Here is a 230,686-nt window from a genome sequence, read left to right as displayed (position 1 = left end):
AGAGATATGACTGCGATAACGGTATCCTTGCTGACGTTAGGGGCAACCATCGTTTATTGGGTGACTTTAAGAGGATTCCTGAAAATTATACCGATTCTACTCGGTATAGTAACTGGTTATCTGATTGCGGCGATGTTTGGAATTGTAGATTTTACATCCGTACGCGAGGCAGCCTGGATTCAAATGCCGACGTATTATCAGATTGAGTTTAACTGGTCTGACATCCTTATTATCTTACCGGCGGCGCTGGTGCTTGTGCCTGAACATATTGGACACCTGGTAGTTACAGGTAATATTGTAAAGAAGGATATGGTAAAGGACCCCGGCTTAGACCGTTCTTTATTTGGTAATGGTATTTCTACAATGCTTTCCAGCTTTTTCGGATCGACACCAAATACCACCTATGGTGAAAACATTGGGGTCCTTGCGATTACCAGAGTATATTCTACATGGATTATCGGCGGGGCTGCAGTGTTAGCAGTTATTCTTTCCTTCTGCGGGAAGCTTGCTGCTTTAATTTCATCTATACCAACTCCGGTTATGGGCGGTATTTCTTTACTGCTTTTCGGTATTATCGCAGTAAGCGGTTTGCGTATGCTTGTAGAGCAGCAGATTGATTATAATAATTCACAAAATCTTATCCTGACCTGTGTAGTATTGGCAATTGGTGTCAGCGGAGCCAGCATTGAACTTGGTGCAGTAGAATTGACAGGGATGGGGCTGGCGACCATTGTTGCCATTTTAATCAGCTTATTCTTTAAACTGCTGGATGCTCTCAACTTATCGAATGAGGATAAGTAAATAAATATATGGATGAGGCATAGAAAGAAAACTGCGCTCGAATGAAATTGGAGAGAATTTCATATAGAGCGCAGTTTTCTTTTTATATAACAATTTTTGCAATAAGTATGCATAACCAATGAATATCGAAAGCGATACCAATTCCTAAGCAATAGCTATTTGATATAGAAAAAGGAATAGAAACGTATTATACCAGTCTGAAAGCCGTTTAAAATTTTTATTGACGAACCATCTGTTTGGTGATAATATTTCGATTATCACTAAAATAGTTTCGTTATGGATAGAAGATTCAAAGCAGTGCTAAATTCTTTTGGACTGCATTTTTACACTTTAGACTATGAATTTTTTTCAAAAGAATATCAAAAATATGAAATAATTTATAACTCTATTAATAGTCTGAAAAATATGTGAATATATGAACAACTATAGGCAAAATTCACAGAATCTTTTATATAACGAAACCATTTAAGCAGTTCGTCGATTGTCTTTGGGCATAGAAATGTTCATAATCTTTTAGAGAACAGACAGCAGGAACAACATAATTTAATTATTGGAGGATGAATGAACATGGCACAAATGCTTGCATTAGTTCTTATTGTATTGATTTTATATATTGGAGACGTGGTTGCTGCCAAAACCAAGGCTTGGGTACCGTCGATTTTTGTCTGTGCCGTTCTGTTTTTAGCCGGCTATTGGACCTTTTTCCCGCAGGATATAGTTGAAATAGCAGGTATACCTCCTGTAGTTGCTACAGTGCTGATGTACATGCTGATTGTAAATATGGGAACACTTTTATCCTTAAAAGAGCTGAAGCAGCAATGGCGTACGATTTTAATCGCTCTCGGCGGTGTTTTAGGCGTTGTTGCCTTCCTGCTTAGCTTTGGCACCTTGCTTTTCGGATTTCAGGCTATGGTTGTCGCTGTTCCACCGTTAGTGGGAGGACTGGTGTCTTCACTGATCATGTCAGAGGGCGCTGCAGAAGCAGGTCTGGTAAGCTTATCTGTATTTGCAATCGTTATTTATGTCATGCAGGGGTTTGCTGGCTATCCTTTAACATCTGTAATGCTGAAAAAAGAAGGAAAGCAGTTATTGAATAAAATACGCAGCGGTGAATTAAAGGAAGCTGACACATCGAATAAAATCGCAGCTGAAGAATATGAAGGCGCAAAGTTATTTAGGAATCTTCCGGAACAATATAATACCAGTTATTTTATATTTTTTAGATTAGCTGTTACCGGGTTCCTTGCTTATCAGATATCTGCATGGCTGGAGCCAATCGTATCTGTCAGTCCGATGGTCCTTTGTCTGTTATTCGGTGTTATCGGCAGAAGTGCCGGTTTCTTGGAGAAGCAGGCGCTGCAGAAGGCAAACGGATTTGGTTTTGCGATGTTGGGGCTGATGCTTTATATTCTTGACGGATTAAGAAATGCTACCCCGGATATGATGCTTGATATTATCTATTTATTAGTCGGAAGTATTCTTTTAGCTGTCATCGGAATGTATATTTTCTCCTTTATCGTTGGCAGGCTGTTTAAGGTCAGTAAGGCAATGGCATATGCAATATCCTTAACTGCCTTCTACGGCTTCCCGGCGGATTATGTAATTACCAATGAGGTAATCAACTCCTTGACGAAGGATACGAAGGAAAGAGAAATATTGACGAGCCACATGCTCCCCCCGATGCTGGTTGGCGGATTTGTGACCGTAACGATTGTATCTGTTATACTAGCAGGAGTATTTGTCAGTTTCTTGTAGATTGAGGGAGGAATCATTACGTGAAAGCAAATCAGGAAAGAATTGAAAAACATATTAAAGCATTAAGCAGATACACAGCGACGCCAAACGAAGGAACCACGCGCTTGACTTACAGTGAAGAAGATTTACAAGCCCGTACCTATATTAAAGGGCAGATGGAAGCATATGGGTTAGAGGTAAGAGAAGACGGTCTCGGCAACATTTTTGGCAAGCTGGAAGGTGAAAAGAAGGACGCGCCAAGTGTAATCGTAGGGTCTCACTTTGACAGTGTTCCTCATGGCGGGGATTATGACGGCCCGGCTGGTGTGATTGCCGGTCTAGAAATCGCTGCATTATTCCAGGATAATAAAGTTAAGCCGGTATATCCATTAGAAATTATTGCGATGATTGAAGAAGAAGGATCAAGGTTTGGCGGCGGTTTAATGGGCTCCAGAGGAATTGCCGGATATCTTTCAAAGGATGATATCCAAGAGATCAAGGATAAGGACGGTATCTCTGTCCCCGAAGCAATGAAAAAGATTGGTTTAGATCCTTCATTAGAGGTGAAACGAGATCCAGAAACAATCAAAGCATTTTTAGAAATGCATATTGAACAGGGTCCTATACTAGAAGAAGAGCAGATTTCCGTGGGAGTTGTGGAATCTATCGTCGGATTAACGCAATTAGAGGTAACGATTGACGGGAAAGCAGGACATGCTGGTACAACACCGATGGATCGGCGTTCAGATGCACTGGTAGCAGCTGCCAATATCATTACCAGACTGCCGCAGATTGCATTGGAAGAAGGGGAAGGAACTGTAGCAACAGTAGGAAGACATCAGGTATTTCCAAACGGAGCAAATGTAATTCCGGATAAAGTTGTTTTCTCTGTTGATATCCGTTCCAGCAAAGAAGCACATGTAAAAAATGTCGTGCAGAAAGTAAAAGATCTGGTTCGCTCTTGGGAAGCCGATGGTATTCAGACTGCAGTAGAGCAGTCCTTATACATGCAGCCTAAGGAACTGAATAAGGAAATTCGTTCGCTGCTTGAAGCATCCTGTGCGGAGCTAAATACTTCTTTTATCAACATGCACAGCGGAGCGGGACATGATGCGATGGTCCTTTCCGATATAACAGATGTCGGTTTAATTTTTGTACCGAGTAAAGACGGGCTGAGCCATTGTCCGGAGGAATGGACCGCAACCCATGAGCTGGCTGCAGGTATCGAAGTATTATACGAAACTGCATTAAAATTAACGGAACAATCCTAGTGTCGATTTGGCACTGGGATTTTTTTAATAGGTTATATCATATATGTTATGATAATAAAAAGAAGAAACGATGGAGTAAAAAATGGTCAATAAAAAAAGCCCGCTGAAAAATTCAAGCCGGCTTTTGCAGATGTATTGATTAATTTATGTAATGATGGTAAAATATAAAAGTTAAAGATATATAAAACAATATATATCCATATAGTATAATTATACATTATAACAATAAGTACGTCAATAGTTGTTTTCGGAAATAAAGGGGGAAGTTGATGGATAAGCAAAGGGATAGCCATGAATTTGAATATCAGCGACTAGAGAAGGTATTAGATATTATTGATATGAAACAACATGCTTTGAAGGAACAATCCTCCAAGGTGAAGGAAGATGTCGTTGAATTACGTAAAACATTCTGGGATGATATTACCGTTAATATGGACGAAATGGATGACATTATTGAAACACAGGAAAGTATTAAGCAGCAATCTAATATCCTCGCACAGAAAGAGCGGCATTACGGAAAAAATTATCAGCGGATGAACCAATTAGAACGGCTGAAAAACCAGCCTTACTTTGGGAGAGTTGATTTTCAGGAAGAAGGCAGTGAAGAAATCGAGAAAATTTATATTGGCACTTCTTCGTTAATGGATGAAGAAGAGAAGGATTTTCTTATCTATGACTGGCGGGCTCCTATTTCCAGTATTTATTATGACTATGCTCCTGGCCCGGTAGAGTATCGGACGGAGGAAGAAACTGTTTATGGCGATATGAGTTTAAAACGCCAATATATGATTCGAAATGGAAAAATGAAAGGAATCTTTGATACGTCCGTAACCATTATAGATGAGATGCTCCAGGAAAGCTTAAGCGGGGCGGCTGATACGCAAATGAAATCGATTGTTTCCACGATTCAGCAAGAGCAAAATGCCGTTATCCGCCATCGCGGCAGTAAGGTGCTTGTTGTACAAGGTGCAGCGGGAAGTGGAAAAACATCTGCAGCATTACAGCGTATTGCCTATTTACTTTATCATCATCGGACTAATTTGACAGCGGACCAGGTGCTGCTATTATCTCCGAATGATTTATTTACAAGCTACGTAGCAAATGTGCTCCCTGAATTGGGGGAGGAGCCGGTCAACCAGCAAACCTTTCATCAATTCGTTCTCAAAGGAACAGATAAAGCATTGCATGTAGACACCCCCTTTGAACAGATTGAAAAACTGATGGGGTTAGAAGAAGAAAAACAAAAATCATTAAGGGATGCAATTCAGTATTTTTCCAGTACGGCTTTTATGGACACAATTAATCAGCATTTAGAGAAATTAAATCAAACAAATCTTGTTTTCCGATCCATCCGTTTTCGAAATGAATTGCTCATTGATAAGACAGAGATTGAAGATTATTTTGCATCCTTGGAGAAGGATATGCGTCTTCCAAATAAAATGGAGCAGTTAAGAAATTGGCTGCTGCAGCGCATTCGTGCATTCCAAAAGGAAGAAATCAAAAAGGATTGGGTTTTGGATCAAATCCAGCTGTTAACCAAAGATGACTATATGAAAGCTTATCATGAAGCAGAAAATGAACATGAAGAAAGCAGTATCCAAGATGAAGAAAAGGTTTTGAGAGAGAAAATTATTCGTAAAACATTCGCTCCATTGCAAAATATGATCCGTCAGAACCGTTTTATTAATACATTTAAAATGTATATGGACTTTATCGCAGAATTGAATGGAACCAGTGCGCTTCAACAATATAAAGCAGAAGCAATTAGGCAGCTCCGGAAAAAACAGCTTCCATGGGAATTGGCAACAGCTTATAACTACTTTAAAGGGGGAATGATTGGCCACCAGGTCACTCGGCCTGTACATTTGATTGTTATGGATGAGGCACAGGATTATACGCCTTTTCAATTTGCTTATTTAAGACATCTTTATCCGTATGCCAGTTTTACACTGCTTGGGGATGTAAACCAGGCGATTTATTCCTATGCATCGGAGGAAAATCCGATTCAGGAGGATATTTCGTTTAAGGAAAGTACAGAGCGGATTGTATTAACGAAAAGCTATCGCTCAACGAAGCCGATTGCAGATTTCACATCATACTTTTCACCGAGCAGTGAACCGGTTGAACCGTTTGAACGCAGTGGTTCACTTCCAGAAGTCATTCAATTGACAAAATCCATTTCTGAAAAGGATGCATTGCTTCATAAAATAGAAGAGAAGCAGCAAAACGGATATGAAACGATTGCCATTATAGCAAAGACGGCAGGCGCTTGTGATAAAATATATCAACAGCTGCGTAAAGAAATAGATATTAAACAAATTAATGAGCATACCAAAACCTATCAAAAAGGGGTCGTGGTTGTCCCAGTTTATCTAGCGAAGGGGATTGAATTTGACGCGGTAATTCTTGCAGATGCTTCCAGTGAAGTGTATTCACATCCTACAGATAAATATTTGCTTTATACCGCGTGTACCCGTGCTATGCATGATTTGACCTTGTTGTACTATAATAAAATATCTCCATTCCTAAATGAGGTTCCTAAAGAAAAGTACAGGTATGCGACGATTGTGGAAAGGTAAGAAAGAGTGTGAAGAATAAATATTTCTTTCTTCGTATGCTAATTAAATAAAAAAGAATATCTTTTAGCTGAGCAAGACTATAAAAAGCCTAACATCCATTTGCTATTTATAAAAGTGAAGTAATGTTAGGCTTTTTATTTTATAACTATCCGGAGTTTTAGCCGAATTGCACTATTTCTGCTGTGGAAACCATAGATAATTTTTACATTTTTAAAATAACTTTGAACCTGGTTATATCTCCTCTGTCTCTGGAAATAGAATACTCAATTGGAGTGTTTTTATCATCATACGTAACAGTGTCTACAAGCTGAATAGCACTATTTTTTTCAATATGCAGCATTTTTGCTATTTCCTCACTGGCGTTAATCGCTTCAAAGGTTCTGGTCGCATAATCGATTTTAATATGATAATTTTCTTTAAGTACATTAAATAAAGATAAAGCAGCGAAATCAAATTTATCAAGATCGGGCGCTATGTCTTTTGGAAGGTATGTTGTAACGAGAATAGAGGGTTCATCCTCAATATATCGTAATCTATCTAATTTATAATACTCCTTATAGCTGTTTCCAAAGATGCTCTTAAGCTTTTTATTGGAATTTATTTTTTGTATGTTTAGTACTTCTGTTTTTCCATGCAGACCCTGACGGTTTACTTCTTCATCAAAACCTCTTAATTTTTCTAAGTTCCAAAGGTTTAATGTTGGTTTTTCTATAAATGTTCCTACTCCTCGTTTCACTTTTAAATATCCTTCATTCACAAGTAATTCAACAGCTTTTCGAACAGTTGTTCGACTTACTCCATAGCTGCTTATTAATTCATTCTCTGCTGGAAGTTTTTCATTTAATTGATACTCATTATTATTTATTTTCATAATGATATCTTCTTTTATTTGGTGATATAAGGGGATTGCGCTATTTTTATCTAAAATGACAGATTTTTTTAATTCCAATATTTTCACCTCTCCTTATAATGATGTCATTATCACTTTTATTATATATGTTGTTAGTAGTGCTGTAAAACAAATTCCAATATATAGATTTTATGACTAAAATAATAATTTTAGAAAATTTTAAAAGAAAGCGCTTTACAAAAGCGATTTATAATGATAAATTTATATCATGACGTCATGATGTCATGATAATTGAATGAGGGGTGAGATATTTTGAGCACTTGGTTGAATCTAGAAGGAAAAGTTGTCATTGTAACAGGAGGCTGTGTTGGAATTGGTGCTAAATTAGTTGAGAGCTTTCATCAAAATGGAGCGAAAGTAATTGTTGCAGATCTATCCGTTACGGAAAACTATCATGATAATAATATTCACTATATGAAATGTAATGTAACAAAAAAAGAAGAAATTACAAATTTAGTGAATGAAGTCTTATTGCAATATAAACAGATAGATTGTCTGGTAAATAATGCGGGAGTGAATCGAGCCAGGTTACTGGTAGATTATTTTAATGATGATGAGAAACACGAATTATCAGAAGAAGATTTTGATTTTATGGTTAATGTCAATCAAAAAGCAGTTTTTCTATGTGCCCAAGCAGTTTCTAAAGTAATGATTAAGCAAAAAGCAGGAGTCATTATTAATATTAGTTCAGAAGCAGGTGCAGAAGGTTCCAAAGGTCAAAGTATTTACGCTGCTACAAAAGGCGCAGTGAATTCCATGACATTATCTTGGGCGAAGGAATTAGGCTCTTTTAATATCCGGGTGGTTGGAGTAGCGCCAGGAATCAATGAACCTACACCGATGGGTCATCCTAAACATGTAGAAGATTTAGCATATACCAGAGGAATAAACGCAGAGAATATTTCTGCAGATTATCATAAAGTAATTCCTTTAGGCAGGGTAGGTAAATTAGAAGAAATAGCTAATCTTGTCACCTATTTAGCTTCTGAAAGAGCTAGTTACGTAACTGGAACGATTGTAAATGTAACTGGTGGAAAGTCTAAAGGATAAGTGATGTGCATTGTTAGCTTTAGTTAATATTTTAATTGTTTAGGAGGGATTTCGTGCGTAATGAAGACATTGTAAAACCATGGATTTTAATCGTTACACATGGGGAATTTGGAAAAGAATTGAAAAAAAGTGCAGAAATGATTATGGGGCAAATGCAAGATACCTATTGTTTTTCTTTATTAGAAGAGATGGATCCTTTAGAACTTAAAAATCAAATCAATGATGTTCTAAACAATGCTCCAGGAGAATCCATTATTTTTACCGATATATTTGGAGGTACTCCTTCTAATATAGCTGCCACTTTCTCAAAAAAACATTATGTTATCTCTGGCGTTAATTTACCAATGATTGTCGAGGCTGAGATTTCAAGAACACAGATGGAAATAAGAGATTTAATCCACAAAATAATACATTCAGCTTCAGAGGGTATACAAAATATTTCTGAAATTATGAGTGAAAGGGAGCGAATTTAATGCATGGTATTAAGCTTGTACGTGTTGACTTTCGGCTTATTCATGGCCAAGTAATTACAAAATGGAGAAATAAAGTTTCCGTAAATAAAATTATTGTAGTTAATAATGAACTGTCTGAAGATGAATTTATGAGTGATATCTATGTAATGGCTGCTCCGCCAGATATGGAAGTAGAGGTTATATCTGAAAAAGCATTTGTACAACGTGCTCAATCAGGTGAGTATAATCAAGGAAATATTTTAGTTTTATTTAAAAGTATTATAGATGTACTTCATGTTTATAGAGAAGGAGTCCACTTTGAATTGCTTCAAATTGGCGGATTGGGAAGCGGAAATAAACGAACTTCTGTTGTAAAAGGAATAGCAATTGATCAGGATGACGCCGATATGCTGTTAGAAATGCAAGGAGAGGGAACTGAAGTAACATTTCAAGTAACACCTGAAGAACCTAAATTAAAATTAGATAGTGCAGTAAAAAAATTGAAAAAGTAAAGGCTAGGTGAAGTGGAATGGATATGTTAGCAATTGCTATATTTACTGGTTTATGGTATTGGATTTGTAAAACAGATATTGGTTACGGCATTACTCATGCCATTAGACAGCCATTATTTTCTGCCATTCCTATTGGTTTGATTATGGGAGATTTAAAAACAGCTTTAATTATTGGTGCAGGTGTACAAATTCTATATATCGGATTAGTTGCTGCTGGTTCTAATTTACCAGCTGATGATTCTTTAGCTGGTTTGATAGCAATTCCCATTGCTATTAGCGCAAATTTAAGTACAGAGCTAGCGATAGCTATAGCAGTTCCGGTAGGGGTCATGGGTGTATTTATTGATCAATTAAGAAAAACCGTTAATGTGGTATTTGTTCATATGGCAGATAAATTTGCTGCTGAAGGAAATGCAAAACAAGTGGTTCTTTCAGCGATATTATATCCTACCATACTCAGTTTCTTTATGCGTTTCCCAGTTCCTTTTTTTGCAAACCTCTATGGTGCTAATGCTGTTGAAAACTTTATGAATAGTGTGCCCGAATGGCTTCTACATGGTTTTAGTGTGGCAGGAGGATTATTACCTGCTCTTGGATTTGCTTTGACGATGTTTGTAATTGGGAAAAAACAATTGCTGCCTTGGTTTTTTATCGGTTATTTTCTTGTTCAATTTAGCGGATTGCCAATCATGGGTGTAGCTATCTTTGGAATTTGCATCATTATTTTACTGAATGTATATCAAAATAACAAAATGGGGGTTCAGTAATATGAAAGATAAAGAAGCGCAGGATTTAATAAGAGAAGCTTCACATACTCCGATTACACGAAAAGATGTAAGGAAAAGCTGGTTTTATTATTATTTGTTTGCTGAGATGGGAATCTCCTATGAACGTTTACAAGCATTGGGATTCACAACTTCCATGGTTCCGATATTAAGAAAGTTATACCCAAATAAAAAAGATTTTGCAGAAGCTTTGCAAAGACATCTAATTTTCTATAATACAGAAGCAGTTTTCGGTGCGCCAATCAACGGTGTTGTTATTGCTATGGAAGAACAAAAAGCTAAGGGAGAGCCAATTGAAGGAAATGGAATTACAGGGATGAAGACAGGTTTAATGGGTCCTTTAGCTGGAATTGGTGATTCTATTGACTGGGCTACCCTTAAGCCGATTATTTTTGGTCTTGGAGCCAGTTTATCTGCTACTGGGAATATTTTGGGAGCCTTTATCTTACTGCTATTACCGCTGATTCAAATTATAATCGGCTTAAATCTTTCTGTAGCTGGTTATGAGACGGGTAAAGCTTCTATAAAAGATTTATTGCAATCAGGTAAAATCAAGCAATTAATCACAAGTGCAAGTACGTTAGGTTTGTTTATGATGGGGGCGCTTTCTTCAACCTATGTTGAAGTGAGTACACCAATACAATTTTCTTTTGGCAGTGAAACAGAGCCTTTTGTATTACAAGAAGTGCTAGATAGTATTGTTCCAGGTTTATTACCTTTAGCGGTAGTGCTAGGGATTTATTGGTGGCTGCTTAAGAAAAATCAAAATTTCGCTATTATCATGCTTTTGATTATTGCAGTAGCTCTTATTGGTGCAATAACAGGAATATTATAAACCAGCATAAAGAGAGGTAGGATGAGATGAAAGCCGTTCACTTTGGTGCAGGAAGTATAGGAAGAGGTTTTATTGGAGATTTATTATTTGAATCTGGCTACGAAACGACCTTTATAGAAGTGGATGAACAGATTATAAAACAGATAAATGAAACAAATAGTTATGACTTATTTGTGATTGAGGAGAATTATAGAAGAAAAACAATTTCAGGTGTACAAGCACTTTCCTCTATTGATAATAGAGAAGAAGTTATTTTGAAAATTTCCGAAGCAGACATCCTGACCACCTCTGTTTGGGCGAATAACCTTGGCAAAATAGCACCGTTGATTTTAGAGGGGTTAAAAGCTAGAAAAAAAGCTGGTAAACCGAAACTAAATATATTGGCTTGTGAGAATGCAATGTTTAATTCAGATATGTTAAAGCATTTTATTTTAGAATGTGATCACCACATATCTGAAGAAATGCTTGATCAAATTGCCAGTTTTCCAAATACTACGGTAGATCGTATGGTAATAGAGGATACAAGAAAAGGTTTAAACGTCATTCATATAGGAAAGGATTTTGAACTTGTTGTAGAAAAACAAAAATTGGCAGACCCTTCTAATCCGCCTTTAAAAAATGTTTACTATACTGCTAATCTTCAAAAATATATTGAGAAGAAGTTATATATCATTAATGGTGGACACGCTTGGGCAGGATATATTGGTTATGTACATGGCTACAGGATTATTCAAGATGTTTTCCAAAACAAAACCATAGTTAATGAAATAAGAGAGACGATGGTAGAGTGCGCCAAACTTTTAGAACGAAAGTATGACTTTCAACTGGATGAATTATTAGCTTATATTGATTTTTCAATCCGCCGTTTTCAAACTCCTGGTGTCCAAGACACGATAAATAGGGTATGCAGGTCGCCAATCCGAAAGCTTCATACGGATGATCGATTAGTAGCACCTGCGATTCAATGTGAATCGTATCAATTGAAAAATGAAAATTTATTGCGTGGAGTAGCAGCTGTATTTTTGTTTCGAAATGATACAGATGATGAAGCTGTAGAACTAGAGAAATTTATTAAAATGAATGGGATTTGCAAAGCAATTACTGAATTTACAGGTATTGAAGAAAATAATCCATTGTTTCAAAGGATAGAAGAGAAATACAAGGAGTTAAAAGATAGTTTCAATGTTTAGTGGAAAACAAATTCAAAAATTTATATAAATATCTTAGGAGGATATTATGCGTTTTTCTAATAAAGAGGGAATTGCTGTTGTTCATGCGATTATCGAAGAAATTTTATCAAATAAAGACTATCTTAGCAAGGTTGATGCAGCGGTAGGTGATGGAGACCACGGTATTAACATGAGTAAAGGTTTCAACATGGCTGATGAAGAAATTACTGGTTCAGATTTAAACATGAGTGAAGGGTTCTTAGTGATTAGTAAGACACTGATAAGCAAGATAGGTGGTTCTATGGGACCGTTATACGGAAATTTTTTTAGGGGATTAAGTGTTGCATCTAAAGAAAAAGAGATGATTGACGGTACCGTTATTTTAGAAATGTTAAGAAAAGCATTTTCCAATATAACACTGATTACAGATGCTTCAGAGGGAGATAAAACATTAATTGATGTTTTAAGCCCTGCAATAACAGCTTATGAGATAAATTATAAAAATGACCATAGCTTACCTGATTGTTTAAAAGCCATGACAACCAGTGCCAAAGAAGGATTAGAAGCCACTAAAAATATGGTTGCAAAAGTAGGACGTGGAAGTAGATTAGGCGAACGGACATTAGGACATCAAGATGCAGGTGCAACTTCTTGTTACCTTATATTAAAAACGTTTTCAGAATCCATTACAAAGATAGTAAACGCGAATAGTTAAGGAGGATATATCCATGCAGCGATTTATCAATAATCCAGATCTCATTGTAGATGATTTAATCAAAGGTTATGTAAAAGCTCATAAAGGATTCATAGAAAAATCAGCAAAAAATGACCGTGTAGTTAAAAGAAAAAATTCTTCAGAAACAAGGAAGGTTGGAATTGTTACTGGTGGAGGAAGCGGTCATGAACCAGCTTTTTTAGGATATGTTGGCGAAAATATGGTGGATGCTGTTGCTGTAGGGGAAGTTTTTGCTTCTCCGCCAGCAGAAGCTTTTTACGATGCCATTATAGAAGCTGACAGTGGAGAAGGGGTAGCGTGTCTTTTTGGCAATTATGCCGGAGATAATATGAACGTGAAAATGGCAATTCAAATGGCTGAGGAAGAAGGGGTTAACGTAAAATTTGTAACTGCTAAAGATGATATTGCGTCCTCTTTGAAAGAAACCAGCCATCGAAGACATGGTATTGCTGGCGGCGTATATATGTGGAAAGTAGGAGGAGCAAAAGCAGCTTTAGGTGGAACGTTAGACGAGGTGATCGCTGTAGCACAAAAAGCTGCAGATAACACCAGAAGTATCTGTGTAGGTTTAAGTTCTTGTACAATACCAGCCGCTGGAACGCCTAATTTTGAGATAGAAGAAGGAATGATGGAGTTTGGAATTGGACATCATGGTGAGTCAGGCGTACGAGTAGAGAAATTAAAAAGTGCAGCAGAAATAGCTTCTATGATGACTGATGCATTGTTGGAGAATTTTGCTTTTGAAAAAGGACAGAATTTAGCTTTGCTTTTATCAGGATTAGGGAGTACGCCAAAGATGGAATTGCATGTTTTATTCGATACGATAGAAGAAGTGTTGAAAAAACAAAATCATTGTGCAGAAATGGTTTTAATAGGGGACTATGCGACATCTCTTGATATGAATGGAGTTTCTTTATCTTTAATGAGATTGGATAGTGAGCTGAGAGAATTATTAGCATACCCTACAAAAACACCAGGATTAACAATCGTTCGATCATAAAATAATTAAATGAGGCACAGGAGGAAAAATTTATGAAATTACAGTTGGCATTAGATGAATTACCTTTGGAAGAAGCATTGGAATTTGTAGAAAAAGTAGAAGCGTATATCGACATTATTGAAATTGGTACCCCATTAATCATATCAGAAGGTATGCGAGGGGTCAGAAGCTTTAAAGAAAAGTTTCCTGAGAAAGAGATATTATCCGATGAGAAAATTATGGATGGCGGATATTTTGAATCTGAATTAGCGTTTAACTCCGGTGCAGAGTATGTCACTGTTTTAGGAGTAACAGATATTTTAACAGCAAAAGAATGTTTAAAAGCTGCAGGGAATTTTAATAAACAAATTGTTGCAGATATGATATGTGTAGAAGATTTGCCTAAGAAAATTAATGAATTAGAAGAAATTGGAGTGCATGTTTTAGCGGTTCATACTGGTGCAGACCAGCAAGCTGGTGGAAGAACACCGATTGATGATTTAAAAATAATGAAAAAGTTTGCAAGAAAAGCAAAGATAGCGGTAGCTGGAGGGATAAATAGTAAAACAATCCATCAATATGTTGAACTAAAACCTGATATTATCATTGTTGGTACAGGAATAACGAAGGCGGAAGACCCAGTAAAAGAAGCTAAATATATTAAAGAGGCTATTTCCAACAGAGAGGGTGTTTGATAACATGTCCAGTTATAATCATTTAATAAAGATTATAGATGAATTGTCTGCAAATGCTCAGGAAATTAATAGCGAACAATTAGATAATGTAGAGCACTTGATTGAGAAAGCCAATAGAATTTTTGTAGCAGGTGCAGGGCGTTCTGGGTTTGCAGCCAGAGCCTTTGCCAATCGGCTAATGCATCTTGGTTATCAATCTTATTTTGTCGGCGAACCTACTACACCTTCTATACAGAAGGGAGATTTGCTGATTATCGGATCAGGGTCTGGAGAGACAGACAGTTTGGTCACAATGGCTAAAAAAGCCAAAAAAGTAGAGGCGACTGTTGCAACCCTGACAATTTTTCCGATAAATACAATCGGCTCTTTAGCTGACGCTTATATTACTCTGCCTGGAGTAACTTCTAAGGTAGATAAGGGAGAATCTGATTTAACTTCACCGCAACCGAAAGGCTCATCCTTTGAACAGTTAAGCTGGTTAGTTTATGACAGTATGATTGTTACATTAAAAAATAAAAAGAATCAATCAGATGAAGATATGTTTTTTAGACATGCGAATCTGGAATAGTGGCAAAGCTTTAAGAGTTATCGCATGCATCTTTATATGGAACAGCTGATGCAAAAAATGGAGACTGAATTCATCCAATCCAGTCTCCATTTTTTCTTATTGATAATTATTCGTCTCAAAAAGGTCAATCAGCTCAATATCTGGATTTTTATCTTTAAACCAGTTTAATGCAAATTCATTTCGGAACAGCACGAGAGGCTGATCCTGGCGGTCACGTACCAGCAGGTTTCCGGAATCAAACAAGGAAGCATCTGCCTGCTCAGGCTTTAGCCATCTTGGAATCCGTTCACCAATCGGCTCCATGATTACTTCGGCGTTGTACTCATTTTCCATACGGTAGGTGAAAACCTGATATTGTAATTCTCCGACGGCGCCTAAAATAAAGGAATCTGTTAATTTGTCCCGGAACAGCTGAATAGCGCCTTCCTGAACAAGCTGTTCAATTCCTTTACGAAATTGCTTCGACTTCAATGCATTTTTCGCCATGACTTTTTTAAAGATTTCCGGCGGGAATTGCGGCAGTTCATCAAATTCATATTTTTCTTTGCCGGTCAGCAGTGTATCTCCAATTTGGTAGGCATTGGGATCATAAATACCGATAATATCACCGGCGTATGCTTCTTCGATGGTTTCTCTGGAAGACGCCACCATTTGTTGAGATTGAGCGAGTTTTAATTCTTTCCCGGTCCGGGCTAACGCAACACTCATCCCGCGTGTGAATTTTCCGGAACAAACACGTAGAAAAGCAATTCGATCACGGTGGGCAGGATTCATATTGGCTTGGATTTTAAAAATAAATCCAGAAAAGTCTTCTTCTTCCGGTTTTACGGCGCCTTTGGTCGACTTACGCGGTGTCGGACTCGGTGCTAAGCGGATAAAGGAATCAAAAAATGTTTGCACGCCAAATGGGGAAAGGGCGCTTCCGAAGAAAACAGGAGTTAATTCGCCGTTTAAAATGGCTTTTTCCGAATAGGTATTTCCAGCTTCCTCCACCAGCTCTAATTCATTAATGGCATCTTGGTAGGTTCCATTTTCGGTTAACTCTGGGTGATTTTCTAATTCTTTATAAGGGATATAGCTTTCCTCTGCTCCTGGATGATGCTGTACAAATTGTTCATTTTCCCGATCAAAAATTCCGAGGAAGCCTTTGCCCATACCAGCCGGCCAGTTCATTGGATACGTATCGATTTCTAATACCTCTTCTAATTCCTCCAATAAAGCTAGCGGCTCTTTTCCTTCCCGGTCTAATTTATTCATGAAGGTAAAGATAGGAATTCCGCGCATCCGGCAAACCTTGAACAGCTTAATTGTCTGTGCTTCAATTCCTTTCGTAGAATCAATAATCATCACAACGCTGTCAACTGCAGTTAAGGTCCGGTACGTATCCTCACTGAAATCTTCGTGTCCAGGGGTGTCTAAAATATTGATATGAAAGCCTTCATATTCAAAGTTCATGACACTGGATGTAACCGAAATACCACGTTGTTTCTCGATTTCCATCCAGTCGGAGGTAGCGAATTTGCCGGATTTTTTCCCTTTGACTGTTCCAGCTGAACGGATAAGGTTACCATATAATAATAATTTTTCCGTCATCGTTGTTTTCCCGGCATCGGGATGCGAGATGATCGCAAATGTTTTTCTTTTCTGTACTTCTTCTTGAATTGACATAGTGAAATCCTTTCTATCATAGACTGATCCATTTTTTACAGCTTTATACGTGATTGTTTATAGATCAGAAGCTAATGTTTAAAAATCATCATTGGTTTATTAGATGTTTGCCTATTGTTGCTTTATAATATGCAATAGATATATCATACTACAATTTAACCTCTTTCGTGAAATAGAAATCAGGTAATATAATAAAAAAAGTCAATCAGATATTAATTTTGACAGCGTGAAATTAAAGTATGTGAAATGAATGAAAAGGTCGTGCGGGAAATGGTATGGGTATCCAAACAAGAAATAAAAGAACGATGCGGAGAGTTGTCTTATAAATATGGAGAACGTCTATGGAAAAAGGGGAATGTGCAGTTAACCTTTTTGGAACAGCAGCTGATTGGAACGGTCAGAACCACGGATGATTTTCATATTACAGTCACGTATCGAAATAATAAAATAGAGAGCACTGCGTGCAGCTGTCCGAAGCTCGGATCTTATACATTAGATTGTCAGCATATCGCTGCGGTCTTAATCGGTATCCACGAAACAGGAGAGCCGGAAGCTGCCACACCGTCGCTGACAGGAAAGCCGGTTAAGGAATTTCGTCAGCGCGGCTATTTTGAGACAAGGCAGGCTATTCCGGTTCATTTTTACCTGTGTATTCCAGCAGAACCGGAACGGACCGCATTGCAAATGACTGTTCAAATCGATGGAAAAATCGTCCATGATATTATTGCTTTTTTAGAAGCACTGAAGAGCGGAAGGCATTTTTCAATTGCTGATAATCTATCCTTTGATGCAAGCAAATTTTATTTTGAAGATGACTGCAATCAGATTTTAGAACAGCTTATCCATGTCTATGAGGATCAGCAGATGATTGGCAAGCCCTTTGAGGATAAAACAAGCTGGATTTCGATCCCGGCTTCAGCATGGGACCGTATGGAGAAATTACTATCTGCAAGCCCGCTGGTATCCCTTTATATGGAGGCAGATGATTATCATAAGCAGCCATTACATTTTTATGATGCACTGCCTCCGCTTTCTTTTCGTGTCTATCAGTCAGATGCAAATTATTCCATCGCTTTTCGAGAAAGGAAAGCTACAATTTTTTTGCTTGCTTATCAGCTTATTTATCAGAGCGGATCCCTTTATTTATTAACAGAAGAAGAAAAGCAGCTGATTACTTTATGCGAGCAGCTATGGCAAAAGCAAACACAAACCATCGTTGTCAGCAGGGAGCAAATGGTTTCTATCTCAGCACTTTTAGAGCGGGTTGGTGAAGTGGAGGATAGGACAGGAATGCTAAAGCATCTTAATATTCCGCTGAAAGCTGGTGTTTATATAGATCGGGTCCATAATCGTCTTCTGGCTGGTGTGGAATTCCAATATGGAGATAAAAAGATAACGCCATTTGAGAAAACAAGTCTGATTCGCCGGGATAAAGAAAAGGAAGCAGAAATTATTGTTTTTCTGGAAAGAAGTGGATTTGCGAATACGGGAGGCAGTTTTATTCTGCAAAATGAACAGCTGGAATATGATTTCTTATATCATCATTTACCAGTATTGTATAAGATGGCCGATGTTTTTGTAACGAATGCCGTTCGTAATCAAATCAGCAAGAAGCGGTTTCAGCCAATTGTACGTGTGAAGCATAAGCGTGACAGAACAAATTGGCTTTCTTTTGCCTTTCAAGTGAAAGGTTTTTGGGAGCAGGAGGTTCGACAGATTCTGGAAGCGATAGAAGAAAAGCGGCCTTACTATCGCTTAAAGGATGGTTCTTTTCTGACATTGGAAACAGAGGAGGTAAAAGAATTAGAAAAATATCTGCTTTCCGTTTCGATGACACCTTCTGAAATTCTGGAGGAAATTGAGCTGTCGCTGAAGGAGGGGTTGTCATTTGCCCACCGGATGGAGGATAACGGTTATTTGGCTGACGGGGCAGCTGTGAAGGAAATGATTCATGCTATTCAGGTGCCGGCAAAGGAGAAGTATCCAATCGCAAAAGAAATTGAGCCGATTTTAAAACCTTATCAGCAGGATGGCGTACGCTGGATGCTGGCGGTGGCTGAAGCTGGACTGGGCGGTGTTCTGGCAGATGAAATGGGGTTAGGAAAAACCGTGCAGGCTATTGCTTTTTGTATCACGAAATTTCAGCAGCAAGAGAAAAAAGCACTTATTCTGATTGTCTGTCCGACCTCGCTGAGCCATCAGTGGAAGCAGGAATGGGAATTATTTGCACCGGCTTTTTCCGTTGATATATTGGAAGGTACCGTTAAAGAAAGAAATCAAAAAAAGAAAGCATTTAAAGAACAGGATGTATGGATTGTTTCCTATGGTGTATTGAAAAATGAAATCGATTGGCTGAAGAAGAAGGCTGCTTTCCAGACGATTATTTTTGACGAGGCGCAAACCTTTAAAAATCCGGCAACACAGGTTTTTCGTACAGTAAAGAAATTAACAGCTGATTATCAGTTTGCGTTAACAGGCACGCCATTAGAAAATAAAGTAGAGGATGTATGGTCAATTTTTCATATTATATTTCCTGAATTACTCGGCGGCTTAAAGGATTTTTCCTGGCTTACTAATGACCAGGTGCTGAGAAGAGTTCACCCATTTATGCTGCGGAGAGAGAAAAAGGATGTGCTGCAGGACTTGCCGACCAAAACGGAATATATTGAACGTGTTCCGCTGACGGAAGAACAAAAACAAATCTATATTTCCTATTTATCCAAGTTAAGACATCCTAAATTTAAACATTTGGACCGTGCAACGATTCGTAAAAATCGTATTCGTATCTTAGCGGGGTTGACTCGATTAAGACAAATTTGCTGTGATCCGGCATTATTTGTACGGGATTATCATGGAGAGTCAGCTAAACTTAAGCGGCTGATGGAAATTGTGAAGGATGCCAAGCGTTCTGGAAAACGTCTGTTGATTTTTTCTCAATTTACACAAATGCTGCAGCGAATAGGCGATTTATTAAGGGCTGAGGAAATTTCCTACTTTTATTTGGACGGACAAACACCTGCTGAGGAACGGGTCCAACTCTGCCGCGCTTTTAATCAGGGAAAAAATGATATTTGTCTGATTTCGCTGAAAGCTGGCGGTACTGGATTAAATTTAGTGGGTGCTGATACGGTTATTTTATACGATACATGGTGGAACCCGGCAGTAGAAGACCAGGCAATCGATCGTGCACATCGAATCGGTCAAACAGAAGATGTTACCGTGATTCGGATGCTGACCGAAGGAACCATTGAAGATAAAATGTTCGAGCTCCAGCAGAAAAAAAGAAATCTGATTGAACAGATGGTACAAACCAAGGATTTGTGGAACAATCAGCTGACGGATGAAGACGTAGAGAAGCTGCTGCTGGGAACGCTGGAATAAAAGAAACAGCTTAAAGGGAAGAGGTAAGGCCTCTTCTCTTTTAAATTCTTAAAAAGAAGGTTCAATAACAAAATCTATAGTTGGAAAATATAATTAAATGTGATATAAGCAACTAGCTAGCGGAGGAAATACAGGTAGACTCCTGGTCAGCTAAGAACGGTCACGTCCTGTGACCAACGACCGACACTAGGACGTCCTGTCCGTCGTGGGAAAGCGCAATGGTCTTCGGTGGGGCGAGTAACCGCAAAAGCTCTTCGATGGGACGAGTAATCGCAGTCCCAGTGGGAAGATTCCGCAGAAAAAAGCGATTTTCTTTTTTTTCTACCCGCAGGGCATAAGTGCAACCTTGCTTCTGTCTGCGCCTGTCGGCTTGCCAATCAGCAAGTCTTCTTTAAAAGAGATGAGCTCGGGGCCCATGGAAAGCGTAGTGTATTTCCCTAGCGGTCGCTTACAGCAAATTTATATCTATTATGTTACCCATGGATTTTGGTGAAGAGATAAAAAGAAAAAATATATCTAATCAATAAGAAGCTTGACGTTTTGTTAAACAAATGATTATGCTTAAGAAGAGAATGAATAACTTTGCATGAAATCAAGGGAGGCTGCTTATTATGGTGACATCAAAAAAAATCATGGAACTAACCTCTGCCTATGGTGCAAATAACTATCATCCGTTACCGGTGGTTGTTGCAGAAGCAGAAGGAGTCTGGGTGAAGGATCCTGAAGGAAATAAATACATGGATATGCTAAGCGCATACTCTGCTGTCAATCAGGGACACCGGCACCCAAAGATTATTCAAGCACTGAAAGATCAGGCAGATAAAGTCACACTTACTTCAAGAGCTTTTCATAATGAACTATTAGGGCCTTGGACAGAGCGCCTTGCGAAATTAACAAATAAAGATAAAGTTCTGCCGATGAATACTGGAGCAGAAGCAGTAGAAACAGCGATAAAAGCAGCACGCAGATGGGCATATGAAAAAAAGGATGTTGATGATAATCAAGCGGAGATTATTGCTGCAAAAGGAAATTTCCATGGCAGAACAATGAATGCGATTTCATTGTCGAATGACCCGGATGCAACTACAAACTATGGCCCTTTTGTACCTGGGATATATAAGATAAATTATGGAGATATTCAAGCGTTAAAAGAAACCATCACACCAAATACGGCAGCAATTATTATCGAGCCGATTCAAGGAGAAGCAGGTATTCTTATCCCGCCGGAAGGCTATCTGCAGGAAGTTCGAAAAATATGTGATGAAGAAAATATATTATTTATTGCTGATGAAGTACAGACTGGTTTTGCCCGCACAGGAAAAATGTTTGCCTGTGAATGGGAAAATGTAGAGCCGGATATTTATGTGATGGGGAAAGCATTAGGCGGAGGAGTGCTTCCTATCTCTGCCATTGCCGCTAATAAAGCGATTATGGATGTATTTACGCCCGGTTCACATGGCTCAACATTTGGAGGTAATCCATTAGCCTGTGCTGTTTCGATGGCGGCATTGGATGTGATTGAAGAAGAGGAACTGATTGATAAATCACTTGAACTGGGCGAATACTTTGCAATTGAATTATCGGCTATCAGCCATCCTGATTTGAAGGAGGTTCGGGCTAGAGGATTATTTATCGGTGTAGAATTTACTAAGCCCGTCCGGCCGATTTGTGAAGCGTTGAAGGAAAACGGCATTCTGTGTAAAGAAACCCATGAAACCACCATTCGTTTTGCCCCGCCGTTAGTGATTACGAAAGAAGAGCTTGACTGGGCACTGGATAAAATAAAGAAAGTGCTGCAGGCGAATTAAATATATTTTTTTGCGTCCCAATGAATTTTCATTGGGGCTTTTTTATGGTGTGCCAGCCTTTTCTGAGGCAGTACGTTATTAATTCCCAAACAGTGCCAGTATGGAAATAAATCATTAGGTAAAAGATAAGCTGTGAGGAGGTGAGAAACAGTGAAAACACTACATGCAATTGCAGTTACGTTATTGATTATTGGTGCTATTAACTGGGGACTGATTGGATTTTTTCAATTTGATCTAGTATCCGCAATTTTTGGCGGACAGACGGCTGTTCTTTCTCGAATTATTTATGGACTCGTTGGAATTAGTGCTATTTATTATCTTACCACTTTATTCTCTGGAGTTGGTGAGCCTGTTCAGGATTCAGATCATTTGCAGACAGGCTTCCAAACAGAGTTCAGTGAGGAACATGGCATTGAAGAAGAAATTGACGATAAATAATGAAACAAAAATAACCTTTTGAATAAATAAAATACGGCTGCCTTTTCATCCATTACTGTTTTTTCGCTTTAAAACAGCTTAAAGCGGTAATTGGATGGGGCAGCCGACATTTCCAGGGAGATGGGGAAGAACTTCCAGAAATGATGTTTTATTTTATTCGGAAGGTTTTTGTTCCTCTAAATCCTTGATTGTTTCTGCAAATTGCTTTCGTTCTTGCGCGGTGGGCAGGCGGCAGCTTTGTTTTTTCTCAAACCATTTATGCCTGTTGCGTGCCACAAAATCATAGAGAGTATCCCGGATAAAATATGGAAGAACTTTACCAGCTGTCAGCATTCTCCAAGGAAACGCTAAATACTTTACTACTCGTAAAGCAGCATCTGATTTGATAAAAATTTTCTCTCCATCGATCAGCAGTACGCTGTCGAGGTCATTTGGCACCCGATATTTTTTTCTTATAAATTCTCCTGCCTCACTCTGCAGGGAAATAAAAAGAAATTGGTTTTCGTTATCTTTATTTAGAATAAACTGCACGAAGCTGTCGCAAATATGACATTCTCCATCAAATACGATAAGTTTCACTTGCATCACCTCACACAATCCTTCTTTATAAATATCATACAACTCCACTGTAACACAGAAAAATTGTTTTTATAAAGTATTAACGATAAGTCCTTTCTGTATAAACTCCATAGAGACTGTGATATGATAGCATTTGTATATTTATGTGTACTGAAGGAGTAGAAAATTTTGGAAGGGTTTCAGCAACAATTTATTATTTCTGTATTTATTATTTTACTTGGTTATTTCTTTAAAAGGACAAAAATTTTAAAGGAATCGGATGGACAGACTATAGCCAGAATCGTTTTTAATATTACTTTGCCTGCGTTAGTGCTTGTTACTTTTAATCAAATGGAGGTAACGCTGCCGCTTGTATCCCTTATTTTCATTGCGATTTTATTTGGACTTGTCGCTGCTGCGGCCGGTTTTTTTGCTTTTCGCTCTGCAGATACTGATTTAAAAGGAATGGCAATCATGATGATGCCGGGTGTCAATGTCGGCTTGTTTGCCTTTCCTCTTGTAGAAGCTATCTGGGGCAGAGAAGGTATTCAATATTTTGGTATGTTTGACGTAGGTAATGCTGTGATTGTATTCGGATTATGTTTCTTTATTGCCAGTTATTTTGCAAACGGATCATCGAAATTTTATTTGCGGGAAACGGTCAGTCCATTACTCCGATCTATTCCATTTTTAACCTATATGTTTGTCGTTGCTTTAAACATATTTGATTTTCATTTGCCGCCGTTCTTATTGGATACCGCAGAGATTATCTCTGCGGCGAATATGCCATTATCCTTGCTGTTACTTGGACTTTATTTAAATTTTTCCTTTGAGAAATCATGGTTTCCTCTGATAGGGAAGTATTTAGCTGTGAAGTATGGAACTGGACTGGTTCTCGGTTTCAGCCTTTTTTGGTTGTTTTCAGATTATCCGATGCTGGCCAACACGGTTCTAATTGGTTTTATTTTGCCAACTTCCACAACAGCTGTGGTGTATGCAATAAGATACAGATATAACGCAAAAATAGCCGGAACTATAGTGAATATAACTATCATTTTAAGCTTTCTGCTGATTTGGGTGCTGGTAAGCTTTGTGGCATATCATTAGTTCCTTATAATGCTTTTACATCCAATGTTTGAACAAAATCAACAAACGCCCGGACAATATTCATTTGTAAGGTATCTTCCTGATAGTACATCCAGGTTTGTCTCTTTAAAGGCTCACCGGATGCTCCCGTAATTGGTTTAATAAACAGCTCGGGGTGCGGGCGGACGACCAGATTAGCGACAATCGCATAACCGAGTCCATGAACAACCATTTCTTTGCAAGTCTCTACTTGATTGACATGGATGGTAATATTCGGCTGTTCGATATAATTTTGATGCCACCAGTCATCTAATAGCATACGCATATGCTCGTCTGTGTAATAGTCTACTCTTGGGAGCTTGGGAAGGGTATCCCATGCAAAATCCCAAGGAGAGGCAACACAGATTTCCTCCTCGTATAATAGCGCCTTCTTTTCCTTCCAAGCATAATTTCCTTTAATAAAGCTGATATGTACATCATGATTTAATAACAGCCGATGCATATCGCTGCTCCATCCAGTGACAACCTGGCATTCTACCTCCGGATATTTTTCTTTAAACAGCTGCAGCAGCTTCGGCATTTTATTTGCCGCAAAGAAATTAGAAACACCAACCCGTAATGTTCCCTTTACTTCCTCCTGCATATTGCTGAGTTTTTCCTCCATTTTACGCTGTTCCAGCAGCATTCTTTTTGCGTGTTGTGCCAGCTCTTCCCCCTCTGGAGTAAACATGATGCCGCGCCGCTTCCTTAGAATAAGCGGGACACCATAATGATTTTCCAGCTTTTGAATTCTTGCAGTTAAGGTTGGTTGAGATAAAAATAATTGATGTGCTGCCAGTGTGATATTTTCTGTTTCGTAAAGGGCGGCAAGCATTTTCCAGTCTTGTAAATTCAAGGCTTTCCCTCCTGTTTTTTAGATATAGAAAAAATCTATCGTTATTAATTTGAATTATATATTTTTCTAATATTCTATTCAAGGTTATACTGGATATAGGAAAACGTTTTATTGGGAATTTTTATTCAACATATGCTTCTCTATACTTTGTAGTTTAAGTGAGACGACGGCTTGGCAATTAGCAGGATGATGTATTTTCAAAAGACCAAATGATGACGCTTTCAAAATGAAGGAGGAGAAATAATGCGTACAAGTGAAGGGTTTGTTCCTGGTTTAGATGGTGTGATTGCGGCACGAACAGAAATTTCTTTTTTAGATGTTGATCGGGAAAAAATAGTTATTCGCGGAGAGGATTTAATAGCATTAGCGAAAAATAAAACGTATTTTGATGTCGTTCATTTATTATTGGAAGGATATATTCCAAGCCAGGAGGAAAAGAGCAGTCTGGAAGATAATATTAAAGGGTATTATAACCTGCCTAAAGATATCTTGCCTGTATTTAACCTGCTGCCAAAGGGCATGCATCCAATGGATGGGATGCGTACGGTTATCTCATTATTAGCCGGATACGATACGGACCTTGAAAATCGTTCGAATAAGGAAAATAAACAGCGGGCCTATGAACTGTTAGGGCAATTGCCTTTTATTACGGTAAACAGCTATTTTGCTACAGAGGGCAAAGCGATTGCCAGTCCGGATGAAAGTCTCGGCTATAGCGCCAATTTTCTCTATATGATTACAGGTAAAAAACCGTCCGATTTGGAGGTGGAAATTTTTGATCAGCTCTTATTACTCTACAGTGAGCATGAGATGCCTAATTCAACCTTTGCCTCCCGTGTGATTGCTTCTACAAACGCGGATATGTACGGTGCTTTAACCGGTGCTATCTCTTCCTTGAAAGGGCATTTACACGGCGGAGCAAATGAGGCGGTCATGTATATGCTTCAGGAAGTAGATTCTGTAGACGGGTTTGAAGCGCTTATTCGTCATAAGCTTCAAAACAAGGAAAAAATCATGGGGTTTGGACATCGGGTATACATGAAGAAAATGGATCCCCGGGCAACGATTACAAAAGAAGCGCTGCGGAAACTATGTGAAAGAGATAATGATGATACGCTTTTAAAGATGTGTGAAGCTGGAGAAGAAATTATGAGGGAAGAGAAGGGGTTATATCCTAACTTAGATTATTATGCAGCTCCGGTTTATTGGAAGCTTGGTATTCCAATACCGCTTTATACACCAATTTTCTTCAGTGCCAGAACAGCAGGGCTTGCGGCACATATTATCGAACAGCATGATAATAATCGGATTTTCAGACCAAGAGTAGAATACACAGGAAAAAGCTATTAAGAGGAGGACATTCAAATGGAATCAGTAAAAACAAATCAGACCGATCAACTTTTAGAAGAAATTGCGGACTATGTATTAAATAAGGAAATTACAAGTGAAGAGGCTTATAAAACAGCGCATCATGTACTGATTGATACGATTGGCTGCGGTATTCTTGCTTTAAATTACCCGGAATGTACGAAGTTGTTAGGACCTATTGTTCCAGGCACTGTGGTTCCAAATGGCGTGAGAGTACCAGGAACACCGCATGTTCTTGATCCTGTGCAGGGAGCATTTAATATCGGGACAATGATACGCTGGCTGGATTATAATGATACTTGGCTTGCAGCGGAATGGGGGCACCCTTCCGATAACTTGGGAGGCATTTTAGCTGTGGCTGATTATGTGAGTCAGCTGCGCCAGCAAAAAGGAGAAGCTCCTTTAACTGTAGAAGAGGTCTTGGAAATGTCGATTAAAGCACATGAAATACAAGGCATCCTTGCTTTAGAAAACAGCTTGAACCGTGTTGGCCTGGACCATGTCTTATACGTTAAAATTGCAACAACCGCAGTAGTGACTAAAATGCTGGGCGGCGGAAAAGAAGAAATTGTCAATGCATTATCCAATGCCTGGATTGATAATTCCAGCTTGCGGACGTATCGTCATTTTCCGAATACAGGTTCCAGAAAATCATGGGCAGCAGGAGATGCGACAAGCCGTGCCGTTCGCCTGGCATTGATGGCCATTAAAGGAGAAATGGGCTATCAAACTGCTTTGAGTGCAGAAGGATGGGGTTTTCAAGACGTGCTCTTCAAAGGGAAGGATATTGTATTAAGCAGACCGCTTGAAAGCTATGTCATGGAAAATGTATTGTTCAAGGTATCTTTTCCGGCAGAATTTCATGCACAAACCGCAGCAGAGGCAGCTGTTCAATTACATCCTGAAGTAGTTGACCGTATTGATGAAATTAAAGAAATTACGATAGCTACACATGAATCTGCTATCCGTATCATTGATAAAAAAGGACCGCTGCATAACCCGGCGGACAGAGACCATTGCCTGCAGTACATTACAGCGGTTGGATTATTAAAAGGAAATATTGTAGCGGAGGATTATGAGGATGATGCGGCAAAAGATCCGCGTATTGACGAACTTCGTGATAAAATGACGGTAACCGAAAATAAGCGTTATACGGAAGAATATTTAGATTCGGAGAAGCGTTCTATTGCAAATGCGGTACAGGTACATTTTACAGATGGCACTTCCACAGAGATGGTGGATTGTGAATATCCTTTAGGTCACCGGTTCCGCCGGGAGGAAGCATTTCCGCAAATAATCAAAAAATACGAAGCGAATGTAGCAACTCAATTTACGGAAAAACAAACCGCGCACATCAAGAAACAAAGTGTTAATTATGATACGATAAAACAGATGCCGATTACAGATTTTATCGAATTATTTTTAGATTAGAAGGGTGAGGAAAAAATGGCTTGGATTGTAGATAGCCCAATACCACAGCATGAATTAGCTGAGAAATTTCGAAAGATGGCAGACGAGAAGGGGATATTGCAAATACCCGGAGCACATGATGCGATGGCTGGCTTAGTAGCAAAACAGGCTGGATTTCAGTCACTGTATTTATCAGGAGCTGCCTATACAGCAAGTAAGGGATTGCCGGATCTAGGAATCGTTACTTCTACAGAGGTAGCTGAGAGAGCAAAGGAAATCGTAAGCGCGACAAATTTACCGCTGCTGGTAGATATTGATACCGGTTTTGGCGGCGTCTTGAATGTTGTCCGGACAGCAAGAGAAATGGTGGAAGCCAATGTAGCTGCCGTTCAGCTGGAGGACCAGCAGCTTCCCAAAAAATGCGGACATTTAAATGGGAAGAATGTGGTTGCCAAGGAAGAAATGATGCAAAAGATAGCTGCTATTAAAAAGGTAGCACCGACACTTCTCGTGGTAGCAAGAACGGATGCCAGAGCGGTAGAGGGATTAGACAGCGCTATTGACCGTGCCAAAGGTTATGTTGATGCAGGAGCGGATGCTATTTTTCCGGAGGCATTGCAAAATAATGAAGAATTCCAGGCTGTTGCCAAAGCGATAGATGTGCCATTATTAGCGAATATGACAGAGTTCGGGAAAACGCCTTATTTAACTGCGAAGGAATTCGAGGACTTAGGATATGGCATGGTCATTTATCCGGTAACCTCTTTACGCGTTGCTGCCAAAGCATATGAGCGTATTTTCGGACTTATCCGGGAGGAAGGCACGCAAAAAAACGGCTTAGAGGATATGCAAACGAGAAAAGAGCTGTATGAAACGATTCAATACGATGAATTTGAAGAGCTGGACCAGGGCATTGCAAAGACGGTGATTGAGGATTATTTCAAATAGTAAAAGAGGCATTTGCATCATCAGTTATCTGATTGCGCAAATGCCTCTTTTTTATTGCTTACCGCATTTTATCGCAGTGTAACTGGCTGGGACTGCGATTACTCGTCCCGCCGAAAACCATTGCGATTACTCGCCCCATCGAAGAGCTTTTGTAAGACTCCCACTTCAAGAAATGAAGGAAAATGGTTATTTCTAAGTGGGAGATCCAACAGCCAGTAACGGCCCGATTCGTTCAACTAACAACTCTTTACGATGGGGTGAGTAATCTTAGGCCCCAATCAGTGGGGGATGAAAAGAAACCCCCACTTGATTGAAGTTTCACTTTATCCCAAAGCAACATCCAGCACCATCATAAGCGCAAATCCAATCATCAGGCTGATTGTCGCTAAATCTCTATTACCGTTCTCCTGAGAACTTGGAATAACCTCTTCTGCTACAACAAAGATCATCGCACCGGCAGCAAAGCTGAGAGCGTAAGGAAGTAACGGCTCGATATGAGCAACTGCCAACGCACCGATAACCGCTGCAATAGGCTCGACGAAGCCGGAAAATTGGCCATACATAAAACTTTTCATCCGTGACATGCCCTGCCCGCGCAATGGCATGGCAACGGCAACACCTTCCGGGAAGTTTTGAATTCCAATCCCGATGGCTAGTGTAATTGCTCCGGCCAAGGCAGCTTCCGTACTGTGATTTGCCAATGCGCCAAAAGCAATCCCGACTGCCAGACCTTCTGGAATATTATGAATCGTGATAGCGAGCACAAGCAAGGTGCTGCGTTTTCTTTTATCAGCTGCAAGCCCCTCAGCCTGTTTCTTTTCTGCGTTAGGATGAAGGTGGGGGAGGATTTTATCAATAATCCATAAAAACCCGCCTCCCAATAAGAAACCGACTAACGCGGGGAACCAGGGGCCAACAGCATTATCTGTTGATGCTTCAATAGATGGTCCGAGCAATGACCAGTAGCTGGCTGCTATCATAACCCCTCCGGCAAAGCCTAACATACTATCTAACAGCTTTTGATGTACTGTTTTCGTTGCAAAAACAATCGCCGCCCCTAGTGCAGTCATCCCCCACGTGAAAATGGTTGCTGCCAATGCTTGCATAACAGGACTAAGATTTTGAAAAAACTCTAACATTATATATCCCTTCTTTTTTTCAATCAATTATAATTTAACATATACCAACTTAATCACTTTATCATTAAAATAAGAAAAGATGAAATAATTTTCACTTTTAAAGAGAAAATACACATCTGAAAAAATGTGTCTCCCCTTTGTTATTGGTTTTACTTAATTATTCCACACCTTAAATGAATTTCATAAGTATAATAAGTTTTAGAAAATGAAAGAATTATAAGGTTGGTGAGATAAAGATGTATGTCATTAGTCTGTTAGGAATGAGCAAAGTGATTCAAGCCCCTATATATAAAATTTGGGAATGGCTGGATGTTTTTAAAGGATATATACCAACAAAAACGATGGACCAAATAACGTATTTTGAAATTGAGGCAATAGATGTGTTGATATTTATAAAAGAGAAATTGGAAGAAGAGTATGATTTAATGGAAATTAGAGAACTGCTAGGTAAAAAAAGCTTTGCATAATGTCGTTCAAATAAAGAAGGGAAAGCATTTGTCGATAAGAAAAAAATAGAGGAAAGAAAATCAGAGGATGCCTCATCATTTTCTTTCCTCTATACCATTAAGTGTTATTGAAAATCCAATATCGTCTCGAAAAACATCACGGAAATCATCGCATAAATATCAACAATGGGCTCACCTGTTAAAAGGGGAGTATTGAACATATCGGCAGTGAAATCTGCATTTTCCCCCCAAACATCATCTTCCTCCCACAGATCATCATCTTCCCATCCATCTTCATCTGAGGCGGAGCTATCTTCTGTTGCATAGTATTCTGCTGCGTATTCAACGTCCAAAAGAGAGGTATAATTATTGATGCTGTCCTCATAGGTATTGAAAAGTTCTTCTAATTCTTCAATTGAGCTAAAACCGTAAGCTGCAGCAATCGATTCTAAATGCTCGTCAGTAATTTCTTCTTCCTCTAAGGAAGCAAATGAATCCTCTGATTCGCCTGAATCTTCATTTAAAAGGAAATCTATGAAAACATCAGTGGTTTCCATAAACATAAATATTTCACTATCTAAAACTTCTTCATCCTCTAAAAGCAGTCCTTCTTCACGAAACAGCGTATCTAACTCTTCATAGGTTAAATCATACGTATCAAGAAGTTCCTCCAATCCTTCTTCATTCAAGGGTGTACCAAGCTCGGAAACTTCTGCAAAATCAGCTAAGCTCCAATCGTACTCCGCCAGGTAATCTTCATAATCCTCCACTTCCCAGCCAATGGATTCAATAAATTCTTCCACCTCAGAATCATCTGCTTCCAATGCAAAAGCATGGGAAGGTAAAAGGCCAATCATAAGTATCAGTGCAAAACAAATAGATAATAATTTCTTTCTCATCTTCATACCTCCTATGTATATCGTATGACTTTTGAAACATCATCTTTAAGTATAAAGTGTTTTCAGATGAAATTCCATGAATATAGGATTGTCTTCAGGAAAATAAATCAAAAGTCACGGGTCAAGGGAGAAATCGCTTGTTCAATAAATTGACACAAACTTATTGACAAATTATTGAACGAAAGGCATAATATAATTAAAGGAGATGAGATAGATGAAAATCAATAAAAAATTATTAAAAGGCTTGTCTCTAGTTTGTGGGACATTAATTACAATTGGTGCGATTATGTTTATATACGGTTATATTGTAAGCGCTACACCTATTGTGACAGCAATAGGCATCGGCTTGGCAGAAGGGGCGACATTTATCTTTATTATGGGATTGTTCCTTGTTGCTGTAGAAGAGAATTTTCATGGGAAGAAGCATAAACAACAATCATAGGTAATGAAAAGAGAAAAAAGCTCAAGCAGTTTATGAACTGCTTGAGCTTTTTAGATGCTTTAAATCATATATCCCCATATCATTGCAAGCAATGAACCAAGGATGGTTAAGATAGCAACTGCTACACCATAAATTGTGTGGAGGTAAATACCGCCTTTATCTTCACTTTCTCCGGCGTGCATAAATACAACGAGCTGCACTCCTGCTTGAATAAATGCTGTAACAATCAGAATGGTTAATCCCATTGCAAAAGACATGTCAAAGAAATAGACACTTAATGCAACAACAGTCAGGAGTAGTGAAAAGATATATCCGTTAACCTGTTTTAGTGGAAAAAGTTCTTTCATGTTACATCATTCCCTTCAAGTAAATAAAGCTGAAAATAAAGATCCACATAACGTCAAGGAAGTGCCAGTAAAGAGAGAATATAAATGATTTATTCGCTGTCCGCGCATTTAAACCGCCGCGCAGAACTTGAACAATAATCATAATTCCCCAGAACAGCCCGAAGGTTACGTGAGCTCCATGTGTTCCGAGCGTTGTTAATAGGGTAGCAGTAAAACCGCTTGTCTGCAATGTTGCTCCAATATGGTAAAAATGAATAAATTCATATATTTCTACGCTAAGGAATCCTGCACCTAACAGGAGCGTAACTACCATAAAGCCAATCATTGCCTTCACACGACCAATACGCATCGCATGAACTGCTAATCCAATTGTAAAACTACTTGTCAGTAAAAGGAATGTCTCAATCAAAACCGGCGGTAATTCAAAAATCTCTGCGCCAGCCGGACCGCTGCCAACGCCACGGTCTACATAAACAAAATATGATGTAAACAGCGTGGCAAACAGCATAATTTCCGCACTTAGGAAAATCCAGAATCCCAAAATATTCATTTTATTGGTTTCGGTGCTATATTCAAGAGGTAGATTTTGAGAATCAAGTTTCATTATTTAGCACCTCCGAATTTGTTTTCTGTTTCTTCAATTTCTTCTTTATGAATATGATGTCCGTCGTCTTTTTCAAATGAACGGTAAATCAGACAGCCGATAATTCCAAGGAAGGCGATAATGACTCCAACCCATACATGGAAGACAAAGAAAAAGCCAAATACAAAGAAGAAACCTGCAAGAATAATCGACCAGCCGCTGTTATTCGGCATATGAATGTCTTTAATTTCCCCTTTAAATAAGTCATGTCCATTCTTTTTATAATCCCAGAACGCTTCTTCAGAATCCACATTTGGTGTGATAGCGAAGTTGTATTCTGGAACCGGATTATGCGTAGCCCATTCAAGAGAACGTGCATTCCAAGGATCGTCACCGACATTTCTTGGTGCATAACGGAAGCTGTAATAAACGTTATAAACAATTATTACAAACCCGACTGCTAACAGCAGCGCTCCAAAGAAGGATACCATGCTTAAAGGTCCGAAGCCGGATGCTTCTGAATAAGTGTACATTCTGCGTGCCTGTCCGTTTAACCCGGTAATATACATCGGGAAGAAGGATAAACAGAAGCCAATAACAATATTCCAGAATGCCCATTTGCCAATACGCTCATTCAGCATGAAACCGAACATTTTTGGCCAGTAATAAATGAGACCGGCAATCATCGCAAATACCACACCAGGGATGATTACATTATGGAAGTGAGCTACTAGGAACATCGTGTTGTGATATTGATAGTCTGCACTTGCCATTGCAAGCATGACACCAGTTACCCCGCCAATCGTAAACAGCGGAATAAATGCCACGGAATACATCATTGGGGTCGTAAATCGTATTTTACCTCGCCACATCGTCAGAAGCCAGTTGAATATCTTAATTCCCGTCGGTACGGCGATTGCCATGGTTGTAATCGAGAAGATACTGTTGGCAACAGCTCCTTGTCCCATCGTAAAGAAGTGATGGACCCATACCATAAAGGATAGCAAGGAAATAATAACCATGGACGCAACCATTGATTTATAGCCATATAAATTACGCTGTGAGAATGTAGCGATAATTTGCGAGTAAATCCCGAATGCAGGAAGCACCAGAATATATACCTCAGGGTGTCCCCAGACCCAGAACAGGTTCGCCCACATCATATCCATACCGCCGTCTCCAGTTGTAAAGAAGTTGGTAAAGAATTGACGGTCTAACGTTCCCATTAATAAAGCAATTGTCAGTACAGGGAATGCAAACACAATAATAAGGTTTGTGATTAATGCAGACCAGGTAAACATCGGCATTTTCATCAATTTCATGCCAGGCGCACGCATTTTCATGATCGTGGCGATAAAGTTAATCCCTGTCATCAATGTTCCGATACCGGAAATTTGCAGTGCCCAGTTATAGTAGTTTACCCCAACATGTTCACTGAATTCTGTTCCTGCCAGCGGATAATAGTTTGTCCATCCGGCATCCGGTGAACCTCCGACAACAAAGGAAACGTTAAACAGCATTGCTCCGGCAAAATATAACCAGAAGCTGAGCGCGTTCAAGCGCGGAAAGGCAACGTCTCTTGCCCCGATTTGCAGCGGGACAACGAAGTTCATCATACCGATAATAAATGCCATTGCCATGAAGAAAATCATAACAACACCGTGTGTCGTGAAAACCTCGTTATAGTGCTGTGCGTCTAAGAAGCTGTTATCTGGAACAGCTGTCTGCAGACGCATCATAACAGCATCTGCTCCACCTCTGAAAAGCATAAGCAATGCTGAAATGATATACATAATACCAATTCGTTTGTGATCAACCGTTGTTAACCAATTATTCCAAAGATATCCCCATTTTTTGAAATAGGTAACACCAAAAACAATCGCAATACTTACAAGTCCAATCGCAACGATGGATGCATAAAGCATTGGATCATCATGGGGCGGAATAGAAAATCTATCTAAAAAATCCATTATGTCGAAACTCCTTTCTAGAGCTCAGAAATTTTCAAGCACCTCAAACATGAGTGCTGTTGTAAAGCTGATTAATGATGATGATGTCCGCCATCTTCATCTGAATCAGATGGTCCATGATTATGCGGACTGTTCTCTCCCTCAGGTGCAGGTTTGAATTCCTGATGTGTACCAGTGAAAGTCATTTGTCCTAAATGTCCAGGCTCTAATAATTCTTCAAATTCTTCCTCGGTCAGCGGGTCCGCAGTATTATGAATATCTTCTACCCAGGAATCGAATTCACTTGGAGGCATTGCTGTAACAGCAAATTCATTTTCTGCAAAACCTTCTCCATTAAAGTTAGAGTTTCTTCCCATATATTCTCCAGGCTCATCTGCAACAACGTTCAGATAGTTTGTCATATCTGCCATCGCATATTTCTGTCCTGCCAATTGAGGAATCCAGAAACTTGAAATCGTTCCATGAGAATATAAACGGAATTCAACGTTTTGATTTGTTGGAATGAAAACATAATTCACTGTTTCAATGTCCTGTTCCGGATAACTGAAATGCCATTTCCAGTTAGAAGAGGATGCATAAATAACGAGCGGCTCGTCTTCAGCATAGCCTTCTGGAGGGCTCTCCACTTGATGTGTCGAAATGGTAGAAACCACGGATAAAAAGGCAACAATTAAAATTGGAACAGCGACAATAATTCCTTCTACATATTTATTACCCTCAATATGAGGCGGCTCGTAGTCAGGATCTTGTTTTGACGCTCTATATTTAAATAAAATAACTGCCAGCATTACTAAGACAACAATTACAATGAATGACATTGTAAAAATCGATATCCAAATCACAGTTGCAGTTGTATCTGCTTGAGGACCTTTTGGATCAAGTACAAGTAATGGTTCACAGCCTGCCAGAAAAGCAGCAATGCCTGTTAATAAGGCTAAGTAGGTCCACTTTAACTTCATGTTGATACCCCTTCCTTTGATGTTTAATAAGATGGATTACTATGATTAAAAGGTTGTTCACAAAATGAACACACAATTAACTTAGTATTGGTTTATAGCAGAGATAATATTAATACTGATATAAGGAAATTACAAGAGATTGAAAAACACTTCACAAAATGTTCATGAAAACTTCTACATCTTTTTGAATTTTGTCGGTAAATGTCGAAAAAGACTTGACAATATTAACAAATGGTAGTAATAGGGCTTTTAACATTAAATTGAAAATTTTGTACAATATAAAGTGAAACTTCCTTTAGTGAGGGCTTTTCGACGCAGAATGGTTCTTCGATGTGGAGAGTAATCGCACCTCCAGTTTCAGTCAGTTATACTGCGATAAACTAACTTTATGCAGGTATATATCTGAAAATAAATTTAAGAAGAGCTTCTGAATAAGGTTATTAGTTATATTTTGTTATTATAATAGGAAAATGTAAATCAAATAAGCGTAAAGTGGAATATGCTATAATGAAATGAAGGGGGAGTCAGCATGGATCCATTAGATATATTGATAGATTTAGAACAATTACTTCCTTATTATAAACCGATTGTCCGGGCAGATAAGCAGCTGGTAAGCGGTTATGAAGTAATTGCTTACTACTTAGATGAAAATAATAAAGAGCAGCGTTTAGATTGGCTCTTCGATGATACCTCCATTCCAGATGAATTCCGGCTGGAGGTAAACAAATATATCCATCAAAAAGCAATTGAGAAAAAATTACAAGAACATTTTACAGGACACCTCACTTTATACTATGATGCAGAATTATTGGTACGTGATAATGGAGAAGTATTTATTGATTTACTGCATGATCATCAGGAAAAAGGATTACATCTGAATGAAATCATTCTCGAAATCAAGGATACATGTCTGCCAAATAATACAGATCAACTGGGCCATATCATTAAATACTTAAAAACACTGGGAGTAAAGATCAGTATTGAATTAGCAGACGCAAATGGCAGTCTGAATCAATTAGCCGTTCTGCATCCTTCCTTTATTAAAGTAGATACATCATTTTTAAAGGATGATCTGCTCCCGCATCTGTATAAGGATGTTTATTTTGGCGTGTCGATGTTATCCAGAAAAATAGGTGCTTCTTTGTTATTTAAAGGCATCCGCTCTTATAAACAATTGAATTTTGCATGGCAAAGCGGCGGTGAATATTATCAGGGCAGCTATCTGACTTATCCGCAGCAGGATTTTATTGAGGAAGATGCATGTAAAAATAAATTAACGGAGTATTTTAGAGAATTTGTAACCTATGAACAAAAGAAAGCGAAGGCACAATTTGAATTATTAGACTCCGTTTATGCAATAATTGACCGTCTTCTTTCCCAGACGAAACAAACAAACGACGACAGCTGGCTGCTGAAGCTTGCTGAGGGCTGTGAAGATTTTGTATTTCGTATCTATGTTTGCAACAGCGTCGGTCTGCAAATCTCGGCAAACGTGGAAAAAGATATGCAGGGGAGCTGGACCTTGATTGAGGAAGGGATGCATAAGAACTGGAGCTGGCGTCCATATTTTTTCGAGAATATAATGCGGATGAATATTGAGAAAAAAGGAATTTTATCGGATCTATACACAGATATCGAGCGTTCCGAGTTGATACGAACGTACGCTTATCCGCTGTCTCAGGAACGATATATATTTTTTGATATTCCATACAGTTATTTGATAGAAAAAGAAGGCTTACTATAAGAGAATAATAATGAAAGGGGAAGGAGTACCTTTCAAAGCTTGATTTGTCCGGTTTTTCGTCTTCGATGGATTCCGGGATAGAAGGAGGTTTTTTAAATGAAATTGATTCATACAGCAGATTGGCATCTGGGCAAGCTGGTTCAAGGCGTTTATATGACTGAAGACCAGGCCTGCATCCTGGATCAGTTTGTTGAAGCGGTGGAAAAAGAAAACCCGGACGCTGTTATTATTGCAGGAGATTTATATGATCGTGCGGTACCTCCTGTAGAAGCAGTTGATTTATTAGATAAAACATTAGACCGGATTGTTAATCAATTAGGGATTCCCGTCTTAGCGATTGCCGGTAACCATGACAGTCCGGGCAGACTTCATTTTGGCAGCCTCTTAATGAAGGAAAAAGGTTATCATATCATTGGCCAGCTTTCGGAAAGCATACAGCCTGTTGTACTTTCAGATGAATTTGGGGAAGTGCATTTTCATCTTATTCCGTATGCAGATCCAAGTGTGGTCAAAGCCTTATTTCAAGAAGGAGATATTCGCAATCATCAGGATGCCAATGCTTTTCTTGTTAAGCAGATAAAGGAAAACATGGACGAAGCAGCACGCCATGTTTATGTTGGACATGCTTTTGTCACTCCTTTTGGCGAGACGGAAGAAAATACGAGTGATTCAGAACGCCCGCTGTCTATTGGCGGAGCAGAGCATGTCGATGCACATTTATTTACAGATTTTCATTACACAGCGTTAGGGCACCTCCATCAGGCGCATCATGTGCTGGATGAAAAAATTCGCTACTCCGGATCCATCCTAAAGTATTCCTTATCGGAAGAACATCATCAAAAAGGGTATTTAGTAGTTGAACTGGGTGAAGAAGGAAACGTCCAGGTTGAGAAAAAAAAGCTTATCCCCAAACGTGAAATACGTTCTATCAAAATGAAAATGGAGGATATTTATAGGGAGCCTCGAAGCGAAGATTATGTATTTGTTCAGTTGCTTGACGAGCTTCCTGTTTTATCGCCGATGGAAAAGGTACGTTCTATTTTTCCGAATGCCATGCATGTGGAGAGAGTAAGAACTACGTCAGGAGTCACGCAACAAAAAGAAAATCAGGCCCCTAAGACGAGCTTAAGTGAAATGGAATTATTTGATGCCTTTTATCAGGAAGTAACGGATAAGGAAGCTACCGAAGAAATGAACGAGATAATGAAGGAGTTATTTCAAGAAATTCAGGATGCAGATAACGAACGGTAAGCATCTAAATAAGAAGCAGGTGAAAAGAGAATGCAGCCTTTACAATTAACATTACATGCTTTTGGACCGTATAAGGAAAAAGAAGTAATCGATTTTTCTAAACTGCAAGGAAACACATTATTTGTCATTTCCGGAAAAACCGGGGCAGGAAAGACGACGTTATTTGATGGGATAGCCTTTGCATTATATGGGAAAGCAAGCGGATCTGACCGGGAAGACCAGCGTATGCTTCGCAGTGATTTTGTAGATGAAAACGTACATACTTCTGCGGAGCTTATTTTTCAAATACAAGATAAAACGTATCGTATTTTCCGGCAGCTGGGTCATGTAAAAAAAGGAAATAAGAGTAAAACAGGAGATAAATGCGAATTTTACGAAGTGCGGCCAGATGGAGAATCGCCGTGCGTAGACAGACAGATGGTAAGCGAAATTGACCAAAAAATAGAAGATATTATTGGTTTGACTCCAGATCAATTTAAGCAGATTGTAATGCTTCCACAAGGGGAGTTTCGAAAACTGTTAACTTCTGATACAGAAAATAAAGAAGAAATCCTGAGACGTTTGTTCCGAACCGCGCATTATAAATATATGAATGAACTGCTCCGGGAGAAGAAAGCAAAATTAGAAAAAGAAAATCAGCGTATTCTAAACCGTATGGAGCAGCTGCGGACGCAAGTATTCTCCTTAGACCTTCCAGATGACGCCGAAATCCGTGAGTTGGCAAATAGAGAGCATGTCAATACGAATCAAATTATAGAAGCTTTAGAAACAGAGTTAAAGAAAAATGAAGCAGCGTATACAGAAGAAGATGCTCGTTATAAAGAAGCAACTAAGCAGCAGGAGCTCACGCAAAACCATTTGTTTCAAGTCAAACAGATCAATGAGCGTTTTTTGGAATTAGAAACCTATCAAAAGAATCTTGCCATATGGAAAGAACAAGCGCAGGAAATGGAAGCTTTAAAAGAAGGTTTGTCTGCAGCCGAACAGGCGAAGCTGATTATTCCTTATGAACAGCAGCGGAATGAAGCAGGAAAAGAGTTTCAGGAAGGAAATCAACGTCTGCAGCAGCTGGAAGCACAGCAGAATACAATGGAAAAGCAAAAGCAGCAGGCAGAAGCTGATTTTAAAAAAGAACAGGAAAATGCAGGGGAGCGCGAGAAGCTTTCGATTGAAGTAAACCGTTTGGAAGGATTTCTTCCTGTTGTCAAGGAATTAGAAATGAAAAAACAGGAAATTCAAAAGCTGGCTGGACAATTAAAGCAAGGGAATGAACAGCTGGAAAAATTAAAAGCGCTACGTGAAATACGAAGTAAACAAATAGATCGTTTAGAGCAGGAAGAACAGGCACTAGATAAAGAGGCTGAGAAGCTGGACACTGTAAAAGAAGAGTTAAGAATACTGCGTGAACAAGCAATGCTGATGAAAAAATATAAAGAAAAAACGGCACAGGTGCAAAATAGTGAGACAGAGGTCAAGCGTACAGAAGCTGTCTATCTGCAGGAAAAAGAAGCTTACAACCGGCTCGAACAGACTTGGTTTGCTAACCAGGCGCATGTATTGGCAGTGCACCTGCATGCTGGAGAAGCCTGTCCAGTTTGCGGCAGCTCAGAGCATCCGTCACCAGCAGTAACGAAGGAAACGGAAGTCAGTAAAGAAGAGCTGGAACAAGCGAAAAAGCTGATGGAAAAGAAAGAAGCAGACTGGCGGGAACAAACAGCAAACCTGAAGGCGTATCAATCAGAAAGAAAAGGGTTAGAAAAGGAGCTCACGCAGCATGAATTAGCATTTTCTGATCCGGAACAGAGCTATCTGGACATCGTTGAGAGAGGGAAAAGGAAAAAAGCGGAAGAGGATCGCCTCAAGCAGTCTAAAACCCGTTTATCGGAATGTAAAAAAGAATTAGCGAAAGAGCGTCAGGAACAAAAGCAAAGGGAAATGGAATGGAATGAAAAGACCAATCAGGTCAGCCGGCTTCAATCGGATTATCACGGTAAAGAGGCTGTCTATCAGCAGCAATTGATGCAAATACCGGAAAACTTACGCGTTCTTTCCCAATTAGAAGCTGAAATAACCCATTTAAAAACAAAAAAACAGCAGCTTGAACAACGCTGGGCAGAGGTGCAGGAGAATTATCAGAAAGTCCATGAAGCATTTACAAAGTGGACAGCTGATGTGCACCACCTTAGAGAAAATCAAGCAAAAATGAAGCAGAAAATAGAAAGTCTGGAGAAGACCTTTCAAGATAAATTAGAGCAGGCAGATTTTACTGAACAGTGGTATCAAGAAGCAAAATGGGAGGAAGCAACGTATCAATCCGTTAAACAGAGACTCTCTGAATATGAAAAACAGGGCTATCAATTAGAAAAGCAAATTTCCGGGCTTCAGCAGAAGCTGGAAGGTCAGTCGAAGCAGGATGTGTCCGAAATCGAAGCGGTGTTAGAAAAATGGAAGCAGAAAACAACAGCCAGTCTTGAAAAACTGCAGTGGCTGCAGCAGGAGAAAAAGGATATGACATTCTACGTGGATCAGCTGCAGGAGTTCCATCATCAATCAGCGGATATAGAACAGAAAAGAATGCTCGTTACAGATTTATATGATACGCTGCGGGGACAAAACCCTAAAAAGGTATCTTTTGAACGATATCTGCAAATGGAATATTTAGATCAAATTATCGAAGCTGCTAATTTACGCTTAAATGACCTATCGAATGGTCAATTTTATCTGACAAGAAGTGATCGCCAGGAAGCACGTGGGAAACAGAGCGGCTTAGGATTAGACGTCTATGATCAGTACACAGGGCAGACCAGGGATGTAAAAACATTATCTGGGGGAGAAAAATTCCATGCCTCTTTATGTCTTGCTCTGGGAATGAGCGATGTTATCCAAAGCTTCCAGGGGAATATTGTGATCCAAACGATGTTTATCGATGAAGGATTTGGGTCGCTGGATGAAGAGTCCCTGCGGAAAGCAATTGACGCGCTGATTCAGCTGCAGCAATCTGGAAGAATGATTGGCATCATTTCGCATGTTCAGGAGCTGAAGGATGTCTTTCCGGCAGCAATTGAGGTTCATAAAACAAAAGAGGGCTGCAGTAAAACGGAAATCGTTGTGAAATAAGAAGCTGGCATGTTATCCAGCTGTGTGACTTCTAAAATGGATTAGCTAAAAATAACTATATTATTTGCTATTTAAACAACCCCTGTATTATCATTTAATTATTATATTTTTCGACAATAATTTTTATAGAATCTCTAAAAATATTTTAGTAAAGGGCTTTTTAAAGAGCCTGAATGAACAGCAGGGAGAAAGGTAGGAATCATCGTGAAGATTGGAATTGATAAGCTGGGGTTTTATGCACCACATCTGTATGTAGATATGAATGATTTAGCAGAAGCGCGGGGAATCGACCCGGGAAAATTTACAATTGGTCTGGGGCAAGACGAAATGGCTGTCCCGCCAATCACACAGGATCCTGTTTCTTTGGCAGCTAATGCGGCAGAACAAATCTTGGACAGGGAAGATAAAGATGCAATTGATTTAGTCATTTTTGGAACAGAATCTGGCGTGGACCACTCCAAGTCAGCGGCTGTGTATGTACATCAATTATTAGGCTTGAATCCCAAAGCTCGTTCTGTAGAAATGAAGCAGGCTTGCTATGGCGCAACAGCAGGAATACAAATGGCAAAGGGACATATTGCATTGCATCCGGATAAGAAAGTACTTATTTTGGCATCTGATATTGCCCGCTACGGTTTGAATACACCTGGCGAATCAACACAAGGCGCCGGTGCAGTTGCTATTTTGGTGAGTGCTGAGCCAAGGCTGATGGAGCTGGAAAGTGAAAGCACGTATTACACAGAGGATATTATGGACTTCTGGAGACCGGTATATTCTTCTACGGCTTTTGTAGATGGAAAATACTCCAACGAACAGTATATTGCTTTCTTCCAAAAAGTATGGAAAGATTATCAAGAGCAAACAGGAAGAAGCCTGGAGGATTTTGCAGCTATCGCTTTTCATTTACCATATACCAAAATGGGCTGGAAAGCACTGCGTACAGTAATTGAAGACGCGCCTGAAGCAGTACAGGAACGGTTGAAAAACAATTATCAAATCAGTACAAAATACAATCGTAATGTAGGAAATATCTATACAGGCTCTCTTTATCTCAGTCTGATTTCATTATTAGAAAATCAGGATGACTTAAAAGAAGGAGATACCATCGGCTTGTACAGCTATGGATCCGGAGCGGTTGGCGAATTCTTGTCCGGCAAGCTTCAGAACGGCTTTAAAAAGCACTTGCAGACAGCGTCGCATCAAGCAATGTTTGACAACAGAGAATGCATTTCTGTGGCAGCATATGAAAAAGTATTTGAAGAAGCACTTCCAACAGACGGAAGTGAAAAACAGTTAAATGTGAATGAAGATCCGGCAAAAATCTGTTTAGCCGGTGTGAAAGATCATATCCGCAGCTATGCAGTTAAATAATAAGAAAAAACTCCTGGACAAAATAAAACCTGTTCAGGAGTTTTTTTCGTGACAACTTTAAGACATTTTCAGCATGAATTATGTGAAATGAATGACTTTAAAATGTATAATCGGGGTAGAGTTAAACATATCATGAAAGTTGGAGGGTGTTTTAATGACGAAAAATAATGAAGTTATTGAAGTAACAAATCCAGCAACAGGCGAAGTAGTCGATACAGTCTTAAAAGGAGGCAAGAAAGAAGCAGTGGAAGCCGTTGATAAGGCATATCAAGCTTTTCAGGACTGGTCGAAGCAATCTGTCTATGAAAGAAGTGCTTTGTTGAATAAATGGTATGCACTTGTGGAAGAGCATGAAGCAGAGCTGGCCAGAATCATGACAATAGAGCAGGGAAAACCGTTGAAGGAAGCAACAGGTGAAATCCGGTATGCGAATAGCTTTATTTCCTGGTATGCAGAAGAAGGAAAAAGACTTTACGGTGAAACTATCCCGGCAACGGCAAGTGATAAACGCATCGTAGTTAGCCGGCAGCCGGTAGGGGTTATCGCAGCGATTACACCATGGAACTTCCCGGCAGCAATGATTACACGGAAAGTTGCTCCGGCATTAGCGTCCGGCTGTACAGCGGTAGTAAAACCAGCCAGTGCCACCCCTCTAACCGCTATCCGCCTGAGAGAGCTTGCGGTAGAAGCAGGTATTCCAGAAGGTGTACTGCAAATCGTTACGGGAAGCTCAGGTGAAATCAGTGATGCATGGATGGCAGATGAGCGTGTTCGAAAAATATCGTTTACGGGTTCTACGGAGGTAGGAAAATCACTCATGCAAAAATCGGCGGAAACTGTGAAGAAACTCTCTCTGGAGCTTGGCGGTCATGCACCATTGATTGTTATGGGCGATGCGGATATTGAAAAAGCGGTAAACGGGGCGGTTGCTTCTAAATATCGCAATGCCGGGCAAACCTGTGTATGTGCCAATCGGATTTATGTTCACGAATCGATTGAACAAGAATTTGCCAAGGCATTTAAAGAAAAGGTTGCACAGCTTAAGGTCGGAGACGGCTTAGAAGAAGGTGTGGATATTGGTCCTTTGATTGACAAATCTGCGGTTGAAAAAGTAAAACATCATATAGAGGATGCACTTGATAAAGGGGCAGAAAAGCTGTTAGGTAACGAAACAGAAAAGGAAGATTTATTTTTTAGTCCGACCATTTTAACCAATGTAAACGATGAAATGGTATGCATGCAGGAAGAAACCTTTGGACCATTAGCGCCAATTACGACATTTCAGACGAAGGAAGAAGTCGTTAAACGCGCGAATAATTCACCTTATGGATTAGCAGCCTATTTATTCACAGAAAACCTTACGACTGCAATTGAGGTCAGTGAACAGTTAGAGTATGGAATCGTCGGTATTAATGATGGTGCTCCATCAACAGCACAGGCCCCGTTCGGAGGGTTTAAAGAAAGTGGCCTTGGACGGGAAGGCGGCCATCACGGGATTGATGAGTATGTTGAAGTAAAATATTTATCGATTCAACTGTAATGATTTCAGACATATATTTATCTAAGTGTTTGCAATGAAAATAAGTATATGTCACATGTTTTACTCAAATATCCTGGGGCTGGGACAGCGGTTATTCGCCCCGCCGGAAATATTTATGGGAATACCCTTATGCGGAGAAAGGCGGAGCAGATAATCTGCTTGCCTTTTTCTGATGACATGTTTGAAGGAAACCTGTATACTACTTCTAGAGAGGTGCAGATGAATGGAATTTAATATTGGTCCCAGGATGTTAAAAACAGGGTTGGCAGTAACCTTAACGTTATTGATTACACGTATATTCGATATGGAATATGCCGTTATTGCAGCAATTGCATCTGTAATAGCAATGCAGCCGTCTATCATGCGATCATTTAATTATATTAAAGAAGTAGTTATTGCAAACTCTGTCGGTGCGACACTTGCCATATTGGGAGTATTTTTGCTTGGCAGCCATCCGATTTCGGTTGGAGCAGTAGTTATTTTATCGATTGCGATTAATATAAAACTGGGATTGACCAAAACAGTAAATTTAACCGTATTAACCATCGTCAGTATGATGGTGGCCAGCCAGGGCGATCATATTAATTTTGTATATATTTTATCTCGTGTATCACTTGTTGCAATCGGGGTGGTTTCCGCATTTATCGTGAATGTATTTGTTAATCCTCCGAATCATCAAAAGATTTTGTTTCAGATGATTAAGGAAGCCAGTGAAAGCTCTCATTTTCTTCTGCGTGTTATCCCGAGTAATACGATGAGTGTCCCGCAAATCCGGGACGAAGAAAGAAATGTCGAGAAACAAATTAATAAAATAAGAGATTATTTTGATATCATTACGGATGAGAAAAATAGACTGTTTATCCGGAAGCGCAGATCTTTTTTTCGCAGCATAGTCATTTATAAGCAAATGATACAGGTATTGCGAAAGAAGCATACGCTGATTGTAGAGCTGGAAAAAAATTTAAAAGAAATTGAACAAATGGCTGCCGGCAAGTCTTTCTTAATTAAAAAGCTGGTCAGTGAGATCAATAACTATAGTGAAAATGTCTTTCTTATGTATGAAGATCGCATCGTCCTGGACAGGGACCTGCAAAAAGAGACGAAAAATGCGATGAGCGTAACGATCAATAATTTAATTGATGCACTGCAAGGAACAGACTATGAAAAATGGCATTATGTTTTTCCTGTTGCGAATAGTATTGTCGAGCTTTTCTATGAATTGGATAAGTTAGAAAAGTATGTGCGTAAAAAAGGATTACATGAAGAAGAGGAATAAATGGAAGCAAAGGAGATTGTGGCAGCACAATCTCCTTTGCTTTTTTGAAGAGTAAGAAAGTATAAAATGTTGAGGATAGCCGCTCCAACGGGGTTCATGGGGTGAGTAATCTTAGGCCCCAGAAATACACTACGCTTTCCGTGGGCCCCGAGCTCAGCCTCCTCGATAAAGGAGACTTAGCGATAGGCGCAGACAGAGCTAAAGTCGCTCTTATGCCCCGAGGGTAAAAAAAGAAGAACACTTTTTTCCTGCGGGGTCTTCCCGCTGGGACTGGGACTGCGATTACTCGTCCCATCGAAAATCGTTGCAGCGGACATCTCTTCGGAGAGAACACTGATGTTTTAAAGAACAAGCGGTATTCTTGGTTTTTCTTATCAAGAGCCACATAAAACAGGTATAAAACCTCCCTTTTTTGCATATAGTAGTAATAGTATACAGAGAAAAGGGGAGGATGGAATTGGTCCGTTTTTTATCTCATCATGAATTAGAAAATTTATATTATATGTATGAAAAATATGAAAATGCGTATCAATCGCTGCTGGAAAGTAAACAGAAGCATATGCAGGAAGAAACACAAAAACAAATAGAAGAACAAATGGAGATTGTGAAGGAGCAGCAGCGTCAAATGCTTGCTTCATTAACATAAAACAGCGTGTAGACACGAATCTACACGCTGTTTTATTATTTTTTACGATGAAGATTTTCCTTAATATAGCCAATAAATTCGTTTGCTTTTTCTTCAGGGGCTTTCGTGAATATGCTGACACCGACAAATAACAAGGAGGAGAGAATCAGTCCCCATAAACCAGAAGCCATTCCTAGCGGCTTTGTCTGCAGCAGTTCTAATATCAGAACAGCGGCGCCGGGAATAATGGTGCTTGCCAATACAGCAGCGGCGGTGCCTCTTTTCCAAAAGAAAGCGCCGATAATTGTCGGGACAACAACAATTAAGCCGGCAGAAGAAGCAACGGACAGAACGGCGATTAAATCTAATTGTAATTCTGCAAATAAGTAAGCCAGCAGAGCAATAACAGGTATAATAAATTTCCCGATGCGAAGCTGGACCTGATCTGTCGACCCTTTGCGAATATTTCCGTAAACATCCTTCGCGAACATCGAGGATAACGTAAGCAGAATCGAGTCTATCGTCGAAACAGCAGCAGCAATAATACCTACCATGACAATAACAGCTAAAACAGAAGGTACAGCTGATGAGGTCAGTACAACGGGTGTAGCTAAATCAGCGTTGCCTAGACCAGGTTCTAATAAGAAAGCGGAATACCCCCAAAATATAGATACCAGTGTATAGATACAGCCAAAAACCATAAAGCCTAATAACATACGCCGCATGCTTTTCAATGAAGCTGGCATAAACAGACGCTGACTGACCTGCGGATTTGAAATACTAAAGAAAAACCAGGGAATGGTTAACCCGATAAATGTTAAGAAGCTGAAATAGCCATTGCCAGGCACCGTCAGCATTTCTGGATGATTATCTTCCAGCTGCTGAAAGAAGCCCGAAAATCCGCCGAGTCCGCGGATTAAAAAGAGTACAACTAAGGTTGAACCAATAATCATAAATAAGGACTGCAGCGAATCTGTCCAGGCCACAGAGCGTATGCCGGCTATGTAAGCAAAAAAGAGTGCTAAAACAACAGCGATAATAACGCCGGTGCTGAAAGAGATTTGCTGGTTTGATACGCCCTGCAGCAGATATCCTACTCCAGCTAACTGTACCGCGCTGTAGGGTATTAAAAAGAGACAGTTGCTGACGGCAATCGCAATGGCAGAAGCTCTGCTTTGATAACGGTCGCCAATCATTTGAGATGGTGTAATATAACCATATTTTTTTCCGACAATCCAAAAACGGGGACCAAAAAATGCAATTAACGACACGCCCATTAAATAAATCAGTTCAAAACCAAGCGCGCCAACTCCGCCGCGATAGGTAAGACCTGCTAAGCCGACCAGCATAAATGCGCTGTATGTTGTAGCGCTGTAGCTTAATGCGGAAACAAAACCGCCCAGCTTACGATCGCCAAGAAAATAAGCGCCCATATTTGTCTGTTTGCCAGTTCGCGATAAAAAAGCGATAAAAAGAGAGATAACAATATAAATTCCTAATCCCCACCAAATCAGTGATACATTCATTCTTCATTGCTCCAATCTTTTGTTAGTATGGCATTAAGCCCGATGACGATGAAAGTTAAGATCATCCAGAACAGAAAGCTCCCATACCATTTTTCAACATGACTTAAAAGTGCAAAAGGGATGATAAAAGCGGCAAGAACGATAATGCCGATAATAATTGCTGCGTTTTTTTCCTTCATAAGCCTGCCTCCATATATTTTAATGTGATATAATTCACAATATAAAGAATGTGAATTCGCTAACAATCATAGCAGATTGTTCATAAATTTGCCACATTATTTAAGACGCAAATAATAACCTGTTTTTGGAAACGGTTGCAGAAAGGCGTTTTATCAGCTAAACTTAAGAAAAAGGAGGGAAAAGATGGAAACCTTACAGATCGGCAGTGCGAAACTTGCCTGGCTAAATGGAGGCGTTACCCATTTGGACGGAGGCTCGATGTTTGGTGTCGTTCCCAAGGCATTATGGGCGAAAAAATACCCGCATAACGATAAAAATCAAATTGAGCTTCGAACAGACCCGATTTTAATTGAATTAGATGGGAATAATTTACTTATTGATACAGGAATCGGATTAAATAAACTATCTGATAAACAAAAAAGGAATTTCGGAGTATTGGAAGAAACAAATATAGAAGCATCCTTATCCGAATTAGGGCTTACAGTGAACGATATTGATATCGTATTAATGACACATCTTCATTATGATCATGCGAACGGTTTAACAAAACTAGTTGGTGAGGAGGAATACGAATCGGTCTTTAAAAATGCAAAAATTTTTGTTTCCCAAATAGAATGGAATGAGATGCAGCATCCGAATATCCGTTCAATAAATACATACTGGGAGAAGAATTGGAGGCCGGTAGTTGATCAGGTTTATCCGTTTCGGGAAAAAATCGAGGTATTGCCGGGTTTAACAATGATTCATACCGGCGGCCATAGTAAGGGGCATGCTATCATTCGTTTTCGGGAAGGAGAGCAAGGCTTCATACATATGGCAGATATTATGCCAACACATGCACATCAAAATAAATTATGGGCGCTTGCATATGATGATTATCCAGTTCAATCTGTATTGCAAAAAGAATATTGGATGGAAGCGGGATATAAGGAAAAGGTCTGGTTTACGTTTTATCATGATGCTTATTACCGGGCAGTCAGGTTTAATGAGGATGGAGAGAAAATAGATCACGTGGAGCGGCTGCGCTATTCTTATAATTAAGAATAAGCAGCCTTCTCCAAAAAGGAAGGCTGCTTATTAACAAAGTATATTATACTGCTGCTTCTGTATCTATAACAGCACCAGTTTCTATGTCTACATAGAAATCATATTGTTTATTCGTACCATCGATATTTCTAGTTACACCACCGCGGTATACATCATAAAGCAGGCCGTTTCTTTCTAATTCTTCCGGTTTCATATAAATCCAGGATCCGCTGATAGGGCCTTGGCGTTTGAACATTTCTTTGGCATGATTCAATGCTTTTTCAGGAGTAACTTTCATTTGATTGTTAACCTGTTGACGTGCGATATAACCGATTGCAATACCAAATGCAGCTGCAAGTAATACCTTTCTTTTGCTCAATTTATTCACCTCTGTTTAGTAAGATTCAATGTCTGCTTTGTTTGTAGTATATCGCATACGGTGAGAGAAATACAAATAATTGAACACCGGTACTGGAAAGGATTGGGCTTTTTCGGGTATACTTGCAATATTGAAGATCTATTTTTACGGATATACTAACTGTATATAGGAGGCTTTACATGAATAAAGAAACACTGGCATTATTTAAGAATTTAACGGAATTACAGGGAGCTTCAGGAAATGAGCATGCCGTTCGACAATTTATGAAAAAGGAATTGGAGAAATATTCGGATGAAACCATTCAGGATAATCTGGGGGGCGTATTTGGAGTAAAGCACGGTAAAGGACCTACTGTCATGGTGGCTGGACATATGGATGAGGTCGGCTTTATGGTGACACAAGTTACCGATAATGGCATGCTCCGTTTTCAGACCTTAGGCGGCTGGTGGAGCCAGGTTATGCTGGCTCAGCGTGTTCAGGTAATGACAAAAAATGGACCGGTTACGGGAGTGATTGCTTCTGTTCCGCCGCATTTATTAACCGAAGCACAGCGCAGCAAACCGATGGAAATAAAAAATATGCTGATTGATATTGGGGCGGATGATAAAGAGGATGTCGCAAATATCGGCGTTCGTCCGGGAGATACCATTGTTCCGATTACACCGTTTGAACCGATGGCCAACGAGAAAAAGATCTTGGCAAAAGCTTGGGATAACCGCTACGGCTGCGGGCTGGCTATCGAGCTTTTAAAAGAACTGCAAGGGGAACCCCTTCCAAATCAGCTTTATTCTGGTGCGACGGTACAGGAAGAAGTAGGGTTACGCGGAGCACAGGTAGCGGCTAATATGATCAAACCGGATATTTTTTACGCATTAGACGCTTCACCGGCTAATGATGCTTCAGGGGATAAAAAGGCATTTGGTCAGCTGGGAAAAGGAGCTTTGCTGCGTATTTTTGACCGCACAATGATTACGCATAAAGGCATGCGCGAATTTGTTCTGGACACAGCGGAATCAAATGATATTCCGTATCAATACTTTGTTTCTCCAGGCGGTACAGATGCAGGACGTGTTCACATAACAGGCGACGGCGTTCCTTCTGCAGTTGTAGGGATATGCTCCAGATATGTTCATACATCCGCATCGATTATTCATGTGGATGATTATGCCGCAGCAAAAGAATTAATTACAAAACTTGTCAAAACAACAGATGAAACAGTTGTTTCCGCATTGCATCAGGGATAATGAAATGCAGAAAACAGTTATTATCGGCTCGAAAAACCCAACTAAAATCCAGGCTGTCCGAAATGTTTTTCCAGAATGGGAGCTAAGCTCGCTGGAAGTCCTGTCTAAAGTGTCTGCCCAGCCTTTTTCAGATGAGGAGACGCGGATTGGCGCGGTGAATCGTGCGAAGGCATGTGCTGCAGGAAGTGCTGATGCCATTGGAATTGGCTTAGAAGGAGGCGTCATGTATGTGGACGATACATTATTTCTCTGTAACTGGGGAGCGCTGGCTGCAGCGGATGGCACATTATATACTGCCAGTGGTGCAAGGATTGCCCTCCCAAAAGAAATTGAGGAGGCACTTAAAACAGCCGGGGAATTAAGTATGGTGATGGATGCCTATACCAAGAAAGAAAACGTCCGCAGCCATGAAGGAGCTATTGGTATCTTTACGAATAACCTGATATCAAGAGAAAGCATGTTTACACATGTTGTACAGCTTTTGAAAGGACAGTATGATTTTGCGGGGCAAAAATAGAGGAAGGACTGCTGCATAATCAGGTAACTGATTGCGCAGCAGTTTTTTTCATACATAGAACGAAACTGTTAAGGACCTGTCCCCTGGTGTTCGTTTTAGTTGCATTGAATTGGTAATCGGTTTTTATGACAGTGTAACTGACTGTAAAAAGACCTGCTGAATGAAGTTTTGTTTTATATGAGTGGGGTGGAGTTCATATTATTCTTAAGTAAAGGGGGCAATTTGGGATATGAAAATGCTTAAATTCATAAAGAAAGATCGAAAACGCAAAAGAAAATTTACTGTTATCAATGCGGGGGATGTAATTCAATTTAAAGGAGGAAAGGGATATAAAGTAAAAAAAGAAGTACGCTTTTTTTCTGCGGGGTCTTCCCACTGGGACTGGGACTGCGATTACTCATCCCATCGAAAACCGTCGCAGCGGACATCTCTTCGGCGAGAACACTGATGTTTTAAAGACCAAGCGGTATTCTTGGTTTTTCTTAAAAAAACTTTCCTGTTATATAAACTCGCAAAAAAATAATCTAACGAAGTAAAAAAACTGTCGTCAAATGCTGATTCGCATTTGACGACAGTTCCTTGAAGCAAACATTATTCGTAGATATACCCGATAACATCTAATGCTTGTTCCACGGATTCCACTGTAATATTTGCTTTGTTGGAAAGTTCTTTTAAAGGATGAATTAATTTTTCCGGACGAATAATAATCGTCGGTTTTCCTAAAGCTATGGCTGTACTTGCATCCATCGCTGTATTCCATTGTTTATATTCTTCCCCGAATAAAGCAATCACAATATCTGATTTCTGCATTAATACCTGTGTCCGAAAATTATTAACACTGGAAGCAGCGTCATCACGATAGAAATTGCCGGGCTGTTTTCCTAAGATTGCTTCTCCAATATCATCTGAACGGTCATGATTTGTCTGCGGGGAAACAAATGTCAGCGGCAGCTTTTTTTCTTCCGCAAGCTTTTTAACATCTTCTCTCCAATTATCGTGAATTTGTCCAGCAAGATAAACTGTTAAATTCATTCCAATCCCTCCCAATCAATGGTATCTTTAATAGTAAATGTTTTTCCTAAACTTGTTAAGTTATTTGATTATTGTATAGAAATGGTTTATAGCCACCGCCTGGATTTCATGGGGGTGAGTACTCACCAATGTTGTCAGGTTAATGCGGCCGCTGCGGAAAAACACTACGCTTTCCATGGGCTTGCGCTCAGCCTCCTTTAAAGAAGACTTGCTGATTGGCAAGCCGTCAGGAGCAGACAGAAGCATAGTCGCACTTATGCCCCGCGGGTAGAAAAAAAGAAGTTCGCTTTTTTTCTGCGGGATCTTCACACTGGGACTGCGATTACTCGCCCCACCGAAGACCATTGCGCTTTCCCATAGGAGTCTACGTGTTTTTCCTCCGCTAGTTAGGTTTTAGTACTATCTGTACAATATTTAAGACAATTCACTAACCTGACAACATTGGAGTACTCACCCCGCCATAACCCGTCGCAGCGGGTATCTCTCTGGCAAAAACACCGATATTTAAAGACCAAGTGATGTTATTGTTTTATCTTATTTGAAAAATGAACGATAAAAATCAAAATTCAAATAATATGGAAACAAGGTAACATAATTGAAAGAATATGTGTGGCAAGCTATGATAGGAGAAAAGAAAGGATGTATAAAAATGAAAGAATTACAAAATACAGAGGAATTTAATACGTATATTCAAGAAGGCCCGGTTGTCTTTTTATTTACGGCAGGATGGTGCCCGGATTGCCGTGTGATAGAACCGATTTTGCCGGAAATTGAAGCGGCTTATTCGCAATTTCAATTTGTAGAAGTAAACCGGGACAACTTTATCGAGCTCTGCCAGGAATATGATATCTATGGTATTCCTAGCTTTCTGGCGTTTGAAAAAGGGGAAGAGCTGGGCAGATTTGTGAGTAAAGACCGGAAAACACAAGAAGAAATCGAATCCTTTTTAGACGGGCTTGCTAAATAGGTAAGGAGGCATTTGCATGGCAAAAATGACAAGCATTAAGATGAAACGCCTGTTGGAGGATGAACTGAAGAATCCTGATTATCGAGTGACCTACAAGCGTGACGACGATGCTGTACGAATTGAATGGAAGGACACGAACGAAGGCATGACGGTGTCTTTGCCTAATTTAATTGCTAAATATAATGATCGGGGGAGGGAAGCTCTTGATGAAATTGTGGAGCATGTTAATGAAGCGTTAAAAATCATGAATCAGACGCAGCATCTAAAAGGAATGGAAAAGCAGATTTTTCCGGTGCTCCGCTCTCCCTCTTTCCCAACAGAAACAAAGGCAAAGAAAAAGTTGATTTATAAAGATCATACTGCAGAAACCCGCGTTTTCTATGCACTTGATTTAGGAAAGTCCTATCGATTGATTGATGAAGAATTATTGGAGGAAGAGGGCTGGTCTAAGGAGAGATTAGACGAAATAGCATCTTTCAATATCCGTTCTTTATCTTATCAGCCGAAAGCAGATCAAGTTGCAGGCAATGATTTTTATTTCTTGGCAACACAGGATGGTTATGATGCAAGCCGTATTCTGAACGAAGCCTTTTTAGAAGAAATGCTTGCCAATGCAAAAGGGGAATTAACTGTTGCTGTTCCGCATCAGGATGCGCTTATTTTAGGGGATATCCAAAATAAATCAGGATATGATATTTTAGCGCAAATGACAATGAAATTTTTTGCAGATGGCAGAATACCCATTACTTCTTTGCCATTTGTTTATGAAAACAAAAAATTAGAGCCGGTATTTATATTGGCAAAAAATCGACCTGAGAAAAATGAGGAGTGAACGAGATGGATGTTTTTTATAACCGTCAAGGAATTGGAGATGTATTGATTCTTCCTATTAAGGAAGGAGACCGCTATGAATTAAAGCAAGAAACGAATGGTGATATCACTAAAATAACATCAGCTGATGGAGAAGTGCTTGGCTACAATATTTTTCATGCTTCCACCTATTTTCAATTAGATGAAAAAAACGGTGCAATTCCTTTAACAGAAAATCTATTAGCAGAAATTCGTACTCTTTTCCAGAAAAAAGGAATAGATGACCCCCTTGAATTTGATTTGAGTCCGAAATTTGTAGTAGGATTTGTAAAGTCAAAACAGGCCCATGAAAATGCGGATAAATTAAGTGTATGTCAAATTGATGTTGGAGAAGAAACCTTGCAAATCGTTTGCGGTGCTCCAAATATCGATGAAGGTCAAAAGGTCGTTGTAGCGAAAGTAGGAGCAACGATGCCGTCCGGAATGAAAATTAAAGCATCTGAATTAAGAGGTGTACCTTCTCACGGAATGGTTTGTTCTCAAAAAGAACTGGGCTTGCCTGATGCGCCGAAGGAAAAAGGCATTTATGTACTGGATGGTACGTATCAAATTGGCGAAGAATTTCCATTTTAACTTTCAAATCCCTTGTGTGAGCAGGGGATTTTTTAACAGGAAATGAAACCGAAAAAATTATCGCAGTAATCATGTAAATCCCCTTGAAAAACTGCTAAAATGAACAGTATGAACAATTAAGGAAATGAGTGAATGCATATGTGGTGGGAGCAATGGAAAGAACGGCTCAAAAACATATTTACAAAAGAAGTGGAAATAGAAGTAGAGGAATTTGTTGAGGTTGAACAGGAAGAAACTGATAAACAACCAAATATACAGACAAAAATGACATACCATTATCCTTCCGGGCGATCATTTAAGTTTCCGGTGATTCCAGATACTGTTGATCAAAAAAAAGAAACGACTGTTGACAAGCAACCTAGTTATAAAAGAAGAAATCAAGATATTGTACAAGAAAGAAGAGAGAGACGGACACACAGAGAAAATAATCAAAGAAAAGAAACAACTGCGGACAAAAAGCCGGAAAATCATCGCCCGCTGCCGAACCGAAGCAGAAAAGAAGCTTCGTATCCTGCACGTACTTCGCGCAGTACTAAGCAAGCGGAAAATAACCCGGGAAGAAAAGTATATAAGAAAAACCCGGATGTTCCTTTCCAGCCGACAGAGGTGCCTTCTCCGATTTATGGCTTTCAGTCGAGAGAATCTAAGCTGATTCATGAAATACCAGCGTATCAGAGAAAGGAATCCAAACTTCAAAAAGAGGATGAAGCAGCGAGTAGCTTAGAAGATACGATGATGTCAACTGAATCATTGTTAAGGAAAAAGGAAGAACTGTCGACAATAGATACAGGACACCACTCGGATAGAAAAGAAGCTGATATCTTTGAAACAGCGGATACGTCGGATAAGCAGCAAGATACTTTTTCAGAAGATATGATATTAGAACAAACGCATGAAGTACAGCAGGAAATCAGCAGTACGGCGGAGACGCTGGAGACGGAGGAAGACGAGGTTCAAGAAACACCTCCGGAGCCGGAAGAGCCTAAAACTGAAACTGAAACTGAAACTGAAACCCATGTTACTTCTCAAAAAAGAAACCCGATTCATACAACAGACCAGATGCCAAGTCAGAATAAGGACAGGTCAAGCCAGGCTTCAACTGCTTTTAATGTAATGATGACTCCGCGGGATAAGAAAAATTTGCAGGAGCAGCGAAAACGGGAGGAAACTTTCCAGCGATTGCAGCAAGCACATGAAAGACGCGAGGACGAGCTGCGCAAGGCAGAGGGAAAATTAGGCGAAACCCATGCAGCAAATCAAGAATCCGAAAGCAGGGCTTCAACTGTGAATACAGTACCTGCCCCTGCACGGAGCGAACCTGAACTGAGAGAGGTTCCTTTGCACTTGTTAAACGATCCGGCAGCCAAATCAACCGAAGAGGATGAAGAATGGCTGATAGAACAGCAAGATTTGCTGGAAGAGACATTGAAGCATTTTCAAGTCAAAGCAAAAGTTGTAAAGGCAACACAGGGACCATCTGTTACACGCTTTGAGGTGCATCCTGAGATGGGTGTTAAGGTTAGCAAGATTAAAAACTTAGCCGATGATTTAAAACTGAATATGTCAGCGAAGGATATTCGTATTGAGGCACCTATTCCGGGTAAAAATACAGTAGGCATCGAGGTTCCTAATCTTCACCCGGAAATGGTGGGGATTCAGCGTATTATTGAATCGGATGATTTTAAAGATAATAAGTCCCCTTTAAGTGTGGCGCTGGGACTGACTATTGAAGGAATGCCCAAAGTAATTGATATTAATAAAATGCCGCATGGTTTGATTGCCGGGGCTACCGGTTCGGGGAAAAGTGTCTGTATCAACACTATTCTTGTCAGCTTAATTTATAATGCCAGTCATGAGGATGTGCGGATTCTGTTAATCGACCCTAAAATGGTTGAACTTGCTCCATATAATGGTATCCCGCACCTTGTTTCTCCTGTCATCACAGATGTTAAAGCTGCTACACAGAGTCTGAAATGGGCTGTGGCAGAGATGGAGGATCGCTATGACCGTTTTGTAAATGAAGGTGTCAGAGATATAAGCAGGTATAATCAAAAAATGCTGCGAGAAGGAAAAGCAGATCAAAAGATGCCGTTTATCGTGATTGTTATTGATGAATTAGCTGATTTAATGATGATGTCTCCGCAAGATGTAGAGGACGCCATCAGCAGAATTGCGCAAAAAGCAAGAGCGTGCGGTATTCATCTTCTGCTTGCAACGCAGCGTCCATCTGTGGATGTTATTACTGGCCTGATCAAAGCAAATATTCCTACAAGAATTGCTTTTAGCGTATCTTCCCAAGTGGATTCACGGACAATTATTGATTCCAGCGGTGCGGAAAAGTTACTTGGAAAAGGGGATATGCTTCTGATTGAGAACGGCGCAGGGAAAAGTGTTCGTTTACAAGGGCCATTTGTGTCTGATGAGGAAATTGAACGAGTAGCAAATTATGCAAAATCAATGGCTGAACCGCAATATCTATTTGAACAGGAAGATTTATTAGAACAAGTACAGATAGACGAAGAGGAAGATGATCTCTTGGAAGATGCGATTGAATTTGTATTAAATCAAAATAGTGCAAGCACATCTTCCCTGCAAAGGCATTTTAAAATAGGATATAACCGTGCTGCGAGATTAATTGATTCTCTGGAACAGCGGGGAATTATCTCAGGGCAAAATGGCAGCCGTGCGCGAGAGGTCTTGATTACAAAAGCGCAGAGAGACAGTATGTAAACTGTCTCTCATTTTTTGGCGGTGAAAATACGATTACTTTTTAATAAACTAGCTCACACTTTGTTTGTTATAAAAGGCTTGCCGGATGCCGTTTCTCCGCATATCAAAAATAATGACAACTAAAAAAGTTGCTATAATTCCGGAAAGTTACTAAAATATAAAGGAAGCTTTTCAAGAGAGAGAAAGAAAATATAAGGCAAAAGCACATATTATTCATTATCTGTATAGAATGAGATATAGGCTCTCTATCTGTACAGAAAATGGTGTTTCTTTTTTACGTGTTAAGAAAGGATAATGGGGACTTGAGATGATTCGTCCCCGCCGGCCAGCATTTGCAAAAATGCAAAAGGAAGTATATTTTTATATGAATAAATGGGCGGCCAAACGCTTTCGTTTAAAAAAATATGTTTAAAATGCTTGAATTTACTTTTAAAAGCTTTGAAATAATAAATTTTGCTTTAAAATAAGTTATTTATTTGTTATAATCCATTGAATGGGATTGCGGTTATATAATATCTTGACACAGAACCGCTGATAACAAATAAAATGACATGAAAATGAATGGATGAAAAAACGTTGGAGGTTCGTTTTATGACAACTTACCATTTTATAGGTATTAAAGGAACAGGAATGAGTGCATTAGCACAAATTCTTCATGACTCAGGTGAGAAAGTACAGGGTTCAGATATTGACAGCCGTATTTTCACACAGGTGGCATTAGAAGAAAAACATATTCCTATTCTGTCTTTTTCAAAAGATAATATTCAATCAGATTATACGATTATAGCAGGAAATGCTTTTCCTGAAGACCATGTTGAAATAAAACAAGCGAGAGAGCTTGGTTGTAAATTTTATTGGTATCATGAGTTTTTAGGCGAATGGCTGAAACAGTATACAAGTATCGCTGTTACAGGTGCACACGGGAAAACGACAACGACAGGATTATTATCGCATGTTTTGGAAAGTGCTTATCCAATCTCTTATTTAATTGGAGACGGGACAGGGCGTGGGCATGTTGACAGTAAATATTTTGCTTTTGAAGCTTGTGAATATCGCAGACACTTTTTAAGCTATGAACCGGACTATGCGATTATGACAAATATTGATTTTGATCACCCGGATTATTTTACAAGCTTAGATGACGTAGTGGATGCTTTTCAATCTATGTCTGATCGCGTGAAAAAAGGTATTGTTGCCTGCGGTGATGATGAAGAACTTCAAGGCATTCATACGAAAGTGCCGATTATTTATTATGGTTTTAATGAGACGAATGATTTTCAAGCGAAAAATGTGGTAGAGACAGAGCAGGGAACAGAATTCGATGTATATGTTCGAAGCACCTATTATGAGCATTTCTTCATTCCTACGTTTGGAAATCATACGATTTTAAATTCACTTGCAGTGATAGCAATTTGTCACTACGAAGGGATTCCAGTTGAATTTATGAAGGAATTAAGCTCTTTTAAAGGGGTTAAACGACGCTTTACAGAAAAGACAATTGGCTCTCAAGTAATTGTAGATGATTATGCACATCATCCTAAGGAGATTGCAGTAACGATTGAATCAGCGCGTAAAAAGTATCCAAATAAAGAAGTGGTTGCTATTTTTCAGCCGCATACCTTTACACGTACAAAAACATTTTTACAAGAATTTGCAGATAGCTTAAACCAAGCAGATAAAGTGTATTTATGTGATATTTTTGGATCGGCTCGGGAGCAGTCAGGTCAATTAACTATTGAGGATCTGCAAAATTTGATTCCTGAAAGTGATATTTTAGATTTAGAGCACACCAATGTGTTACAAGAATATAAAGACAGCGTGTTGATTTTCATGGGTGCGGGAGATATTCAAAAATTCCAGAAATCCTATGAAGAGACACTTGCCTAAATGGAAAAGCAGTGAAGCGGTTCACTGCTTTTTTCTATTTGCTGTGAATACGCAGGCAAGCTATTTTATCCTGAGAGGCTTAAGAGCTGTCTATGGATTGCATACAGAATTTCAGGGGCACTTACCGGCTCTCATTGCTAAACTGCGATACAGGAGCAGATATAAGCCATTCTCGCAGTCCTATTGATGAAAGCAGTGCATCTTAAATACAGTAAAGACAGCTGTTCGAAAATACCTGCTGAATGAAATTTCATTCGATGTAAGGGCGGTTCGCAGCGGTCTCCCATACTGGATATAGATTGATGTTGTATTTTAACGGAAAAATAAGATACAATAAGAATATGGATTAAATCTTTTAAGGGAAAATGTAGTTTATTCTTTACCAATGCAGGGTAAAAATAAATTATGGTGCCTGCTCTCCCGGTATGGAAAGAGCTTAAAGTGATACGGATAAGTATGCCGTTTACTTCGCCGCAGATGTTTAAAGAGCCAAATAATCATGTTTTCCTGCGGAAAGGATAAAGCAATGTTTTATCCAATACATGTTTACCGGGTTATTTGGACAACCTCTTTATGGAGTACATACTATCCCTTAAAACGTATTTAATCAATATGGATGAATCAAGAAATAAAGGAGTGATATAAGTTTATGGGAGTTATCCTCTATAGTGCACTGGCAATTGCCATAATAGCCTTGCTCATATTAATGATTTATGCGGTTATTTTAGTGTTCAACACAAAGAAAACAATGGATGAAGTTCGGGAAACATTAGGAAAAATCAATCACCAGGTAAACGGAGTTACAGAAGATGCAAGAGAGGTTGTTCAGGATTCTAAAGGGCTGGTAGCTGATTTAACTCAAAAATCAAATCAGCTTGATGGTTTAATCCAGGGAGCAAAGGGAATAGGTGATACAGTAGAGGACTTTAATAAGTCATTACAGCAATTATCTAATATTATTTCAAAGCACTCAAAAGAGGATCAGGAAAAAGCTGCTCAAGCAGTAAAATGGGGTGCTTCCATCTTTGAGTATTGGAATAATCGGAAACACAAGTCTAATTAAATCTTAGGAGGTTATACGGATGGCAGACAATCAGATTAACACGAAGGATTTTATTATCGGAACACTTGTAGGAAGTTTTGTAGGAGCTGCGACAGCATTGTTGCTTGCACCAAAATCAGGTAAAGAACTGCGCAGTGATTTAAACGATGGTGCGGTTCAAGTGAAAAATCGTGCAACAGAATTAGCAGGAACAGCTCAGGAAAAAGGTGTGGAATGGAAAGATAAAGCTTATTCTACAACTTCCGATTTAACGAAAAAAGCAGTGGATGTAACTTCTGATTTATCTAAGACAGTTGCAGATAAATCTCAGGAGCTTACAGAAAGCGTAAAACAAAAAACGGCTGATTTGAAGGATGTCGTAGAAGATAAGCTGAATGATGCTCAGGATAAAGCAGAAGATGTAAAAGATTCTGCTGGTGAGAAGCTGGATGATGCAAAAGATAAGGCTTCGGATTTAAAAGATGAGGTATCAGATAAAATAGAAGATGTAAAAAAAGAAGCTGCTGATAAAAAAGCAGAAGCGGAAGAAACTGCTTCTAAAAAAACAGCAGAAGTAAAAAAAGAAACAAAACAAGCAGCTAATGAAGTGAAAAAAGAAGCAAACAAAAAATCATAATACTTAAAAACATTGATGAGTAAAATGCTCATCAATGTTTTTTTATAACTATATCCTGTCTATCATGGAGAACCGCCCGTAAAACTCTCGCTGAATGAAGTTTTGTTTTATATGATTGTAGAACTCCGTTGATTTTTAAAATAAAAATATGTTGGATTCATACAGGAAGATGGGGGCCTTTTGTCCTTCTTCCAAGATATATAATATAATTAATGGTTCCATTTTTCCGTATTTTCTCTAAGAATTAAAATTTTACATTAATTAGATGGTGACAAATAGAAGAATCTTAGCTATAATGGTCTCTAATTATTCTAAATGATTAAATAGATTAAGAGACTTGAGGAGTGTGTATTGATGAGTAGTGAAATGGAACAGCTAAGAGAACAAATGGACAAGGTCAATTTGGAAATACTAGAATTGATTAACAAGAGAGCAGGCATTAATCAAGAGATTGGGGAATTAAAAACCAAGCAGAGTATTAAGCGATTTGATCCAGTGCGTGAGCGTGAAATGCTGGATAAAATTAAAAGTAATAATGATGGTCCATTTCAGGATTCAACACTTGAACATATTTTTAAAGAAATTTTCAAAGCAAGTCTTGAGCTCCAAGAAGAAGATAACAGCAAGGCACTTTTAGTATCGAGAAAGAAACAGCCTGAAAATACAGTCGTTGAGCTTAAAGGGGAAACAGTCGGCGATGGCGGAATCAGCTATGTATTTGGTCCATGTGCGGTAGAAGGATATGAGCAGGTTGCTGCTGTAGCTGCATCTGTAAAAGAAAAAGGATTGAAATTACTTCGCGGCGGGGCTTTTAAGCCGAGAACTTCTCCATATGATTTCCAAGGGCTTGGAATCGAAGGATTAGAAATCCTGAAAAAAGTAGCGGATGAGTATGATTTAGCTGTTATCAGTGAAATTGTAAATCCTGCAGATTTAGAACAGGCAGTTGATTATATTGATGTCGTTCAAATCGGTGCAAGAAACATGCAGAACTTTGAACTGTTAAAGGCTGCTGGAGATGCTGGAAAGCCTGTCCTGTTAAAACGCGGACTATCTGCAACCATTCAGGAATTCATTAATGCAGCAGAATACATCATGTCCAGAGGAAACAAAAATATTATGCTGTGTGAACGTGGAATTCGTACATACGAAAAAGCAACACGTAATACACTGGATATTTCTGCAGTACCTATTTTAAAACAAGAAACTCATTTACCTGTTTTTGTAGACGTAACACATTCTACAGGCAGAAGAGATTTACTGTTGCCTACAGCTAAAGCAGCTATCGCAGTCGGAGCAGACGGCGTTATGGCAGAGGTTCATCCGGATCCGGCAGTTGCTCTTTCTGACTCTGCTCAGCAAATGGATATCCCGACATTCGATCAGTTCTTTAAAGAAATCAAAGATGTTGAAAATCGTTTAGGAAAATAATAAAGACTGTCTCAAAAATTAGTGGTATAATTTTTGGGGCAGTTTTTTTGATAGAAAAAAATGCTATACAGGATCTGCGCTAAAATAAAACGTTGAAAATGTTTTCAAAGTTTCAAGTTTGGATATAATAAGATAAAGGTATATTATATTTATAGTGTGTTTATGAAAATTTTCATTTTGTTTTCATGAAAGTTTTGTAATTTTTTTCATGGTAGCGTATGATATATAAATAGATGCAGCATTAGTTCTTGTATAAAGTGAAACATTATTCAGCAGGGCTGTATTTCCCGGTTTTCACTATGATTGAAGCGGGAGTCTTACAAAAGCTCTTCGATGGGACGAGTAATCCCAGCAATATTGACAGGTTAATGAATTTTATTAATTTTGATACAGTTAGTAATAAAACTGTCTAGCGAAGGAAAAACACGTAGACTCCTTTGGGAAAGCGTAGTGTTTTTCTCCAGCGGTCGCACTAACCTGACAACATTGGCAGTCCCAGTTTCAGCCAGATGCACTGCGATAAAATGAATTTTAGGAGGTAGATAAACATGACTGTTACAATTTATGATGTAGCAAGAGAAGCAAATGTTTCCATGGCGACCGTATCTCGTGTTGTTAATGGAAATCCAAATGTAAAACCAACCACACGAAAGAAAGTATTAGCAACGATTGAACAATTAGGATATCGTCCTAACGCAGTCGCACGCGGACTGGCAAGTAAGAAAACAACAACCATCGGTGCGATTATTCCGGATATATCGAATATCTTCTTTTCAGAGCTTGCCCGGGGAATTGAGGATATCGCAACAATGTACAAGTATAATATTATTTTAAGCAGCTCGGATCAAAACAAGGACAAGGAACTGGAATTGATCAATACGATGCTGGAAAAACAAGTAGATGGTATTCTGTTTATGGGCGGAAATATCACAGAGGATCATGTTCACCAGTTCCAGACAAGCTCTGTTCCGGTAGTACTGGCTTCTACGTATGACCCGACAGATACGATTCCTTCTGTTAACATTGACTATGAGCTGGCTGCATATGAGGCGACAAAGTCATTAATTGAGAAGACAAACAAACAGCCTGCTTTAGTAGGCAGTGAATCAGATACAAGTGTGAATATATTAAAAACTAATGGCTATTTGCGTGCATTGAAAGAGGCTGACATAGAGCCTAATGAAGATTATATATATAAGAGCTCTTATGCGTATGCAACGGGTATCGAAGCGATGGAGCACTTTTTAAAATTAGACGAACGTCCAGCTTCTGTATTTGTGATGTATGATGAAATTGCTTTAGGTGTAATCCATGGGGCACAAGATAATGGATTACAAGTCCCTGAGGATATCGAGGTATTTGGTTTTGATAATATCCGTCTGGCAAGCATGGTACGTCCTAAACTGACAACCGTTGTTCAGCCAACTTATGATATAGGTGCAGTAGGAATGCGTCTTTTGACAAAATATATGAACGATGAGGAAGTAGACGAGAAAAACGTGGTATTGCCGCATCGTATGGAGTTCAGAGATTCAACAAAATAAAGCACAACAAAAAAAGACAAAGCAGTTTTGAATCATAAACTGCTTTGTCTTTTTCTATGGCTGATAAGAGACAGTGATGGTTTGAAAAAGAAGAAATCTAACCTCCATCACAATCAAATAATCGCAGTATACTTAAGCATATCTTCTAACAGTAATTTGTTTTTTTCTGTGATTTCAGCCCTTCTAGGAATTACTGGATAAGAATCGGCTGCGTCCTGCCAGTTTGCCGGAAGTGCTACCGGAGCCTCCTTTTGCCATTTTTTTAACCATTTTTCAGGCAGGGGACCTTCACAGTAGCTACCTGTTTTCATCACATTCCATACCTGTCCCCATGCGCGCGGCACAACACGCCACATGTCATAACCTCCGCCGCTGACAGCCAGCCATCGCCCATCACAATACGTATCCGCAATTTCCGCGGCAAGCAAGGGGATTCTCTCATATATCTTCATTGTTCCGCACAAATGTGTTAAAGGATCGAGAAAGTGGCTGTCCGCTCCATTTTGTGTCACGATAATATCTGGTTTAAAGAAGGCGGCAATTTTCCGTAAAGCTGTTTCATATAATTCTAAGAAAGAATCATCCTCTGTAAAGGCATCAATAGGTAAATTAAAACTATAGCCATGTCCGCCTTTGATTCCTCTTTCATTTACATTTCCCGTACCTGGGAAAAGGTAACGGCCTGTTTCATGTATAGAAAAGGTGCATACATTCGGATCATCATAGAAACCAGCCTGCACGCCGTCCCCGTGATGTGCGTCTGTATCTACATAAAGTACCTTCAAATCTTCCTGTGCCCGCAAGTATTTAATAGCAATCGCACAATCATTATAAATGCAGAATCCGGAGGCTTTACGAGGAAACCCATGGTGAAGCCCGCCGCCAATATTGGTTATTTTTTTATAATCCCCGTTTAATATTTTATCAATAGCAGTGAGACTGCCTCCGACTAATGCAGAAGAAGCTTGATGCATATTTGGAAAAGTAGGTGTATCTTCTGTTCCTATGCCATACTCCTGTGCCCGGTCTGCTTTTAAATCTCCGCTGCCGGCTCTTTTAACCGCTTCAATATAGGTCGTATCATGAAAAAGAGCAATCTCTTCATCTGTTGCAACCCGAGGTACAATGAAATCCTCCGCTGTTAAGGTTGCCTGCGCTTCCAGCAGTTCCTTCGTCAGCAGGGTCCTTTTGTGATTAAAAGGATGCTCTTCTGAGAATTGATAATTTAAAAAATTAGAAGTATAAATAAAGCCTGCCTGCTTCGTCATTTCTTTGGCTCCATAATATTATTTGGCCAGAGCAGGGTATAGCCGGCATCTCGAAGCTCATTGATAATAGGCATCGGATTTAACGTTTTAACACGGAAGACAAGGACTTTATAGTCAGGGTCTTTGTAAGGATAGAGCAGGACAGAAACAATATTTACGTTGTGATTGCCAAACACACTGGCAACCCTTGGCAGTTCTCCCGGCTGGTCCGGTACTTTTACTTCAATAAGGGAGCTTTGTTCATGTGTTCCGGTCAATTGAATCAATTTATAAAGCATATCTTTTTCCGTCACGACACCAACTAGTTTATTTTGGCTGACAACTGGTAAACAGGCAATCTCTTTGTCATAAAAAATATAAGCAATTTCTTCGACGAAATCCATGGGATGAATCGTAATCACCGGACTCGTCATAATGGTCTGAATTTCTTTGTTAAGAATGTGAAAATCACTTGTATCCAAAAAAGTGGATGGGCTTGCATCTCTTACATCGCGGTCAGAAACGATTCCAAGCACCTGCATCGCTTCATCTACAATCGTGATATGTCTGATTTTATGCTTTTCCAACAGCTGCAGTGCTTCATTAATCGTTGCACCTGGTGGAAGCGTTATCATATTCCTGTTCATTAATTCTTCAACTAGCATAGTAGAATCCCCCTTCAGTTATATCTCTGTTAATAATGATTCGGACCTAAAAAACGCAATTTATCAAATCGCTCAATGGATTTTTGCGGCACATTACTTCCTATTCGGACCATCAAGCAGTTAGCCGGATGAGAGTTTATCTCCGGTTCATCTGTAGGAGCTGGAAGAAGCCCTCCGGCTGCCATCATCTTTTCCATCACTTTCCGATAATCCCAGATACTTAATTGACTGTAATCCAGGTCCCAATGCCAATAATATTCTGTAGAAATGACAATATAATTTTCCATGTAAGGGTCCTTCATGGATTGCCGGAGAAGTGTAGACCCGACGCCGCCTCCCCGATATTTCCGGATAATCTCAATGGCGCCTAATTCAATTAAATCCTCCATATTGAACTTGGACCATCTTTCCAATGGATCAGGATGCAGGTAAGTCACATAGCCGATAATGGTATCTGTTGTACGTGCAATGATAATTCTGGACTCTTCCAGCTCTGCGATGTCTAAAAGCGCTTCAAATTGTTTGTCAGCAGGCCGAAATGCGGTTAATTCATCATGAAAATGATATTGTTCTAACTGGGAGCGTGAAACAGGGCCTTCAATTGTCAGCAGACCTGCCTCTGTTTCTAAAAGGATTGAATCAAATTCCTTTATATGTTTCATCCATCCACCACCTTTATGAGATACAAAATGCTCTTACTATCCATTATACAGAAAATCACTATGTTTTTTTAGTATTTTTTGATAATTGTTAGAAAGCTTATTGCAGATAGCAAAAAACTTCACTCTAACAGGGGACCCCTTATAAAGTGAAGTTTTATTAAAATTTATATCATTTGTTAATCGTCATCGTCTGAACTGGATGAGGACATACTGGCTGGTATGCCAATTCTCAGCCATTTATCTGTTTCTGTTCGTGGATAGAGCATGGAAAAATCGTCCATTTCATCATAACCATTTTCTCTCAGCCAGTCAGGGTTGAACATAATCCCGTTGCTTCTGCTGAAGGAACTGCCGTCGTCATCCGATTCTAAAACGCGTCTGCTGCCTCTGGTTAAGCTATTATCCTCTTCAGTCGGCACATGACGGGAATCAAATAAGTCTGTTTTTACCAGACCTGCATCTTCACATAAATCGGATGGGAGCATTCCTGAAACAGCACAATAGCTTCTTTCTACAATGCCGTCCGGACGTTCAAACGTTGATTCCGGTGTTACCAGGACAGGGTCTACCTGCGCGGCGGCATTAATGACCTCTGCCCACAACTTCATATTCCGCTGACTGTACGTCAGATGATACTCATGGTTAATGGATGCCGGTGTTTCATAGCCAATCCACGTCCCAAAGGTAATATTTGGATTTGATGCAACAAACCAGGCATCATGATAATCCTGAGATGTTCCCGTTTTTCCAGCCCAGTCGACATTTGTATTTTGAAGCTGGGAATTCACGAAATGACCTGTCCCGTTATCAATTACATCCCGCATCATATCGACTGTCAGATAAGCTGTTTCAGGTGAGAATACTTCCACAGGGTCTGTTTCATGCTCATAAATCACATCGCCTTCAGCGTCCGTGATTTTATCAATCATATAAGCATCTGCAAACTTTCCGTTATTGCCAAAGGTGGCAAAAGCATTGACATTTTCTTCTACAGATATCCCGTGATCCATGCCTCCTATAGATAGAGATGGAATAACATGATCACTTTCTGTTAAAGAAGTGATTCCCATCTTTTCCAAGTATTCTGCAGCAGGATCATTATCTATTATTTCCATATACACGGCTGCAGCCGGAATATTATATGAATTGGCAAGTGCGGTACGGGCAGAAACCAGCCCATAATTACCGCCCCCATAGTTTCCTGGAGAAAATGATCCGCCAGCAAATGATCGCGGATAGTCTGCAATAGGCGATCCCGGCTGAATAACGCCTTCTTCCATCGCAGGAGCATAGTCAAGCAAAGGCTTGATGGTACTGCCGATAGAGCGTCTTGTATCCGTAGCGAAGTTCACCTGATGATCTTCATCAAATCCGCGTCCGCCGATAAATGAGATAATTTTACCGCTGTTATTTTCGACCATAATTGCGCCTGTCTGAATTTCTTGTGTTACTTCATATTCTTCTCCATCACTGTTTGTAGCGGTAAACGTTCTGGAGTATCCATAATCTGAATAATTGTCTGCAGCTTCTTCCATGGCATCATAGATTTCTTTATTAATCGTTGTATGGATTTGATAGCCGCCGTCACGCAATTCTCTTTCTGTGCGCTCTGCATATTCAGCTCGCAGATCGTCATCCTCTGCCAAATCTTCCTCAGTAACCCCGTCTTCTTCCATTAATAAACCTTGAATGATATCTTTGGTCCGTTTCTCTACTTCATAAGTGACATATGGATATTCGTCTGTTGAAGAAGGAATCGCATCAATAAAGTCGCTGGCAATATCATAATTGGCGGCTTCTTCGAGTTCTTCATCCGATATAAAATCCATATCATGCATTCGGTTTAAAACAGTTCTCATCCGGCTGATGCCAGCTTGTAATTCTTCTTCAGACTTTCGTTCACCTTCCGCTGTAAAAGGTGTGTAGGAAGAAGGGCCTTGCGGAAGCCCGGCCAGATAAGCAGCCTGAGGAAGTGTTAATTCAGATGCCTCTACACCGAAAATACCTTTAGATGCTGTCTGTATACCTGCAATATTACGGCCGGATGAATTTCTGCCATAAGGAATAATATTTAAATAAGCTTCGATGATTTCATCTTTTGTAAAATAATTTTCCAGCCGCATTGCTAATAATATTTCTTTGGCTTTCCGGTCAAAGGACACTTCGTCTGTTAGAATTTGATTTTTGATCAGCTGCTGTGTCAGTGTGCTTCCTCCTGTTTGGACAGAGGAATTTAGAAATTCCTGTGCCGTCGCCCTTAAGATCGCTTTTGGCACCACACCGTTATGTTCGTGGAAATATTCATCCTCTGTTGCGATAACCGCGTCAAGCAATGTAGGTGAGATATCATCGAGCCCTACTTCTTCCCGATATAAATCACTTCGGATATCTCCCAAGTAGACATCATTAGCAAAATAAATACTCGACGTCTCCGAATAATTGTAAATATCATCTGCCATGGATGCTTCACTTCGTAATGGCTCATCATAAACCAGAGAGGCAAAGTACCCAAGCCCGATTCCGCCGGCAAAAATCCCGCCGATGCCGACAAGGACAATGACAAATAATACAATATTCCAAACAACGTCGTATGTAACTCGTGATGCCTGCTGGAGGATACCTTTTTTCCACCAGTCTTTAACAGTATTAAAAAAACGTTGCAGTTTTTCTTTCATAATAGACATTAGACCTCCTATTTCAACATTTATTATAACATAGAGAAAATACAGTTTGGTAGTGAGACGGAAAAAGGCTTGCATAGAAGGAGTATTTATGCTATGAATAGTATCATATGAATTTAAATTTTTATGAAAGAAACATGGAAGGATCGAAGTAGCAGTGTGAATCCCTGTCTTAGAGAACTGACGGATGGTGCGAGTCAGTATACATTCACTTGCGAATTACAATCTGGAGTTTTTCTTTTTATTATTCGCGTCATGGAGGCTGATAATAAGAAGAACGGTGACAAACATCGTTAACAAACCTTAAGCGGCTATTTTATAATAGCAACAAGGGTGGTACCGCGAATCCAACTCGTCCCTTTCTTACCAGAGAGGAGGCGGGTTTTTTTATTTTCCTAAAAAAGGATGCTCCAAAAGTGGGGAACAGCCGGCGTTGTCAGTAAAAAGAAAATACAAATAAGCAGGAGGAAATAATATGAATATCTTACAAGACTTAGAAAACAGAGGATTAGTAAATCAAGTAACAGATCGGGATGGATTAAAAAAACATCTTGAAAATAATCAGGTGACCTTATACTGCGGTTTTGACCCGACAGCGGACAGCTTGCATATTGGACATTTAGTTCCTTTAACGATGCTGCGCAGGTTTCAGCGGGCTGGACATAAGCCGATTGCTTTAGTCGGAGGGGGAACCGGGATGATTGGCGATCCAAGCGGCCGTTCAAGTGAACGCAGCTTGAATACAGAAGAGGTTGTTTTTGGTTTTACGGAAAGTATTCAAAAGCAAATTGCCAAAATTGTAGATATGGATGATACCTCCAGCGATAATCAAGTTGTCTCCCGCAACAACCATGATTGGTTGGGAAATATGACAATCATTGATTTCCTTCGCGGAGCAGGAAAGCATTTTGGAATCAATTACATGCTGTCCAAGGATTCAGTTGCTGCAAGGCTCGCGCAAGGGATTACTTTTACTGAATTCAGCTACATGATTCTGCAATCTCTAGACTTTTTACGATTATACGAAGAAGAAAATTGTACATTACAAATTGGCGGAAGTGATCAGTGGGGGAATATCACAGCAGGGTTAGAGCTTATCCGCCGTTCCAGAGAAAACCAAGGAGAAACTGCTGAAGCATTTGGCTTAACTGTTCCTTTAATCACAACAGCAGATGGAACAAAATTCGGAAAAACGGCCGGGAATGCCGTGTGGTTAGATGCTGAAAAAACGTCTCCATATGAATTTTACCAGTTTTGGATCAATGCCGATGACCGCGATGTGATTCGTTTTATCAAATACTTTACTTTCTTATCTGATGAGGAAATTGCAGAGCTGGAAAAAGAAGTAGAAACACAGCCGGAAAAAAGGGCAGCACAACGCCGGCTGGCAGAAGAAATGACTCGCAGCATCCATGACCAGGCAGCTTTGGATCAGGCGCAGCGAATTTCTGCGGCATTATTCAGCGGAGATATCAAACAATTAAAAGTAGATGAGGTAGAACAAGCGTTTAAGGATGTTCCCAATCATGATACGGGGAAAGAACCTTCCAGCTTAATCGATTTATTAGTGGATGCTTCTATCTCTCCATCGAAGCGGCAGGCAAGAGAAGATGTGAAAAATGGAGCTATCTACATCAACGGAGAACGTGTTCAGGATTTGGATTACGTGGTAGATGAAGCGGACCGTTTAGGTGATGCTTTCACGGTTATCCGCAGAGGAAAGAAAAAATATTTCTTGATTCGTTTTCAATAATAAGAAGAAAAAATAGATTTGACGCTGTGATAACGTCAAATCTATTTTTTCCTCCAATACAGTACATGCAGCGAAGTATATATTTTATTTGTTGTAGAAGAATAAAGCCAACGTGCCGGGACCTGAATGCGCGCCAATCACGGAACCAACCATTTCAATAATAATATTTTCTTCTTTGACATGAAACGTATCCTGAATCATTTTGGAAAGCTCCTGTGCGCGAGGTAAATCATCCCCATGGCTGATTCCAATGGTTTGATTTTGGAAATTGCTGCCCCGCTTTTCCATAACCTCTATCATGCGCTTCAGCACTTTCTTCGTCCCGCGAATTTTTTCTAAAGGAATCAGCTTTCCTCCATCGACATGCAGAAGAGGTTTGATATTCAATAAGCCGCCGACAAAGGCTGCTGTCTTGCTGACACGGCCGCCGCGATATAAATACTCTAAATTGTCCACAGTGAATATATGCTCCATCTGTGCGGCATTTTTAGCGGTTTGCTGAATGATTTCATCAAAAGGGATATCCTTTTTAGCCATTTTAGCTGCTTCCAGCACGACTAGACCGAGGCCCAGTGAAGCACATTTGGAATCAATAATGTGCAGCTTTGCTTCAGGATATTTTTCTTTAATTTCTTGTTCAACCATTTTAGCTGCTTGGCAGGTCCCGGATAATTCCGATGAAAAAGCGATATAGAGTAGAGGCTTGCCAGCTTCCGCATACGAAGTGAAGATTTCTTTAAACTGGTTTGCTGATGCCTGCGATGTTTTTGGTGTCTGTCCTTCCCGCATCGCATTATAGATTGTCTTCGGTTTAATATCGACACTGTCCCGATAATCTTTTGATTCAAGATGAACAGTTAATGGTATCATTTCAATACTATATTCGTTATAATAATGTTCGGATAAATCACATGCGCTGTCTGCCAGAATGGTGATTGCCATTTTAATCACATCCGTTTCTATTTAAATAAGATTTAATTATAAGTTTACGTTTAATTGAATATTTAGTCAAAAATTTAATAAAGGAGGCTGTTTTGTGTTTTATATTGAAGCTAAGAGGATAAGTATAGTTATACTTGGAGCATTATTAAATGCTGCATCTTTAAACTTCTTTCTTATCGGTGCAAATGTCTATGCCAGTGGATTTACGGGAGCGGCTCAGCTATTATCCAGTATTTTTAATGATTTCTTAGGAATCGGCTTATCCACAGGTATTTTATTAGCTCTTTTAAATATTCCAGTTTTGATTTTAGGATGGTTAAAGGTAGGAAAGGGATTTACTGTTTACAGTGTAATATCAGTATTTTTCTCCACATTATTCTTAGAAATTTTACCGCTTGTTTCTATCTCGAATGATATCATTTTAAATGCTGTATTTGGCGGTGTTATCGCAGGAGTCGGTGTTGGTATTACATTAAAAGCAGGTGCTTCTACAGGCGGTATGGATATTGTGGCAATGATATTATCCCGTCTGAAAGATAAACCGATTGGTAACTACTTTTTAATTATGAATTCCATGATTATTGTTATTGCAGGTGTTTTGTATGAACCTGAAAATGCTTTATACACCATGTTGACGCTTTATGTGACAACCCGTGTGATCGACACCATTCATACACGCTATGAAAAGGTTACCGCGTTTATTGTTACTAAGAAAACGGACGAGCTGCAGAAAGCCATCCATGATACGATGGTTCGCGGGATTACGATTTTGCCTGCAAAGGGAGCGTATACGAAAACAGATAAAAGCCTCATGTATCTCGTTGTAACAAGATATGAATTATATGATTTAGAAAGAATTATCAATGAAGTAGATCCAGAAGCATTTACAAATATTGTAGAAACTGCTGGCGTATATGGGTTCTTTAGAAAAGATTAAAAAGGTGTGTATATGTATGAAACGTTGGTATGCTGTTATTGCTGTGCTCGTACTATTGGCAGGCTGTGGGAATAGAGATGAGGAAGTCATTGAGCCGAGTGCTCCGGATGAAAATAATGAAACGACAGGTACGGTAATGTTCCAGGAAATTGACATTACAGCAGATGGAGAACAATTCCATATCGTTGGTCAGGTAAGAACAGATGGAAATGCTTTTTTCTATCGAGTTGAACAGGATGGAGAAACCATTCAAGAGGAAACAACGGTAGAGCTGGAAGAAGCAGACGCAGGTTCTTTTCAAAGCTTTCAAATCATGGAGACGTTCTCCGAAGATACGCTTAGTCATGAGGAGCCTCCATTCGTCGTAATGTATGGAAAAGATGAAGATGATAATGAGATTAACGCAAATTATGTACCGATAGATACAGAAGAATAAGCTGTTTTTTGCTAGTATTATTTAAAATCCCCGGATTCGCTAGACCACAAGCGGTTCCGGGGATTTTTTAAATAACAAGAAAGAGGCTGGGGAGCTCCCAGCCTCTTTCTTAATAGCCGAATTTCACAAATATTTCTTCCACCTTGGGATTAATATTCTCCCAGTCAGCGTCAAAATGTTTGTTGACTGTAATAAAATTTTGATAGCCAAATACGTTATCAACATCTTCCAGTTTCATTAATTCATTTAAAATTTCATGCTCGCTAACATCACCGGGCATAACAGAAATACTGTTTGTCCCAGAAAAAATAACACTATCTGATGTGTATTTCATTGCATTTGGATTTGGTGTTGGGGAAATATGTACTGCCATATGAGTACCTCCTCATTTAATTGTTCGTAAGTTTATATTAACAGAAAATCGAAAAGAGATAAAGAAAAGGAAGGCTGCATATGTTTTAGCTGCAGACTTCCTTCTCAATAACCGTTACACAAGGCTGTTTTTCTTATGAAGATTTAAATATTCTTCTAAAAATATACTGATGCCATCTTCTTCATTTGTTAAGGTCTGGTGCTTCGATACAGAGACAAGCTCGTCAATCGCGTTTCCCATCGAAACACCGACGCCGGCATAGTCAATCATCTCTAAATCATTGTCCTCGTCGCCAAAAGCAATAATATTTTCACGGGCAATATGATATTCATCAGCAATAGCTTTTAGCCCGACTGCTTTATTCATGCCTTTTTTGATAATTTCAATGATATTCCATGGAGCTCCCCATTTACGATGCTCAATGACTTCCGCATGGTAATCATTTAAATGATCCCGCAGCTCCTCCACCTGCGAAGCATTAGGATGAATAAGAACGGAAGTCGGGTCATATTTTAATTTAGATTTAATATCGCCGATAATATATGGTGATTGCTCGGGGAAATCTTGAAAGATAGTCATAATATCTTCACTGTATTGATCTAAATAAACTTGGTCTTGAACTTCAGCTAATATATTTTTTACTTCGACTTCGTTGGAAACATCAATAATCCGATGTGCGGTAGTCAGGGGCATTGGCGTGTGAATACCTTTCCAGCTGGTATCCAGAGGATGGTGTACAAGCGCTCCATTGAAGTTTACCATCGGTGTTTTTAATTGGAGTTCCTGATAGTATTGAATACTGGCACGTCCGGGTCTTCCGGTGGCAATAACAACCACATGGCCATCTTCTATTGCTTGAAATATCGCCTGCTTATTTCGAATACTGATTTTTTTATCATCTGTCAATAACGTACCATCTAAATCCAATGCGATTAAGTGTCTGTTTTTATTTTCCATTCTGTCACCTCTCATTTGATTTTTATGTTACCATGATTTGAAAATATGTAAAGTAAAGAAAAATTAAACAAAAGCTGCATTGTTTGCGAAAGATATTACAAAAACTTTACAATAGAGATAGTACGTTGATAAGTGAAAGGAAGCGTGTCAGAAATGATAGGAATTTATCAGGAACCAATCGAGGGAATACCTTGCCTGCATGTTGTCGATCAAAAATATAGTGGGACAGAACGGCCGACGGTTATTTATTACCATGGTTTTACAAGTGCGAAGGAGCAAAATTTACCGATAGCCTACATGCTTGCTGAAAAAGGAATTCGGGTGCTTCTGCCAGAAGCGTTGCATCATGGAGAAAGAAATGCCGGATTATCAGATGAAAAGCGGCAGCTTGCTTTTTTTGAAATCGTGTTAAAAAATATTCGTGAGCTGGAAATAATCCGAAAATACTTATTAGAAAATAAGCTTCTAAAAGAAAATGCATTAGGTGTAGCGGGGACCAGCATGGGAGGCATTACAACAAGTGCTGCGCTTGTCAAATATTCCTGGGTGAACGCAGCGGCTGTTATGATGGGAACCCCTAAACTGCAGGCATATGCGCACCAATTACTGCAGTATGCTGAAAAGAATGAGAAGACTCCATTTACACAAGAAGATTTGGATGAGCTGTTTGAACACCTGGCTGAATTAGATTTATCTGCCCACATGGAATCACTTCACGAACGTCCGTTAATGTTCTGGCATGGGGAAAATGACAAAGTAGTTCCTTATGAACAATCGCACTCCTTTTATCAAACAGCCAAGCAGGCTTATAAAAAGAAAGACCATTTGCAATTTATTGGCGAAAAAGGCAGAGAGCATAAAGTAAGTGTACCGGCAATGCACAGCGCAACGAATTGGTTTGAGCGGCATTTGTTGTAAAATGATTTAATTACATGTTAAAGTATGATTTAATAGAAACAAGGGAAAGGAGGATGACACGTATGGATGAAGCGATGAAAGAGAATCTAATGGGTGCATTAGAAAACGTTATTGATCCGGAACTAGGTATTGATATTGTCAATCTTGGTTTAATATATGATGTAGATTTGGATGATGATGGCTTGTGTGTAGTTACGATGACATTGACTGCAATGGGATGTCCTTTATCTGCGCATATTGAGGCAGATATCAAGCATGCTTTATCAGATATTCCAGAAGTAAAAGAAACAAAAACAAATATTGTTTGGGATCCGCCTTGGGGTAAAGATAAAATGTCCCGTTATGCGAAGATTGCCTTAGGTATTCCAGATTGATAAAAGAGAGCAGAATATAAACAAAGGCATCCGTCTAAAAAAGAACGGATGCCTTTGTTTATACTTATAGATTATTATAAAAAAATCAATACAAGAATACCGACGATGACACAGTAGTATGCGAAATATTCCAGTTTCCCGTGTCGCATCACGTTCATAAACCATTTAAGTGCAAAATAGCTGGCAATGAAGGACGTAATAAATGCCACCAGATAAGGCGCCCATAGATAACTCATTGCCGGGTCTCTGGCGATTTCAGGTATTTCAAGAATACCTGTACCAAGACTTACCGGAATATAGAGCAGGAAAGAAAATCGTAAAGCTGTTTCCTTCTTCATGCCGACAAGCATCGAAGCAACGATAGTCGCTCCGGATCTGCTGATTCCCGGCGTGACAGCAATTGATTGAACCAAGCCCACAATGATGGCATCTTTTGTTGATAAATCTCCATCCTGTTTGCGTCCTCTGAGATTACGGATAATCCAAAGAGCAAGAGCGGTGATTAATAAAGTAATCCCGACTACATTCGTTCCGCTCAATGTTTCGCCAAGTGCATCTCCGAATAACACGCCGATAATCCCGACAGGAATGGTTGCGATGACGAGATAAACAACAAACATAAAGTCGCTTTTGACCGTTTTATCTCCTTTGAATAAGAACTTCCATGTACTGACGATTAAACGTATAATATCTTTGCGGTAAATCAGCATTACAGCCAAGAGAGAAGCGAAGTTAACAAAGATTTCAAAAGAAAGCCCTCTTGCTTCAATATTAAACAACTCTCTGGCAATGATTAAGTGTCCGCTGGAGGATACCGGTATTGGTTCGGTGACACCTTGAACAATACCAAGAATAAAATACTGGATTAGTGTCCATAAATTACTTAAAGCGTCCATGTTTTTATACCTTCCTTTATTTTTTCTTCTATGATTGTACAGTTATTTCTTAAAATAAACAAAGCAGAACTACAATCAATTTTGTCCATTCCAATTTATTAGCCTGTCCTTATATGTAAATATGCTAAAAATGATAAGCATAGAACGTTTTCTTTAATTAAAAAGGCATTTTAGAAATATAGAAACCCCTTGCCGCATAGAATAAGACAAGGGGTTTTACCTACTTAGTGTCTTCTTTCAAAACCAGACCAGCTAAAGCAAAAACGAATATAGAAAAAATACCCGCTACAATCAGTGCATCACGAACAATAAATGGTGCTGCGCCCATGCTTGTCAATACATAAGAGACTGCTAAAGAGATAGCTACAGCCCAAAAAATAGTTGCTATAAAACGCATAAGTCCACCTCACTTTACTACCTTTTCTAAGCATATCATAAATACTATTTTAACATGAAAAGCTTTTTGTTGCTGTAAAGAATTTAAAAAAATCATGAAAATTAATGGTTCTTTACCTGAATATGACTATAAAGGAGTGTTTTCCTTGCGTGTATTCGTTACTCCCCACAATCATTGGATCGGCTACCATATAGTAACAGGGTTATTAGATGCGGGCTGTCAAGTCAATGGAAAGCGGGATAATCAAATCGATTCTGGACTGGAAGATTTTTTTGGCAGGAACAGTCATTTTCAAGAAACGGATCAAGTGACAAGCCCATATGATTTGGCTATTATCATCAATCATCATTCCGAGATAACGGATTTGCCGCAGTATGCTAAAAGGATATTGCAGATATATACCGATGCAAACGGACATAAGATATCAAATTATGCAGACACAACGGTGATTTCCGCTCCCTATCTTATTGGGGAAGGAATGGAAATGAAGGAAAATGGATTGATTGCAGACGGCAGATTGCTTTCTTTTGCAGATAAAGAATGGCAAAACAAAGCGATTTATATCAAAGATTTTTTAAATGTATTGATGCAATGGATAAAAATGACCCATTTGCCAAAATTAATAGAGATTATCTCTGTTAACGATAACTTAACAAACACAAAAGTTGAAAAAAAGCAGGTTCTGCTGGAAAATAGAGATATAGATGAAGTAATAAAAACAATACAAACATTTAATAAGCGACTTCGGTAATGAAATGGGTGTGCTAAGTTGAAATATATCTACTATCCAACAATCCTTCTATTTTTGATTTGTACATTGTCTGCTTGCTCTTATTTTGAGACGGGTCAAATACAAAATGTCGGGTTTATAACGGATTCAGAAATAGATAATAACCCTTGGACAGAGCAAGGATATCAGGCCATGGAGGAGATTGGTGAAAAATATGATGTAGATGTTTATTATAAAGAAAATATACAAACGATGCATGATATGCAGGAAGCTGTTGACCAATTTGTTCAAGATGGTGTGAATTTGATTTACGGGCACAGTAATATTTATGGAGAATATTTTATGTCATTGGCAGAAAGTTATCCAGATGTTCATTTTGTTTACGTGAATGGAGGAGAGTCCGGAGAAAATGTAACCTCTCTTAATTTTAATGGGCATGCCATGGGATTTTTTGCTGGTATGGTTGCTGGAAATATGACAGAAAGCCAGCAGATAGGGATTATTGCGGCAAATGCTTGGCAGCCGGAGATTGAAGGATTCTTTGAAGGGGTCAATTATGTAAACAATGAGGCAGAGATAAAATTCAATTATACAAATGATTGGAATAACGTGGAACTGGCGTTGAAAAATTATAATGCCATGCAGCAAGAAGGTGCAGATGTTGTGTATCCGATTGGAGATGCTTTCAGTGAAGCTGTCTTGAAAGAGGCAGAAGAGGATAATCTTTATGGAATCGGATATATGATGGATCAAATGGATGTTGCTCCGGATGCCGTATTAACAAGCACGATTCAACATATTGGAGAGTTATATCAAGCAGCAGCAGACGAATTTAACCAGCAGGAGCTGGAAGGAAAAATTTATACCTATGATTTTAAAGATGGTTTTATATCACTTGGTGAATTTCAATCCGCTGTCCCCGATGAGGTAAGACTTCAAGTAGAGGAAGACATCGAAGCGTACATTGAAACAGGTTTATTGCCAAATGAATATTGAGCGGCGAAGCAGTAATCAAAAAATATAATAAATCAAAAAAGAAATTGGATAGCCTGGTTATGAAGAAGAGGTAAAATTGTAACTTGCTATCCAATTCATTTTATCTTAAAATTAGTACCAAGTCATAATGTTTGATATTAATGTTATTATAGAAGGGGAGCGCGGTTAAATGAGTATCGGTATTTTAGGGACCGGCCATTATTTGCCTACAAATGTAGTTACCAACCATGATTTGGAGAAAATCGTTGATACAAACGATGAATGGATTCGAACCAGAACCGGAATTCATGAAAGAAGGCTGGCTACAGACGATATTGATACTTCAGATATGGCGTATCATGCATCCATAGAAGCGCTGAAAGATGCAAATGTGAAAGCGGAAGATATTGATTTAATTCTGGTAGCAACAGTAACACCGGATACAGCTTTCCCATCCATTGCCTGCCTGATTCAAGATAAATTAGGTGCTGTAAATGCCGCAGCAATGGATGTTGGAGCAGCTTGTGCCGGATTTATGTATGGTGTGATTACAGCAAATCAATTCATCGCCACAGGTACGTATAAAAATGTACTTGTTGTCGGGAGTGAAAAACTGTCTAAAATTACAGACTGGACCGACCGTTCGACATGTGTTTTATTTGGCGACGGTGCTGGAGCAGCGGTCATTGGTGAAGTATCTGAAGGGAAAGGAATCCTGTCCTTTGAACTCGGTGCAAATGGCGCCGGAGGGAAGGAACTCTATTTAAATAAAGAAGATCATATCATCATGAACGGTAGAGAGGTTTTTAAATTTGCTGTGAGGCAAATGCCGGAGTCTACCATCCATGTTGTTGAAAAAATTGGATTATCTCGCGAAGATGTGGACTATCTTGTTCCGCATCAGGCAAATATCCGGATTATGGAAGCGGCAAGAGAGCGATTAGGTATTTCCGAGGATAAAATGGCGAAATCGATTGAGCGTTTTGGAAATAATTCTTCTGCTTCGATTCCTATGGCTTTGTCTGAAGCAGTAAAAGAAGGTAAAATAAAAGATAATGATTTAATCGTATTAGTAGGATTCGGAGGAGGTTTAACCTGGGGAGCGGTTGCAATGCGCTGGGGCAGGTAAGCTTTATCTAATTAAAGGAGGATTACTATCGTGGAAAAAAGAGTTGTAATAACAGGACTAGGGGCTGTAACTCCCGTTGGTAATGATGTTTCTACGATGTGGGAAAGCATTATTAATGGGAAATCAGGTGTTGATTTCGTTACGAAAGTAGATAAAGAACAATTCACAGCGAAAGTAGCTGCCGAGATAAAAGATTTTGATCCGGCTGCTTATATGGAGAAAAAGGATGCCCGCAAGATGGATCCTTTTACACAATATGCTGTGGCAGCAGCGAAAATGGCTGTAGACGATGCAAAATTAGAAATTACAGATGAAAATGCTGACCGCGTCGGTGTCTGGATTGGTTCTGGAATCGGAGGAATGAAGACATGGGAGGACCAGCATTCAAAGTTTTTAGAGAAAGGTGCGAAACGTGTCAGCCCGTTTTTTGTGCCAATGATGATTCCGGATATGGCTGCGGGACAAGTGTCTATTCAATTAGGAGCCAAAGGTATTAATGCTTGTACAGTAACAGCCTGCTCTTCTGGCGCAAACTCTATTGGAGATGCATTCAAAGCAATTCAACGCGGCGATGCAGATGCAATGATTACCGGCGGTACCGAAGCGCCAATCAGCAATATGGCATTTGCTGGATTTACGTCAGCAAAAGCATTAAGTACAACCGATGATCCGAAGAAAGCAAGCCGCCCATTTGATAAAGAAAGAAATGGTTTTGTTATGGGTGAAGGTTCGGGTATCCTGATTTTAGAATCACTGGAATCCGCAAAAGAACGCGGCGCACAAATTTATGCAGAAATTGTCGGTTATGGAGCAACAGGCGATGCATACCACATTACAGCACCTGCTGATAATGGGGAGGGCGCTGCCCGGGCGATGCAGCATGCAATTGCTGACGCAAAGCTGGATTCCAATGATATTGATTATGTGAATGCGCATGGGACAAGTACAGACTTGAATGATAAGTATGAAACAGAAGCAATTAAAACCGTCTTCGGTGAAAAAGCGTCCAGCTTAGCCATTTCCTCAACGAAATCAATGACCGGTCACTTATTAGGAGCTGCAGGGGCGATTGAAGCAATTATTTCCATTAAAGCAATCATTGATGGAATTGTCCCTCCAACTATTAATTATGAACATCCGGACCCGGAATGTGATTTAGATTATGTACCAAATGAAGCCAGAAAGCAGGAAGTGAATGCAGTAGTAAGTAATTCATTAGGTTTTGGCGGACATAATGTAGCACTAGTGTTTAAAAAATATGAAGCATAGTTAAAAGAAGCTTATCCCTTTTTTAGGGATAGGCTTTTTTTAGAGTTAATAAAAACCTTGTATTTTCCGTGGGACAAGCACATAGAATGATATAAACGGACAAGCAAGTGAGGCGATACGATGGGCTCTTTCTTTATATTTCTAGTCGGATTTGGAATGACAGTTACAGGAAGTGTTACTATCATAGCATATTTCAATTTTCTCCCCGCCGGGTTAACCTGGGCTGACTATTTTACATTTATAGCAGGACGGTTGGAATGTTATTTTCTTCCTTTAGGTTTATTGCTGATTCTTATTTCCCTCCGTCATTTTAGCGTAGAAAAATAAGTGATCTCGCATAAAAATATGAGAGATGGTCATAATGTATTTTAACCTTCAAGTTCAAAAGATATAGAACGTAATCAGGATATAACGCATCAAATTTTTCTTTTGAACTAAAAGATAATAAATGGCAGATAAGGTGGGGTTAGGAAATGTTATATTTACATGACGCTTGGGTAAATTGGTTTGAAGGGGAAGAGAACGGATATAATGTATGCCCCTTCCACGAATGGCGAAAATCTGATTCTGTTGAATTATTAGATCAAGTACCGCTGCTGTACATATCGAGCGAACTATTCGAATACATTGAAAACGATATTCGTGAGCTTCCAAAAGATTTACTCGATAGTATCTATAAAAGAGCAACGATACGAAAAGGACAAAAAAGAACGGTATTGGAATATGCAGCTGTAGTCACAGATGGCATGGAAATACTTGCTTTTGATACAGCGGGGTATTATATTCCAGTTAGAAAAAGCAGGCTGATTCCCAGACAGGAACAATTAGTGTACAGCATGATTGAAAAAGCAGAACCAAAAACTTACGGCTTTAAAAAGGAAAGCTATCAAAAGGAATACCATATGCTATCTATGCCGCCGTCCTTTGTTCATGGACTGACAAGGAAAGAACGTCAGCTTAAACAGCTGTTAATGATTGGATTAGATCAGTTAAAAACAACAAATAATAAACAAGAATTAAGATATTGGCTTACAGAATGGAATCCTAAAAAATATCCTTCTATTAAATATATGGATGAAGAGGAGGTTTGGGAGGCGCTTTATAACGGTTTAAAAGACGGCTGGAGTCAAGCGCATGAAGAACTTTGCAGGAAACTGATACGTGGACAGGCTTTCCTGGAACGAATGTGGGAAGCTGAAATGGAGCCCGAAGAAAATACATCGAAACAAAATTAAAAAACCAAGGAAACGGTAAAAATCGTTTCCTTGGTTTTTTAGCATTATTTTCTGACTCTGCCTAATCCTACCGCTTTTTTTGCTTTTTTTAATGTCTTTCCAGCAGTGATAGAAGCTTTTTCGGCTCCTTTATCCAGAATAAGATCCAGCTCTTCTGAGTCGATTAATTCTTTATATTTTTCTTGGATCGGTTCTAATACACTGATGACTGCATTGGCTACACCCTGTTTAAAATCTCCGTAGCCTTTATCAGCATATTTTTCCTCCAGAGCTTCAATAGAATCTCCCGTGCAAACAGAATAGATGGTTAATAAATTAGAGACACCTGGTTTATTTTCTTTATCAAATTTCACGATGCCTTCTGAATCGGTAACCGCACTTTTGATTTTCTTTTCTATTTGTTTTGGTTCATCCAGCATGGAAATATATCCCTTTTGGTTCGTATCTGATTTGCTCATCTTTTTCGTCGGATCCTGTAAAGACATAATCCGTGCACCAACTTTTGGAATACGAATTTCTGGAATTGTAAAAATATCGTTGAAGCGGTGATTAAAGCGTTGTGCTAAATTACGGGTCAGTTCCAGATGCTGCTTCTGGTCATCCCCAACAGGAACGACATTTGTATTATACAGTAAAATATCGGCTGCCATAAGCGTAGGGTAAGTCAATAAAGCAGAAGACACAGCTTCCTGTCCTTTTGATTTATCCTTATATTGTGTCATTCTTTCCAGTTCACCGATATAGTTAATGGACTGCAAGATCCATGCTAATTGCGTGTGGGCGGGCACTTCAGATTGGACAAACAGGGTTACCTTATTCGAGTCGATTCCTGAAGCCAGATAAAGTGCAGCTAATGATTTGATATTTTTTCTTAGCGCTAATCTATCTTGTGGAACAGTGATTGCATGCTCATCAACAATACAGAAATAACAATCGTATTCATCCTGTAATTCGACGAATTGTTGAAGCGCACCTAAATAATTTCCTAGGGTCAATGTACCGCTAGGCTGAATTCCTGAAAAAATAGTTTGCAATGTCTTCACCTCATTTATTTATTTCCAAGCAGAAAAGATATCCGCTGTGTGGGCTTGAGGGATCAGGAGTAAATGTTGAATTATTTCCCAGGCAATAAAAAAAGCCCACTCATTCCCAAAATAGGGACGAATGAACCGCGTTGCCACCCTGATTATTCTATAAATAGAATCACTTCATTAGTAAAATAAAGCTCCAAAGCCCAATTCCACCTTCCCATGATACTTGTTTTCAGCACCACAAGCTCTCTTAAATCAGCGGGAAAGATGTACTATATCTTCTTCAATGCTTCTGCTATTAAATTAAGTTTATTATAAGTTTATTTTTAACAAATTGCAAGTGACCTATACATAAGAAAATCGACAAAATAGCCAGCAATATTTTTATGGATGTATATTTACCTACAAAATAAAACTTTTTTCCACTTTTTACGAGTTTTCCTTTTAAAAACTCCCTTCATTCATTTATACTAGTAATAAAATATATTCAAATGGGAGATTGATTGGATGAAAAAATGGAGGAATCTGGTAACGGCTTTTGTTGTTGCCGGTGCAGCATTTGTCGGTTTGGGGCAAGCAAATGAAGTGCATGCAGAGGATGGCGCGGATGTAGCAGCAAAATCACATAAAGAGCGGTCTACGAGCTTAGAAGAAATAGATACTTCCCAACGGTTTAGCCGCTTTGTCATTACATCTGATTATAATTTTACATATCCGGATGCAGTACGGGGAATCTATGTTACTGGTAATTCAGCCGGCGGAGAAAAAATGGAAAGTTTAATAGATTTAGTATCTTCCACAGATTTAAATTCAATGGTAATCGATGTGAAAGAGGATTACGGACATATCACATTTGCCCCTGAGGAAGGATCAGTGTATGAAGATATAGGAACAACATTTATTTCTGACCCCGCTGCAATGATGGAACGATTAGAGCAAGAAGAAATTTATCCAATAGCGCGTATTGTTGTTTTTAAAGATAATATTTTAGCTGAAGCCCGTCCTGATCTATCTTTTAAAGAAAATGGAGAAGTTTGGACAAACGGCAGCGGTCATGCATTTGTCAATCCTTTTGAAAAAGAAGTGTGGGAATACAATGTAGAAATAGCTAAAATGGCTGCAGAAATGGGCTTTAAAGAAATACAATTTGACTATGTTCGATATCCGGAGGGCTTTGAAAATAGAGATGAGGATTTAGAATATTCCATGGGGGATTATGCAGATTTAGATATGGATAATGTTCAAAAGCGTGTCGAAGCAGTGACTGATTTTGTTGCTTATGCCCGTGAAGAACTAAGCGATTATGATGTTGATGTATCCGTTGATATTTTCGGGTATGCGGCAACGATAGAGGAAACACCGGGAATTGGTCAAAACTTCTCAAAAATCTCTGAGAATGTAGATATTATTTCGTCTATGATTTATCCAAGCCATTGGGGCCCTTATTTTGGACTTTCCAATCCAGATGAAGAACCATATGCTCTTGTCGATGAATATTCTCAAGTAGAAAATGAAGTCTTGGGTGCTTTGGATGAACCGCCGGTATCTCGTCCATGGCTGCAGGATTTTAGTGCGCCATGGTTATACAGCGGACCGACATTTGAATATGGCAAAGAAGAAGTAGAAGCACAAATCCAAGCATTATATGAAAATGATATTAATGAATTCCTGTTGTGGAATGCGGGTAATACCTATACGGAAAATGTAGATTATTTAATTGGAAAAGAAGACTGATGGAAAAGCTCCAGGATGAATGAAAACCGCTCAACCGAGTAAATAAGAAAAAACAAAAAATCAAATGATAATGAAACAGCCTGACACCGGAAATTTGAACGGTGTCAGGTTGTTTTTATTTCTTCGATTAATTCTAACAAAATAGAGACTGTCGCAAAAATCAACACAATAATAGTGTTTGTTCTCTTGACAATAATATACACAAAGTATAAAATATTTTTTGTTGCCAAAAACAACAATTAAAGTAATAACTAAACTATTTCAGGCAGTAAAAAAGAAAAGTGTTGTGAATTTATATCTTTGATATCAGAAGGGGAAGGTTTCTGCTTCAATCTATATTCCGGCGGTATTTGATTTTCAAATGAGGAACATGGATTAAAATAAATGGACTTTCCATTTTAATCTATTTCGTTTGTAAGCACTCTCATTCAAGGAGAAAAAACAAATTTGTATTTTTGTTGAAAGCGTATACCGCAGAAGCTTATCATGATGTCATTTATAGAGAATTAAAAATTACAATATCTTTATCATAAACAAATAGAACTGCTAAAACTTACATCAGGGGGACAGACAGATGCCATTATTAATTGTTGCACTAGGGGTACTTTTATTACTTATTTTTATTATGAAATTTAAATTAAATACATTTGTTTCATTGGTTATTGTTTCATTTATAGTAGCTTTAGCACTTGGTATGCCTATGGGAGAAGTTGTTGAATCGATTGAGAACGGATTGGGAGGAACGCTTGGCCACATAGGATTAATCTTTGGGATGGGTGCTATGCTTGGAAGGCTTATTGCTGATTCCGGCGGGGCTAATCGAATTGCGATAACGTTGATTGACAAATTTGGTGAGAAAAGAATTCAATGGGCAGTTCTATTTGCTTCGTTTATCGTTGGAATCGCCTTATTCCTGGAGGTCGCCATTGTATTACTTGTTCCAATTATATTCTCGATAGCAAAAGAGTTAAAAATTTCTATCGTGAAATTAGGATTGCCGATGGTTACAGCTGCGCTGGCAACACATGCTTTCTTGCCTCCGCATCCTGGTCCAACAGCGGTAGCTTCAGAATACGGTGCAAATATTGGGTTGGTTTTAATTTACGGCATTATTGTTGCTATTCCGACCGTAATTATTGCAGGAATTTTATATCCAAAGCTTGCGCAAAAGATTGTGCCGACTGCATTTACCAGAGAAGGCAGCGAATCGTTTGGTGTCCAGAAAACGTTCAAATTAGAAGAAACGCCTGGTTTTGGAATTAGCTTATTTACAGCATTATTTCCAGTAATATTAATGGCTTTAGGTGCGATTGTTGATATGATTCAGCCAGCTTTGGGCATTTCCGATAATTTATTTATGAATGTGATTCGTTTCATTGGTAATTCTTCAACAGCTATGACGCTTTCTTTATTACTGGCAATTTATACGATGGGAATAAGAAGAAATATTCCTGTTAAAAAATTAATGGATTCCTGCTCTTCAGCGATTAACGCATTAGGAATGCTGCTGCTGATCATCGGTGGCGGCGGAGCGTTAAAGCAGGTGCTTATTGATGGAGGTGTCGGCGATTATGTTGCAGATATCTTTGCAGGTTCCATGATGTCACCTGTCTTTTTTGCCTGGATGATTGCAGCGATTTTACGTATTTGTTTAGGCTCGGGGACAGTTGCAACATTAACTACTGCAGGGTTAGTTATTCCATCACTTGCCGGAATCCCGGACGTTAACTTGGAACTCGTTACACTGGCAACCGGAGCAGGCAGTGCCATTGCCTCTCATGTAAACGATGCTGGTTTTTGGATGGTTAAAGAATCTCTGGGTATGTCCTTAAAAGAAGCATTTGGAACCTATACGGTACTTTCAACCATTGTAGCTGTAGCTGGTCTAGTATGTACTTTGTTATTGGATATTATCATTTAAAGAAGAACAGTCCGATGAAGGTGATGCGTAGAAATGTGTCAGGACTGTAAAAGGTGCAGGCAGCAGGAGCAGCTGAATTTGGTTTTCATTCTTCTATTTAAATTTAAACAAAAAACCAACCATTTACAGAATCAAATGGTTGGTTTTTTGCACTTTACCATGCCAGCAGGCAGAAAAAAATATCCCGATTTTATTTGGAAGCCGTTAAACATATTAGAAAATACTATGTTTATGACAGGACGGTAAAAAAATCGGGATAAGTTTGTCGAAAGGGGAGGGAGAAAATAACTTCTCCTTCCCTTCATTTTATTATATTTAAAGAATCATGTTAGCAATCAGAAGACATATAAATCCTATAAACCACATGATTGTAGTTGGTACGGACCAAACCATGATTTGCTCTTTCACGTTCTTGATTCCTAACATACGGTTCACAACCCAGTAGAAACTGTCGTTAAAGTAAGAGAAAATTAAAGATCCAAGTGCTGCAGCAGAAGCAGCTAGTGCCATATTAACATCCATTTGTGCCAAAATCGGTGCTGAAATGGATGCTGCTGTAATCATAGCAACTGTTCCGCTTCCTTGAACCAGACGGACCATTGTCGAAACGAAGAACGGAATCAGAATAGCTGGCAGCGGCAGTTCAGCAATTTGCTGGGCAATATAATCTCCTGTTCCGCTTGTACGTAATACGTTTCCGAGCGCACCGCCGGCACCGGTAACAAGCAGGATGATACCCGCATCCTGGATTCCTTTTTCCATTTCCTCCAATGTATTCAGCCGGCCGCGGTTACCTGCCAGCGCATAGATTGCAACGATAAGACCTAGTGCAACGGCAATAATCGGCTGACCTAAGAAGATGAAAATTCCATAAACACCTTCTGTTAACTCTAAAGCATCCAGCGTTGTGTTCAAGAAAATCAGAATAATAGGAATTAAAATGGGCAAGAATGAACGTCCAAAGGACGGAAGATCTTTTGCTCTTTCGTTAATGACTTCAACCATTTCTGGATAACCCATATGCTGATCTGGTCTTGTGAAGCCTGTTTCGGAATCATCAGGAAGCTGATAAATTCTTTTTCCTAACCATTTTGCATAAAGAACACCTGCAATCATAAGCGGAATCGCCAGCGTAAGCCCTAATGCAATCATAATACCGATATCCACTCCGAAAATGCCGGCTACCCCTAACGGCCCTGGTGTAGGAGGTACTAATGTATGAGTGAGTACGAGACCAACGGCTAAGGCAACACCGATGGAGATAACAGATTTCCCTGTTTTTCTAGAAAGCGTTTTAACTAAAGGATTTAAAATAACGAAAGCAGAGTCAACAAATATTGGAATTGAAATGATATACCCTGCAATCGCCATTGCCCATTCCTCTTTTTTCTTTCCGACAAATTTAATTAATGAATAAGCCAGTGTTTCAGCGGCGCCGGTAATTTCAAGAATGCGTCCCATCATGACGCCCAGTCCAATGACAATACCGATAGATGCAAGCGTACTGCCAAAACCTTCTGAGATAGCAGCAGCAACATCGCCCGGGACCATCCCCCCTACAAGGCCTGCGATGGAAGCTGCAATGATTAGTGCTAAAAATGCGTGAATCTTTGTCTTTAAAACTAATAAAATTAGTGCAATTACCCCAAGTATTAACCCGGAAACCATTTGGATACCTGATGGTTCCATAATATTTCTCCCCCTTTGTAAATGTTTACATTTGAAACCAAAGATAAAAACGATGGATACCATTTCTCATAAAAGCACATTTGATTCTAGAATGTAGTAACTTTTTATTCAGCATTTGTTATTTATGCAAAAAGAATGCGATTTCAATTTTAAAAAATATAATTAGAATGTGCAGCATCACTTTTGCGGCCGATTGTAAGTGCTTAAATAAGACTTAAAAATGAAAGTTCATAAACCTCTCCACGTATATAAGTGACCAGCAGGCTTTCTAATATATAGTTAATTACCAAAATTGCAACACTTTTGCGATTAAATAATCAAACATTTAATAATTAATGAGAAATGTTATTTATCGCATCACATTGTGCTGTAATGAATTCTATATTCTTCAATGAAACTTGTCAAGTAGATATTTTATATTATTTTTGTTAGTTTTTTCAACATAAAGGTTTATGCTTTGTTTCCTGATTGAGCATATGAAACTGTAGAAATATGTTTTAATTGGTAGTAGCCAGAAACAATAGCTTGGCAGCAAAATCAAGAAGCTAAATCTCCGTTTAACTGGACATTTAGCGGGAGTTCGATGCAAAATAAACCAAAGGGGTTACATAAGGAACGATTGCGTGATAAAAAATTGAATAAGAAATGTGTATAAAAGGACAGATTCGTGTATTCGAATGGATGAAAACACGGAAAGTATCTTGTCATTCATTTTTTATCACGGAGAACCGCCCGTAAAACTCCTGCTGAATGAAATTTTGTTTTATAGAGAATAAGAATTCAGATTACTTACCAGAATTTTTCTTGATACAATAGAAACAAAATAAGATCTTTTCTTAAAAAAATAAAGAAATCGATAACTTGATTTTTTCGACAGAAGGTGAAGTTGAATGATAAAAGTATTAGTAATTGTCCCATATGAGGGACTGCTTGAAATGATGAAAGAAGTTAGCCAAGAAGTAGAGGATATTGAATTACAGGTGGAATTAGGTAACCTGTCAGAAGGTGTGGCTATTGCAAAGAATGCTGAAAATGAAGGGTACCACGTTATCGTCAGCCGCGGAGGTACAGCTTCCATGATCCAAGAGGCTGTATCGATACCGGTAATAGATATCCAAGTATCCGGCTATGATGTGTTGCGAATTTTAACACTTGTGAAAGGATTTTCCGGTAAAGCTGCTATTGTGGGATTTTCAAATATTACCCAAGGTGCTGCTACCATATCTGAGCTGCTGGATTTAGATATTAAAACATTAACAATTACTAGAGACAGCGAAGTAAAAGAAAAATTACTGGAATTAGGTAAGGATGGTTACGAAGTTGTAATCGGGGACGTTGTCACTGTGCGGACGGCTAAACAATTAGGAATGACAGGAGTATTGATTACATCCGGAAAAGAGGCAGTGATAGATGCTCTGGAAGAGACACGAAGATCCTACCGCTTATTTTCAAGATTGCAACAGAATATCGCATTTATGGAAACCATTCTTGACAGTGAAGAGCAGGCTATCAGTGTTTTTAATCAGGACAATGAAGTGATTTATGGAAATGAGCAATTTTATCATGAGTTTCATTGGTTAAAGTTAGACAATACTGACGTTAAGAAGCTTATACAGGAAACAACATTAGCAAATGAGAAGCAAGTAAAAACGCTTTCCATCAATAATAAATTATGGGAAATAACGACATGCCCGATTCAAGACGCAACCATCTTATTTTTTAAAAATGCACATTCGAACCAAACGATTACGCAAAGTGAACATATGGACTCCAATGTTATTGAATTACACACCTTTGTTGCCCGTACTCCTATTTTAGGAAAAAGTGATGTCATTCATCATGTAATGGATCAAATCGAGCATTTCAGAGAACTTGACGGCCCAATCTGGGTTTCGGGAGAGCAGGGAAATGGCAAAGAGCTGGTTGTCCACTCTATTTATTTAAAAAGGCATACAGCAGATAAACCGCTGATCACCTTGCACTGTGATGTAATAACTGCAGAACAATGGAAAGACCTGATGAAGGAAAACTTTTTTCAAAAATATGCTAATAGTATCTTCTTCTTGAAAAATATCGATAAATTGAATCCTTACATGCAGAAGGAGTTACTGCAATTTCTTCAGAATGAAAATAACCGGAATCCGCAATGGCTTATTTCTTCTGGGGATGATATGGAAAAAATAATTAAAAAAGGCACCTTCCATCGTGAGTTGTTTCAATTGTTAGCTCAATCTCATATTCATATACCTCCGCTGCGGGAGCGCAGAGAGGATATTGAGTATTTAGTTCATGTGTTTATTTCTGATCTGCATCCAAAATATGGCAATGAAGTTGTCGGAATCCGCAACGATGCCCTGGAGCAGCTGATTGATTATGATTGGCCTGGAAATGTAGGGCAATTAAAATATGTCATTGAACAATTGTTTTTAGAATCTCAATCTTATTATATTGAGAAAACAGAAGTGGATACTGTATTTAAGCGGGTAGAACAACAAGCAAAGCAGAATGATGTGCTATCGTATGTGGATATGAGCGGTACATTAGAAGAAATTGAGAAACAAGTAATCACAAAGGTCCTTGAAGAGGAAGGAATGAATCAATCCAGAGCGGCAAAACGCTTGGGTATTAATCGTTCTACCTTATGGCGCAAGCTGAAATAACAGCTTGCGTTTTCTTTTTGACAATAAAATTACAATATGATGCTAAATACAACATATTATTAAAAAGACAATAAAAATAAATAAAATATATTGCAAAATACAACGGATTAGTTTATCATTATGAATGAAAACGTTATTAGTGTATAAGCAACCTCCTTATAATAAAGTAAGATAAATATCATACAAGAAAAGTTAAACAGTAAAAGGAAAACGGAGATTGTTCAGAAGGGGGTAAATAGAGTTGGAACTGGCAGTGATTGCAGATGACTTAACTGGTGCAAATGATACAGGTGTTCAATTTGCAAACAGAGGATTAAGCACGACCGTACTTTTTTCAGACACCGAATTACAATCATCGCATTTAAGTGAAGATGTCATCGTTTTAAATTCAGATAGCCGTGCACTCGATTTTCAAAAAGCATATGATATTGTTTTTAAGCTATCTACAGAATTGAACAGGTTAGGAGTAACAAGCGTTTTTAAGAAAATCGATTCTACAATGAGAGGAAATATCGGTCAGGAAATCGATGCAGTAATGGACGTCTTTCAATTCAAAACCTCTTTTGTAGTACCGGCCTTTCCGAAAAGCAAACGGACAACGGTGGAAGGAAAACACTATGTGAACGGGGTGCTGCTAGCAGACTCGGAAATGGCCAATGATCCCTCCTGTCCTGTAAAGCAGAGCTACCTTCCAGAATTATTGGAAGGACAGAGTAAGCGGGATATCCAATTGATTTCCATTTCGGATGTGCGAAATGGAAAAGATCATATACTAGAAAAAATGTTGAGGGCGACTGCTGCAAACGCATCTCAAATTATTGTCATTGACGCAACAACAGATGAAGAATTGAAGGCGATTGTTGAAGCGGCCGAAGCATTGGAAGAAAAATTTCTCTGGGTCGGATCGGCGGGAGTAGCCTCTCATCTTTCCAGTACAGGCGGTAACCGGAAAGAGGTATTACACAGCAACCAATCAGATGAACGGCCGCCAGTGCTGGTTGTAGCGGGCAGTGTGAACATGATCACCGATCAGCAGATTCATGATTTGAAAAAAGGGAATAATGTAGAAGAGATTGTTATTTCGCCTGAAGCGTTCTTTGACAACGACAAACGAGAGTATGAAATAGATCGTATCGTTCAGTCTGGCCAGGCGTTATTGGAAAAAGGAGATTTAGTAATAACAACGGATCGCGGACAAGAAGCGAGAAATCGAGTGAAGCTGCTGAAGCAGGAGCTTGATTTATCAAATTTTGACGTAGGGTATACAATTGCTGAATCAATGGGAATGATTGCTGGTCAGTTGATTGAAGCGAATGATATTAGTGGTGCAGTCTTAACCGGCGGCGACATTTCAGGTGCAACCTGTAAAGCGTTAAAAGGAGAAGGAATTCGGGTGATTGGAGAAGTGGAGCCCGGTATTCCTTATGGGCAGCTTTTCGGCGGATTATTCGATGGGCTTCCTGTTGTAACCAAAGCAGGCGCATTTGGAACGGAACAAGCGCTATCCAAAGCCCTTGAAACAATTACAAAAGTGCAGGGACCTGTGATAAACAATAAAAAGTAACATATAACGCCAGGTGTATGGTTGGTAATTACAATAGGCTTGGCAAAAAAGATTAGGATAATTAGGAGGAATTTATTATGGCTGCGAAACAACCAACGATTGCAATTACAATGGGCGACCCTTCAGGAGTGGGGCCGGAGATTATTGTCAAATCTTTAAATGATAAACATATTTATGAAACAAGCCATCCATTTGTAGTTGGTGATGCAAAAATATTAAAAAGGGCACTGGAAGTAACAAATGTAGAGCTTAAAGTAAACAGCATTACTAAACCGGAAGAAGCAGTATATGAATATGGCACAATTGATATTATTGATTTAGATTTGGTTTCTGAAGATTTACCATGGGGACAGGTTTCCCCTGAAGCGGGAAATGCTGCATTCCGCTATTTGGAAAAGGCAATCAGCTATGCAAATGAAGGGGCAATTCAAGGAATTTGTACAGCTCCTTTAAACAAAGAAGCACTTCATAAAGCTGGTCATGTTTACCCGGGTCACACAGAAATTTTAGCAGAACTGACAAATACAAAAGATTTCGCAATGATGCTCTCTGCACCGGGTTTAAGAGTGATTCACGCAACCACTCATGTTGGACTGATGGATGCAATCAAGAAAAATAATGCAGAGCGTCAATATACAGTGATTAAGCTTGCGCATGAAACATTACAAAAAGCAGGAATTGAATCTCCTCGCATCGCAGTTTGCGGCATCAATCCGCATGCTGGAGAAAATGGACTTTTCGGTAACGGGGAAGAAGAAGAAAAAATCATTCCGGCCATTGAAAAAGCACAAGCTGAAGGAATCAATGTGCAAGGGCCGCTTCCGGCAGATACACTGTTCTTTAGAGCGAAACGCGGTGATTTTGATATCGTTGTAGCACAATATCATGACCAAGGACATGGCCCGATTAAAGTATTAGGTCTGGAAGCTGGCGTGAATATTACAGTTGGACTTCCAACTATCCGTACGAGTGTTGACCATGGGACAGCATTTGATATTGCCGGCAAAAATATTGCTGACGAGCTGTCATTAAAAGAAGCGTTGCGTATGGCGGTTGAATTAGCTCCAGAAAATGAATCCTAAAAGATTGAGCAAGAGGTTGTGATTAGCCTCTTGCTTCTTGGCATGAAAAACTGGCAAGTATGAGGTCTGGTTTTACGGAAAAATGATTTCCCTATTAAGACAGGGAGTATTTCATCGATTTTAGATAAACGTAATTTGAAAGGAGCTGTAAACAATGTCTTTACCGAAAATGGCAAAAATTAGACAAAAATTTGAAGTGGAAAGTCTGAACGATATTACAGGGACTGTTTCAGAGCAATTCAATCATGTGAATGCGGATGAGAAAATCAAACCCGGCATGGAAATTGCAATTACTGTCGGAAGCCGCGGGATTGCTAATATTCCGCTTATTGTCAAGGGTGTAGCGGATGAAATTAAAAAAAGAGGTGCAACACCATTTATTATTCCGGCGATGGGAAGTCATGGCGGGGCTACTGCCGAAGGTCAAATCGAAGTACTTGATGGACTTGGGGTAACAGAGGTGTCAACCGGCTGTGAAATTCGTTCATCCATGGAAGTTGTAGAAGTAGGCAAAACATCAGCTGGTATTCCTGTTTATGTTGATCAGCATGCATATGAAGCGGATGGTATTATCGTGATGGGGCGCGTGAAGCCGCATACTGATTTTAAAAAGGATATTGAAAGTGGTGTCTTGAAAATGGCATCGATTGGTATGGGAAAACATAAGCAGGCGTTAGCGCTTCACACGCATGGTATCAGAGGAATTCGTGATATGATGCCTGAGGTTGGCAAGGTTGCAATCAGTCATTCGAATACACTGTTTGGAATAGCGATTGTAGAAAATGCGCATGAAGAAACCGCGATTATTGAAGCGATTAATCCTGAACAAATTGAAGAACGTGAAAGAGAATTATTGAAACGTGCATTTGCTTTAATGCCTAGTCTTCCGGTTGATGAGATGGATATATTAGTCGTTGATGAAATAGGCAAAAATCATAGTGGAACAGGCATGGATACAAACATTATTGGCCGCATACGAGTGCTGGGAGTAGAGGAGCCTGAAAAGCCTAGTGTCAAATACGTGATTGCTTCTAAATTAAGTGAGGCCAGCCATGGTAACGCATTAGGGATTGGCCTGGCCGATTTGACAACAAAACGTTTATTTGAAGTAATTGATTTAAAAGCTATGAATGAAAACGTTGTAACAAGTACATTTTTAGACAGAGCTAAAATTCCAATCGTCCTTGATAGCGATCGGAAAGCATTAGAAGCAGCACTCCGCGCCAATTGGGGCGTCCCGTCGGAAGAGGCAAGAATTGTGCGGATTCCAAACACGCTTCATATCGGCGAGTTATTTATATCAGAAGTGATTTTCAATGAATTGAAAGAGAACAAAAACATTGAGGTATTAGAGGATTTGCATGAAATGGAGTTTGATGCTGAGGGCTATTTTCCTCCAATGTAAATAGGAAGGTAAGTGAGGTTACTTCATTTATTTTAATCGTTGTAAATGGACGAGCTGGCTATGTTAAAATGATGGTGGAATAGATGAAGGAATTATTTTTCGCCTATAATCAAAAGGAAGTTTATTTAAAACATTTTATATAGAAGTTTAAGAAGCTGAGATGTAATCAGCAACAATAAATTGCTTGTTGGGGAGTGTATGTAAAAATGAATAATCTGCAAGAAAAAAATAAACACTTAGGCAATATTTTGAAGGATATGGGCCGCGTGATGGTTGCCTTTTCTGGCGGAGTAGATAGTGCAATTGTATTGAAGCGGGCGCAGGAAGAGCTGGGGGACAATGTATTAGCGGTAGTTGTAAACTCTGAGCTTTTTCGCGACTCTGAATTTGAAGCCAGTGTACAATTAGCTGAAAATCTGGGTGTCCGTGTGCATCAAACAGAAATGAAAGAACTGGAAAATCCGGATATTGTAGCAAATAATCCGGAGAGCTGGTATTTCAGTAAAAAACTGCTTTACACACATCTGAACAAACTGGCTGAAGAAATGGGTTATTCATACGTTTTAGATGGCATGATTATGGATGATGAAGCGGATTTTCGTCCGGGATTAAAAGCAAGAACAGAGGAAGGCATCCGCAGTGTGCTGCAGGAAGCAGACTTTTATAAAACAGAAGTTCGCGCGCTTGCGAAGGAATTGAAGCTTCCCGTTTGGGATAAAGTGGCATCCTGCAGCCTGGCCTCCCGTTTTCCTTATGGTACGAAGCTGAACAAACAAATCGTTCAGCAAGTCGATCAAGCTGAGCTGTATTTAAAAGGGCTTGGTTTTGAAGAGGTACGTGTGCGTTATCATGATAATGTAGCGCGTATTGAAGTAGCTGGAAACAAAATATTGGAATTACTTGATAAAAAGGAAGAAATCCAAAATAAGCTGGTCAGCTTTGGGTTTGATTATGTATCCCTCGATTTGCTTGGCTACCGTACAGGAAGCATGAATGAAGTTATCGAGCAGAATCAATGGGAAACAAAACTGTCAGCGCACGCTTAAACCATCAAAATCAATCAGGGAGCAGTTTTTAATCTGGAAGAGGAACTAAAAAAGCAGGTAAAAATGACACAGTCAAAAAGAAAGTTGTTGGACGGCTGTTTTTACCAGACTTTTTTCAGCGGCCTGTGAAAGATTGAAGGCTGCTCTTTTTTATCACGGAGAACCGCCCGTAAAACCTCCGCTGAATGAAGCTTCGTTCTGCAATCTGAAATTATATGAAAAGAAGGAACAATAAACAGGGGAGTGCTTTATTTTGATTGCTTCTCTAAAATCAGCGAAACCCTTTCGTATTCAGAAAGGAAATTATGGATTCCTGCTATCATTTCACAATTAAAATGAAATCAGTTATAATAAAACGATAATAATCGAAAAGGAGCAACCTGAATGAATTGGTATGAAAAGCTGAACGATTATTTTCCGGTAGAAGAGATGAAATCTAAAAAGCATATGGAGCTTTTACTGGCGGAAAAGGGCGATGTCTATTTTAAAGATGAGAGCCCGAAACATGTATTGATGTATGCAGAATTTGATACATTTCTTTTTATTGACTATCTCTGGGTATCATCGAATACCAGAGGGCAGGGGATTGGTCACCAACTGATAGACAAGCTGAAAGAAAAAAATAAGGCGATTATTCTGGAAGTGGAACCGATTAATTATGATGATACCGACTCGGAAAAAAGATTAAAGTTTTATTCCCGTGAAGGTTTTCGTCATGCAAGAGCAATTGGGTATAACCGCAAGTCACTGGCAACGGATGAAGAAACACCGATGGAAATCTTATATTGGTCTCCTCAGGGTGATTCAGAGGAAGTTATTTATAGCCAGATGAAAAAAATGTATGAAGATATTCATACATACAAGGACAAAGAGATTTATGGGAAAAAATATCAGCCTTCAGAGGAAGTATTGCGTTATAATGAAGATGAAAAATCGGATAACCTTTTAGAAGGTATGCAAAAACGGAAAGAATCGAATTAAAGGTGATTATTTAATCAAAGCTTAAAAACACTGCAGGGGGGGGTTTCCTCTGCAGTGTTTTTAAGTTTAGAAAAAGATTATTAAGATTTTGTTGAGTTTTCAACAGGTATTTTTTGGTTCAGGCGGTCTGCCAGACCAATTGGTGCCTTCGGGCTTGATGTTCCTTCTAAATAACTGTCTTTAAAATGATAAGCGCTGGAACCATGTTCTGAGAAGTCCAGCCCGGCTTTTTCTTCTTCGGCAGATACGCGAATTGGTGAGATTTTGTTTAATGCATAAGTGAATCCTCCAATTGTGGCAGAAACCCAAATGATTACTGCTAAAACGCCGAGTGCTTGAATTCCTAACTGACTGAAACCATTTCCGTAAAATAATCCGGTATCAATTGAGAAGAATCCAATAGCTAATGTACCCCAAATTCCGCAGACGCCATGAACTGCAATTGCTCCTACAGGGTCGTCTAACCGCAGTTTTGTATCGATAAAGCGGATGGCTTCTACTAGTAAAATACCGGAAACCAGACCGACGAGGATAGAACCGCCTAATGAAATTTCTGCTGCGCCGGCAGTTATACCAACTAAACCGCCTAAAACCCCATTCATGGATAAGGATGCATCTACTTTTTTAAATCGTAATTTTGTGTAGAAGGAGGAAGATACTAACGCGGCAGAGGTGGATAACAAGGTCGTTCCGATAACATAGGGAACAAGCGATGGATCAGCCGCTAGTGTGCTGCCGCCGTTGAAACCAAACCATCCTAACCATAAGATAAACACGCCGAGTGCTCCGAGAGGCAAATTATGTCCCGGGATAACATTAACTTTCTTGCCGTTGTATTTTCCAATCCTTGGACCAAGAATGGAAATAACCATCAGTGCTCCAGAAGCTCCGGTTAAATGAACAACTGTAGATCCGGCGAAATCACTAAAACCAAGAGCTGTTAACCAGCCATCTCCCTGCCAGATCCAGTGTCCGACTACAGGGTAGATAAAAGTGGTCATGGCAATAACGATAAGGATATAGCTCCCTAGTTTAATTCGTTCTGCTACTGCTCCTGACATAATTGTTGCGCATGTTGCAACAAACATAGCCTGGAATACAAAGAACCCAATATCTTCCACGCTGTTTAAAAAGAAACCATTTGTTCCGATAATAGTTCCTGTGGAAGAACCGAACATAACCCCGTAGCCGACTGCGAAAAATAGAATAGCAGCAATACAGATAGTTAAAAAATTTTTCATTAAGATATTTAATGTATTTTTTGAACGGGTAAAGCCGGATTCTACCATAGCAAACCCTGCGTGCATAAAGAAAACTAAAAAGGCCCCCAGCATCACCCATACAAGGTTGATGGAAAGCTCTAATGATTCTACAGTCGGTGTTTGAGCGTATGCGGGCGTTGTTATTAAAAATAATACGATAGCTAATGTAAATGATTTCTTAAACATATGATTTCCTCCTGTCTGTTAATAAATTGCTTTTGTCCCGCTTTCTCCAGTTCTTATGCGGATTACCTGCTCGATTGGGGAGATGAAAATCTTCCCGTCTCCAATTTGTCCGGTTTTACAAGCATCGATAATATGACCGACTATATCATCAACTCTTTCTTCGGAAACAACTAATTCCACCTTTAATTTAGAAAGTAAGGTGACTTCGAACTCTGTAGAGCGATATACACCAATTTTTCCTTTTTGCTTGCCGGTCCCGGCTGCTTCTGTCACGGTCAGGCCGTCAAAACCGATTGCTGACAGTTTTTCCCGTAAATCCTGAAATTTCTCTGGGCGTATAATTGCTTCCACCTTTTTCAATGAGGATTCCTCCTTTTAAAATTATGTTAGAAAACCTAACATTAAAAGTTATGTTTAATATCATATTATGTATTTATTGAAATAGCAAGCTTTTTTTTAAAGAGTAAGAAAGTATATAAAAAATGTTGAATATAGCCGCTACAATGAGTTTCATTAAGGGAGTAATCTTCAATGTTGTCAGGTTAATGCGACCGCTGCGACGGGTTATGGTGGGGTGAGTAATCGCAACCCCAGAAAAACACTACGCTTTCCATGGGCTTGTGCTCAGCCTCCTTTAAAGAAGACTTGCTGATTGGCAAGCCGTCAGGCGCAGACAGAAGCAAAGTCGCACTTATGCCCCAAGGGTAGAAAAATAGAAGTTCGCTATTTTTCTGCGGGGTCTTCACCCTGGGACTGCGATTACTCGCCCCACCGAAGACCATTGCGCTTTCCCATAGGAGTCTACGTGTTTTTCCTCCGCTAAATAGGTTTTATTACTATCCGTATAAAATTAATAAAATTCATTAACCTGTCAACATTATTGCGATTACTCGCCCCATCAAACCCGTCGCTAGAATTTGCGTTATTTCCTTGTGAAAAAGCAAATAAAACATAATTCTTCTTAGATGGGAGCGGATGTTGTCGACTCCTGCGGGAAAAGCAACAGGTAGACCTGAGCAGGAAGCGGTTTTTTTCCGAGGAGGCTGAACGTTGCCCGCGGAAAGCGACTTCCCGGAGTGGACATCGCTTCGGCGAGGACACCGGTGATTTAAAGACCAAGCGGTGTTCTTGGTTTTTCTAAGAACACTTTGACTAAAATGCTTTCATAAAAAGACGTTTAACCCATGATAATAAGTGGAATAATTTATAGTGCAGGCAGAATTATATATTTTTAATCGAATAAATAAAATTTATGTGGTTTAAAGGTTTATTATCAATTAGATGAGGGAATCTTAAAACTATGTGAGAAGCGGTAAGAGAATTTAAATAAATGATTTTATCGCACCCCCTACCTTTTATTAGATATTTGGTGTATAATAAGTACATATGAACAGATTATACTTATTATTATTTAATAAAGTTTAGGTGGATGTTGAAAATATAAATTAGATTGAGGAGTGAAGTTTTATGGTAACACTTTATACCTCACCAAGCTGTACTTCATGTAGAAAAGCAAAAGCATGGCTGGAAGAGCATAATATTCCTTTTACAGAACGTAATATCTTTTCTGAACCGTTATCTCTTGATGAGATTAAAGAAATATTGCGTATGACCGAGGATGGAACAGATGAGATTATTTCTACAAGATCGAAGGTTTTTCAAAAGCTGAATGTAAATATTGATCAGCTGCCGATGAAAGATTTATTTAATTTAATACAGGATAATCCTGGTTTATTGCGTCGCCCTATAATTTTAGATGAAAAACGACTGCAGGTTGGTTATAACGAAGATGAGATTCGCCGTTTCTTACCGCGGACCGTTAGAACATTCCAATTACGTGAAGCACAACGAATGGTTAATTAATAATAAAATAAGTCAGTAAAGGTGCAGATGATGTCTGCGCCTTTCTTTATGGGTAAAAATGGTGAAAATCAAATAAGCTCTGATAAATGACAAAACACGTGAAATACGTTAAAATAACTAACTAAATAAAATGTATAGCTATATTCGTATTTAATAGGGATGCTCATCTGTTTTTTTCAGAAAAGTGACAGGAACTGGGCGTATTCATTTCTTGTGGATTGCATTTTTGCATACAATGTGATAAATAAGGATTATGATTAGGATTACATTGATTTGGGTACATCTATTATAGAGACGTTAATTATATGCTGTTGGCTCAGGTATCCGTTTAGAATAAAGATACAGGAGATGATTATTCTATCTTAATGAGAAGGGGGAGCTTACTGTGGAGATAGAAAGAATTAATGAAAATACGATTAAATTTTATATTTCTTATGTTGATATAGAGGAATTAGGTTTTGAAAAAGAAGAAATCTGGTACAACCGGGAAAGAAGTGAGCAATTGTTCTGGCAGATGATGGATGAAGTCAACTATCGTGAGGATTTCAATCCGGAAGGACCGCTTTGGATACAAGTTCAAGCGATGGAAAAAGGTCTTGAAATTGTTGTTACGAAAGCGAAGGTCTCTAAAAACGGTGAACATTTAGAGCTGGAAACCGAGGATGGGAATATTGATTTACCAGTAGATGATCAGCTGGACAATATTTTAGAAGAGAAGTTTGGAGACAATAAAAAAGAAGACGAAGATGAAAAGAATGACGAACTGATGGAAGAGAATTTGTGGATTATTGTTGAATTTGATGAGTTTGAGAATCTGATTCAGCTTAGTCACCAGCTGCAGGATGTAAGTGATTTTGGAGAAGAGACGTTATATTCCTATAAAGATAACTACTATTTATATATGGAATTTTCTTATGATGTATTAGATGAACATCGTCAGGAAGACGTCATCAGCCAAGTGCTGGAATACGCATCGGATTCATCTCTTTCTATTCATCTTTTGGAAGAATACGGTAAGAGGTTGATGGAAAACAATGCATTTGAGCAGGTTCGTACCTATTTTCCAAAGGATGTCTAATATAAAACCTACAAGAAATCATTTGCTGCGATTTGTTGTAGGTTTTTTTGTGCCTTTTTTTGCCGTTACAATGGAGCGGTGTTCAAATTCAGCCATTTGTTTGAAAAAATGCAGCAGCAGAAAAAAAGCAGGAAAAGCAGAAACGCTGTCGAAATAATATATGTATAGGAGGTGATAAAGCTTGCAGCGAGCAGTGAGTAAAACGGGAGAGTCTATTCTGCTGTTTCGTCATTCGCAAAGAGAGATTGCAGATTGGAAAGAGAACAAAAATACCTTTTATTGCCCTGTCTGTAAAGAAAGAGTGATTATCCGGTCGGGAGAAAGAGTGGTGCCCCATTTTTCCCATTTACCGCAGACAGCATGTCTTTTTTCGGGAGGAGAAGGAGCTTATCATGCAAGAGGGAAGCTGCAATTATTTCAGTGGCTGACACGATTTAATATGCAAGCAGAATTAGAAGTATATTTTCCCGAAATTTCTCAAAGGGCTGATATTTTTATTTGTATTGGCCAAAAGAAAATAGCAGTTGAGTTTCAATGCTCAAGAATCCCGCAGGAAGAAATCTTAAGCAGGATCCAAGGCTACAAATCAATCGGAATCGAATCCATTTGGATTCTCGGAGCGAAATATTTAAAGCAGAAAGGAGCCTTTACTTTTCAAACAAATCATTTTTTAGATACGTTTATTCATTCTTCTCCGCAAAAGAATTATCCGCAATTATTTTTTTACGACCCGTTTCTATCAGAAATGGCTGTTCTTCATCATTTACATCCGCTACAAGCCTCTAAGCTTTTTGCTAAACAGCTTATCTACCCGCTTCACAAGCTGCATTTTAAACATCTCTTTCAAAGAGAAAAGAATCCCGGCAATTTTCCGAAGGTCTGGCTAAAAGAAGTACAACGTCTCCGTTTAAAAGTGGAGGGAGCTTATGGAGCCGTCTATCAGCTGCGGAGATGGCTATACAGTAAAGGATACCTGTTTCAGCATCTTCCAAGTATCTGTTTTATGCCGATTCCTTATTACGCTGCTGTGCCCGTCCCGTTTTATAAGTGGCAAACAGAGCTGTATGTCACTTGGTTAGCCGATTTTAAAGCAGGGGAGCGGACAGATATTGGCCGGGTAAAGAAAATACTTTATTCCTTCTACGACAAAGACACCTTCGATTTTTCCGATGCTTTGAGTTATTACCTTCAGTTACTCCATCGTGCTGGATTGATAGACATACAATCCTCCTCCATTCTGCGGACTAAAAAAGAAATCATTTGTTATTCTTCGCAGGAGCAGGCAGCTCAGGGAGACCAATCCTTTTTTTATTCATTTTTTACAGAAAAAAAAGCAAAATACGAGCATGATTCGTCCTTATTTCGTTATACTAAATAAGAAGAATAAAAACAGTATGGCTTTAATACATTTACATCGGAAGAGTTGTTGGAAACAGAAAGTACTGTTGAATTGTAAAAAGGGAGGCAATAATCGTATGGCAAAAGCAGCAAAGCAATTACCAAAGCGTGATGAAATACCAGAAGAGTCTACATGGCGTTTAGAAGACATTTTTGAGACGGATGAACAATGGAAAGAAGAATTTCAAAGCTTAAAAAATGATATTTCAAAATTGGCAGCGTATAAAGGAAAATTAGGGACTTCCGCAGATACGTTATTAGAAGCATTACAGGTTCAGGATGAACTGTCAGAGCGTCTAGGTAAGTTATATGTTTATGGTCATTTACGCACGGACCAGGATACGACGAATTCCTTTTACCAAGGATTAAATGCGCAGGCAGAAAATCTGCTGACGACTGCATCCAGTCAATTTAGCTTTCTTGTACCGGAAATTTTAGAAATACCAGAAGAAAAGCTCAAGCAGTTTATAGAAGAGAACAAAGAACTTCAGGTTTATAAAAAAGTATTAGATGATATTAATCACAGCCGTCCGCATATATTAAGCGAGAAGGAAGAGGTATTGCTTGCAGAGGCAGATGAACCGATCGGAGCCATTTCACAAACATTCGGTATGCTGAATAATGCCGATTTAACCTTCCCGTCCATCACAAATGCAGATGGAGAAGAAATTGAGCTGACGCACGGCAGATACTCTACATTCATGGAATCATCAGACCGGAATGTACGCGAACAAGCTTTTAATGCGATGTATGATACGTACGGTTCATTTAAAAATACATTTGCCTCTACATTAAGCGGAGAGGTGAAATCACATAATTTTAATGCGAAAGTCCGGAATTATGAGAGTGCACGTCAGGCTGCTCTAGATAATAACCATATACCTGAAGAAGTATATGATAATTTAGTTGAGGCAGTGAATGAGAAATTGCCTTTATTGCACCGCTATGCCGAATTAAGAAAGAAAATTCTCGGTGTCGATGAACTGCATATGTACGATTTATATACACCGCTCGTAAAAGATGTGAAAATGCCTGTTACGTATGAAGAAGCTAAAAAATACGTCCTGGAAGGCTTAAAGCCATTAGGGGAAGAATACGCCGGCATTCTAGAGGAAGCTTTTAGCGAGCGCTGGATCGATGTAGAAGAAAATAAAGGAAAAAGAAGCGGCGCCTACTCGTCAGGAACATATGGAACAAATCCATATATTCTTTTGAACTGGCAGGATGATGTGAATAACACATTTACGCTGGCTCATGAATTGGGACATTCTGTGCACAGCTATTATTCAAGAAAATATCAGCCGTTCCGTTATGGAAACTATTCCATCTTTGTCGCAGAAGTGGCGTCGACTACAAATGAAGCACTATTAAACGATTATTTATTAGAGCATCTGGATGACGAAAAGGAAAAGCTTTATATTTTAAACCACTTTTTAGAAGGCTTCCGCGGAACCGTATTCCGCCAAACCATGTTTGCTGAATTCGAGCATGATATTCATGTGCTGGCTCAAAATGGAGAAGCGTTAACTGCTGATAAACTGACAGAGGTGTATTATAATTTAAATAAAAAATATTACGGAGAAGATGTCGTAAGTGATGAAAAAATTGGCTTAGAATGGGCGCGAATTCCTCACTTTTATATGAATTATTATGTATATCAATATGCTACAGGTTATTCTGCGGCAACGGCGCTATCAAAACAGATTTTAGATGGGGAAGAAGGTGCTGTGGACCGCTATTTAGGCTTCCTGCAATCTGGCAGCAGCGAGGACCCTATTGATGTATTGAAAAAAGCTGGCGTGGATATGACGCAAAAACAAGCTATTTTAGATGCCCTGGATGTTTTTGAAGAAAAATTGACAGAGATGGAAGCGTTGCTGGAAAAATAAAATGAATCATAAAAAACGGTAAGGAAGCTCGGCTTCCTTACCGTTTTAGCTATAATAGATGCTATTAATTTCAGCGCCGGTATCCTCTTGTTTTCTGATAAGCAATGGAAGACAGCATACAATAAATGGATGCGAGTAATAAGGGGAGCGTTATATACACAGGTATCATGTTCATAAAACCTAATAAATTAAAGAAAAAGGCGATAATCACTAAAAGTATGAATATGAAAGGGAAATAATTACGCCGCATATGATTGGACTCCCTCCTTTGATGGGGAATTGGTTTGTACTGCATTATATGTCCGAGTTATTTCTTCTAGAAGAGGAAGTTCAAAAAGTCCAATAAAAATGACACGGCGAATTTCTGCGTTGACGAGATTTTTCCGATACTCACGTATTTTAAAGCATACGCTCCGTTCGGAAAAATCTCGTCGCCTTGAACTTCTTGGTCATTTTTATCAGACTTTTTAAACGTTTGTTATTAGAAGAAGTTCAAAAAGTCCAACAAAAATGACACAATGACTGCCGGAAAAGAGCAGAAGTGAATATTTTGTGAAAAGATGCACATAATTATTGAAAACTGAAAAGGAACTTGCTAGAATATAATTGTAAGTTGATTACAAACAAATACCCCTTTTGTTTGATCATGAAACTTTCTCCCATCCCCCCTTTGTAATTATACAAAGACGGAAAAAAGATACACGCTGCCCCGTGTATCTTTTTTATTATCTAAAAAACCTGATCCGGTCTTTTTTGAGCGGATCAGGTTCAAAATAAAATAAATTGATAACCATGCTAAAAATAAGTGTATTTCCTGGTTTGTATTAACGCAGCTGTCGTTTGACGGCCGGCCAGCCTTAACTTCTAGGAAGCTCATACTTTGATTGTGATAGATTCAAAGCGTGCCGAGGTATTTCCAGCAGGATTCATTTTTTTCCGGCACTCTTTCAACGATTTGCTGAAACTGCAGCTTTTTAAGCTCTTTTTCTGTCTTATCAATGGACCAGTCATAAATAACAGATAATTCCTTCGTGCATACTGTTTTTTGTAATTGCAGATAGTCGATTAATGATGGTTTTACAGACGGAATCGGTGTGCGCTGTAAAATTTCTTTTAACACAAATTCGTAAATATCATATGGATGAAGTCCAGAAAGCTTTACACCTTCATCTTCTACTTCCTGGTTAAATAAAACAATGGTAGGTGTATAATCTACTTCCATTTCATAAGCAAGGTGTAAATCACATTGCAGTGCACGCTTAGAAGTATTTGAGAATAAATCCTTTTGAAATTCTTCGATATCTAATGCTGCATCGGATGCACATCTTAATAAGACATCCTCATTACAGATATTCTGTTTATCAAAAAACAGCGTCTCCTGTATTTTACGAATAAATTGTTTAGAGGCCTTTTTACCTTGCAATTCCGCCGCTTTAATTGCGAGAGCGGGCACCCAAGGGTAATCAATGTCTTTATGATTGCTTGGGAGATGAGCGAAACTGGATTGTTTTTTTTGTTTGCTTTTATTTAAACCATTTGAATTTAATGCGGTCAGCTGTCCGCTGATTACATGCTTTATCGTAAAAAAACGGCCATATTCAACATATAACTTTTTTAGATAAGGCTCTAATGCCCAGCATTCAGAACATAATGGATCAATAAAAACATACATTTCAATCGGTTTTTGAACATATTTCATGTAGTTAAAAGCAGGGTCCATTTGATTAGAAGATGACAGTTCTTGTTGATTTCCATTCATTTTGAATGCTCCTTTCTAAGATTCAGGGGTATTCATCATATGATTTGCAGTCAAGGTCATTCGTTCCATCATTTCCGTATAATAAGGTTCTTCTACCTCGTTTTCTACTAATGCAAGATTCATACAGGCCAGCCAAGCATCACGGGCGCTTGGTGTTATCGGAAACGGAAGATGTCTTCTTCTTAACATCGGATGTCCGCGTTCTTCTTCATACAATCTTGGCCCGCCGAAAAACTGTGTGAGAAATAACTTCTGTTTATGTGCTGTTTCGGTTAAATCATCCGGGAAAAGCGGTATTAAGACAGGATTTTCTTTTACATGTCCATAGAATGTTTCCACAATCTGCTCCATCTTTTCATAACCGCCAATTCCACTATATACCGTTTTTATATTATTTTGTTTCATATCATTTGCTCCTTGTACTAGTATTGTAGCAATATAGATTCACTTCATCAAATAATCTGTACCGTAACAGAAGGCTAATCTCCTATTTGTTATTACAAATGGAAAATAACAATTTGTAATACAACTGCTTTTTACAGGGAGGTTCACTGTTTTTGATTAAAAAAACGTGCTATTTTAGCGGGCGTTTCCCGGAAAGGTATTTCATAGTTTCCAAGTAAGCTTTTAAATACTTTTTCTCCATGGTCCCTTGAAGCTGCTTCTAATTCCAGCTCAGTGTCCACCGTATCTAAATACATACTTTTATCTAAAACAATGAGTGTATCCTGATAAGTTCTCTCTTTTCGTAAGGTGGTCATTTTTCCTAAATAAGTCAGCGATGGCACATCGACAGACATTTCCTGCAGTTGTTTTAATACATTTGGAGCTTCTGTCGGCGAGCCGGAAGTCCATGATAGAAATGCTTCCTCTGTCAGCTTGTCATGCGTCTCCAATAATCCATCCGGATGCGGTTCTTTTAATGTTAAAGTATATGTTTCGTTCTTTTTCCGTATTCGTAATGCAGAATGGTTTCCTTTTAAATCAAAGGAGGGCGTTTCAAAGTAATAATTTGTCTGCTCTATTGTCTCTGCCTGTGAAAATAAAGCTTCTGCTAGTTGATTATATTCCTGTGTGGTCAGCAGGTTTTTAAATTCAATTTCTACTTCTTGGCTCATACATAAATCTCCAGTTCTAAAATTAGATTATCTCTATTATGGCTTGTATGAAGAAGCATTGCAAAAAATAACTATGCGGGCAGATGGCTTTCGAAAAAACCCGATACTTTGACATGGAGGTTCCTGACAGCAGGTTGTTTAGGAGTATTCTATTTAAGGCCCGGTTTGCCAAGTTTTCCTTAAAAGTCCCTCTTTCCTTTGTACTAATGCTACTCTGTGATAAAATAAAAATAATAATATTAGTTTACATATAGGGTGATGTTCGATGGACTGGGGAAAAACGTTAGCGCCATATAAACAGGCAGTAGAAGAATTAAAAGTAAAGCTAAAAGGGATTCGTGCTGAGTATGAGAGAGAATCCAGCAATTCACCGATTGAGTTTGTCACAGGAAGAGTTAAACCAATACCAAGTATTATCGAAAAGGCGCGTGAACGGCAAATTCCTCTTGAGAATTTAGACACCTTACAGGATATCGCAGGGATAAGAGTTGTTTGTCAATTTGTTGATGATATTTATCCCATCGTCGAAATGCTCAGGAAACGCAATGATTTTCAAATTATTGAAGAAAAAGATTATGTTTTTCATAAAAAAGATAGCGGGTACAGGTCTTATCATATGATTATTGAATACCCCGTGGAGACGGTGACGGGAAGAATAATTGTTATAGCTGAAGTTCAAATACGTACACTTGCGATGAATTTTTGGGCGACCAATGAACATTCTTTAAATTATAAATATGAAGGGAATTTACCTTCAGAGGTTAAACTGCGTCTGCAGAAGGCTGCCGAGGCTGCATTTAAACTGGATGAAGAAATGTCTAAAATCAGAAGCGAAATCCATGAAGCTCAGCGTGTTTTTCATCGTAAATCATAGACAAAGGATGGGAAAATGTAATGAAGTTTAAAATTGTTTCTAGAGGAGACAAGCGGTCAAATAAAATAAAGAACATGATGCGGCAATATTTGGAGTCTTTTGGACTGGAATATCACAAGGAGGAGCCTGATTTAGCTATTTCAGTTGGCGGCGACGGCACCTTTTTAGAAGCTTTCCATCGCTATAATCACCGTCTGAAAGAAACAGCGTTTATCGGGATCCACACCGGTCATTTAGGTTTTTACACGGATTGGACACAGGAGGAAGTGGATAAGCTCTTGACTGAAATTGCGAGAACGCCATTTCAGACGGTAGAATATCCATTAATGGAAGTAATCATCCGGGATGAATTAGGAAAAAAAGAAGACAGGCATCTTGCGTTAAATGAAGCGATGATCAAAACGGCAGATGGTTCATCTGTTGTCTTAGATGTGGAGTTGAAGGGGGAGCATTTTGAGACATTTCGCGGGGATGGGATATGTATATCGACCCCTTCCGGCAGTACGGCATATAATAAAGCGCTTGGAGGAGCAATTATTCACCCGTCTCTGGAGGCTATTCAGATAACGGAGAATGCATCAATCAATAACCGTGTTTTCCGTACGATTGGCTCGCCGTTAGTTTTGCCGAAGCATCATACATGCTTTCTGAAGCCGATGGTGGATAATTCCTTCTTGATTCAGATTGATCATTTCACAAAAAATTATCATGAAGTAAAATCGATCCAATGCCGTGTGGCAAATGAAAAGATTCGTTTTGCGCGTTTTAGACAATTTCCTTTCTGGCATCGTGTGAGAGATTCCTTTGTTACTGAGGTGGATTAAGTGTCCGCGGGCATACAAAAAAGCTGGGTGATTAATGAAGCTGGTGCGCAGCTGACAATTAAGGAATTTTTACAGAATAAGCAAGGTTTCTCTAGAAGATTACTGACTGCTATGAAACAAGAGGGCGGGAAATTTTTAATCAATGAACAAGAGAGTTATATAACAGAAACACTCAGGAAGAATGATAAATTAACCGTCATTTTTCCTGATGAAGTGTCAGACGGTATTGAAGCAACCGAAATGAATTTGGCAATTATTTATGAGGATGAAGATCATTTAGTTTTAAATAAACCGGCTGGTCAGGCTTGTCTTCCAGGAATGAATGACCGCCAATATTCATTAGCAAACGGGATTCAGGCCTATTATAATGCATCAGGTCATCCGGCAACGGTGCATATCGTAACAAGATTAGACAGAGATACGTCTGGTCTTGTTTTAGTTGCGAAAAACCGGTATGCGCATGCGCTGTTATCCGAAGCACAGAAAAAGAATCAAATCCATCGTACATACGAAGCGATTATTACTGGAGAAATGACTCCTTCAGCCGGAACGGTACGTGCGCCAATCGCCCGCAGGAAAACTTCCATTATAGAACGTGAAGTGAACTGGGAGGATGGTAAAGAGGCAACGACGCATTATGAGACTGTATCCACACTTTCTGGAGCATCTTTTTTGCGAATTCAATTGGAAACAGGGAGAACGCATCAAATTCGTGTTCATTTCAGTCATTTAGGGCATCCTCTCCTGGGAGATGACCTGTATGGAGGAAGCACAGATGCCCTCGAGCGTCAGGCGCTGCATTGTACAGCAATTGAATGGGAGCATCCTTTTGAACATAAGAAAATGCAATTCCACTGTATGCTACCCTCAGATATGGCTGCATGTAAAAAAAGCTTGTCTATTGATTATCCGGGAAATCTGTAAACCGCTCAGGCTGAAAGAATTGGTTGGATGGCACGGAAATGATTGTCTGCTCGGGAAATTGAAAAGCAGTCAGTTTATTTCCGAACACACAGCCCGTATCTATATTGATTGTCCGGTTGATTTGACGCGGTTCTAAAACTGGTGTATGCCCATATACAATCCATGGCTCTCCCCGGTAATGCTTTGCCCAGTCCCGCCGGATTGGTTTTCCCTGATGGTCTGTTTGGCCAGTGGCATCTCCATAAAGGACAAATGACTTTGTACGCCCGTCTCTCTGCCCAATTAAATGTTCCTTTATTCCTGCGTGGGCAACAACTAATTTCATTTCTTCAAAATGTAAATACAAAGGAGCATTCTCATAAAGGGTCTTAAACTTTTCCTGAATATCCATTTGTTGAGATTCGTTTAAGCTTTTCCATTCAGCAACCGTCGTTTCTAAACCATGCTTTTCCTGTACCCGGTTTCCTAAAAAATAACGGTATAATTTATTGCAATGATTTCCCGGGACATAATAAGCTATTTTTTGTTCCATAACTAACTGATAGACCAGGCGGATAACAGCGATGGAATCTGGTCCGCGGTCTGTTATGTCTCCTATAAATACGATTTTGTTGCCGTGAGGATGAGAATAGATGCCTTGATTCTGATAATAATCCAGCTTGTCCAGCAGCTCCAAAAGTTCATCCAGGCATCCATGTACGTCGCCGATAATATCTAATTTCATCGTCAAACCTCCTTGTACATATAAGTTCATTTCATTAAAATATAGGCTCATCTTACAGTATAACTTAATTTTCTTTGAAGTATGTGATGGTGAATGAAATCTTTTTCACCGGTCCATTATGTTATTGGATTTTTTCCATTTTTGAAGCGTATTCTTTTTACCGAGCTTTTTTGAACACACACGTAAATTAAAATAATAGATATAGTAATCATCATGTACACGTGAACTTCAAATTAGAAAAAGTCAATGTTTCTCTAATGCAAAATAATATATTACAGGAAAATTACTTGACAACAAGAAAAAACACATATAAAGTGAGTTCTGGGTAAAAAAGTTTCCTTCAGGAAAATAAATAGCGTCGTAACCTTTTTTTAGTATATAGCCGGCAAAGAAAAAGCTGATCATCTAGTGAGATAAAGTTCTTGTTTGCTGCTGTAAGACTTGCTATTTGTTTCGCATCTTGTAAAATAGGGAAGGATGTGTAAGAATAAGAAAATCAGTGAAAAGAAAGGGGGAATTGCTATGAAAAAGGATCAATATGATGTTCAATATGAAGAACAGTTTCAAGAACATATTGATAAAGTTCAAGAAGCTTTGGAAATGGAAAACATGGAGGAGTTTCGGACAGAGTTTCTGGAAAACCATCCATATGATCAGGCTGTATTTTTCCAGCAGCAGGATGAAGAAAGAAGGTCACAGATATACACGTATTTATCTCCTGAAGAAATGTCAGAGATATTAATCAATATTGATTTGGATGATGTCGTTGAGTTTTTTGAGGAGATGGATCCGAGATATGCTGCGATGATTTTTGCTGAAATGCCTGTCGATGATGCAGTCGATATTTTGAATGAGCTGGATAAAGAAAAAGTAGTCAGTTATTTAACAATCATGGATAAGGAATCTGCTAACGATATTAAACAGCTGCTTCATTATGAAGAAAAAACTGCTGGTAGTATCATGACAACAGAATATGTTGTACTTTTTGAAAATCAAACTGTTTCCGAGACGATGAATCAGCTAAAAAAAGAAGCTCCAGACGCTGAGACGATTTATTACTTGTTTGTTCTCGATGATGATAAACATTTAGTCGGTGTTTTATCAATAAGAGATTTAATTATTGCGGACCATGATACATTGATTAAAGAAGTCATGAGTACCAAAGTTGTTGCTGTATCCGTTGCAAAGGATCAGGAAGATGTTGCACAGATGTTCAGGGATTATGATTTTCTTGCACTTCCGGTAGTGGATTTTCAAGATCACCTTCTAGGTATTATCACGGTCGATGATATTTTAGATGTTATGGAAGAAGAGGCCAGTGAAGATTACTCCAAATTAGCGGCGATGTCCAATACGGATATTAAGGATGATACAGCGATTCGTTCAGCAAGAAAAAGACTTCCTTGGCTGGTTATCCTGTTATTTTTAGGTATGTTAACTGCTACATTGATTGCCAGTTTTGAAGAAACCTTGGAGCAGGTAGCCATTTTAGCTGCTTTTATTCCTTTGATTGGAGGAACAGCAGGTAATTCTGGGACCCAGGCACTTGCTGTATCCGTACGAGGAATGGCAACAGGAGAATTTGAAAATACTGGGAAATGGAAGCTTTTGGGCAGAGAAGCATTAACAGGACTCATCAATGGGGTATTCTGTGGAATTATCCTTGCAGCAATTATTTTTATATGGCAAGGAAGTATTTATTTAGGCATACTTTTAGGGTTATCTATTATGGGTTCCCTTCTTGTAGCAACATTAGCAGGGGCTCTTATCCCGATGCTGATGAATCGATTGAATATTGATCCGGCAGTCGCTTCAGGGCCATTTATCACAACGATTAATGATCTTATCTCTACATTGATTTATTTCGGAATGGCCACTGCATTTATGAGTTATTTGATTTGATTATAAGACTGAAAAAGGGTTGTCTCACAAATTAGAGGCAATCCTTTTCGTATGTAGAGACCATGGCGCTTTTGACACAAAACAAAATCTAGGTTCATACACTATACAAGATAAGCCGAGAAGGGGTGTAATGACCAATGACAGAAAAAAATAAAGCGCAATCTCCTTTACTTTACATCAGCCAGCCGCAGCTGAAAGCGTCTCAAGCTCCGATGCAGGAGAATTATGTTGGCGACTATAGAAGACAGAGGAAACTCCATTCAAACGAAGTCCCGCCTTTGAATAAAACACAGCCAAAAGATAAAAAAAGACCATCAGCCGAGAGCTCCCGGTCAGAAGAACAGCAATCGAGCAAGAAAAAGTTTATGGAAATGACGATTCCGGAGAAAATAAATTATTTAACCAATCGATCTGAATTTGCTCCGTCGATAAGGTGTGAAGTAATGACAGCTTCTAATAAAAAATACCGGGGCATTATTCGTGAAACAGAAAAAGATACTGTTTTTTTACAGTTGAATAACCGGAAAAACAGGGTAGAAATTGCAATTAAGGATATTGAAAGCATTCAGTTATTAGGTTTTTAAAAAACACCGTCCAGGAATATATTACCTGGATGGTGTCTTTTTAGTTCTTGCTGCTATTTTAGTGAAATGCTCTAATTGCTGGTAAGCAAGTAACATGGCAGAAACAATCTAAATCTACTGTGATACAAATACCTGTTGCTTCCAGGTCCTCGGTGTTTTGGTCTGTAGGATCCTTCATATGATCAAAACCGCAGCTTTCTCCATCACTGAGTAATAACTCAAGAATAGCACAATTATTTTTATCTACTTTTTTCACCCTGAAAATAAAGCTGGATAAAATAGGATTCATTTTGTTGTGATGGTTTTTCGTTGTGCCAAACCCCTTAAAAGGTTTGCAATCCTTACAGTATAAAATAACAGGCACGGTGTCTAAATCATTGGTTACTTCGTTTGTGCATAAGAGGTCGTTGATTGATTGTTCACAGCTCGTATCACAGCAATTTTCTACAATGTCATTTTGAGCATCAACAATGTCTTTTAAAATATCTGCTACACAACTTCCGGTATCGTAATTTTTTCCACAACCCATGAGAAATTGCTCCTTTCACAATTTGAATTTTCTTTCCTTATAGGATATGTGTCTTCCCTGTGTTGGTGTGGGCGAGTGTGGTCATGATGAATGGCTATTTCAATAAAAATAAAGTGAAACTTCATTCAGCGGGGGTCTGAATGGGACTGGGACTGCGATTACCCGCCCCATCATAATCCGTCGTAGCGGTTGATTAACTTGACAACATTGGTAACCGCACCAGTTACAATGCAGAAAAATTCTGACTATACAAAAATTAAGAAATTGTATATAATATAAAAAAGCGGTTTCAATTTTTTTGAGGAAGGGTATATAAAGGTGACTATACAAAGGAGGTGCGGGGGATGGGATATATTCTTCCGGTGCAGACTTCACAGTATGCTGATTATCATCAAAGAGTACAGCCGACTCAGAAAAAAGCTGATCAAGTAGAAAGTGCATTTAAGGTTCAATTGGATAGAAAACATCAGGAGCTTAGTGCAACGTATGACCGTTATTACCGCAATCGGTCTGAACCTCAAAAGCCGATAGAGCTGCCATTGGATTTTTCCATTATTACCGGGAGAGGAAGATACGTCAATAAATATGTATAAAAGCATTCCTGTTCTAAAAAAGGAATGCTTTTATACAGTTAAGCGGAAAAACAGTATCAATCAAAATCTTTATATTTTTTATGTTCACGATTAAAAAAGGGAACAATGTATAGAGGACTCCCTTTTGTATACTCTGCATAAAAAATTTCTGAAACATCTTTATACCCCTGTTCATGGATAGACTCCTCCAGCCAGGATAAAGGAAGATTTTTCTCTTCCATATTATCTTGAATGATTTCCCCGTCATTAATGAGCGTTATAGGCAAGGTAACATCCTGGGGAGATAATTTTAAATCCTTGCGTGTAGGCGTTTGATAATCCGTTTTTTTCAGAACAGAAACCGTTCCATTTGCTTCTAATACCGCAAATTCTACCTCACTGATAGAGAACACATCTTTTTCTCTTAAAAGGTGCTGCAGCTGATTAATATCCAGCTTGGTTTTTTTCATCATATCCCGGACAAGTTTGCCGCGATGGATTATGATGGTCGGACTTCCTTCAAGCAGATGTCTGGTCCGCTTATACTTTTGTGAAACGATTTCGATAATATACATGAGAATAGCATATAGAGCTACGACGAATGCTATTTCCGGTATGCCGGCATTTGGGTCAAATAAAGCATTTCCGACTAATTCTCCCAAGAGCAATGCAGAAATAAAATCAAATGGGGTAATCTGAGAAATCTGTGTTTTGCCTAATAATTTTGTGATTAAAAATAATGCGAAAAAACCAAAGATAACTTCTGTAAACATACTCATATAACTAGACATATCATACGCTCCTTTAATGTACACAGTATTTTATAGTGTGTACAGAAGCAGAGAAAAAATGTATTAAAAAAAGACCCTTATCTGCCAGAGATAAGAGCCTCTATTTATAACTTTATAATTTTTTTATCATGGTGACATGAGGAATGCCTGCATCCATAAATTCTCCAGATGTCACTTCATAGCCAAGCTTTTGGTAAAAAAGCTGCGCATGTGTCTGTGCGTTTAATTTAGCCAGATGATAATCCTGATTTGTAATTTCTTCTTCCATTTTTTGCATTAAATTCTTGCCGATAGCCTTCCCGCGCTGAGATTTGAGCACACAGATACGCTCTAATTTGCCATAACCGTCTTCTGTGAAGCGCAGACGGGCGGCTGCAACCGGGGTTTCTTCAGCATAGGCGATAAAATGCGTTGCTGTTTTATCGAATTCATCTATCTCTTCTTCAGGAGGCACGTTTTGTTCATCTACAAATACCTCATTTCGAATGTGATACACATCTTGTAATTCTTCTGGTGACCTTGCAGTTTTTACGAGCATGCGTGTTTATTCCTTTCCTAATAAAAATGTTTCATATACCGTCCAAGAACCGTTATCTAATTCGTATAACAGCTGGAAGCGGTCAATATAATCCTTGATTGCAAAACCTTCCATTTTTAATCTCCCTACAATATCCGAGAATTCATCATGCTCCAAATCCTGAGCAATCGTAATATGCGGTACGTAAGAATGTTTTTGGTTATTTTCAAGTATTCCTTGCTGCAGCTGTTCATTAAGTGTTTGTAACTGTTCGATTGGTTCAACTTTCAAATAAATCGTATTGGTAATCGGTTCAAACGTACTTACCTTATTGATATGAATATAAAAAGGGTCTACGCTGCCCGCAATTTTATGGAGCTCCTGAACCACGTCATCAATCTGCTCCGGATCTGTTTCAAACGGGTACTTTAATGTAATATGCGGAGGGATTAATGCGTACCTTGGGTCGTAACGCTTTCTTAATGCATTGGCTTGATCCTGTACGTTTTTTGAAGGGAAAATAGCGATTCCATATTTCATTCATACAACCTCCTAGTATATAAATTATTATCAGCTATAAATAATCTGTATTTACATAAGTATAGCAAAAGAAATGGAAAATAGAAATTTTAATCAAATAAAGTTGTGAGCAGGCGGCGCATATCATTTTGCCAATACTTCCATGTATGAATGCCGTCCTCTAATTCATGATAGGTATACGCTGCTTCTGCTTTTTCCAATGCCTGATTTAATTTGCGGTTCGGTTCTACAAAGTCAGCTGTATTCCCGTCGCTCATTTTTACTTCTGTTTCCTTTGTACCGATGGTGTGATAAATGTCCAGTGTGGTCAGAGGCTTTGCCTGTTCGACATGTGCTAACACCTTATCGTCAACATAAGGAGACTGGAGTCCTGCTTTATCAAATAGATCCGAATATTTCATTGCGGTCATCAATGCCAATGTTCCTGCCAGAGAATCGCCAATGATCGAACGTGATTTTCCCTGGTGATTTGCCGGAATCAATTCATCTAAGTATGGCACGACTTCCTGGATGAGAAAATCTGTGTATGCTTCATTCTGCTCGCCGGACGGGTGATATTTTTCTCTGCGGTCATATTTATCTTTGTAATGAATTCCCACAAAAATCACATTATGCATTTCCTTTTCATCATGAAGCTTGTCGCTTAATGTAGCGATTCGTCCCATCTGAAAGTAATCCTTTCCATCCTGCATGATGCAGATTTCATATTTATATGCTGTAGAAAAAACTTCAGGATGATAAATCTGCAATGTCATCGTTTCTCCTAAAAAGGAGCTGTTTATTTCTTTTTCAATCATTTTACCTTTCCTGCGCAAGCTTCCCACCTCCATTTTTTTAATGTGTAATATGTTTTTATCGTCTAGAAACAGTTTATCATTGTGTGATGGTGCTGTCACTTGAACGTCCTTTTGAAGCTTATTTTATCGCAGCGTAACAGCCTAATTTATTTAACTGATAATTAGTAGAAAAAGCAAAAATTTGGCTGAATAAAGTCTCATTTTATTGATAAAGGTGATAATATTTCCCTTTCCGCTTCATAAGCTCCTCGTGGCTGCCCTGTTCCATGATATTTCCACCTTCCAGCATGATAATTTTATCTGCTTCCCGAATCGTATTGAGTCTATGGGCGACAACAAAACTTGTGCAATCCTTCATCAGGCGTTTTAATGCTTCTTGAATGTGCAGCTCTGTTACGGTATCAATATTACTGGTCGCCTCATCAAGGATTAAAATTTTCGGCTCTGCTAATAATGCGCGGGCGATGGTCAACAGCTGTTTTTGTCCTTGACTGATTCCGCTTCCGTCCTGATCCAAAACGGTATCGTATTTATCCTGCAAAGATATGATAAAGTCATGAGCATTCGCATCTTTCGCGGCCTGTTCTACTTCTTTATCCGTCGCACCTAAGTTGCCGTAACGGATATTTTCCCGAATCGTTCCGTGAAATAAGAACGTATCCTGTAAAACAAAAGCCATATGCTTCCGGAGACTGGTCCGCTTTATTTTTTTTATATCGATGTCATCCAGTGTAATCTGACCGCTATCATAATTATAAAAGCGGGAGATCAGATTAATAATGGTAGTTTTCCCGGCACCAGTGTGGCCTACAAATGCAATTGTTTCTCCGGGCTTTGCTTCAAAGCTGATATCATTTAGAATGTCGGCTGATTCGTAACCGAAGCCGACATGATTAAAAACAAGATGACCTTTTGTATCTGGAAGATCTATTGCCTCGTCCTCATCAATTTCCTCTTGTGTTTCATCCATTACCTGAAATACTCTTTCTGCACCCGCGATAGCGGATAGCAGCAAGTTGAATTGGTTCGATAATTCATTTAAAGGTCTGGTGAATTGTCGCGCATATTCAGTAAAGATAACAATCGTTCCGACAGTAACCAGTGCTCCGTCTGATGTGATAACCAGCACACCGCCAACAAAGGCAATCATCGCAAAGCTTAAAAAGTTCAAGGTATTCATGATTTTTGGGATGAACCCTGAGATGGTCAAAGCCCAAAAACCAGTATTCTGCAAGGATTTATTTCTTCGCTCAAACTGGTCTTTTACATAATCTTCCTGTGAATACGTCTTCACAACATGCTGACCGGAAACGATTTCTTCTACATAGCCGTTTACATCTCCCAGATCCCGTTGCTGTAATTTATATAGAGGGCCGGTTCTTCTTGTAATCCAGCGCATCGCGAAAAACATTACCGGAATAATCGACATCGTAACAGCTGTCAGAATAGGACTCAGATAGAGCATAATACTGACTGTGCCGATTAAAGTAAGCACACTGGCGAAAATTTGAATCACTGATTGGTTCAGGGTGTTATTAATATTATCGATATCATTGGTTAACCGGCTCATCAACTCTCCATGCTGCCGCTGGTCAAAGTAGGAGATAGGAAGGCGGTGAAATTGTTCAAATAAATTTTTTCTCAGTGTATATACAGTTTGCTGTGCAATATCTACCATCCAATAGTTTTGCAGAAAAAGCGATAAGGAATGGATCATGTAGACGATAACCAAACCTAAAAGCAGCAGACCAAGTCCGTTTAGCTGCCCGACTGCAATAAAATGGTCAATGGACATTCCGACTAGAAAGGGACCCAATAGAGCAAATAATGAACTGATAACGACCATGAAAATGACAAGAAATAATTTCCCTTTTTCCACTTTTAAATAGTTCCAGATTCGTTTTAAGGCAGCTCCCATGTTTTCTGCTTTTTTTGAAGCACCTGTATTCACATTTGATATATCAATTCGTTTATATTGAAAAGCTGCTTTTAAAGAACTATTTCGCATGGAGAACCTCCTTTTCCTGCTGTGATTCTGCGACAGCCCGGTATAATTCAGAGCGGTCGAGCAGTTCATTATGCGAGCCGATATCCAGAACTTTCCCTTGGTCAAGCAGGAGTATCCGGTCGGACGTTTTAGCAGTAGTTATTTTTTGCGTGATCAGAAGAACTGTACATGGATAATGATCCAATGCTTGCAGAAAACGTGCTTCAGTAGCTAAATCAAGTGCACTTGTACTGTCATCGAGCATTAACATCTCCGGCTTGCGAATAAGGGCGCGGGCAATAGAGATACGTTGTTTTTGTCCACCTGAGAGATTTACTCCTTTCTGACCGACTCTGGTTTCATATTGATGTTCCAGATGCTGAATCGTATCATGGATTTGTGCATCCTTCGCTGCTTGAATCACTTCATCCATTGTTGCGTCTTTTTTTCCGAAAGCGATGTTGTCAAAAATAGATCCGGTAAATAAAAGCGGTGTCTGCGGAACGTAACCGATACCATCTCGTAAAACCTTGAAGGAATAGTCCGTTAAAGGTATATCATCTACGTAAATATTTCCTTTAGAAGGCTCGTAAAGGCGGGGGATCAACTGGAATAAAGAAGTCTTTCCGGACCCTGTTGCTCCAATAATCGCCAGTCGTTCACCAGCATTTACGGAGAATGAAATATCTGATAATGTTTCCTTTAATGCGTCCGGATAACGGAAAGAAACATTTTCAAATACGATGCGTCCTTTCGACAAAGAAAAACCCGCCTGTTTTAGCTTCTCTTGTTCTCCATCTTCCTCTGTGAGCACCTCGCTGATTCGCTCGGCAGACGCCTTTGTTCTGGAAAGTATCATGATAATAAAAGAAAACATGGAAATGGCCATCGCTACACGAAGCGCATAATTGATCATCGTAACAACTTCACCAATATTTGCCTGCCCGTTAACAGTTTGGATGCTTCCGAACCAGATAATAAAAATTAAACTTAAATTCATAACAAACAATAAAACGGGACCGGTTGATTCCACAATTCGAAAGGTTTTCCGGGTCGTGACAGCAAGTGTCCGGTTGGCGCCATCAAATCGGTTTTCTTCTGTGCTGCGGCGGGTAAAGGCTTTGATCAGTCTCATTCCGGCAAGGTTTTCCTGCATGACACGATTGACATCATCTACATTGCTCTGTACCTGTTTAAATAATTTGCTTGAAATTTTTAATATCCATAAAAGAAATAAAATGAGCAGCGGGACAGTGACTAAAAAAATCAATGCCAGCTGCGCATTGACTACAAAAGCCATAATAACGCCGCCAAGAACAGTCAATGGTGCTTTTGCCATAATCCGAAGCACCATGAAAACAGTATTCTGAATCTGACGGATATCATTTGTAAACCGTGTAACCAGAGAAGATGTAGGATATTTATTTAATTTTGCATAGGTGAAGTTCTGAATCTTGGAAAATAGTTCCTCCCGCAAATCATAAGCATAGGAAAAGCTGACATGAGAGGATAGAAAAGAATTTAGAACGCCTGCAAGAAAGGATAAAAGAGCCAGGCCAATCATAATCGAACCCCAAAATGAAATATTTTGAATATCCTGATTTACTACCCCTTGATTAATCATCAGTCCTAAGAAGAGGGGAAGCAGCAGCTCTACCGTTAGCTCGATAAGCATTAATGAGAATGCAATTATTGAAGGAAATGTATAAGGTCTTAAATAGGAAAACACCTTTCGCAAATCAACCACCCGCCAATTTAAAAGTAAACGTATTCAGAAATTAAAATGGAAATAAATTGTTTATTATATTATAGAATGAATGAAGATAGATAAGCTAGTATTTGGTTCGGGTTACGAAGTGACGCCAGGGTATTGTATTTAGAAAACTGTTATTAGAATCGTACTGCTGTTAATCGGTGATATTAATTGATATCACCTAAATATACAGAAAATGCCTTACCTGATTCATAAGCCATGATTTTTTCACGAAGTGTTTGAGGATATAATCGATAATTTAATAAATCTGTTAACGGCAGCCATTCAATACCTACTTGTCCATCATCGGGCACCGAGCCATTTCTAATTTCACTATTGCTGCTTTTAACATCACACAAAAACATATACTCCATTTGATGCAATTTGGAATCAAACGCAGCATGCTCATGGTTTTTTCCTATATATTCTCTGACGAATAATAGGTTACCTATTTCAACAGCAGCATTGATTTCCTCTAAACATTCTCTGCTTAATGTTTGATGCAAATTTTCTCCATGTTCTTGGCCGCCGCCGGGCAAGATAAAGTAGTATCCGTCCTTATCTCGTTTTTTAATTGTAAGCAGTTGTTTATTCTGAATAATAATTGCTTTTGCTGAGTTTCTTATATTCATTGTAGTCCTCCTTAGTTGATTGGAATTTTTAAGTGTAGTTTAGAAACATTCACATTTTCTAAACGTATTCATAATGAACCAGTTTAAAACAAGAATAACTAAATACCTGTAGAATGTTAGATAAAGAGGATTAATAAATAAAAAAATAGCAACTCCTAAATGATTAGAAGTCGCTATTTATTAATGAATGATTCCGATTGGACTCGAACCAACGACTTCCACCCTGTCAAGGTGGCGCTCTCCCAGCTGAGCTACGGAATCGTATGTAAGTACAAATTATATTATACAGCCAAATGAAGCAGAAGACAAGCTAATAAATATTTATTTCGTTCTAATTGAATCGCATCGAAAATGACTTTTTGGTGACTGCTTTATTTTAATAGACTATTCTCTATGCTTTTGTCCGCCTATTAAAGTGGTATAAATGAGGGACAATACTTCTTAGGAATAGATAAATTTAAAATCATAAGAATATTTAATAACTTCCCTTCATTCCATGATTCCTGTAAAATAAAGTAGACTTCTATTAAAATTATATTGTAAAGAGAGAGGAAATATAAAAATGCTAGAAAAATTAAAAGCCTATCGATTTCCACTTATTCTTTTAGCTTCTATTATTATTGGAGCGATAATTGGATTGATTTTTGGAGAAGATGCAACTGTCATCAAACCTTTTGGGGATTTATTTATTAATTTATTATTTATGATTGTTATCCCACTTGTATTTTTCTCGATTTCTTCAGCTATTGCCAGCATGGATAGCATGAAGCGGCTTGGGAAAATCATGGGATCGATGATTACCGTATTTATCGTAACGGGGGTGATTGCCTCTGTATTTATGCTTATTGCAGTAGTTATTTTTGAGCCTGGATCAGGCGTAGATATTCCGTTAAATGCTCCTGAAAATGTGGAAGAGCAAAGCTTATCAGATCAATTAGTCAATACATTTACTGTACCAGATTTTGTTGATTTATTTTCAAGAGATAACATGATGGCTCTTATCGTTATGTCAATACTGATTGGTGTTGCAACTGGATTGACAGGAGAAAAGGGGAGGCCATTTGGAAGATTACTAACGAGTGCTTCTGATGTGTTTATGAAGTTGATCAAACTCATTATGTATTATGCTCCGATTGGACTCGGTGCTTATTTTGCATCTTTAGTAGGAGAATTTGGGACAGCGTTGATTGGTGATTATGCAAAAGCAGTGATTGTTTATTACCCAGTGGCTGTATTGTATTTCGCAATTGGTTTTACATTATATGCCTTTCTTGCCGGCGGAGGAAAAGGGGTCAGCCGCTTTTGGAAGAATATACTAGGACCGGCTGCAACCTCGCTGGGGACTGGAAGCAGTGTTGCAACAATCCCGGTTAACCTGCAGGCAGCCGAACGAATCGGTGTTCCGAAAGATATTCGCGAGACTATTATGCCGCTTGGAGCAACCATTCATATGGATGGTTCCTGTCTATCTGCGATGTTAAAAATCGCTTTTATCTTTGGCGTGTTTAACCAGGACTTCACTGGAATCGATACATTTTTAACTGCCATTGGTATTTGTTTATTATCTGGTATCGTTATGAGCGGAATCCCGGGCGGCGGTTTTACAGGAGAGTTAATGATTATTACATTGTATGGCTTTCCGATTGAGGCCCTGCCAATCATCACAGCTATTGGAGTGGTTGTTGACCCGCCAGCTACAATGGTGAACTCTACTGGTGATACGGTGTCGAGTATGGTTGTGGCAAGACATATCGAAGGGAAGGACTGGATGGAGAAAGCAGATGCCGCCAGGACTTAATTTATAAAATGCAAAGGTGCTGTGTCCCGGTAAGTTTGGGGTACAGCACCTTTTTTAAATTATTTAGTTTAGAAATATATTATTCGTGGAACACAAATAATATAAATAAATTGTTAGATTTCGTAGGAGGTATATTAACATGAGTGATGGTTTTAAAGATAAAATTAAAGGTGCAGGAGATAAAGTAAAAGGTGAAGCAAAAGAAGCGTACGGCAAAGCAACCGATAACCCGAAAAAGCAAGCGGAAGGAAAAGCTGATAAAGCAAAGGGTGCCGCAAAAGATAAAAAAGGTGAAATAAAAGATGAGCTGAATAGTTCGAATGAAGATAATACGAAATAATAGAGCTGTTTTTGCATCAATATCGTTTTGAAAATCGTTTTATCAACTTTTTTCACACAAACAAAACCCCGGATTTCTTGTCTACCAAGAAATCCGGGGTTTTGAATAGGATTCTCGTTATTAACGAGAGTAGAATTCAACAATAAGCTGTTCGTTAATCTCAGCTGGAAGTTCAGAACGCTCAGGGAAACGAGCATACGTACCTTCTTTTTTCTCCGCATCAAAAGTAGTATATTCTGGTACGAAGTTGTTCACTTCAATCGCTTCTGTAACGATATCTAGTTTTTGAGATTTTTCACGAAGAGCAATTGCTTGACCTGGTTTTACAGAGTAAGATGGGATATCTACGCGAGCGCCATCTACTGTAACGTGACCATGGTTAACCAATTGACGTGCTTGCTTGCGTGTGCGAGCAAGACCTAAACGGTAAACAAGGTTATCAAGACGAGATTCAAGAAGAATCATGAAGTTCTCACCGTGGATACCTTTCATGTTACCAGCTTTATTGAACAGGTTACGGAATTGACGTTCGTTCAATCCGTACATGAAGCGTAGTTTTTGCTTCTCTTGCATTTGCAAGCCGTATTCAGATAGTTTTCTGCGTGAGTTCGGTCCATGTTGACCAGGAGCGTAAGGGCGTTTATCTAATTCCTTACCAGTTCCAGTTAATGAAATGCCAAGACGACGTGATTTCTTCCATACTGATCCAGTATAACGTGACATAGGACATTTCCTCCTTTATGTTTTATTTGCATAAAATAAAACGCGCGTGATCGTTCCGTTGTTCATTATGTTTTCATGTACCATCGCTCCAGCAGCAGAGAGTTACACGATACACCTTTATAAGCTGAAACTTACAAAGGAACAAAATGAGTGCAAGCGTCGACTCACTTAGGCCACTTTATTATTTTACACAAACTATAGTATATAATTTACACATACGCTTGTCAACATAAAATTAACATAGAGTTAAATAAATCAAGCTAAATCAGAGTGGAATTAACAAAATGTTAAATTAGAATATTATTTTTTCTCTAAGAGCAAAAATGATTTATTATGCATTCGAATCCGTTATAATGAATATATCTACAGTTACCATTTATAGTGAAAAAGAACGTTTATAAATGTTTCTCAAGCTGTGCAACAAATTTTTCTAAATTATCTTGGTCAATCGCATCGAATCTGTCATATATCGGACTGTCAATATCCAAAACGCCGATAATTTCGTTATTCCGGGAAATAGGAATAACAACTTCAGATTTTGACGCTCCATCGCAGGCGATATGACCAGGAAATTGATGGACATCTGCTATGCGCTGTGTTTTATTTTCAGAAACCGCAGTACCGCAAACTCCTTTTCCAAAAGGGATACGAATGCATGCAGGAAGTCCTTGAAAGGGGCCGAGCACTAATTCTTCGTTTTCGGTTAAGTAGAATCCAACCCAGTTAACTTCATCTAAAAATTGGTTGAGCAGAGAGGAAGCATTTGCTAATAGCGCGGTTTGATTTGATTCTCCTGTGGATAGTGCATCCAGCTGTTTAATAAGAAGCTCATAGTCTTTTGTTTTTTCTCCAGAATAATCAAGTTGTTGAAACATGATGTATTACCTCCTAAAAGTTTATAGTAAAAGCGTGACAAATAATGACATATTGAAATTTATTGTCGATAATCGATTAAAGGATTTATCCCTTTCTTTGTCGTATGAATAGAGTAAGGAGTTGAAAAGAATGAAAAATAATATAACGAAGCAAAAAGTAGTTGATGCTGCTTCCTCCCTATTCTTTCAAAAAGGATTCCATGGCACTTCTGTGCGCGATATTGCAGAGCGGGCCTCTGTGAATGTTTCCTTGATCAGCTATTATTTTAAAGGGAAGCAGGGCCTTTTAGAATATGCTGTAACAAACTATTATGAAGCATATTTAGAAAAAATAGAAGAATCACTGGAAAAAACAGAAGCCGATGCTGCAATCTATCGATTAAATGAATTAATTTTTACAATTATACATTATAAGCAAATGCATCATCAATTAACATGTTTTATTCAGCGCGAATTATCTCTTGATTCCGTGTTCGTCAGAGAAATGACAGTCACCTATCTGGCGAAAGAAAACTATTATTTAAAAGCTCTGTTTCAGGAAACAATTGGTAAAAGCGTCGGACAGGAAGAGAAGCATTATTTATTTATGCAGCTGAAGGGGATGCTGATTACCCCTTATATTTTGCATTCGGATTGGAAAGATCAAATTGTAGGGGAATTTGCTCATGAACAATTTGTTAAGAAATATACGAAAAGTATACAAAAATGGATACAGTTTAATACAGATGTGAGAATAGGAGGGGAGATTCAATAATAAAAAATATGTCTTTTTCTTCGTATTACAATAAAAAGTTGTTGAATTGGTAAGAAAAATGTATTTTCTTTAGCCAAAAGGGCGGAATACATGATATTATAAAGGATATATTATTGTGATTTTTATAATTGTTGATATATTTATATAGAGGTTTATTGGTTGGGAGGCAAAGTATGGCTGTCGTAGTAGGGATTATTTTAGCGATTATTGTATGTTTAACCGTTGCTTTAATTGTAAGAAAACGAGTTTACGATCATGTGGACCATATAGAAAAATGGAAATTAGATATCACGGATAGAGATGTAGCAAAACAGATTGGGCAAATTAAAGCATTGAATCTTTCTGGGGAGACTTTAGAGAAATTTGAAACCTGGAAAGAAGAATGGGAAAAAATCGTAACAAAATCCTTGCCTGACGTAGAAAAATATCTTGTGAATGCAGAGGAAGCAGCTGACCGTTTTCTTGTGCCAAAAGCAAACAAGATTTTAAAAGAAGCGGAAAGTCATCTGGAGAAAACAGAAGAAGAAATAAAAGAAATTATTGCAGAGTTAGAGGAATTACTTCGTGCAGAGGCAAATGGACGTGAAAGCGCGGAGGAGGTAAAGCCTAGAATCAAAGGATTAAGAAGCATGCTTTCCCAATCCAGATACCAGTATGGCAAGGCTGAAAAGGAATTTGATAAAGAAATTGATGCATTGGAACTGATGCTGGAGCAATACGATGAATTTGTGAATGATGGTGATTATTTAAAAGCAAATGAAAGTGTTCAAGAGCTAAAGGAAAGTACTCAAACGGTAGAGAATAAATTAGAATTATTCCCTGATTTGCTCAAACAAGTAAAGCAGGATATGCCGTCACAATTAACAAATCTTTCCGCTGGTATGAAAGAGATGAAGGAAGATGGGTACCGGATTAAACACTTAGGTTTTGAAAAAGAAATTATTACATATCAGGAACAATTGAAAGGCTTGGAATCTCAGCTGGAAACAGCAGATATAACGGAAGTTGAAGAGCAGCTTCAGCAAATGGAGACCCGTATTTCAGAAATGTATGAAGCACTGGAAGGGGAAGCGATTGCTAAAAATTATATAGAGCAGAAAGCTCCGGAGTATGAAGATTCAGTAAAGCAGATAAGTGCTACGTATGAAGCAGCAACACTGGAAATTGAAGAGATCCAAAAAGCTTACCACGTAGAAGACGATGATATGGAACGTTTCCAAACCATGGGTAAAACGATCAAGGCTTTGAAAAATCATGTAGAAACAGTAGAGCAGAGTATAGATGATGACAAACAATCTCATTCTGAATTGAAAAAAGGAATTGAAGAAGGCTTTAAAAAGATTGAAGAGCTGGAAGAAGAACATGAATCGTTTAAAAAGTCTATCGCAAATTTACGGAAAGATGAACTGGAAGCAAGAGACAAGCTGGAAGAAATGCACGGTCAGCTTGCAGAGTTGAATAGAAAGCTGAAAAAGAGTAATATACCAGGAGTGCCAAGTTATATTTGGACGCGTTTTGAAACAGCATTGCAAAAAAACAATAAAGTAATGGAAGCATTAGAAACCTACCCGTTGGATATGAGCAGCGTACAGCACGCATTGACGGAAGCAAAAAGCTCGATTGATCAAGCTTATGAACAAGTGGATATGATGTTGGATCAGGCTTACTTGACGGAGCAGGTGATTCAATATGCAAACCGCTACAGGAGCCAAAATTCAGAGCTGGATCAAAAGCTGAAGGAAGCTGAAAGGTTATTCCGTAATTTTGAATATGAGCTCTCTTTAGAGCATGCTGCCAATGCAGTTGAAGAGGTAGAACCCGGTGCTTTAAAGAAAATAGAATCGTATCAAGAGGAAAGAAACAATTAAAATAATTTTTAACAAATGGTAAGCTCCTCAGGTTTTCCACTACGATAACATAAGAAATATAAGATGAAGGCTGTCGCTAAGAATAAAATACTTATTGCTTAGGTCAGCCTTACATTTTTGTTTACGCAACTAGATTTAATGTAAGAAGGTGCAAATATGATATATTTTGATAATAGTGCGACGACGAAGCCGCATTCAGAAGTCGTAGATAGTTTTACAAAAGTGTCTGCTAACTACTTTGCCAACCCCTCGTCCATACATCCTTTAGGAGGGCAAGTTGAAAAATTGCTGGAGGCAGCCAGACAGCAGGCGGCGGATTTAATTGGCGTCTCCAGAGAAACGGTCATCTTTACTTCCGGAGGGACAGAAGGGAATAATACTGCCATCAAAGGAGTTGCCCTGGAGCATCAATCACGCGGCAAACATATTATTACCACTGGAGCAGAGCATCCATCGATTCATGATACTTGCGGGAGTCTGGAAAAACTGGGCTTTGAAATTACCTATTTACCTGTGACAGAAAATGGAACTGTTTCTGCAGCAGATGTGGAAAAAGCCATTAGAAAAGATACTATTCTTGTTACTATGATGCAAGTGAATAATGAAATTGGTTCGATTCAACCGGTTGAAGAAATTGGGGCTGCTTTAAAAAAATATCCGAAAGTATTATTTCATGTGGATGCCGTACAAGGTTTAGGGAAGGTCCCTTTAAAACTTGCGGATTCGGGGATTGATATATGCACTTTTTCCGGTCATAAAATTCACGGTCTAAAAGGAACCGGGCTTCTGTATGTCAATCATACAGCGAAATTATATCCGCTTTTGCATGGCGGCAGTCAAGAATCGGGTATTCGTTCAGGAACAGAGAATGTAGCAGGCGCTGTTTCTTTTGTAAAAGCATTGCGGTTAATCAAAGAAAAGGAAAGCAATCAGAAGGATAATGTTTTAAAAAGGCTGCATGATAAGCTTATAAATGAACTTCATCAGATGGAGGATGTAGAAATCAACAGTCCGGAAGATGGTGCGAATCATATTGTTCATTTTTCCATTCCTGGAATCAAGCCGGAGGTTATTATCCACAGTTTAAGCCAGAAGGAAATATATATTTCAACAAAATCTGCTTGTTCCTCCAGGGATTTAACAGAAAGCCATGTGCTCGTTGCCTGTGGAAAACCAAATGAAGTTGCTTCTTCGGGCTTGCGGGTAAGCTTTTCTTACGAGAATACGGAAGCAGAAGCGGCGATTTTTGTAGAGGAATTAAAAAAAGCAATTCAACAATTTAAAGAGGTATTGAGGTAGATAATATGCAATATGATCATATATTAATTCGTTATGGAGAGTTAGCATTAAAAGGAAAAAATGCCAAGCAGTTTATATTAAAGCTTCATGATAATATACACCAGAAGGTAAAAGAGTTTGATGGTGTGAAAGTAATGCGGACACAAGGCAGAATGTTTGTCCTGCTAAATGGCAATCCACCGGAGCCAATCATCGAAAAACTACAAAACGTTTTTGGTATTCATAGCTTAAGTCTGGCAATTCGTGTAGAGAACGATGTGGAAGAAATGAAAGAAGCGGCTCTCTATGCATTAAAGCGGGAGCCGAATGTGAAAACATTTAAAATGAGCGTTCGCCGTACCAAAAAAGATTTCCCAAAGCATTCGGGAGAAATGAATCATATCTTGGGCAGTCATTTATTAACGAATACGGAGGATATTACCGTAGATGTACATGACCCTGATTTGGAAATTAAAGTAGAGATACGTAGGGAAGCGACCTATATTACGAGCGGCGCCATCAAATGCCGGGGCGGACTGCCAGTCGGAACTTCAGGAAAGTCGCTGCTGCTGCTTTCAGGAGGAATCGACAGCCCGGTGGCCGGCTTGTTAGCAATGAAAAGAGGCGTACATTTAGAAGCAATTCATTTTCATTCTCCGCCATTCACCAGTGAACGCGCAAAGCAAAAGGTGCTGGATTTAGCGAAGCAGCTGACGAAATATGGGAAATCAATCAAAGTGCATATTGTTCCGTTTACCAAATTACAGCAGGAAATTTTTAGAGAGATGCCGAATGATTATGCGATGACCATTATGCGCCGTGTGATGTTTCGTGTCAGTGAGGAGCTTTGCAAGCGTGAAGGAATCTTATCCTTGACTACAGGAGAGAACCTTGGGCAGGTGGCAAGTCAAACCATGGACAGCATGCACACCATTAATGAAGTGACCAATTACCCTATTATCCGTCCATTGATTGCGATGGATAAGGATGAGGTTATTCGAATTGCGCAGGATATCGGCACATATGAAACATCGATTTTACCGTACGAAGATTGCTGTACGATTTTCGTGCCGAAATCTCCCAAAACCAAGCCGAAGCGGGATAAAGTGAATTTTTATGAATCGAAATACGATTTTACTCCTTCCATGGAAGAAGCAATAGAGGGGATAGAAACCATAAAAGTAACCGAGAAAAGCTTGTTCAATGAGGATTTTACAGACCTTTTCTAAGTAATATCTCAACTTTCGCACCTAAGAATAAGCAAATATATCTTGCTATTCCAAGATGAACATGTTCTCCATTAGCATGCTTGCTGGTTACATATCCGGCCATTTTGGAATTGGTGATGGTGCATAGCTCCGCTCCGGCCAACCACTCCGCTTTCCATGGGGACGGCTTCAGCTAACTTGAAAAGAAAACCGCTTTTCAAGTGGATCTTCAGCTCGCCCTGTTCCCATAGGAGTCTCCGTGGTTGGCCTGCGCTCTGATAGGATTCTACAGCGAATGAAAGAAATATCATCTCAATGAGCTAGACGAAATAGCAGCTTTTGCCTGAACAACCCAATCATAACAGCATGGATATGAAATACAGAGAATAGCTTTCGAAGCACAGAAAGGAATCTTGGTCGAACATTTTACCATACAGCATGAAAAATATGTTCTATCTGATTAAACATCTATTTGGTGAGGTGGTTTCCATGTATAGAATATCCTACTAGCGTAGTGTTTTTCCGCAGCGGTGCTTTACACTTCACCTTCTATTCTTTGTCAAGGAAGTTATCCAAGGAACAATCAACTCCTGTTTCTATAGAGATAAAGTTACTTTTTAATGTGCGAAAGTTGAGTAATATAAAAAGGACATGCACAAGAAAAAATTACCATAAAAACAAATGCATGTTTTCACCTTGCTTGGCGCATTCTATAAGTACCAAGGAGGTGAACAACATGGCAAACAATAACTCAAATCAATTAGTTGTTCCAGGAGTGCAACAAGCACTTGATCAAATGAAATACGAAATTGCTCAGGAATTTGGTGTTCAACTTGGTCCTGACTCAACTTCTCGTGCTAACGGATCTGTTGGTGGAGAAATCACGAAAAGATTAGTAACAATGGCTGAGCAACAATTTGGTGGAACTAAATAAATAAAATGAATGGCTGGCTGTCTCCGCTGATGCGGAGGCAGCCTTTATATTTGAGTCTGATAAGAAAAACCAAGAATAACGCTTGGTCTTTAAATCACCAATTTTCTCGCCAAAGAGATGTCCGCTACGACGGTTTTCGATGGGGTGAGTAATCGCAGTCCCAGCCCCAGTGGGAAGACCCCGCAGGAAAAAGTGTTCTTCTTTTTTTCTGCCCGCGGGGCATAAGTGCGACTTTAGCTCTGTCTGCGCCTGTCGGCTTTCCAATCGCTAAGTCTTCTTTTCACCCTCGGGGTATAAGTGCGACTTTAGCTCTGCCTGCACCTGTCGGCTTGCCAATCGCTAAGTCTTCTTTATCGAGGAGGCTGAGCTCGGGGCCTACGGAAAGCGTAGTGTATTTCTGGTGCTTAAGATTACTCACCCCATGAAACCCGTTGGAGCGGCTATATTCAGCATTTTTTATATACTTTCCTATTCTTATAAAAAACCTGCCGCAGATTATTAATGCAGTGCGCGGCAGGTTTTGAATTATTTTATTACGGAGAATCGTCCCTGGAACTCCGGCTGATTGAGGTTTTGTTTTATAACAATCATTGAATATCCTTTATAAAAAAGTACGTTGTATACGATTCCAGAAGGTGTTATTTGACATTCTGACGGTTTTTATAACGGTGTCGTCCATTTCGATGTCTACATGACGAATGCGCTGTACAGGCCATGCTTCATTATCGAGACTGATAATCGGATAATCATTGCCGTCTTGAACGACTTCCAGCTGCAGCCTTCTATCCTGATTTAATATAAAAGAGGACCCTAATGTACGATAATTATTATTATTTAAAGAGGCGACTTCAGAAACTTGAAAGCTTGACAGTAACGGGTCGATAACTGCCCCGTGGGCTGATTTGGAGTAGCCTGTACTACCAGTAGGAGTAGATACTACCATGCCGTCCCCCCGGAATGTTTCAAAATGTTCATTGTCTATTTTAACATCGATGACAATCGTTTTAATAATACTGGAGCGCAGAGATACTTCATTTAGGCAATAAAAAGCTTTTTCTCCGTTAACACTCACTTTAATTGTTGGAAAACGGCGGACTTCAATTTTATTATTTGTGACCGCATCAATCATTTCTTCAAATCTGGTTATACTAAAATCACAGTATAATCCAATTTGATCCCCTTCTGCAATACCTGTATAGATGCAATCCTGGCGGAAACCGGTGCGGCGAACTGCCTGCAAAAAGGTGCCGTCTCCGCCAATACTGACAATAATAGACGCATCTTTAGATTCGTTCACGACATTTAAACCATTTTGTTCAGCCAGCGATTTCAGGTGATCTGTTTTTTCGCCTTCCTGCCGAGGGTGGTAATAAAAGAAAATGTTATTTCGATTCTGCATATAATAACCTCCAAACAAAATATAGTGGCGCTGTACGCTTCTGTCAGTCTGCTTTATCCATGATATAGAGCCGTCATGTTATCAGACAGGAACAGATGAACTGCTTTTTATTTCAAAAGGAAGTGCAAGAGCAACATCCTCCTTTAGAAATAAGCTTTTTCTATCTTTATCATAACATTTTCTAACTGGTATTTCTCTTTAGAATATGAACAGATAGTGAATGGCATAGGAGAGGGAACCAATTGAAAATACACATTCAGGGGCGCTGATTATGGATAGTTTATACATTATTTTAATTCTTATTGCAGGAATAGTTTTGTTCATCGCTTTTTTTCTGCAAAGTAAATGGTTTATTAAGATTAAATATCAATTTCCAGAAATGCGTGATGTACAAATTTCTGTCTATCTTTATAAATGGTGTGTGATCAGGCAGAAGAATTTACGTATATCAAACCAGGAAGAGATGGAAAAAGGATTTACCCATTTTTATAAGCTATTGCGGGAGAAAAAGCTTCATGTTTTAAAAGAAATGCGATTACAAGCTTTATTAAAGGAATTGCAGGTGCTTGAATTTAAATGGCAGACCAAAGGAGGAACAGGGAATGCCTTTACTACTTCTGTCACCAGCGGGACAATCTGGGCTGTAAAAGGGTGGCTGGTCGGCTACCTTTCACAGCACCTTCAGCTTTGCGGGAAACCGCAAATTAATGTTCAGCCGGATTTTCAGAATGTCCGTCTCGAGACTGCCTTTTCGTGTATGATTTCCTTCCGCTTAGGAAAAACTATTCTAGGAATCATGCGTGTATTGAAAATAAAGGAGGTAAGAAAATGACAGAACATCCAATAGAAGGTTTGATGTCTAGCGCAATGAAAAATATACAAAAGATGGTTGAAGTAAATACAATTGTAGGAGAACCTTTAAAAGCGCCCGATGGGACTGTGATTATTCCTGTTTCCAAGGTAGGTTTTGGTTTTGCAGCGGGTGGAAGTGAATTTATGCCGTCAGAATTAAAGGCAGATGATGTGGAAGAGCACGACATTCCATTTGGCGGCGGAAGCGGGGGAGGAGTATCGATTACACCGGTTGCTTTTCTCGTATTAAAAGAAGGAAAGATGGATTTGGTCCATATGGATCAGCATACACATCTGTATGAAAAATTAATTGATTTACTGCCAGAGCTGCTACAGCGCTCAAATATGCTGAAAAAAGAAAAACATGACGAAAAGAAAGTAGAAAGAAATCATCATAAAAAGGATGAAAAAGAGCAAGTAAAAGCTGCAGAGAAGGAGCCTGAAAAGGAAAAGGGAGAATTAGAATCGATTCTTACCCGTTTTGAAATTTAGATTGTCCATGATAGCTATAATTGGACAGTTTGTATAACAAGCCCCATAATAAGAATGGAATGATTATAGTAAAGATGGGGAGGAGAAATATCATGCCAAAACAAACTACATTTAAACAAGAACCCGTTACATTATTAGGAGAAGAACAAAAAGCAGGGAACAATGCTCCTGACTTTACGGTACTTGCAAATGATTTATCTGAGAAAACATTAGCTGATTACGAAGGAAAGGTGAAACTAATCAGTGTTGTTCCTTCTTTAGATACGGGTGTATGTTCCGAGCAGACTCGTCGTTTTAATGAGGAAGCAGCCAGCCTTGATAATGTATCGGTACTCACAATCAGCATGGATTTGCCATTTGCTCAAAAACGCTGGTGCGGTGCAAATGGAATTGAAAACGTAGAAACATTATCTGATCATCGCTCAGCTGATTTCGGCGAGAAGTATGGCGTGCTTATTGAAGAACTTCGTTTATTAGCCCGTTCCATTTTTGTAGTGGACGAAAATAACAAAATTACTTATGTGGAGTACGTTTCAGAAGTATCAGACTATCCGGATTATGATGCAGTATTGGAACATTTAAAATCAAAATAAGAAAAAAGCATGGTTTCCGTTAGGGACCATGCTTTTTTTAATTGGTTATTCTGCTGATTCGAATAATGGAATCATTTTTTGTGTTGCTACATCCAATAATCCTAAATCAGTAATTCGTACTTCAGGGATGACAGTTAAGGTTAAAGAAGATAATGCCATCGAAGGAGAGCGTCTGCCAACCTTTACTCCCATGGAATCTGCTGTTTGATTAAAGGAATCAATTTTTGGTGCAAGTTCTTCCACAGGTTCCGCTGCCATTAATCCGGCAATCGGCAGGTTAACTTGTGCTTTGACTTCTTGATTAGATACAAGACAAAGCCCGCCGCCGGAAGCTTCTAATTGCTTGGCAGCCAAAAGCATATCCTTTGTATTTTTGCCGACAACGACAAGGTTATGGCTGTCATGCGCAATCGTAGTAGCATAAGCTCCTTCTTTTAATCCAGCATTTTTCAATATACCTACAAATGGTTTTCTGCCCTGCCCATGTCTACCAGTTACTGAAACATATAGGCAATCCTCTGGGAGAGACGAAATAACTCCATTAACAGCTTCCAGTTCCACCGTTCTTTTCTGTGTCGTACCGATTGGAAGCATCTCCATCGTATTGATTCTTACTTTTCCGTTCTGTACTGATGAAGTAATTTGAAAATCTTCTTCTGTTAATGCAGGGATGGAAACTGTATTTTTTGATAATGGCGGTACTTCACTGGATAGGGTTTCTGTTAAATGCTTCTCCTCCACCAATTGTTTTCCTTCGACAAATACATCGTTGATATCCATCTCGTCAAGGGAGTTGACAAGGGAGAAGCTGGCGATATAACCGGAGGCAATCGCGCCCTGATCTCTCAATCCGAAACGGACCGCTCCATTTAAACTTGCATAGCGAATTGCTAATGGGGCGGGAATTCCTTCTTCAATACAGCGGCGGACGACCCGGCTCATTTGTCCGTTTTTCAGCATATCACTAGGTTCCACATCATCTGTACACATGGCAATATTGGAAGCGTAAGGAAGAACCTTCCATGCTTCTGCAGCAATATCAGCAAATTGGCTGACACTGGATTCCCGGATATAGATCAGCATACCAGCTCTTAATTTCTCGATAATTTCATCTGATTTACGGCTTTCATGATCTGTATTTACTCCAGCAGCAAGGTAGGCGTGCAAATCTTTTCCTGATACTCTTGGCAGATGGCCTTCGTTCAGCATATTTTTTTGCAGACCTGCTTCTACAATGCCTGCCATTCGATCATCTTGGTTAATGACACCGACATAATCCATGACTTCAGCAACACCGACAGCTTTCGGCAAGTCTAATAGTTCATCGATATCTTCCGGACCAAATGCAGCCCCAGCTGTCTCCACACCGGGAACCGCCGGTACGCAAGAAGGAATGGTAAGCAAGAATTGCACAGGCAGATTTCTGCTGGCGGCTGCCATATATTCCACACCTTCTTTTCCAAGAACATTTCCAATTTCATGCGGATCGATAACTGCCGTTGTGGTACCATTGCGCAAAACTTCGCGGGCAAACATGTCTGGTGTAACCATTGTGCTCTCGATATGCACATGACAGTCAATCAATCCTGGAATGGCATATTTTCCTTTCGCATCGATTTCTTTTTCTCCTTCTATAGAAAAGGAAGGTTTGCCATTTTCATACGCAGCAATTGCGCTGAAACGATTTTCTTTTATGCCGATATCAGCAGGATATATTTCTGCAGTAAACACGTTAACCAACTGTGCATTCCGGATAACTAAATCCATTTTAATATCTCCGCGTGCTGCAGCTACGATTCGGTTACGACTATATTTCATCATTATTTTCCTCCTAGTGTTGTTTTATTCTGCTAAGGTTATAAAATAAATAATCAATGGGATAACAAGAACAAACAGTCCCGGATGAACTTCTTTTATCCGGCCAGACAAGCTTTTTACAACAACATACATAATAATACCGGCAGAAATTCCGTTTCCGAAATTAAAAGTGAAAATGGTGATTACGATGGTAATAAATGCCGGCAAGGATTCCGTAACTTCTGTGAAATCAATGTTTTTAACAGAAGAAAGCATCGTTAAACCAACTAAAATCAAGGCTGGAGCTGTTGCTTCTGTAGGAATAATCATAATAATCGGCGTAACGAATAAGGTTGCTAAAAATAAAATTCCTGTAGAAACAGCAGTCAATCCCGTACGGCCGCCTGCTTCGACACCAGCTGCAGATTCCACATAGGTTGTCATGACAGGGACAGAGAAGAAGGAGCCCAAGGTGGTTCCGCCTGCATCCACTAAGAAAGGCTTATCAATATTCGGCAGGTTTCCATTCTTGTCCAGCATGTTCCCTTTTCCAGCAACACCCAGCATGGTGCCGAGGCTGGAGAAGAAGTCCGGTACGAAAAAGGCCAGCATAAATGGGAAATATGCCATTTTTAATGCATCCATGATATCTAATTGAAATAACACTGGTCCTGGGCTTTCAGGTAACGAAAATATAGATTCCGGAAGCTGAGTTACTCCCATTGGAATACCAATAATGGTTACAAGCGCAATACCGATTAATAAATGTCCGCGCACATTTCGTGCTAAAAGAACACTCATAATGAAAAACCCAATTAAAGCGAGTATAGCGCTCGGTGAGCTGACATCGCCTAATTGCAGGGAGTTTGCACCCTCATCAGCAACCACCAGCCCCGCATTTCGAAAACCGATGAGTGCAATAAATAAACCGACACCTGCACCAATAGATAATTTGATTGCGGGCGGAATCAGGCGGACTATCAATTTTCTTAAGCCGAAGATGGTAAATAATACGAATAGGATACCTGAGATAAATACCATACCCATCGCGGTTTGCCAAGGAATTCCTTCAGCGAGAACCAAAGTGACTGCTAAAAAAGCAACAGAGCCGAGACCGGGAGCAAGGGCAAATGGGCGGTTACTGTATAACCCCATTAGTATAGTAATTATTCCTGTCATCAGGATGACGGAAACAGTAATAGGCCCTACTGGCATCCCCGCCTCCTCCAGCATTCCAGGAACAATGATAAGAACGTATAGCATGGTCATAAACACAGTTAATCCTGCTGTCAATTCTGTTCGAGTATCTGTTTTGTTTTCCGTTAAATGAAAGAATTGATTAAGTTTGTTAGAAAACTTCATAAGATGACGATCTCCTTCTAAATGAATTGTTGGATGTGTCTCGTAAAATAAACAAAGTTCGGAAAAAAACAGGATATCCCTGTATTTCCGAACTTTGTAAGTTAAAGTTATGTGTAACAGAATTGTACCAATTCAAAACCCAAATAAATGCTATAGTTAACATAGACTTTAACTACGTAGTCCGGTTCTTTGACGGGAACCAGGTAGAAACGCTCAGACCATATTACTGAGAATATACGAGTTAAATACACTTAAGTTACTATAGCAGACAGTTGTTGAAATATCAACATAAAAAATGAACGTTTTTAGGGAAAATAGATTTATCGTTCGTGTTTTCTGGATAAACTGTTTACATATAAGAATATGTAAGTGAAATTCCTTTTACATCTGTCTCAAGTATTGTTAAAATAGAAAGTTGTCAGCTTGGATAGGAGGACATGCCATGGAGCAATCAAATGTTGAGAAATTATTTAAATCTATAGATGAAGTTACTGAAATCATACAAAATGCAAAAAATGAAACCTATCTGGAAAGTTTGATTATCGCTTTAAATATCATCTTAGATGATGGAGCTCAAGATGAGTTAGACGATGTTACAAAGCACAAGGTTGCAAAACCGATTCAAACAGTTAATGAAGAAGAATTTGATGCAGAAACGTATCGAAAAGCGTTAAGCCTGTCTATTTTAAAAGGGATGAAAGGGGCGTCGCAACAGCAGCATTTAATGACGCCTGATACAGTCGGCTTTTTAATCAGCTACCTGACAAATAAGCTGGTTGATAAAAAAGGGCAAATAAGTCTTTTTGACCCGGCTGGCGGGACAGCTAATCTGCTAACCATCGTCCTGAATCAATTGGAAAATCCTTTTAAAGCATATGCTTCTGAAGTCGATCCCACGTTGATAGAGCTGGCTGTGTTAAATGCCAATTTGCAGAAAAAAGAAATCAGCTTCTATCATCAAGACAGTTTACGGCCTTTCCTGATAGAGCCTGTAGATATGGTTGTCACAGACCTTCCAGTAGGGTATTATCCAGATGATGTGACAGCGGAAGAATATCAATTAAAGGCTGATAAAGGAAATTCTTACGCGCATCATTTATTTATAGAGCAGAGTTTGAAATATTTAAAAGAGGGCGGCTTTTTTATCGGTGTTATCCCGGAATTTTTATTTGACAGTGATCAATCGGACAAGCTGCATGCGTTTTTCCAAGAAACCGCACATATTGTCGGAGTCATCCGCTTGCCGGAAACATCTTTCAAGTCAAAAAATCAGGCGAAAAGTGTATTAATCCTGCAGAAAAAAGGGTATGGTACAAAAGAACCGAAGCAGCCGTTACTTGTACAATTGCCTTCATTTAAGAATGCACAAGCAATGGCAGATATTATCAAACAAATCAATGAATGGTTTACATCCTATCCAAATAGGATTAAATGAAAATATAGGAGTGGAATGAAAATGAGTAATGTATTAGCGATTAATGCGGGGAGTTCATCTTTAAAATTTCAATTGATAAAAATGCCTGAAGAGGAAGTAGCGGCAATCGGTCTGGTAGAAAGAATCGGATTACCTGAATCTGTTTTTAAAATGGAAGCAAATGGAGAAGAAGAAAAAACGGTTACAGACATTCCGGATCACAGTGTAGCAGTAAAAATGTTATTAGATGCTTTAATTTCTCAAGGAATTATTCAATCATTTGATGAGATTGATGCGGTAGGACACCGTGTTGTTCATGGGGGAGAATATTTCTCTGATTCGGTTTTATTAGATGATGAAGCAATTCAAAAAATTGAGGAAGTATCTGAACTGGCTCCTTTGCATAACCCTGCTAACTTGACTGGAATCAATGCTTTTAAAGAAATTCTTCCAGATGTTCCAATGGTGGCAGTATTTGATACAGCGTTCCATCAGTCTATGCCGGCGTCTTCTTATTTATATAGCTTGCCAAGAGACTATTATGAAGACTATGGAATTCGTAAATATGGTTTCCACGGAACTTCTCACAAATATGTTTCTGAGCGTGCGGCGGAGCTTTTAGGAAGACCGTTGGAAAGTCTTCGTTTAATTTCTTGTCATATTGGTAATGGTGCCAGTGTTACAGCAATTAAAGATGGGAAATCAATGGATACTTCAATGGGCTTTACACCGTTAGCCGGGGTAACTATGGGGACAAGATCTGGAAATATTGACCCTGCCTTGATTCCTTATATTATGCAGCGTACGGGAAAAACAGTTGACGAGGTATTACATGTATTGAATAAAGAAAGTGGAATGCTGGCATTATCTGGGTTCTCTAGTGATTTACGTGATATTCAGGATGAAGCAGATACGAATGAACGAGCTGAGCTTGCATTAAATGTGTTTGCTGGGCGTATTCATAAGTATATTGGATCGTATGCTGCTAAAATGAATGGAGTGGATGCAATTATTTTCACTGCAGGTGTAGGGGAAAATAGTATTGCTATACGTGAAAAAATTCTTACTGGTTTAGAATTCATGGGCATTTATTGGGATCCAAAACTAAATGATGTTCGCGGGAAAGAACAATTCATCAACTATCCGCATTCTCCAGTAAAAGTAATGGTCATTCCAACGAATGAAGAAGTAATGATTGCCAGGGATACGGTTCGTTTAAGTCAATAACATGTATCGCCTAAAAAGCCTTTTTACTCATGAAGCTTATCGAGTAAAAAGGCTTTTTCAATACATTTTTATTAGAAAAATAAAATGATTCTTAGAAAATTCTAGCGTGTCACAAGTACGTCACAGCTGGCATATCTCGTAATGCTTTCAGATACACTTCCAATTAAGAAGCGCTCTACAGCATTCATCCCGGTTGCCCCGCACATGATTAAATCAGCTTCAAAATTAGCCGCTATTTCTTTAGCAATTTTGACTTTAGGAGACCCATATTCAATGCAGCGGACAATATCTGTTAATCCGGCAGCTTCAGCTTGTTTGACGTAATCATCCAATAATTCTTTTGCATACGTCTCTGCTCTTTCGGATAAAGAACGGTCATACGCTTCAGCTGTTGAGAAATTACGAGAGTCCACCACATGAGCAAGAATCAATCGAGCATTATTTCGTTTAGCAACAGCGAGCGACTTAGTAAAAGCCTTTTCAGCTGCTTTCGATCCATCTACTGCGACAACAATATTTTTATATTCCATCATGATTCATCTCCCCTTTCTACTATTATTATATACCTGTTTTGTAAGCGTTACAAACGAATAACTGTAAATTACATAACATTTCGAAAAAAAGTCAAAAAAGCAAATGAAATGATTCTAAAATTCGAAAAATGCTTGACAGTCGAGCTTGAAATAATTTCAGAATGAATAAAAACCCCGGTCTTCTGCAAACCGGGGTTTTGGTAATTAAAAAAACTAAGAGATAATTTGTAATGTTTTTGGATATTTCGTCAGTTCTAAAGGCATGTAATTCGTTGTGAATAGCATATCTTCAATTCTTACGCCGCCAATATTTGGAACATAAATCCCCGGCTCAATCGTAAAGCACATTCCTGGTTCAATAGGAAGCGTGTTGTCGCTATGCATGGAAGGATATTCGTGTGTTTCAATTCCCAAGCCATGTCCAAGCCGGTGGGTAAAATATTCACCGTATCCTTGCTCTGTAATATAATTTCTTGCGATTTTATCTAATTCGCCGACTGCAGTGCCGGTTCTGCTTGCATCTATCGCTCTTTCTTGTGCTTCCAACACCGTGTCATATATCTGTTTCTGTTCATCTGAGATATTACCAAAGGCAACAGTACGCGTAATATCAGAGCAATACCCTTGATAAATAACTCCTAAATCGAAGAGAACGAAACTGTTTTTCTCTAATTGCGTTTTATCAGGGTTTCCGTGGGGGGAGGCTGTTTTCGAACCGAATAAAGCCATGGTCTGAAAGGACATCTCGCGTATACCCTGTTTTTTTAAGGTGTGCTCAATGGTCGCAACTACCTCTAGTTCGGAGACACCTTCTTTTAAGGCTTCCACACCAGTTTTAACACCTAAATCAGCTAATTCAGCAGCTGTCCGTAATAAATCATGCTCTTTTTTGGTTTTAATTAAACGCAGATTTTGGATAACTGGCGTGGCATCTATATAGGCCGCATCCGGGAAGATTTCTTGAAGCTGGTTATAACGGTAAAGCGTCAGATGGTCTTTTTCCACTGCCATGACAGCTGGTTCTTTTTCTTGTTTCTTTAAGAACGCCTGTAAGGAATGCCAAGGATTTTCATGGTCATAATAGCTTACAATCAAATGCTCCCAGCCGGCATTTCTTGCATCTTCTTCTTCCATTTTAGGTAATAGAAATATAGGATCGATTCCGTCCATAACAAGGATTCCGATAACTCTTTCATGCGGATCAGTGTAGTATCCGCTTAAATAATATACATTTGCTTTGGAGCTGATAAAACAACTGTCCGCTTGCTGTTTTTTTAGCTCGGCAAATAAATGGTTAATTCTGTCTGACATTATTTTTTGCCTCCTAGTTGATTAATATTGCTGCTGTTTGACATGAATAAATAGTATGCTCTAAAAAAATTATAGCAGATAGAAAGAAAAAATCCGATAAAAATGAAACTTTTTGCGAAATCAATCGTATTTCATACTGTACACGGACCGTACATTACTATTACTTATTCCAAGAGGAGGATTTGTATGTTTCAATTTTTTAATCGAATGAAAACAATTGTCAGTTCAGAACTGAATGCAATGATTGATAAGGCGGAAGATCCGGTCAAGATGTTAGATCAGTACTTGCGGGATATGGGCAAGGATATTGAGGAGGTCGAAGCAGCAGTCGCAAAGCAAATGGCCAATGAAAAAATGCTGAAGCGCAAAGCAAATGATGCCAAAGCGATGGTAGAGAAGCGTCAGGAGCAAGCTGAAAAAGCAGTAGAAGCAGATAATGAAGAATTAGCCAGAAAAGCTTTAGAAGATAAAAGACATCAGGAAAAATCCTATGAGTCTTTACAAGCTTCTTGGGAGCGCGCGGATGAGGATGTCAGAATCCTGAAAGAAAAACTGTCTGAAATGAAAAAAGAATACCAGGAAATGAAATTAAAAAAGGATTCCTTAAAAGCACGTGCAGAATCTGCGAAAACAAGAACGAAAATGAATCGTACCATGTCTTCTATCGGCAGCGACCAATCTCGTCAAGGGTTTGAAAGAATGGAAGAAAAAGTACTTCAGTACGAAGCGGAAGCAGAAACCTCCGAAGATTTAAATGAAAGCGCGCGTACGCTGGATGATGAATTCAAAGAGCTTGAAAACAATAATGGTGTGGATGATGAATTAGCTGCTTTGAAAAAGAAATTTAATAAATAAATGCTAAAAAAAGATGCATAGAAATACCTGATAGCGGGAAGACACACTACGAAATCAAAATAATAATCCAAATCGTCAAAGGAGAGATTTTCAGTGAAAGTATCTTTTCATGGACATTCTGTAGTAAAAGTAGATACAGGAAAGCATCGCATCATTATTGACCCGTATATCAATGGAAATGAAGCATGTGATTTAGACCCGGGTACGGAAAAGGCTGACGTTATTTTGCTGACACATGCTCATAATGACCATGTCGGAGATACAGTGGAAATAGCTAAAAATAACGATGCCTTGGTTGTAGCGCCGAAAGAGCTTGCCGATTATATTGCATCAAAAGGTGTGGAGGCACATCCAATGCATATCGGCGGTTCCCGTGAATTTGACTTTGGGAAAGTGCAGCTTACGCAAGCTTTTCATGGTTCATCCTATGAAGAAGAGGATGGAACAGTCATTTACGGAGGAATGCCTGCAGGAATCATTCTTACCGTAAATGGAAAAACTATTTATCACTTGGGAGATACGGCATTATTTACAGATTTAAAAATGTACGGTGAATTAAATGATATTGATATTGCCTTTATTCCAATCGGTGATAATTTTACGATGGGGCCAAGTGATGCACTGCTTGCAGCTGAATGGGTAAATGCCAAGACAGTTGTTCCTGTGCATTATAATACCTTCCCGCCGATTGTTCAGGACCCGGAAGATTGGGCATCTAAAGTGAAGGCTGGTAATGCCCGCGCAATGAAAGTTGGAGAAACAATCGATTTAACTTCTTAACGTGCGTGTTCAAAAAGAATATATTTCGATAGAAAACCACAGAGATAGATTATATTCTGTGGTTTTCTGCTGCATAGAAATCATCCTCGCTCATACAATTATAAAAAAGGAGGATGCCAGCCTTGAAAACAAATATTATTCTAAGGTTATTATTAGTTTGCTTTTTTATTTATATTGCATGGCCGATGGTTCCGCAGTCTTCCAGCTCTTTGGAATTCCTCTTTTGGGGGTGCTGGTTATTATTTGCCTTTGTTTTTATCGGCGCAAATCTTGCAACACTATTAAAAATGTCCCGGCCCCCGGTTATGGAACAGGAGGGGATAAATAAGAAGAAACTGCGCAGCCATTGAGTTTCTCCTGTATCAATTGTATAATAAGACTAATATGTTTTATATAGTACAGTTGAAAGAGGGTGATGGCAGATGGCGACCAAGCATGAACAGATTTTACAGCATATTTTATCATTGCCAGTTGGAAGCAAGATATCTGTCCGTCAAATTGCGAAAGATTTAAATGTGAGTGATGGGACTGCTTACCGGGCGATTAAGGAAGCAGAAAATCAAGGAATCGTAAGTACGATTGAACGTGTAGGAACGATTCGGATCGAGAAGAAAAAGAAAGATAATTTTGAAGAGCTGACGTTTGCTGAGATTGTTAATATCATTGATGGACAAGTACTTGGAGGCAGAGACGGGCTTCATAAAACACTCAGTAAATTTGTGATTGGCGCCATGCAGTTAAATGCCATGATGCGCTATACGCAAGCTGATTCGCTGCTGATTGTCGGAAACCGTTTTGAAGCGCATAAGCTTGCTTTAGAAGCGGGAGCAGCTGTCCTGATTACAGGAGGCTTCGATACGGATGATTCTATAAAACAGCTTGCCAATGAAAAAAAATTGCCTATTATTTCTACAAGCTATGATACGTTTACAGTTGCGGCTATGATTAACCGCGCGATTTATGATCAATTGATTAAAAAGGAAATTATTTTTGTAGGAGATATTTCAACACCGTTTGAGTCCTCTTATTATTTAGCGGCGAAACAGCAGGTGAAGGATTGGTATATTAATAATGAAGTTTCCTCGCACACACGATTTCCGGTTGTGGACGACCGTATGAAAGTAGTAGGAATGGTTTCTTCGAGAGATATCGTCGGGAAAGACCAAACTACATTTATTGATCGTATCATGAGCCGGAAGCCGTTAGTTGTTCAGGAAAAAACATCTTTAGCCTCGGTTGCACATATGATGGTCTGGGAAGGTATCGAGCTCGTTCCTGTGGTGGATAGTTCGCATGTATTAAAAGGCGTTGTTTCCAGACAGGACGTATTAAAAGCCATGCAGCAGATCCAGAGACAGCCGCAGGTCGGAGAAACAATTGAAGATATTGTTGCTAACAATATGTCGCAGAATCCGAGTGAGGAAGGGTTGTTTGAAGCGCATGTTATTCCGCAAATGACAAACCATTTAGGAACATTATCACATGGTGTATTTACAGCTCTCATCACAGAAGCAAGTGAAAAAATGATGAAAATAGAGAAGAAAGCAGAAATTTCGATTGAGAATATTACGGTTTATTTCAGCAAGCCGGTACCAATCGACAGTATTTTACTTCTTAAGCCAACACTTTTAGATGTCGGCCGTTTATATGCAAAGATAGATGTAGAAGTAATGCATGGACAAACTACTGTCGGACGGTCATTGATTATGGCGCAGCTGATCAATCGGTAACAGCGTAATTGATTTTTCTTTTGAAGACGAAAAAAACAACTGGAATACGATAATTCCAGTTGTTTTAAGCTGAAATGAAGCAATTTATTCAAAATGTAACGATCTGATTTGAAAGCTGTGCTTCTATTTTACCTAGTTTGGATGCAATCTTCTCCATTCTTTTTGATAGTGCCGTGCTTCTTTGAATCCACGAATCAATTGCATTAATCCTAATGCAAAGATAACAAGGCCGATAAACAAGCTGAGCTGTGTCAGATAAAGGGAGTATTGATTAATGGAAAAAGCGATTAAAAATGCTCCCAGGCTGGATCTCGCCCGGCCATTAAAGTATTTTTGTGTTAACGTATTTTTCTCTTTGAGGATTGCTACTTTATAATAGATATAAAAGACAGCTGAAATTATAATTATTATTGGAAAGATAACCATTTTAAATGCTCCGCTCCTAATTACATATTGTTTAATGCTACGTTTATTGTACCGTTTTTTTATCAATTAATCTAGGAAAAATCATAACTATATCATCAACAAAAAGGGAGATTGTCATGGAAATTACAAAAATTATTGAAGCGATTGAAGCAAGCGAGAGAATCATTATACATCGGCATGTCCGCCCTGATCCGGATGCAATTGGATCTCAGATGGGGTTAAAAGCATTGATTAGACATTCCTTTCCGGAGAAAGAAGTCTACGCTGCAGGAGAAGATATCCCGTCCCTGACTTTTTTAGCGCAGATGGATGATGTATCAGACGAGCTTTATCAGGGAAGCTTAGTCATTGTCTGTGATACAGCAAACCAGCCGCGGATTGATGATGATCGTTATAATAAAGGAAAACAGCTGATAAAAATCGATCATCATCCGGTCACAGATTCTTATGGAAATATCGAATGGGTGTCTACCGATGCCAGTTCTACTTCTGAGATGATTGTTGGTCTTGCATTGGAAGCGCGTCCCCGGGGCTGGAATTTAAATAATGAAGCAGCCCGTCTCTTATATGCAGGAATCGTTGGAGACACAGGAAGATTTAAATTTCCGAGTACAACTGTGAAAACATTTCAATATGCCGGCGAATTAGTTCGTTATGATTTTGACCGGACAGCTATATATGATGGGTTATACGAGGCGGAGGAAAAAGTATTGCGGTTAAGCGGCCACATTTTACAGCATTTTAAAATGTCTGAGAATGGGCTGTGTGTCATTAAATTAACTGCTGAATTATTGAAAGCATTTGATGTTACTGTGGAGGAATCAAACCAGCTTGTCCAGACGGTAGCGGATGTCAAAGGAATCAAAGCATGGGTATTTTTTATTGAAGAGCCTGACCAAATTCGGGTGCGTATCCGTTCGAAAGGAATTGTAATTAATCAAATTGCTAAGAAATATAACGGCGGGGGACATCCATTGGCCTCTGGTGCAACTGTATATACCTGGGAGGAAGCAAATCATTTAGCAGATGATTTAGAAAAAGTGTGCAAGGAAGAAGTTTAAAACAAATGTAATTACTGAAATTGGCGAGATATGAAAACAAAGCTAAGGCTGTTATGCGAGAGGCAAGATAAAAATAATCTGCCTGCGTTATAACAGCCTTAGTGATTTAAAGTGGATAATGAAACAGATCATACATAATATCATCTTACGGAATCAGGCAGGACCACAACTCTTAATTCTGAACCAAAAGCAATTTGTCGGACGCTGAATTGGTAGCTCATCCCATCAAGAGTGAAGGCTTTATTTTCAATCGTTGCGATTAAAAGCTTATCTGAACGTGATACAAGCTCTACTTCCTCTCCGATGACGTGGTTGATTTCTTCGCGAATCAAAGACCGAAGCTGATCCTGCATTAATAAATCGATACGCATCGATTCCGGGTCTTCTATCTCAATGTCGATTCTTGAGATGGTGAGCGGCTGTTTGGTCTGCTCGCTTAAATCTTCTTTATCTTTCAGCAATGTTTGGTTTGTCTGCTCTAGCTCAGTCACTTCGTTTGTTAGTTCCATATTTTCTTTTAACATTTCTTCGTACATGGTTCCGTACATATAGGTGAAGACCATATAGGAAATAATGCTGCCGAAAAAGAAACCGACAAAAATGAGCTGCCAGCTTGTTTTTTTATGATAATGCGGGATGTGCATCAGGGAACATCTCCTTGTGAAAACCATTGAATAATAATCAGACCAACCTTTACTCCGCCCATTGCAGATAGAATCAACAGAATCTGTTTTACTAGATCCATTGGGGTGCCGTCGAATAACCCTCTTTCAAAGTTGGCAATTGCGTCAAAGGTGCCGCCGATTGCAGCGACAATCCCCCATATTCTTAAGCGTTCTGCGATTCGATTCATAGAGGTCAGGGCAGCATCTCCGGTGGCGAAATCACCAATGCTTCCAATAATCGATCCTCCGATGATGACTCCCAGTGCAATAAAAAAACAATGAATAAATGCTGCAAAAAATCTTTCCTCCATACTGTGACACTCCTCGCATGATAGCTTGTCTGCTAATTGGTAATCCTTATGATTGGAGGTTGCTATATTCTAGCTTATGAATGAAACAGACAAGTTATGAAAACTAAAAGGATAGGCACATATGTACTATCTTGTTATAATAGATATAGAAATGCGTGTTCAAGAAGCAGGAAGACATTCGATTTTTTCATTTTAAGGAGCTTTTTGAACATCCTCTAGAAAGAAGGCAGGGTAGAATGACGTACACACATATATCGGTGAAAAGCGGCTATAGTTTAATGGAGAGCACCATTTCTATACCAAAGCTTGTTCAAAAAGCAAAATATTTTCAGTATCAAAGCCTATGTTTAACAGATGAGGCTGTTCTTTATGGTGCTGTTTCATTCTATAAAGCTTGTATGGACCAGGGGATTAAGCCGATTATTGGCATGCGGATTTCTGTTCAAATGGAAGATAATGAACAAGGAAGGCCATGTATCGTTCTTGCTAAAAACAAGACAGGCTATCAGCAGCTGCTGCAGTTAAGCACCTATCTGCAAACAAATCAGCTGGATAAGCTGCCAGTCGAACAGCTTGCGGAATATACAGATGGCGTCATTGGTGTAATCTCTGGAAGAGCATTCCTGAGGACGGATAATGATTCCATAGAAACAGATCAGCAGCTGCTTTCTCAACAGCTTCAAAAGATAGAAACGTACTTTGAAGAAGGCGATTTTTATGTCGGAATTGATTCAGAGTTACATCAGCTGCAAGTATGGAAAGAGGCAGACTTCGCTTATGTTGCGATGCAGGATGTACTGTATTTAGACGAACAGGATGTATTCGCTTATGATTGCCTGCAATCCATGCGCTACGGGGAGACATGGGCTCCGAAACGAAAGGAACAGCTGCCTGAAGGTCATCATTTTACTTCTCCGGAGGAAATGAAGCAATTATTTCATACTTGGCCGGAGCTGCTGGATAAGACTGAAGAAATCGCAGAAAAATGTACTGCTTATTTACATTTTGATGAGCAGCATCTGCCTTCCTTCCCTACACCGGATCAGATATCCGCGGATAGCTATTTGCGGGAGCGCTGTGAAGAGGGCTTGCAGGAGCGTTATCCGGTCGTTACAGAAGATCATCGAAAACGGATGGAATATGAGCTGAATACGATTATCAACATGAACTACAGTGATTATTTTTTAATTGTTGCCGATTTTATTCAATTTGCAAAAGATAATCATATCATGGTCGGACCGGGAAGGGGGTCATCAGCTGGTTCCATTGTAGCTTATATTTTAGGAATCACAGAAGTGGATCCATTAAAATATAATCTTCTGTTCGAACGTTTTTTAAATCCGGAACGGCTGACCATGCCGGATATTGATGTAGACTTTTCTGATATCCGCCGTGATGAAGTAATTGATTATGTAAGAGATAAATATGGAAGGGAGCATGTTGCACAGATTATTACTTTTGGCACCTTTGCGACGCGCTCGATTCTTCGTGAGCTGATGAAGACAATGGAGGTCCATGATCAGGATGTTGCTTATATTTTGCGGGAAATGAAGCGGGCATCTTCGAAAAGTATTCAACGGCTGCTGCAGGATTCAACGGAATTAGCATCCTATGTAAAGGCCTCTGAAAAATTAAAGGTTTTATTCACCATCGCAATTAAATTAGAAGGCTTGCCAAGAAACGTGTCTACTCATGCTGCGGGCGTTGTGATTAGTGAGCAGCCTTTAATGAGAGATGTTCCATTGACAAGCGGCACAGGGGAAACGTACTTGACGCAATATGCAATGAACGAATTGGAAGCCGCAGGTCTGTTGAAAATGGATTTTCTGGGGCTCCGAAATCTTTCGTTAATAGAGAGAGTTATGAAAGGTGTGGCATATACCCAAAACAAAGGAGAAATATTGCCCCATATTCCAGAACAGGATGAAAAAACGTTTGCTATGCTGCGAAAAGGAGAAACCAGCGGTGTTTTTCAATTAGAATCAACAGGAATGCAGCGTGTTCTCAAAGAGCTGCAGCCATCCTCGTTTGAAGATATTGTGGCGGTTAATGCACTTTATCGTCCAGGCCCGATGGATTTTATCCCTGTGTATATCCGGCGTAAATTTAAGCAAGAAGCTGTAACCTATCCGCATCCAGATTTAGAACCGATTTTAAAATCAACCTATGGTGTTCTGATTTATCAGGAGCAGATCATGCAGATTGCGCACCGTATTGCCGGCTTCAGCCTTGGCGAGGCGGATATTTTAAGAAGAGCGGTAAGCAAGAAGAAAGAAAACGTGATGCAGCAGCAGGAGGCGGACTTTATCAAAGGATGCTTAAAGAATGGCTACACTCAGGCTGTGGCTGCGGAAATTTTCAGCTGGATTGTCCGCTTTTCCAACTATGGATTTCCAAGAAGCCATGCTGTCGCCTATAGTAAAATATCCTATCAGCTCAGTTATCTGAAAGCACATTATCCAGAAGTATTTTTTTCATGCCTGCTAACGGATGCTAAAAATCAGCCCGAAAAGCTGTCTATGTACCAGGAATCGTTAAAAGAGCTTGCAATTAAGATACTCCCGCCGCATATTAATAGAAGCTATCAGCAATTTACAGTGGAGAAAAACATGATACGTACCGGGTTAGCTGCTATTAAGTCTATCAGTTATCAAGCGTTGGTTCATATTTTAGAAATCCGGAAAGAGGCTCCTTTCACCAGCTTTTTTGATTTTTGTATGCGAATCGATATAAAAAAAGTAAATCGGGCTGCTATTAAAAATCTGATTTTAGCTGGTGCATTTGATACGTTTCATCCCAATCGGGCAAGCTTGATTGAAACGATTAATCCAGCGCTGGAACAAAAGGAATTGTTCCAGGGAATGTATGAAGATGTCTCCTTATTTCAGGATGCGCTGGAATATACAGAAGCGGAAGACTACTCCAAAATACAGAAGCTCACTTTTGAGAAAGAGTTGATGGGCATCTATATCTCAAATCATCCATTTGAAAGTTACCGGAATGTATTAAGAGCGAATGGAATACTTTCTTTCAAACAGGCAGAGCAGTTCACCGGGAAGCGAAAAGAAATCTATACTGTCGGAGTTATAGAAGAGATAAAGATTATCCGCACAAAAAACAGAGAAAGAATGGCATTTTTAACTGTGTCGGACGAAGATAAAAAGATAGATGCTGTTCTTTTTCCGGATTTATTTCGGCAAATTTCGAATCAGCTGGAAGAAGAACAGCTGGTTTGGATGCGTGTTACGGTCGAAGAGAGAAATCAGAAGCGCCAGTTTGTTTTAAAGGAAATAGCAGCACTGGATTTGTCTGAAGTGGGTATACCAGAAACGAATAAATTATTTATACGAATGACAAACCAAGATAAAAGCAGTGTTTTGAAATATTTGCAGCAAGTAGCTGAACAGCATCCGGGGAAGACACCGGTAATCGTATATGATCCTGTAAACAGAGAAACCTACCAGCTTGCAAACAGCTATTCCCTTCAAGTGACAGAGAAAGAAATGAGACAGCTGAAAAATTATTTTGGAAATGATAATGTGGTTGAGCGCTGATTTTATCCGCTAAAGGAAAACAATCGAAATATATTTTGAAAATAGAGGAGAAGCCGAATTTTTTACCAGAAACCGGCTTCTTCTTTATTATATATTTTAAAGAGGGGGAAAGCAGCAATTTTTCATGTGTTTCAAGTGATAATGACACAATATAAAAAACTGAAATTTTACGACAGCAGCTACTTTACACAAGCTTACCATCTGTTATAATAAAGGGGATAAAAATGGCTTGACCTAATATGTAAGCGCAATAATTATACATATTACTTACTGTATTCAAAGGAGCGGAATTCAATGGCAAACCTACGAGACGAAGCGTTACATTTACACGAACAAAAGCAAGGGAAGCTGGAAGTGAAGGCCAAGGTGCCGGTAAAGAATAAAGAGGATTTAAGCTTGGCTTATTCTCCTGGTGTAGCAGAGCCTTGTAAAGAAATCTATGAACGAAAAGAAACCGTCTATGATTATACGATGAAAGGAAACATGGTTGCGGTCGTAAGCGACGGTTCTGCCGTTTTAGGACTTGGTAACATTGGTGCAGAAGCTTCTTTACCTGTGATGGAAGGAAAAGCAGTATTATTCAAAGGATTTGCAGGCGTGGATGCTTTTCCAATCTGCTTGGATACACAAGATGTCGATAAAATTGTAGAGACTGTTAAATTGATGGAGCCGACCTTTGGCGGGGTGAATTTGGAAGATATTGCAGCACCTAACTGCTTTATTATAGAAGATCGGTTAAAAAGTGAAACCAATATTCCCATTTTTCATGATGACCAGCATGGCACGGCAATTGTTACAGTGGCAGGCCTGATGAATGCTTTAAAACTGGTAAATAAAGATTTTTCTAATATCAAAGTCGTAGCAAATGGAGCCGGTGCAGCTGGGATCGCAATTATCCGCCTCTTGAAGAGTCTGGGCGTTCATGACATGATTATGTGCGATTCTCGCGGTGCAATTTATGAAGGACGTCCTAAAGGGATGAACAACGTAAAAGAAATGGTTGCCAAATATACCAATGCGCAAAAGATAGAAGGAAGTCTGGAAGATGTATTAGAAGGTGCAGATGTATTTATCGGTGTTTCAGTAGGTGGCGCTTTAACAAAAGAAATGGTTGAAAAAATGAATGAAGATGCAATTATTTTTGCAATGGCGAACCCGGATCCGGAAATCCTGCCTGAGGAGGCAAAAGCAGCTGGAGCAAAAGTAATCGGCACCGGCCGCTCCGACTTTGCGAACCAAGTTAATAATGTGCTTGCTTTTCCAGGGATATTCCGGGGAGCTTTGGATGTCAGAGCAACGCGTATTAATGAAGAAATGAAAATAGCTGCTGCAGAGGGGATTGCTTCTTTAATAGAAGACAGAGAGTTGAATGAAGACTATGTAATTCCTTCTCCTTTTGACGGGCGAGTTGCTCCGCTTGTAGCTAAGCACGTGGCGGAAGCAGCAATGAAATCCGGAGTTGCCCGCATCCAGGTAGATCCGGAAGAAGTAGCAGAGAAGACAAGACGTCTGACAAAGGAAATCAATAAATAATTTGACACTGTAAATATCCCCTGAGACATTTTTATTTTTATTCAAAGTGTTTTAGGGGTATTTTATGTGAAAAAATAAAAACTTAAAATGAGATATTAGCTATCCTGTCTAAATTAAATTATTTTTTAATCTGTTTGTTGAATCATCCGGAAGAAGGCTTGAAATAAGGTTATCAGAAAGCTTTTATCTCCGTTTATTTAATATATAATGATGCATTTATAATGACAATCTGATTGCGCGACTTGCAATCAGGTGGTAATCTATTTGTTGGGTTTCTATTTGATTTCTGTAAAAGAACGATTAAGTATGTGTTCAAAAGTTGCCAAAGGTTTATAATGGGACGAGTGATTACAAATGTTTTCAATGAGGCGGCCGCAGAGAAAAAAGCGAACTTTTTTACCTGCGTTTAGGGGATTGCGATTACTCACCTCGCCATAACTCGTCCGAAGCGGTCGCATTAACCTGAAAAATATACCAGCTTCATTTTTTTATCATCCGTTTTAAAACGCACTACTATAACTTGGGAAAATAGTTTACAATGGTAAGATAGGAAAAACGTTCTTACCTGAAAGCTCTATTTGAATGCTGGTTAATAGATGCAATTTATTTATTATATATTTTATATACAATTAACCTGGCAGCAGAAAAAGGGGGGATAAACTTGCCACTTAAAGATTTTTTCGGCAAGCGTAAGAAGTATGCATCAATCCCGAGCGAGAAAGCAAAAGTAGATGTTCCAGAGGGGTTAATGCAGAAGTGTGATAATTGTAAGCAAATCTATTATCGAAAAGAGATAGTTAAGTCTTTATATGTTTGTCCAAATTGCGGATATCACCATCCGATGACAGCATGGACAAGAATTGAGAGTTTATTTGACGAAGGAACATTTACAGAATGGGATGCGGGCTTGACCTCTGCTAACCCGCTTGATTTTCCTGATTATGAGACGAAGATTAAGAAGGATCGTCAAAAAACAGGTCTGAACGAAGGAATTGTTACTGGAACAGGTGCAATTGATGGAAATCAGGTTGCATTTGCTGTCATGGATTCCAATTTTCGTATGGGAAGTATGGGCTCTGCCATAGGTGAAAAAATAACTAGAGCGATTGAAAATGCCAGAAAAGAGTCGATTCCTTTCATTATATTTACAGCATCTGGCGGAGCTCGTATGCAAGAAGGGCTTTTAAGCTTAATGCAGATGGCAAAAACATCCTTTGCTGTGAAACGATTTAGAGACAGCGGCAATTTAATGATCTCCGTGATGACTCATCCGACTACTGGCGGTGTATCTGCAAGCTTTGCATCTATTGGAGATTATAATTTTGCAGAACCGGGGGCGCTTATTGGTTTTGCCGGGCGGAGAATTATTGAACAGACAATCCGGGAAAAGCTTCCAAATGATTTTCAAACAGCTGAATTTCAATTAGAGCATGGCCAAGTAGACAAGGTTATTCACCGTCATGATATGAAAACAACGCTTGGAAAGCTTCTTTGTATGCACACGGATGGGAGGTAATCAAAAATGGCGCCAATATTAGAATTTGAAAAGCCGATTGTGAATTTGAAAGAAAAGATTAAGGAACTGAAATCTTTTACAGAGAATAGTGATATTGATTTAAGAGATGAAATCAATAATCTGGAAGAACGTTTAGCAAAGCTGGAAGAGGATATTTATGGCAACCTGAAACCATGGAATCGTGTGCAGATGGCCAGACATCCTGAACGGCCGACTACGCTGGACTATGTCGATAGATTATTTGAAGATTTTATTGAATTTCATGGAGACCGCTTATTTGGTGAGGATGAAGCAATCGTTTCTGGAATTGCTTATTATAAAAAGCAGCCGGTGACAGTGATCGGACACCAGCGGGGGAAAGATACGAAAGAAAATATTAAACGTAATTTTGGCATGCCGCATCCGGAAGGTTACAGAAAAGCCTTACGCCATATGAAGCAGGCCGAAAAATTTAACCGCCCTATTATTACCTTTATCGATACGAAAGGGGCATACCCTGGAAAAGCTGCGGAAGAAAGAGGACAAAGTGAAGCTATCGCCAAAAATTTAATGGAGATGGCCGGTTTAACGGTTCCCATTGTGTGTATTGTGATAGGAGAAGGCGGCAGCGGAGGCGCGCTGGGTATCGGTGTTGGAAATCATGTGCATATGCTGGAGAATGCTACATATTCTGTTATTTCTCCGGAAGGTGCAGCTGCGATTCTATGGAAAGATGCAGGAGAAGCACAGCGTGCCGCTGAAACGATGCAGATTACAGCTCCAGATTTAAAAAAATTAGGTGTTATTGATGAAATGATTCCTGAACCAAAAGGCGGCGCCCATCGAGATATTGATACACAAGCCGGTCTTATTGATCAAGTACTAGAAAAATCACTGAACGAGCTGAAAGCATTGTCACCAGAGGATATAGTTGAAGAAAGATGGCAAAAATATAAAAAGATAGGTTCATTTCAAACGATATAATTGTTTATAAAGGCTGAGAATGAATGTCAGCCTTTATTTTAGTTTGGATTATAATGAAAGAATCATGTAAAATAGAGAATGTAGTGGACGAAAGATAAGAAACCAAGCCTTTAATGATTTTGGTTTATCATTGCAGTCTCAGATGATTTTCTTTATCTTTTATTTATGTAAGGATATGTTCAGGTGTTTTAAAAATGTAATAGAGGGAATTGGACAAACTAGTACAACAGAGCGGAGCTGGCTTGTTGTTTGGGAAACAGGCAGTATGTTAGAAACCAGCACTTGAATATATTTAAAATAAGTTGGACATTGCAATATTTTAACTATAAGGTGGGAAAATAAATGAAAAAAATTGGTGTTTTGACTAGTGGTGGAGATGCTCCCGGCATGAATGCTGCAATCAGAGCAGTTGTGAGAAAAGCAATCTATCATGACATGGAAGTGTTTGGAGTCAAAAATGGCTATCAGGGTTTAATGGATGGTAATTTTGAAAAAATGCATCTTGGTTCTGTAGGTGATATTATTCATCGCGGCGGGACGATTTTATTTTCAGCTAGAAGTGAAGAATTTAAAACCGATGAAGGTCAGCAAAAAGCAGTCGAACAACTGAAGAAAGCTGGAATTGAAGGGTTAATCGTAATTGGCGGCGACGGCAGTTTTAAAGGAGCACAAAAACTGACTGCAAAGGGAATTCCTTGTATCGGTGTACCGGGAACAATTGATAATGATATTGCAGGAACGGATTTCACAATTGGTTTTGATACATCTCTTAATACAATCATAGACGCTGTGGATAAGGTTCGTGATACGGCTACTTCCCATGAGCGTACATACGTCATAGAAGTAATGGGCCGCAATGCAGGAGATTTAGCATTATGGGCTGGCTTATCCGTTGGAGCTGAAAGTATCCTTATCCCTGAACAAAACGATGAATTCTCTCAAATCGTTGACCGGTTAAACCGCGGGCATAAACGCGGGAAAAAGCACAGTATTATCCTGCTTGCAGAAGGCGTCGGCAATGGGTTTGATGTAGGGAAACAAATTGAAGAGACTACTGACCTGGAAACAAGGGTAACTGTATTAGGACATATTCAAAGAGGCGGTTCTCCAACTGGCCAAGACAGGGTATTAGCAAGCCGTCTGGGTGCTGCGGCTGTAGAATTGCTCTTAAATAATAAAGGCGGTCGTATGGTCGGGATTCAAAACAATAAAATTGTCGATAATGATATTGATGACATTTTAAAATTGAAGCATCATATTGATAATGAAATGTTCCAGTTATCTAAAGAATTGTCTATTTAAAGAAAGATTGGTATTGAATTGAAGGAGGAAATAATAATGAGAAATACAAAAATTGTTTGTACGATAGGGCCGGCATCAGAATCGGTTGAAAAATTAGAGCAGTTAATCGATGCAGGAATGAATGTAGCCAGATTAAACTTCTCCCATGGAGACTTTGACGAGCATGGTGCACGAATCAAAAATATTCGTGAAGCAGCTGCCCGGAAAAATAAAACGGTAGCGATTCTTCTGGATACAAAAGGTCCTGAGATTCGCACAGGTAATTTTAAAGAAGGAAGAGCAGATATTGTTCAAGGGAATGAAGTAATTGTTTCCATGAATGATGTAGAAGGTACTGCAGAGCGATTCTCCATTACGTATGATGGATTAATCAATGATGTTCATGCAGGATCTAAGATCCTTCTTGATGATGGTTTGATTGAATTAGAAGTAAAAGAAATCAAGCAAGAAAGCGGAGAAATTGTAACGGTAGCGTTGAACTCTGGAGAAATCAAAAACAAAAAAGGAGTTAACGTTCCGAACGTATCTGTTAATCTTCCAGGAATTACAGAAAAGGATACCAATGATATCATTTTTGGAGTGGAGCAAGGTGTAGACTTTATTGCAGCATCCTTTGTACGCCGTCCTTCAGATGTATTGGAAATCAAAGAAGTACTGGAGCAGCATCAGGCAGAGCATATTAAAATTATCCCTAAAATTGAAAACCAGGAAGGCGTAGACAATATTAACAGCATTCTGGAAGTAAGTGACGGTTTAATGGTTGCCCGTGGAGACTTAGGTGTCGAAATACCTGCAGAAGATGTGCCCCTAGTTCAGAAAAAACTTATTACGCAATGTAATACAGCTGGAAAACCAGTTATTACAGCGACACAAATGTTAGATTCCATGCAGCGCAATCCTCGTCCGACCCGCGCAGAGGCTTCTGACGTTGCAAATGCTATTTTTGATGGTACAGACGCTATCATGCTTTCTGGTGAAACAGCAGCTGGAAATTATCCGGTGGAATCTGTTCAAACCATGAGTAATATTGCATTAAAAGCAGAATCTGCATTAAATCATAAAGTAATTTTAGAAGAACGTTCTAAAAATGTAGATATGGAGATCAGAGAAGCGATTACGCAATCTGTTTCTCATACGGCATATAACTTAGGTATCGGCACAATTATTACACCGACAGAAAGCGGCTCGACAGCCCGCATGGTTTCTAAATATCGTCCGAAAGCAACGATTATTGCTGTAACCGTGGATGAAGTCGTAAATCGTCAGCTTTCTCTTGTGTGGGGTGTTCATGCAGTAATGGGAACTCCGACAAAATCTACAGATGAAATGCTGGAAGTATCTGTAAAACAAGGGCTTGAAGCGGGCGTATGTAAACGTGGAGAAACAGTCCTTGTTGTTGCAGGAGTACCAGCCGGAGAAAAAGGTACAACAAATCTGATGAAAGTTCATGTCATTGGAGACGTAGTTGCAAAAGGACAAGGTATCGGCAGAAGTAAAGCATACGGACATGTTGTCTTTGCTAAAAACAATGAAGAAGCATTGACCCGTATGAATGAGGGAGATATCCTTGTAACACATGCTACGGAAAAAGAAATGATGCCGGCAATTGAAAAAGCTGCTGCCGTTATCACAGAAGAAGGCGGTTTGACTTCGCATGCTGCCGTAGTTGGTGTCAGCCTTGGAATCCCTGTTATTGTAGGTGTAGAAAATGTCTTTGATCTGTTGGAAGACGGTCAGGATATTACAGTAGACAGCAGCCGCGGACAAGTTTACGCAGGTCACGCAGGTGTATTATAATAGGAAAGCAAGCAGACAGAACCTCCGATTGTATTCGGAGGTTCTGTTTATACATTCCAAAAGTATAGCTGCACGATAGAAAGGATGTTAACAATGAGAAATAAATACCTTCTTCTGGCATTTATCATTATCCCGGCAATCGAAATTGGAGTATTTCTATGGCTAAGCCAGCTTATAGGTGTGCTATGGGTAGTCGGATTAATTATTGCAACAGCTATATTAGGGATTTTTCTGGCCAGATATCAGGGAATGGAAGTATTCAGACGTGCGCAGCTGCAATTACAAAGAGGGGCCCCTCCGACAGAAGAACTTCTTGATGGCCTGGCAACCATGCTTGGAGCATTCCTTTTGATTATCCCGGGCTTTGTTTTAGATATTGCAGGATTACTATTATTAATACCCTGGACAAGAAATCAATTTAAAAATCAGCTTAAGAAAATCGCTATGCAGTTAATGGGGAGAAATACAATTATTTATCGCCGCTGGTAGAGAGTTCAAAAGGGGTCCAAACGATAAGCGCTTTTCTCTTTTTGCTTCTAATTTAGCCCCCTTTTTGAACACAGTTTACCAGGAATCACCCTTTAATATAAAAAAATAATTGCTGAAACACCCCAGATTTTTTGATAGCGAGCATTACAACTAAACTGACCGGGGCAAAGATTAATCCCAGAACACCAAACCATTGGACGCCTAAAAACATCCCGATCAGCATCATTAAAGGCGAGATGCCAATGGAAGTTGCCACGATTTTAGGCTCTATAAACTGTCTGATAATAATAATCAGGCCGTACAGCACAGATAAACCAATTGTTAAGGGATAATTAAAGGTTAAAAAGCTAAACAGAATCCAAGGTATTATAATAATGCCAATCCCTAAATAAGGAATAAAGTCTGCGATTGCAGCAAACAATACAATGGTAAATGCATGCTCCACACGAAGGATGAGCATACCAATCCACAAAATAACCGCAGAAATGCAAACCAGTATTACCTGTGCTTTAAAGTAACCAATCACAGCTTCTTTTAAATGAGAGACTATTTTTTGATAAAGCGTGTACCAATTAGAAGGCATCATGTCATGGATGTGGTTTTGAATATTTTGGAAGTCATAGCTGATCATAAAAGTTGCCAGTATAATAAAAACAAGAACAGTAAAAGAATTTGGCAGGATGATTAGAAAATTTGCGGTCTGCTGCATCAGTATTTGAAAGAAATGAGTAAAAGCAGACGTCATCGAATCTGTGAAGGAATCAATATACTCATAGACTTCCAAACGATAATCAACATGCAGCGTCGTCAGCAGAGAAAGCAATTTATCGTATAATGGCAGGATGTGCATATCTAATAACTGCTGAAACTGTTCCATTATATGCCGGAAATAAGCAGGAAGCCTGTCCGATAAATAGCTGACACCTTGATAAACTTCGCTTATTAAAAAGTATAGAGCAATCGTGAATAAACTGAGAAAAAGACTGAATGTGCTGATTAAAGCAAGCAGCCTAGGCATTTTAAGTGTGTTTACAAACCATCTGATCAGCGGCTGGAAGAGTAAAGAAAGCAGGAACGCTATCAGAATAGGGTAGATATAAGGAAATAATATATAGAATAGAAAAAGACTGCTGCATAAAGTGCTGATAACAATAAAGGAACGGATAAGTTGTCCAAGGATTTTTGATTGCATCATATTTCCTCCAGAAAAAAGACCTAATTTAATCTATGATATAAAGCGGCAAAGTAGAAGTAATAAGGTATTTGCATCATGGATAATTAGTAAAACGCCAGCAGGAAAAGGAGGAATCTAACAGTTATTTAACATAATTTAAACGGTTTCAATTCACATTCTGCTTTTTATCATTTATAATGAAAGATGGGCAGATAATAAATATTGCTATAATCAAGCTGAAGGGTACAAATTGAAAGATAAAGTATTTCTGTGTTTGTTTAAAAGTAGAATAATAAATTCATTGATACGTAATGGTTAAAAGACTTTGGTGCCACGTTTAAATTGTCCGCGAAGCGCGCGTTCCATCACCTGAATGATACGAAGTGAATGTATGGTAATTGCTCAATTTTATTCCTACATAGATTTAAACAATCAAAAAAGTTTGTCACCCTTGTATTATTTTATTTGAAATGAATATCTAATACTTTGATTAACTGGAAAGGGAGAGGTAATATGTCAACATCAAAAAAAGGATTAGAAAATATTGTCGCAACACAATCAGCAATTAGTTCGATCATAGATGATCAATTATCCTATGTGGGTTATAAAATTGATGATTTAGCTGAAAATTCCAGCTTCGAAGAAATTATTTATTTACTTTGGAATCAAAAGCTGCCGACTCAATCAGAATTAGATGCGTTAAAGACTGATTTAGCAAAGAATATGAGCATTTCAGATGCTATTGTTAATCATTTGCGTTCCTATGATTTGAACAGTGTGCATCCAATGGCAGCTCTTCGGACAGCGGTTTCATTGTTGGGGATTTACGATGAAGAAGCTGATGTCATGGACGAAGAAGCAAATAAAAGAAAAGCTGTTCGTATCCAGGCAAAAATCGCTGCTGTTGTAGCTGCGTTTGCAAGGATTCGTGACGGAAAAGACCCGGTTCAGCCAAAAGAAAACCTAAGCTATTCTGCCAATTTCTTATATATGCTGAACGGAAAAGAGCCGGAAGATATTGAAGTGGAAGCAATCAATAAAGCACTCGTGCTCCATGCTGATCATGAATTAAATGCATCTACGTTTACAGCACGGGTTTGTGTAGCAACCCTTTCAGATATTTACTCTGGACTTGTAGCAGCGATTGGAGCCCTAAAGGGACCATTGCACGGCGGTGCAAATGAAAATGTAATGAAGATGCTTCTGGAAATCGGCGAAGAAGAAAATGCTATTCCTTATATTAAGGAGAAGCTGGAAAACAAAGAAAAAATTATGGGCATGGGCCACCGTGTGTATCGTGATGGAGATCCGAGAGCTAAATTCTTGAGAGATATGTCCAAACAGCTTACCAAACTGACAGGTCAGGAAAAATGGTATAATATGTCCATTGCTATTGAAGATTATGTGAAAGAGCATAAAGGACTTCCTGCAAATGTCGATTTTTACAGTGCATCGGTTTATCACAGCCTGGGAATTGAAGAGGATTTATTTACACCAATTTTCGCAGTAAGCAGAACTTCCGGCTGGATAGCGCATATTTTAGAGCAGTATGCAGACAACCGGTTAATTCGTCCGCGTGCTGAATATAATGGCCCGGATTTACAAGAATATGTATCTATTGAACAAAGAGGATAATATCGTTAAAATGTAGTAGAATAGATTAGGAATCATTAATAGGAGGTTTTATCTATGACACAAGGTGAAAAAATTGTAGTAGAAAATGGCGAAATGAATGTACCAAACAAACCAATTATTCCATTTATTGAAGGGGACGGAACTGGTCCAGACATTTGGGCTGCTGCTCGCCGAGTAATCGAAGCGTCTGTTGAAAAAGCTTACAATGGAGAAAAAGGAATTGATTGGTTAGAAGTATATGCCGGCCAAAAAGCATTTGATAAAACAGGTGAATGGCTGCCGCAGGATACGTTAGATAAAATCAATGAATATAAAATTGCAATCAAAGGACCTTTAACTACACCAATCGGCGGCGGGATTCGCTCTCTTAACGTTGCTTTGCGCCAGGAATTAGATTTATTTACCTGCCTGCGTCCAGTACGTTACTTTGAAGGTGTTCCATCTCCGGTAAAACGCCCGGAAGATGTAGACATGGTTATTTTCCGTGAAAATACAGAAGATATTTATGCGGGTATTGAGTGGCAGGAAGGCACTGACGATGTGAAGAAAGTGCTTGACTTCCTGAAAAATGAAATGGACGTAAAAAATGTACGTTTCCCTGAAACTTCAGGTATCGGTGTGAAACCAGTATCGGAAGAAGGAACAAAACGTATTGTCCGTGCAGCAATTAACTATGCATTAACCGAAGGACGCAAAAATGTTACTTTAGTACATAAAGGTAACATTATGAAATTTACTGAAGGAGCTTTCAAAAACTGGGGTTATGAAGTTGCTGAGCAGGAATTCGGTGATAAAGTGTTCACTTGGGCTGAATATGACCGCATTGTAGAAGCAGAAGGCAAAGAAGCTGCGAATAAAGCAGAAGAAGATGCATTAGCTGCTGGTAAACTTCTAGTAAAAGATTCGATTGCAGATATCTTCTTACAACAAATCCTTACTCGTCCAAAAGAGTTTGATGTTGTTGCAACAATGAACTTAAACGGTGACTACATTTCCGATGCACTTGCTGCACAAGTAGGCGGTATCGGTATTGCTCCGGGAGCAAACATCAACTATGATACAGGACATGCTATTTTTGAAGCAACGCATGGTACTGCACCAAAATACGCAGGTTTAGATAAAGTAAATCCATCTTCTGTTATTTTATCTGCTGTATTAATGCTAGAGCATTTAGAGTGGAGAGAAGCAGCTGATTTGATTACAAAATCAATGGATAAAACAATTGGTTCTAAAGTTGTAACTTATGACTTTGCCCGTCTAATGGATGGCGCAACTGAAGTGAAATGCTCTGAGTTTGCTGATGAACTGATCAAGAATATGGAAGCATAAGCACCAAAATAAAAAAGTGTAAATATAGGAAGGGCAGTATAACTGACCTGACCTAAACAAAAGAAAATGTTTGTGGTAACGGGAAGTATCGGTGCTGCAAGCATTTTCTTTAAATACATGTATCTTAAATGCGATCAGGGGAGGGAAATAACAATGAGTTCTGCAAGAAAAAAGATTTCCGTTATTGGTTCTGGCTTTACGGGAGCAACGACAGCATTAATGGTTGCACAAAAGGAATTAGGTGATGTTGTTCTTGTTGATATCCCGGATATGGAGAATCCGACAAAGGGTAAAGCGCTGGATATGGCAGAAGCAGCACCGGTTCAAGGTTTTGATGCAAAAGTGACGGGCACGTCTGATTATGCAGAAACAAAGGATTCTGACTTAGTTATCATCACTGCAGGAATTGCACGGAAACCGGGAATGTCCAGAGATGATCTGGTTAATACAAATGCCAAAATAATGAATACGATTACAAAGGAAATCGTTACGTATTCAGCGGATGCAACGATTATTGTGCTGACCAATCCGGTAGATGCGATGACTTACAGTGTGTATAAAGCTTCCGGGCTTCCTAAAGAACGTGTTATCGGACAATCCGGAGTGCTGGACACAGCCCGTTTTAGAGCCTTTGTAGCGGAAGAATTGAATATTTCCGTGAAAGATATTACCGGTTTTGTTTTAGGCGGCCACGGTGATGACATGGTCCCGCTTATTCGTTATTCTTATGCAGGCGGTATCCCGCTTGAAAAGCTGATTTCGAAAGATCGGTTACAAGAGATTGTACAAAGAACCCGGACTGGCGGCGGTGAAATTGTAAATCTGTTAGGAAACGGAAGTGCTTACTATGCGCCGGCTGCTTCTTTAACCGTAATGGCAGAAGCAATATTAAAGGACCAGCGCCGGGTATTACCATCCATTGCTTATTTAGAAGGAGAATACGGCTATGATGGTATTTACTTAGGTGTACCGACTGTTCTTGGCGGCAAAGGGATTGAAGAAGTGATTGAGCTGGATTTAACAGAGGAAGAAAAGCAGCAATTAGATAAATCAGCTGAATCTGTAAAGAAAGTAATCGACATTTTAAAATAATTTTTTGATAAAAGTGTAATGGTTTAAATATGCCATTGCACTTTTTTGTCCGAGGCCTTCACCTGGGACTGCGATTACCAATGTTGTTAGGTTAGTGAATTTTATTAATTTTGATACAGATAGTAATAAAACCTATCTATATAAATTGAAATTAATAGCTACCGCTACAACGGGTTTCATGGGGTTGCGATTACTCACCCCACCATAACCCGTCGCAGCGGTCGCATTAACCTGACAACATTGCTGCGATTACTCGTCCCATCGAAAACATTTGTACGTCAGAAAGCGGAGTGGTTGGTTGCAGGAGCTATGCACCATCACCAATTCCAAAAAGGCCGGATATTGCAAGTATGATAATGAAGAACATGTTCATCTTGGAATAGCAAGATTTATTTGCTTATTCTTAGGTGCGAAAGTTGAGTTAATGAATAAGAATGTTTTTAAAAATAGCTGAAAACAGCCGCTCCGGCAAGAACACCAAGTTTTAGAGACAAAGTGATCATCTTGGTTTTTATTATGAGCTAAAATGCCTTTTCCGTCCGTTATTATTTTGTACCCGCTCCCTTCATTATTGCATAGGCTACTATACATAATGAAGGAGAGGATCTGAATGAAATGAGTTTAACTATCCCGCATTTACTGTATGGATTTTTTACTTTGCTTATTTTAATAACAATGATTTTCCGGAGAGGGATTGTTCTTCCCAGCCTATTAGGAACATTTGTTATTGCCTGCTTTTATAAAGGAAGTATAGTCAGCGGATTTATGGCTATTTTTAACGCTAATTTAGTCGCGGCGCGTGAGCTTTTTAGTATCTTTTTGATTATTACTTTTATGCTTGCGCTATTAAATGCCTTAAAAGATTTGAAAGCGGATATACTGATGATTCAGCCAATTCAAAAGGTCATGGTCAATGGACATTTATCTTACTTTGTTTTAATCGCTGTGACGTATGTAGTTTCTTTATTTTTCTGGCCGACGCCAGCTGTCCCGCTTATTTGTGCTTTACTCGTCCCGGCAGCGATACGTTCTGGGCTGCCGGCGATTACAGCGGCAGTTGCTATTACAATAGCAGGCCAGGGGATGGCATTATCCTCTGACTATATTGTTCAGGTTGCACCAGCTCTCTCTGCAGCAGCAGCGGGTGTAGAAACCTCTGCAGTTGCTGATCGGGCACTGGTTTTATCTATTATTACCGGTGTGATTGCTTCTGTATTAGCTTATTTATTTTACAGAAAATCGATTCGTTCAAAAGAAGACCCTAGAAATCAGACAGAAGCAGAACAAATTCAAGATTATGATTCTTCCGGCCATAAGGCAGCTTTGAAGCATTTGAACAAGTGGAGTCGCGCGTTTGCCTGGCTGGTGCCAATTGTTTTATTATCCGTCGTCGGATATATGCTGTACAGTAAATTTTTTGGCTCCAGTGATTTGGTCGGCGGAGAAGGAGCTGCCTTCGTTGGCGGAGTGGCAGTGATTCTATTATTATTGGCTACGGCTGTATTTGGAAAGCAAAATGCGTTAGATTATGTGGGGAATCATATCACCAATGGATTTGTATTTGCCTTTAGGGCAATGGGGCCAGTTATTCCGATTGCAGGATTTTTCTTTTTAGGAAATGCGGAATTTTCACGGGAAATATTACTTGTAGAAGAAGCGCCATCCTTTTTATTCGATATCATTTCATCCATCCAGGCCTTTCTTCCGGAAAGCACGGTGTTTGTTGCTTTTAGCTTATTAATTGTAGGGATTATCACAGGGCTGGACGGATCTGGCTTTTCCGGCTTGCCATTAACGGGAGCATTAGCTGCCTCCTTAGAATCTGCTTCCATCGATGCAAGCACATTAGCAGCAATAGGCCAGCTTGGAGCAATTTGGACTGGCGGAGGGGCATTAATTGCATGGTCATCCCTTATTGCTGTTGCAGGATTTTGTGGTGTTTCAGCAATGGAACTAGTCAGGAAAAACTTTTTTCCGGTCATACTGGGGCTATTTATAGCGACGCTTGCTGCGTTAATCATATTTTAATGGAAGAGAAAATATAATTGTATGGGTTAGGGTTGTTCATTCTGACTCATACAATTTTTTAGCTGTTTTTCAATGGTATTATTTGAAATTTTTTAAATATAATGTGAATATGTTAAGCTTGTGAAAAATCCATAAAGGGGGTTTTTGATAAAAAAGTTAAGCGCTTACAAAAAATAAAAGGAGGGGAAGTTTTACATGAATGCAATTTTAATAGCTCTCATAGGGATTGTTGTATTTATTTTGGGCTATCGGTATTATTCCAAGTTTGTTGCAGAGAAAATATTTCGATTAGACCCGAATTATGTTACTCCGGCGCACCGTTTCAAGGATGGTGTGGACTATGTTCCGACCAATAAATTTGTTTTGTGGGGACATCATTTTACATCTGTAGCAGGTGCTGCCCCTATCCTAGGACCGGCGATTGCTATTTATTGGGGCTGGCTTCCGGCTTTTTTGTGGGTTGTTTTAGGGACCATTTTTGCAGCTGGTGTCCATGATTTTGGCACATTGGCTTTATCTGTCCGAAATAAGGGGTATTCTATTGGAACAATTGCAGATCGCTTAGTCGGGAGAAGGGCAAAGCTATTATTTTTATTCATTATTCTTATTCTCGTATTGATGGTAAATGCGGTGTTTGCATGGGTTATTTCCAATTTATTTATTAGTTATCCTGCGAGTGTATTTCCGGTTTTTATTCAAATTCCGTTAGCTATTTGGATTGGTTATGCAGCATATAAACGGAATGTAAAAATGCTCCTTCCCTCTGTTATTGCATTAGTCATCATGTATGCAGCGGCTATTATGGCAAGCAGAGTCGGTTTTCTTCAAATTGATTTAGTCGGGTATATGGGAGGAGAGAATGGTACCGGTTTATTCGGCCTGGGCTCTGTTTCAACAGCGTTCCTGATATGGATTGTTATTTTGATGGTATATGTATATATTGCGTCTACGCTCCCGGTATGGAAATTACTGCAGCCGAGAGATTTCATTAATTCGCATCAATTAGTTGTCGGACTGGCTATCCTTTATTTGGGATTGCTTTTCACGTCTCCAAGTATGACAGCTCCTGCAGTAAATGAAAGTCCGGATAGAAGCTTTCTTCCGCTCCTGTTTATTACGATTGCTTGCGGTGCTATTTCCGGGTTTCACGGATTAGTATCTTCAGGAACTTCTTCTAAACAGCTGGATAAAGAAACCGATGCGCGTTTTGTAGGTTACTTTGGGGCAGTGGGAGAAGGCATTCTGGCCCTGGTTTCCATCATTGCAGTAGGAACCTTCTTTGCAAATACCGATGCGTTTTCACAAGCCTATACTTCTTTTAATGAAGCGAATGCCATTGGTCTTGGAACGTTTATTGAAGGAGCGGCAACATTAGCGCAGGGACTGGGAATTCCGGCAGATATAGCAACGACAATCGTATCGATTATCGTTGTCAGCTTTGCTGCGACGACATTAGATACCTCGGTACGCTTGATGCGGTACATTATTGCAGAGTTAGGGATTGAATATAAAATCCAGCCATTAACGAAAACACATGTAGCGACAACGATTGCTGTGCTTTCCAGTGCGGCGCTTGTGTTAATACCTGAAGGGCCAAATGGTTTCGGATCAGGCGGCTACCTCATCTGGCCATTATTTGGAACTGCCAATCAATTACTGGCTGCCATTAGTTTATTCTTAATTGCTATTTGGCTAAAACGAAAAGGAAGTAACTATATGGTTGCACTCATCCCGATGATATTCCTGATCTTTATGACCTTGTTTGCGATGTTCCAGCAGGTTGTCTTTGAATGGTCGTGGATGGGAACAGGTTCGAATATGCTATTGTTTGTTCTGGGCTCTATTATCTTTGTGTTTGCAATTTGGATAGCTCTGACCTCCTTTTCAGAACTGATGAAAAAAGTAGAAGATCCGTTAAATAAAGACTGATTTTACTTCCCTGCATATCTTCTTCAAAAGATATGCAGGGAGGTTCAAATTACAGCCGGGAGGGGCGGGAAAATGTTCACAGACAGGTTAAAACAGTTGATACACTATTATGAGGAAGTAATCAGCTTACCGCATAAAACAGAAGTAGCCAGAGAATTAAGAAACGAAGATGATTTTTTCTTGCTGCTTCTATATTCTGAAATGGTAGGAATACCAAACCCCGTTTATTATTATACGTTGGAATTATATCCATATATCATTGAATCCTTTCATGATTGGCATTTGCGAATGGGAATGGATAAATCACCGCTTAATGGGATTCGCTGCTGTTAAAAAATTGGGCGGGCATGCTGGCCATACATTGGAAGGAGGAGAGAAAGGATGCTTGGAGATAATAACCGGATTATTTTTGTGGGAGGAAAAGGCGGCGTCGGGAAATCCAGCTCGGCAGCTGCTTTGGCAACGGGATATGCGGAAAAAGGCTATCGTACCTTACTCATTTCAACGGATCCAGCTCACAATATAAGCGATATTTTTCAGCAGCAGATCGGTGGAAATACTACCTATATTGAAAAAAATCTATATGCGCTGGAAATTGATTCTGAAAAAGAAACAGACGCGTATATTCAAAAGGTTAAAGAGAACATTCAGGGGGTTGTCCATGTTCAGATGATGGAAGAGGTACACCGGCAATTAGACACAGCAAAAGCCTCGCCGGGAGCTGATGAAGCTGCCTTATTTGATAAACTCATATCAATTATTTTGGAAGAAGGGGCCAGGTTTGATAAACTAGTATTTGATACGGCTCCAACAGGTCATACAATTCGGTTGTTATCTCTTCCAGAATTAATGGGAATTTGGATTGAAGGTCTATTAAATAAAAGGAAAAAAACGAATACACAATATTCGCAATTGCTAAACGATGGACAAGCCGTAGATGATCCTATTTACGATACATTACAAGAAAGAAAACAGCGGTTTACCAAGGCAAGAGAAATTCTATTGGATAAGCAGGCAACAACCTTCCTATTTGTTTTGAATCCGGAGAAATTACCAATAGCGGAAACAAAAAAAGCAATTCATCTCCTGGAGAAATTTCAGATCGCCGTTCCTTACATTATTGTCAATAAAGTGTTGCCAGAGGAGACCGGCGGCGGTTTTTTTGAAAAACGGAAACAAAATGAAAAAATCTATTTAGAACGTATCGCCCTGGATTTTTCTGCTCAAACGATTTTGTATATCCCCTTTTTTTCTGAAGACATCACAAACCGTAACCAATTGAAGCAAATGGGAGCTTATTTGAAGGAGGTATTAGCGGATGAGAGCACTAGTACATGAAAATGGAAGCTTGCATATGAAAGAGATGGAGCTCCAAAGGCCGGGAGGATCAGAAGTTGTTGTAAAATTGAAAGCAGCAGGGCTTAACCGGAGAGATTTAGCTATTCCGAACCGTCGTAAAGAAACGGAAGAAGCATTGATTCTTGGCTCAGATGGAGCGGGAATCATTGAAGAGGTAGGCAAAAATGTCAACGATGTAAAAATTGGCGATGAAGTAATTATCAATCCGGCTTTACGCTGGGTACGAAACAGTGAGGCTCCGCCGAAAGAATTTGATATTTTAGGCATGCCAGATCATGGTACGTTTGCTGAAAAAATTGTGATTTCTGAAGATCAGGTAGAACCAAAACCGGCATATATGAACTGGGAGGAAGCGGCGGCCTTTCCGTTAGCTGCATTAACAGCGTATCGGGCAATGTTTACTAAAGGGGAACTCGAAAAAAGAGAAACGGTATTTATTCCCGGAGCAGGCGGCGGTGTTGCGACTTATTTGATTGCATTTGCCAAAAATATCGGAGCTCGGGTAATTACAACTTCAAGAAGTGAACAGAAAAGAGAAAAAGCACGAGAGCTCGGTGCAGATGTAGTAATAGATACGGCAGATGATTGGGAAGAGAAATTAAGCAATGAAACCATTGATATGGTTATTGATAGTAACGGAAAAGCAACCTTCCAACGTTCTTTAGCCATTTTGAAAAAAGGCGGTAAATTTGTTACATTCGGAGCGACAACAGAGGATGTTATTGATTTTGATTTACGCGCTTTCTTCTATGGACAATACAAGCTGATTGGTTCTACAATGGGGTGCCGGGAAGAACTTATGGCTGCGTTAGAACATGCAGAGAAATACCAATTGCATCCCGTTGTTGACCGTGTTTTTTCCTTAGATCAAAGTGTGGAAGCATTTAGTTATTTAGATGAAGGAAAACAGTTTGGAAAGGTAATTATTCGTATTTCTTAAAGAGGATATTCAAAAAAGAATTCCTATAGGAAGAAGCAGCAAATTGATGAAGGATAAAAGCAGAGAGACTGACAAGCGCTGATGTGCTATAAAAGGCTCTCTGCTTTATATTGTATTGGCACCGGTCAAAGGAAAAGCGGGCATCAGAACGGTATTCATGCTTTTAAATAGGGCTCCATCCGGTTGACCGCTTCTTGCATCCGTTTTTGGTTCCGGTCATATACTTCCTTGGATGCAGGATTATCGGTAGCTAAGGCAAACAGCTCTAAATCTGCCTGGCATTTTTTCATGCTGGCTAATAGCAGAGCAGACTGTGCCGGCTCAGGAACGGTGATATGGTCATCATAGAGATCAAGAAATAATTGCCCCTGATGGTCTACTTGACCAAGAAACACATTATCTATGGTAACATTTTGTTTTTCTAACTCTGCTTCCAGCCACGTCGGGTTTAAGGAAGCATTAGCCAGAGGCTCCAGCAGTATATTGCCGTCAGCAATAACCGTTTGCGGCTCTTTAGCGGGTGCTGGAGTGATATTTAAGTCCTTTAAAGTGACGGGCTGGTTTTCCTTTTTAGGCAAAACATTTAATTCTCCGGTTGGCTCTAATACGGCAAATTCAACATCGGAAACGAGAAATTGATTATTATTTCGAAGCTTTTCCAATAAATCATCGGTAGAATAGCCTTCTTTTTTTAAGTTTTCCTCCATAATTTTTCCGTTTTGTATAAAAACAGTACTTTTCCCATCCGTGAAATCTCGCATCCGTTTGCTTTTTAACGATAATTTTTCAATGGTGAAGGCAGCAATAAACCAGACAAACATCGCTAATAATGCATAATAAAAGCTATTATACGGATCCACTGTATGGAAGGCGGCAATCCCCCCGAGTACGATTCCCGAAATGGTTTCAAATATATTGAGCTGCGATAATTGCTTTGCGCCCAGCCACTTTACAAAGAAAAATAAGACGGTGATTAAAATAATGGAGCGAATAATAATGGATATCCATTCAGGCATGATTTTCCCTCCTTATGACTTATATTGCGGTTCTTGTTTGTCGATATGAATAACCTGCTGGTGTATATCATGGCGTGTTTCTTTGATTAGCTGCGAGGCTTCTTCAATCGCGGCTTTTAAATCCTGTTCCATGGAGGCGGCGTATAATAAATCTAATCCTGCTTCAATGGATTTTAATGTAGCGTAGCACGTCTTTACCTGTGATCCTACTGTCATAAAACATCTTCCTATCCTTTTGGTTTGAATATCATGGCGCCGATGACACCGAATATAATGGCGGCTGAAATACCAGCACTTGTAACCTCAAACATTCCAGTTACGACACCGATTAATCCGTGTTTATCCGCTTCCTGCATAGCTCCATGAACTAAAGAGTTCCCAAAGCTTGTGATAGGAACGGTAGCGCCTGCTCCTGCAAAATCAATAAGCGGTTCATACCAGCCGAGTCCATCCAAAATCGCTCCAGCAATAACCAGAATAGATAATGTATGTGCAGGAGATAGCTTAAATACATCAAACATAATTTGTCCGATAACGCAGATAAGTCCTCCTATTACAAATGCCCAGAAAAAAATCATAGTTGTTCACCTCTTGCTTCGATTGACACTGCATGTGCAATACATGGGATAGGAGCTTTCTGCTGAATGCTCAAGGTTGAATGCAAAGACCCGGTTGCCACCACAAGAATTCGCTGTAAATTCCCTTTGATGACTTCTTGAAGATAATGGCCATATGTCACGATAGCAGAGCAGGCTGCACCACTGCCTCCAGCAAGAACTGGCTGATCTTCGCGGTAAATTGTAATCCCGCAATCCACATATTTTTCTGATTCAATCGGAATATTTCTGTCACGCAATAAATCAAAAGAAACCTCTCTGCCGACATGTCCCAGGTCGCCAGTGATGATTAAATCATAATAAGACGGATCTATCTGCAGGTCCCGCAGATGTGCTTCAATCGTATCTGCAGCAGCGATAGCCATCGCGCCCCCCATATTAAATGGATCTGTCATCCCCATATCAGCTACTTTTCCAATCGTCGCCGAAGTAACAGCCGGTCCTGTTCCGTTCTGAGCAACAAGCGCACAGCCGGCTCCGGTAACTGTCCACTGAGAGGTTGGAGGTTTTTGCCCGCCGTATTCTGTCGGATAGCGAAATTGTTTTTCTGTCGCTGCGTTATGACTGGAAGCGGCACAAAGAATATAATTTGCTCCCTTTGCATTTATAATAGAAGCTGCTAGTGCCAGACTTTCCATCGAGGTAGCACAAGCGCTGAAAGCTCCTAAAAAAGGAATGCTGCTTGTACTTGCTGCAAAGCTGGTCGGCGTCATTTGATTGATTAAGTCGCCGGCAATCAAAAATTCAATATTTTCTTTTTCGATGCGGGCTTTTTTTAACGTAGTCTGTATCGCTTCCTCCAGCATTTTTTGCTGGGCTTTTTCCCAGGAATCCTGATTGAGCCACATATCCTCATGAAGCGTATCGAATGCTTCGGGAATGTTTCCCTTTGCTTCAAATGGTCCGCCGATTGTCCCTGTAGAAAGAATCGCCGGCCGATTTTCAAAAATCCATGATTGATGTCCTTTCAGCATTAGAATCCCCCCCATTGTGTAAGTATGGTTTTAATAATGGCTACGATAAATGCAGAAAAAACACCGTAAACAATTACCGGTCCGGCAAGTTTAAGCATATTGCTTCCTACGCCGAGAATAAATCCTTCCGAACGATATTCGATTGCTGAAGAAATAACTGCATTTCCGAAGCCTGTTACCGGCACTGCAGAACCTGCCCCTGCAAATTGCGCGATACGGTCATAAACTCCAAAGCCGGTTAGCAGCATCGTAATAAAAATCAATGTAGCAATCGTCGGATTTCCAGCTGTTTTCTCTGTGAAATTAAATTGATAAATATAGAAAGTAGAGATGAGCTGTCCGATGAAACAGATAAATCCGCCTATAAGAAAAGCTTTGATGCAATTTTGAAATACAGGTCGCTTGGTTTCCCGCTTTTGTTGAAAAGCTTGGTAGCGCTGCTGATTTGGCTGTAGCTTTTGTTTCTTTTTATCTCCCATGGATAGCACTCCTTTTCAGGTTATTACATGAAATAAAGGAAGACAGCTCGTAATGAAATATCACGTCTGTTCCTTGGATAGATGGATGATTTCCTTCATTTTTTTCTTGATTTCTTTTTCTGTTAATGTTTGTTCTGCCATTTTTTGTTCTAATTTTGAGGTTTCAAGGATAATTTTTTTATCCGTCGATAATTCTATCGTAAAATCAGGAAAATGCTGTTTTAACTCTTTTTGATAGGCTTCTGTTTTATCTTGCAGCGAAAAACGCTCATGATGAGGAATTTCGATAGTGACGAGCATTGTATCCTCTGTATTTACTGCGTGAACAGCAGTAATATCATCTTTATCAATCAGCAATTCCTTTGCCTGTGTTGCGGGATCCTGAGAGGAATTGGTGGATAAATGCTTTATATTTGGATTTTCTGAATAAGAAGATTCATTCTGATGATTACATCCGGCTAAAAAAAGAATAAAGAGGAGCAGCAGGGCCATTTTTTTATTTCGCATATATTCACATCCTGTTCTGTAACGAAATATGTAGTTCGGAGGACCAGACAGTCCCCCTGTTTGCCTGTGTTTGCTGACATATCTTATTACTGTTTGTATTGAGGCTCTTCCTGCGTAATTTGTTGCATCCTTGGTTCTAATTGATCTAAAATACCCTGCGTTTGTTGTGCTGCATTTTTATATAGCTGTTTTGCCTGTTTATTATCTGTTTGAAGAGCAAATTGCTCCAGACTCGCCTGCGCACTTTTTAAACCTGCTACAGTTTGTTGAACTTGTGTGCCTACTGTCATCTTCCTCACTCCTTTTCATATCTTGCACTTATTATTTTGATGAAATAATTATTTTTTATGCTTGTAAACAATTTCCAAAACCTAAATAGACAAGGTAGCAGAAAGCGATGAAGATGTGTAAAAGCAGATGACGGGAGGGGAAGTAAATAACGGGAACCGTGTTTATGTTAGAAGGATAATGAACGTAAACATAAAAAACGACAGAAGATATCTGTCGTTTTTTATCTATATCACAGCAGCAGGCTGCTTATCCAAATATTAAATTTTATTTATTGTTTATTTAGGTTTTTTGATTTTACAAACGGACCTACATCCATGCGCGTCGGTTTTTTATATTTTTTGCTCATTTGTTCTGTCCATGTTTCCTGTTTGTTATTTGAAGTTCGCGATTCATAATAATCTTTCATGGTCTGATCGTATTCCTGAATAAAGTGTTTTTGTTTGTCAAAAGGAATATACCGATTTTCGTGATAAATTGCCGGAAACGGCAAACGTGGTTTGATATCCGGTATTTCTGCCGGATAGCCAATCGCCAGGCCGAACAATGGAACCACATGATCCGGTAATTCCAGAACATCGTTGAAAGCCTGAATATCATTACGAAGGCTTCCTAAGAAACAGATTCCCAGTCCCAATGATTCAGCAGAAACGACAGCATTTTGAGCAGCTAAAGCGGCATCGATTGTTCCTACTATAAATTGTTCAGTGCTTTCCAGATTTTCGGTATGTTCGATTCCATCCAGTTGTTCAAGACGGTGCAAATCCGCACAAAAAATAAGCAGATGACCATTTTTCTTTACATGCTTATGTCCCGAAATGTCGTAGAGTTTTTCCTTGAGGTCCTGGTCCGATACACCGATGATACTGTAGGCCATCACATTACTGGAGGTGGAGGCACGTTGTGCACTTTCTACAATTGTTCTTATTTGAACGTTGTTTAAGGGTTTATCTGAAAATTTTCGAATAGAGCGATGATTCATTAATGTTTCAATGACTTGATTCATACGGGTTCCTCCTCTTCGTCTATACTGTTCCATAAGTTATTATAATGATTTATTTTGAAGACAATACTCGATAGTAAGTGTATCATGGGATTTACATCGGTTCCAAGAAACTTGCTCTTATACAATGAATGGCGTAAAGAAATTATGTTATTATAAAGGCAATATAAATCTTTATAATAACATGGGCAGCAACCGGCGGGTGAGAACAGTAAAAACCAAAAGATACATATACTGGAGGGCGATGTGTTTGAAAACATTTAAACTGCGTAAATTAGTTGTTTTAGATTATGATAAAGGATTAGAAGGAACAGAAGTGGAGCTGATTGACGGTCTCATTATTAATCGGGAAGATGATTATGATACATGGTTGATTGAAGGATTTATTAATCGTAATTACTGGAATTATTTTGAGGAAAAAAAACATGAAGAACTGATGGTGCAAGCAACCATTACAAAAGAGAGCAATGAACCTGCTTCATTTATAACAAAGATGACAGAGATGCATGAAATCGGAGAACAAATGAATGTAATGCTGATGGGGAAAATTATTGATAAACAAAAGAAAGATGTGGAGCAGCTATTAACTGCGCTTGTAGAGGATGGTTATGAGGGAGAGGAGTTAATTCAAAAATTCAAAGAAATTTATTAGAGGATGTTCACAAAATCCAATAAAAAATGATATGTCAGGAAAAGGAGCTTCTCCCAAAAAGTCCCGCGACGTGCGGGCAGCGCAGAAACCATCGCAACACGCTGTGCCCTAAGCTGAGTGGTCCTTTTCAGCGTACTATTTGCACATGTACAAACAGTATGCACATGATAAGAAGAAGGGAAAAACAATGAATAAAGAACGAAAAAAATTTGAGACGTCCACCCGGCGTTCTCCATTTCAAATGCTATTGATTTATTATATGGCTGCGATAGCGTTATCGACTATATTGCTATCTTTACCTGTTTCGCATAAGTCCGGTATTGATATTCCTTTTATCGATATCGTTTTTACAGCTGTCAGTGCGATTAGTGTAACGGGATTAAGTACTATTTCCATTGCGGATTCATTGAGTACCACAGGAATTATTTTTTTAGCTCTGATGATGCAGATTGGAGCAGTAGGGATTATGGCAATTGGTACGATACTCTGGGTGATTTTAGGGAAACGGATAGGCTTTAAAGAAAGAAGCATGATTATGACCGACCAGAATCAAACGCATTTTAACGGCATGGTACAGTTAATCAAGAATATTATATTCTTGCTGCTGGCGGTTGAAGCAGTTTTCTTTATTATATTAGGCGTCTATTTTATGAGGTATTATGATTCCTTAGGAGAAGCATTTCTGCAAGGTTTTTTCATGGTTATTAGTTCGGTGACAAATGGAGGTTTTGATATTACGGGGCATTCCATGATTCCTTTTCAATCTGATTATTTTGTTCAAATAATCAGTATGGTGCTTATTATCATTGGTGCTATCGGGTATCCGGTCATCATAGAGATAAAGGAATATCTTTTGCATAAAAGAAAGTTAAAAAACCAATTTCATTTTAGTTTGTTTACGAAGCTGACGTCAGTAACTTTTTTTAGCTTGGTTTTGGTTGGTGCGATTGGAATTTATTTGTTTGATATAAATGGATTTTTTAAAGGTGTTGCCTGGCATGAATCCTTTTTTTATGCGTTGTTTCAGTCTGTTACCACAAGAAGCGGCGGATTGGCAACAATGGACTTAACTTTATTATCAGATACCAATCATTTATTTATGTCTGCATGGATGTTTATTGGGGCATCTCCAAGCAGTGCCGGAGGAGGAATCCGGACAACGACCTTTGCGCTGGTTCTGATTTTTCTATTTACGTTTATCCGTGGCGGAAGAAGTGTTAAAATTTTTCACAGAGAGGTCTACGAGGTAGATTTAAATAAAGCGGTGACCGTAACTTTTTTTGCAATAATGGTTGTATTTTCTTCTGTTATGATACTTAGTTATTTAGAGCCGTATTCATTAGATGCGCTTATTTTTGAAGTTACTTCTGCTTTCGGAACAGTGGGGTTATCCCTGGGGGTTACGGATGACTTAACCACATTCAGTAAAATAATATTGATGATATTAATGTTTATTGGACGGGTCGGTATTCTCACGTTCCTTTTAGTATTCCGTCGTAAAAAAGATCCTGCGAAATTTAATTACCCGAAGGAAAGAATGATTATTGGGTAAAGGGCATTAAGAAAAGAATAGTTAGTATGTAAAATAAAATGGCCTGTGCCTTTAGCACAAGCCATTTTGTGTTTAGCAGTAAAATGCAGCTCCTACGATGATTAGTAAAATGAAAAGAACAACAATCAACGCAAAGCCGTTTCCGTAGCCGCCACCATAGCCGCCACCGTAACCGTAGCCGCCACCATATCCATAGCCCATGCTTTTCACCTCCTGAACTTACAGTATTACTGTATGCAGATAGATAAAATGTGTATAGACGTTTGCCCTAGTTTTTTAACAGCAGCGTTCTGATACTTCCTCTGTTATTGTTTCAGCAGGCTTTATAAAAGACAGGAGATTTATAAAGCAAGTAATAAAGAATACAGGAATTACTTAGCAAACAGTATGCAATTACATTTTCTCCTTTATTTTATGTAGAGATATTGATAAAATGGAATTATATAAGTGAAATGAGTAAATCATATTTTGTACATAAGCGAAGGGAGTGCTTCATGATGGAAATGCTTTTCGGTGTGGTTTGTTTTGCGATTCTTGTTTTGAATATTGGTTACTGCGTAATGGATAGAGAGTAGTCTTTCCGTCATTATAAAAGCAGAATGCTGTTTCTATTTTCTTGAAGAAAATAAGAATCCAGTGTTCTGCTTTTAGTCTATCCAGCCAAATTCGTTGAAGGGATAAATAATTAATTCAGATTTGCCGATGATATCATCTCGTGGAATAAACCCAAGTCCATTGCGGCTGTCTTTACTGATCAGTCGATTGTCTCCCATGACAAAATAATTATTTTCAGGAATTTCTAACGGACCGAAATTATTGGTTTGTGCAATGACTTCATCGCTTAAAAAATGCTGCTGATAGGCCTGACCATCGATATATAATTGACTGTTTTCAATTTCTATCGTTTCTCCGGGCATCCCGATAATACGTTTTACATAGTTTTTTGGCGGCTGATGGATGATGACCACATCGCCCCTGCCAGGGTCATCTATTGTGTAAACAATTTTATTGAAAATGACACGCTCTCCATCCTGAAGAGTGGGATACATACTTTCTCCTTCTACAATAGAAGTGGCAAAAATAAATGTTCTGAGAAAAAAAGCAAGCATTATCGTAATAATAATTGCCTTCAGCCAGCCTACCCATTCTTTTTTTTGATTGGTATTTTCCACTAACTCATCTCCAAAACGTGCATAGTCTCCTTTTATCGTAGCATGTTTACGCGATTTTGCGCAAACATGCCAGTGGAAACAATTGAAAAATATATTGCAGAAGAGAAATAATTTCCGTTTACTTTTTATTTAACAGGTATGCTTCTAATCGATCTAATCCTTCTTTTAAAATGTCCTCGTGATAGGCATAGCTTAGACGCATATAGCCTTCGCCTTCTTTAGAGAAGCTGCTTCCTGGAACAAGAGCGACTCTGGCGTCCCGGACCAGGGAGAGCCCTAAATCAAATGAACTCATATCATTTAATGCCAGCTTTGGAAAAATATAAAATGCACCCTGCGGCTGCTCAACCTCCAGCCCCATGCCTGTCAAACGTTCATACACATAATCCCTGCGTTTTTTAAACACTTCTTTTATATGTGCTGTGTGCTCCTGATAAGTAGTCAGTGCTTCTAAAGCAGCGTATTGGCTGATGGAAGCAGCACAGGATACATTGTATTGGTGAACCTTCAACATTTGCTCTGATATCCATTCAGGAGCAAGGGTGTATCCGATACGGAAGCCTGTCATGGAGTGTGATTTAGATACACCGTTAATAACGATGGTTTGATTTTTTAAATCCGAAATCGAAGCAATCGATGTATGGGCAAAATCAAAAACAATCTCACTGTAGATTTCATCGGATAAAATAAATATTTCTTTCCCTTTAATCACTCCGGCAAGAGCTTCTAATTCTTCTTTAGAATAGGCTGCACCAGTCGGGTTAGAAGGGGAAGGAAGAACAATACATTTGGTATTTTCATTGATAGCCTCTGCCAATGCTTCCGGAGTAAACTTAAACCCGGTATTAGTTGTATCTACATGAACCGGCTTGGCACCAGCGAGCGTAATCAGCGGTTCATAGCCGGGGTAAATAGGACTTGGCAAAATCACTTCATCCCCAGGTATAAGGATGGTCCGGAAAGTAATATCAATTGCCTCAGACGCTCCAGAGGTAACAATAATTTCCGATTCCGGCTGATAAGTCAGCTCATAATTTGTCTTGTAATAGGTATGTATGGCTTTTCGTAACTTCCAGATTCCTTGATTCGGCGTGTACGTTGTAAAGTTATTCTCAATCGCCTGAATTCCTGCATTTTTTACATTATCCGGAGTATGGAAATCTGGCTGTCCGATTGTTAAAGAAACGACGTCCTTTTCATCAGAGACCAGATTAAAGAATTTACGGATTCCCGATATTTCAATATTTTTTACATTGTTATTTATTAAATGCTTCAACATAATCACCTACGCTTAAAAAGTAAAATTTTCATTAAATGTTCAAATAATTTGGATTAATACGAATGAAATTGGGTATAATAAAAATATAGAATAAAATAAAAGGAGAATACAATATGCGACCAAGATCTCTTAATTTCGAACAACTTGTTGACATGAATAGACAGGAATTATTAAACGATGAGAAAAGTATATCACAAATTGAAGAGAAGTTAGACAAGAAACAAGAAGCTTTTTTATTGAATCATAAAAAGAATAAAAATGAATTAACCGCTGAGTAGGAGAAATCCTTGCTAAAGCGGTTTTTTATTGTAGAGGGGAAAGGCTATAAAAAAACGATTCCGAAGCAGCCCTGTTCTTATTGTTCATCTTCATCAAATAAGGGATTTTACTGCCGTATAAAATCGTTTCAACATGACGAAACTGAATAGCAGCGAAATCAGAAAGAAAAGGTGAGAACATGCTGCTGTCAGGGATAGTATCTATCGGAAATATTGGAATTAATATTGCTTATGTTTATGTCATTATGATGCTGTTATGCAGTACAGCTGTGTACTATCTGACGAAAAAAATATACCAATGGGCAATTAGAAAGCAAATGATGCGCTTTCTGGCATATATCGGCGCAAGCATCATTGTGATCAGTTTAGCGATTATAACAGCTGTCATTCAGGAAAGGGATGCTTGGCACTTTCTAAGGACTACTATGCAAAGCCTCGCTTTTTTAGGCATCTGCTTAGCTGTTTTTCCATTATTGCATCAATTTTTACTGAAAAGAAAATAATCCTCGGCAAACGTTATTTTCTTTTTAATACGGCAATAAAATGTTTAGATACGAAAAATGGGCCAAAGATGAGTGTCTGGCTGGCTTCCTTATTTCTTTTTAGAGCGAGCAGGAGGCCAATCCATTTTTCCTAACGAAGAAGGTACGTAATAGCTGGAGCGATGTTTTTTGGCAGGGGTCGATTTTGGTTTTTCCTGCTTCCAGTTAATATACTGACAAATAAGCCGTTTTGCTTGAGATAAAGACATTTTTACAGGCGGGTTGCGATAGCTTTGATCTAATGCACCCAGATGCTTCAGATGTTTTAAATCCTCTTTGGCAGGAGGGATATGGAAGCAATAGTCTCCAACCTTAATAAGCACTGTAGAATGTTGGTTGCTAAGCTTAGGGTGGTCAGAAAAATGCAACCCTTTTTTAGAAGCTTTTTTCTCTTTTAATAATTTTTCGATGGCTTGTTTTTTTAATTGATACAGCTGCTTCGGGTCAGGAGCCGTTTTTGCATGCTTATTAATAACAAATAAAGCCTGCGCCAGCTTTTGAACCTCAACGTCATGTTTCATTTTTAGTCTCTCCCTTTAAAAAAGGATTCAATCAATCTATATTTAATTAATACTCTAACTTAAAATTTATGGAATTTCAATACTATATCGAAAAAATACGAACAAATGCACTTATTTTGTGCCGGCTGAAAAAATAAAAGCTTGGATAATGCTTGCACCAGCAAGGTTTACGCACATAAGCACGTGCTGAGAAAAATATACTGTGGATGATTAGGAAGGCATGATAGTATTGCCGAATTCAGGGAAGAAAAAAAGACCCCAGCTAAGGTCTTTTTCAGATGAGCAAGAAGAGATATCATTTTAGTGCCGTGGAAATGCTTTATTGAAATATCGCGCTCTCTAATTTACTTTTTTTAAGTCATCAAGAATTGCATCCATGTTATCAAATTCCACCCCATCATAATTTTTGACAACTTCGCCTTCCGGGCTGACTAAAAAGAAAGATGTCCCGTGGAGAACCTGATCATCTCCCTCTGCCGGAGCTTGAACAAGGTTTTTAAAATGCTTAATGGAAAATTCGCGGATTGTTTCAAAATCATAACCAGTGACGAAAGACCAGTTATCGAAATTCACATCATAGTTGGAAGCATAATCCTTTAATACCTCAGGGGTATCGAAATCTGGGTCTACGCTAAAAGAAACAATCTGTGCATCGATGCCTTCCTCTTCCATCATGGTTTGCAGGTGAGCCATATTATATGTCATCGGCATACAAACGGTGGTACAGTTTGTAAAGATAAAATCAGCAATCCACCATTCTCCTTTTAAATCGTCAAGCGAGAGCTGTTCTTCATCTTGTGTCGTATACTCAAACTCCGGGACCTGTTCTGACATGGTTGTTTCAATAGCGTAACCCTGTCCGCAGCCTGCTAATATGAAAAATAAACCGATAAGTAATAAATAATGTCTCATATCATTAAACCCTTTCCTACTGTAACTTATGTTCATTATAGCATTGGGGAAAATGTTGAAAAAGACTCTCATATGAAGGAATTATGACATTTTAAACCGGGCTGTCCGGATATCTTACTCCCGATAACATTTTACTGCAATCCAATTCTTTTAAGTTGGAAGATAATCGAGCCCTGTAAATTTGATTCCGCAGTCGTTGCTGCAGAAGAAAACCGAGGTTTTCCCATGAAGAAACAAAACATTTCTGCAGGTTAAAGCATTAATTTGGATGTAATGTAAATACATGCAGCTCCGGTTTGCAGAAGAATCGATAAGGTAAACGGGTGGTTCCAATCCCGCTGTTCACGTATAATGTCAATCTATCTGAAACACTATATTTCCCTTGTACATATTTTTCTGCGTATGCCGGCGTATATAAATCGCCAATAAAAGGTAACCGGACCTGGCCTCCATGGCTATGACCTGATAATTGAATATCTACAGGATAATCCTTCACCATATCGGCAAGGTCAGGCTCGTGCGCAAGAAGAATGGTAAAATCAGAAGCTGTCTGATCTCTTAACGATTGACTGACATCCGGATTCCCAAGCATTGCATCATCCAGTCCTGCAAGCAGAAAGGAAGCATCCTTACGATGGATACGGGAGGCATTGTTTTGGAGCAAGGTAAAATCAGCTGCTTCAAAGGTTTCGTATAAAATATCCGTTCCATAGCCCCCATGATCATGATTTCCATAAATCCAAAACTTTCCTTCAGGCGCCTCCAGCTGCTGTAATATGCGGATGAGACTGTCGTCCCAGTGATAATTATTAGGCTCATCTACTAAATCCCCTGTAAATAAAATCAAGTCGGGTTCCAGATTATTAATTTTCGTAACAAGCGTTTCGAGTTGCTCTAAGCTATAATGAAAACCTAAATGGGTGTCGGAAAATTGCACAATTTTAAACTGGTTAAAAGCGTTGGGGATTTGTGGAGATGTAATTGATTCTTCTGTGATTTTCAGGAGAGAAGGTTCTATCTCACGAGCATAAAAATACGTTCCTCCGCTCAAACCAAATAATGTTAATAAGCTTCCTAAAGACCTTTTTAAAAATGTTCTGCGATTCATTGTATAATTTCCTTTCTGCATATAAACCAATATGGAAATTATAGCACGGATAGAAGCTTTTTTTCATTTGGCAAATAGGTAAAGTTTTATACTTTCTTATTTAAAATACAGCAAAACCATTCTTTCTGCTTTTAAAGGCCTGATTTACCGCGTTTTATTCGGATATAATTCTTCTGCAGAAATACGTAAAGGCACTTTTTTTAGGAGCAATATTCTTCCAAATGAGGAATCTGCTGATACAATCACTGGGAGAGAACCGCAGAAGTATGTTAAACTAAGAGTGTGTGTATAACGAATAATTAAGTAATATACTTTAAGGTGGCGGTTTATGGGCTATTATCCTTATAGATAACACCCGTGAACTTTTATGATGAAGATAGAGCAGGTATCGCAGAAACGTTTTGGAAGGAGACGTATGTACCGGGTTACTTTCACAGCATTTCTAATAAGTTAAAAGCATCTTTGAATTTCAATCGTCTTTATATGAAGAAGGGGGTAAATAAGGTGAGTACAACGCAAGATAAACAATTGTCAGATATGAAAATCAGTGAAGTCCTTATACCTGCTGAAAAGGTAGCGCATGTCCAGCTCAATAATCCTTTAGAACATGCCTTGCTGGTATTAATGAAATCCGGCTATGCAGCAGTGCCTGTACTTGATGCAACCTATAAATTTGCCGGGATTATCGGAAAAACCGTTATCCTGAATGAGGTACTCGGAATTGAAAGCTTTGAAATGGAACGCTTATCAGAAATCCGGGTAATGGACGCCATGGCTGCAAATGTACCGACCTTAACCAGAGAAAACAGTTTACTAGACGGGCTGAATGCTTCCATTGACCATCCATTTGTATGTATAGTAGACAAAGATGGTTATTTTGATGGTATTTTAACAAGAAGAGCTATATTGAAGCAAGTAAAAAAAGATATTTATATGAACGCATATAAAAAATAATAACAATGTCTCCATGACGTGGAAGAGCGATAGTTTATTCTGCTTCATGGGGATTTTTTTACACGTTAGGAAAGTATATAAAAAATGCTGAATATAGCTGCTCCAACGGGTTGCATGGGGGGCGAGCAATCTTAGCCCCAGAAATTCACTACGCTTTCCGTAGCAGTCGATTAACCTGACAACATTGAGACCTGCGATTACTCGGTCTATTAAAACCGTTGCTGCGCTTACTCGTCCCATCGGAGACCATTGCGCTTACTCCTCCCGTCAAAACCGCCGAAGCGGACATCTCCTTAGCAAGAACACCGATATTTTAAAGAACATGTGATGCTCTTGGTTTTTCTTACAGTAATATTAGTTGCCGATGAAGGTAGCGTCTGCTAAAGTAAGAAGAAGATTATAGAAAATGGAGGAGTAGTTGATTATGGATGCAAATGAAATTATACAATTTATTTCTAATAGTAAGAAAAGTACCCCTGTAAAAGTATACGTGAAGGGAGACTTGGACAAGCTTCCTGAACAGAACGAAATAAAGGCATTTGTTGATGCGAAAAGCGGTACATTATTTGGAGAATGGAAAGCAGTAGAGCAATTCTTAAAAGATAATGAAGCTGTTATCGAAGATTATGTTATTGAAAATGATCGCCGTAATTCTGCTATCCCAATGCTGGATTTAAAAAATATCAATGCACGTATCGAGCCGGGTGCGATTATTCGTGACCAGGTAGAAATCGGCGATGGTGTTGTAATCATGATGGGCGCATCAATTAATATTGGTGCTGTTATCGGTGAAGGAACGATGATTGATATGAATGCAGTTCTTGGCGGAAGAGCTACTGTAGGAAAGAACTGTCATATCGGCGCAGGCACTGTCCTTGCCGGCGTAATTGAGCCGCCTTCTGCTAAACCAGTTATCGTAGAAGATGATGTGGTAATTGGCGCAAATGTTGTTGTCCTTGAAGGGATTACGATTGGAAAAGGCTCTATTGTTGCAGCAGGTTCTATTGTTACCAAGGATGTAGAACCGAACACATTAGTCGGCGGCACACCTGCACGTGTTTTAAAAGAAATTGATGAGCAGACAAAATCGAAAACAGAAATCAAACAAGAGCTTCGTAAATTAGATAATTAAGGCAGATGAAAACTTTATGACAGCAATTGATTTGCAAACGATCCGCAGGGAACTGCATCAGATTCCTGAATTAGGTTTCAGAGAGGAAAAGACGCAGAAGTACCTGCTCGCAAAAATTCAAGAAATGGCGACAGGTCGTGTTGAAGTGAAAACATGGCGGACCGGTATTTTGGTACATGTATCTGGAACCAATCCAACAAAGCGGATTGGTTTTCGGTCTGATATCGACGGGCTCCCCATTTTGGAAGATACAGGCTTCGACTTTGCTTCAACGCATAAGGGACAAATGCATGCGTGCGGACATGATTTCCATATGACCATTGCTTTGGCAGCACTCAACAGGCTGATTGAACAGCCTGTAAAGGATGATGTGCTATTTATTTTTCAGCCGGCTGAAGAAGGTCCGGGCGGTGCAAAGCCGATGATTGCATCAGAAGAATTTCTCGCCTGGAAACCAGATACAATTTTCGCACTGCATATTGCTCCAGAGCTGCCAGTTGGTCAGGTATCCTCTAAACCTGGACTTTTATTTGCTAATACGAGTGAGCTGTTCCTGGATTTTAAAGGACTTGGCGGCCATGCTGCCTATCCGCATTTAGCGAAGGATATGACCGTTGCAGCGAGTAATTTTGTTGTACAGGCTCAGCAAATTGTCTCCAGAAGGTTAAATCCGTTAGATGGTTCCGTCGTTACGATTGGAAAAATGGAGAGCGGATTTGTTCAGAATGCCATAGCGGAGACAGCCCGTTTGGAAGGAACCATTCGAACGACAGAAGCTTCCTCCATCATATTGGTGAAGGAAGAGCTGGAGAAGCTGATCAAAGGATTTGAAATAGCCTATGATTGCCAGATAGATGTCGATTATGGAGCGAATTATTACCAAGTAGTAAATGAAGAAAAATATGTGGAGCTCTTTAAAACGTCTCTGGAAAACACAGACATTACCTATGTCGAGGCTTCTGCGGCAATGACTGGAGAGGATTTTGGAGATATGCTAAAAGAGATTCCAGGATTTATGTTCTGGCTTGGGGTAAATTCTCCATATGGACTGCATCATGCGAAGCTAAACCCGGATGAAGCTGCGCTTTCTGTAGGCGCGGAAGCTGTAGAAACCTATATCCGCTCCATTGGTTAGTGGGTGACAGGCATATTATGGTTTAATAAAAAAGATTTTCTCTTGTGATGGGAGAAAATCTTTTTTATATGCTCTATTCTTCTAAAATCAAATGCATACATCCTCCTCCTTCATCATATATCAGTTAAAGAGAAAATAGGAAGGAGTGACCTCATGCAAATTTATGATAACCTCCCTGATTTATCTAAATTCAAACCATTGCCCGGAAGTAATCAATCCCTGTTATTTTCTAGCGGAAAACCGATTCTTGTTATCTTTTGGTCTGTTAGCTGCTCATCCTGCGGTTATTTCCTGCAAAAGCTGGCTTCTATTCCTCCAATCAAATCCCAAAAAGTGATTACCATATTGATTCATACATATTTAGAGGGCGAACAAATCAGCCTGCCTGAAATAAAAAATAAACTAAATCAGCTGCATATTGATGCTGTATATTTAGATGATGTAACCGGACAATTGGATGATATATTTCAGTTCCGTTATGTACCTGCCTTATATTTATTTGATAAACAGGAAAAGCTGCGGTTCAAACAAATTGGAAAAACTTCTACAAGTTTGGTAGAACAGCGTTTGAGACGATTAATCAATACAAAATAAATAAAATATATAGACTCTATTCTTTCCGGGATGGAGTTTTTTTGTGCGCAAAAGGAGAAGGATGTGGGTAGTTTCAAAATATTTCATGGATAGAAATCACGCAACAAAAGCTGTCCTAAAAAATTTATCAAAAATTTTCAAAAAAATTTCACAAAACAGTAGAAATTTATTTCGGAAACCGTTATATTAGTTATTACGGATTAGTGGAAAGGGGGAATTAATTTTGAATACCTTTAAAAAACTGAAGCATTTCTATTGGCCTTATAAAAAGTATTTTATTTGGTCGATTATCTGTATGCTTATCGTTACCAGTATTACGGTTGTTTATCCGATTATCCTGCAAATTACAATCGATGAAGTAGTTGCTGAACAGAGATATGGACTGATTCCTTATATCTGTGGTGTATTCTTAGGGTTAATGATGGTAAAGGGTATATCTACTTTTTTCTTTCAGTACCTGGGTGATTTATTTGGAATGACCTCTGTGTATAAGCTGCGTGAATCATTATACGATAAGCTGCAGGCGCTGGCGTTTAAATATTATGATAATGCCAAAACAGGGGATATTATGTCCCGGCTGACTGCAGATGTCGAAGGATTTCGTTTCTTTCTTTCTGTAGGTTTTGCAGAATTGATTCGCGTTGTGTCGTTGATGCTGATAAGTATTTCAGTTATGTTTTATTATTCTATTCCTCTAGCACTTATAACAATGGCGGCGATGCCGTTTCTGGCATTTGTTGTTTATAAATTTGATAAGCAGGTTCATCCGGCCTTTCGAAGTATCAGACGCTCCTTTGGAAAGTTAAATACAAGAGTGCAAGAAAATATAAGCGGGATGAATACGGTTAAATCATTATCAAGAGAAGACTTTGAGATTGGCAGATTTTCTGAAAGTAATGATAATTACCGCCAAAAATATTTGTTTACATCAGGTTTATGGGCAAAGTATTTCCCGGTGATGGAATTTATCGGAAATGTCAGTGCCGTTGTTTTATTAGCGTTCGGCGGTTTTTTTGTCATAAATGGATCCATGACGACCGGACAATTAATGGCTTTTTTCAGTTTAGTCTGGTTTATCATGGGGCCGCTTATGAACTTAGGATTTATTATTAATCAATTTTCACAGGCAAAAGCATCTGGAGAGCGGCTGCTGGAGATTCTTGAAGCGCCTGAAGATATTGAAGAAAAGGCTGATGCGATGGATGCTGATATTCAGGGTCATGTCACCTTTAAGGATGTCACATTAACATATATCGAAGAAGATGATGAAGCATTAAAACATGTCGGCTTCGATGCTCCGCCGGGCAAAACGATTGGATTGATCGGCGCAACGGGGGCAGGAAAAACAAGTATTACCCAGCTGCTTACGCGGTTTTATGAACCGGAGGAGGGGGAAGTTTTAATCGACGGACGTCCTGTTTCAGACTATAAGCTGAAAAGTCTCCGCAGCCAGATCGGTTTTGTTCTGCAGGAGCCGTTCCTGTTTTCCACAACCATTAAAGAAAATATTTCTTATGGTACACCAGGAATCCAGGAAGAAGATATTGTTGCAGCGGCAAAAATGGCGCAAGCGCATGATTTTATCATGGAGCTTCCAAAAGGATATGACACGCTTCTGGGAGAAAGAGGAATGGGGCTGTCCGGGGGACAGAAACAGCGGATAGCTATAGCCAGAGCCATTTGTATCGATCCGAGTATTCTTGTATTAGATGATGCAACGTCTGCTGTTGATATGCAGACGGAGCATAAGATTCAGAAGGCATTGCGGGAAGTGATGAAGAACAGAACATCCTTTATTATTGCGCACCGTATTTCCTCTTTAAAGCATGCGGATGAAATTTTAGTGCTGGAAGACGGGGAAATCGTTGAACGGGGCACCCATGACTTCTTGTTGAAAAATAAAGGTCCTTATGAACGTATTTATAATATCCAATATCAAGACCGCGAAGAGATTATGAGTGTGGTCAATTAAGGGGGGCGGCGTATATTGGCTAAAGCAAAAGAAACAAAAAAGCAAAGTAATCATCTGGAGCGATTTCACTATACAATAGACCAGACAATTGAAAAGCCGTTTAACTGGGAACAGATGTGGAGATTGCTTCAGTTCTTAAAGCCTTACTCCAAAACATACTTGCCCGGTGCGATTATTGCGATGATGATTGCTACAGTTGTCCGATTATCTATACCGATTCTGATCGGAAAGGTAGCTGTGGATGTGGCGATTGCCCAGAATGATGGAAATCTGTTAGTTTATCTTGTTGCAGGGATTGCTATTCTTTATATTATCAGTTTTATCGCCAATCGATTCCGGATCAAATGGGTAAATATTCTGGGGCAGAATGTGATCTATGATTTAAGGCAAAAGCTATTTTCCCATGTACAGAGACTGTCACATCGGTTTTTCGATAACCGCTCAGCAGGATCTATCCTTGTCCGGATTTTAAATGATATTAATTCTTTGCAGGAACTGTTTACCAATGGAATTATTAACCTGTTAATGGATATTTTAATGTTGAGCGGAATTATTATTATCCTGTTTATAATGAGCCCGCCTCTGGCGCTGGCGGTGGTAATCGTCATTCCTCTGATGTTTATTATATCAACTGCGTTAAGAAGGAAAATTAGAAGAGCATGGCAGCTGGTCCGCCTGCAGCAATCGAAAATGAATTCACATTTAAATGAAGGACTGCAGGGAATGCGTATTACCCAATCCTTCTCTCAAGAAAAAGAGAATGCGGAATTCTTTGATGGTGTAAATTCAGGATTCTTTAACAGCTCCCGTGATGCAGCGAAGAAAAGTGCTTTTTTTCGTCCGCTTGTAGATATCTGTGACGCAGCCGGAACCATTATATTAATCGCTTTTGGCTCTTACTTAATTTTGAACGGAACGATTGAATTAGGGACGTTTATTTCCTTTGCATTCTTCTTAGGAATGTTTTGGGAGCCGATTTCCAGGCTGGGGCAGATGTATAATCAGCTGCTGATGGCAATGGCCTCCTCCGAGCGTATTTTTGAATTTTTGGATGAACAGCCTAATGTGGAAGAAAAAGAAGGCGCATATCAATTTGAAAAGATGGATGGTCAAATTGAATTTGATGACGTTGAATTTGCTTATAATGCAGACCGGCTAGCGTTAAAAAAGATTTCTTTGAAGATGGAGGCCGGGCAGACGATTGCATTGGTTGGCCATACGGGAAGCGGGAAGTCTACCATTGCTAACCTGATCAGCCGGTTCTACGACCCTACATCAGGAGCGGTAAAAGTGGACGGACATGATCTGCGTGATGTCACGTTAGACAGCTTAAGACAGCGTATTAGTGTTGTTCTTCAAGATACGTTTATCTTTTCTGGAACAATTATGGAAAATATCCGCTTCGGCAGACCGGACGCGAAGGATGAAGAAGTAAAGGAAGCGGCAAAGGTTGTCGGAGCAAACAGTTTTATCAGCCGGTTAGCCAATGGTTACGAGACAGAAGTGGAAGAGCGGGGGAATATTCTATCTGCCGGTGAAAGACAATTATTATCCTTCGCAAGGGCGCTTTTGGCAAATCCGAGCATCATAATACTGGATGAAGCTACAGCAAGTATTGATACCGAATCGGAAGTGAAGATTCAAAAGGCGTTGAAACGTTTATTAAAAGGAAGAACGTCGATTATAATTGCCCATCGTCTGTCTACGATTCGAGAAGCAGACTGCATCTATGTTCTGGAGCAGGGAGAGGTTTTAGAATATGGAAATCATCAGGAATTAATGCAGCTGCACGGGAAATATTATGAACTTGTTAAATCACAGTTCACGATGCTGGATGCTATATAAAATAAAACGAAAGGAGCAGCTGAAATTTTGGCTGTTCTTTTTTTCTTTTATCGCAGTGCAACAGAAAGTAAAATCCCCCGCTGAATAATATTTTACATTATGTTAATATATAGGAATGAAAGACTGGAGGTTCCTTGTTATGAAAAAAGATTTTGCAGTAATTGGTCTTGGCAGATTTGGCGGAAGCATTTGTAAAGAACTAAGCGATAAAGGAATGCATGTTCTCGCAATTGATTCGGATGAGACGAAGGTCAATGAATATAAAAATATTGCTTATCATGCTGTCGGGCTTGATGCGACAGATGAAGATGCCCTGAAAGAGATAGGGATTACCAATTTTGATCATGTTATCGTAGCTATCGGAGAAAATATCCAGGCAAGTATTCTGGCCGCAGTTATCTTGACTGATTTAGAAATAAGAAGAATCACGGTAAAGGCACAGAATGACTATCATGAAAAAATCCTGAATCGGATTGGCGTTCATCATGTCGTCCATCCGGAAAGGGATATGGGCAAGCGGCTGGCACACAGCTTTATATCCAATAATATTTTAGAGTATCTGGAGCTATCCAACGAGCACAGTATCGTAGAGGTTATCGCAGGCAAGAAAATGATTGGTAAAAATTTAATTACACTGGATGTCCGGGCAAAGTTCGGGTGCAATATTGTTGCGATAAAAAGAGGATCAGAAATTGATGTATCCCCAGAAGCAGATCAGCCTCTCCATGAAGGAGATATACTTATTGTGATTGGGGCAGATCAGGATATTAACCGGTTTGAAAAAGCATTTATTTTTGATTAACTATAAATGCGCCCTCTTTAAAAGACCCTTCACGTTGAATATCATCGTGAAAGGGTCTTTTCCAGTTGTCAGCTAAAGCCGCTCATTGCCAAAGCGGTAGATAAGAAGACGCTCGTCTGGATTCAGCCAGTATGCTTTTAGTTTTATTTCCTGCAATAATTCAAAAGGGCTGTCATATTCAAGGAATTGAATATATGTATCATGAGGATAATAGAGAATAATATCTACCACCCTCGGGGCCTCTTCAACTGATTTCAAAATATTAGAGGTTATACGCTTAAAAATTTGTACAGAAAAAGGATTGAAAAAATAAAAATGATTATCTTTTGCACGAATCTTATATTCCTCTGCTAAGCAGCAAATAAATTGAATATCGGTCTGTTTGTTCTCGGCATTTATTGATTGTGTATATGTTTGTAAGTTATGCTGGGCATTGTTAAAAAAATGCATGTCCATTTCTATGCCAGTAACTGATATCTGCTGAAAAAAATCAAGGTAAAAGGCTAAACGTCCTTTTCCGCATCCAAAATCAATGACAGTGCCTTGTTTATCAAGCGTATAATTTTTTGTTAATTTTTCCAAAGCGCTGTATGGAGTCGGCTCATAAGGATTGTAATGATGTGACTCAGGATAGATTGTTTTCTTGTCCTCGGTGGTATGAATATGCAACAGCTTATCATAATATTTATCCTTCATAAACAAGTACCTCTTTCTGGACAGCAATGCCGTCCATTTTAAAGAAAAGCTCCATTCTCCAAAAATAACTTTTCAGGAGAATGGAGCTTCTGTTCTTTATATTTCCATAATGATTGGTAAAACCATTGGACGACGTTTCGTTTTTTCATATAAGAATGGAGCAATCGTATCTGTAATTTCATTTTTAATTTCAGACCATTGTGTTGTACGACGTTCCATTACTTTTTCTAAATGCTTAGCGACAAGTTTTTGTGCATCGTTGATAAGGTCTTCTGATTCACGCATATAGACAAAACCGCGAGAAATAATATCTGGACCTGATTCAATTTTAAATTCTTTCATGTTGATACTTACAACAACAATAACTAAGCCTTCTTCAGAGAGAATTCTGCGGTCTCTAAGAACAATATTCCCGATATCGCCAATTCCGCTACCATCTACATAGATAGAACCGGACGGGATTTTACCTGCAATTGCAGCTTGTTCTTTTCCAAGGGCCAGTACATCCCCATTGTCCATGATGAAGGAATGATTTTCTTGGACCCCGCAGGCTTCAGCCAATTTCATATGCTCGATCAACATACGATACTCTCCATGAATCGGCATGAAGAATTTCGGTCTAATCAATCGAAGCATAAGTTTTTGTTCTTCTTGACTTCCGTGACCAGAAGTATGAATATTATTCAGTTTTCCATGAATAACGTCTGCTCCTGCACGGTATAATTTATTGATTGTTCTGCTTACGCTGACAGTGTTTCCCGGGATTGGTGATGATGAAAATACAACGGTATCTCCAGGAATAAGCTGAATTTGCCGGTGTGTTCCATTAGCAATACGGGAAAGTGCTGCCATGGTTTCGCCTTGTGAACCAGTACAGAGGATCGTCACTTCATTTGCCGGAAGACGATTGATTTGGTTCCCCTCAATAAACGTATCCTTAGGTGCCTGAATGTATCCCAGCTCCTGTCCGATGTTTATTGCAGATTCCATACTTCTTCCAAAGACAGCAACTTTACGGTTATGCCTCACGGACGCTTCAACTACTTGCTGGAGGCGATAAATATTAGACGCAAACGTAGCAAAAATCAGTCTGCCGTCAACACGGCTGAATATATCCTGGATGCTTTCGCCAACGACACTTTCTGACATTGTAAAACCAGGTACTTCACTATTTGTACTATCGGATAGGAGGCATAGTACCCCTTCTTCGCCAATTTGAGCCATTTTTGCAAGGTTTGCCGGTTCACCGACTGGCGTGAAATCAAATTTGAAATCGCCGGTATGAACGATATTTCCAGGCGGTGTTTTGACAACAATCCCAAAAGCATCTGGAATACTGTGTGTAACACGGAAAAAGCTAACGGAAGTTTTACGGAATTTAATCACATCATCTTCTTGAATAGGAATTAGCTTGGTACTGCGTAATAAACCATGTTCTTCTAATTTATTACGGATTAACCCAAGCGCTAATTTTCCAGCATAAATTGGCACATTAATTTGTTTTAATAAGAATGGGATTCCACCAATATGATCTTCGTGACCATGTGTAACAAAAAGACCTTTGATTTTATCTTGATTTTGAACAAGATAGGTGTAATCCGGAATTACATAATCAATACCAAGAAGGTCATCCTCAGGGAATTTAATTCCTGAATCGATAAGGATAATCTCATCCTGAAATTGAACTGCATACGTATTTTTGCCGATTTCCCCAAGTCCGCCCAGGGCAAATACAGCAGTCTGATCATTTTTTACAAACTTCATTCTTATACGTTCTCCACTTCAAAATTGCCAGTACTTTTTTCGTATTCGAGATGTGCCTCATCTAATACTTGAATGTACTCAATGTTAATATTGCGGTCACTAATTTTTGTTCTTGCTTCTCTTACGGATTCAGCTTCTACATAGAGGCTCTCCGTACGTTCTCTTACAGGCACTTCTTCACGTGATGCCTGATATAATACTTTAAAAATCATTTCATCTCTCCTTTAAAATTTAAAAACTTTATTTAGTCAGGGTTATTCTTTAGATGTGTTATATTCCGTTATAAAAGGCAAGTTTCCGTCAGCTCACCTGAAAAATGGCTTTTCTAATTAAGAATGATATTCTTATTTGGCTGTTTATTATTTATTAGTAGTTGGTACGCGTCCCTCTTTGCCTAGTAAATCCTTCAAACGTTTTTTTAGTTTCTCTTTAAGACGTTTCAGCATAAGGACTCACTTCTCCTTCCGATAATATAGAAAAGCAAATTTAACCCTCTACCGTCCAATCCTCTTATCTATAGTATAGTACGAAATTGGAAAGAATTAAATAAAAAACGATAAATAATAAAAAATATTCCTTTGTTCGTGTTTGCTAAACTATTTCTATCATCGTCTAAATCAGCAATTTTATACAGTTTGAAAAGAATTTTCCGGGAGCGCTAAATTAACTGATTTCAATGGAATTATCCGGAATGGCAAAAGGATTGTTCCCGTTGATCCGGTCAAAAAACATAATACCGTTTGTATGATCGATTTCGTGTTGAAAAACAATAGCCGGATAATCTTTTAAACGTAATTTAACTGGATTATCATTCATATCTGTTGCAGTTATAGTAATACGAGCGTGTCTTGGGACATATCCTTCTATAACACGGTCAACAGATAAGCAGCCCTCTCCATTTTGCAAGTATGCCTGCTCTACAGAGTGACTGATGATCTTAGGGTTGGCCAGTCCCATACTGTATTTTTTTCCTTTGCTGTCTTCGAAATGCAGTGCAATCAATTGTTTTTCAATGCCAAGCTGAGGGGCAGCCAGACCTACTCCGGCTCTTAAATTATATTTTTCAGCTATTTCATCATCTTGACTGTTTTTTAAGAATTGAAGCATATCTTCTAATAATTGTTTGTTTTCCGCAGACAGCGGAACATCTACCTTATCGGCTTTTTTTGTTAAAGAAGGATGTCCTTCCCTGACAATATCTTTCATTGTTATCATGTTTACGACTCCTTTATATCTGTTTATTTACGTTATAGAGGATGTTCAAAAGGTCTCTGAATAACAAGCGGCAAACTCTTTTATTGACTTGGCTTTTCCCTGGCGAAGCGATTACTCGACACATTGAAAATCGTTTGTTCCTTTTGAACACGTTAGCTTAAATTAGAAAATAATGTGAGACAAGTCTGTTGCTTATCATAACACATAAATTTAAACATGGATGATATTTCATATTATAAAATAGGAGGGGAGGATGTAAAAGGTTTTGCTCTAGTCTTTCCTGAACTTCGCATCATATGTTACAATTTTAGTCGTATATAGTTTAAAAAACGGATACATAGGAGAAACAAAAAGAAACGTACATATTGGAGGTTTTTTTGTGTCAAAAAAAGGTTATTTATATGCAATTATTATTTCTTCTTTATTACTCATTGCTGCATGCAGCAGTAAATCTGCTGAAGAACAAATACATGATCATCTTGAAGAAGCCATTCAAATAGAAGAAGGATATGAAACACAGCAGCAGGAAATTGAAGAACTGGAACAACAGGAACAGGAAATATTCAGTCAGATCGTGGAGCTTGATATGGAGCAATTTGATCAAATTCAAGAATTATCACAGGAAGCCATTTCTATCGTTGAACAAAAGCAGGAAAAGCTTGGTGAAGAAAGAGAAAGCATTGAAGCTTCTCAAGAAGAATTTGAACAAGTGGAGTCCCTTATCTCTGATTTAGAGGAAGAAAATGTTCAGCAGGAAGCAGAAAGCATGTATGATATCATGATAGAGCGATATACAACATACTATGACTTAAATGATACGTATCAAACTTCCGTTGACCAGGAAAAAGAGTTATATGAAATGCTGCAGCAGGAAGAGCTTGAACAGGATGAAGTAACCAGTCATTTAGAAGCTTTAAATGAAAATTATGAAGGAATTATTGCATTGAATGAAGAATTTAATCAATTGACAGCTGACTATAATGAAGCAAAACGTACATTTTATGAAGCATCTGATTTAAATGTAAGTTATGAAGACGAACCAGATGCCGATACAGAAGAATAATTACCGTTAAGCACCTCCTGCTCAGGAAAAACCTGAGCAGGAGGTTTTTTTGACAGGAAGAATCCAGATGTTCTCATAGAGCGTATGTATGCTGCAAAGAAAAAATTACAGCACGATGTTTTATGCTGAAATGATACAAAATTGATACAGTTTTTTTACATAGTAATACAGTTTTTACTTGATGGAACAGGGAGCAGCAACCCCTTGGATAATATATCAATGTACAAGAAACAAACTGATTGACCATCCATAAAAAATGAGCTAAGATAATAGGAGATAAAAATTGTATTACTTTCTATTGCTCGTCCTTTTAGAACAGTAGTGATAAAATAATACAGATTAAAAATTTCTGCATTAGGGTAAAGGTATTAGTATGTAATTTTTATTGTTTAAGGGTAGAATAGTAAAAGAATACTTAATTTTGATATAAGAAAGGAAGAGGTGAATCATTTTGAAACAGGTACTTGAAAATATTGAAAACCAATTCGAAATGTTCCAAGTTCTAGATGAAAATGGAAAAGTTGTAAACAAAGATGATCTCCCTGATTTATCAGATGATGAATTGAAGGAGTTAATGAGACGCATGGTATATACACGTATACTTGATCAGCGTTCCATTGCACTTAACCGTCAAGGACGCTTAGGTTTCTATGCGCCGACTGCCGGTCAGGAGGCTTCTCAGTTAGGAAGTCAATTTGCATTAGAGCAAGATGATTTTATTTTACCGGGATATCGTGATGTTCCACAGTTGATTTGGCAGGGACTTCCATTATACCAAGCTTTCTTATTCTCTAAAGGACATTTTCACGGAAACCAATATCCGGATGAAGTAAGAGCGTTAAGCCCGCAAATTATAATCGGTGCACAGTATGTTCAAACAGCTGGTGTAGCGCTTGGTTTGAAAAAACGCGGCAAGAAGAATGTAGCAATCACTTATACAGGTGACGGCGGTACTTCTCAAGGTGATTTCTACGAAGGAATAAACAATGCTGGCGCATTTAAAGCTCCTGCTATTTTTGTTGTGCAAAATAACCGTTTTGCTATTTCTGTTCCTGTAGAAAAACAAACCAATGCAAAAACATTAGCTCAAAAAGCTGTTGCTGCTGGAATTGAAGGAATTCAAGTAGACGGCATGGACGTTTTAGCAGTTTATGCAGCAACTAAAATGGCTCGTGACCGTGCAGTAGCAGGTGAAGGCCCTACCTTAATCGAAACATTAACTTACCGCTTTGGACCGCATACCATGTCTGGTGATGATCCAACTCGCTACCGTACAGAAGATATGGACAAAGAGTGGGAGCAAAAAGATCCGCTTGTTCGTTTCCGTAAATACCTCGAAGGTAAAAAACTTTGGACAGAAGAAGACGAGAACAAAGTAATTGACGAAGCGAAAGAAGATATTAAAAAAGCAATTAAACAAGCTGAACAACAGCCTAAACAAAAAGTTACTGATTTAATTGATAATATGTATGAAGAGCTTCCAACTCATTTACAGGAGCAAAAAGAAATCTATCAAGCAAAGGAGTCGAAATAAATCATGGCACAAATGACAATGATTCAAGCAATCACTGATGCAATGCGCGTTGAGCTGAAAAATGACGAAAACGTGCTTGTATTTGGTGAAGATGTTGGACAAAATGGCGGAGTTTTCCGTGCTACGGAAGGTCTTCAAGATGAATTTGGCGAAGATCGTGTATTTGATACGCCGCTTGCTGAATCAGGAATTGGCGGCTTAGCCATTGGTTTAGCAATGGAAGGGTTCCGCCCGGTTCCAGAAATCCAGTTTTTCGGCTTCGTTTATGAAGTAATGGATTCAATCAACGGACAAATGGCTCGTTTACGTTATCGTTCCGGCGGTCACTATAATGCACCAATTACTGTTCGTGCACCATTTGGCGGCGGGGTTCATACGCCTGAACTGCATGCTGACTCTTTAGAAGGACTTATTGCACAACAGCCGGGTATGAAAGTAGTTATTCCTTCTACACCATATGAAGCAAAAGGACTGCTTATTTCTGCAATTCGTGATAATGATCCGGTTGTATTTTTAGAGCATATGAAGTTATACCGTTCTTTCCGCGGCGAAGTTCCGGAAGAAGATTATACTGTGGAGCTTGGAAAAGCAGACGTAAAACGCGAAGGTACTGACGTTACGTTACTTGCTTATGGCGCAATGGTGCATTCTTCATTAAAAGCAGCTGAAGAATTAGAGAAAGATGGTATTTCAGTAGAAGTAATCGACTTGCGTACGGTTTCTCCAGTAGATTATGAAACCATTTTAGAGTCTGTTAAGAAAACAAATCGTGTCGTATTTGTCCAAGAAGCGCAGCGTCAAGCTGGTATTGCTGGACAAGTTATTTCTGAAGTGCAAGAAAGAGCAATTTTACATTTAGAAGCTCCTATTCTTCGTGTTACTGCACCAGACACAGTTTATGCATTCTCTGATGCAGAGGAAGTATGGCTGCCAGACCATAAAGACATTGTTGAAAGAGTAAACGAAGTAATCAATTTCTAAATTATTTAGGAGGTCAAATCCATGGCATTTAATTTTAAATTACCAGATATCGGTGAAGGAATTCACGAAGGCGAGCTTGTTAAATGGTTCGTTAAAGAAGGCGACGAAGTAAAAGAAGACGATGTGCTTTGTGAAATTCAAAATGATAAATCTGTTGTTGAGATTCCATCTCAGGTAGACGGAACAGTTACAAAAATCCATGTGGCAGAAGGTGAAGTTGCAGTTGTAGGTGATACGTTAATTTCATTTGATGCAGAAGGATACGATGATGAAGAAGAGGAAGATACTAAATCAGATGATGCTTCTTCTGAATCAAAAGAGCAAAAAGCGGAAGAAAATGCGGATCAAGCGTCTGAAGACAACGCCTCTGAATCAGATGACAAACGTGTTATCGCGATGCCTTCTGTTCGTAAATTCGCACGTGAAAATGATGTGAATATTAAAGATGTACAAGGATCCGGCAAAAACGGACGTATTACAAAAGAAGATGTAGAAAGCTTCTTAAGCGGAGATCAGCCTGAGACTTCTTCTGAATCTGCAGAACCGGCAACTTCTGAAGATACACAAGCAGCAGCTGCTCCACAAGGACAGTATCCGGAAACACGCGAGAAAATGACAGCAATGCGTAAAGCAATTGCTAAATCAATGGTTAACTCTAAATCAAAAGCTCCGCACGTTACGTTAATGGACGAAGTGGACGTTACAGAATTAGTAGCTCACCGTAAGAAATTCAAAGCAGTTGCAGCAGAACAGGAAATCAAGTTAACGTACATGCCATATGTCGTTAAAGCATTGGTATCTGCGTCTAAGAAATTCCCAATCCTTAACTCTTACATTGATGATGCAACAGATGAAATTGTAGAAAAACATTACTACAATGTCGGAATTGCTGCAGATACAGATCGCGGACTTTTAGTACCGGTTGTGAAAGATGCAGATAAAAAATCTATCTTCCAGATTTCTGATGAAATCAATGAATTGGCAGTTAAAGCGAGAGATGGTAAACTGAAACCAGACGAAATGAAAGGTGCTTCCAATACGATTTCCAATATTGGTTCAGCTGGCGGTCAGTGGTTCACTCCAGTATTAAACTATCCAGAGGCAGCTATTCTCGGAATTGGTCGTATTGCTGAAAAACCTGTCGTTCGTGATGGTGAAATCGTAGTGGCTCCAGTTCTTGCTGTATCCCTAAGCTTTGATCATCGTATCGTTGATGGTGCAACTGCTCAAAATGCATTGAACCAAATCAAACGTTTATTGAATGACCCACAATTAATTATGATGGAGGCGTAAGTCATGGTAGTAGGAGATTTCCCGGTAGAAGTAGACACACTTGTCGTTGGTGCTGGTCCAGGAGGCTATGTTGCAGCAATTCGTGCAGCACAGCTGGGACAAAAGGTTACAATTGTTGACAAAGGTGAATTAGGCGGCGTTTGTTTAAACGTTGGATGTATCCCTTCTAAAGCACTTATTGAAGCAGGACACAAATATCAGAATGCAAAAGGCTCTGATGATTTAGGTATTACAACAGAAAACGTAAGTCTTGACTTCTCTAAAGTACAAGATTGGAAAGCATCTGTTGTAAACAAACTTACTTCTGGTGTTCAAGGACTTTTAAAAGGAAATAAAGTGGATATTGTAAAAGGGGAAGCTTACTTCGTAGATGAGCATACGGTAAAAGTTGCCGGCGAAAAAGACTCTCAAACTTACAAATTTAACAACTGTATTCTTGGTACTGGTTCTTCACCAATTGAAATCCCTTCTTTCAAATTCTCTGAAAGAGTATTGGATTCTACAGGAGCATTGGCTCTAACTGAAGTTCCTGAAAAATTAGTTGTTATCGGTTCTGGTTATGTTGGAACTGAGCTCGGTACAGCTTATGCAAACTTCGGCACAGAAGTAACGTTCTTAGAAGGTGCTAAAGATATTCTTGGCGGCTTTGAAAAACAAATGACCCAAGTTGTTAAAAAAACGCTTGATAAAAAAGGTGCTAAAATTGTTACAGAAGCAATGGCTAAAGGCGCAGAAGAAACAAAAGACGGTGTAAAAGTTACTTACGAAGCAAATGGCAAAGAAGAAGTCATTGAAGCTGATTACGTACTTGTTACAGTAGGGCGCCGTCCAAACACAGAAGAACTCGGCTTAGAACAAATTGGCGTTGAAAAAGATGACAGAGGCTTGATTAAAGTGGATAATCAAGGAAGAACTTCTGTAAGCAACATCTTTGCAATCGGCGATATTGTTCCTGGTCCGGCGCTTGCTCATAAAGCATCTTATGAAGCTAAAATTGCCGCAGAAGCAATCAGCGGTGAAAAAGCAGCTATTGACTACAACGCTATTCCGGCAGTAGCATTTACGGAACCTGAATTAGCAACAGTAGGTCTGTCTGAACAAGCTGCGAAAGACGCGGGCTATGATGTAAAAGCTGCGAAATTCCCATTTGCAGCAAATGGACGTGCATTATCGTTGAACACATCAGAAGGCTTTGTGAAACTGGTTACACGCAAAGAAGATGGTCTTATCATTGGCGGCCAAATCGCTGGTCCAAATGCGAGTGACATGATTTCTGAAATCGGACTGGCAATTGAAGCTGGAATGACAGCAGAAGATATTGCATTGACTATCCATGCTCATCCAACACTAGGCGAGATTACGATGGAAGCTGCAGAAGTAGGCTTGGGCACACCAATCCACACAATGTAATTTTTATTAAAAAAAGGCATGCTCCGGGTATATATCCGGACATGCCTTTTTTGAGGGATAAGAAAGCATAAATACACTGTCCGCAGAAAGCGACTTCCTAAGACTGGGACTGCGATTACCAATGTTGTCAGGTTAATGAATTTTCTTAAATTCAATACAAATAACAATAAAACTATCTAGCGTAGTGTTTTTCCGCAGCGGTAGCACAAACCTGACAATATTGCTCCGATTACTCGTCCCATCGAAAACCATTGCGAGTACCCGCCCCATCGAAAAACCGTTGCAGCGGACAACTCTTAGGTAAGAACACGGGTGTTTTAAAGATCTGGTGGTGTTTTTGCTTTTCTTAATATAAAAAGGGAATCAGCAGCCTGCTTTGAGGTGCCTGACTCCCTTTTATCATGCAATAAATCTATTCTGAAGGGTTTTACTCCTTCATGCAGGACTTAATAAATAATTTGATCATTTGCGCTGACAATGGATTCTAAAGTCTCCATAAGATCTCCGCGTGACATGTGATTTTCAATCGAGTAGATAACGTCTTCATCTTTAAGTAAGTAGACACTGTTATTATTCAAAGTATAATCTGGCGGCAACTCCTGATTATCCATGGTACGTTTTTCCGGACTGGAAATTTCTTCTGGATATTTTGCCTTCAAATCAATAAATGTATTCATATAACTATCATTATCTTCAGCTGGAGGAACATATATAACGTGATAATCTGTAAATTCGAATTCAATAACTTGCATGTTCTCTTCGTGTTGACAGCTATTTAATATGGGAATCATAGTAAATAAAAGTAGAATGATACCAAAATTCTTCATTCTATGTCACCTCTTCCCGAAAATAAAAGCGCTGACTGTCACTTTTGTTTTCGCTGGATATACGTAGTTTAACAAATAAAATCCAGTATTTAAGAGATGTTATAAAATAGTAATAAAAATGATATTAGAGTAACATTCTTTTGTAGCAATGTGTAATACTTTAAAGGAAAAGTAATGATATACACGTTTTGATGTCGAAAAATCATATAAAGAAAAAGCTCCCCTTAAGGAGAGCTTTTTCTTTAATATTCTTTCATTCCTCAGTACAGCTTTTTGTGAATTAAGATTCGGGTCTGTTTTCTTCCTGGTCAACCTCAGGAAGTGTTTTCTTGAAGCCTTCTCTCATTTTCCTTATTTCTTTCTTCTGATTTTCACGGAACTCTGGATCATATCTGCGCTGTCTAGCTTCCAAAGTTAAAATTTTATGTTCACTTTTCAGTGATTTGAAGAGAGCAATCGTCATAAGAATCATTAAGAAAGCAAATGGGAATGCTGCAATTAGCATGGCCATTTCTAAGGCGCCCAAACCGCCAGACCATAATAATACAGAAGCAATCGCAGCTAAAATTAGTCCCCAAACAACTTTTATACCCATGCTAGGGTTTAGTTTACCACCTGTTGTAAGCATACCTAGGACAAAGGTTCCTGAATCAGCAGAAGTAATGAAGAAACATGAAATCAAGATTACTGCAATACCGATGACAACAGAAGCCATTGGCATGGATTCAAGGAAAGCAAATAAAGCTACTTCTTCGCCCATTTCACTCATTAATTGATGAATCATACCACCTTGGGAAATATCCATCTCCAGTCCTGCTATACCAAAAACAGAGAACCAGAAAGCACTGAAAATTACTGGTACAGCAGTAACTCCGATAACAAACTCACGAATCGTTCTTCCTCTAGAAACCCTGGCAATAAATGTTCCAACAAATGGAGACCAGCCAATCCACCATGCCCAATAAAAAAGTGTCCAATCATTTAGGAATTCTCTGTTTCCTTCAAACGCATTCGTACTGAAAGTCATACTTGGGAGGTTTTGAAAATAATTCCCCAATGTTGTTGTAAAAGATTCAACCATTTGTGTAGAAGAACCTAGAATAAATACAAAAATCATCAACCCAATAGCAAGGACAACATTTGCCCAACTCAGATAGCGAATCCCTCTGTTAATGCCTGTAGTAGCAGATAACATAAATAACGCTGTGATAATGATAATAACAATCAGATTAACGGTAAAGTTATTAGGAATTACGTCGAATGTAAAATTTAACCCGGCCGTAATCTGTGTTGCCCCAAGCCCAAGGGAAGTGGCAATACCAAATACCGTTGCGAAAACTGCTAGTGTATCAATAGCTACTCCCCAGCCGCCTTTTGCACGGTCTCCTAGCAACGGTGCAAAAGCTGAACTGATTAGAGCTGGCGCCCGATGGCGGAATTTAAAATAAGCAAGTGTCAATGCAAGTACTGCATAAGTAGCCCATGGATGGAAACCCCAATGGAATAAAGTGTACTGCATCGACTGTTCCGCTGCAGCTATTGTTTCTGGTTCAGCAGAAGACGGTGAATAATAATGGGACACAGGTTCTGTCACACCGTAGAATACGAGACCAACTCCCATACCGGCGGTGAATAAAAAGGCAAACCAAGTAAAATAGCTATATTCCGGTTTGTCATCCGGTTTTCCTAGTTTAATTTTCCCGTAGGGCCCGAAGATAAGAAACAATGCAACAAAAATAAAACCTGTTGTAACCAGCATATAAAACCAGCCAAATGTGTTAGAAATGTAATTATCAATGACGCCTAAGACATTTTCGACATTTTCAGGGAAAAATGTTCCCCAAATAAGAAATACAAGTATCAGTGATATAGATACCCAAAAAACAGGTGTAATTGTTTTTAATTTAATAAGTATGACCTCCTTATGTTATAACATTAAGCAATGTAAGCTAAGCAGTGTCACCATCTTCTTATACATTTCAATGTTCATCCAATCTGGTTGCTGTAATGTAAAAAAGTTCAATTCATTGGTGTTTCTTATAATTCCCTTTTAGAAGAGAGTTTATCCAGAGACTGATAATGAAATTAAAACAATACAAAAGATTATGACACAAATTCAAATCACAGCAATTTTACTGTAATATGGATTTCAACTTTTGTAACGTCAGTTAGTAATTAAGCGCGAAATAGATTGCATAGCGTCAGAATAACTAAGCTGCTGCTTAAAGTAATATCTTTTCCGTTTTTTAGACTGGTTTTATGTCGATTCATTCCCTCTTCTTTTGTTAAATACCTATAACAGACTAACAATCCTTTAACCTTATTGTCAACCTTTTGATTTAACACCTGTACAAGCAGACGATAGAAGTATGTACCCTGTCAAGGCTGTATATCATCTAAAGTAATTTCGCCTGCAGATAACCTGGAAGGGCTTTCTCCGATGGTAGTTTGTATTGATGTTTTGGTAATTTGAAATTCATATCAACTATTTTATTTTGATATCGAAAGAATAAAGACAGTGTCGCTTTATGTATTTTAAATTCTTAGCTTACTAGTTTATTTAATTAATCATTTTCAAAAAAATCAAACGTATTGGATTCTTTTTCTTTAATAATACTTCGGTTGCTCATTGTAAAAAACTCACTTATAATAAAATCAGAATTTTATAATGGATTATGGGGGTTTTTGATAATATGTTACGAAAAAGCGGCTTTATTGTCGTATTCATTCTACTCGTTGGAGTGATGGCGGCTTGCAGTTCGAATGATAATGAGGAAAGCAGTGCAGAACAATCTGGGGAGGAGACAGAAGCTCCAGAAGAAAATACCGAGAGCCAAGAGAATGAAGATTCGGATGAAAATGAAACAAATGAACAAGAAGCAGAAGAAGGCAATGAGGAGGAAAACGCAGAGAATCAAGAGCCGATTTACTACATAGACGAAGAAACAGCAGCGATTCATCCTATAGACGATGCAGATGAGAATGTAGTTCTTCTTACCATTGATGATGCACCTGATGAGTATGCTCTGGAAATGGCTGAAACCTTACAGGAAAAGGATGCGAAAGCAATATTTTTTGTGAATGGGCACTTTATTGAAGATGAAGAAGGGCAAGAAGCGTTAAAAACCATTCATGAAATGGGATTCCCAATCGGTAACCATACGTATTCTCATCCGGTAATTCCAGAAATTCCTGAGGATGAACAAACAGAGGAAATCATCAGCCTAAACGATAAAATCGAAGAAATTATTGGTGAACGTCCGCAATTCTTCCGGGCACCGCATGGCGCGAATTCAGATCATTCACGCGAGGTTGTTAAGGAAGAAGGAATGGTTTTAATGAATTGGACGTACGGTTTTGACTATTTTGAGGAATATCAGGATGCAGATAAATTAAAAGAAGCCCTGATTTCAGGAGAAGCGCCTGAGATAGATATTAATTATTCATTATTACAGCCTGGGGCCAATATCCTGATGCATGACCGTGAATGGACAAATGAAGCACTGGGTGACGTTATTGACGGTCTTCGAGATCAGGGTTATGAGATGGCTGATCCGAATTTAATTGAAACATTAGAATAAAAACATGTGGAGGGGACACCGTGTATCAAACTAGGGTTACCAAGCTGTTAAATATTAAATATCCGATTATTCAAGGGGGATTGGCGTACTTGGCATATGCTGACCTTGCTGCAGCAGTAAGTAATGCTGGCGGACTGGGGCAGGTTACTGCGATGAGCTTAGACTCCCCTGAAAGATTGAAAGCAGAAATTCAAAAAGTAAAACAGCTAACAAAAAAGCCGTTTGGTGTAAACTTTGCTATTGGACAGCATGGCAGGAAATTTGATCACATGGTAAAGGCGGCTATAGAGGAGCAGATCCCTGTTGTGTCTGTAACTGGAGGAAATCCTGCTGGTGTATTTGATATGCTAAAAGGACATCCTGTTAAAAAACTTGTCTTGGTTGCTTCCGTCAGACAGGCTATAAAAGCGCAGGAATTAGGAGCGGATGCCGTGATGGTTGTTGGACAAGAGGGCGGAGGACACTTGGGCAGAAGCGATACAGGCACCATCGTTCTCGCGCCGCAAGTGGCGGATGAACTTGAAATTCCAGTCATTGCATCTGGAGGTATCGTCGATGGGAGAGGCTTCATGGCTGCACTTGCCCTTGGAGCGGAAGGCATTGAAATGGGGACAAGATTTATTGCAACAAAGGAAGTTCAGGCGCATATAAATTATAAAAAAGCAATTGTATCTGCGGGTGAAGGAGATACCGTAGTTATTAAACGCTCATTAGGCACGCCTGCAAGAGCATTACGAACGCCCTTTACAGAAAATATTCTTTCGATGGAAGAAAAATACGGGAATAATTATGAGCAGTTAAAGGATTATATTAGTGGAGAGGTAAATCAAAAATATATCCATTCTGGGAAGGCGTCAGATGGCTTTGGCTGGGCAGGCCAAGGAGCGAGCCGTATTCAGCAGATTTTAAGTGTAGAAGAAGTGATGGACTCCATTATACGGGAAGCAGACGGAATTAAAGAAAAATGGAGTAAAGAGGTGTAAAAATGAATTATACGTATCCGATGGATGAAACGTGGTCGACTAATGAGATTATTGATGTTGTCAATTTTTTCTCATTAATTGAGCAGGCATACGAGAAAAAGGTCCGGCGGTCTGATCTTCTTTCTTTATATCGGCGCTTTAAAGAGATTGTTCCGTCAAAAAGTGAAGAAAAACAATTATTTGAAGAGTTTAAGCGCTCTTCTGGATATTCCAGCTACCATGCTGTGAAAAAAGCAAGAGAGTCTCAAGATGATTTTATTTCGATAAAATGAAGAAAACCCCCTAAACCTTTACCTGTTTAGGGGAATTCTTTATGCATCACGGCTGTCGATTGCCAATTTATAAAGCGGAATCAGCTGTTCATATGTTTCGGTTATCGTGGTAAATAGTTCCTTCTCATTTTGTAAAATCGGATCATCCCAGGATAGATGTCTGCCGATCAAAAACTCGGCTTTTTTTACATCACGGAAACGTTCTACCTCTTTTTCAGTTAATGCTTCCAAGGAAATTGCATCCTTTTTAGTATGATCTAATGAAACAACAAAGGAAGAAGGAAGACTTTTTATTTCTTCAAAATGATCTAAATAGCTTGCAGCAATTTTTGATTTGTTCGGTAATTCATAAATAAGTGCCAGCCAGATAAATAAATGATCATCAAATAATCCGACTTGGAAGTGAGGGTGTTTTTTATAGCCTCTTTTGTTATCAGCGATTGCCAGCCAGGTATCATTGGGCGGATTTACACTTCTGCGTGCGTGTCTGGCAATATGTAAATAAAGCTCTTGATCTGTTTTCTCAGACAAATAGGAGACGAGTTCTTCCCCGATTGCTTGAAATTTTGGCTGTATTCTGTTCTGGATAGCTTCCATACGCTCGTCTAACCCATCGATTGCAAATGTTTGAAAATCCTCTTTTGTAAAATGATGTAATTCCACAAATACCAACCTTTCCTACATTAATATCTACCTTTTCAATATAAATTATTATTCTTTATCTGAAATAAGAAGTCAAGTGAGAGCAGGAAACCTTAAAAAGGAATATTTAAAAGCAATTTTTCAAACGCGAGAAAATGTTTAATACTTCAAAAAGAGGGTATAGAGAGGTAAGAAATAAATTGATTTTTTAGTTTTTAGTGAACAATTTACCTCGTGAATCATAATATATAGCACATACATGAAACGAAAAGAAATGGTTGGCTCTTAAGTGAACTGTGAATTTCCTTATAAAGGAGTGATAGGATGAAATATGTTATGGAAGCCCTCCGTCGAAAAGAAGCAGAAGAACGTCTCCCTGTCATCAAATTAGAAATTGATTATGAATTGGCTACGTTATATGATGCGATGCAGGAGGAAGACACTGTACAAATTATCAAATCTAAAGAGAGACTAAAACAGCTTAGTGAGCAATGGATTAGTCTTATCGATTAAATAATGTCAGGTTGCCCTAATATATAGCCGCTTTCTTTATAAGAAAGAGCATATTAGGGTTGTTTATTGATTAAATCCATCTCCGTTCAATCCTTTATAAAAGTTTAGGATTGGTTTAATAAAGAGGAGTCTGATAAAATAAGCTTACATGTAGTTTTTGGAGGCGATATATAAATGGATCAGCAACAAAGACAGAAAATTTATGAAACAGCAAAACGTTGGATATATGAGGCAGGGACCGAAATTCGAGAGCATATGAACGATCCGCTGGATATTGAAACAAAATCTAATCCGAATGATTTAGTAACGACATTGGATAAACAAACGGAAAAATTCTTTGTAGACCGGATTCATCAAGCTTATCCAGAGCATCACATTATTGGCGAGGAAGGCTTCGGTGACACTTTGTCTAGTGTCGACGGGACTATATGGATTATTGATCCGATTGACGGAACGATGAACTTTGTCCACCAAAAACGCTCATTTGCTATATCTATTGGTATTCTACATAATGGCATAGGTGAGATTGGTTTTGTTTATGATGTGATGGGTGATCAGCTTTACCATGCTAAGCGCGGCGAAGGTGCTTTTAAAAATGAAACCCGATTAGAACCATTGGATAAAAAGAAAAAATTGGAAGAATCCATTATTGGTATGAACCATTTTTGGTTATGTGAGAATCGTGTGGTAGATTATCCAGTTATGCAAAAATTTGTGCGTACGGTAAGAGGTACACGGACAATTGGATCGGCAGCATTAGAATTAGCGAGTGTAGCTGAAGGGGTTCAAGATGCTTATCTCGCTTTAAGTCTGGCGCCATGGGACGTTGCCGGCGGAATTATATTGAATCAGGAAGTTGGCGGTGTTGCCGGAGATGTAGACGGAAATCCTTGGAACCCGCTGGAAAGAGCACCGGCTGTCGTTGCTAATCCCGCAATCCATGATTCCATTATAGGATTTTTAAAGGAAGGAAGGAAATAATCATTCCTTCCTTTTTTTCTTTCTGGACATTGCAAATCCGAATACAGAAAATGCTAGGATAATACATAAAATGATGGCCCATACATTTCGGAAAGCAATAGCCAATCCAACTAAAACAAATAACAGAACAACTAGAAATGCTAATAATAGCATGGAAATATCAATTTTCTTCATTTTCAACCGCCTTTACTATTTGTCCACAAACCAGTATAAAGGATAACAACGAGAACTTCAAAAAACAGACATATAATTTTTCATTTTTCTCTAGTCATATGAAAGCACTTTTAGTATGATTAAGGAAGCGTGTAAATGTGTATCTTCTATAAATAAGGTGGCATGTAAGTTATGGTATTTGATTATGTCTTTGAATTAAATGGAACTGACAATATTTTCTGGATTTTTTATGTAATGAATCTAATTCTTTCAGCAATAGCTTATCAGCTGGGCTTTGCAAAAAAACTCCCGATTGCAAAAAATATCATTGTATACATACTATTGATGGTTGGAACATTTGTTATAACTATTTTTTCCACGGTAATGAGAATGCCTACAATAGAATGCTTGATTATTATCATATTAGTGCTGGGGATATACCGTTTTCGTCTGCATCGAGAGAGAAAAAATCGCAGCGATGTACAAGAAGATAATGCATAAGCAAAAAAAGTATGAGAAGCTGTCCGTTTTTAAATCGGAGAAAGTTATTAGGAAAAAGTGGATATCACTAAAAAAGCAGAGAGTCGATAATCGGCTTCTCTGCTTTTTAATGGAATAAAAAAATACAGGTTATAGGAAATCATCTACTTTCTTTTCTTCTTGATAAAAGCGAAATTTTCCTGTTGCCAGTCTTTTTTTTGTATTTTCTTCAATGCGGTCATAGCAAGTAGTACATAAATGAATATTTTTTCTGCGATTGCGCAATCTTTTCGCATGTGGTGAATTATTTTCTATTTCTTCCACTTTATCGCATATGGTGCATTTAACCTGCATGTTTCCACCTCAATTCGGTAATAAGAGTAAACAATTTCTTTAGAAAGTGCGTGTTCAAAAAGTATGATGAAAAGGACCGGCGGGCTATGACTGCGATGTTCCGGGTTTGCGATTACGTACTTCGCCGAAGAGTTCAGTCGCAATTCCGGCACTAGCATGTCAGAAGACTACCGCTGCCCATCGCCGTGTCATTTTTTATTGTACTTTTTGAGCATCCTCTTATATAACACACTATAAGTATAGCATATTTTATAGAGCTAATTAAATAATCAAAGTTTGAAAAGGTGAGAAGTGGGAATGATAACAATAAAGAAGTGCCTGATTTTCAGCAATCCTATTTTGCCTGAGGAAGCAGGGGAAAGGGATTCCTTGAGTAAAATGAAGTTTCAATTTATGGAAAGGATGATAACATGAAAAAAAGATACGTGGTATCAGCATTAGGAGCAGTCGGAGCAGGAGTTGCCGGTGTATTATTGACAGATAGAAAGAAACGAAAAAAAATAAAATCATCGCTGGGAACATTAAGAGTATTTGAAAACGCTGGAAAACCGGATGAATTTACGGAAGAAGAATTGGATCAATTGGAAAATGCGAAAATGGTTTCCGAGGGGTCGCAATTTGGAGTACAGTACTATAATGAAAAAAAGGCTGAAATGAATCAGCTGTCAAAAGAAGAAAGTGAAAAAAGATAATAGAAAGTCCGCCCGCTGTTTGTTTTATAGACAGCGGGCGGACCTTATTCATGATTAATGAATATGAATTTCTTTAATATACTTAATTGGATTATCCTGATTAGAGCCGTCTTTATAATAAAAATGAACGGGGCCGTCTTCACGAAGCGGCTTTCCTTCTAAGGAAAAAAGCAAATAACCGTTCTTGGCGTCTTCTAAAGCTATTTTTTCGTTTTCTCCATTGCTTTTAATAAATTCAACTTCGGCAGCGTCTGCTTTTGGTTCTGCATTATTCAGAAAATCATGCAATGGGATTACATAGCTGTTTTTTAAATACGCTTCCCCTTCCATTTTCGAGATACTCCGGTTTACAGGCGGTTTTTGAAAGTTTGAAGTAAAAGTTTCTTGTTCTTCTGGTTCCATAAAAGCTTTTTCTAATTCCACTTTTCTATCATCAAAAATCCATACAGTTGGATCAAGTGTGATAGGATAGCCGACATTTCCTTTAATCATTACGATCATATTATTTTATCCCCCTACGTATATACATACATGTATGCAGTGCAAATCAAGATAGGGAAGCGTTTGCTTCACAAATGCAGTTTGCACGTACTTCCAACTATTAGAATAGCAAAGATTAGGAGTACTTTCATCTATTTTAATTCAGAAAGCTGCAACATCTGCCTGCCCTTGATTTTAACAAAAAAAGGAATAAAAAGCGTATTTTTAACATTATACTTAAGTTATATTTGCATTTTTGTACTTGTAGCGATAATATTATATAAAGAATGTTAAAATGCGGAGGGGATTATATTGATGCCTGATGTAACGATTAATCACCGTGAAAAAGCCCACGCTCTTTTGAAAGCTGATGCTGATAAGATACTTCGTTTAATCGAGGTTCAGATAGAAAATTTGACGATGCCACAATGTCCTGTATATGAAGATGTACTGGATACGCAGATGTTTGGCTTATCTAGAGAAATTGATTTTGCAGTTCGTCTGGAATTGATTACAGAAGAAGAAGGACGAAATTTATTGGGAAACCTGGAGAAAAAGCTTAATATATTACATGAGGCTTCACAACGTACATTGTGAGTATATTTGCCGCTGCTGGGACAGTACCAAAATAAAACTTTGCCAATTTAACAAACGGCAAGGTTTTTTTATAAGTTGGAGAATATCAATTGTCAGTGTGCATTGATTCTTATTCAGGAGTAGTCACGGCTGAATTTGAGCTTTGAATCCAAAAGAAAGTTCGGCAACAGCTGATACATCGAAGGATTGCGGCTTTTAATGTGTATGCCCATGTTATCCTTACTATATTCATACGAAAAGCATACGCGAAGGCTTGCTGAATCTTAAATAGGAAAGAAAAGATGAAGACGTTTCAAAATGAAAATAGAATAATTATATATGTAGCAAAAGGAAGCTGAAGAATGGTTGGAATACTAAAAAATGCGTAACCCTGCAGGTCAGCATAAATTTTTGGAGCTTCCTGTTGTTTCCTATATGTTAAAAAATGTATACTGACAAATGAGAGATAATTATAACAGCTCTATTAAAAATATGATATACTGTTAAAAATCTCTTAAACTTACATAGTGACTAGGAGAAAAATAATGTTAAAAAATTGGAAGCACTTCGACTTCACATTGATGATTACGCCAATTCTATTAGCTGGTTTTGGAGTAGTTATGGTATATAGTGCAAGTATGGTATTAGCTGTTGTGGAAGGTTCAGACAGTAATTTTTATCTTAACAGGCAATTAGTATTTTTTATTGTTGCACTTATTGGATTCACGGTTACATCCTTCTTGCCGTACCAACTCTATCAAAGACTGATGAAGATAATCATTATATCTTGTATTATCTTACTTGTAGCTGTTCTTTTCTTTGGAGACACAGTCAATAATGCAAGGTCGTGGTTTCGATTTGGTCCATTCAGCTTGCAGCCTGCAGAGGTTGCCAAGCTTGGTCTGATTATGTATTTAGCTGCAATATATTCTAAAAAGCAGGCCTACTTAGACCAGTTTAGCAAAGGAGTGCTGCCTCCGCTTATTATCACTGCCGTCGTTCTTGGATTGATTGTGGCGCAGCCGGATGTTGGAACAGCTGCTATTATATTTTTGATGGCATGCTCTGTTATCTTTGCTTCTGGTATCAAATGGAGACATTTATCTATTCTTGTTTTTGCCGGCTTGCTGCTGCTTGCATTTGCCATTCCCAACATGGTAACGGAAGAAAGACTTTCCCGTTTTACTGGTGCTTACCAGCCGTTTAATTCGCCGGATTTAAACGGGTATCAATTAATCCAGTCGTATGTTGCGATTGGTGTGGGCGGCTGGACAGGAGAAGGATTAGGGCAAAGTATCCAAAAACTTGGCTTTCTGGTAGAAGGTCATACGGATTTTATTATGGCCATTATTGCGGAGGAACTCGGATTTGTAGGGGTAGCCATTGTTTTAGGTTTACTTGCTGCCATTGTCTTTAGAGGACTCTATATTTCCAGACGATGCCAGGATAGTTTTGGTTCATTGCTTGCACTTGGGATTGCATCGATGATAGGCATTCAAACTTTTATTAATTTAGGCGCAATCAGCGGGGTTCTTCCGATTACAGGTGTTCCCTTGCCATTTATCAGTTATGGAGGGTCCTCTTTGCTGTTTATGATGATAGCCATGGGGGTTCTTAATAATATAGCTATGCAAGTTAATAAGAAAGAAAGTGGAAGGGAAGAACTGGCTCCTAAGCCTAGTTTATTCCAAAGAAAATCTATCAATTCGTACAGAGGTGGTAAAGCATGACAGACTTAAAGCAAATTAACAAAGTATTAGTTGCAAACAGAGGAGAAATCGCGATACGTGTATTCCGGGCTTGTACCGAGTTAAATATTCGCACTGTAGCTGTTTACTCCAGCGAAGATTCGTCTTCCTTTCACCGGTTTAAAGCGGATGAAGCTTATTTAATCGGGGAAGGGAAAAAGCCGATCGACGCATACTTAGATATCGAAGGAATCATTGCTTTAGCAAAAGAAGTAGATGTGGATGCGATCCACCCGGGCTATGGCTTCCTTTCTGAAAACATCGAATTTGCAAAGCGCTGTGAAGAAGAGGGCATTATTTTTATCGGCCCTACCAGCCAGCATTTAAATATGTTTGGAGATAAAGTAAAAGCAAGAGAACAAGCGTTAGCTGCCGATTTACCAATTATTCCGGGCAGTGACGGCCCGGTTGATTCTTTAGAAGAAGTCAAAGCTTTCGGGGATAAGCATGGCTATCCGATTATTATTAAAGCTTCGCTTGGCGGCGGCGGAAGAGGCATGCGTGTGGTGCAGGATGTCAATGAAGTGGACAATGCTTATGACCGCGCAAAATCAGAAGCAAAGGCTGCCTTTGGGAATGATGAAATCTATGTAGAGAAATTAATTGAAAATCCGAAACATATTGAAGTACAAATTATTGGCGACAACCAAGGGAATATTATTCATTTATATGAAAGAGACTGTTCCGTACAGCGCCGTCATCAGAAATTGATCGAGGTTGCTCCAAGCTTATCTCTAAATGAAGAGCTGAGAGAAGCAATCTGTCAGGCAGCTGTTGATTTGATGAAAAATGTCGACTATCTCAATGCAGGTACCGTGGAATTTCTGGTAACCGAAAATGATTTTTACTTTATCGAAGTAAACCCGCGTGTGCAAGTAGAGCATACGATTACCGAGATGATTACCGGTGTGGACATCGTTCAGACGCAAATCAAGATTGCAGATGGGTTTGGACTGCATGATAAGGAAGTAGGTATACCAACACAGGATAAAATTACAACACAGGGCTATGCGATTCAATCCCGTGTGACTTCGGAAGATCCGCTGAATGATTTTATGCCGGATACCGGAAAAATCAATGCTTACCGCAGCGGCGGCGGATTTGGTGTCCGTCTCGATGCAGGAAATGCGTATCAGGGAGCAGTTATTTCGCCTCACTATGATTCATTATTAGTAAAAGTTTCTACCTGGGCGCTTGATTTTGAACAGGCTACTATTAAAATGGTGCGAAACTTAAAAGAATTCCGAATTAGAGGAATCAAGACAAATATTCCATTCCTGGAAAATGTGATGCTGCATGAGCAGTTCTTATCTGGAGAATATGATACGACGTTCATTGATAAAACACCAGAATTGTTTATTTTCCCGGTACGCCGTGACCGCGGAACCAAAATGCTGACGTATATTGCGAACACCACGTTAAATGGTGTAGATGGCGCGGAAAAGCAGGACAAACCGGATTTTGATAAATTGATTATTCCGAACACAGAAAATATTGAAATACAGCCGGGCTCGAAACAAATTTTAGATGAACGCGGTCCAGAAGGACTTGCTAACTGGCTGAAGGATCAAAAACAGGTGATGCTGACTGATACGACATTCCGTGATGCCCATCAATCTTTACTGGCTACACGCGTTCGTACCAATGACTTATTGCATATTGCAGAGCCGACAGCAAAATTACTGCCGAATCTATTTTCTGTAGAGATGTGGGGCGGTGCAACCTATGATGTTGCTTACCGTTTCTTGAAAGAGGATCCATGGCAAAGACTGCTGCATTTGAGAAAGCGCATGCCGAACGTGTTATTCCAGATGCTTCTGCGTGCAAGTAATGCGGTCGGATACAAAAACTATCCGGATAATGTAATCGAATTATTTGTGAAGAAAAGTGCCGAAGCCGGTATTGATGTCTTCCGTATTTTTGACAGCTTGAACTGGGTGGAGGGCATGCAGGTAGCCATCGATAACGTCCGCAAAACCGATAAAATTGCAGAAGCTGCAATTTGTTATACGGGTGATATTCTAGACACAGGCAGACAAAAATATGATCTTGACTACTATAAGAATATGGCAAAAGAACTGGAAACAGCTGGCGCTCATATTCTGGGAATCAAGGATATGGCAGGCTTGCTGAAGCCGGAAGCGGCCTATCAGCTGATCAGCACATTAAAAGAAACCGTCGATATTCCGATTCACCTGCATACACATGATACGAGCGGCAATGGCGTTTTTGCATACTCCAGAGCGATTGAAGCAGGGGTCGATGCGGTTGATGTCGCGGTTGGTTCAATGGCAGGAATGACTTCCCAGCCAAGTGCACAGTCGCTGTATTACGCTTTAGATGGAAAAGAACATCAACCAGCATTGGATATTGAAAAATTTGAAGAAATCGGCCAGTATTGGGAAGGCGTACGCCAGTATTATAAAGATTTTGAAAGCGGCATGATGTCACCGCATACGGAAATTTATCAGCATGAAATGCCAGGCGGCCAATACAGCAACCTGCAGCAGCAGGCAAAAGCGGTAGGGCTTGGCGAACGCTGGAATGAAGTGAAAGCAATGTTCCGTACGGTGAATGATATGTTCGGTGATATTGTCAAGGTTACTCCATCCTCCAAAGTGGTCGGAGATATGGCGCTCTTCATGGTGCAAAACGATTTAACAGAGGAAACAATCTATGAAAAAGGCGAATCCATTGATTTCCCTGATTCGGTGATTGAATTTGCACAAGGATATATCGGACAGCCTTACCAAGGTTTCCCGGAAAAACTGCAAAAGCTGATTTTAAAAGATAAAAAACCAATCGCTGTAAGACCTGGAGAGCTATTAGAAGACGTTGATTTTAAAGAGATGCGTGACACGCTTTATAATGAACTGAATCGTCCGGTCAACAGCCATGATTTGATTTCCTATGCATTGTATCCAAAGGTATTCAAAGATTACGAGGATTTCTTGAATACGTATGGCGATATGTCTGTATTAGACACACCGACGTTCTTCTATGGCATGAAGCTTGGTGAAGTAATCGAAGTGGAAATTGAAAAAGGGAAAACACTGATTGTGAAGCTGGTTTCTATTTCTGAGCCAAAAGAAGACGGCACCCGCGTTGTCTATTTCGAATTAAATGGACAGAGCAGAGAAATCGTCGTCCGTGATAATAGTATTGAGTCTGCGATTGCAGCCAATCCGAAAGCAGATAAGTCCAATCCAAAGCACGTAGGCGCAACGATGCCTGGAACCGTCCTTGAAGTACATTGTGCCAAGGGAGATACGGTTAAAAAAGGACAGCATCTGATGACAAATGAAGCAATGAAAATGGAAACATCCGTACAGGCACCGCTTGATGGAGTGGTTAAAGAAATCCATGCGCAAGCAGGCAGCTCGATTGCGGTAAATGATTTATTAATTGAATTTGAATAAACAAAATAAAAACAGCCCCTTGGTGAATCAGCCAAGGGGCTTGTTGTGTAATGGATGATTATTGGGGAAGGGGATGGCACCAACCTGTACAAAAGAGAAGGATAAATTCTCAATCGGAGCAACTTCAGATTAAAGCTATGGATAAAAAAAGGGACCCTTGTTTAAGTGCAAGCAAGGTCCCTTCTATTTTTTGGCTGGAATATTGAAATATAATAGATTCGATTATTTTTCTTTTCTGCTGCTTCGGAAAGACAGATGGATAAAATAAGTCAGCATTCCAAAGTAACATGTAATAAATAGTGCATGGGCTAGTGCAATAAATAAATTAAGCTGTGTAAAAATGATGAGCGAGCCCGAGATAACCTGCAATGTAATCAGTGACAGCGTAATTATCCAGCCCCATCTCATAACCTCGCTGTGGCTATACTTCTTTAGCATGCGAACTGTTAAAAGGATTGTCCACAAAAATAAGATTCCAGCTGCAAAACGGTGCCCCATCTGGACCCATTGATGAAAGGAATAGCTTGCAAAGGCAAATGGCTCTGAATTGGAACAAAATGGCCAATCGGTACAATCCAGGATGGAATTCGTATGGCGTACCAGTGCTCCGCTGTACACCACACACATTGTATAAACCGTTATCGCATAAATTTCAATTCGGTGAGATTTTTTAATATGGATATCTTCTGTATGTAATTTCTTATCAATTTCAAAGAATAATAGCATAAGTAAAAAAACAGCAGCAAAACAAATTAAAGATATCCCGAAATGGGTAGCCAATATAAAGTCAGACTGTCCCCAGACCACTGCTGCTGCACCGACCAGTGCTTGTATAATAATAAAAAATAATGCAGAAAAACTTAAAAAAATAACTTCTTTATGATGTCTGTATGCTTTCCAGGAAAGAATAGCAAGTAAAAGCACCAATATACCAACTGCGCCGCTGACCATTCGATGACTTAATTCAACAATCATTTCAAAATGAAGGTTAGCAGGGAGAAGTTCGCCTTCACACAGCGGCCAGCTGTCTCCGCATCCATCCGCTGAACCTGTTTTTGTAACAAGTGCCCCTCCTAAAAGAAGGGGAAGCATTCCAATGGCCGTTGTCACAGATAGTATTTTTAGTATTTTTAACATATCTATGCAACCTCACTTCTTATGTAAATTATCCAATATCTCCAGTGTACCAAAAATCATACGGGAAACGCTTTCCAATTTTGAACAAAATCTAACATCCGCTGTAACGCCTGTAAAGAAACACAGCTTTCCCTATTTGAAAAAATGTATCAGGGACGAATAAGATAAAGTTCTTGCATTGATTTTTGATATTATCACTTTAACAAATAAAGCCAGACAAACTGACCTTATTCCAAAAATAAAAACCAAAACCCAAATACCAATCTTAATAGTATCATGTTTTTTTGAAGTTTTCATCAGCAAATAAAAAAAGCTTGCATAATTCAATTATGTTTGCTAGAAATATAGTATGGATTAGTATGCAGAAGAACAGTTGCCGTTTTATAAAAAATAGAAAATATACATAATTCATTTTCTTTATCTATTTTCCGAGAAAACTTTTTAGCTGGATGTTCAAATAGTTGTAATATATTATATAAAAGTTCATTAGATTGTCATAGAAATCCATGCTATAATTAAAGTTGGAAACGGAATACATAGAAACAAATGCGTGTATTCTGTTTATTATTATGTCTTCCTACTGGTGCGAAGGGGGGAAATTATGGATAAAGTAGATATGACTTACTCGGAGCTGATCGGTAACACAACCATTTCAACCAAAGAAAAAATAACTGTTTTTCTGTCAGAAGTGAAGGCGCTTATAAAAATCGGAATTGTCAATTCTAATTTGATTACGGCAATTACAGGTTTTTTAGTAGCTATCGCTTTAACGGACGCCTCCTTTAGCAATTATTGGGGAACATTTCTTTTGATGATAATTGGAAGTGCTTTAGTAATTGCCGGCGGCTGCATTATGAACAACTGGTATGATGTAGATATTGATCCCAAAATGTCCCGGACGAAAAAAAGACCAACTGTGACCGGATTCTTTTCATTGCGGGCAGTACTGGTAATGGGAATAGTTGTCAGCAGTCTTGGACTCGCAGTATTGATGTTTACCACTTGGTACGCGGCATTATTTGCTTTTATTGGCTGGTTTGGCTATGTCGTATTGTACACCATGTGGTCAAAGAGAAGATACACATTAAACACGGCTATTGGAAGCTTGTCTGGTGCAATGCCTCCTGTGATTGGCTGGGCAGCAGTCGATCCTTCTTTTCATGTGGTTCCGCTTATCATGTTTTTAATTATGTTTATATGGCAAACACCACATTTTCTTGCCTTGGCAATGAAGAAAAAAGAAGAATATAAGGCGGCTGGAGTACCGATGCTGCCAGTGGTTAAAGGCATGGGCATAACGAAAAGACAAATCAATGTTTATATCGCTTGTCTTTTACCGTTGCCATTATTCTTGCTTCCCACACTGGGCTTAACATTTACGATTGTAGCAACAATATTGAATATCGCATGGCTGGTGATTGGTTTTATAGGGCTGTTTACGGAGAAGGATATGAAGTGGGCTAATTTAGTATTTATATTTTCCTTGAATTATTTAACAATTCTTTTTCCGTTAATGATTATTGTCACACTGCCGATATTTAATTAATGATTGTTATTCCTTAAAATTTAAATATAAAAGGAAAGAACAAGAAGAAAGAGAGGTATTCTTACATGAGAGGTTGGATGGGAAAAACCAAAGTATTTTTCGTATTCACATTACTTGCATTATTTCTTGCGGGCTGCGGAATCGAAAATCTGACTGCACTAAAGCCTAAAGGTTACGGCGCAGAACAAGCCATGGATCTTATTATTTTGACCACATTGATCATGACAGGCGTGTTTATTGTGGTTATGGTGATTTATGTGATTACACTTGTTCGCTTTCGCAGGAAAAAAGGACAGGAAGACCATATTCCTGAACAGGTGGAAGGGAACCACAAGCTGGAAGTAATATGGACAGTAATCCCGATTATTTTAGTGTTGATTATTGCTGTGCCTACTGTTCTGGCGACTTTTGATTTGGCAGATGATTCCAGTGCAGATGAACTCATCAATGTTAATGTAAAAGGAAATCAATATTGGTGGCATTTTGAGTATCCTGGAGAAGAAGTTCAAACAAGTCAAGACCTGTATATCCCTACAGGCGAGCGCGTTTATTTACATATGCTCTCTTCTGATGTTATTCATTCATTCTGGGTTCCATCAATTTCCGGGAAAATGGATGTCAATGCAGAGAATGTAAATACAATGTATATCGAAGCTTACGAGGAAGGTGTGTACTGGGGCAAATGTGCTGAGCTATGCGGTCCTTCACATTCATTAATGGACTTTAAGGTCATTGCTGTTTCACCTGAAGAGTATGAACAGTGGGTGGATGATATGCAGAACATAGATGCAGAAGCAGAACCTGAAACTGCGGATGCTCAGGAAGGTCAAGAGTTATTTGAAGCAAATAATTGTATGAATTGTCATGCGACAGATGCAGCTGCTTCCGGCATTGAAGCTGGCCCAGAGAATAACGGACCTTTTGGACCGAATTTATCAAACTTTGGAGACCGTTCCAATGTAGCCGGTGTGTTAGAGCATAACGAGGAGAACCTTGTAGACTGGTTAATGGATCCTGAATCTATTAAGCCGGGCAACAAAATGACGGGGCAGTATCCAGAGCTGAATCAAGATGAAGCAGAAAGTATTGCAGCATATCTATTGCAATTACAGCCTTCAGAAATTACACCTGAAAACGCAGGAGATTAAAAAGTGAATGACTGTTACAAAAGGGAGGTTTAAAATTTGGGTATGACTAGTGCTCAAAAAAGCGGTTTCGGGGCTACCTTATGGGATTGGCTGACAACTGTCGATCATAAAAAGATCGGTATTCTATACCTTGCAGGCGGAGGATTCTTTTTCCTGTTAGGCGGTCTTGAAGCTGTAATTATTCGTATTCAACTTATTTCACCAGAGAATAATTTTATTAGTGCAGGGCTTTATAACGAAATGATTACCATGCACGGTACAACAATGATTTTTCTTGCAGCAATGCCAATATTATTAGGATTGATGAACTTTATTATGCCGCTGCAAATTGGAGCGCGTGACGTTGCGTTTCCGTTTCTAAACTCTTTAGGTTTCTGGCTGTTTTTATTTGGAGGATTGTTATTAAACCTTAGCTGGTTTACTGGTGCACCCGATGCCGGCTGGACCAACTATGCTCCTTTGTCAATACAATCACCGGGTCATGGTATTGACTTCTATATTATGGGGCTGCAATTATCCGGAGCAGGAACATTAATGGGCGGAATCAACTTTATTGTTACGATTGTTTTAATGCGCGCACCGGGTATGACTTACATGAGGATGCCATTGTTTACATGGACGACTTTTGTGGCTAGTATCTTAATACTATTTGCTTTCCCTGCATTGACGGTTGGATTATTTTTAATGATGTTTGACCGCATGTTTGGTTCTGCATTTTTCGATGCTGCATTAGGCGGGAATGCTATCATTTGGCAGCATTTATTCTGGATATTTGGACATCCGGAAGTTTACATTTTGATTTTACCGGTTTTTGGTGTATTTAGTGAGATTTTCCCGACGTTTGCTAAAAAACGTTTATTTGGATATACAGCAATGGTATTTGCGACATTTTTAATTGCATTTTTAGGGTTTATGGTGTGGGCTCACCATATGTTTACAGTTGGCCTGGGGCCAGTTGCAAACTCTATCTTTGCAGTAGCAACGATGGCAATTGCTGTTCCGACGGGAATAAAAATATTTAACTGGCTGTTTACCCTTTGGGGGGGCAGTATCAAAATCAATACAGCAATGTTATGGTCATTAGCTTTCATTCCATCATTTACTATCGGAGGAATGACTGGTGTTATGCTTGCTTCAGCTGTTGCTGACTATCAATATCATGACACTTATTTTGTTATTGGACACTTTCATTATGTTATTGTCGGTGGAACAGTGTTTGGTATATTAGCTGGACTTCATTATTGGTGGCCAAAAATGTTTGGCAGGTATTTACACGAAGGATTAGGTCAGTTAGCGTTTTGGACATTCTTTGTTGGATTCCATTTAACATTCTTTATTCAGCATTTCTTAGGTTTAATGGGGATGCCGCGTCGTTACTGGGTATTCCTGGAAAACCAAGGGCTGGATACAGGTAACTTAATTAGTACCATCGGTGCTTTCTTTATGTCATTTGGTGTTATTGTATTTTTGATTAATATAATCTACACAACCATCAAAGGGAAAAAAGCTCCAGGCGATGCTTGGGGAAGCGGGCGTACACTTGAATGGACAATTTCATCCCCGCCTGTCCATTATAACTTTAAACAATTACCATTAGTTCGCGGGTTAGATCCATTATGGATTGAAAAATCGGAAGGTAATAAAAAAGTGACTCCGGCAGAACCATTAGATGAAATTCATATGCCTAATGGGTCTATTCTTCCTTTCATTATGACTATTGGGTTTACGATTGCTTCCTATGGTTTTATTTATCAAACAGAAAGTAAATATTGGCTGATTGCTGTATATGCAGGAATGGCAATTGCATTAATCAGTATGTTAATCCGTTCATTAAAAGATGACCACGGACATCATATTTCCAAAGAAGAACTAGAAAGGGTGGGTGATTAATATGAGTCATGATCATTCCATTGATCCAAAGAATATGCCAAAAGATCCTTCAAAAGCAACAACGGAAGGTAAACATAAATTTATGGGCTTGTGGATATTCCTTGGTGGCGAGACAGTTCTTTTTGCCTGTTTGTTTGGTACGTACCTTGCCTTAAAAGATTCTGCTGCAGGCGGTCCGACAACGCAGGAATTATATGGCCTGGGTCTGGTATTCTTAATGACAGTTTTGCTTTTAACAAGTTCTTTAACAAGTGTGTATGCTATTTATCACATGAAAAATAATGACTTTAAGAAGATGCAGCTATGGATGGGAATTACGGCATTACTAGGTCTTGCTTTCCTTGCGTGTGAGATTTATGAATTTGCACATTATATTCATGATTATGGGTTTACGTTTCGTTCTTCTGCATTTGGATCAGCCTTCTATACATTAGTTGGTTTCCACGGCGGGCACGTTGTATTCGGATTATCTTGGATTATTACATTAATGGTTCGCAATGCGAAGCGGGGACTGGATCTGTATAATGCACCCAAATTTAATACATTTGCGCTATATTGGCACTTTATCGATGTAGTGTGGGTATTCATCTTTACAGTTGTTTATCTGATGGGGATGGTGAGTTAATTTATGACAGATGAAATGAGTACAAGAAAAATTAATTCGTTCCAAAAACAAAAGAATAAAGAAGAAATGCAAAAAATGGTAGTCAGCTTTGCTTTAATGATTTTCTTTACCTTAGTTGCATTTGCACTTGTTATGTTAGAGGTACCATCTACGTATGTTATTCCAATATTACTGCTTCTTGCCTTTGTACAGGTAGGGTTTCAGTTTTTCTACTTTATGCACTTAAAGGATAAGGGACATGAGGTACCTGCCCAGATTATCTATGGGGGAATTTTTATTACTGTAATGGTAGCATTGACATTTACTATCATTACTTGGTGGTAAGTAAGACAAATTGAAATCAATCCTTTTGAAGTGACAAACGCTATGATGATTTATTTATTAAATCATCATAGCGTTTTGTTTATCATATGGAAAATATAAGGTGTAAAATAGAAAGATATGTTTTAAAATCGTCACAATCCCACTAGAGAATTCTTGTTTATTTTAAGGTATAATAGATAAAGTAGACTAAACTGGAGATGATTAGGTATGTGGTTAGATATACAAATATTCGGGTTTCGGGCATTATGGAGCCCTTACTTTATGATATTTACAGCTCTTCTTGCATTAGCTTATTTTCTAATTACAGGACCGTACCGGCATAAGTTTGGCAATCATGATAAAGTTACTGTGAAGCAGCAGATTTCTTTTTATACGGCAATAGTGTGTTTATACTTAGTAAAAGGTGCTCCAATTGATTTACTCTCACATATAACGCTGACTGCTCACATGATTCAAATGGCTGTTTACTTGCTGATTATCCCGATACTGGTTATCAAAGGGATACCTTCCTGGCTATGGAGAAAAGCAATTGACCGGCCTGTTATTAGACCGATTGTGGAAATAGGTACAAAACCGTTAATATCTTTATTGCTGTTTAATGGTTTATTTTCTCTTTATCATATACCTTCTTTCTTTGAGTTTGCAAAGTCTTCGCCGGTCATTCATACAGTGATTCACGGGATTCTATTAATTGCAGCCTTCTTTATGTTTTTCCCGCTGCTGGCTCCGTTAAAGGAATTTGACCGGATGCAGCCGCTATTAAAAATAGGTTATATTTTTGCAAATAGTGTATTAATCACACCAGCCTGTGTGTTGATTATTTTTGCACCTGAACCTCTTTACGCTACCTATACACAAGGAGGAGCATGGATGCAGGCGATGAGTCTTTGTGTACCGACAGATGTTTTACAGGGACTGGCTCCGGGTTTAACTGGACCGGAAATGTTTACACCGCTCAGTACACTGATTGATCAGCAGCTCGGCGGTATTATCATGAAGGTTATTCAGGAAATTACTTATGGAGGGGTTTTAGCAACAATTATTTTTTCTTGGGTTAACAAAGAAAAAAACACGATTGATCCGTTGCCGGCAAAACCAGCAGAATCACATTGAAAAGAAATGTTTAGAAGTTGAGCTGAAGTAAAAGGATAGTATAGCATATATAGCGGGAGAGCAAAGCCTTAAACACTTCTATATATGACTGCAATCCATGTTTATATAATTATCGTTATACGGAGACATAAGCACGCTTTAAAATATCACTGTATGAGCATGGTTTCAAGCTTTCTTCTTTTGGCATGAGAACTTTAGAACGCATAATTAGAAATACTGGAGGATAAAGCAATGCATTTACTACCAACAATCAGTACATTTTTTATTGCTTTGAGTGCAATACTTGTAGCAATAGGCTGGATTTTAATCGTTAAAAATAAAAGAAAAGAACATAAAGCTGTGATGATATCAGCAGCAGTCAGTGCCCTTCTTTTCTTCATTATTTATGTATCACGTACCGTATTTGTAGGAAATACAAGCTTTGGGGGACCTGAAAGTATACAGACTTACTTTACGATTTTCCTGATTTTCCATATTATTTTAGCTACAGTTGGAGCTGTATTTGGAGTTGTAACGCTTGTATTAGCATTTAAGCGGAATATTAAGAAACACCGTAAAATCGGTCCGATAACAAGTATTATATGGTTTTTCAGTGCGGTTACGGGGATACTTGTTTATATTTTTCTATATGTCATGTACGATCCAGGTGAAACCACGAGTATGATTAAAGCTATTCTGGGTTTTTAACCTGCGGATGAGAAGACATATAGGCTGCATTTAAGGATACAGTGCTTTTTATAGGAGCATGTATCCTTTTTGTTTGAGTTAGAGTTATATCTTTCAGAATAAAAAAAGAGCTGACATAGTAAATGGAGATATGTCAGCCTTTTAATTGTTTGTCTTTTTATTTTTTGTAATATTGCAGCTCGTCGCTAAGTTTTGCGAGTAATGTGTTCGTTCTTTCTACAACGCTTTCAGGAAAGTTCTCTTCTTCGCCATACTCAACGCCATGTGGATAATAATGTTTACCAAGTAAAGGAGTCATTAATTTAATAACGGCGTTGCGCTTATCCACATCACCTTCGATAGCATAGCCCTGTACGCGGATATAGTATGTAATACCTTCTTCGTTGGATCCGATTTTGTAATCATAGGTAACGCGTTCATAATCCCATTGCCCGGCCCGGATAAAGGCAAGATTTGCTGTTACGTGATCCAGTACCTGTACATCAATAATTGTGTCTTCTATCCCAGTGTTTTCAAATCTCATTTTACTTTCACCTCATCAATAATATTCTGCTTAATTTAAGGATAATACGAAACGGTAATAGATGCAATAGAAACCATGGACGATAGCAAAGAAAGGGTATAATATTATGATAATAGGGTATAAAATAGATAAGTAGATTATACATAGAAAGTTCAAAAAGTCCCCGAATGATAAAATAGCAATCGCTTTAGCTGACGCGTTGTATCAGATAGGAAAGAAGGATGCAGGCATCCGCCTATCGGAAATCGCCGGCTGCTTTTTGAACATGCATTGATAATGTTTTATTTATCTGCTGGATGGGGGTTCCAATCATGAAAAGGCTTCGTAATGTAATGATAATCATGATTATTGCACTCCTTGTATTTATTGTTATATACCAGATGAATTCATCACCTGTAGAGGTTGTAAGAGAAGCAGCGTCCCATCTTGATGAGGATGAAGAAACGATAGAGCCTAAAGGAACAGCAGCAGAGCTTCCTCAGATGAATTTAGAAGGCGATTTATATCAATGGATAGGAAAGACGTCAAATGAACTTATAGAAGAGCTGGGAGAACCGGACAGAATTGATGTTAGTGCATATAATTATGAATGGTATGTATATAATGACTCAGAAAGCCAATATGGTCAGTTTGCTATTTTAGAAGATGAGATTGTATCTGTTTATGCCATTGGGGATAATTTAGAGATATCTCCAATTGACTCTGGAGCGGATTATATCGAAGTGGCCGATACATTTCCTTTTTTGAATGAAGTAACCTATTCTGATGGTGATTCTTCATTTACTTTCCGCTTAAGCACAGAAGACCTTCAGACGAGACCGCTGGTGAAAATAAGTGACTCTACTTTTATTCAATTTTATTTTGATACGTTTACAGAAACGTTGTCATCTATGAGGATTTCTACAGGAGATGCGCTTTTATTGCAAAGGCCATATGAAATTGAATATCAGGGAGATCTGCCTGAACAGCCTGAATTTAATGAAGAGGAATGGAGAGAAATTCAGGAAGGGATGGAGCAGCAGGTTTTTGATATTTCTAATATCATGCGTTATAAACATGACTTGCCGCAGTTAGAATGGGATGATCAAGTAAGTCTTGTTGCATATGACCACAGCAAAGATATGTACGAGAATGATTATTTTTCTCATGTTAGTTTAGATGGAGATGGTTTAAGAGAACGTCTGGAGGAAAAACAGGTTGCGTATGTAGCTGCTGGAGAAAATATCGCAGCGCAGTATCCGGACGCACCTGCGGCAATGGAGGGCTGGTTAAACAGTGAAAGTCACCGGGAAGCATTACTTAGTGATGAATACAGTTTCCTTGGAGTTGGTGTATACCGTTTTTATTATACCCAAAACTTTTTAGGAAAACCTTTTTAACGTACTTATGTTTGTTTAACAGAGTAAGGAGCCGCACACCTGTGGCTTCTTTATTTTTTGAGGAATAAGAAAGCAAATGAAACATATTTCTTCAAAGATGGGAGCGGGCATCTCTTCGGCGAGAATACCGGCGTTTTAAAGATCAAGCGGTATACTGAGTTTTCTTGTATAGAAAATAATAAGCCAATAGCACATTTTCAACCGATTTACATAGGTTATTGTAGGAAGTTATAAATAACGCTTAGCAGGCTGAGCCTCACAAATAAAGGATTACTTTCATTGGGACTGGTAGTAGAATTGCGATTACTCGTTCCAACAAAACCATGCACATACTGTAGCTTTAATAACTGTATGCCCCTAAAGTGTAAAAAGGACGGTGAAAAAAATGAGTCAATTACATCCTAGTGTTGCAGCATTTAAAGCCTTTGTGAACCGACATCCTAAGTTATTGGAGGAAATTAGAAAAAGCGGCAGGGGATGGCAGGAGTTTTATGAAAAGTGGGCAATTTTAGATGAAGATGACCCGTTTTGGGATGAATATAAAACGGAAGAAAATGCGGCAGAAACAGAATCAAAGAGTCAGGGAGAATCAACAAATCAAGAAAGCAAAAAAAGTAAGAAAACAGATCATTCTGACATTATCAGGCAGATTGTAGACTATACGCAAAACTTAGATTCGGAAAAAGTACATGGACAAATCGAACAATTAAGTAAAGCGATTGGTGTTGTTCAGGAAATGATTGGTGATATGAAAAAGCCTTCCGCTAATAAAGCACCCCGGGCTCCTTTTTCACTAAGAAAAGATTAGAGGGGATAACATGGATAATGACGTCATTGCCTACCTTAGAAAAAATCCGGAACTTGCTGAATTTGTCCGATACCATCCTATTTGGTATCGTTATTTGATGCGCGACCCCGGCCGTCTCACAGAATTGAAAAAAGAAGCAAAAAAATTTTATGGAAAAACATTTCCTCAAAAAGTGAATACCTTCTCGAATCAATTACAAATGGTAAGAATGTTCGCAGAGATGGCTAAATCGATGAAAGATTGAAGTCAGCTCTGTTTTCTTTCGAATAATAAAATGGTATGATAAAAAGGATAACTATTAATTGAGGATGCAGTAAAATGAAAGAACATCTATTTTAATAGGAAATGGCATAAACCTTACTAAGAGATTGTTTCTCTTGTTTACATTTATTCATTTATTCGCGGAGGTGTGGAAATGATTGCTACAATGGAATATGTAGATATATTAGATGAGTCTGAGCTTGTCGGAAAAATGATCCTGCAGTCCGATATCATGCAGCAATACCAATCGGCTAAGAAAGTATTGGATGAAGATAAAGAAGCGCAGAAGCTGATTAGAACATTTGCAGATGTTAAAGAGCACTATGAAGATGTGCAGCGGTTCGGCAGGTATCATCCCGATTATTATGATATTATGAAGCAGGTCCGTTCCAAAAAAAGGGATATGGATTTGAACGACAAAGTAGCTGCTTTTAAAATTGCTGAAAGAAATTTGCAAAATTTATTGGATGAAGTCAGCCAGTTCGTAGCAGAAAGTGTCAGTGAGCAAATTAAAGCTCCTAAAGACGGTGCAGCGTTAACAGACAGCGGCTGTGGCTGCGGCAGCGGCGGAGCTTGCGGCTGTGCCTCGTAAAATGAAACTTCCTTCCGCAGGGGGGATTCAGACGGTTATTTGTGATAAGACGTAAAGCAGGGTCCAGAAAGCGGACTGCCTGCTTTATACATATAGAAATAAAAGGAGGGATGACAGCATGGTAGAAAGGCAAGGAATTGTTGTCTGGTTTCAACATATGAAGAATGTCAGGCAGCTAAAAAAACATGGTCATCTTATTCACGTATCTAAAAAGCATCGCTATGCGGTTATTTACGTTAATCGCGAGGATATTGATGCTATTGAGAAAAAATTTAATCAGTTTGCTTTTGTTTCTAAAGTGGAACGTTCTCAAA

The 230,686-nt window shown here is 39.0% G+C and carries 215 protein-coding genes, 1 tRNA gene, 1 pseudogene, 1 riboswitch and 2 other annotated features (2 of these 220 running past the window's edge); of the genes and pseudogenes, 140 read left to right on the top strand and 77 right to left on the bottom strand.

Annotation, left to right across the window (positions count from 1 at the left end; all coding sequences use genetic code 11):
• From uraA to helD, 4 genes are all read left to right on the top strand, one after another.
• Nucleotides 1-801, top strand: partial view of a uracil permease gene (gene uraA / locus MKY65_RS16865; protein WP_339185286.1) — the 3' portion only. Its footprint begins 465 nt before the window's first position; the window shows 801 of its 1,266 coding nt (coding positions 466-1,266); the start codon falls outside the window, past its left edge; its stop codon occupies nt 799-801.
• Nucleotides 802-1,368: 567 nt separating this feature from the next.
• Nucleotides 1,369-2,556: a hypothetical protein gene (locus tag MKY65_RS16860; protein ID WP_339178812.1), complete on the top strand. Its 1,188-nt coding sequence runs from the start codon at nt 1,369-1,371 to the stop codon at nt 2,554-2,556.
• Between the two features lie 20 nt (nt 2,557-2,576).
• Nucleotides 2,577-3,806, top strand: a complete 1,230-nt coding sequence (locus MKY65_RS16855) for a Zn-dependent hydrolase (protein ID WP_339178810.1) — start codon at nt 2,577-2,579, stop codon at nt 3,804-3,806.
• Between the two features lie 269 nt (nt 3,807-4,075).
• Entirely contained in the window at nt 4,076-6,385 is a 2,310-nt protein-coding gene (helD, locus tag MKY65_RS16850) for an RNA polymerase recycling motor HelD (RefSeq protein ID WP_339178807.1), read from the top strand.
• Between the two features lie 202 nt (nt 6,386-6,587).
• Here the strand turns inward: helD and MKY65_RS16845 are convergent, their stop codons facing one another.
• Nucleotides 6,588-7,334, bottom strand: coding sequence for a GntR family transcriptional regulator (locus tag MKY65_RS16845; RefSeq protein WP_339178805.1), 747 nt, complete (start codon nt 7,332-7,334; stop codon nt 6,588-6,590).
• 210 nt (nt 7,335-7,544) lie between these two features.
• Between MKY65_RS16845 and MKY65_RS16840 the strand changes: the two genes are divergently transcribed.
• From MKY65_RS16840 to hxlB, 10 genes are read left to right on the top strand one after another with little or no spacing between them, the layout of a single operon-like run.
• Nucleotides 7,545-8,345, top strand: coding sequence for a sorbitol-6-phosphate dehydrogenase subunit (locus MKY65_RS16840; RefSeq protein WP_339185285.1), 801 nt, complete (start codon nt 7,545-7,547; stop codon nt 8,343-8,345).
• Nucleotides 8,346-8,398: 53 nt separating this feature from the next.
• Nucleotides 8,399-8,818 (top strand): PTS fructose transporter subunit IIA, encoded by a 420-nt coding sequence (locus tag MKY65_RS16835; protein ID WP_339178802.1) that lies wholly within the window; start codon nt 8,399-8,401, stop codon nt 8,816-8,818.
• Nucleotides 8,818-9,309: a PTS sugar transporter subunit IIB gene (locus tag MKY65_RS16830; protein ID WP_339178800.1), complete on the top strand. Its 492-nt coding sequence runs from the start codon at nt 8,818-8,820 to the stop codon at nt 9,307-9,309. The genes MKY65_RS16835 and MKY65_RS16830 overlap by 1 nt, the downstream gene beginning before the upstream one ends.
• A gap of 17 nt (nt 9,310-9,326) precedes the next feature.
• Nucleotides 9,327-10,076 (top strand): PTS sugar transporter subunit IIC, encoded by a 750-nt coding sequence (locus MKY65_RS16825; RefSeq protein WP_226895006.1) that lies wholly within the window; start codon nt 9,327-9,329, stop codon nt 10,074-10,076.
• A 1-nt stretch (nt 10,077) separates the two neighbouring features.
• Nucleotides 10,078-10,929 carry a PTS system mannose/fructose/sorbose family transporter subunit IID gene (locus MKY65_RS16820; protein WP_339178796.1) on the top strand — a complete coding sequence of 284 codons (852 nt, stop codon included), beginning with the start codon at nt 10,078-10,080 and terminating at the stop codon, nt 10,927-10,929.
• A gap of 26 nt (nt 10,930-10,955) precedes the next feature.
• Nucleotides 10,956-12,119 (top strand): mannitol dehydrogenase, encoded by a 1,164-nt coding sequence (locus tag MKY65_RS16815; protein WP_339178793.1) that lies wholly within the window; start codon nt 10,956-10,958, stop codon nt 12,117-12,119.
• Nucleotides 12,120-12,165: 46 nt separating this feature from the next.
• A complete protein-coding gene (gene dhaL, locus MKY65_RS16810) occupies nt 12,166-12,813 on the top strand; it encodes a dihydroxyacetone kinase subunit DhaL (protein ID WP_339178792.1) in 648 nt (215 codons plus the stop codon).
• Nucleotides 12,814-12,826: 13 nt separating this feature from the next.
• Nucleotides 12,827-13,834, top strand: a complete 1,008-nt coding sequence (locus MKY65_RS16805) for a dihydroxyacetone kinase subunit DhaK (RefSeq protein ID WP_339178789.1) — start codon at nt 12,827-12,829, stop codon at nt 13,832-13,834.
• A 32-nt stretch (nt 13,835-13,866) separates the two neighbouring features.
• A complete protein-coding gene (gene hxlA, locus MKY65_RS16800) occupies nt 13,867-14,508 on the top strand; it encodes a 3-hexulose-6-phosphate synthase (protein ID WP_339178787.1) in 642 nt (213 codons plus the stop codon).
• Between the two features lie 4 nt (nt 14,509-14,512).
• On the top strand, nt 14,513-15,076 hold the full coding sequence (hxlB, locus tag MKY65_RS16795; RefSeq protein WP_339178784.1) for a 6-phospho-3-hexuloisomerase: 564 nt from the start codon (nt 14,513-14,515) through the stop codon (nt 15,074-15,076).
• Between the two features lie 96 nt (nt 15,077-15,172).
• Here the strand turns inward: hxlB and MKY65_RS16790 are convergent, their stop codons facing one another.
• Nucleotides 15,173-16,744 (bottom strand): peptide chain release factor 3, encoded by a 1,572-nt coding sequence (locus MKY65_RS16790; protein ID WP_339178783.1) that lies wholly within the window; start codon nt 16,742-16,744, stop codon nt 15,173-15,175.
• A 246-nt stretch (nt 16,745-16,990) separates the two neighbouring features.
• Between MKY65_RS16790 and MKY65_RS16785 the strand changes: the two genes are divergently transcribed.
• The 3 genes from MKY65_RS16785 (at nt 16,991) to MKY65_RS16775 (ending at nt 22,371) form a co-directional block, all read left to right on the top strand.
• Nucleotides 16,991-20,125 (top strand): DEAD/DEAH box helicase, encoded by a 3,135-nt coding sequence (locus MKY65_RS16785; RefSeq protein WP_339178781.1) that lies wholly within the window; start codon nt 16,991-16,993, stop codon nt 20,123-20,125.
• 611 nt (nt 20,126-20,736) lie between these two features.
• Nucleotides 20,737-21,933, top strand: a complete 1,197-nt coding sequence (locus MKY65_RS16780; protein ID WP_339178780.1) for an ornithine--oxo-acid transaminase — start codon at nt 20,737-20,739, stop codon at nt 21,931-21,933.
• A gap of 150 nt (nt 21,934-22,083) precedes the next feature.
• The gene (locus MKY65_RS16775; RefSeq protein ID WP_042535564.1) at nt 22,084-22,371 is read left to right on the top strand and encodes a DUF378 domain-containing protein; all 288 of its coding nucleotides are present in this window, start codon (nt 22,084-22,086) and stop codon (nt 22,369-22,371) included.
• 153 nt (nt 22,372-22,524) lie between these two features.
• Here the strand turns inward: MKY65_RS16775 and MKY65_RS16770 are convergent, their stop codons facing one another.
• The gene (locus tag MKY65_RS16770; protein ID WP_339185283.1) at nt 22,525-22,956 is read right to left on the bottom strand and encodes a DCC1-like thiol-disulfide oxidoreductase family protein; all 432 of its coding nucleotides are present in this window, start codon (nt 22,954-22,956) and stop codon (nt 22,525-22,527) included.
• A gap of 162 nt (nt 22,957-23,118) precedes the next feature.
• On the opposite strand from MKY65_RS16770, the gene MKY65_RS16765 reads away from it, so the two are divergent.
• Nucleotides 23,119-24,036, top strand: coding sequence for an AEC family transporter (locus MKY65_RS16765; protein ID WP_339178775.1), 918 nt, complete (start codon nt 23,119-23,121; stop codon nt 24,034-24,036).
• A 4-nt stretch (nt 24,037-24,040) separates the two neighbouring features.
• Here MKY65_RS16765 and MKY65_RS16760 read toward each other — a convergent pair whose 3' ends face one another.
• The gene (locus MKY65_RS16760) at nt 24,041-24,910 is read right to left on the bottom strand and encodes a LysR family transcriptional regulator (RefSeq protein WP_212929535.1); all 870 of its coding nucleotides are present in this window, start codon (nt 24,908-24,910) and stop codon (nt 24,041-24,043) included.
• 243 nt (nt 24,911-25,153) lie between these two features.
• Between MKY65_RS16760 and mmgD the strand changes: the two genes are divergently transcribed.
• The 3 genes from mmgD to prpB are packed head-to-tail and all read left to right on the top strand — an operon-like array spanning nt 25,154 to nt 28,636.
• Entirely contained in the window at nt 25,154-26,260 is a 1,107-nt protein-coding gene (gene mmgD / locus MKY65_RS16755; protein WP_339178771.1) for a citrate synthase, read from the top strand.
• Between the two features lie 15 nt (nt 26,261-26,275).
• Nucleotides 26,276-27,709, top strand: coding sequence for a bifunctional 2-methylcitrate dehydratase/aconitate hydratase (locus tag MKY65_RS16750; protein ID WP_339178768.1), 1,434 nt, complete (start codon nt 26,276-26,278; stop codon nt 27,707-27,709).
• A 15-nt stretch (nt 27,710-27,724) separates the two neighbouring features.
• Nucleotides 27,725-28,636: a methylisocitrate lyase gene (gene prpB, locus MKY65_RS16745; RefSeq protein ID WP_339178767.1), complete on the top strand. Its 912-nt coding sequence runs from the start codon at nt 27,725-27,727 to the stop codon at nt 28,634-28,636.
• A gap of 323 nt (nt 28,637-28,959) precedes the next feature.
• Here prpB and MKY65_RS16740 read toward each other — a convergent pair whose 3' ends face one another.
• Nucleotides 28,960-29,775 carry a ZIP family metal transporter gene (locus MKY65_RS16740; protein WP_339178764.1) on the bottom strand — a complete coding sequence of 272 codons (816 nt, stop codon included), beginning with the start codon at nt 29,773-29,775 and terminating at the stop codon, nt 28,960-28,962.
• Nucleotides 29,776-30,011: 236 nt separating this feature from the next.
• Between MKY65_RS16740 and MKY65_RS16735 the strand changes: the two genes are divergently transcribed.
• Nucleotides 30,012-30,242 (top strand): hypothetical protein, encoded by a 231-nt coding sequence (locus MKY65_RS16735; RefSeq protein ID WP_339178761.1) that lies wholly within the window; start codon nt 30,012-30,014, stop codon nt 30,240-30,242.
• Nucleotides 30,243-30,346: 104 nt separating this feature from the next.
• Here the strand turns inward: MKY65_RS16735 and MKY65_RS16730 are convergent, their stop codons facing one another.
• Nucleotides 30,347-31,120, bottom strand: a complete 774-nt coding sequence (locus MKY65_RS16730; RefSeq protein ID WP_339178758.1) for a processed acidic surface protein — start codon at nt 31,118-31,120, stop codon at nt 30,347-30,349.
• 214 nt (nt 31,121-31,334) lie between these two features.
• Here MKY65_RS16730 and MKY65_RS16725 point away from each other — a divergent pair, with 214 nt between their 5' ends.
• On the top strand, nt 31,335-31,562 hold the full coding sequence (locus tag MKY65_RS16725) for a hypothetical protein (protein WP_339178755.1): 228 nt from the start codon (nt 31,335-31,337) through the stop codon (nt 31,560-31,562).
• A gap of 59 nt (nt 31,563-31,621) precedes the next feature.
• On the opposite strand, the gene qoxD is transcribed toward MKY65_RS16725, so the two are convergent.
• The 4 genes from qoxD to qoxA form a co-directional block, all read right to left on the bottom strand.
• Nucleotides 31,622-31,909: a cytochrome aa3 quinol oxidase subunit IV gene (gene qoxD / locus MKY65_RS16720; RefSeq protein ID WP_042535546.1), complete on the bottom strand. Its 288-nt coding sequence runs from the start codon at nt 31,907-31,909 to the stop codon at nt 31,622-31,624.
• A gap of 1 nt (nt 31,910) precedes the next feature.
• On the bottom strand, nt 31,911-32,513 hold the full coding sequence (gene qoxC, locus MKY65_RS16715; protein WP_042535544.1) for a cytochrome aa3 quinol oxidase subunit III: 603 nt from the start codon (nt 32,511-32,513) through the stop codon (nt 31,911-31,913).
• Nucleotides 32,513-34,462 carry a cytochrome aa3 quinol oxidase subunit I gene (gene qoxB / locus MKY65_RS16710; RefSeq protein ID WP_042535541.1) on the bottom strand — a complete coding sequence of 650 codons (1,950 nt, stop codon included), beginning with the start codon at nt 34,460-34,462 and terminating at the stop codon, nt 32,513-32,515. Before qoxB ends, qoxC begins: the two co-directional genes overlap by 1 nt.
• A gap of 71 nt (nt 34,463-34,533) precedes the next feature.
• Nucleotides 34,534-35,421, bottom strand: a complete 888-nt coding sequence (gene qoxA, locus MKY65_RS16705) for a cytochrome aa3 quinol oxidase subunit II (RefSeq protein ID WP_042535539.1) — start codon at nt 35,419-35,421, stop codon at nt 34,534-34,536.
• Between the two features lie 529 nt (nt 35,422-35,950).
• Between qoxA and MKY65_RS16700 the strand changes: the two genes are divergently transcribed.
• The 7 genes from MKY65_RS16700 to MKY65_RS16670 all read left to right on the top strand — a co-directional run bounded on the left by MKY65_RS16700 (nt 35,951) and on the right by MKY65_RS16670 (nt 46,366).
• Nucleotides 35,951-37,165 carry an EAL-associated domain-containing protein gene (locus MKY65_RS16700; protein ID WP_339178753.1) on the top strand — a complete coding sequence of 405 codons (1,215 nt, stop codon included), beginning with the start codon at nt 35,951-35,953 and terminating at the stop codon, nt 37,163-37,165.
• 96 nt (nt 37,166-37,261) lie between these two features.
• The gene (locus tag MKY65_RS16695) at nt 37,262-38,416 is read left to right on the top strand and encodes an exonuclease SbcCD subunit D (protein ID WP_339178752.1); all 1,155 of its coding nucleotides are present in this window, start codon (nt 37,262-37,264) and stop codon (nt 38,414-38,416) included.
• Between the two features lie 30 nt (nt 38,417-38,446).
• Nucleotides 38,447-41,533, top strand: a complete 3,087-nt coding sequence (locus MKY65_RS16690) for an SMC family ATPase (protein WP_339178750.1) — start codon at nt 38,447-38,449, stop codon at nt 41,531-41,533.
• 204 nt (nt 41,534-41,737) lie between these two features.
• Nucleotides 41,738-42,904 (top strand): hydroxymethylglutaryl-CoA synthase, encoded by a 1,167-nt coding sequence (locus tag MKY65_RS16685; RefSeq protein WP_339178748.1) that lies wholly within the window; start codon nt 41,738-41,740, stop codon nt 42,902-42,904.
• Nucleotides 42,905-43,058: 154 nt separating this feature from the next.
• On the top strand, nt 43,059-44,444 hold the full coding sequence (locus tag MKY65_RS16680; protein WP_339178745.1) for an NAD-dependent succinate-semialdehyde dehydrogenase: 1,386 nt from the start codon (nt 43,059-43,061) through the stop codon (nt 44,442-44,444).
• Nucleotides 44,445-44,667: 223 nt separating this feature from the next.
• Nucleotides 44,668-45,720: an aromatic acid exporter family protein gene (locus MKY65_RS16675; RefSeq protein ID WP_042535529.1), complete on the top strand. Its 1,053-nt coding sequence runs from the start codon at nt 44,668-44,670 to the stop codon at nt 45,718-45,720.
• A 457-nt stretch (nt 45,721-46,177) separates the two neighbouring features.
• Complete coding sequence (locus tag MKY65_RS16670) at nt 46,178-46,366, top strand: hypothetical protein (protein ID WP_339178742.1); 189 nt, start codon at nt 46,178-46,180, stop codon at nt 46,364-46,366.
• 35 nt (nt 46,367-46,401) lie between these two features.
• Here MKY65_RS16670 and MKY65_RS16665 read toward each other — a convergent pair whose 3' ends face one another.
• Nucleotides 46,402-47,871 carry a sodium:solute symporter family protein gene (locus MKY65_RS16665; RefSeq protein WP_339178740.1) on the bottom strand — a complete coding sequence of 490 codons (1,470 nt, stop codon included), beginning with the start codon at nt 47,869-47,871 and terminating at the stop codon, nt 46,402-46,404.
• Nucleotides 47,868-48,050: a hypothetical protein gene (locus MKY65_RS16660; RefSeq protein ID WP_339178738.1), complete on the bottom strand. Its 183-nt coding sequence runs from the start codon at nt 48,048-48,050 to the stop codon at nt 47,868-47,870. The genes MKY65_RS16665 and MKY65_RS16660 overlap by 4 nt, the downstream gene beginning before the upstream one ends.
• A 184-nt stretch (nt 48,051-48,234) precedes the next feature.
• Here MKY65_RS16660 and MKY65_RS16655 point away from each other — a divergent pair, with 184 nt between their 5' ends.
• The gene (locus tag MKY65_RS16655) at nt 48,235-49,092 is read left to right on the top strand and encodes an MBL fold metallo-hydrolase (RefSeq protein WP_339178736.1); all 858 of its coding nucleotides are present in this window, start codon (nt 48,235-48,237) and stop codon (nt 49,090-49,092) included.
• Nucleotides 49,093-49,141: 49 nt separating this feature from the next.
• Here the strand turns inward: MKY65_RS16655 and MKY65_RS16650 are convergent, their stop codons facing one another.
• Nucleotides 49,142-49,456, bottom strand: coding sequence for a PepSY domain-containing protein (locus tag MKY65_RS16650; protein WP_042535520.1), 315 nt, complete (start codon nt 49,454-49,456; stop codon nt 49,142-49,144).
• Between the two features lie 179 nt (nt 49,457-49,635).
• Here MKY65_RS16650 and MKY65_RS16645 point away from each other — a divergent pair, with 179 nt between their 5' ends.
• Entirely contained in the window at nt 49,636-50,700 is a 1,065-nt protein-coding gene (locus MKY65_RS16645) for a M42 family metallopeptidase (protein ID WP_339178731.1), read from the top strand.
• Nucleotides 50,701-50,704: 4 nt separating this feature from the next.
• Nucleotides 50,705-51,217, top strand: coding sequence for a DUF84 family protein (locus MKY65_RS16640; RefSeq protein ID WP_339178729.1), 513 nt, complete (start codon nt 50,705-50,707; stop codon nt 51,215-51,217).
• Nucleotides 51,218-51,808: 591 nt separating this feature from the next.
• On the opposite strand, the gene MKY65_RS16635 is transcribed toward MKY65_RS16640, so the two are convergent.
• Complete coding sequence (locus MKY65_RS16635; RefSeq protein WP_339178726.1) at nt 51,809-52,249, bottom strand: YtoQ family protein; 441 nt, start codon at nt 52,247-52,249, stop codon at nt 51,809-51,811.
• A 649-nt stretch (nt 52,250-52,898) separates the two neighbouring features.
• Between MKY65_RS16635 and MKY65_RS16630 the strand changes: the two genes are divergently transcribed.
• The 9 genes from MKY65_RS16630 (at nt 52,899) to ccpA (ending at nt 63,930) form a co-directional block, all read left to right on the top strand.
• Nucleotides 52,899-53,216: a thioredoxin family protein gene (locus tag MKY65_RS16630; protein ID WP_339178723.1), complete on the top strand. Its 318-nt coding sequence runs from the start codon at nt 52,899-52,901 to the stop codon at nt 53,214-53,216.
• Nucleotides 53,217-53,232: 16 nt separating this feature from the next.
• Nucleotides 53,233-54,048: a DUF1444 domain-containing protein gene (locus tag MKY65_RS16625; RefSeq protein ID WP_339178721.1), complete on the top strand. Its 816-nt coding sequence runs from the start codon at nt 53,233-53,235 to the stop codon at nt 54,046-54,048.
• A gap of 5 nt (nt 54,049-54,053) precedes the next feature.
• A complete protein-coding gene (ytpR, locus tag MKY65_RS16620) occupies nt 54,054-54,659 on the top strand; it encodes a YtpR family tRNA-binding protein (protein WP_339178718.1) in 606 nt (201 codons plus the stop codon).
• Nucleotides 54,660-54,791: 132 nt separating this feature from the next.
• The gene (locus MKY65_RS16615; RefSeq protein WP_339178716.1) at nt 54,792-57,389 is read left to right on the top strand and encodes a DNA translocase FtsK; all 2,598 of its coding nucleotides are present in this window, start codon (nt 54,792-54,794) and stop codon (nt 57,387-57,389) included.
• A 591-nt stretch (nt 57,390-57,980) separates the two neighbouring features.
• Nucleotides 57,981-59,276: a UDP-N-acetylmuramate--L-alanine ligase gene (gene murC / locus MKY65_RS16610; protein WP_339178714.1), complete on the top strand. Its 1,296-nt coding sequence runs from the start codon at nt 57,981-57,983 to the stop codon at nt 59,274-59,276.
• A gap of 649 nt (nt 59,277-59,925) precedes the next feature.
• Nucleotides 59,926-60,339: a DUF948 domain-containing protein gene (locus tag MKY65_RS16605; RefSeq protein WP_339178712.1), complete on the top strand. Its 414-nt coding sequence runs from the start codon at nt 59,926-59,928 to the stop codon at nt 60,337-60,339.
• A 19-nt stretch (nt 60,340-60,358) separates the two neighbouring features.
• Nucleotides 60,359-60,955 (top strand): YtxH domain-containing protein, encoded by a 597-nt coding sequence (locus MKY65_RS16600; RefSeq protein WP_339178709.1) that lies wholly within the window; start codon nt 60,359-60,361, stop codon nt 60,953-60,955.
• A 351-nt stretch (nt 60,956-61,306) separates the two neighbouring features.
• A complete protein-coding gene (locus MKY65_RS16595) occupies nt 61,307-62,386 on the top strand; it encodes a bifunctional 3-deoxy-7-phosphoheptulonate synthase/chorismate mutase (RefSeq protein WP_339178706.1) in 1,080 nt (359 codons plus the stop codon).
• 548 nt (nt 62,387-62,934) lie between these two features.
• On the top strand, nt 62,935-63,930 hold the full coding sequence (gene ccpA, locus MKY65_RS16590) for a catabolite control protein A (protein ID WP_339178704.1): 996 nt from the start codon (nt 62,935-62,937) through the stop codon (nt 63,928-63,930).
• A 113-nt stretch (nt 63,931-64,043) separates the two neighbouring features.
• Here the strand turns inward: ccpA and MKY65_RS16585 are convergent, their stop codons facing one another.
• The 4 genes from MKY65_RS16585 to MKY65_RS16570 all read right to left on the bottom strand — a co-directional run bounded on the left by MKY65_RS16585 (nt 64,044) and on the right by MKY65_RS16570 (nt 69,188).
• Nucleotides 64,044-65,198: an acetoin utilization protein AcuC gene (locus MKY65_RS16585; protein WP_339178701.1), complete on the bottom strand. Its 1,155-nt coding sequence runs from the start codon at nt 65,196-65,198 to the stop codon at nt 64,044-64,046.
• Nucleotides 65,195-65,842 (bottom strand): acetoin utilization AcuB family protein, encoded by a 648-nt coding sequence (locus MKY65_RS16580; protein ID WP_339178699.1) that lies wholly within the window; start codon nt 65,840-65,842, stop codon nt 65,195-65,197. The genes MKY65_RS16585 and MKY65_RS16580 overlap by 4 nt, the downstream gene beginning before the upstream one ends.
• A gap of 29 nt (nt 65,843-65,871) precedes the next feature.
• Nucleotides 65,872-66,504, bottom strand: a complete 633-nt coding sequence (locus tag MKY65_RS16575) for a GNAT family N-acetyltransferase (RefSeq protein WP_339178698.1) — start codon at nt 66,502-66,504, stop codon at nt 65,872-65,874.
• Between the two features lie 176 nt (nt 66,505-66,680).
• The gene (locus MKY65_RS16570) at nt 66,681-69,188 is read right to left on the bottom strand and encodes a transglycosylase domain-containing protein (protein ID WP_339178695.1); all 2,508 of its coding nucleotides are present in this window, start codon (nt 69,186-69,188) and stop codon (nt 66,681-66,683) included.
• 126 nt (nt 69,189-69,314) lie between these two features.
• Nucleotides 69,315-69,548, top strand: a binding site (T-box leader).
• Nucleotides 69,549-69,660: 112 nt separating this feature from the next.
• Between MKY65_RS16570 and tyrS the strand changes: the two genes are divergently transcribed.
• Nucleotides 69,661-70,938 carry a tyrosine--tRNA ligase gene (gene tyrS / locus MKY65_RS16565; RefSeq protein WP_339178693.1) on the top strand — a complete coding sequence of 426 codons (1,278 nt, stop codon included), beginning with the start codon at nt 69,661-69,663 and terminating at the stop codon, nt 70,936-70,938.
• A gap of 84 nt (nt 70,939-71,022) precedes the next feature.
• On the opposite strand, the gene MKY65_RS16560 is transcribed toward tyrS, so the two are convergent.
• Nucleotides 71,023-71,880 (bottom strand): DegV family protein, encoded by an 858-nt coding sequence (locus MKY65_RS16560; protein ID WP_339178690.1) that lies wholly within the window; start codon nt 71,878-71,880, stop codon nt 71,023-71,025.
• A gap of 94 nt (nt 71,881-71,974) precedes the next feature.
• Here MKY65_RS16560 and MKY65_RS16555 point away from each other — a divergent pair, with 94 nt between their 5' ends.
• Nucleotides 71,975-72,817 carry a YitT family protein gene (locus tag MKY65_RS16555; RefSeq protein WP_332093798.1) on the top strand — a complete coding sequence of 281 codons (843 nt, stop codon included), beginning with the start codon at nt 71,975-71,977 and terminating at the stop codon, nt 72,815-72,817.
• 16 nt (nt 72,818-72,833) lie between these two features.
• Entirely contained in the window at nt 72,834-73,253 is a 420-nt protein-coding gene (locus MKY65_RS16550) for a hypothetical protein (RefSeq protein ID WP_339178686.1), read from the top strand.
• 109 nt (nt 73,254-73,362) lie between these two features.
• Here the strand turns inward: MKY65_RS16550 and MKY65_RS16545 are convergent, their stop codons facing one another.
• Nucleotides 73,363-73,626, bottom strand: a complete 264-nt coding sequence (locus tag MKY65_RS16545) for a NifU N-terminal domain-containing protein (RefSeq protein ID WP_042535487.1) — start codon at nt 73,624-73,626, stop codon at nt 73,363-73,365.
• A 114-nt stretch (nt 73,627-73,740) separates the two neighbouring features.
• Nucleotides 73,741-74,583 carry a Cof-type HAD-IIB family hydrolase gene (locus MKY65_RS16540; protein ID WP_339178683.1) on the bottom strand — a complete coding sequence of 281 codons (843 nt, stop codon included), beginning with the start codon at nt 74,581-74,583 and terminating at the stop codon, nt 73,741-73,743.
• Nucleotides 74,584-74,736: 153 nt separating this feature from the next.
• Between MKY65_RS16540 and yjfP the strand changes: the two genes are divergently transcribed.
• Together yjfP and MKY65_RS16530 are read left to right on the top strand one after the other, a co-directional pair.
• The gene (gene yjfP / locus MKY65_RS16535; RefSeq protein ID WP_339178681.1) at nt 74,737-75,501 is read left to right on the top strand and encodes an esterase; all 765 of its coding nucleotides are present in this window, start codon (nt 74,737-74,739) and stop codon (nt 75,499-75,501) included.
• A 62-nt stretch (nt 75,502-75,563) separates the two neighbouring features.
• Nucleotides 75,564-75,875, top strand: coding sequence for a metal-sulfur cluster assembly factor (locus tag MKY65_RS16530; RefSeq protein WP_040979684.1), 312 nt, complete (start codon nt 75,564-75,566; stop codon nt 75,873-75,875).
• A 74-nt stretch (nt 75,876-75,949) separates the two neighbouring features.
• Here the strand turns inward: MKY65_RS16530 and MKY65_RS16525 are convergent, their stop codons facing one another.
• Together MKY65_RS16525 and MKY65_RS16520 are read right to left on the bottom strand one after the other, a co-directional pair.
• On the bottom strand, nt 75,950-76,771 hold the full coding sequence (locus MKY65_RS16525; RefSeq protein ID WP_339178677.1) for an undecaprenyl-diphosphate phosphatase: 822 nt from the start codon (nt 76,769-76,771) through the stop codon (nt 75,950-75,952).
• Nucleotides 76,772-76,991: 220 nt separating this feature from the next.
• Entirely contained in the window at nt 76,992-77,168 is a 177-nt protein-coding gene (locus MKY65_RS16520; protein WP_084613006.1) for a DUF2929 family protein, read from the bottom strand.
• Between the two features lie 145 nt (nt 77,169-77,313).
• On the opposite strand from MKY65_RS16520, the gene MKY65_RS16515 reads away from it, so the two are divergent.
• The 5 genes from MKY65_RS16515 to MKY65_RS16495 all read left to right on the top strand — a co-directional run bounded on the left by MKY65_RS16515 (nt 77,314) and on the right by MKY65_RS16495 (nt 82,506).
• Nucleotides 77,314-77,919, top strand: a complete 606-nt coding sequence (locus MKY65_RS16515) for a hypothetical protein (RefSeq protein WP_339178672.1) — start codon at nt 77,314-77,316, stop codon at nt 77,917-77,919.
• 18 nt (nt 77,920-77,937) lie between these two features.
• Nucleotides 77,938-78,894, top strand: coding sequence for a BMP family ABC transporter substrate-binding protein (locus MKY65_RS16510; RefSeq protein WP_339178671.1), 957 nt, complete (start codon nt 77,938-77,940; stop codon nt 78,892-78,894).
• Nucleotides 78,895-79,063: 169 nt separating this feature from the next.
• Nucleotides 79,064-80,002, top strand: a complete 939-nt coding sequence (locus MKY65_RS16505; protein ID WP_339178669.1) for a beta-ketoacyl-ACP synthase III — start codon at nt 79,064-79,066, stop codon at nt 80,000-80,002.
• A gap of 27 nt (nt 80,003-80,029) precedes the next feature.
• Nucleotides 80,030-81,271, top strand: a complete 1,242-nt coding sequence (fabF, locus tag MKY65_RS16500; protein WP_339185281.1) for a beta-ketoacyl-ACP synthase II — start codon at nt 80,030-80,032, stop codon at nt 81,269-81,271.
• Nucleotides 81,272-81,744: 473 nt separating this feature from the next.
• Nucleotides 81,745-82,506: a YjbA family protein gene (locus tag MKY65_RS16495; protein WP_339178667.1), complete on the top strand. Its 762-nt coding sequence runs from the start codon at nt 81,745-81,747 to the stop codon at nt 82,504-82,506.
• A gap of 44 nt (nt 82,507-82,550) precedes the next feature.
• On the opposite strand, the gene trpS is transcribed toward MKY65_RS16495, so the two are convergent.
• Complete coding sequence (trpS, locus tag MKY65_RS16490) at nt 82,551-83,540, bottom strand: tryptophan--tRNA ligase (protein WP_339178664.1); 990 nt, start codon at nt 83,538-83,540, stop codon at nt 82,551-82,553.
• Between the two features lie 119 nt (nt 83,541-83,659).
• Nucleotides 83,660-83,833: a binding site (T-box leader), on the bottom strand.
• A 211-nt stretch (nt 83,834-84,044) separates the two neighbouring features.
• On the opposite strand from trpS, the gene MKY65_RS16485 reads away from it, so the two are divergent.
• Entirely contained in the window at nt 84,045-85,271 is a 1,227-nt protein-coding gene (locus MKY65_RS16485; RefSeq protein WP_339178662.1) for a putative glycoside hydrolase, read from the top strand.
• A 574-nt stretch (nt 85,272-85,845) separates the two neighbouring features.
• Nucleotides 85,846-87,192, top strand: coding sequence for a gluconate:H+ symporter (locus MKY65_RS16480; protein ID WP_339178661.1), 1,347 nt, complete (start codon nt 85,846-85,848; stop codon nt 87,190-87,192).
• Between the two features lie 315 nt (nt 87,193-87,507).
• Here the strand turns inward: MKY65_RS16480 and MKY65_RS16475 are convergent, their stop codons facing one another.
• Nucleotides 87,508-88,881, bottom strand: a complete 1,374-nt coding sequence (locus MKY65_RS16475; protein WP_339178659.1) for a gluconate:H+ symporter — start codon at nt 88,879-88,881, stop codon at nt 87,508-87,510.
• Nucleotides 88,882-89,771: 890 nt separating this feature from the next.
• On the opposite strand from MKY65_RS16475, the gene MKY65_RS16470 reads away from it, so the two are divergent.
• From MKY65_RS16470 to MKY65_RS16445, 6 genes are all read left to right on the top strand, one after another.
• Nucleotides 89,772-91,541: a PrpR N-terminal domain-containing protein gene (locus tag MKY65_RS16470; protein ID WP_339178657.1), complete on the top strand. Its 1,770-nt coding sequence runs from the start codon at nt 89,772-89,774 to the stop codon at nt 91,539-91,541.
• 241 nt (nt 91,542-91,782) lie between these two features.
• The gene (locus MKY65_RS16465; protein ID WP_339178655.1) at nt 91,783-93,105 is read left to right on the top strand and encodes a four-carbon acid sugar kinase family protein; all 1,323 of its coding nucleotides are present in this window, start codon (nt 91,783-91,785) and stop codon (nt 93,103-93,105) included.
• Nucleotides 93,106-93,182: 77 nt separating this feature from the next.
• Nucleotides 93,183-94,187 (top strand): 4-hydroxythreonine-4-phosphate dehydrogenase PdxA, encoded by a 1,005-nt coding sequence (gene pdxA, locus MKY65_RS16460; protein WP_339178653.1) that lies wholly within the window; start codon nt 93,183-93,185, stop codon nt 94,185-94,187.
• 154 nt (nt 94,188-94,341) lie between these two features.
• Nucleotides 94,342-95,592 carry a lactate racemase domain-containing protein gene (locus MKY65_RS16455; protein WP_339178652.1) on the top strand — a complete coding sequence of 417 codons (1,251 nt, stop codon included), beginning with the start codon at nt 94,342-94,344 and terminating at the stop codon, nt 95,590-95,592.
• Nucleotides 95,593-95,798: 206 nt separating this feature from the next.
• Nucleotides 95,799-96,638, top strand: a complete 840-nt coding sequence (gene larE, locus MKY65_RS16450; protein ID WP_339178650.1) for an ATP-dependent sacrificial sulfur transferase LarE — start codon at nt 95,799-95,801, stop codon at nt 96,636-96,638.
• Between the two features lie 384 nt (nt 96,639-97,022).
• The gene (locus tag MKY65_RS16445; protein WP_339178648.1) at nt 97,023-97,619 is read left to right on the top strand and encodes a GNAT family N-acetyltransferase; all 597 of its coding nucleotides are present in this window, start codon (nt 97,023-97,025) and stop codon (nt 97,617-97,619) included.
• Between the two features lie 80 nt (nt 97,620-97,699).
• Here the strand turns inward: MKY65_RS16445 and MKY65_RS16440 are convergent, their stop codons facing one another.
• Together MKY65_RS16440 and MKY65_RS16435 are read right to left on the bottom strand one after the other, a co-directional pair.
• Nucleotides 97,700-99,067: an ammonium transporter gene (locus tag MKY65_RS16440; protein ID WP_339178646.1), complete on the bottom strand. Its 1,368-nt coding sequence runs from the start codon at nt 99,065-99,067 to the stop codon at nt 97,700-97,702.
• A gap of 18 nt (nt 99,068-99,085) precedes the next feature.
• Nucleotides 99,086-99,427 (bottom strand): P-II family nitrogen regulator, encoded by a 342-nt coding sequence (locus MKY65_RS16435; RefSeq protein ID WP_339178644.1) that lies wholly within the window; start codon nt 99,425-99,427, stop codon nt 99,086-99,088.
• Nucleotides 99,428-100,534: 1,107 nt separating this feature from the next.
• Between MKY65_RS16435 and spxA the strand changes: the two genes are divergently transcribed.
• From spxA to pepF, 4 genes are all read left to right on the top strand, one after another.
• Nucleotides 100,535-100,930, top strand: coding sequence for a transcriptional regulator SpxA (spxA, locus tag MKY65_RS16430; protein WP_040979700.1), 396 nt, complete (start codon nt 100,535-100,537; stop codon nt 100,928-100,930).
• 385 nt (nt 100,931-101,315) lie between these two features.
• Nucleotides 101,316-102,008 carry an adaptor protein MecA gene (mecA, locus tag MKY65_RS16425; protein WP_042535441.1) on the top strand — a complete coding sequence of 231 codons (693 nt, stop codon included), beginning with the start codon at nt 101,316-101,318 and terminating at the stop codon, nt 102,006-102,008.
• Between the two features lie 181 nt (nt 102,009-102,189).
• Entirely contained in the window at nt 102,190-103,386 is a 1,197-nt protein-coding gene (locus MKY65_RS16420) for a competence protein CoiA family protein (protein ID WP_339178639.1), read from the top strand.
• Between the two features lie 97 nt (nt 103,387-103,483).
• Nucleotides 103,484-105,295 (top strand): oligoendopeptidase F, encoded by a 1,812-nt coding sequence (gene pepF, locus MKY65_RS16415; protein ID WP_339178637.1) that lies wholly within the window; start codon nt 103,484-103,486, stop codon nt 105,293-105,295.
• Between the two features lie 895 nt (nt 105,296-106,190).
• Here the strand turns inward: pepF and MKY65_RS16410 are convergent.
• The 3 genes from MKY65_RS16410 to MKY65_RS16400 form a co-directional block, all read right to left on the bottom strand.
• Nucleotides 106,191-107,054: a ClpXP adapter SpxH family protein gene (locus MKY65_RS16410; RefSeq protein ID WP_339178634.1), complete on the bottom strand. Its 864-nt coding sequence runs from the start codon at nt 107,052-107,054 to the stop codon at nt 106,191-106,193.
• 15 nt (nt 107,055-107,069) lie between these two features.
• Nucleotides 107,070-107,459, bottom strand: coding sequence for a globin (locus MKY65_RS16405; protein ID WP_339178632.1), 390 nt, complete (start codon nt 107,457-107,459; stop codon nt 107,070-107,072).
• Nucleotides 107,460-107,602: 143 nt separating this feature from the next.
• Nucleotides 107,603-108,172, bottom strand: a complete 570-nt coding sequence (locus tag MKY65_RS16400; protein ID WP_339178629.1) for a CYTH domain-containing protein — start codon at nt 108,170-108,172, stop codon at nt 107,603-107,605.
• Nucleotides 108,173-108,437: 265 nt separating this feature from the next.
• On the opposite strand from MKY65_RS16400, the gene MKY65_RS16395 reads away from it, so the two are divergent.
• The 3 genes from MKY65_RS16395 to MKY65_RS16385 are packed head-to-tail and all read left to right on the top strand — an operon-like array spanning nt 108,438 to nt 110,794.
• Nucleotides 108,438-109,046: a GTP pyrophosphokinase family protein gene (locus MKY65_RS16395; RefSeq protein ID WP_042535431.1), complete on the top strand. Its 609-nt coding sequence runs from the start codon at nt 108,438-108,440 to the stop codon at nt 109,044-109,046.
• Nucleotides 109,047-109,066: 20 nt separating this feature from the next.
• On the top strand, nt 109,067-109,870 hold the full coding sequence (locus tag MKY65_RS16390) for an NAD kinase (protein WP_042535429.1): 804 nt from the start codon (nt 109,067-109,069) through the stop codon (nt 109,868-109,870).
• Nucleotides 109,871-110,794, top strand: a complete 924-nt coding sequence (locus MKY65_RS16385; RefSeq protein ID WP_339178626.1) for an RluA family pseudouridine synthase — start codon at nt 109,871-109,873, stop codon at nt 110,792-110,794. It begins immediately after the preceding gene.
• Here MKY65_RS16385 and prpE read toward each other — a convergent pair.
• Complete coding sequence (prpE, locus tag MKY65_RS16380) at nt 110,769-111,518, bottom strand: bis(5'-nucleosyl)-tetraphosphatase PrpE (RefSeq protein ID WP_339178624.1); 750 nt, start codon at nt 111,516-111,518, stop codon at nt 110,769-110,771. The genes MKY65_RS16385 and prpE overlap by 26 nt on opposite strands.
• A 522-nt stretch (nt 111,519-112,040) precedes the next feature.
• Here prpE and mgtE point away from each other — a divergent pair.
• Together mgtE and MKY65_RS16370 are read left to right on the top strand one after the other, a co-directional pair.
• Entirely contained in the window at nt 112,041-113,420 is a 1,380-nt protein-coding gene (gene mgtE, locus MKY65_RS16375) for a magnesium transporter (protein WP_339178622.1), read from the top strand.
• Nucleotides 113,421-113,557: 137 nt separating this feature from the next.
• A complete protein-coding gene (locus tag MKY65_RS16370; protein WP_339178620.1) occupies nt 113,558-114,004 on the top strand; it encodes a CotO family spore coat protein in 447 nt (148 codons plus the stop codon).
• 58 nt (nt 114,005-114,062) lie between these two features.
• Here MKY65_RS16370 and MKY65_RS16365 read toward each other — a convergent pair whose 3' ends face one another.
• A complete protein-coding gene (locus tag MKY65_RS16365) occupies nt 114,063-114,533 on the bottom strand; it encodes a CotY/CotZ family spore coat protein (RefSeq protein WP_042535419.1) in 471 nt (156 codons plus the stop codon).
• Nucleotides 114,534-114,877: 344 nt separating this feature from the next.
• Between MKY65_RS16365 and MKY65_RS16360 the strand changes: the two genes are divergently transcribed.
• Complete coding sequence (locus MKY65_RS16360) at nt 114,878-115,126, top strand: hypothetical protein (protein ID WP_339178616.1); 249 nt, start codon at nt 114,878-114,880, stop codon at nt 115,124-115,126.
• A 56-nt stretch (nt 115,127-115,182) separates the two neighbouring features.
• Here MKY65_RS16360 and MKY65_RS16355 read toward each other — a convergent pair whose 3' ends face one another.
• From MKY65_RS16355 to MKY65_RS16320, 8 genes are all read right to left on the bottom strand, one after another.
• Complete coding sequence (locus tag MKY65_RS16355) at nt 115,183-115,896, bottom strand: DUF421 domain-containing protein (protein WP_339178614.1); 714 nt, start codon at nt 115,894-115,896, stop codon at nt 115,183-115,185.
• 112 nt (nt 115,897-116,008) lie between these two features.
• Complete coding sequence (locus MKY65_RS16350) at nt 116,009-116,434, bottom strand: GNAT family N-acetyltransferase (RefSeq protein ID WP_339178612.1); 426 nt, start codon at nt 116,432-116,434, stop codon at nt 116,009-116,011.
• 6 nt (nt 116,435-116,440) lie between these two features.
• Nucleotides 116,441-116,953 carry a YjcG family protein gene (locus MKY65_RS16345; protein WP_339178610.1) on the bottom strand — a complete coding sequence of 171 codons (513 nt, stop codon included), beginning with the start codon at nt 116,951-116,953 and terminating at the stop codon, nt 116,441-116,443.
• 89 nt (nt 116,954-117,042) lie between these two features.
• Nucleotides 117,043-117,768: an alpha/beta hydrolase-fold protein gene (locus MKY65_RS16340; RefSeq protein ID WP_339178609.1), complete on the bottom strand. Its 726-nt coding sequence runs from the start codon at nt 117,766-117,768 to the stop codon at nt 117,043-117,045.
• A 184-nt stretch (nt 117,769-117,952) separates the two neighbouring features.
• The gene (locus tag MKY65_RS16335) at nt 117,953-119,758 is read right to left on the bottom strand and encodes an ABC transporter ATP-binding protein (protein ID WP_339178606.1); all 1,806 of its coding nucleotides are present in this window, start codon (nt 119,756-119,758) and stop codon (nt 117,953-117,955) included.
• The gene (locus MKY65_RS16330; protein ID WP_339178605.1) at nt 119,748-121,475 is read right to left on the bottom strand and encodes an ABC transporter ATP-binding protein; all 1,728 of its coding nucleotides are present in this window, start codon (nt 121,473-121,475) and stop codon (nt 119,748-119,750) included. Before MKY65_RS16330 ends, MKY65_RS16335 begins: the two co-directional genes overlap by 11 nt.
• 182 nt (nt 121,476-121,657) lie before the next feature.
• Complete coding sequence (locus MKY65_RS16325) at nt 121,658-122,122, bottom strand: NUDIX domain-containing protein (RefSeq protein ID WP_339178604.1); 465 nt, start codon at nt 122,120-122,122, stop codon at nt 121,658-121,660.
• A 188-nt stretch (nt 122,123-122,310) separates the two neighbouring features.
• Nucleotides 122,311-122,383 (bottom strand) — tRNA-Val (locus MKY65_RS16320).
• Nucleotides 122,384-122,684: 301 nt separating this feature from the next.
• Here MKY65_RS16320 and MKY65_RS16315 point away from each other — a divergent pair.
• Nucleotides 122,685-123,920 carry a dicarboxylate/amino acid:cation symporter gene (locus MKY65_RS16315; RefSeq protein ID WP_339178602.1) on the top strand — a complete coding sequence of 412 codons (1,236 nt, stop codon included), beginning with the start codon at nt 122,685-122,687 and terminating at the stop codon, nt 123,918-123,920.
• Between the two features lie 139 nt (nt 123,921-124,059).
• The gene (locus tag MKY65_RS16310) at nt 124,060-124,260 is read left to right on the top strand and encodes a CsbD family protein (protein WP_339178599.1); all 201 of its coding nucleotides are present in this window, start codon (nt 124,060-124,062) and stop codon (nt 124,258-124,260) included.
• Nucleotides 124,261-124,380: 120 nt separating this feature from the next.
• Here the strand turns inward: MKY65_RS16310 and rpsD are convergent, their stop codons facing one another.
• Nucleotides 124,381-124,983, bottom strand: coding sequence for a 30S ribosomal protein S4 (gene rpsD, locus MKY65_RS16305; RefSeq protein WP_339178597.1), 603 nt, complete (start codon nt 124,981-124,983; stop codon nt 124,381-124,383).
• 395 nt (nt 124,984-125,378) lie between these two features.
• Nucleotides 125,379-125,858 carry a GAF domain-containing protein gene (locus tag MKY65_RS16300; RefSeq protein WP_339178594.1) on the bottom strand — a complete coding sequence of 160 codons (480 nt, stop codon included), beginning with the start codon at nt 125,856-125,858 and terminating at the stop codon, nt 125,379-125,381.
• Between the two features lie 130 nt (nt 125,859-125,988).
• Here MKY65_RS16300 and refZ point away from each other — a divergent pair, with 130 nt between their 5' ends.
• The 5 genes from refZ to MKY65_RS16275 all read left to right on the top strand — a co-directional run bounded on the left by refZ (nt 125,989) and on the right by MKY65_RS16275 (nt 131,900).
• Nucleotides 125,989-126,612, top strand: coding sequence for a forespore capture DNA-binding protein RefZ (gene refZ / locus MKY65_RS16295; RefSeq protein WP_042535390.1), 624 nt, complete (start codon nt 125,989-125,991; stop codon nt 126,610-126,612).
• 173 nt (nt 126,613-126,785) lie between these two features.
• Nucleotides 126,786-128,480 (top strand): septation ring formation regulator EzrA, encoded by a 1,695-nt coding sequence (ezrA, locus tag MKY65_RS16290; RefSeq protein ID WP_339178592.1) that lies wholly within the window; start codon nt 126,786-126,788, stop codon nt 128,478-128,480.
• 156 nt (nt 128,481-128,636) lie between these two features.
• On the top strand, nt 128,637-129,779 hold the full coding sequence (locus MKY65_RS16285; RefSeq protein WP_339178590.1) for a cysteine desulfurase family protein: 1,143 nt from the start codon (nt 128,637-128,639) through the stop codon (nt 129,777-129,779).
• A 5-nt stretch (nt 129,780-129,784) separates the two neighbouring features.
• Nucleotides 129,785-130,987: a tRNA uracil 4-sulfurtransferase ThiI gene (thiI, locus tag MKY65_RS16280; RefSeq protein WP_339178588.1), complete on the top strand. Its 1,203-nt coding sequence runs from the start codon at nt 129,785-129,787 to the stop codon at nt 130,985-130,987.
• Between the two features lie 715 nt (nt 130,988-131,702).
• On the top strand, nt 131,703-131,900 hold the full coding sequence (locus tag MKY65_RS16275) for an alpha/beta-type small acid-soluble spore protein (RefSeq protein ID WP_040979745.1): 198 nt from the start codon (nt 131,703-131,705) through the stop codon (nt 131,898-131,900).
• 601 nt (nt 131,901-132,501) lie between these two features.
• Here MKY65_RS16275 and MKY65_RS16270 read toward each other — a convergent pair.
• Complete coding sequence (locus MKY65_RS16270) at nt 132,502-133,299, bottom strand: NAD kinase (protein WP_339178583.1); 798 nt, start codon at nt 133,297-133,299, stop codon at nt 132,502-132,504.
• 271 nt (nt 133,300-133,570) lie between these two features.
• On the opposite strand from MKY65_RS16270, the gene MKY65_RS16265 reads away from it, so the two are divergent.
• The 3 genes from MKY65_RS16265 (at nt 133,571) to tpx (ending at nt 135,236) form a co-directional block, all read left to right on the top strand.
• Nucleotides 133,571-134,131 carry a DUF2953 domain-containing protein gene (locus MKY65_RS16265; RefSeq protein ID WP_339178580.1) on the top strand — a complete coding sequence of 187 codons (561 nt, stop codon included), beginning with the start codon at nt 133,571-133,573 and terminating at the stop codon, nt 134,129-134,131.
• Entirely contained in the window at nt 134,128-134,643 is a 516-nt protein-coding gene (ytfJ, locus tag MKY65_RS16260; RefSeq protein ID WP_339178577.1) for a GerW family sporulation protein, read from the top strand. The genes MKY65_RS16265 and ytfJ overlap by 4 nt, the downstream gene beginning before the upstream one ends.
• Nucleotides 134,644-134,735: 92 nt before the next feature.
• Nucleotides 134,736-135,236 (top strand): thiol peroxidase, encoded by a 501-nt coding sequence (gene tpx, locus MKY65_RS16255; RefSeq protein WP_339178575.1) that lies wholly within the window; start codon nt 134,736-134,738, stop codon nt 135,234-135,236.
• A gap of 45 nt (nt 135,237-135,281) precedes the next feature.
• On the opposite strand, the gene ade is transcribed toward tpx, so the two are convergent.
• Complete coding sequence (gene ade, locus MKY65_RS16250) at nt 135,282-137,057, bottom strand: adenine deaminase (protein ID WP_339178574.1); 1,776 nt, start codon at nt 137,055-137,057, stop codon at nt 135,282-135,284.
• Nucleotides 137,058-137,078: 21 nt separating this feature from the next.
• Nucleotides 137,079-138,395, bottom strand: coding sequence for an NCS2 family permease (locus MKY65_RS16245; protein WP_339178572.1), 1,317 nt, complete (start codon nt 138,393-138,395; stop codon nt 137,079-137,081).
• Nucleotides 138,396-138,551: 156 nt separating this feature from the next.
• Nucleotides 138,552-138,655: riboswitch (purine riboswitch) on the bottom strand.
• Nucleotides 138,656-138,837: 182 nt separating this feature from the next.
• Here MKY65_RS16245 and MKY65_RS16240 point away from each other — a divergent pair.
• Nucleotides 138,838-139,830, top strand: coding sequence for a class I SAM-dependent methyltransferase (locus tag MKY65_RS16240; RefSeq protein ID WP_339178569.1), 993 nt, complete (start codon nt 138,838-138,840; stop codon nt 139,828-139,830).
• 21 nt (nt 139,831-139,851) lie between these two features.
• Nucleotides 139,852-141,036 (top strand): acetate kinase, encoded by a 1,185-nt coding sequence (locus tag MKY65_RS16235; protein ID WP_339178567.1) that lies wholly within the window; start codon nt 139,852-139,854, stop codon nt 141,034-141,036.
• Nucleotides 141,037-141,137: 101 nt separating this feature from the next.
• Here MKY65_RS16235 and MKY65_RS16230 read toward each other — a convergent pair whose 3' ends face one another.
• Together MKY65_RS16230 and MKY65_RS16225 are read right to left on the bottom strand one after the other, a co-directional pair.
• Nucleotides 141,138-141,569, bottom strand: a complete 432-nt coding sequence (locus MKY65_RS16230; protein ID WP_042535369.1) for a universal stress protein — start codon at nt 141,567-141,569, stop codon at nt 141,138-141,140.
• A 213-nt stretch (nt 141,570-141,782) separates the two neighbouring features.
• Nucleotides 141,783-142,880: a Xaa-Pro peptidase family protein gene (locus MKY65_RS16225; RefSeq protein WP_339178563.1), complete on the bottom strand. Its 1,098-nt coding sequence runs from the start codon at nt 142,878-142,880 to the stop codon at nt 141,783-141,785.
• A gap of 186 nt (nt 142,881-143,066) precedes the next feature.
• On the opposite strand from MKY65_RS16225, the gene MKY65_RS16220 reads away from it, so the two are divergent.
• The 4 genes from MKY65_RS16220 to MKY65_RS16205 all read left to right on the top strand — a co-directional run bounded on the left by MKY65_RS16220 (nt 143,067) and on the right by MKY65_RS16205 (nt 146,245).
• Nucleotides 143,067-143,735 (top strand): PspA/IM30 family protein, encoded by a 669-nt coding sequence (locus tag MKY65_RS16220; protein WP_042535367.1) that lies wholly within the window; start codon nt 143,067-143,069, stop codon nt 143,733-143,735.
• A 93-nt stretch (nt 143,736-143,828) separates the two neighbouring features.
• On the top strand, nt 143,829-144,515 hold the full coding sequence (locus tag MKY65_RS16215; RefSeq protein WP_339178559.1) for a metal-dependent hydrolase: 687 nt from the start codon (nt 143,829-143,831) through the stop codon (nt 144,513-144,515).
• A 122-nt stretch (nt 144,516-144,637) separates the two neighbouring features.
• Complete coding sequence (locus tag MKY65_RS16210) at nt 144,638-144,865, top strand: hypothetical protein (RefSeq protein ID WP_042535365.1); 228 nt, start codon at nt 144,638-144,640, stop codon at nt 144,863-144,865.
• 72 nt (nt 144,866-144,937) lie between these two features.
• Nucleotides 144,938-146,245 (top strand): DRTGG domain-containing protein, encoded by a 1,308-nt coding sequence (locus MKY65_RS16205; protein ID WP_042535362.1) that lies wholly within the window; start codon nt 144,938-144,940, stop codon nt 146,243-146,245.
• A 132-nt stretch (nt 146,246-146,377) separates the two neighbouring features.
• Here the strand turns inward: MKY65_RS16205 and MKY65_RS16200 are convergent, their stop codons facing one another.
• Nucleotides 146,378-146,671: a YtpI family protein gene (locus MKY65_RS16200; protein WP_042535359.1), complete on the bottom strand. Its 294-nt coding sequence runs from the start codon at nt 146,669-146,671 to the stop codon at nt 146,378-146,380.
• 116 nt (nt 146,672-146,787) lie between these two features.
• Between MKY65_RS16200 and MKY65_RS16195 the strand changes: the two genes are divergently transcribed.
• Nucleotides 146,788-147,732, top strand: a complete 945-nt coding sequence (locus MKY65_RS16195; RefSeq protein WP_339178551.1) for a bifunctional oligoribonuclease/PAP phosphatase NrnA — start codon at nt 146,788-146,790, stop codon at nt 147,730-147,732.
• A 140-nt stretch (nt 147,733-147,872) separates the two neighbouring features.
• On the opposite strand, the gene ytrI is transcribed toward MKY65_RS16195, so the two are convergent.
• The gene (ytrI, locus tag MKY65_RS16190) at nt 147,873-148,376 is read right to left on the bottom strand and encodes a sporulation membrane protein YtrI (protein ID WP_339178548.1); all 504 of its coding nucleotides are present in this window, start codon (nt 148,374-148,376) and stop codon (nt 147,873-147,875) included.
• Nucleotides 148,376-148,708, bottom strand: coding sequence for a YtrH family sporulation protein (locus MKY65_RS16185; protein WP_077600988.1), 333 nt, complete (start codon nt 148,706-148,708; stop codon nt 148,376-148,378). Before MKY65_RS16185 ends, ytrI begins: the two co-directional genes overlap by 1 nt.
• Nucleotides 148,709-148,944: 236 nt before the next feature.
• On the opposite strand from MKY65_RS16185, the gene dnaE reads away from it, so the two are divergent.
• From dnaE to MKY65_RS16150, 7 genes are all read left to right on the top strand, one after another.
• Nucleotides 148,945-152,262, top strand: coding sequence for a DNA polymerase III subunit alpha (dnaE, locus tag MKY65_RS16180; protein WP_339178542.1), 3,318 nt, complete (start codon nt 148,945-148,947; stop codon nt 152,260-152,262).
• A gap of 294 nt (nt 152,263-152,556) precedes the next feature.
• The gene (locus MKY65_RS16175; protein WP_339178540.1) at nt 152,557-153,795 is read left to right on the top strand and encodes a malic enzyme-like NAD(P)-binding protein; all 1,239 of its coding nucleotides are present in this window, start codon (nt 152,557-152,559) and stop codon (nt 153,793-153,795) included.
• Between the two features lie 661 nt (nt 153,796-154,456).
• Nucleotides 154,457-155,311: an acetyl-CoA carboxylase, carboxyltransferase subunit beta gene (gene accD / locus MKY65_RS16170; protein ID WP_339178537.1), complete on the top strand. Its 855-nt coding sequence runs from the start codon at nt 154,457-154,459 to the stop codon at nt 155,309-155,311.
• Between the two features lie 6 nt (nt 155,312-155,317).
• Nucleotides 155,318-156,274 carry an acetyl-CoA carboxylase carboxyl transferase subunit alpha gene (gene accA, locus MKY65_RS16165; protein ID WP_339178534.1) on the top strand — a complete coding sequence of 319 codons (957 nt, stop codon included), beginning with the start codon at nt 155,318-155,320 and terminating at the stop codon, nt 156,272-156,274.
• A gap of 342 nt (nt 156,275-156,616) precedes the next feature.
• Nucleotides 156,617-157,576, top strand: coding sequence for a 6-phosphofructokinase (gene pfkA, locus MKY65_RS16160; RefSeq protein WP_339178531.1), 960 nt, complete (start codon nt 156,617-156,619; stop codon nt 157,574-157,576).
• 36 nt (nt 157,577-157,612) lie between these two features.
• The gene (gene pyk, locus MKY65_RS16155) at nt 157,613-159,373 is read left to right on the top strand and encodes a pyruvate kinase (protein ID WP_339178529.1); all 1,761 of its coding nucleotides are present in this window, start codon (nt 157,613-157,615) and stop codon (nt 159,371-159,373) included.
• 93 nt (nt 159,374-159,466) lie between these two features.
• Complete coding sequence (locus MKY65_RS16150; RefSeq protein WP_339178528.1) at nt 159,467-159,862, top strand: FxsA family protein; 396 nt, start codon at nt 159,467-159,469, stop codon at nt 159,860-159,862.
• A gap of 85 nt (nt 159,863-159,947) precedes the next feature.
• On the opposite strand, the gene ytvI is transcribed toward MKY65_RS16150, so the two are convergent.
• Nucleotides 159,948-161,057 carry a sporulation integral membrane protein YtvI gene (gene ytvI, locus MKY65_RS16145; RefSeq protein ID WP_339178526.1) on the bottom strand — a complete coding sequence of 370 codons (1,110 nt, stop codon included), beginning with the start codon at nt 161,055-161,057 and terminating at the stop codon, nt 159,948-159,950.
• Nucleotides 161,058-161,549: 492 nt separating this feature from the next.
• On the opposite strand from ytvI, the gene citZ reads away from it, so the two are divergent.
• The 8 genes from citZ (at nt 161,550) to MKY65_RS16105 (ending at nt 171,348) form a co-directional block, all read left to right on the top strand.
• On the top strand, nt 161,550-162,671 hold the full coding sequence (citZ, locus tag MKY65_RS16140) for a citrate synthase (RefSeq protein ID WP_339178524.1): 1,122 nt from the start codon (nt 161,550-161,552) through the stop codon (nt 162,669-162,671).
• 54 nt (nt 162,672-162,725) lie between these two features.
• Entirely contained in the window at nt 162,726-164,000 is a 1,275-nt protein-coding gene (gene icd, locus MKY65_RS16135) for an NADP-dependent isocitrate dehydrogenase (protein ID WP_042535339.1), read from the top strand.
• Between the two features lie 153 nt (nt 164,001-164,153).
• Nucleotides 164,154-165,092: a malate dehydrogenase gene (gene mdh, locus MKY65_RS16130; protein ID WP_339178522.1), complete on the top strand. Its 939-nt coding sequence runs from the start codon at nt 164,154-164,156 to the stop codon at nt 165,090-165,092.
• A 615-nt stretch (nt 165,093-165,707) separates the two neighbouring features.
• The gene (locus MKY65_RS16125) at nt 165,708-167,120 is read left to right on the top strand and encodes a hypothetical protein (RefSeq protein ID WP_339178520.1); all 1,413 of its coding nucleotides are present in this window, start codon (nt 165,708-165,710) and stop codon (nt 167,118-167,120) included.
• A gap of 195 nt (nt 167,121-167,315) precedes the next feature.
• Nucleotides 167,316-169,049 carry a carbon starvation protein A gene (locus MKY65_RS16120; protein ID WP_339178519.1) on the top strand — a complete coding sequence of 578 codons (1,734 nt, stop codon included), beginning with the start codon at nt 167,316-167,318 and terminating at the stop codon, nt 169,047-169,049.
• 72 nt (nt 169,050-169,121) lie between these two features.
• Nucleotides 169,122-169,382 carry a cory-CC-star protein gene (locus MKY65_RS16115; RefSeq protein WP_042535332.1) on the top strand — a complete coding sequence of 87 codons (261 nt, stop codon included), beginning with the start codon at nt 169,122-169,124 and terminating at the stop codon, nt 169,380-169,382.
• 48 nt (nt 169,383-169,430) lie between these two features.
• Complete coding sequence (locus MKY65_RS16110; RefSeq protein ID WP_339178518.1) at nt 169,431-170,387, top strand: ArsA family ATPase; 957 nt, start codon at nt 169,431-169,433, stop codon at nt 170,385-170,387.
• Complete coding sequence (locus MKY65_RS16105) at nt 170,368-171,348, top strand: zinc-binding dehydrogenase (protein ID WP_339178516.1); 981 nt, start codon at nt 170,368-170,370, stop codon at nt 171,346-171,348. The genes MKY65_RS16110 and MKY65_RS16105 overlap by 20 nt, the downstream gene beginning before the upstream one ends.
• Nucleotides 171,349-171,503: 155 nt before the next feature.
• On the opposite strand, the gene MKY65_RS16100 is transcribed toward MKY65_RS16105, so the two are convergent.
• The 8 genes from MKY65_RS16100 to nfsA form a co-directional block, all read right to left on the bottom strand.
• A complete protein-coding gene (locus MKY65_RS16100) occupies nt 171,504-172,364 on the bottom strand; it encodes a DUF421 domain-containing protein (protein WP_339178514.1) in 861 nt (286 codons plus the stop codon).
• A gap of 12 nt (nt 172,365-172,376) precedes the next feature.
• A complete protein-coding gene (locus MKY65_RS16095; protein ID WP_042535324.1) occupies nt 172,377-172,580 on the bottom strand; it encodes a DUF1657 domain-containing protein in 204 nt (67 codons plus the stop codon).
• Between the two features lie 11 nt (nt 172,581-172,591).
• Nucleotides 172,592-172,942 (bottom strand): stage V sporulation protein AE, encoded by a 351-nt coding sequence (gene spoVAE, locus MKY65_RS16090; protein ID WP_042535322.1) that lies wholly within the window; start codon nt 172,940-172,942, stop codon nt 172,592-172,594.
• The gene (gene spoVAD / locus MKY65_RS16085; protein ID WP_339178511.1) at nt 172,939-173,955 is read right to left on the bottom strand and encodes a stage V sporulation protein AD; all 1,017 of its coding nucleotides are present in this window, start codon (nt 173,953-173,955) and stop codon (nt 172,939-172,941) included. Before spoVAD ends, spoVAE begins: the two co-directional genes overlap by 4 nt.
• Nucleotides 173,955-174,434, bottom strand: coding sequence for a stage V sporulation protein AC (gene spoVAC, locus MKY65_RS16080; protein ID WP_339178509.1), 480 nt, complete (start codon nt 174,432-174,434; stop codon nt 173,955-173,957). The genes spoVAD and spoVAC overlap by 1 nt, the downstream gene beginning before the upstream one ends.
• A gap of 60 nt (nt 174,435-174,494) precedes the next feature.
• A complete protein-coding gene (locus tag MKY65_RS16075) occupies nt 174,495-174,941 on the bottom strand; it encodes a hypothetical protein (protein WP_339178507.1) in 447 nt (148 codons plus the stop codon).
• Between the two features lie 86 nt (nt 174,942-175,027).
• Nucleotides 175,028-175,231, bottom strand: a complete 204-nt coding sequence (locus MKY65_RS16070) for a DUF1657 domain-containing protein (protein WP_042535315.1) — start codon at nt 175,229-175,231, stop codon at nt 175,028-175,030.
• 269 nt (nt 175,232-175,500) lie between these two features.
• A complete protein-coding gene (gene nfsA / locus MKY65_RS16065; RefSeq protein WP_339178503.1) occupies nt 175,501-176,235 on the bottom strand; it encodes an oxygen-insensitive NADPH nitroreductase in 735 nt (244 codons plus the stop codon).
• Nucleotides 176,236-176,482: 247 nt separating this feature from the next.
• On the opposite strand from nfsA, the gene MKY65_RS16060 reads away from it, so the two are divergent.
• Nucleotides 176,483-176,884: a YwpF family protein gene (locus tag MKY65_RS16060; RefSeq protein ID WP_339178501.1), complete on the top strand. Its 402-nt coding sequence runs from the start codon at nt 176,483-176,485 to the stop codon at nt 176,882-176,884.
• Nucleotides 176,885-177,071: 187 nt separating this feature from the next.
• Nucleotides 177,072-178,436: a TrkH family potassium uptake protein gene (locus MKY65_RS16055; RefSeq protein WP_339178498.1), complete on the top strand. Its 1,365-nt coding sequence runs from the start codon at nt 177,072-177,074 to the stop codon at nt 178,434-178,436.
• A 72-nt stretch (nt 178,437-178,508) separates the two neighbouring features.
• Here MKY65_RS16055 and MKY65_RS16050 read toward each other — a convergent pair.
• The 3 genes and pseudogenes from MKY65_RS16050 to MKY65_RS16040 form a co-directional block, all read right to left on the bottom strand.
• Nucleotides 178,509-178,589, bottom strand: a pseudogene (locus MKY65_RS16050) (YjcZ family sporulation protein); the annotation flags it as partial.
• 494 nt (nt 178,590-179,083) lie between these two features.
• A complete protein-coding gene (lepB, locus tag MKY65_RS16045) occupies nt 179,084-179,608 on the bottom strand; it encodes a signal peptidase I (RefSeq protein WP_281422719.1) in 525 nt (174 codons plus the stop codon).
• Between the two features lie 118 nt (nt 179,609-179,726).
• Nucleotides 179,727-180,884: an aminotransferase A gene (locus MKY65_RS16040; RefSeq protein ID WP_339185279.1), complete on the bottom strand. Its 1,158-nt coding sequence runs from the start codon at nt 180,882-180,884 to the stop codon at nt 179,727-179,729.
• Nucleotides 180,885-181,000: 116 nt separating this feature from the next.
• Between MKY65_RS16040 and MKY65_RS16035 the strand changes: the two genes are divergently transcribed.
• Together MKY65_RS16035 and MKY65_RS16030 are read left to right on the top strand one after the other, a co-directional pair.
• Nucleotides 181,001-181,165, top strand: a complete 165-nt coding sequence (locus MKY65_RS16035; RefSeq protein ID WP_084613003.1) for an FbpB family small basic protein — start codon at nt 181,001-181,003, stop codon at nt 181,163-181,165.
• A 179-nt stretch (nt 181,166-181,344) separates the two neighbouring features.
• Complete coding sequence (locus MKY65_RS16030) at nt 181,345-181,668, top strand: hypothetical protein (protein ID WP_339178495.1); 324 nt, start codon at nt 181,345-181,347, stop codon at nt 181,666-181,668.
• 89 nt (nt 181,669-181,757) lie between these two features.
• Here MKY65_RS16030 and MKY65_RS16025 read toward each other — a convergent pair whose 3' ends face one another.
• The 3 genes from MKY65_RS16025 to MKY65_RS16015 all read right to left on the bottom strand — a co-directional run bounded on the left by MKY65_RS16025 (nt 181,758) and on the right by MKY65_RS16015 (nt 184,248).
• Nucleotides 181,758-182,228, bottom strand: a complete 471-nt coding sequence (locus MKY65_RS16025; protein WP_339178493.1) for a YkyB family protein — start codon at nt 182,226-182,228, stop codon at nt 181,758-181,760.
• 339 nt (nt 182,229-182,567) lie between these two features.
• Nucleotides 182,568-183,140, bottom strand: coding sequence for an SCO family protein (locus tag MKY65_RS16020; protein ID WP_339178491.1), 573 nt, complete (start codon nt 183,138-183,140; stop codon nt 182,568-182,570).
• 259 nt (nt 183,141-183,399) lie between these two features.
• Nucleotides 183,400-184,248: a metallophosphoesterase gene (locus tag MKY65_RS16015; RefSeq protein ID WP_339178489.1), complete on the bottom strand. Its 849-nt coding sequence runs from the start codon at nt 184,246-184,248 to the stop codon at nt 183,400-183,402.
• A 504-nt stretch (nt 184,249-184,752) separates the two neighbouring features.
• Here MKY65_RS16015 and cbpB point away from each other — a divergent pair.
• From cbpB to MKY65_RS15980, 7 genes are all read left to right on the top strand, one after another.
• Entirely contained in the window at nt 184,753-185,202 is a 450-nt protein-coding gene (cbpB, locus tag MKY65_RS16010; RefSeq protein WP_042535293.1) for a cyclic-di-AMP-binding protein CbpB, read from the top strand.
• Nucleotides 185,203-185,626: 424 nt separating this feature from the next.
• Nucleotides 185,627-186,334, top strand: coding sequence for a 2,3,4,5-tetrahydropyridine-2,6-dicarboxylate N-acetyltransferase (dapD, locus tag MKY65_RS16005; RefSeq protein ID WP_175297074.1), 708 nt, complete (start codon nt 185,627-185,629; stop codon nt 186,332-186,334).
• Nucleotides 186,335-186,350: 16 nt separating this feature from the next.
• A complete protein-coding gene (locus MKY65_RS16000) occupies nt 186,351-187,469 on the top strand; it encodes an N-acetyldiaminopimelate deacetylase (protein ID WP_339178486.1) in 1,119 nt (372 codons plus the stop codon).
• A 153-nt stretch (nt 187,470-187,622) separates the two neighbouring features.
• The gene (locus tag MKY65_RS15995) at nt 187,623-188,063 is read left to right on the top strand and encodes a TlpA family protein disulfide reductase (RefSeq protein WP_339178485.1); all 441 of its coding nucleotides are present in this window, start codon (nt 187,623-187,625) and stop codon (nt 188,061-188,063) included.
• A gap of 223 nt (nt 188,064-188,286) precedes the next feature.
• Entirely contained in the window at nt 188,287-190,035 is a 1,749-nt protein-coding gene (locus tag MKY65_RS15990; RefSeq protein WP_339178483.1) for an ABC transporter ATP-binding protein, read from the top strand.
• 15 nt (nt 190,036-190,050) lie between these two features.
• Nucleotides 190,051-191,880 (top strand): ABC transporter ATP-binding protein, encoded by a 1,830-nt coding sequence (locus tag MKY65_RS15985; RefSeq protein ID WP_339178481.1) that lies wholly within the window; start codon nt 190,051-190,053, stop codon nt 191,878-191,880.
• Between the two features lie 139 nt (nt 191,881-192,019).
• The gene (locus MKY65_RS15980) at nt 192,020-192,682 is read left to right on the top strand and encodes a TrkA family potassium uptake protein (RefSeq protein WP_339178479.1); all 663 of its coding nucleotides are present in this window, start codon (nt 192,020-192,022) and stop codon (nt 192,680-192,682) included.
• A 72-nt stretch (nt 192,683-192,754) separates the two neighbouring features.
• On the opposite strand, the gene MKY65_RS15975 is transcribed toward MKY65_RS15980, so the two are convergent.
• The 4 genes from MKY65_RS15975 to def form a co-directional block, all read right to left on the bottom strand.
• Nucleotides 192,755-193,378, bottom strand: coding sequence for a methyltransferase (locus MKY65_RS15975; protein WP_339178477.1), 624 nt, complete (start codon nt 193,376-193,378; stop codon nt 192,755-192,757).
• A 96-nt stretch (nt 193,379-193,474) separates the two neighbouring features.
• Complete coding sequence (gene rnjA / locus MKY65_RS15970) at nt 193,475-195,142, bottom strand: ribonuclease J1 (protein ID WP_339178475.1); 1,668 nt, start codon at nt 195,140-195,142, stop codon at nt 193,475-193,477.
• 2 nt (nt 195,143-195,144) lie between these two features.
• Nucleotides 195,145-195,354: a DNA-directed RNA polymerase subunit epsilon gene (locus tag MKY65_RS15965; protein ID WP_339178473.1), complete on the bottom strand. Its 210-nt coding sequence runs from the start codon at nt 195,352-195,354 to the stop codon at nt 195,145-195,147.
• Between the two features lie 451 nt (nt 195,355-195,805).
• Nucleotides 195,806-196,357 carry a peptide deformylase gene (gene def, locus MKY65_RS15960; protein WP_339178471.1) on the bottom strand — a complete coding sequence of 184 codons (552 nt, stop codon included), beginning with the start codon at nt 196,355-196,357 and terminating at the stop codon, nt 195,806-195,808.
• Between the two features lie 379 nt (nt 196,358-196,736).
• Here def and MKY65_RS15955 point away from each other — a divergent pair, with 379 nt between their 5' ends.
• From MKY65_RS15955 to lpdA, 5 genes are all read left to right on the top strand, one after another.
• A complete protein-coding gene (locus tag MKY65_RS15955; RefSeq protein WP_339178469.1) occupies nt 196,737-197,420 on the top strand; it encodes a YkyA family protein in 684 nt (227 codons plus the stop codon).
• A gap of 451 nt (nt 197,421-197,871) precedes the next feature.
• The gene (pdhA, locus tag MKY65_RS15950; RefSeq protein ID WP_042535273.1) at nt 197,872-198,954 is read left to right on the top strand and encodes a pyruvate dehydrogenase (acetyl-transferring) E1 component subunit alpha; all 1,083 of its coding nucleotides are present in this window, start codon (nt 197,872-197,874) and stop codon (nt 198,952-198,954) included.
• A 3-nt stretch (nt 198,955-198,957) separates the two neighbouring features.
• Nucleotides 198,958-199,935, top strand: coding sequence for an alpha-ketoacid dehydrogenase subunit beta (locus tag MKY65_RS15945; protein ID WP_339178466.1), 978 nt, complete (start codon nt 198,958-198,960; stop codon nt 199,933-199,935).
• Between the two features lie 21 nt (nt 199,936-199,956).
• Nucleotides 199,957-201,228, top strand: coding sequence for a dihydrolipoamide acetyltransferase family protein (locus MKY65_RS15940; protein WP_339178464.1), 1,272 nt, complete (start codon nt 199,957-199,959; stop codon nt 201,226-201,228).
• A 3-nt stretch (nt 201,229-201,231) separates the two neighbouring features.
• The gene (gene lpdA / locus MKY65_RS15935; RefSeq protein WP_042535266.1) at nt 201,232-202,638 is read left to right on the top strand and encodes a dihydrolipoyl dehydrogenase; all 1,407 of its coding nucleotides are present in this window, start codon (nt 201,232-201,234) and stop codon (nt 202,636-202,638) included.
• Between the two features lie 446 nt (nt 202,639-203,084).
• Here the strand turns inward: lpdA and MKY65_RS15930 are convergent, their stop codons facing one another.
• Complete coding sequence (locus tag MKY65_RS15930; protein WP_339178462.1) at nt 203,085-203,465, bottom strand: hypothetical protein; 381 nt, start codon at nt 203,463-203,465, stop codon at nt 203,085-203,087.
• A gap of 280 nt (nt 203,466-203,745) precedes the next feature.
• Nucleotides 203,746-205,374: a BCCT family transporter gene (locus MKY65_RS15925; protein WP_339185278.1), complete on the bottom strand. Its 1,629-nt coding sequence runs from the start codon at nt 205,372-205,374 to the stop codon at nt 203,746-203,748.
• A gap of 784 nt (nt 205,375-206,158) precedes the next feature.
• Here MKY65_RS15925 and MKY65_RS15920 point away from each other — a divergent pair.
• The 3 genes from MKY65_RS15920 to MKY65_RS15910 are packed head-to-tail and all read left to right on the top strand — an operon-like array spanning nt 206,159 to nt 208,301.
• A complete protein-coding gene (locus MKY65_RS15920) occupies nt 206,159-207,046 on the top strand; it encodes a polysaccharide deacetylase family protein (protein WP_339178459.1) in 888 nt (295 codons plus the stop codon).
• A gap of 20 nt (nt 207,047-207,066) precedes the next feature.
• Nucleotides 207,067-208,029, top strand: coding sequence for a nitronate monooxygenase (locus MKY65_RS15915; RefSeq protein WP_339178457.1), 963 nt, complete (start codon nt 207,067-207,069; stop codon nt 208,027-208,029).
• 2 nt (nt 208,030-208,031) lie between these two features.
• Nucleotides 208,032-208,301, top strand: a complete 270-nt coding sequence (locus MKY65_RS15910; RefSeq protein WP_339178455.1) for a UPF0223 family protein — start codon at nt 208,032-208,034, stop codon at nt 208,299-208,301.
• Nucleotides 208,302-208,340: 39 nt separating this feature from the next.
• Here MKY65_RS15910 and MKY65_RS15905 read toward each other — a convergent pair whose 3' ends face one another.
• A complete protein-coding gene (locus tag MKY65_RS15905) occupies nt 208,341-208,964 on the bottom strand; it encodes a DUF1054 domain-containing protein (RefSeq protein ID WP_339178453.1) in 624 nt (207 codons plus the stop codon).
• A gap of 303 nt (nt 208,965-209,267) precedes the next feature.
• On the opposite strand from MKY65_RS15905, the gene MKY65_RS15900 reads away from it, so the two are divergent.
• A complete protein-coding gene (locus MKY65_RS15900) occupies nt 209,268-209,456 on the top strand; it encodes a hypothetical protein (RefSeq protein ID WP_339178450.1) in 189 nt (62 codons plus the stop codon).
• A 174-nt stretch (nt 209,457-209,630) separates the two neighbouring features.
• Nucleotides 209,631-210,437: an inositol monophosphatase family protein gene (locus tag MKY65_RS15895; RefSeq protein WP_339178448.1), complete on the top strand. Its 807-nt coding sequence runs from the start codon at nt 209,631-209,633 to the stop codon at nt 210,435-210,437.
• Here the strand turns inward: MKY65_RS15895 and MKY65_RS15890 are convergent, their stop codons facing one another.
• Nucleotides 210,438-210,611 carry a DUF5325 family protein gene (locus tag MKY65_RS15890; protein WP_339178445.1) on the bottom strand — a complete coding sequence of 58 codons (174 nt, stop codon included), beginning with the start codon at nt 210,609-210,611 and terminating at the stop codon, nt 210,438-210,440.
• 171 nt (nt 210,612-210,782) lie between these two features.
• On the opposite strand from MKY65_RS15890, the gene MKY65_RS15885 reads away from it, so the two are divergent.
• The gene (locus MKY65_RS15885; RefSeq protein ID WP_042535249.1) at nt 210,783-211,091 is read left to right on the top strand and encodes a YlaH-like family protein; all 309 of its coding nucleotides are present in this window, start codon (nt 210,783-210,785) and stop codon (nt 211,089-211,091) included.
• Nucleotides 211,092-211,220: 129 nt separating this feature from the next.
• On the opposite strand, the gene MKY65_RS15880 is transcribed toward MKY65_RS15885, so the two are convergent.
• On the bottom strand, nt 211,221-211,424 hold the full coding sequence (locus MKY65_RS15880) for a YlaI family protein (protein WP_042535247.1): 204 nt from the start codon (nt 211,422-211,424) through the stop codon (nt 211,221-211,223).
• A 410-nt stretch (nt 211,425-211,834) separates the two neighbouring features.
• On the opposite strand from MKY65_RS15880, the gene MKY65_RS15875 reads away from it, so the two are divergent.
• Nucleotides 211,835-212,116 (top strand): hypothetical protein, encoded by a 282-nt coding sequence (locus MKY65_RS15875; protein ID WP_339178441.1) that lies wholly within the window; start codon nt 211,835-211,837, stop codon nt 212,114-212,116.
• Between the two features lie 54 nt (nt 212,117-212,170).
• Here the strand turns inward: MKY65_RS15875 and MKY65_RS15870 are convergent, their stop codons facing one another.
• A complete protein-coding gene (locus MKY65_RS15870) occupies nt 212,171-212,617 on the bottom strand; it encodes a hypothetical protein (RefSeq protein ID WP_339178440.1) in 447 nt (148 codons plus the stop codon).
• Nucleotides 212,618-212,911: 294 nt separating this feature from the next.
• Here MKY65_RS15870 and MKY65_RS15865 point away from each other — a divergent pair, with 294 nt between their 5' ends.
• The 3 genes from MKY65_RS15865 to pyc all read left to right on the top strand — a co-directional run bounded on the left by MKY65_RS15865 (nt 212,912) and on the right by pyc (nt 218,339).
• Nucleotides 212,912-213,193: a YlaN family protein gene (locus MKY65_RS15865; protein WP_042535242.1), complete on the top strand. Its 282-nt coding sequence runs from the start codon at nt 212,912-212,914 to the stop codon at nt 213,191-213,193.
• 524 nt (nt 213,194-213,717) lie between these two features.
• On the top strand, nt 213,718-214,902 hold the full coding sequence (gene ftsW, locus MKY65_RS15860; RefSeq protein WP_339178439.1) for a putative lipid II flippase FtsW: 1,185 nt from the start codon (nt 213,718-213,720) through the stop codon (nt 214,900-214,902).
• Nucleotides 214,899-218,339: a pyruvate carboxylase gene (pyc, locus tag MKY65_RS15855; protein ID WP_339178437.1), complete on the top strand. Its 3,441-nt coding sequence runs from the start codon at nt 214,899-214,901 to the stop codon at nt 218,337-218,339. The genes ftsW and pyc overlap by 4 nt, the downstream gene beginning before the upstream one ends.
• Before the next feature lie 222 nt (nt 218,340-218,561).
• On the opposite strand, the gene MKY65_RS15850 is transcribed toward pyc, so the two are convergent.
• Nucleotides 218,562-219,476 (bottom strand): heme A synthase, encoded by a 915-nt coding sequence (locus tag MKY65_RS15850; RefSeq protein WP_339178435.1) that lies wholly within the window; start codon nt 219,474-219,476, stop codon nt 218,562-218,564.
• Between the two features lie 601 nt (nt 219,477-220,077).
• On the opposite strand from MKY65_RS15850, the gene cyoE reads away from it, so the two are divergent.
• The 7 genes from cyoE to MKY65_RS15815 all read left to right on the top strand — a co-directional run bounded on the left by cyoE (nt 220,078) and on the right by MKY65_RS15815 (nt 226,809).
• Nucleotides 220,078-221,022, top strand: coding sequence for a heme o synthase (cyoE, locus tag MKY65_RS15845; RefSeq protein ID WP_339178433.1), 945 nt, complete (start codon nt 220,078-220,080; stop codon nt 221,020-221,022).
• Nucleotides 221,023-221,087: 65 nt separating this feature from the next.
• The gene (gene coxB / locus MKY65_RS15840; RefSeq protein WP_339178431.1) at nt 221,088-222,170 is read left to right on the top strand and encodes a cytochrome c oxidase subunit II; all 1,083 of its coding nucleotides are present in this window, start codon (nt 221,088-221,090) and stop codon (nt 222,168-222,170) included.
• 36 nt (nt 222,171-222,206) lie between these two features.
• A complete protein-coding gene (gene ctaD, locus MKY65_RS15835) occupies nt 222,207-224,060 on the top strand; it encodes a cytochrome c oxidase subunit I (protein ID WP_339178430.1) in 1,854 nt (617 codons plus the stop codon).
• Nucleotide 224,061: 1 nt separating this feature from the next.
• The gene (locus MKY65_RS15830) at nt 224,062-224,685 is read left to right on the top strand and encodes a cytochrome (ubi)quinol oxidase subunit III (protein WP_042535231.1); all 624 of its coding nucleotides are present in this window, start codon (nt 224,062-224,064) and stop codon (nt 224,683-224,685) included.
• Between the two features lie 3 nt (nt 224,686-224,688).
• Nucleotides 224,689-225,009, top strand: a complete 321-nt coding sequence (ctaF, locus tag MKY65_RS15825) for a cytochrome c oxidase subunit IVB (RefSeq protein WP_042535229.1) — start codon at nt 224,689-224,691, stop codon at nt 225,007-225,009.
• A 207-nt stretch (nt 225,010-225,216) separates the two neighbouring features.
• The gene (gene ctaG, locus MKY65_RS15820) at nt 225,217-226,122 is read left to right on the top strand and encodes a cytochrome c oxidase assembly factor CtaG (protein WP_339178427.1); all 906 of its coding nucleotides are present in this window, start codon (nt 225,217-225,219) and stop codon (nt 226,120-226,122) included.
• A gap of 231 nt (nt 226,123-226,353) precedes the next feature.
• Nucleotides 226,354-226,809, top strand: coding sequence for a DUF420 domain-containing protein (locus MKY65_RS15815; protein ID WP_339178425.1), 456 nt, complete (start codon nt 226,354-226,356; stop codon nt 226,807-226,809).
• 157 nt (nt 226,810-226,966) lie between these two features.
• On the opposite strand, the gene MKY65_RS15810 is transcribed toward MKY65_RS15815, so the two are convergent.
• Complete coding sequence (locus MKY65_RS15810) at nt 226,967-227,332, bottom strand: YugN family protein (RefSeq protein WP_042535224.1); 366 nt, start codon at nt 227,330-227,332, stop codon at nt 226,967-226,969.
• A gap of 311 nt (nt 227,333-227,643) precedes the next feature.
• Between MKY65_RS15810 and MKY65_RS15805 the strand changes: the two genes are divergently transcribed.
• The 5 genes from MKY65_RS15805 to MKY65_RS15785 form a co-directional block, all read left to right on the top strand.
• Nucleotides 227,644-228,711 carry a CAP domain-containing protein gene (locus MKY65_RS15805; protein ID WP_339178421.1) on the top strand — a complete coding sequence of 356 codons (1,068 nt, stop codon included), beginning with the start codon at nt 227,644-227,646 and terminating at the stop codon, nt 228,709-228,711.
• A 385-nt stretch (nt 228,712-229,096) separates the two neighbouring features.
• Entirely contained in the window at nt 229,097-229,519 is a 423-nt protein-coding gene (gene ylbD, locus MKY65_RS15800; RefSeq protein ID WP_339178419.1) for a spore coat protein YlbD, read from the top strand.
• Between the two features lie 10 nt (nt 229,520-229,529).
• Nucleotides 229,530-229,763 carry a YlbE-like family protein gene (locus MKY65_RS15795; RefSeq protein ID WP_042535220.1) on the top strand — a complete coding sequence of 78 codons (234 nt, stop codon included), beginning with the start codon at nt 229,530-229,532 and terminating at the stop codon, nt 229,761-229,763.
• Nucleotides 229,764-229,934: 171 nt separating this feature from the next.
• Nucleotides 229,935-230,372, top strand: coding sequence for a YlbF family regulator (locus MKY65_RS15790; protein WP_339178416.1), 438 nt, complete (start codon nt 229,935-229,937; stop codon nt 230,370-230,372).
• A gap of 118 nt (nt 230,373-230,490) precedes the next feature.
• Nucleotides 230,491-230,686, top strand: partial view of a DUF2129 domain-containing protein gene (locus tag MKY65_RS15785; protein ID WP_042535218.1) — the 5' portion only. Its footprint extends 77 nt past the window's final position; the window shows 196 of its 273 coding nt (coding positions 1-196); it begins with the start codon at nt 230,491-230,493; its stop codon lies off the right edge, out of view.

Source organism: Oceanobacillus sp. FSL W7-1293 (assembly GCF_037969815.1).
GTDB classification, from domain to species: domain Bacteria; phylum Bacillota; class Bacilli; order Bacillales; family Amphibacillaceae; genus Oceanobacillus; species Oceanobacillus oncorhynchi.
Note: the sequence above shows the minus strand (reverse complement) of the source record. Positions and strands in the feature narration are given on the sequence as shown.

Excerpts from the sequence above, each read along its gene's own strand:
- MKY65_RS16860 (WP_339178812.1), top strand. The coding sequence starts at position 1,369 with ATGGCACAAATGCTTGCATTAGTTCTTATTGTATTGATTTTATATATT.
- helD (WP_339178807.1), top strand. The coding sequence starts at position 4,076 with ATGGATAAGCAAAGGGATAGCCATGAATTTGAATATCAGCGACTAGAG.
- MKY65_RS16830 (WP_339178800.1), top strand. The coding sequence starts at position 8,818 with ATGCATGGTATTAAGCTTGTACGTGTTGACTTTCGGCTTATTCATGGC.
- MKY65_RS16825 (WP_226895006.1), top strand. The coding sequence starts at position 9,327 with ATGGATATGTTAGCAATTGCTATATTTACTGGTTTATGGTATTGGATT.
- MKY65_RS16820 (WP_339178796.1), top strand. The coding sequence starts at position 10,078 with ATGAAAGATAAAGAAGCGCAGGATTTAATAAGAGAAGCTTCACATACT.
- MKY65_RS16815 (WP_339178793.1), top strand. The coding sequence starts at position 10,956 with ATGAAAGCCGTTCACTTTGGTGCAGGAAGTATAGGAAGAGGTTTTATT.
- dhaL (WP_339178792.1), top strand. The coding sequence starts at position 12,166 with ATGCGTTTTTCTAATAAAGAGGGAATTGCTGTTGTTCATGCGATTATC.
- MKY65_RS16805 (WP_339178789.1), top strand. The coding sequence starts at position 12,827 with ATGCAGCGATTTATCAATAATCCAGATCTCATTGTAGATGATTTAATC.
- hxlA (WP_339178787.1), top strand. The coding sequence starts at position 13,867 with ATGAAATTACAGTTGGCATTAGATGAATTACCTTTGGAAGAAGCATTG.
- hxlB (WP_339178784.1), top strand. The coding sequence starts at position 14,513 with ATGTCCAGTTATAATCATTTAATAAAGATTATAGATGAATTGTCTGCA.
- MKY65_RS16790 (WP_339178783.1), bottom strand. The coding sequence starts at position 16,744 with ATGTCAATTCAAGAAGAAGTACAGAAAAGAAAAACATTTGCGATCATC.
- MKY65_RS16785 (WP_339178781.1), top strand. The coding sequence starts at position 16,991 with ATGAATGAAAAGGTCGTGCGGGAAATGGTATGGGTATCCAAACAAGAA.
- MKY65_RS16780 (WP_339178780.1), top strand. The coding sequence starts at position 20,737 with ATGGTGACATCAAAAAAAATCATGGAACTAACCTCTGCCTATGGTGCA.
- MKY65_RS16770 (WP_339185283.1), bottom strand. The coding sequence starts at position 22,956 with ATGCAAGTGAAACTTATCGTATTTGATGGAGAATGTCATATTTGCGAC.
- mmgD (WP_339178771.1), top strand. The coding sequence starts at position 25,154 with ATGCGTACAAGTGAAGGGTTTGTTCCTGGTTTAGATGGTGTGATTGCG.
- MKY65_RS16750 (WP_339178768.1), top strand. The coding sequence starts at position 26,276 with ATGGAATCAGTAAAAACAAATCAGACCGATCAACTTTTAGAAGAAATT.
- prpB (WP_339178767.1), top strand. The coding sequence starts at position 27,725 with ATGGCTTGGATTGTAGATAGCCCAATACCACAGCATGAATTAGCTGAG.
- MKY65_RS16740 (WP_339178764.1), bottom strand. The coding sequence starts at position 29,775 with ATGTTAGAGTTTTTTCAAAATCTTAGTCCTGTTATGCAAGCATTGGCA.
- MKY65_RS16735 (WP_339178761.1), top strand. The coding sequence starts at position 30,012 with ATGTATGTCATTAGTCTGTTAGGAATGAGCAAAGTGATTCAAGCCCCT.
- MKY65_RS16730 (WP_339178758.1), bottom strand. The coding sequence starts at position 31,120 with ATGAGAAAGAAATTATTATCTATTTGTTTTGCACTGATACTTATGATT.
- MKY65_RS16725 (WP_339178755.1), top strand. The coding sequence starts at position 31,335 with ATGAAAATCAATAAAAAATTATTAAAAGGCTTGTCTCTAGTTTGTGGG.
- qoxD (WP_042535546.1), bottom strand. The coding sequence starts at position 31,909 with ATGAAAGAACTTTTTCCACTAAAACAGGTTAACGGATATATCTTTTCA.
- qoxC (WP_042535544.1), bottom strand. The coding sequence starts at position 32,513 with ATGAAACTTGATTCTCAAAATCTACCTCTTGAATATAGCACCGAAACC.
- qoxB (WP_042535541.1), bottom strand. The coding sequence starts at position 34,462 with ATGGATTTTTTAGATAGATTTTCTATTCCGCCCCATGATGATCCAATG.
- qoxA (WP_042535539.1), bottom strand. The coding sequence starts at position 35,421 with ATGAAGTTAAAGTGGACCTACTTAGCCTTATTAACAGGCATTGCTGCT.
- MKY65_RS16700 (WP_339178753.1), top strand. The coding sequence starts at position 35,951 with ATGGATCCATTAGATATATTGATAGATTTAGAACAATTACTTCCTTAT.
- MKY65_RS16695 (WP_339178752.1), top strand. The coding sequence starts at position 37,262 with ATGAAATTGATTCATACAGCAGATTGGCATCTGGGCAAGCTGGTTCAA.
- MKY65_RS16690 (WP_339178750.1), top strand. The coding sequence starts at position 38,447 with ATGCAGCCTTTACAATTAACATTACATGCTTTTGGACCGTATAAGGAA.
- MKY65_RS16680 (WP_339178745.1), top strand. The coding sequence starts at position 43,059 with ATGACGAAAAATAATGAAGTTATTGAAGTAACAAATCCAGCAACAGGC.
- MKY65_RS16675 (WP_042535529.1), top strand. The coding sequence starts at position 44,668 with ATGGAATTTAATATTGGTCCCAGGATGTTAAAAACAGGGTTGGCAGTA.
- MKY65_RS16665 (WP_339178740.1), bottom strand. The coding sequence starts at position 47,871 with ATGAATGTATCACTGATTTGGTGGGGATTAGGAATTTATATTGTTATC.
- MKY65_RS16660 (WP_339178738.1), bottom strand. The coding sequence starts at position 48,050 with ATGAAGGAAAAAAACGCAGCAATTATTATCGGCATTATCGTTCTTGCC.
- MKY65_RS16655 (WP_339178736.1), top strand. The coding sequence starts at position 48,235 with ATGGAAACCTTACAGATCGGCAGTGCGAAACTTGCCTGGCTAAATGGA.
- MKY65_RS16645 (WP_339178731.1), top strand. The coding sequence starts at position 49,636 with ATGAATAAAGAAACACTGGCATTATTTAAGAATTTAACGGAATTACAG.
- MKY65_RS16640 (WP_339178729.1), top strand. The coding sequence starts at position 50,705 with ATGCAGAAAACAGTTATTATCGGCTCGAAAAACCCAACTAAAATCCAG.
- MKY65_RS16635 (WP_339178726.1), bottom strand. The coding sequence starts at position 52,249 with ATGAATTTAACAGTTTATCTTGCTGGACAAATTCACGATAATTGGAGA.
- MKY65_RS16630 (WP_339178723.1), top strand. The coding sequence starts at position 52,899 with ATGAAAGAATTACAAAATACAGAGGAATTTAATACGTATATTCAAGAA.
- MKY65_RS16625 (WP_339178721.1), top strand. The coding sequence starts at position 53,233 with ATGGCAAAAATGACAAGCATTAAGATGAAACGCCTGTTGGAGGATGAA.
- ytpR (WP_339178718.1), top strand. The coding sequence starts at position 54,054 with ATGGATGTTTTTTATAACCGTCAAGGAATTGGAGATGTATTGATTCTT.
- MKY65_RS16615 (WP_339178716.1), top strand. The coding sequence starts at position 54,792 with ATGCATATGTGGTGGGAGCAATGGAAAGAACGGCTCAAAAACATATTT.
- murC (WP_339178714.1), top strand. The coding sequence starts at position 57,981 with ATGACAACTTACCATTTTATAGGTATTAAAGGAACAGGAATGAGTGCA.
- MKY65_RS16605 (WP_339178712.1), top strand. The coding sequence starts at position 59,926 with ATGGGAGTTATCCTCTATAGTGCACTGGCAATTGCCATAATAGCCTTG.
- MKY65_RS16600 (WP_339178709.1), top strand. The coding sequence starts at position 60,359 with ATGGCAGACAATCAGATTAACACGAAGGATTTTATTATCGGAACACTT.
- ccpA (WP_339178704.1), top strand. The coding sequence starts at position 62,935 with ATGACTGTTACAATTTATGATGTAGCAAGAGAAGCAAATGTTTCCATG.
- MKY65_RS16585 (WP_339178701.1), bottom strand. The coding sequence starts at position 65,198 with ATGACGAAGCAGGCAGGCTTTATTTATACTTCTAATTTTTTAAATTAT.
- MKY65_RS16580 (WP_339178699.1), bottom strand. The coding sequence starts at position 65,842 with ATGCTAGTTGAAGAATTAATGAACAGGAATATGATAACGCTTCCACCA.
- MKY65_RS16575 (WP_339178698.1), bottom strand. The coding sequence starts at position 66,504 with ATGAAACATATAAAGGAATTTGATTCAATCCTTTTAGAAACAGAGGCA.
- MKY65_RS16570 (WP_339178695.1), bottom strand. The coding sequence starts at position 69,188 with ATGTCTATTATGAAAGAAAAACTGCAACGTTTTTTTAATACTGTTAAA.
- tyrS (WP_339178693.1), top strand. The coding sequence starts at position 69,661 with ATGAATATCTTACAAGACTTAGAAAACAGAGGATTAGTAAATCAAGTA.
- MKY65_RS16560 (WP_339178690.1), bottom strand. The coding sequence starts at position 71,880 with ATGGCAATCACCATTCTGGCAGACAGCGCATGTGATTTATCCGAACAT.
- MKY65_RS16550 (WP_339178686.1), top strand. The coding sequence starts at position 72,834 with ATGAAACGTTGGTATGCTGTTATTGCTGTGCTCGTACTATTGGCAGGC.
- MKY65_RS16545 (WP_042535487.1), bottom strand. The coding sequence starts at position 73,626 with ATGGCAGTACATATTTCCCCAACACCAAATCCAAATGCAATGAAATAC.
- MKY65_RS16540 (WP_339178683.1), bottom strand. The coding sequence starts at position 74,583 with ATGGAAAATAAAAACAGACACTTAATCGCATTGGATTTAGATGGTACG.
- yjfP (WP_339178681.1), top strand. The coding sequence starts at position 74,737 with ATGATAGGAATTTATCAGGAACCAATCGAGGGAATACCTTGCCTGCAT.
- MKY65_RS16530 (WP_040979684.1), top strand. The coding sequence starts at position 75,564 with ATGGATGAAGCGATGAAAGAGAATCTAATGGGTGCATTAGAAAACGTT.
- MKY65_RS16525 (WP_339178677.1), bottom strand. The coding sequence starts at position 76,771 with ATGGACGCTTTAAGTAATTTATGGACACTAATCCAGTATTTTATTCTT.
- MKY65_RS16520 (WP_084613006.1), bottom strand. The coding sequence starts at position 77,168 with ATGCGTTTTATAGCAACTATTTTTTGGGCTGTAGCTATCTCTTTAGCA.
- MKY65_RS16505 (WP_339178669.1), top strand. The coding sequence starts at position 79,064 with ATGAGTATCGGTATTTTAGGGACCGGCCATTATTTGCCTACAAATGTA.
- MKY65_RS16495 (WP_339178667.1), top strand. The coding sequence starts at position 81,745 with ATGTTATATTTACATGACGCTTGGGTAAATTGGTTTGAAGGGGAAGAG.
- MKY65_RS16485 (WP_339178662.1), top strand. The coding sequence starts at position 84,045 with ATGAAAAAATGGAGGAATCTGGTAACGGCTTTTGTTGTTGCCGGTGCA.
- MKY65_RS16480 (WP_339178661.1), top strand. The coding sequence starts at position 85,846 with ATGCCATTATTAATTGTTGCACTAGGGGTACTTTTATTACTTATTTTT.
- MKY65_RS16475 (WP_339178659.1), bottom strand. The coding sequence starts at position 88,881 with ATGGAACCATCAGGTATCCAAATGGTTTCCGGGTTAATACTTGGGGTA.
- MKY65_RS16470 (WP_339178657.1), top strand. The coding sequence starts at position 89,772 with ATGATAAAAGTATTAGTAATTGTCCCATATGAGGGACTGCTTGAAATG.
- pdxA (WP_339178653.1), top strand. The coding sequence starts at position 93,183 with ATGGCTGCGAAACAACCAACGATTGCAATTACAATGGGCGACCCTTCA.
- MKY65_RS16455 (WP_339178652.1), top strand. The coding sequence starts at position 94,342 with ATGTCTTTACCGAAAATGGCAAAAATTAGACAAAAATTTGAAGTGGAA.
- larE (WP_339178650.1), top strand. The coding sequence starts at position 95,799 with ATGAATAATCTGCAAGAAAAAAATAAACACTTAGGCAATATTTTGAAG.
- MKY65_RS16445 (WP_339178648.1), top strand. The coding sequence starts at position 97,023 with ATGAATTGGTATGAAAAGCTGAACGATTATTTTCCGGTAGAAGAGATG.
- MKY65_RS16440 (WP_339178646.1), bottom strand. The coding sequence starts at position 99,067 with ATGTTTAAGAAATCATTTACATTAGCTATCGTATTATTTTTAATAACA.
- spxA (WP_040979700.1), top strand. The coding sequence starts at position 100,535 with ATGGTAACACTTTATACCTCACCAAGCTGTACTTCATGTAGAAAAGCA.
- pepF (WP_339178637.1), top strand. The coding sequence starts at position 103,484 with ATGGCAAAAGCAGCAAAGCAATTACCAAAGCGTGATGAAATACCAGAA.
- MKY65_RS16410 (WP_339178634.1), bottom strand. The coding sequence starts at position 107,054 with ATGAATGGAAATCAACAAGAACTGTCATCTTCTAATCAAATGGACCCT.
- MKY65_RS16405 (WP_339178632.1), bottom strand. The coding sequence starts at position 107,459 with ATGAAACAAAATAATATAAAAACGGTATATAGTGGAATTGGCGGTTAT.
- MKY65_RS16400 (WP_339178629.1), bottom strand. The coding sequence starts at position 108,172 with ATGAGCCAAGAAGTAGAAATTGAATTTAAAAACCTGCTGACCACACAG.
- MKY65_RS16395 (WP_042535431.1), top strand. The coding sequence starts at position 108,438 with ATGGACTGGGGAAAAACGTTAGCGCCATATAAACAGGCAGTAGAAGAA.
- MKY65_RS16390 (WP_042535429.1), top strand. The coding sequence starts at position 109,067 with ATGAAGTTTAAAATTGTTTCTAGAGGAGACAAGCGGTCAAATAAAATA.
- prpE (WP_339178624.1), bottom strand. The coding sequence starts at position 111,518 with ATGAAATTAGATATTATCGGCGACGTACATGGATGCCTGGATGAACTT.
- mgtE (WP_339178622.1), top strand. The coding sequence starts at position 112,041 with ATGAAAAAGGATCAATATGATGTTCAATATGAAGAACAGTTTCAAGAA.
- MKY65_RS16370 (WP_339178620.1), top strand. The coding sequence starts at position 113,558 with ATGACAGAAAAAAATAAAGCGCAATCTCCTTTACTTTACATCAGCCAG.
- MKY65_RS16365 (WP_042535419.1), bottom strand. The coding sequence starts at position 114,533 with ATGGGTTGTGGAAAAAATTACGATACCGGAAGTTGTGTAGCAGATATT.
- MKY65_RS16360 (WP_339178616.1), top strand. The coding sequence starts at position 114,878 with ATGGGATATATTCTTCCGGTGCAGACTTCACAGTATGCTGATTATCAT.
- MKY65_RS16355 (WP_339178614.1), bottom strand. The coding sequence starts at position 115,896 with ATGTCTAGTTATATGAGTATGTTTACAGAAGTTATCTTTGGTTTTTTC.
- MKY65_RS16350 (WP_339178612.1), bottom strand. The coding sequence starts at position 116,434 with ATGCTCGTAAAAACTGCAAGGTCACCAGAAGAATTACAAGATGTGTAT.
- MKY65_RS16345 (WP_339178610.1), bottom strand. The coding sequence starts at position 116,953 with ATGAAATATGGAATCGCTATTTTCCCTTCAAAAAACGTACAGGATCAA.
- MKY65_RS16335 (WP_339178606.1), bottom strand. The coding sequence starts at position 119,758 with ATGCGAAATAGTTCTTTAAAAGCAGCTTTTCAATATAAACGAATTGAT.
- MKY65_RS16325 (WP_339178604.1), bottom strand. The coding sequence starts at position 122,122 with ATGAATATAAGAAACTCAGCAAAAGCAATTATTATTCAGAATAAACAA.
- MKY65_RS16315 (WP_339178602.1), top strand. The coding sequence starts at position 122,685 with ATGCTAGAAAAATTAAAAGCCTATCGATTTCCACTTATTCTTTTAGCT.
- MKY65_RS16310 (WP_339178599.1), top strand. The coding sequence starts at position 124,060 with ATGAGTGATGGTTTTAAAGATAAAATTAAAGGTGCAGGAGATAAAGTA.
- rpsD (WP_339178597.1), bottom strand. The coding sequence starts at position 124,983 with ATGTCACGTTATACTGGATCAGTATGGAAGAAATCACGTCGTCTTGGC.
- MKY65_RS16300 (WP_339178594.1), bottom strand. The coding sequence starts at position 125,858 with ATGTTTCAACAACTTGATTATTCTGGAGAAAAAACAAAAGACTATGAG.
- refZ (WP_042535390.1), top strand. The coding sequence starts at position 125,989 with ATGAAAAATAATATAACGAAGCAAAAAGTAGTTGATGCTGCTTCCTCC.
- ezrA (WP_339178592.1), top strand. The coding sequence starts at position 126,786 with ATGGCTGTCGTAGTAGGGATTATTTTAGCGATTATTGTATGTTTAACC.
- MKY65_RS16285 (WP_339178590.1), top strand. The coding sequence starts at position 128,637 with ATGATATATTTTGATAATAGTGCGACGACGAAGCCGCATTCAGAAGTC.
- thiI (WP_339178588.1), top strand. The coding sequence starts at position 129,785 with ATGCAATATGATCATATATTAATTCGTTATGGAGAGTTAGCATTAAAA.
- MKY65_RS16275 (WP_040979745.1), top strand. The coding sequence starts at position 131,703 with ATGGCAAACAATAACTCAAATCAATTAGTTGTTCCAGGAGTGCAACAA.
- MKY65_RS16270 (WP_339178583.1), bottom strand. The coding sequence starts at position 133,299 with ATGCAGAATCGAAATAACATTTTCTTTTATTACCACCCTCGGCAGGAA.
- MKY65_RS16265 (WP_339178580.1), top strand. The coding sequence starts at position 133,571 with ATGGATAGTTTATACATTATTTTAATTCTTATTGCAGGAATAGTTTTG.
- ytfJ (WP_339178577.1), top strand. The coding sequence starts at position 134,128 with ATGACAGAACATCCAATAGAAGGTTTGATGTCTAGCGCAATGAAAAAT.
- tpx (WP_339178575.1), top strand. The coding sequence starts at position 134,736 with ATGCCAAAACAAACTACATTTAAACAAGAACCCGTTACATTATTAGGA.
- ade (WP_339178574.1), bottom strand. The coding sequence starts at position 137,057 with ATGATGAAATATAGTCGTAACCGAATCGTAGCTGCAGCACGCGGAGAT.
- MKY65_RS16245 (WP_339178572.1), bottom strand. The coding sequence starts at position 138,395 with ATGAAGTTTTCTAACAAACTTAATCAATTCTTTCATTTAACGGAAAAC.
- MKY65_RS16240 (WP_339178569.1), top strand. The coding sequence starts at position 138,838 with ATGGAGCAATCAAATGTTGAGAAATTATTTAAATCTATAGATGAAGTT.
- MKY65_RS16235 (WP_339178567.1), top strand. The coding sequence starts at position 139,852 with ATGAGTAATGTATTAGCGATTAATGCGGGGAGTTCATCTTTAAAATTT.
- MKY65_RS16230 (WP_042535369.1), bottom strand. The coding sequence starts at position 141,569 with ATGATGGAATATAAAAATATTGTTGTCGCAGTAGATGGATCGAAAGCA.
- MKY65_RS16225 (WP_339178563.1), bottom strand. The coding sequence starts at position 142,880 with ATGTCAGACAGAATTAACCATTTATTTGCCGAGCTAAAAAAACAGCAA.
- MKY65_RS16220 (WP_042535367.1), top strand. The coding sequence starts at position 143,067 with ATGTTTCAATTTTTTAATCGAATGAAAACAATTGTCAGTTCAGAACTG.
- MKY65_RS16205 (WP_042535362.1), top strand. The coding sequence starts at position 144,938 with ATGGCGACCAAGCATGAACAGATTTTACAGCATATTTTATCATTGCCA.
- MKY65_RS16200 (WP_042535359.1), bottom strand. The coding sequence starts at position 146,671 with ATGGTTATCTTTCCAATAATAATTATAATTTCAGCTGTCTTTTATATC.
- MKY65_RS16195 (WP_339178551.1), top strand. The coding sequence starts at position 146,788 with ATGGAAATTACAAAAATTATTGAAGCGATTGAAGCAAGCGAGAGAATC.
- ytrI (WP_339178548.1), bottom strand. The coding sequence starts at position 148,376 with ATGCACATCCCGCATTATCATAAAAAAACAAGCTGGCAGCTCATTTTT.
- MKY65_RS16185 (WP_077600988.1), bottom strand. The coding sequence starts at position 148,708 with ATGGAGGAAAGATTTTTTGCAGCATTTATTCATTGTTTTTTTATTGCA.
- dnaE (WP_339178542.1), top strand. The coding sequence starts at position 148,945 with ATGACGTACACACATATATCGGTGAAAAGCGGCTATAGTTTAATGGAG.
- MKY65_RS16175 (WP_339178540.1), top strand. The coding sequence starts at position 152,557 with ATGGCAAACCTACGAGACGAAGCGTTACATTTACACGAACAAAAGCAA.
- accA (WP_339178534.1), top strand. The coding sequence starts at position 155,318 with ATGGCGCCAATATTAGAATTTGAAAAGCCGATTGTGAATTTGAAAGAA.
- pfkA (WP_339178531.1), top strand. The coding sequence starts at position 156,617 with ATGAAAAAAATTGGTGTTTTGACTAGTGGTGGAGATGCTCCCGGCATG.
- pyk (WP_339178529.1), top strand. The coding sequence starts at position 157,613 with ATGAGAAATACAAAAATTGTTTGTACGATAGGGCCGGCATCAGAATCG.
- MKY65_RS16150 (WP_339178528.1), top strand. The coding sequence starts at position 159,467 with ATGAGAAATAAATACCTTCTTCTGGCATTTATCATTATCCCGGCAATC.
- ytvI (WP_339178526.1), bottom strand. The coding sequence starts at position 161,057 with ATGATGCAATCAAAAATCCTTGGACAACTTATCCGTTCCTTTATTGTT.
- citZ (WP_339178524.1), top strand. The coding sequence starts at position 161,550 with ATGTCAACATCAAAAAAAGGATTAGAAAATATTGTCGCAACACAATCA.
- icd (WP_042535339.1), top strand. The coding sequence starts at position 162,726 with ATGACACAAGGTGAAAAAATTGTAGTAGAAAATGGCGAAATGAATGTA.
- mdh (WP_339178522.1), top strand. The coding sequence starts at position 164,154 with ATGAGTTCTGCAAGAAAAAAGATTTCCGTTATTGGTTCTGGCTTTACG.
- MKY65_RS16125 (WP_339178520.1), top strand. The coding sequence starts at position 165,708 with ATGAGTTTAACTATCCCGCATTTACTGTATGGATTTTTTACTTTGCTT.
- MKY65_RS16120 (WP_339178519.1), top strand. The coding sequence starts at position 167,316 with ATGAATGCAATTTTAATAGCTCTCATAGGGATTGTTGTATTTATTTTG.
- MKY65_RS16115 (WP_042535332.1), top strand. The coding sequence starts at position 169,122 with ATGTTCACAGACAGGTTAAAACAGTTGATACACTATTATGAGGAAGTA.
- MKY65_RS16110 (WP_339178518.1), top strand. The coding sequence starts at position 169,431 with ATGCTTGGAGATAATAACCGGATTATTTTTGTGGGAGGAAAAGGCGGC.
- MKY65_RS16105 (WP_339178516.1), top strand. The coding sequence starts at position 170,368 with ATGAGAGCACTAGTACATGAAAATGGAAGCTTGCATATGAAAGAGATG.
- MKY65_RS16100 (WP_339178514.1), bottom strand. The coding sequence starts at position 172,364 with ATGCCTGAATGGATATCCATTATTATTCGCTCCATTATTTTAATCACC.
- MKY65_RS16095 (WP_042535324.1), bottom strand. The coding sequence starts at position 172,580 with ATGACAGTAGGATCACAGGTAAAGACGTGCTACGCTACATTAAAATCC.
- spoVAE (WP_042535322.1), bottom strand. The coding sequence starts at position 172,942 with ATGATTTTTTTCTGGGCATTTGTAATAGGAGGACTTATCTGCGTTATC.
- spoVAD (WP_339178511.1), bottom strand. The coding sequence starts at position 173,955 with ATGCTGAAAGGACATCAATCATGGATTTTTGAAAATCGGCCGGCGATT.
- spoVAC (WP_339178509.1), bottom strand. The coding sequence starts at position 174,434 with ATGGGAGATAAAAAGAAACAAAAGCTACAGCCAAATCAGCAGCGCTAC.
- MKY65_RS16075 (WP_339178507.1), bottom strand. The coding sequence starts at position 174,941 with ATGCGAAATAAAAAAATGGCCCTGCTGCTCCTCTTTATTCTTTTTTTA.
- MKY65_RS16070 (WP_042535315.1), bottom strand. The coding sequence starts at position 175,231 with ATGACAGTAGGCACACAAGTTCAACAAACTGTAGCAGGTTTAAAAAGT.
- nfsA (WP_339178503.1), bottom strand. The coding sequence starts at position 176,235 with ATGAATCAAGTCATTGAAACATTAATGAATCATCGCTCTATTCGAAAA.
- MKY65_RS16055 (WP_339178498.1), top strand. The coding sequence starts at position 177,072 with ATGAATAAAGAACGAAAAAAATTTGAGACGTCCACCCGGCGTTCTCCA.
- MKY65_RS16035 (WP_084613003.1), top strand. The coding sequence starts at position 181,001 with ATGCGACCAAGATCTCTTAATTTCGAACAACTTGTTGACATGAATAGA.
- MKY65_RS16030 (WP_339178495.1), top strand. The coding sequence starts at position 181,345 with ATGCTGCTGTCAGGGATAGTATCTATCGGAAATATTGGAATTAATATT.
- MKY65_RS16025 (WP_339178493.1), bottom strand. The coding sequence starts at position 182,228 with ATGAAACATGACGTTGAGGTTCAAAAGCTGGCGCAGGCTTTATTTGTT.
- MKY65_RS16020 (WP_339178491.1), bottom strand. The coding sequence starts at position 183,140 with ATGAGACATTATTTATTACTTATCGGTTTATTTTTCATATTAGCAGGC.
- MKY65_RS16015 (WP_339178489.1), bottom strand. The coding sequence starts at position 184,248 with ATGAATCGCAGAACATTTTTAAAAAGGTCTTTAGGAAGCTTATTAACA.
- dapD (WP_175297074.1), top strand. The coding sequence starts at position 185,627 with ATGGATGCAAATGAAATTATACAATTTATTTCTAATAGTAAGAAAAGT.
- MKY65_RS16000 (WP_339178486.1), top strand. The coding sequence starts at position 186,351 with ATGACAGCAATTGATTTGCAAACGATCCGCAGGGAACTGCATCAGATT.
- MKY65_RS15995 (WP_339178485.1), top strand. The coding sequence starts at position 187,623 with ATGCAAATTTATGATAACCTCCCTGATTTATCTAAATTCAAACCATTG.
- MKY65_RS15980 (WP_339178479.1), top strand. The coding sequence starts at position 192,020 with ATGAAAAAAGATTTTGCAGTAATTGGTCTTGGCAGATTTGGCGGAAGC.
- MKY65_RS15975 (WP_339178477.1), bottom strand. The coding sequence starts at position 193,378 with ATGAAGGATAAATATTATGATAAGCTGTTGCATATTCATACCACCGAG.
- rnjA (WP_339178475.1), bottom strand. The coding sequence starts at position 195,142 with ATGAAGTTTGTAAAAAATGATCAGACTGCTGTATTTGCCCTGGGCGGA.
- MKY65_RS15965 (WP_339178473.1), bottom strand. The coding sequence starts at position 195,354 with ATGATTTTTAAAGTATTATATCAGGCATCACGTGAAGAAGTGCCTGTA.
- def (WP_339178471.1), bottom strand. The coding sequence starts at position 196,357 with ATGATAACAATGAAAGATATTGTCAGGGAAGGACATCCTTCTTTAACA.
- MKY65_RS15945 (WP_339178466.1), top strand. The coding sequence starts at position 198,958 with ATGGCACAAATGACAATGATTCAAGCAATCACTGATGCAATGCGCGTT.
- MKY65_RS15940 (WP_339178464.1), top strand. The coding sequence starts at position 199,957 with ATGGCATTTAATTTTAAATTACCAGATATCGGTGAAGGAATTCACGAA.
- lpdA (WP_042535266.1), top strand. The coding sequence starts at position 201,232 with ATGGTAGTAGGAGATTTCCCGGTAGAAGTAGACACACTTGTCGTTGGT.
- MKY65_RS15930 (WP_339178462.1), bottom strand. The coding sequence starts at position 203,465 with ATGAAGAATTTTGGTATCATTCTACTTTTATTTACTATGATTCCCATA.
- MKY65_RS15920 (WP_339178459.1), top strand. The coding sequence starts at position 206,159 with ATGTTACGAAAAAGCGGCTTTATTGTCGTATTCATTCTACTCGTTGGA.
- MKY65_RS15910 (WP_339178455.1), top strand. The coding sequence starts at position 208,032 with ATGAATTATACGTATCCGATGGATGAAACGTGGTCGACTAATGAGATT.
- MKY65_RS15900 (WP_339178450.1), top strand. The coding sequence starts at position 209,268 with ATGAAATATGTTATGGAAGCCCTCCGTCGAAAAGAAGCAGAAGAACGT.
- MKY65_RS15895 (WP_339178448.1), top strand. The coding sequence starts at position 209,631 with ATGGATCAGCAACAAAGACAGAAAATTTATGAAACAGCAAAACGTTGG.
- MKY65_RS15890 (WP_339178445.1), bottom strand. The coding sequence starts at position 210,611 with ATGAAGAAAATTGATATTTCCATGCTATTATTAGCATTTCTAGTTGTT.
- MKY65_RS15885 (WP_042535249.1), top strand. The coding sequence starts at position 210,783 with ATGGTATTTGATTATGTCTTTGAATTAAATGGAACTGACAATATTTTC.
- MKY65_RS15880 (WP_042535247.1), bottom strand. The coding sequence starts at position 211,424 with ATGCAGGTTAAATGCACCATATGCGATAAAGTGGAAGAAATAGAAAAT.
- MKY65_RS15875 (WP_339178441.1), top strand. The coding sequence starts at position 211,835 with ATGAAAAAAAGATACGTGGTATCAGCATTAGGAGCAGTCGGAGCAGGA.
- MKY65_RS15870 (WP_339178440.1), bottom strand. The coding sequence starts at position 212,617 with ATGATCGTAATGATTAAAGGAAATGTCGGCTATCCTATCACACTTGAT.
- MKY65_RS15865 (WP_042535242.1), top strand. The coding sequence starts at position 212,912 with ATGCCTGATGTAACGATTAATCACCGTGAAAAAGCCCACGCTCTTTTG.
- ftsW (WP_339178439.1), top strand. The coding sequence starts at position 213,718 with ATGTTAAAAAATTGGAAGCACTTCGACTTCACATTGATGATTACGCCA.
- pyc (WP_339178437.1), top strand. The coding sequence starts at position 214,899 with ATGACAGACTTAAAGCAAATTAACAAAGTATTAGTTGCAAACAGAGGA.
- MKY65_RS15850 (WP_339178435.1), bottom strand. The coding sequence starts at position 219,476 with ATGTTAAAAATACTAAAAATACTATCTGTGACAACGGCCATTGGAATG.
- cyoE (WP_339178433.1), top strand. The coding sequence starts at position 220,078 with ATGGATAAAGTAGATATGACTTACTCGGAGCTGATCGGTAACACAACC.
- coxB (WP_339178431.1), top strand. The coding sequence starts at position 221,088 with ATGAGAGGTTGGATGGGAAAAACCAAAGTATTTTTCGTATTCACATTA.
- MKY65_RS15830 (WP_042535231.1), top strand. The coding sequence starts at position 224,062 with ATGAGTCATGATCATTCCATTGATCCAAAGAATATGCCAAAAGATCCT.
- ctaF (WP_042535229.1), top strand. The coding sequence starts at position 224,689 with ATGACAGATGAAATGAGTACAAGAAAAATTAATTCGTTCCAAAAACAA.
- ctaG (WP_339178427.1), top strand. The coding sequence starts at position 225,217 with ATGTGGTTAGATATACAAATATTCGGGTTTCGGGCATTATGGAGCCCT.
- MKY65_RS15815 (WP_339178425.1), top strand. The coding sequence starts at position 226,354 with ATGCATTTACTACCAACAATCAGTACATTTTTTATTGCTTTGAGTGCA.
- MKY65_RS15810 (WP_042535224.1), bottom strand. The coding sequence starts at position 227,332 with ATGAGATTTGAAAACACTGGGATAGAAGACACAATTATTGATGTACAG.
- MKY65_RS15805 (WP_339178421.1), top strand. The coding sequence starts at position 227,644 with ATGAAAAGGCTTCGTAATGTAATGATAATCATGATTATTGCACTCCTT.
- ylbD (WP_339178419.1), top strand. The coding sequence starts at position 229,097 with ATGAGTCAATTACATCCTAGTGTTGCAGCATTTAAAGCCTTTGTGAAC.
- MKY65_RS15795 (WP_042535220.1), top strand. The coding sequence starts at position 229,530 with ATGGATAATGACGTCATTGCCTACCTTAGAAAAAATCCGGAACTTGCT.
- MKY65_RS15790 (WP_339178416.1), top strand. The coding sequence starts at position 229,935 with ATGATTGCTACAATGGAATATGTAGATATATTAGATGAGTCTGAGCTT.